This window comes from Candidatus Palauibacter sp. (assembly GCF_965222475.1).
Lineage (GTDB): Bacteria > Gemmatimonadota > Gemmatimonadetes > Palauibacterales > Palauibacteraceae > Palauibacter.
In genome coordinates this window covers 1-230,686 of sequence record NZ_CBDCUB010000006.1, presented here as the reverse complement: position 1 = coordinate 230,686, position 230,686 = coordinate 1, and the positions used below count along the sequence as shown (strand labels likewise).

Here is a 230,686-nt window from a genome sequence, read left to right as displayed (position 1 = left end):
TGTGTCGGAGAAAGACCGAAGTCGGCTCTCATGTTTGCCATGATGACCGATAATTCGCTGGCCTTGTCTCTTGCTTCGAGATATTGGCTGTAACGTTTCTGCGCTTCCGAAATCAACTGGTCGTAGGTCAAATATCGGGCATGGATGGCACCAAGCGTCTGATCCACGCTCCCGCGATCGTCACTCCCCGTAGGTTGCTTCCCCAAGACGGCGATGCATTCGATGAAGGGGACCTCGTCCGGGAAACGATTCCTCAGGCATTTCGCCAGCGCATTCTTGTACTTAGTAAGCTGCTTCGCCAAGTCGAACACATTTACTGACGCGTCGCGTTTCTTTAGTTCAATTATTATATGTTTACCTGCCGTGGTCCGATACCTGATATCTATGCGGCCTCTCCGTTCTTCTTCGGTCAGCGGAACTCTGTCGAACTCAGCGCGAACAGTGCGCTCCATGTGAGCGTTAGACGTGGCTCGATCCCATGAAGGATGCAACAACCAGAGACGATCAAAAATGTATTTCTGGAGCGTTCTCTCCATAGCATCAGGTACGAGCTTGCGAAACGCGTCGATTACCTTCAGGCGACCCGTGACGATCTCATGGTAGCTGGTCTCCTCGATTTCATCCACGCCAGACATGAGACGAGCCAGCAACGTGAAATCGCGATGAGTTTCCCAACCGTCCAAGGCACTGAGCATGTCCCTTAGGGCCAGCTTTTCAAAGGCCAACATCGAAGCGCGGTATAGCTCGTACTTCGGCTCGGTCTCCGCGAGGCGGAGAGCTTCGATCTTCTCAAACAGCCGCTTGGCCGTCTTCTGTTTATCGGGGCCCATCCTCTCATACCACTGCTTCACGGAGGGGTATTCAAGCGCCCGCCGGAGCCCGGCCTTCTTACGCCTCCGATCCCAATCGTCCCGAATGGACCGAAGAGCCGCGTTGACTGTCTTCTTTACGGCCAGGTAACGGGCGTCGTCCTGCTGTACCCTCTGCCGTCCGCTCGTCACGATGTCGTCGGTGTCGGTGTCATCCAGAAAATCAGCTACCACTTCTCCCACAACGTACTCGGTGTACACGCGCGCTTGACGGTATTCCGGGAGCATGTCCTCGTGGACCAGACGCCCCCTCGCGGAGAGAACGATCGCGTTATTTACGTCGTCGAGTTGGCTGGGTTTCTTGACCGTACCGACAAAACCACGGATTCTGTGTTGGATTGGCGGCCCACCGTTGTCCGGGTCGATGGTCACCAAGTTACGTACGGTTCCCGCGTCAGTACCGGACGGTGCCCTGGTGAAGTCCCAGTTTTCCGCCCGCTCGCCGAAGTGCCAAATGAACTCCATATCCTTGAAGTAGTCCCTGTCCTCCACGGTAATGGGTTCACCATCCACGAGTACTCGAAACCCGTGTGCGCCGCCGATGATGCTGAACCGCCTGGCGAGGCGCCGCCGGAGATTCGGGGCGGTCCAAGACAGGCGCTTACGAAGGTCCGTGAGTCGAATAAGCGTTCCCGATGTGCTCGGTCTGACTACGCATGACATGGGGTCGGGGAAATAGCTTTTCTCGTCGGGGTTTCGTGCGCTTTCCTCAATGCGTTCTGTATTCATGCGGAAGGCGTTGTTCACTTCGCCGTTGGAAGTGTGGACTTCAACCGTGTCCGCAATAGAGAACGCGGCGAGCTTGCCGATCCCCTTCCGCCCCATTACAGCACGGCCGTCGGGAGTTTCTGCGTGCGCCTTGCGCCGTTGGTAGCCAACGGTCAGGAATTTGTCGTTGATGTCGTCGAGGCTCATCCCGTGCCCGTCGTCACGAATCTCAATGGATTGCGTGGCGTGGTCGAGGATGATGTCTACGTGAGTTGCATCGGCATCCCAGGCGTTGGCGACGAGTTCGGAGAGGACGGCTGGAATGTTGCTGTACAGCCCGATCCCCAGATGATGGAGGACATCGAGGCTGATCGTCATCTTGAACGGGCGCTGTTCGCTCATGCGGCGTGCTCTCGGATGTGGGTGCGGATGGTGTCACCGATGGCGGCGGCGAGGGCGACAGGGACCGCGTTCCCGATGTGTCGTCCCACACGAGCGAACCAGACCGGGTCATCGGCTGCTATGAACTCGTACCGTGCCGGGAAGCTCTGCAGTAGAGCGGCCTCGCGCAGAGAAATTGCGCGATCTTGCTTGGGGTGACCGAAGCGGCCCCGCCCGAACGAGAAGCAGCCGGTTGTGAGCGTGGGAGAAGGCTTATCCCACTCCATGCGGCCATAGACGTTCTTGTAGCTGGCGCCGGTACTTCGCCGATGGCATGGGGAAAGAAGACCCTGATCTGCCCACTCGGACCACGGCCTGCCGGGCTTGGCGGCGCGGATTCTCCGGAGGTTTAGCGACGACAACCGAGGGGCGCGGTGTATCCGATCCTCGGCGTCCACGGCGCCGGCATCGAGAGCGGGGAGGTGCGCTATCGCCTCGCGAACCGTCGGACGCGTGTTCACCGTGGCGGCGGGAACGTCGATGGGCCCGAGCTTGGAGGCCAGCACCACGAGTCGGCTGCGGTCTTGCGGTACACCGTAGTCCGCCGCGTTCACAACCTTGGCCGACACCTCGTAGCCTACGCCATCGAGGCGCTCCAGGAAGCGGTTGAATACCCGGCGCTGCTTGAACGACTTCAGGCGCGGGACGTTTTCCATGGAGATCACCTCCGGCTCCACAGCCGCAATGCGGTCCATGAAGAGATCGACGAGAGACCACTTGTCACGGGCCTCCCCGGGACCGGCGCTGTACGCGGAGAAAGGCGTGCATGGTGCGCATCCAACCACGATGCGACGGGTCCCTTCTGGAAACATCGCCGCAATCTCATCGCCGGACACATCCTCCAGCGGCCGACCTACGAAGGTTGCGTTGTTGTTCGTCTCGAACGCGTACCGACACGTCTCGTCGGCGTCGACTCCCGCAACGACGTTGAACCCGGCGTGGCGGAGGCCATGGCTCAAGCCTCCGATCCCGCAGAAGAGATCAACCACGGCCCAGTCGGGGACGGCTGCAGTTGAGGCTGACCGCTCATCTGCACCAGCCGGCTCCAAGACGCGTACCATTAACCTTCGCCTTGTCGATCGTCGGTGGACGGCTTGGCCGGGCCACGAGAGCCGAACCAGAAGGCGATGATCGTCGCACTCGTGGAGGCAAGGCCGGAAAAGACGCCAAGTGCCAGTTCGGTGCTGCCAGAGAACATCAGCCAACCGATGAGGCCGATCGAGGCGAAGGCGTATGATCCACCCATCAAGTAGGTTATCCGAACCCGCACTCGACTCTTGCTGATCTCCTGTTGGTGTTTCTCCCTAATCATTTCACTCATGGGACCATCTCCTTTTTTCGGATGGGGTCGGATCACCCGATCCGTCCGGCTCCGCGGCGCCGATCACGGCGCCGGCGGCGATCCGGTGCCGCGTCGTGATGCCAACGACGAGCTTGTGGAACGGATCCCGTACCCGCACAAGCCGGGGCGTAGCCGTCGCGCAGCCGTAAACGACATACAGCCAATACTCTTCGGCGAGATTGCATGCGGCTCGCCACTCGTTGGCTTCCATCCGGATCTCGCCGCTCCCGGCCCGGCCCTTCACCTCGATGTGCCGCTTCTCGCCGTCCTCTCCCACCGACAGCAGGTCGAAGCCCGGGTAGTCGCTGAATCCGGCCGTCCTCGCGCCGGCTGGGCCCGATACGTCCGTCACCGTGGCGCCACCTTCCCGTTCCCACGCCGATGCGATTTGCATGGCCACCTCTTCAACGCGCACATCGAAGGCCTCCACCTCGTCCTGGCCGGCCGGCGGCAGCGCAAGCGCCAGCGCGAGAAAGCGCGCTTCCCCGGGCACGATACGCTTCGGTTCGGCGTTGAGCCGCTCCAATGCCAATGTACGTTGCGTCCCCAACTCTCTCTGCTCGCGCTTCACGGCCTCCAGTTCCTCCTCGTCCGGCGACGCATCCTTCGCCAACTCCGACCGCCGCTCAGCGGCGTCCGCTCCCTTCAGATTGAAGTTCAGGCCAACGCGTTTCCGGCGCTCCGGGAGCCCGGCGCGCACGGTTTCTCGGCGCGCTTCGGCCATTCGACGCGCTTCTTCCTGGAGATACGTCGCTGCCTCCGCGCGCAGGGTAACCGTCCTGGCCGCCATGGGCACCGCGCCGGGCGGCATGTGCGGGGCGCCCTGAAGAAGCGCGACGTGTTCCAGCGAAAGTTCCGTGACCTCGCCGTCGTCGGATTGGCGCAGCCCCACCAGACGTCGTTCGAGCGACGGCCGTTGCAAAGAGCCCGTGGGACGATCGTCCGCGGCTTCCTCCACGGCCACCTCCCCCAGATGTAGCAGGTAGGGCCCTTCCGCCCGCGGATCTATGAAGATGGCCCCGCGCACCGCATCCCTCTCGCATACCGCCAGTACCCGGTCGCACATCGCATCGAAGACCGGCTCCCCGGGATGCAACCACACGCACGGCCGGGCATCGCTGGGCCGTCGCACGCGTAACCGGTCGCGGGCCGCGGGCGGATAGGTCTCGAGGGCCGCCAGCAGCGGATCTATCGCGCCGGCCCGCTTCGCCGCCAGCGCGAAGCAATCGTCCAGATCGCCGTGAGCCTTCAGACCCAGGAGTGGGGTCGCCAGCTCGACGAACCGCCGCACGTAGGCGGGAAGAAGGTGCAGATACCGTTCTCGCTCGATCTCTGTCCGCAGCGTATCCAGGCGGCGAGCCACGTCGCCTCCTGCGCCGTAGCGCCGCCCCTCGCGTTCCCCGATGCCGTGCACCGAATCTTCCGTGAGTACGGACTCGATCCGGCTCCGGGCACGCCGCTCGCCGTCGTCCGTGAGTGCCTCCCGCATGTGCTCGCGCAGCGACAGATCCTCGAACAGTCGCCCGATCACGTCGAACACTTTGTCCGAACGCAGTTCCCTGCGGATCGCTTCCAGCCTCTCCAGCAGGACGGTCAGGACGCGTCCCTCCCTCGTGTCGGTCGACACCAGGTTGACGATGCGCACGTCGTGCTTCTGCCCGTAGCGGTGAATGCGGCCCATTCGCTGTTCCAGCCGGGCCGGGTTCCACGGGATGTCGTAGTTTACCATCAGGCGGCAGAACTGCAGGTTGATCCCCTCGCCCGCAGCGTCGGTCGCGATCAGGAAACGGGCTCCGGAAGGGTCGCGAAAACGCTCGACCTGCTCCTCCCGTTCCGGCCAGCCCATGCCCCCGTGGATCGTGGCGACCCGGCCCGCGTGGCCCAGCGCCTCGAGCCGCCGAACCAGATAATCCGCCGTGTCACGGTGCTCGCTGAATACGAGCCACTTCTCGTCGGCGTGTTCGGGGCCCGCCAGCACCTCGCGCAGCCGCTCGAACTTGGACTCGCGGCCGGAGTCAACCAGGCCGCGGGCTCGCCGGCTCAGATCGCGCAGGGTGTCGATCTCCTCGCGAAGTTCCTCGACCGTGACCGCTACCACGGCTCCCAGCACGGCGTCCTCGTAGTCTTCGTGACGCTCTCGCCGGGCGTCGTCGCGAAGGTCGTCCGCCGAGTCATGCTGGTCGAAGAAGTCCGTTCGGTGTGCCCGATCCAGCCGGTTCTGGCTGCGGCGCAGTGCCGCGGCGTCGATTCGCCCGCTCTCAAGGTCCGCGATCAGCGCCTCAACCTTGCCGATCCGCCTCTCGAAAGACCTGAGCAATGCCCACGTGGAGCTAGCCAGCCTCCGCTGGAAGACCCCCATGGCAAGCCTGACGGCCTGGCGGTTACCCAAGGCGCGGTTGTAGGAGTGCAGCAGATAATCCGTGGTGCGGTCGTAGAGCGCCCGTTCGCCCTCCGCCCCCGCCGTGAGCGCGTAACCGAAGGTGTCGCAATGCCGCTCGCGGAAGATCGGCCGCGCGTCGTAATCCACCATCTCTTCCTTGGTGCGCCGGATGAAATGGCGTGCGCGGGCCTCGGAGGGGAAGCGCCGGAACGCCTCCTCCGCGCCGAAGGCATGGTCGTCAAGCAGCCGCCACAGATGATGGTAGGGGGAGTCCTTGCCCATGTGCGGTGTGGCGGTGAGGAGCAGCAGATGGCGCGCGGACCAGCCGAGGGCGGAATAGTCGGGCTCGGAGGCGGATCTCCCGGCTTCGAGGTTCTGGCCGTCCCCTGAACGCCTCGACCGGCGCGACGCGTTGTAGCACCCGGCGAGAGCCTCGGCGAGCTTGTATCGCTGCGTCTTCTCGACCCGCCCACGCTGCCTGGAAGCGCTGAGCTTGTGCGCCTCGTCGAACACGACGAGGTCGTAGGGAGCGGTCTGCGGGTCGGACAACGCCGCGAAGGCGGTATGCCCCCGAAGCGTGTCCAGCGACACGATGGCGAAGTCGCCTCCCGGCCCCGCGAAGGGGTTGCCGGCGCGCGTGTCCGGGCCCGACACGATGCGGAACGGGAGCCGGAAGAGCGTGCGCAGTTCACGCTCCCAGTTGCCCACCAGGCCCGCCGGTGGCACCACCAACACCCGGCGGATCCGCCCTCGCATGAGCATCTCGCGCATGTAGAGGCCCGTCATGATCGTCTTCCCGGCCCCCGCATCGTCGGCCAGGAGGAAGCGTAGCGGCTCCTGGGGCAGCATCTGCTCATAGACCGCGATCCGCTGGTGCGGAAGGGGATCGATGCGGGAGATTTCGCTCGCGAAGGTCGGGTTGAACTGGTATCCGTGTGTGAGACGCAGGCACTCGACGTAGAGGGATACGCGGTCGGGATCACCGTTCAGGTCGAGGAACCGTGGGGGGCGGTTCGCCCGGGCGCGGTCCGTGCCTCGGTGGGAGCGCTCGCGGGTCCGCGCAGTCTCGAGCGCGTGCTCTTCCTCGATCTCCTCGATTCGCCTCATCCCCAGCGGCCGGGGGCTCGACTGGCCCGTTTCCCAACGATGGATCGTGATGACGGAGACGCCGAGTCGCTTGGCGAACTGCGCTTGGGACAAGTTAAGGTCGTGGCGAAGGCGGCGGACGCGACCGGGGAAAGAAGGGTCGGGATGCGGCGAGACCGCCGATTGGATGGGGGGCGCGCTTGACGCGTTTGGTTGCCGAGGCATCGCCGAAGATGTTGAACCTCGCGTTCACCGTCAAGGTCGCCCGCAATCGACGTCGGAGACATCTATCATTTGACAGATCATAAGCGACCCCCGTCTCGCGCAGCCCTCACGTTGGCCCCGTCCCTCCGACGCCGTATCATCTCTCCCCGCCCGCCGCGCGGGCAGCGCGCGACCCTCCGAAGGCACGGGACTACACAACGGATGCAGGTCTGGACCGGCACCAGCGGCTACAGCTACCCCGCGTGGAAGGGGAGCTTCTATCCGGAGGATCTCCCCAACAAGGAGATGTTGTCCTTCTACGGGAGCCGGCTCGGGGCGGTGGAGATCAACAACACCTTCTACCGCATGCCGCGCGAGAGCGTACTCGAAGCGTGGGCCGAGGCGGTGCCGGACGGGTTCCGGTTCGCGCTCAAGGCCTCGCGGCGCATCACGCACTTCAAGCGGCTGCGGGATGCGGAGGAGGAGACGGACTACCTCGTGCAGACGGCGGCCGCGCTGGCGGACCGGGCCGGCGTCATCCTGTACCAGCTTCCGCCCAACTTCAAGCGGGACGATGAGCGGCTCGCGTGCTTCGTGGAACAGCTTCCGAATCCCGGTACGTCGGCGTTCGAGTTCCGGCACGCGTCATGGTTCGACGAGGGGGTGTTCGACATCCTGCGGGACCGCAACTGTGCCCTCTGTCTCGCGGAGACGGACGACCTGGATGACGCGCCGCTCGTCGAGACGGCGGACTGGACCTACCTGCGGCTGCGCCGGAGCGCGTATTCCACGGACGAACTGGAGACATGGGCCGCCCGCCTGCGCGACTCGGGGTGGACGCGCGCCTACGCCTTCTTCAAGCACGAGGACGCCGGCGTCGGCCCCGCGCTCGCCGGAGAGTTCTCGGCGATGGTCACGGAGATGATCGAAGCATGACCCGTGTCGTCGGCCGGCTGCTGCTGATCAACTTCCTCGCCTACTTCGTGACGCGGAGCAACCTCGACCTGTTCGCGTGGTTTTCGCTCGTCCCGGCCCAGGTGCTGACGAGGCCGTGGACGCTCATCACCTATCAGTTCCTCCACGACCCGGGCGGGCTGTCGCACATCTTCTTCAACATGATCGGGCTCTTCTTCTTCGGGCCGAAGCTCGAGTCGAGGCTGGGGTCGCCCACCTTCCTGAAGCTGTACCTCACCGCAGGTCTGGTGGGCGCCATCGTGCACATCCTGTGGACGGTGATCTCGATGTCGCGGGGAGGCCTCTACGTGCCCATGGTCGGGGCGTCGGCGGCCGTGTACGGCGTCCTCTTCGCCTACGCCCGCTACTGGCCGCGCGACCGGGTGCTGATCTGGTTCGTCATTCCGGTCCAGGTCCGCATCCTCGTCATCGCCTTCACCGTCATCTCCCTGTGGTCGGGACTCGGCGGCATGGGCGGAGGCGTGGCGCACTTCGCTCACCTCGGCGGGTTCCTCGGAGGCTGGCTCTACCTGAAGGTGCGGGCCGTCCGCTCGCCGGCGGCGCAGTTCAAGAAGCAGACCGAGAGCCCCGGGGCGCGCATGGGCGAGCGCGAGTTGACCACCAAGTGGCGGCGGATCGAACCGACATCCCTCCACCCGGTGAACCGCGCGGAGTACGACCGGATCTCGGACAAGATCAAGGCCCTGGGCTGGGCCGCCCTCACCGAGCGGGAGCGCGGCTTCGTCGATCGCTTCGGCGGCGGCCTCGGCTGACAGCCGGGCTGCACGTTCCCGCGGGAGCGTCCCTCCGTCTCCGCGCGTCCGTAACCGGCCGCATGGACGAAATTTGCGAACTGACCGGATTCCCCTATCTTCCGAAACTTTTTAGCCTGCGTTAGGGGACCAGGAGCAGGCGCCCGGCTGCGCGGTGGGATGGGACACGGTTCGGGAACCGCCGTCGACCGACAGCGCGCGACGTAACCCCCATGGATGTATCGAGTCGTCGATCTTCCGGTGGACGAGAGCGGGGGCGGTGAATGCTGAATCGGATCAGCAGCGAGTTGACGCAGCACACGGGTCGTCCGGCCGCGCGCGCGATGTTGTTCGCCGCGGGCCTGACCGAGGACGACCTGGATCGTGCGCAGATCGGAATCGTCAGCTCCGGCTACGAAGGCAATCCGTGCAACATGCACCTGAACGACCTCGCGGTCGCCGCGAGGGAAGGGGTGCGGTCGTCCGAGATGATCGGATTCGTCTCGAACACGATCGGGGTGAGCGACGGCATCTCGATGGGCACGTTCGGCATGCGCTATTCGCTCCCCTCGCGCGACCTGATCGCGGATTCGATCGAGACCATCGCGTCGGCGCAGCACTACGACGGCCTGATCACGATCATGGGCTGCGACAAGAACATGCCCGGCGCCATGATGGGAATGAGCCGGCTGAACCGCCCCGCGCTCATGGTCTATGGCGGCTCGATCGCGCCCGGATACCTGAACGGGGACCGGCTGGACGTGGTGTCTTCCTTCGAGGCGCTCGGGCAGCGGCTGGCGGGCACCATCACCGAGGAGAAGTACCGGGAGATCGTTCGGTCGAGCTGTCCGGGGGCGGGCGCCTGCGGCGGGATGTTCACGGCCAATACGATGGCGTCGGCCATCGAGGTCATGGGGATGAGTCTCCCCGGCAGCTCCTCGAACCCGGCCACGAGCGACGACAAGACGGCCGAGAGCCGGAGGGCCGGCGAGGCGATCCGGGTGCTGCTCGAGCGGAACCTGCGCCCTCGCGACATCCTGACGCGCGAGGCGTTCGAAAACGCCGTCACCCTGTCCGTCGTGATCGGCGGCTCCACCAACGTTGTGCTTCATCTCCTGGCCATGGCCCGGACGCTCGAAGTCGATCTGACCATCGACGACTTCCAGCGCATCAGCGACCGCACGCCGCTGCTGGCGGACTTCAGGCCCAGCGGCCCGTACGTGATGGAGGACCTGCACCGGATCGGCGGGATGCCGGCGCTGATCAGGGTGCTGCTCGCGGAGGGTCTGCTGCGCGGCGACTGCATGACGGTCACCGGGAAGACGCTGGCCGAAAATGCCGCCGAGGCGCCCCCGCTCGCCGACGATCCGAAAGTCATCCACGGTCTGGCGGACCCCATCAAGGCGTCCGGGCATCTCCGCATCCTGTACGGGAACGTGGCGGAGGCTGGCGCCGTGGCGAAGATCACCGGCAAGGAGGGCGAGGTCTTCGAGGGCCCGGCCCGCGTGTTCGACAGCGAAGCGGACGCGAACCGGGCGATCGGCGAGGGGCGGATCCGGAAGGGGGACGTGATCGTCATCCGCTATGAAGGTCCGCGCGGAGGGCCCGGCATGCCGGAGATGCTCACGCCGACCTCCATGATCATGGGGAGGGGGCTGGGCGGCGACGTCGCGCTGATTACGGACGGCCGCTTTTCCGGCGGCACGCACGGCTTCGTCGTCGGGCACATCACGCCGGAAGCGCAGGAGGGCGGCGTCATCGCGCTCCTCGCCGACGGGGATCGCATACGGATCGACGCGATCGGGAACACGATCGACGTCCACCTCTCGCCGGCGGAGATTCAGGCCCGCCGCGAGGAATGGACCGCGCCGCCTTTGCGCGCGAATTCCGGGGCTCTCTACAGGTACGCGCGCACCGTGTCGTCCGCCTCGGAAGGTTGTACCACGGACAGGGACGTACAGCGATGACGTACGACACAGCCGTACTCACCGAAGAGAGAAAGACCGGGCATCCCGGTCGCGAGAGGGAGCCGGTTCCGCCGACGCGGACCATGTCGGGAGCCGAGGCCCTCGCCTTTTCCCTCGTACGGGGCGGTGTGCGTGTCGTGTTCGGCTACCCGGGCGGCGCGATCATGCCCGTCTACGACGCGCTGCTCGACTACGAGAACGAACTTCGCCACGTCCTGGTGCGCCACGAACAGGGGGCGATTCACGCGGCCCAGGGATACGCGCGCGTGTCGGGCGAGCCGGGTGTTTGCCTCACGACTTCCGGGCCGGGCGCCACGAACCTGATCACCGGGATCGCCGATGCGAAGATGGACAGCACGCCGGTCGTCTGCATCACCGGCCAGGTAGTGTCCGCCCTGCTCGGCTCCGACGCGTTTCAGGAAACCGACGTGCTCTCCGTGAGCGCGCCGGTCACGAAGTGGAGTTGCAAGATCACGCGTCCCGAGGACATCCCGGCCGCCGTCTCCAAGGCGCTCTACGTCGCCCGCAGCGGACGCCCGGGGCCCGTTCTCATCGATATCACGAAGGATGCCCAGTTCGGCACCTTCGAGTACGAGCCGGTCGAGTACGAGCACCGGATCCCGGGCTATGAACCGCGGCCGCGGCTCGACGAGGACGCCGTCGCATCGGCGTGCCGCCTCATCGACGAAGCGCGCAAGCCCCTCGTCCTCGTGGGCCAGGGCGTCCTCCTCTCCGGCGCGCAGGACGAACTCCGGCACATGGTCGAGCGGGCGGGACTCCCCTTCGCCTGTACGCTGCTGGGTCTGGGCGCCCTGCCCGCCCGGCATCCGCTGTGCGTCGGCCTCCTGGGGATGCACGGCAACTACGGCCCCAATATCAAGACCAATGACTGTGACGTGCTGCTGGCGGTCGGGATGCGGTTCGATGACCGCGTGACCGGCAGTCTCGCGAAGTACGCGCGGCAGGCCAGGGTCGTTCACGTGGACATCGACGAGTCCGAAATCGGCAAGAACGTGCCGGCGGAAGTGGGGATCGTGGCGGATGCCAGGGAGGCCCTGGCCGCGCTGGCGGAGGGCGTTGCGAGCGCGACGCACGATGCCTGGCTCGCCGAATTCCGCGCATGCGACGAGATCGAACGCGAGCGCGTGATCGACGGCGATCTCTTCCCCGGGACGCCCGGAATCCGCATGGCCGAAGTGATTCACCGCCTCTCCGAGCGCACGGGGGGCCGGGCGACCCTCGTAGCCGATGTCGGGCAGCACCAGATGGCGGCGGCGCGATACTACCGGTTCGACGAAGGCAACACCCTCATCACCTCGGGTGGGGCCGGCACGATGGGGTTCGCGCTTCCCGCGACGATGGGAGCCGCCGTCGCGCGGCCGGACCTGCCGATCGTCGGCGTGATCGGAGACGGCGGGTTCCAGATGACGCTGCAGGAACTCGGGGCCATCGTCCAGGAAGGGATACCGGTCAAGGCGGTGATCCTGAACAACGGCTATCTGGGAATGGTGCGGCAGTGGCAGGAGATGTTCTTCGCCCGGCGCTACTCCGCCATCGAACTGAAGAACCCGAACTTCGCGCAAGTCGCGGCGGCGTTCGGCATGGACGGCAGGCAGGTGGCGGAGAGGGGCGAACTCGACGCCGCCATCGACGAGATGATGGCTTCGGAAGCGGCCTTTCTTCTTGAAATCGTCGTCGAGCGGGAGGAGAACGTCTTCCCCATGGTCCCGGCCGGCGCGGGCTGCTCCGAGATCCGACTCGAGTAATGGATCGGGGTACGGCTAGATACCGGGTGTCCGCGCTGACGGAGAATGACAGCGCCCTGCTCGTGCGGTTCGTCGCGTGTCTGGGGCGTCACTGCATCGAGATCGAGAGCTTTCACTGTGACAGCCCGCCGGGCGGCACGGCTCTCGCGCATGAGGTGATCGTTCGCACGGGCGCGGATCGCATTCGCCGGGCGGTCAAACAGATGGGAGCCTGCGTCGGGGTGGAGCGAGTGGACTATCGCAGGGTGGAAGACGATACCGGAGACTGACCAGAGAGCGGCGACCCGATGCCGCTCGAACACGGAGGGAGAGGTTGTGGCGAAAATACGTGTTGGCGACGCGGAAGAAACGGTAGTTACGCGCGGCGAATGGTCGGTCGAACGAGCGATGAGAGCCCTTGGGAATGAGACGATCGCGGTTCTGGGCTACGGGGTCCAGGGTCCGGGACAGGCGCTCAATCTGAGGGACAACGGATTCCGGGTCATCGTCGGACAGCGCGGCGGTTCCCCCTCATGGGACAGGGCGGTCGCGGACGGGTGGGTGGAAGGCGAGACGTTGTTCGAGATCGAGGAGGCGGCCCGGCGAGGCACCATCCTCCAGTACCTGCTGTCCGATGCGGGCCAGATTTCGCGCTGGAAGGAGGTCAGGGCGCAGCTCACGCCGGGAAAGTGCCTCGGTTTCTCCCACGGTTTCGGCGTGACCTACCGGGAGCAGACGGGGATCATTCCGCCCGATGATGTGGACGTCGTGCTGGTGGCCCCCAAAGGGTCCGGCCTCTCGCTGCGACGGCTGTTCGTGCAGGGCAAGGGCGTGAACTCCAGCTACGCCATCTTTCAGGACGCGACGGGCCGCGCGAGGGAGAGGGTCATCTCGCTGGGCATCGGCGTCGGCTCCGCTTTTCTGTTCGAGACCGACTTCCAGAGGGAGGTGTGGTCGGATCTGACGGGCGAGCGCGGCATCCTCATGGGGGCGATCGCGGGCGTCTTCGAGGCACAGTTCGCGGTGCTCCGGAAGAATGGCCATTCGCCCTCGGAGGCGTTCAACGAGACGGTCGAGGAACTGACCCAGAGCCTGATGCCGCTCGTGGCCGAGAACGGCATGGACTGGATGTACAGAAACTGCTCGACGACCGCGCAGCGGGGCGCTCTGGACTGGCGGCACCGGTTCCGTGAGGCCGTGACGCCGCTGTTCGACGAACTCTACGAGAGCGTGCGCACGGGCGAGGAGGCCCGGATCGTCATCGAGACGTGCGGACGGGACGACTACCGCGAGCGCCTCGATGAGGAACTGAGCGAGATGGCCGACTCGGAACTCTGGCGGGCCGGCAGGACACTGCGCGAACTGCGGCCCTGAACCGCTTCCCGACGAGACGCTGCCGACGGAACGGGCGAACGGAACTTGCGCACAACGCCGTCAGGCCTATCTTCTTGCGCCCCTTTATCATCCGTGCACTCCCTCCCCCGGATCCCACATGCGGCCCATCGCGATTTTCGACACGACGCTAAGGGACGGCGAACAGGCGCCCGGCTTCAGCATGAGCGTCGAAGACAAGCTTCGTCTGGCCCGGCAACTGGAACGACTGCGAGTGGACGTCGTCGAAGCGGGCTTCCCTATTGCCTCCGATGGGGACTTCGAGGCGGTGAGGAGGATCGCCAACGAGGTGCGCGAGGTCTCGATTGCCGCGCTGGCCCGGACCAGTCCCGGCGACATCCGGCGCTGCTGGGAGGCGCTGGAGGGCGCGACGCGACCGCGAATCCATACCTTCCTCGCCACCAGCGACATCCACCTGCGGCACAAGCTGCTCAAGTCTCGCGCGAAAGCCCTGGACACGGTGGTTGAAGCCGTCGAGCTGGCGCGGTCACTGTGCGACGATGTCGAGTTTTCGGCGGAAGACGCGGGCCGGTCCGATCCCGAATACCTGCGCACGGTCGTGGCCGCCGCCATCGAGGCCGGAGCCACCGTCGTCAACATTCCCGACACCGTGGGATACTGCCTGCCGGCGGAGTACGGCGCCCTGATCGCGAGCCTGGGCGACGTCGAGGGAATAGAGGACGTCACGATCAGCACACACTGCCATGATGACCTCGGGCTGGCGGTCGCCAATTCCCTGGCCGGCGTTCTGAACGGCGCCCGTCAGGTCGAGTGCGCCGTGAACGGGATCGGCGAGCGCGCCGGAAACGCCTCGCTCGAGGAAGTTGTGATGGCGCTCCAGGTCCGCTCCGCCGAGCTCGAAATGGAGACGGGCGTGAACACCCGGGAGCTCTATCGCACAAGCCAGCTGCTCTCGAGCGTCACGGGAATGGACGTGCAGCCGAACAAGGCGATCGTCGGGAAGAACGCCTTTGCGCACGAAGCCGGGATTCATCAGGACGGCGTCCTGAAGCACGCCGCGACCTACGAGATCATGACGCCGGAGTCGGTGGGCGTCCCGCAGAGCCGGCTGGTGCTGGGCAAGCATTCCGGCCGGCACGCGCTCGCCGCGCGCTACCGGGAGCTGGGCTATCAACTCAGCGAGGCCGATCTGGCGCGCGCATACACGCTGTTCACGAAGCTGGCCGACCGGAAGCAGCCGATCTACGATGACGACCTGCGCTCGATCGTCAACGTAGGATTGACCGTGGTGCCCACGACGTTCGCACTCAAGCAGTTCCGGCTGGTGGGGCAGTCGGACGCGGTCTGCGCCGTCACCCTTGGCGTGGAGAAGGGAGGCGCGCTGTATACGGGATCGGCGACCGGAGATGGGCCGGTCGACGCCATCGTCCGCGCGGTGAACCAGATCGTCGCCGCCAACGGAAGAGTGCTGGAATATTCCGCGAAGTCGGTCACCAGGGAGAGCGACGCCGTGGGTGAAGTGTTCATGCGGGTCGACTTCGACGGCACGATCGTTGTAGGCCGGGCGGCCAGCACGGATCTCAATATCGCCGCGGCCCGATCGTATCTGGATGCGATGAACAAGGTGGCACGGCTGGTGTCGCGGGAATGCTCGAAGGCGGCGGCCGTCGAGTTCCCGGGTATTTCCTAGAAGCCGCGGAAGGCTGGACGGGTGGACGGACGCATCCTGTTTCTGCCGGGAGACGGAGTCGGACCGGAAGTCCTGCGCGAGGCTCGCCGGGTCCTCGAAGCCATCGAAGAGATCTACGGGCATCGGTTCGAGATCATCGAAGGGGCGATGGGCGCACGCGCCATCGACCGGTTCGGAGATCCGCTGCCCGAGGAAACGCGCAGGCTGACGAGCGGAGTCGACGCCGTGCTCCTCGGGGCGGTCGGATTCGCCGCGGAACCGGTCCATGGGGAGACGATCGATCCCGCAAGGGGACTGCTGGAGTTGCGGCAACTCTTGGGAAACTACGCCAACATCCGCCCCATCGCGGTGGGAGATGCCATCGTCGCCGGGTCCCCGTTCCGCGCCGACCATGTGCGAGGGGTGGACCTTGTCATCGTTCGCGAGGTTCTGGGTGGCATCTATTACGGTCTCCCCCGCGGGATCGAGGATGGCGTGGCATATGACACGGAGATCTATTCCGAGGGCGAGATCCGGCGGATCGCCCGCGCGGCGTTCGAACTCGCCCGCACGCGGCGGAAGAAGGTGACGTCCATCGACAAGGCGAATGTCCTCGAGTCGTCCGTGTTCTGGCGCGCCATAGTTGGCGATGTGGCGCGAGAATACCGAGACATCGAGTTCTCCAGCATGCTGGTGGACAACTGCGCCATGCAGCTCATTTCCAATCCTCGGCAGTTCGATGTCGTCCTCACGAACAATATGTTCGGCGACATCCTCAGCGATGAGGCGGCAGTTCTCGTCGGCAGTCTGGGCATGCTCCCGTCGGCGAGCGTGGGCGGCGAGGTAGGGCTCTACGAGCCTGTTCACGGGACGGCGCCGGACATCGCGGGCCAGGGGATCGCGAACCCGGTCGGTGCAATCCTCTCCGTGGCCATGATGCTCGAATTGACTTTCGCGCTTACGGAGGAGGCCAACGCGGTCCATGACGGGGTTGGCCGTGTGCTGCGGGACGGCCATGCGACGGCCGATCTGGCGGCCGCCAGCGCCAGCGGCCGGGCCCCCGTGTCGACCGAGGGAATGGGAGAGTTAATCGTCCGCGCTCTGAGCGCCGGGGATCGGGGTTGATCATGTCGGCCGAGAACGCGCGCACGCTCTATGACAAGATCTGGGACAGCCACGTCGTACTGGATGGCGAGGGCGGTCTGTCGCTGCTGTACATCGACCTGCACCTGATTCACGAAGTCACGTCCCCCCAGGCCTTCGCGGGACTCAGGCGACGCGGCCTCAAGGTCCGGGCGCCGGATCGGACGCTGGCCACGGCGGATCATGTCACCCCGACGAGGAGTCTGAACATCGCGACGGCGGGAGAACTCGCCGCGAAACAGCTCCGGAGCCTCGAGGAAAACTGCGATGAGTTCGGCGTCCGGCTCTACAGCATGGGGCACGAGCATCGCGGGATCGTCCACGTCATCGGGCCCGAACTCGGGCTCACGCAGCCGGGTCAGACGATCGTGTGCGGCGACAGCCACACGTCCACGCACGGCGCCTTCGGATCGCTGGCCTTCGGCATCGGGACGACGGAGGTGGAATACGTCCTCGCGTCGCAGTGCCTGCTCGAGCGCAAGATGGGGAACCTCAGGGTGGAGTGTGAGGGACGACTCCGCCCGGGGGTGACGAGCAAGGACCTCATCCTCGCGCTGATCTCGAAGATCGGCGTGGATGGCGGCGCCGGCCACGTCATCGAGTACACCGGTTCGGCCATCCGCAGCCTGTCGATGGAGAGCCGGATGACGGTCTGCAACATGTCGATCGAGGCCGGAGCCCGGGCCGGACTGATTTCCCCGGACGACACGACGTTTGAATACGTGGCCGGGCGCGAGTTTGCGCCGAAGGGGGTCGAGTGGGACCGGGCCCTGAGCCGGTGGCGGGCGCTGGCAAGCGATCCCGACGCGTCCTACGACCAGACCGTCTCGCTCGATGTAACCAGGCTCGAGCCCTTCATCAGCTTCGGCACGAACCCCTCGATGGCGATCCCGATCCGCTCGCGAATCCCGGATCCGGCGGCGATCCCGGATGCGGTGGAGCGGGAGCAGGTCGCTCGCGCGCTGAAGTACATGGACCTCGACGCCGGGGAGCCGGTGATCGACCAGAAGATCGATGTGGTCTTCATCGGAAGCTGCACGAATGCGCGGATCGAGGACATGCGAGAGGCGGCCCGCATCTTCCGGGGACGGAAGGTCAGCGAGGGCGTGCGCGCGCTCGTCGTGCCGGGGTCCGAGCAGGTCCGGCGCGAGGCGGAGAGCGAGGGGCTGGACCGGGTGTTCACCGAAGCGGGCGCGGAGTGGCGCCTGCCGGGGTGCAGCATGTGCCTCGGCATGAACGGCGACCATCTGGCGGCCGGCCAGCGGTCCGTGAGCACGAGCAACCGGAACTTCGAGGGTCGCCAGGGGCGGGGCGGCCGGACGATGCTGGGGTCGCCGCTCACGGCCGCCGCCGCGGCGGTAACGGGCAAGGTGACGGACCCCCGCGAATTGCTGCACGCCTAGCAGCTAGCTGCTGGAAGTCGAGGGAGAGGGGTCGAATGAAGAGATTCCGCACGGTCGTGACGCGGGCGGTGGCCGTCGCCTTCGATGACATCGACACGGACCAGATCATCCCGGCGCGCTACCTGCGGACCGTGGAACGAACCGGACTCGGGCGGCACCTGTTCCACGACTGGAGATACGAGGGTGGTGGCGCGCCGCGGCCGGAGTTCGCGCTCAACCGGCCAGAGGCGGAGGGCGCCCGCCTGCTCATTGCGGGCCGGAACTTCGGCTGCGGAAGTTCACGCGAGCACGCGGTGTGGGCGATCATGGACCACGGGTTCGACGCGGTCATCGCGCCGAGTTTCGCGGATATCTTTCAGAAGAACGCGTTAAGGAACGGTCTGCTCCCGATCCGGGTCGACGAAGAGACGCACACTGCCTGCCTGGAGGAGGCCGCGGCCGGTGCGACCTTCACCGTCGACCTGGAGAAGAACATCGTCAGCACGGCGTCCCGCACGATCCCCTTCCGGATCGACGCGTTCGCCCGCAACTGCCTGCTGGAGGGCCTCGACGAGCTGTCCTGCATCCTTCGGCACGAAGAGGCGATTGCCGCCTTCGAGGCCTCACACCCCGCCCGGTCGTCCATCGTCCCGCCGGAGCCCGCAGGCCGCTCGGACTCGGCCAGTGAGATCGTCGCCCGAGCCCGCTCGAGCGCTGAACTGAGCGCCGAGGAAGCCATGGCCGTGGCGGTCAGGGAGACGAGACTTCATCGCGAGGGCCGGTAGCCGCCATTCGTTGATCGCGGCGGCCGCGGGGGGACGGACCGGTTCCATGACGCCCGTGTTCGTGGTGGACACGAACGTGATCGTCTCGGCGATGGTCGGATCCGACCCGAAGAGTCCGCCGGCACAGGTCCTGGAGCCGATGCTCGACGGCAGCCTCCTCTACCTGATGTCCGGCGACCTCCTCACCGAGTACGCTTCCGTGCTGCGTCGTCCCGCCTCGCACGTCTCCACGGCCGAACGGATGCCGAGATCGACCGGTTGCTCACGGAGTTGACCGCAAATGCGATCTGGTCCGAACCCGTGGTTGGCGAAACGGCTCCGGATTTAGGCGACAACCACCTGTGGGCCCTGCTCGGCAGCAGGTCCCGAAGCCACCTCATCACCGGGGATCGTCTCCTCGTCGAGAACGCGCCCGAAGCAGCTCGAGTGCTGACGCCTCGCGACTTCGTGAGTTACCGTTCGACGCCATGACCGGAGCCCCTGGGCTGCTGCTTACGGATCACGGGGCTCGAATGAGGGTAGAGGGCCAGGTTGCCGGAGCGCGGATCGCCCGGCAGTTCAAGAGGAAGCACACACTCGAACCGGCAGGTATAGATGATGTTCAGACGAAAGATGGATGCGGCATGGGGAGTTCTCGTCGGCGGGCTCTGCGCTCTCGCGGTCGGCTGCGGAGACGGCACGACCGAGCCCGACAACGCCCCCGACAACGCCCCGCTCACGATGACCGAGGCCGTAGCGCTGTTCGAGGGGATGAGGGCGATCCTGCAGGACTCCGCGCCCCGGATCATTCACGCCTCCGAGGACAGCACCGTGGCCGCATGTCCCCTCGGGGGACAGGTCAGGCTCACGGGGGTGTCTGTGGACGGGTCGGTTGCGGACACCCTCAGGTTGGTATCCGACTTCACCGCCGCACCCACGGGGTGCCAGATCTCGAGCGGGGGGTTGCAGTTCACCGTAGATGGCGCACCGGGCATCCGCGAACGGACCGAAGTGGTCATCGTCGGCTTCCTCGAGCATTTCAGCATCGAGGGCTCGGCGACAGGCCGACTGGACTGGCAGCTCGACGACCGGTCCGGATCCTGCGACGTCGACCTGGTTCTGAGCGGTGAGCCGGACCTCTCCGGCACGGAGCCGACCGTGGCCGGAGTCCTCTCCGGCACCCTGTGCGGCCACGAGGCTGAAATCGAAGTGGAGGATGTTCCCGGCCCGGCCGGCTGACCCGCTAAACGACCTGGGTCTGGACCTCCGCGACTCGTCGGGTCCGGCGGGCATGGGCTTTCCCGTCGGACGATAGCTCCGGCGCCGTGCCCTTCCAGGCTTCGAGCGCGGCCTTCTGGAGGCCGACGATGTCGCGCTCCATCCAGGCGAAGTCGCCGGCCATGATGTCCTGGGCGATGCGGTAGTCGGCCGCGTCGTGGTTCGAGCGGATGTGGCGGAAGAGTTCGCCCACGCGGCGGCGTGACTCGACCGCGAACGAATCCGCGAGCCGCACGGCCTCCCGTGCCTCGTCACGGGCTTCGACACCCTCGCGCCGCCGCAGCATGTCGGCCCGCGTGCCGGCCGCCGCGATCGCGAACAGCTCCGCGCCGATGTCGATAACGCGGAAGAGGAGCCCCTGTCGCCGCTCGAGCCCCGGCCCGTGGCGCAGCATGAGGTGGAAGATCGTCCGGGCCAGCTTGCGACTGTTACGCTCGACGAAACGAAGGTGCTTCGCCAGGCGCCCGTGGCTCGCGAACCGCGGCGGCAGGCTCCAGCCGATCCACGTCGTCGGATACCAGGTGGCGTAGAACCAGGCCGCCCGCGGCAGGGCCTTGAGCTTCGCGCCGAGGCCGAGCCGCGGGTCGACGAGACTGCCCGCGACCTGGAGGTGGCGGTCGACCGCCTCGCGGGCCATGAACAGTCGCAGGATCTCGCTCGAACCCTCGAAGATCCGGTTGATCCGGAAGTCGCGCAGCCAGCGCTCGACCGCGACGGGCTCTTCTCCGCGCGCCGTGAGCGAGTCGGCGGTCTCGTACCCGCGGCCGCCCCGCACCTGCAGCGCGTCGTCGACCAGCTGCCAGCCCGTCTCGGTGTTCCACAGCTTCGCCATGGCGGCCTCGAGCCGGATGTCGTAACCACCCCGGTCCGCCATCGACTGAGTGAGGTCGGCGATCGCGGACATGGCGTAGGTCCGCGTCGCGATCGAGGTCAAGTAGTGCGCGATCGTCTCGTGCTTCCCGACCGGCACGCCCCACTGGATCCGCTCCGCGCACCAGCGGCGGCACGCCTCCAGAGCGGCCTGCGCCCCCCCAACCGATGAGGCGGGGATCGTGAGCCGCCCCGTGTTGAGCGTCATGAGCGCGAGCTTGAGGCCGCTTCCCTCCTTCCAGAGGAGGTTCTCGGCGGGCACGCGCACGTTCGTGAAACGGATGATCCCGTTCTCGAGCGCCCTGAGTCCCATGAAGTGGCAGCGCTTCACGACCTCGACGCCCGGCCAGTCGCGCTCGACGATGAAGGCCGAGATGCGCCCGGTGTCGGGGTGGCGGGCCATCACGACGTAGAGTGCGGCCAGGGTGCCGTTCGTGCACCACAGCTTCTCGCCGTTGAGGATGAACGCGCTCCCGTCCTCCGTGCGCTCGGCGGAGGTCGTGAGGCGGGCCGGGTCCGAACCCACGTCGTTTTCGGTGAGAGCGAAGGCGCTGACCGCCCCCTTGGCGAGCCGCGGGAAGTACTCCTGCTTCTGCGCCGCCGTGCCGAACATCTTGAGCGGCTGGCCGACGCCGATCGACTGATGGGCGGAGAGGAGGGCGACGATGTTGCCGTCCACGGAGCCGACGACCCGCATCGCGTTCGCGTACTCCGTCTGGTTGAACCCGAGGCCGCCGTACTTCTGCGGCACCTTGATGCCGAAGGCGCCGCGCTCGGCGAGCGCCCGGACGACCGAGGGCGGGATCTTGCCGTCCCGGTCGATCCCGTCCGAATCCACTTCGTCACGGAGAAGGACGCGAAGGTCCTCCGTCCACGCGCGGGCGCGCTCGGAGATGAAGTCGTCGGGGTCGGGATAGGGGTGGATCGCGTCGAGCCTGAACTTCCCGAGGAACAGGTTCCGGACGAAGGTTCGCCCCGTCCAGTCGGTCTCGCGCGCGGCCTCGGCGACCTTCCGCGCCTCGGCCTCGCTGACATGTGATTTCGCGCTCGCGTCTGTATGTGTGACCATGTGAATCTTCCGCCTCTTCGGCCTCATATGTGGGACGCCGCCTCCAAGGGCCGGCACTGCCGGAAAACTACTCCGCGCCATGTATGCGCGACAAACCGACGGGTCGCGCGATGACTCCTCCGGACCGTACCCTTGAGCCCTCGTAACGGACCCCCGCCCGCTCCGAAAGGCGGCCGCGCGTGAACGCGAATCCCCGGACCCCGCCCGTCGAGCGACGGGAGATCGTCTCGTGGGCGATGTACGACTTCGCCCACTCGGCGTTCGGGACGCTCGTCGTCACCTTCATCTTCTCTGCCTACTACGCGCAGGCGATCCACGCCGATCCCATCCAGGGTGCCATCTGGTGGACGCGGGCGGTCAACGCATCGGCGATCATCACCGCGCTCATGATGCCGGTCGTGGGCGCGATGGGGGACTTCGGCGGGCTGAAGAAGCGGTTCCTGGTGGTTGCCACGGCGGTCTGCGTCGCCCTCACCGCCGGCCTGTTCGGCATGGGGCCGGGCGACGTGTGGGCGGCGGCTCTGGTGTTCGTGGGCGCCAGCGTTGCCTACGAGTCGCTGCAGTCGCTCTCCAACGCCTTCCTGCCGGAGATATCGACGAGAGAGAACATGGGTCGGGTGTCGGGCTTCGCGTGGGGGCTCGGGTACTTCGGGGGGTTGCTGTGCCTGCTCCCGGCGCTGGGGATGGTGACGGGCTGGCTGCCGGATGAGGGCGGCCTCAACGTACGCGCCACGAACCTCCTCGCGGCCGGCTGGCTGCTGGTTTTCTCGGTGCCGCTCTTCCTCTTCCTGCGCGAGCGGCAGCCGCGCCAGCGCGCCTCGGTGTTCGAGTACCTGAGCCGGGGGTTCGGGCGCATCGGGGAGACGGCCCGCGACCTCAAGCGCTACCGGCAGGCGATCCGGCTCCTCATCGCGCGCCTCGTGTACAACGACGGCCTCATGACGGCCTTCACGATGGCCGCGATCTACGCGGGGGCCGAGTTCGGGATGGAGACGGCCGACCTCCTCGTCCTCGGCATCGTCGTGAACGCGGCGGCGGGGGCGAGCGCGATCGGCTTCGGGTTCATCCAGGACCGGATCGGAGGGAAGCGGACGATCGCGATCACGCTCGTCCTCCTGATGGTGGCGGTCGCCCTGGCGTGGTTCGCGGAGGATCTCCCCATGTTCTGGGCCGCAGCCCTCCTCCTCGGCCTCATGGTCGGGCCGAACCAGGCCGCGAGCCGCGCGCTGCTCGGATCGTTCGTGCCCCGCAGCAAGCAGGGCGAACTGTTCGGCTTCTACGCCTTCTCGGGCCGGCTCGCCTCGGTGCTGGGGCCGCTCTCCTACGGGCTAATCCTCGGCGCCACGGAAAGCCACCGCTGGGCCATCGCCTCCATCATCGTCTTCCTCGCCGCGGGGCTCGTGCTCCTGATGCGGGTGGACGAGGAGGAAGGCGTCGCGCTGGCGGCGGCGGAAAGCGCGCCCACCGCGTAATCTACGCGTTCCGTTCGATCCAACCCGTGGGAGTGGAAGCCCCGGCCCGATCGATCAACTCTCCGTCCCACGACACGACCTCGGCATCCAGCCATTCGGCGAGGGCGGCGTAGAGAGCATCGCCCGAGCGCAGGAAACCTCGAGTTCCAACCTGGAGGGCCTGTCGGAGCATCGCCCGGTTCAATGAGTACATCGTGACCAGCGGGGACCCGAGCATCTGATCGGCCAGGCCCCGGCCGCGCTCGGCGTCGCGCAGCCTTCGGGACAGCGCGCAGGCAATCTCCAACTTCGCCAGCTGCGGGAGAGCAATCGGGAGCTCTCGCTCCACTACCAGGGAGAGAAAGGCTCGGCTGGACTCGGACAACGCATCGGTTGCGTCCGCCGCCGAGACCCACACACTGGCGTCAATGACCAGCGTGGTCACTCGCCTCCCAGCCGGTTCCGGTCGGCGGCCAACTCTTCCCTCGCCGAACGGCCTCCGGGAGCATGCCTGAGCGCTTCATCGGCCGTATCGAGCCAGGAGCGCAGCCACGTTTTCGGGGCCTCCCGGGTTTCCGCATCTTCGTCCTCGCTCAGCCAGCGCCGATAGAGCTGCGTCGTCACTTCGCGAATCGTAAGGCCTCGCAGCGCTGCCTCCGACTTGATCTGCCGGTACAGATCATCCGGGATATCGATGGTCGCCTTCATGGAACCATGATACCTGTATTACCGTATACCCGTCAACGTGCGCATCGCGACGGCGTACGCGCCCGCGGCCCCAACTCCAGGTGGGAAAGCCAAAGCTGCGCTCGACGGGCGATGTGTCTCACGATCGCCACGGGGGCTCGCCGTCGCAGCGTACTCGGTGGTGGGTGGCATACACTGGTGTCAGGGACTCGGACGTTCGTCCCTACGATTGCTGATGAGATGCGCGATCTCCCTCAGCTGCTCTACCACGTTGTCGAGTACGTCGTGGTAGTCGGCTCCGGATTGCAGCGAAATGGGGATGCCCCTTATTCCGGGAGGCATCTTGCGCGTCCTCCGCCGTACCTGGTCGCTCTTCACCGCGCCCCAATCTTTGCATTCCAGCCACAGGGGGGTCTCTCGATGCTCGGCCCAGAAGCCGTCGTGGACGCCGAACCATGCCCCAGCACGCTCCCGGCTCTTCGACCCGATGAGCACATAGCGGCCGTAGCCATGGGCCAGAGGAGTCACTCGCAGCTTCTTCGTGACCAGGAATCCTTCCGTCCGTCCACGCTGGGTGGCGTCGGTGATGAGACGACGCAGGCCGCGAATCCTGCGCGCAACATCGGGTCCCAGCTCGTGCTGATGGATCGGCTGGAAGGCCTCCTCGTCCTGCCTCTCGCAAAGTGCTTGCAGCTGCCGTACATCTCCGGAGACGTCCCTGCCCCTGTCGGCGAGCCTCCCCAGCAACACCCTCCAACTTGTTAACATGACCCATCGCTGATCGGGCATGGCGAGGCACCGCACGCCGTTCGCATCCTTCGGTTCGCCGGGATTCTCGGTGCCAAGTTGCCGCAACATCTCAGCCCAGAGCATCTCGCGCCGTACTTCCGGTCCGACGATCAACAGCGCCGAGGGTTGGTCGGGGGGAAACAACTCAAGATAGCCAGTGACCTGCCCCTCCAGGAGCTTGGCCCAGAACTTCACTTCGGAAATGACCGATTCGACCCCGTCCGCATCGTAACCCACCAGGTCCGCGCGAATCGCTCCCCCCCTGTAGCCGACCTCCGTCTTGACCCTCTCGATCTCACGGATCTCGGCGCCAGTGCCATTCAGTAGGTCCACCAGGGCTGCCCTACTCGCAGCCGAGTGCGAGAGAATGTGTCCAAGTGCCTCGGTAGCGAGCGTTTCGGTCCGATTGGTGAACTTCTTCGCCAGGTGTGTGAGGAGGGAGCCGTCGGCGTCCGTCATGTGGGTCTCGCTCGGTGGGAGCCTCTCGTCGTGTCCTGGAAACTGGACGGGAACGTAGCCTGAGTCAGAGCTGCAGTCAGGGGTTGGAGGTCGACCTGCGGGAGGCGCGGACCCGACGTGCGACCGTGTGTGGGTACTTTCGGAGGCGAAACGCCTCCGTCCGGATGGATGCGCTGCGGGTCAACTTGCCTGCCGTAGAAACGGACCGGATCGTCCGCAGGAGACCGGAGGCGCGGGAGCGGCCCCTGTCCTAGCCCGACGTTCGGCGTCCATGAGATCGGGCAAGTGGTTGTGGCGCTGTGACATAGCGTGCTTTCGGGGGTGTACGCTACCGGGTACGGGTCATGGCCGGACGCCGAGGAGGTCGAAGGCTTTGGCCTGGAGCGGTGTGGGGCGGGCGAGCATGTCGGCGGTCATGGCCCCGGGCACGGCGGGCCTGACGCGGTTGCGGGTCAGGGTGGCGAGGTCGTCGAGCGGTGTCTGGAAGCTGTGCACGGGCAGGCCGTCGGGCGTGCGCTTCCCGCCCGCCTTGGCGCGGGCGGCCGGAGAGACGCGGGCGGGCGCGACGGGGGAGGCGCGGGCGGCTTCGGCCGCGGCCGGGTCGTCGTCGTCGAAGAGCAGCGGCGCCAGGGCGCGGCGCATGTGCCGCTCGACGTAGTAGGCGAGCATGCGGAGGAAGACGTGGGCGCGGACGCGCTTCTCCAGGCGGTGGTGGACGGGCCGGACCTTGAGGTCGACCCCCTTGAAGCTGCGGAAGGCGCGCTCGACCCGGCTGAGACTCTTGTAGGCCCGGACCGCCTCCTCGGGCGCCATCTCGCCGGCGGGCACGTTGGTGCGGATCACGTAGATGCCGTCGAGCGCCGTCTCCTCGGCGATGCGCGCCTCGTCGCGCTCGTACGAGAAGCCGTCCTCGGTCACGGTGATCGTGAAGTGCTTGCCGACCTTGTGGGCGCGCAGGGCGCGGTCGGCGCGCACGGCGATGTCCTTCGTGCCCCGCGGGGGGCGGTTCTCGCGCGTCGTCGCACGGACGACGAGTTCGAGCTTGGCCTCCGTGGCCGCGAGCAGCGCCTTGCGCTTGCGGGCCCGCTCGGCCGCCAGCGGCGGGTTGCGGCAGACGACCAGCCGCTCGTCCGGATAGAGCTTCGGCGCGGAGATCTCGGCGAGGTCCCGGGTGTCGAGGATCGACAGCTGCAAGTCGCCGCCGGAAAGCAGCTTGCGGATCCTCGGAGCCCGCAGCGCGGTGATCCAGCGCAGCCCCGCCGGCTCGACATCCTCGCGGATGCGGGCGTCGGTCAGCATCCCCCGGTCGCCGGCCAGGACGACCCGGGACAGCGAGAAGCGCTCGGTGAGCCTCTCGACCCGGGCGGCCACGGCGCCGGGGTCGGCCGTGTTGCCCTCGAAGACCTCGGCGGCCACCGGACGGCCCTCGCGGTCGCAGAGCGGGGCGAAGACGATCCGGAGCTTGCCGCGCCTGCCGTCCCGGGAGTAGCCGCGCTTGGCCAGCGGGCACTTCGCGCCCTCGAAGTACACCGAGGTCAGGTCGCAGAGCACGAGTGATCCGTCCTCGACGTGCCGGGCCGCCAGGTGCCGCTCGATGCGCGGCTGGCGCCTGAGCAGCCAGTCCATCGCCGCGTAGAGCTCCTCGGCCGTCGCGTCCCGGGCGCCGAGCTCCTCGCCCAGCGTGTCGGCCTGCGTCGCGGACCGCAGGCCCCGGGCGGTGGCGAGCTTCGAGCGGGGGTCGAGGACGCGGGCGGCGATCATCGCCAGGGCCAGCGACCGCATCCGGGAGGGACGGCGGTCCAGCAGCCTCTCGAGGCCGAGCGCGCGGGCCGTGCCCACGACGGCGGCGACGTGGCCGTGGGGCCGGGCGCGCAGGATCTCGAAGGCGTCGTCCATCGACTTGAGGGCGACGCCGCCCTTGAGCAGGATGCGCAGCCCCCGGACGAGGTCGTCGGGCCACTTCGAGAGGTTGGCCAGGGTGCGCTTCCCGACCTTGCCGTCCTCGCGGAAGGACTCGCGCGGGAGAACGGCGGGCGGGGAGTTCCGGTTGGGCACGCGTTCAATGTACATGGGTATGAAGATAACGGATATATCCATGCGTGTCGAACCAGTGATACAATCACTACATGGGTACATCATTCCAAAGCCCAATCGGCGTTAAGTCCGTTGCCGACAACGCCTTACGGCGGGAAAACGACCCATTTCGGTCCGAACTTCGGCCTAACGCGCGACGTGTCGTGCTCTTCTTGAGTGGAAGGCGACCTGTGCGGAATTGGAACGGGCGGAAGTCCTGTACGCCGGACGGGAATCATGACGCCCGCTGATTCACCGACGCCATAGCGTACGCTCTACAACTTCCTCCACGGGACGGACTCGACCTGCCCCACCCATTCCGCAGTCGTCCGGTTTCTGTAGCTTCCGCAGTGTTTCAGCAGGTGGAGCAATGCCAATTCCTGGTACCAGAGCGACAACTGCCACGCGTTGTAGGTGGCCGCCTTGCCGACCTCTCCGAACGCGATCCTGCGGTTTCCTTCGTTCGCGTGGACGAATCCGTTCCTCAGCTTCGCCAGCGCTTGGCACGAGTCCCAGTTGCTGTTTTTCTGGGCGAACCTGGTCAGCGCCTCGTACTTCTGGGGGATGTCCGCTTGGACCTCCAGCGCGGACAGCAGTTCTTGCAGCTTCTTAGCTCCAGGGAGTTTGTCGTATCGCTGCGCTGACATGGCCCCATTGCGATCCACGACGATGAGTCCGCCGAGGAGCTCCAGCGCAGCCATGCCAAGCACGATCGACCCTTCCATGCCGCTGGACCGCGTGTTGCAGTGGCGATACCAGTGCACCGCCAAGACCAATGACTCGCCGAGTCTCTCATCCATGTGAACTCGGCAGAATTCGTCGAACAACTCAGCAAGGACCCTTCCATGGCGTTCGTCAAACCACGAACGGTGTCCCCGTTGCCAGTGGTCTACGATCGGTGACGCGAACTGCCGCCACACAACGTGACTATCGATCCCGCATCCCCACCTGATCGGCAGACTGCACGCAGCGCCGCGTGCGAACGAAAGGAAGACCCGCAGCGATTCGAGGATCTCCTTCGCTCGTTCCACGGAGAAGCTCGAGCCGTCGATTCTCTTCAGCTGGCCCACGTGTGTGAAAGCGTATCCGCCGTTGGCCTTCAGACTCTCATGAAGGTCCCGAGATTCCGGCACAGCAACGAGACTGACTTTCCAGCCATCGTGTCTTAGCTCGGCCGCTGCCTTCGTGAACGACTGGCCCGGTTTGGTCCGCGCGCCGGTAGGGGGTGCGCTCAAGCGTCGTTCGCTTAGGTTGCCGTCGGTTATCGCCGTCGGATCCCCGGGAGCCGCCGACAGCCCTGGCGTTATGAAGTTGGTGAAATTGGCGACTTGGAATCCGGCGGAGAGAAGACTTTGTTCCCCGCCCGATTCCATGCTACTTGCTAAGGCGCGGATTCGGCTGTTCGATCCCAGAGACATCGAGTGGACCAAGACCCCCTCAGTCCTGAACTTCGGCAATTCCAAGGTCAAGGAATCGAAATCGGCCGCGTCCTCCGGTTCTCGGAGCTCGACGTCGAACTCGATGCCCGGTGACGGTAGCCACCGAAGATGCGCCGCGCCGCTGCGTTCAACGCAATAATCGCCCGCCCGAACGCGAAACGTGCCTTCGTGCAGCAGGATGGGTTCGTTGACGTGGTTTTGGGAATACTGCCGAAACATGGTCCTCCTCGACATCGGGGCTACCGGCGGGGTGGACGCGCGGCCAACCTGCCCCCACGGCTCTCGACGCCGACTGAACGGTTCTTGATGGGTAGCTCGCTTACCGGCCGGGGTTGCCGGTTACGGCGAGGGCCCGGCGGAGAAGGGCACGCTCGATGACGGCGGTCGGGGATGTCGCGTCGGAGAGTGCCTCGAGGTGGACGCGGAGCGCGGCGGCTTCGGCCTCGTCGGGGCTGGGCGGGGTCCCGCCCGGGAGGCCGCCCGACAGCGCTCCGAGCAGGAACCGCACCAGCAGCTCGTCGGGATCGAAGGGACGGCCCTGACCGAGCGATTCCGGCCACAGCAGCGCGTCCTCCAAATGACCACGGGCCGCCGCGCGGTTCCCGGCGTCGAGTTCGTCCAGCGCAGCCCCGACGTGGGCGAACTCGTACAGGCGGTGGGCCTCGCCGGAGTTCTCCGAGGGAAGGACGTGGGTGTTCTCGAGAATCTGGATCGCCTCGGCGTGGTCGCCCGCATGGATGAGGCCCCGCACATGGAGGAGGTCGAGGTTGAAGTCGTCCGGGAAAAGTCCCCGTCCCTGGCCGGACACCCCGAGCGCCTCGGCCCACCGTCCAGCTTCCTGCAGGTGCCGGATGAGGGAGACGCGGAGGAGACGGTGGTTCGGATCCATCTCGAGCGCGCGCCGGAAATCGGGCCCCGGATCGCCGCCCATGGCCTCCGTCAGGTGCGCGCGCGCTGCGTAGACGGGGCCGTAGTCGGGTTCGTCGCCGAGGGACGTCAACACTTCGGCCGCCTCGGCGTCGCGGTCGAGCGCCCACAGGTTGAGGCCGAGCAGGTAGCGCCAAACCCAGTGTGAGTCTTCGGCCGCCGCCCGGCGGAGGACCGGCAGGGTCTCGGCGCGGTAGGGGAAGGCGAAGTCAGGATCCGTCCCCGCGCTTAGCATTTCCGCGTCGCCACGCAGGAAGGCGAGCCACGCCGCGGCCACGGGGCCGCCGCCCACTTCATCCGCCAAATCGAGCAGGCGGGCGGCATCGTCGGGCAGCCCCCGGTTCGCGTAGCCGACGGCGAGCTCCAGCAGCGTCTGCTCCGGATACTCGCTCCGCATCGACGTGGTGAGGTCTATCGCGGCGGCGACGCTGCCCGTGCCCCCGCCGCTTTCGGATCCCTCGCCCTGCGCCGAGAGGTATCGCTCGGCCAGCGCGAAGTGGTTCAGCGGGTCGAGCTCGAGCAGCTTTGCCAGCACCCGAGCGGCGCCGGCTTCGTCTCCCTCCAGGCGCGCCGCGATCGCCAGCACTTCGCGCGCCGGGATACTCACACGATCGTGGTCGAGCGCCAGCGCGGCGTGGCGGTGCGCTTCGACCGGGTCTCCCTCCGCGAGCGCCAGATCCGCCAGCCGAAGGCGTGCGGCGGCCCGGAAGGCCACCGACCGGGAAGCCCAGCCGAACGAGTCGAGCGCATCCGCACGGCGCCCCAGGGCGAGGTACAGGTTGCCGGCGAGGAAGTTGGCCTCGGGATCGTACGTGTCGAGCTGGAGCACACGTCTGGCGTGGGCGAGCCCCTCTTCGTAGCGGGCCGACCTCAGCGCCAGCGCGGCCAGGCCAAGCAGCGCCTTCCGGTTCCAAGGCTCGGCCGCGAGCGCCCGTTCGTAGAGCGTCCCCGCGTCGGCGTAGCGGCGGCCCCGGGCCAGTTCCCGCGCCTCGAACACCAGACGATCCGTCGCCGGGAGGGCGTCCCACGCCTCGGAGTTCGTCTCAAACGACCGGGACACCGAGGGCTCCGCGCCGAATCCGCAGACGCCATCGAGACCGGGTTCTTCCGCATTGGAGCAGGCTTCCAGGCCGAGCCCGGCTACCGAAACCTGCCACCGACTCTCGGGCGCGACGTCGAACTCGACGACCGCCGGTTCGAGCGCTTCCATGGCCACCGCCCGCGCGCCGACCTGTTCGCCGTCGGACCACGCCTTCACCGTGTCAGCCGCCGCCCCGAACGCATTGACCACCACCTGCAGGCGACCGTCCTCCCGTTCGACGTGCATGGCCCCGTGGGGGGAGGCGTCGGTGAGGCCGCCCGTCCCTTCCAGCGGGAACCACGTCTCGGTCCAGCGGCTGGCGGAGAGGGGATCGAACCCGGCCTGCGAGATGGGGTTGCGGTCCGCTCCCGGCGAGTACTGGACGTGCAGCCGTCCCGCCTGGAACTCGATGTACTGTCCGTCCGTGTCGGTGAGCAGGTCCTCCCAGATGCCGCCTGCACGGGAGAGCGCCCACAACCACATCTTGCGTCCCGGCATTTCTTCGTGGGGGGCCCAGTGCCCCCAGCCGTAGCCCTCGTCGTGATAGTAGCCGCCGAAGAAGTCGTTCAGCGCCCCCACGACGTGGTACGACTTGTGTCCCTCGAACGCGTTGTTGCGGTACAGGGGCAGGAAGCGCCCCTCCTCGTCCTCGGGCCACGGACGCGCCCGGCCGGAGTGCTCCAGATAGGCGTTGCCGGGCACGAACAGTTCCAGGTCGTCCCGGGCGAAGGCCGCGGCCGTCATCCAGTTGTAGTAGGGCTGCTCCAGCGGGGTCGGGTTGTACCACAGGACGCGCGTCTCGAAGGCGGCCCGGTCCGGAGGAAGGCGGATCTCGACGCGCCAGGGGGTGCGCGACGGGAGGTCGGTGGCGCCGACGATCGTGCTCACGCTTCCGTCCGCGTTCTCCCGCACCAGATAGTCGACGGGGGTGGCCGTGGCCGGCGTGTGCCCGATGACGCCGAAGTTGAACTCGAGGCCGCCAGAGGTCCACGGTCCGCGCAGCGCGATGTCCCGGAACTTCATCACTTCGTTCCGATAGATGAACTCGTGGCCGGTCTCCTTCACTACGGCGCCCCACACCTTGCCGCCCACCTCGGGAAGGACGAAGACCTCGATGAGGTCGTTCTCCATCCTCACGACCTTCCATTCCCGGGGCTCCGACGTCGCGGCGTAGCCCTCGAACGTGTGGTAGGGGTACAGCCGGCGGTCGGTGGCGAGCGCCGGCACAGGGTTCGGCTCCGAGAACGGGTACGTGTCGAGGACGCGCGTCTCCTCCGAGATGCGGGCGCGGGGTCCAGGCGCCGCGCACGCCGCGGCGGTCAAGGCAGAGTACAGAACAGCCGCGTTCATCAGATCGCGGCCAAACGCCGGCTGGCACGGTCTGCGGAGGGGGATTGGCGGCACTCGAGTCTAGGCGAGGGAGGTGGTCCGGGTGCCGACGTCTTCGCCCTTCGCATGCGCCAGGGCTTCGTTCAGGGACTGGATCAGGTCTTCTCCGAACGTACTCATCGCGCATCCCTCCTCTGACTCCCGACCGCCTCCGGAAGGCATCCCCATCAACATGACATCGAGTCGCGCGTGGTCGCACGCGCCTCGGGTTCAGCTTGCCGCGCTCTCCTTGGCCAGACAACCCATCGGCCGCGTATCCGTCCGGGCGTGATTTGCCATCCTCCGGGGACGTGCTGCGGGGGGTGCAGGCTATGGGGCCAGGTCGGTCAGACGCACGACTGCGACGCGCTGCAGGTCCATGGCGTCCGTGAGGACGCCGATCGCGGTGGTGTCCGTGAAGCGATAGGGGGTGAACCCATCGGGGAAGATGACCCTCTGGAATTGTGGTTCCGGGTCGCCCAGGGACACGGTGCTCCATGCCCTCCCGTACCCGAGGGGATGAGACGAACCATCGAACGCCTGAATCCAGACCCGTCCGGGCGAGCAGCGCAGATCTATGCCGATCGGGGCTTCCGCCGGCAGGTGGTCGCCCGCGCGAGCCAGTGCGTCCGCGGCGGCGCGTTCGATCTCCGCCTCGGGCATGTTCGTGCCGCGCGTCTCGTTCCGCATCATCTCCCGCACGTAGCCCAATCGCTCCTCGTGCGACAGCGGCCGAGCGGGCCACGGCAGCGGGATGGAACGGGTCTTCGTGCCACCGGTGCCGTGGAGATGAAGACTGCGGTCGATCGGGTCGAGTACGGCGACGACGCCATCGGGGCAGCCGTCCCAGAGGGGCACGGGGGCGAGACCCATGACCGGAACGCGGGTCGCGGCTCCCGGAAGGTCGACGGCGAAATCCAGGGCCACGGTGGGCTCGGCATCAGCATGCGTGATCCGCAGGAGCCTGCCGCTCCAGAAGTCATCGCCCCGGTTGAGCCCGCCCGGATAGCTGGCCACCCAGGCTCCGGTGCCGTCCTCGGCGACTCGGAACGGATCCCCGAACGTCACGCTCCTGATATCGGCGCGAATGGATCCCCGGGTGGTGGGGGCCGGCGTCGAGGTCACGAAGTTGCCTCCCGCATCGAATCTGGAACGCCGACGAGTGGCGAGATCCCATACGATCACCTCGCGGGGCGAAGCCGCCGCGGACAGGACCCAGGGGTTGAAGAGTTCCCCCGGTCCCTGGCCCGACCGGCCGAAATCGGCGAGCAATCGGCCGGAGCGACCGTACGCCCGCAGAAAGGGTGCGGCTTCGGTCAGCGCCCAGATCGCTTCGCCGGACTCGATGACATCTCGCACCCCCCACAGCTCTTCGCCTTCCTCGAAGGTCGTGAGCGCCGAAAGGTCGATCGCGACCTCGGCTGCCGCTGCGTCCCGGGGTGTGGGGGCGCATGACACCATGACGAGCGCACCGAGGACCAGCAGGGGGAGGATCGGGAGTCGAAGCGTCGATCGTCTGTGAACGAGTACGCTCGCCAGCGCCGCGAGTGACGCGACGGCGGCGGCCAGCACCGGTGTCGCGACCGCGCCCGGAGGTCCGACGTCCCCGGCACCGCCCACGAGGAGCAGGCCGGAACCGAGCGTCACCGAGGAAGCGAGAAAGCCGGACGCCATGCCCAGCCACTCCCGCCACGCATCCTGTCGGGGAACGCTTCGCGCCTCCCCCTCGAGGGCGCCCATGATGGCGTCCACGCCGGACTCCGGGAGCGGCGAATCGGAGGCGCCGACTTGCCGAATCGAGCGGATCAGGCGAAGCGTCTCGAGCGTCTCGTCATCGGCGTTTCCGTCCGCCGGATCTGCCGCCTGCCCGGAGTCGTTTTCCAGGACGGCCGAGACCAGACGGTCGATCGTCTCCCGGTCGGGCTCGGCTCGCCCGCCGGTCCGCCTCCTCAGCAGCCACTGCGTCTTCTTGAGCATAGGGTTCTCCGTCGTCACAGGATCTGGTCACAGGGTCTGGTCACTGGATCCGGTCGATCAGTCCATCCATTTGGCGCAGCTTCTTGAGGCCCCGATGGATCAGCGAGCGCACCGACACCTCCTTGACCGCCAATATTCGCGCCACTTCGGCCGTGCTCCGGCCTTCGAGAATGCGCAGCAGGATGGCGTCCCGCTCCCGCGCCGTGAGCCAGTCGAGCGCCGAGTAGAGGGCGGCCGCCCGCTCCTGGCGTCTCAACTGTTCAGACGGGCCGGGTGTGGGGTCGGGGAGATCGCCGCGCTCGTCAAGGCGGGTCAGGGGGGCGCGGTGCCGCTTGCGCGCCTCCATCCTGCAGACATTCCTGCACACCGTCAGAGCCCACCCGAGAAAGGACCCGGTACCGGAGAATCGCCTGCGCTTCCGGTAGATCCGGATCCAGCAGACCTGCAACAGATCGGCCGCGTGGTCGTCATCCCGGGCGTAGCCGCGGATCACTCGCAGCATTCGCGGAGACGTCTCGCGCACCAGACGGCGAAACAGCGCGTGGTCTCCCGCATGAAACCGCCCCCGGTCGAAGCCGGTGTTGCCATCGCGGGGTGTCAACGGGCGGACCCGCGATCAGGGCGGACGAGGGCGAACAGGATCCCTGCTGCCGCGAGAGGCACGCACAGGGGAAGCACGAACAGCAGGCCCCCCCGGGCCGCGTCGTATCCGACCAATTCGTCGGCCACGGCCGCGGGAATCCAGAAAGTCGCGAACAGGAGTCCGCCCGAAAGCCACCGCGTCGCGTAGCGGGGCCAGGTGGACAGCCTGCGGGTCGATCTTCCGGTCAGATCGCCCAGAACTGCCGCCAGCAACACAAACGCCGCGTTCGCAATCGGTACGACCAGGGTCGCCAGAGCGCTCGCCACTCGACGCAGATGCCTTGCGGCCTCGTTCCCCAACGCGGCCTCCGCGGCAGCGCGCGCGGACCTCGCGGATTCGAGGAGAGAGGCGGGAAACGGCCAGTCGGAGCCGGTCCACTTCGCGGACATGGGCGCGACAAGGGCCGGCAGGGCATATGCCGCCATGGCCAGCATCGCTAGCAAGACCCAGTGACGCCGCGGCGAACCGGTAGGACCCCCGCCGAAGATGCCGCACCCGTTCAGAGCACCGGCGAACACCGCGGGCGGGAGGATCTGGGCAACCATGACGGGGAGACGTCTGGCCAGCAGCGCGAAAAAGTCTGCGACCGCATCCGGCCGGCCCCAGAAGTGTGTTGCCGAATACGCGAGGTACACCGCGAGAAGAACGACAACCCAGGTCGCGACGCGTCTGGCAAACTCGGATTCCGGCTGCGGACGGAACTTGGTCTCGATCATGTCCACCCCCGTGGCGTAGGTGATTCTGCCCGGCCCGGGGCTCGTGCCGAACGCAGTGGTGCTACCACAGGGGATGCAAAATGGACGGTGTCCGTTGCGAAATGCCTTGGCAGCGCCCGGATCGGGGGAACCCCCTCTTCACGCCTTGTCGGGCGATCTTCTCACCTGCTCTCGGCTAGCAGGTCACCGTGGCTCCGTCGGACGCTGAGGCCACGAAGAGCGCGCCACCGCCGACTCCTCCCCGGGGCGCGTAGAAGCGCTCGCGCAGCGCGGCCATCACGCCTTCCGCCCGGCTCGCCCGGCAGAGCGCGATCGCGCAGCCGCCGAATCCCGCGCCCGTGAGCCGCGCCCCCGCCGCGCCCGAGTCGAGGGCCACCCCCACAATCTCGTCCAGCGCTTCCGTGCTCACGCCGAAGTCGTCGCGCAGGCTGGCGTGGGACGCGTTCATCAGCGTGCCGAAGGCGGCCATATCCTCCCGGTGCAGCGCGGCCTCGGCCTCGATGACTCGGCGGCCCTCCGTCGCCACATGGCGAAAGCGCCGCCACAGCGTGGGCGGCAGCGACCGGCGCGCCCCGGCCAGGATGGATGCGAACTCGGCCTCGTCGGCCTCCACCGCCTCCAGAAAGGATGCCCGGCCCAGCCGCTCGAGCGCCTCCGCGCACTGGGCCCGCCGCTCGTTGTACGGCTCGCGCGCCGACCCGGCCTTCTTCGCGCGCGCCAGCGACGACGCGACGACCCACCGCCATCCCTCCGGCACCGGCACCGGCGTCACGCGCAGCGGCCGGAAGTCGATCCGCAGCGCGTGCCCCTTCGCCCCGCAGAGAGACGCCGCCTGGTCCATCCCGCCACCCTGCAACCCGACGAAACGCTCGGCGCGGGCCAGCAACGCCGCCAGCTCCAGCACCTCCACATGCTTCCCGTTCGCGTGCAACAGGGCCAGCGCCGACGCCACAACGAGGGCGGACGAGGACGAGAGCCCCTCCGCCACCGGCACCGTGCCGGCGACCTTCCCCCCTATGCCTCGTCTCAGTTCCACGCCGTGGTCCAGCAACCCCTTGGCGGCGGCCCTCACGTAGTTCGACCAGTGGCCTTGGGGTGCGGGTTCGATCGGCCGGTCCAGGCGAAAGGCGAAGGGGCCATGGTCGGCATCGCCTGTGAGTTCGACCGCCGGCTGGCGCAGCACCTCGAATTCCAGGCGGATGTTCCGCTCGAGCGCCATCGGGAGCACGGAGAGGCCGTTATAGTCGAGGTGCTCCCCGATCAGGTTGATGCGCCCGGGAGCAATTGCGACCCCTCGGCGCGGCGCCTGAAGCGGGCGGACGGGTGGGGCCTGCGCGCGCGGGGCCGACTCCGGGTGTACGGGCAACGTCCGGAGATCGGCGGGATAGGCCCCGGCCGTGGTCAGTTGGCGGAGCGAGGCCGCGGCGCCCGCGCGATCGCCGGGGAAGGTGAGCCCCATCCAACCCTCGCCCGCGCGCGGAAGGCCGCAGCGCGCTCGTCCGGCGGCGGCCAGGTGGCTCACGGCGTCGGAGAGGTAGAACTCGTCATCGGCCCCGGGGCAGGCGGCGAGGAAGGCGCGGAAGCGTTCCGCCAGCAGCGGCAGGATCTCGGGGAAGAACCCCCACAGCCCCATGCACGCCTGGCTGTCCGCGTCGACGCGGATCGGCGTCCCGGCTGCGGTGCGCCCGACGACGGCGCTGCGACCAGCGGCGGCGGCGGATTCGGCGCCAGAACCCGTCCGCTGCGCATCGGGTTCGAGCCGCAGGTCCAGGCCCTCAGTCATGCGGAGCAGCGTGCCGTCCGGCTTCATTTCGCAGAGGCCGCGCGACACGCCGCCGAAGGTGGACAGGGTGTCGGCCAGAGGGTAGGTGACGGTGAAGGCGCGGACGCCCGGGGGAGGGGCCGCGAGGGCACGCGCGAGGCTCTCGTATGCGGCCCGCCCGTAGAAGTCGTCCGCGTTGCAGACGGCGAACGGCCCCCGGCGGGGCAGGGCGGCCGCCGCGGCCAGCACGGCGAATCCCGTGCCCCAGGGCCGGACGCGCCCGGCCGGGGGGAGCGGCACGAGGTCGGCGTGCGCAAGGCGCTGGCAGGCGAAGGAGAGCGCGACCCCCGCCGTTCGCAGCGGACCCAGGCGCGCCTCGAACTCGTCGCGCTGGCTCTCCCTCACCACGAGCACGAAGCGCCCGAAGCCCGCGCGCAAGGCGTCGTGAATCGCGTATTCGGGCAGCGCTGCGCCGCCCGGCCCCAAGGGCTCGAGCTGCTTGGCGCGACCGAACCGGGTGGAGCGCCCGGCGGCGAGGATCACCAGCGTGGCCCGCTCCGGCCGGCGGCCCGGCCCCGCACTCTTCATCGCGACAGCTCGACCGTCCGCGCCCGACCCGCCACGCGGAGCCCTTCGATGCGGGCCCAGACGGCGGCCTCGCGGGCGACGAACGCGGGCAGCCGGGAGCCGATGCGCAATCCGCGCCATGGACAGGCGTCGACGAACTCTTCGATGGCGCCCAGCGCGAACAGCGGCCCCCAACTCTGGAAGCGGCGGCCCCGCCCCCGGCCGCTGCGCGCGTCGAAGTTCTCGCGGCAGAACCCCGTGCGCCGGCGGTCGGCCAGGAACATGAGCGCCCCCTTCCACGCGAGTTCGCTGGCGAGTTCGTCGAACCCGTAGCGCCGCAGTCCCTGCAGCACGAGGTAGTTCATGGGCGGCCAGATGGAACCGCGCCAGTACTGCTGGTCGTCGAACGCGGGGTCGTCGCGCGAGATCGTGGGCAGCACCCATTGTCCCCAGAAGCGCGCGGGATCGCACAGCACGCCGACCATGCGCCGCGCCCGCCGCGCCGACGGCACGCCGGCAATCAAGGGAAGGAAATTCGACGCCGCCACGCGCGGAGACTGACCCGCAGGCAGCTCGTCCAGGTAGAGCCGGGCGGCGTCGGACCACAGCACCCCGTTCATCGCCGCGACGAGGCGGCCGCGCTCGGCCTCCAACCGTAGCGCGGCCGCCGGGTCGCCCAGGATGCGGGCAATTCGCGACAGGCACTCCAGGTCCAGGGCGCGGTAGCTGCACAGATCGACGGCGGACATGGCAAGGACTTCCCGCCGAGGATCCCATTCCGCCTCTTCCCACAGCGGCAGGTCGTCCTGGCCCGATTCCCACGCCGCGCGCTGATGGCCGTTCGCGCCCACTTCCCACTCCGGGAGCTGCTCGCGCCCCGGAACCAGCGCCGCATCCGAGCCCCACGCCAACAGGCCCGGCGAGAGACCCTCCCGCCGCGGGCGTCCACGCTTGTCGGCCACCCACCAGTCGCTCCACGCTCGGAGCCCGGGCCAGGCGGCGGCCAGCGCGTCCACATCAGGGCACGTAAGATGCAGCTTCAGCGCCGCGAAGGACCCGACCGGGGGCTGGGAGCGATCGGGCGAGCCGCCGAGCCGGCTCCTCCAGTTGGGCACGTTCCCGTTCGGGTAGCGCGACTCGAGCCCGGCGAGGAGAACGTCCCAGGCCAGGCGCCCCGACGCGGTGGCGAGCGCGAGCGCATTGAAGAAGGAATCCCACCCAAAGACCGTCCAATCGTCGGGCGCCGACGCGCCCTGCCGTGCGCCGTCCGCCGGCTTCGGAAAAATCCAGCGGCGGCCGGCCGGCGCGTACAGGCGTCCGGTTTCCGGTTGGAGGAGGACGGTCCACATCAGGTTGTCCGCGACGGCTTCGACCAGTCCTTCCCCGGCACCCGACGAACGCGGACCGCGGCGGTCCCAGTCGGCGCGCGCGTCGTCGATCCAGCGGTCCAGCCCAGGGAGAAGGCGTTGGGCGCGAGCCAGGGCGGCTGCGGATCGAGACGGCGCCCCCCTCGGCTCCCAAGCGACCACGGTGGCCGCGCGTTCCCCCGTCCGAGGCCCGAACACGGCGGCGATCTCCACGCTTCCAAGCGTCGCGCGCCAGCCGTCGGAAGCTTCCTCCCACCGTGCCTTCCACCCCCACGGATCGTCGCCCACCAGCTCCACCCGGCCCGGCGCGCGCGCCACCGCCCGCAGCGCCACGGCGTCTTCGCGGCGCGACCACTCCAGAGTGAGCGTACCCTCTCCGGGGCGGGACGCCGGCGACGGCTCGGCGGCGAGGTCGAACTCCATTCGCGCGTAGCATCCGTCCGGCGCGTGGGGACCGACGCGGGAGACCATCCAGTACCAGTCCTCCAGCTCGCGGCGCCGGCCGCCGGGAGTGGTGAAGACGAGACGGAGGCCGATGCCGTCCTCGGGTCCGGCTGCGAACACGAGGCCGGCCCAGCGGCGCGCCTCCAAGGCCCCGACGCGCATCATGCTGATCCCCTCATTACGTCCCTCTTCACGACCGGGAAAGCACTAGGTTCTGGGAGAGGTTCTCGGAGGTGCAGAATGGATCACACTACCTTGCGGCCGGCAGAACGGGGCAGCAATACCACGCTCCCGAGCCTTTCGTCGTCGCGTGCATGCAAGTGGTCCCGCTTCATCCCGCTCACGCTGCCCCCTCCCGCCGCACGACGCCTTCGAACCCCTCCAGCCGTGCCATTCAATTGCACAAGTCACCGATGTCGATCTCGAGGCCGCACCGCTCCGCCTGGACCCAGCCCTTCGCGTCCCGCACGTACTGGTCGCCCGTGCGGAAGCCGGCCGTCCACGATTCGAAAGCTCGACAGCCTTCGTGGCCGCCAGTCTACGGCCACTGGAGGTTCCGGCGAAGGGCGGGTGATGCCGCCCGTGGCAAGCCGGTGTTGAGAACTTCGGGCCCTACCCGTTGATCGAGGCGCTTATATTAGGTTCTGACGCTTGAACTTCCCCACATCGTCCGCCGCTGGCATAGGAGTCGCATGAGAATCACCGTGCTTCGAATCGAGAATTTCCGGGGCATCAGGAGCCTCGACCTCGACTTGGGCAGGGTCACCGTTCTCATTGCCCTCGACAGCCGACCCGATCAAGATAGAGGTCACCTTCTCGGACGGACCCGATGAAGAATGGGACGACGAGTTGGTCGCTCGGCTTAACCGCGCGAGAGTTCTTCAGGTAGATGACGAGGGCCGAAACCACGTTCGCCTGCGCGTGGAGTGCAGGTTCGATACGACAACGAGAGAATTCATCCAGGACTGGTCATTCCTGGATCTCGACCGAGAGAGGCTAAGCCGCGTACCGCCTCGTGCGCTCCCCACGCTGCAGGACGTAATTCGCTTCTACTACTTGACCGCACTCCGGGACGCCGCCAGCCACTTCAGCGCGAGGGGGCGGTTCTGGAGACCCTTCCTGAACGACTCTCAACTTTCCCCGGACAGAAAGGCCGAGATCGAGGACAGGTTGCAGGAAGTGAACGACCTCGTCGTTTCGTCGCACGCAAGCTTCGAGCAAGTGCGAACCGGACTCCGGCGTGTGCAGTCTGTTGTCCCGCTGGCTTCGGGCGAGGCGGTCTCGATCGAGGCGGTTCCAGGCCGAATGTTCGACATGCTCGCGCGAGCGCAGATCCAGCTCGGGACGACGACCGGCGCCAAGATCCCGCTGGTCCGGCACGGGGAGGGGACCCAGAGCCTGGCCGTCCTGATGCTGTTCTCGGCCTTCCTCGAAGTACAGACGGAGGGTGCCGCCGTCCTCGCCCTGGAGGAGCCGGAAGCGCATTTGCACCCGTCAGCGATACGAGCGCTGTGGGCCTTGGTCGGCGGCTTCAGCGGACAGAAGCTCATCTCCACGCACAGCGGCGATCTCCTCGCCGACGTCGATGTCCACGATATCCGCCGGCTCGCTCGAACCCCGGAGGGGATCAAGGCGTTTCGGGTCGCTTCAAGTCTGCTCTCACCGGAAGAGACGCGGAAGTTCAACTATCAGATACGTCGCGCCCGCGGTGCCCTGCTGTTCGCACGATGTTGGTTGCTGGTGGAGGGAGAGACGGAGACCTGGATCTACCCCGCCGCGGCCCGCGCTCTCGATCTGAACCTCCACGCCGAGGGCATTCGGCTGGTTGAATTCAGGCAGTCCGATGTCGGCATGCTCGCCAAGGTCGCCAACGCGCTCGGTATCTTGTGGTACTGTGTCGGAGATGACGACGCGAATCGAAGCACGGAGGAACCGAAGCTGAGGCAGCATCTCGCGGGAGCGAGCGAGGCGGACCGGTTCGCGTTTCCGTACCCGGACATCGAGGTAAACCTGCTGCGCAACGGCTATGAAGAGGTGTACGGCAGACACATGCCTGAGCAGAATCTGAAGAAGATCTCGACGACGCGCGGCGAGCGTGGGTATTGGCGAGAATACGCCGACCGTCTTCCAGGGCGCGCCAAGACAAGAGCGGCAGCTGCAGTCGCCATCGAGATGGAAGGTCGCGGCGGGGCCGGGGTCAGCCTGGAGATTCGCGAGGTGTTGGAGAAGGTCGTTTCGCTCGCGCCGGGCGGTGGACCGTGATCACCTTTGACAACCTCAACGAGAACCAGCGCCGGGCCGTCGGCTGGGACCAGGGGCCTCTGCTGGTGCTTGCGGGCCCCGGTTCCGGCAAGACAGGAGTCCTGACGCTGCGGGTGGCGCGACTGCTGGAGGAGAACGAGAGCGCGTCGGTTCTCGCGCTGACCTTCACCAACAAGGCCGCCACGGAGATGCGTGAGCGCGTGCACGACCTGTTGGAGGAACGCGCGGACCGCGCCCAGCTGTGCACGTTCCACTCCTTCGCCACCGATGTCCTTGCGCAGCACGGGAGTCACCTCGGAATCCGATCGGACTTCCGCCATCTGGTGAGGGACGAGGACCGGATGGCAATCCTCGAAGATGTCATCGACGGGCTGGACGAAGATCTGCCGGCAGACCGAAAGGGCCTGCTTCACGTTATCGACCGACTGTTCTCGGAGTCTTACGCCGGCGAAGGTGAATCCTCTTCCCTTGCTGCCACTCCCGCCTGGTTGCCGACGCTCTACCGGCGCTACTGTGATGCTCTCATCGACGCCAACCGGCTCGACTTCGGAAGCCTCCTGTGTTTTGCGGGACGGCTGCTGAGAGAGAAGCCCGCCGTGGCCCGAGTCGTGCGGCTGGGCTGGACTCACGTCTGCGTGGACGAGTTCCAGGACACAAACAGAGCCCAATATGAACTCCTCCGGCTTATCGCTCCGACCCGGAGCCACAGCCTCTTCGTCGTCGCCGACGACGACCAGATCATCTACCAGTGGAACGGGGCGAGCCCCGAGCGCTTACTGGACCTGCGCCGGGACTATGATCTGCGGACGATTCAACTCCCGGAGAGTTACCGCTGTCCGCCCGCGATCGTCGCGCTGGCGAACCGCCTGATCGGCCACAATACCCGGAGAATTGCGGAGAAGAGCATCCTCGCGGTCCACGATCCGCAGCAGGCCTACGCCGGAGAGGTCAGGTACGACGTGTTCCCGTCTCCACGGAAAGAGGCGGAATTCGTGGGACGGAACATTCGTGAACGCGGGCTGCCGTCGTCCGATTGCGTTGTCCTCGGACGCACGACGCGCCTCGTCCGAAATGCGGCCGATGGGCTGCTGTCCGCCGGATATGACGCGTACGTGCCGGTCAGAAAGAGCGAGTTCGACTCGCCCGCCGCGAACGTTCTGGTGGAGGCTCTGCGGTCGGCGAATTCTCCGCATGATCGCGTCGTGTTGCGGAGGCTTTGCCTCGCGTGGGAGGGGCTGACGGGCGTGGTCGTCGATCCGCAGTCGGTCGAAGCCGCGGCGGCACTGTTTGGCGGCAACTTCCTGCGCGCGTGGGTTCAGTCCGCCGAGGCGGTGGCCGGAGGGTGGGAGCGCGCACTGCAGCGGATCCGGACCGACCTCGTCGACGCGCTCCGTTTCCCCGCAGTGGTCGATTGGTTCCTCGAGGGCGGATGGGAATCGTGGGACCGCGACGATCGCGAGGAATCGACCAGCGAGGAAATCGCGACCTGGAAGGGCCTGCACGGGGAAATCGTTGCCGAATACGGCGATGGGGTCACGTTGAACAGCTATCTGCAGCAGCTCGATCTCGCGTCCAAGACGCCTCCACCGGCGCCCGACGCGCTGCGCTGCATGACCGTCCACCAGGCGAAGGGCCTTGAATTCAAGCACGTCTACCTGATCGGCATGGCGCAGGAGGTGTTTCCATCGATCTACGCCCTCCGCAAGGGGGCGGACAGCAGGCAGGTCGAAGAGGAACGGAGGAGTTGTTTCGTAGCCGTTACGCGGACCCGCGACACGCTGACGTTGACCCGCTCCCGAAGCTACTACGGATACCCGAAGGATCCCTCGCAGTTCCCGGCCGAAATGGGGGTCGCGTCCCGAAGCTGAGACTGTTTGGTTTTGCGACGCCGAAGATCCTTGATCGGCGTGCTGTCGCGGACGGCGTAACGTCCCGGTCACCGCGGCCGATTCGTGGCGGTGAGCGGCATGTGGCTGCCGCTTTGCCGGGTGAGGCGGTAACCGAAGTGAACGATGGAGCGATCGGGCGAGGGCTTCAACCGGCGGCTCCGTCACCCGGAAGATGATCTCCGCAGGTGTCATGAGATACCCTCCTCCGAGGCTTACGCCGGGCTCCGAACCCGCCAACTGGTGATTGGCGGGACGAGCGCGGGTCGAGCCGCCAGCCGCTCAGTTGCGCTGGAACCTGCCGGCGCCGTCGTTCCTCCAGATCAGGTTCCACGCCCAGTAGTCGTCCGCCACGATATCCAGGTCGCCATCATCATCGGCGTCGTAGATACGAATCCAGCTGATTCCCTCAGCACCGGCGTCCTCGTTTCCCGCGAGGGACTCCGTCGTCGCATCCGTGAAGTGACGATCGCCCGCCTGCTCGACCAGTTGGACGTAGTACCCTTCATGGAAACCGCGACTCGTCCCGTCACCCGTGCGGGTAATGACCAGGTCCTTGTCGCCGTCGCCGTCAGTGTCGGCGACGTCGATGTCGAGGACCACTCCGTAGCTCTCCACGGCCGGGAGCAGCGTCCCGTTTGCCGCATCGAACACCCCGGTGCTGTCTCCCCAGAGAATCTGCGTTCGATCACCGTCCTGCTCGTGACCTCCGACCAGGAGATCCAAATATCCGTCAACGTCGACATCCACCAGCTCGGAAGCGAGTACGAACCCGCCCAGCCTGACGGGACGGAGAGACTGACTGAAGCGGCCCTCGCCATCGTTAAGCAGGAGCACCGGCGGATCGGAGAGGAACACGTCCAGGTCCCCGTCCGCGTCCAGGTCCGCCGCCGCCCCGGTGTACTGGCCTTCGCCCACATAGCGGTCCAGGCCGCCGCCGCGGACGTGTCCGCTGCCCGTTGACAGCAGCGTGTACGGCGCGTCCCCGGGACCCAGTACCAGCACGTCGATCCGGCCGTCGCCGTTGTAGTCTCCGGGAAGAGCCTTTCGGGCGTTCCTTCGCCCCGGGGGACTCCCGCCCGCGAATCCCGCGTCCCTGACGAACTCCCCGCTTCCGTTCCCGGTGTACAGTTCCGCTGCGAGCGAGCCGGACGACTCGTCCTGGGGCGCGTAGAACACGTCCGCGTGCCCGTCCCCGCTGAAGTCGCCGTAGGCCATCGCCGTCACATAGCCCGGCCGGCCGGATCTCACGCGAGGATGGTCGATCGGAAACGGTGGGTTCTGCACTGAGTGCGAACTCCCTTCGTCCGCGGCAAAGTTCTGGGAATGAGGCCTCCCCGTCCGAAGCCGCCGGTCCCGTCGTTGGTCCAGAACAGGTGTGTGTGGGTCTCGTCGTCCGCCACGATATCCGGATCGCCATCGTCATCGACATCCCATATCCGTATCCAGTTCGCCGACCCGGCCTGCGGATCCTCATGCTGGCGAAGACGTTCGGACGTGATGTCAACGAACGCGCGCCTCCCGGCCTGACGCATGAGTTGCAGGTGGTATCCACGATACCAGCCCGGCCCGGATGGATCGCCCGTTCGGTTGATGACCAGGTCTCGCGCACCGTCTCCGTCCAGGTCGCTGGCGTCCAGGTCGGTGATGATGCCGTAACCGGGCACTTCCGGGATAAGCGTCGCCCCGGACGTGCTGAACACCCCGCTGGCGTCACCCCACAGCATCTGCGTCCGCATGTCCTGGTACTCATCCCGCCCACGAGCAGATCCACGTATTGATCGCCATCCACATCAACCAGTTCGGCCGTATAGATCCCCACTGCTCCGATCCCTTCGATGCGCGTTCTGTCCTGCCGGAAGAAGCCCGTGCCGTCGTTCATAAGGAAGAACGGGCCCCGGAAATTCTCCGTTACGAATACATCCAGGTCGCCATCGGCGTCGATGTCCGCCGACGCCCCGCCGTGATGGAAGCCAATGATGTGATCCATCGTTCGTGAAAAGTTCCGGGGGTAGGGGGTTTCGAGATCCGTCGCCCGGCGAATAGAAGATGTCGGTATCTCCATCATCATCGAAATCACCGTACGCCCTGGCAAAGTAGAACCCCCCCCCCGGCCGAATCGGATCTCCGGGTGCGAGAGCCGCATCCCGGGGCTCTGCAGGGAGTGAGACGTGCCGACATCCACGTCGGGGTTGGGCGGTATGGAGCGGCGCGTGACGGTGACTGCCGCCGTCCCGGAGACTTCGCCCGTCCGCGCCGTGATCGTCGCGGTGCCTTGGGCCACGGCTTGCGCGAGACCTGCCGAGTCCACTGTGGCCACGGCTTCGTAGTCCGAGGTCCAGACGAAGACGACGTCGGGCACGTGGTAATCGTTGGCATCCCGCGCTTCCGCGGCGAGCCGGAGGGTGTCGCCCTCGAAGACCGTGGGCGCCGGAGGCGTGACGACCACCTCGGCGACGACCTGCTCGACGGTGACGGAGGCGGTTGCCGAGAGCCCTCCCGCGGTCGCGGTGATCGTGGCCGCGCCCGGCCCGGTTGAGCGGACGAGCCCGGAGCCGGTCACGGTCGCGACGAGCGTATCGCTGGCCGCCCAGTCGATGGAGACCCCGGTCATCGGGCGCCCGTTCTGGTCGCGGAGGTCCGCCGAGAGCTGGGCCGTAGCGTCCAGGGCCGTGAGCCGCACGCTGTCGGGCGCGATCGACAGCGTCGTGGGCTGTGGAGGCGGAGGGGGCGGTGGAGGAGGCGGCCCCGGAGTCGGCGCGGCCGTCTCGCCCCCGCAGGACAGGGTCAGGGCCACGCCGGTCAGCCCCGCCGCGATCCGCCGCGTGCACCCGGCCCCCGCGCTGGCCGACGCTACGCGGCGCAGGCGCGCCTCGGTCTTCGAACGGTCAATCCCGGATTCGGACGATTCCATGCCAGCCAGTCTACACCGGACGAGAGATTCGAAGAACAGTGCTCAGGCGGATCGGAGGGGTAGAGCCGGAAACCTTCGGTCGCGTTGGCCCGGCCGGCGGCCAGCACCGGCGCCCGAGACCGGCCGCGTCGGGTTCATCGAGGTGAAGGGCCGAGACGTGGAGCCCTGGTCAGCGGTTCGCGCCCTCCCCGGTGTCGTCGGGGTTCCCCGTCCTGTGCCGCACGTAGCTCTCGAGTACGCGGTTCATTCGCGTCTGGTAGCCCTTTCCCGGAGCCTTGAAATAGGCCAGCACGGAGCGTTTGACGCGCATGGTGATCTGGTCGGTGCGATCGGGCTCGACGAGCTCCGCCCGCTCCCAGAATCCTTCGTCCAGTTCCGGTATGTCGCTGAAGTCGATGCTCTCGTCCTTCACCGCCGCGATCTGCTCGGGCGTGAGGGGCTTATCGTAGCGTCCGCTCATGGTAGACTCTCCTTTCCGTGCGCGATGCCGGGCGGGAAGAGATCAGACGAATTCCATCGATCGATTATACATATATATTGTAGTTACAGCCACGAGCTCCACGAGTCGCTCCCCGTGTACCCACCGGGCCATGGACAAGAGCACTCTGGTTGAACGCCCCGGTCGGCGGTCACAGGACGGGCGCTGGAGTTGGGTCGTACCGAAGGGATCGGTCTACGTGAACAGACGGAGATCGTAGGAGAAGTGACGCGACCCGATAAGCCTGACCCCGACCGCGTCCCGATGCATCGGATTCACGAGCACGTTGCTCTCTTCGGGAACGAGCACGGATGGCACCCTTAGCAGCAGCGCTTCCCCCCTCTTGGCCCATTCGCTGCCGATCGCCTGGCATTGGGGCGGTGGCGGAGTCTGCCGCCAATCGGCGGGCAGAGACGAAGGCGCGTAGGCCAGTTCGGTCGCATCGTCCGGAACGCTTATTTTCAGAGCGACCAGATCGTCCGGTGCGTCCTCCGCGTCGATGTGGACCAGGTATTCCAGGGCTGCCAGCGAGAGGTGGGAGGCCGCGTAGACCGCGGGCGTTCCGCGAGGAGTCCACCGTGTCCCGTAGAGGCGGGCTCCCTCGCCATCGAGTGCCGCGTGAGCTTCGCGGGCGATCCGCCAGAGTTCCAAGCGCGATTCAGCGTTTCAGGGGGTGTGGCCTTTGCGCTACGCGCCCAGCCCATGCTCGATGCGCCCCAGCTCCTGCTCCACAAGGCGGGCGCCGACATCGCTGGCCAGAAGATCCAGCGGCCGTCGTCCCCGGAGGGCACGGTTGGGCTTGCGGAGCCAGCGCGCTGCCCTGGTGCCGTCGCCGATAGCTTCTTCGGCCGAGGTCACGACGCGGACCACCCGGGCGAGGCGGTCCGACTGCTCGCTGCTCAGCCGCCCCCCCCGGCGCTTCCGGTGGGCAAGCGTACGCCGCGGGATGACCAGTGCATGAAGTTCGGGTGCGCGCAGAGCACCGGTCTTCACTACGCTCTCAACGGCTTTGACGGGCAGCCCGGACCGAATCGCATCGTCCAGGTCGAGGTCGGACCGGATGTCGCGCCCGAGAGCCTGCCGTCCGCCAAGGCATTCAGCCAAAGCCTGTGTGGTCATTCACCCTCCTGTGCACGCCTTCTCCAGTGCAATATTGCACACATAATATCGGCAAACGCCCGTACCCCGTCAATCCCGGACCAAAACGTCGCCGAGGACCCGGGACGTAAGGGCCACATGTGAGGCCCTGCTGCGCATGCCGAGACCGGAATAGCGCTACCTGAGTGGTAATCCGAATGTGGGAGCCGCGCTGACGGACGACTTCGTACCCAAGGCGTCGTAGCGCTGTCTGCAGAGCCGCAGCACTTACGTCGCGCGGCAGTCTCACGCAACCAGGATCTCGTCGCGCACGAAGTGAAGGCGGATGATCCCGGGCTTTGCCATCGTCTCATCGAAATAGCAGTCAACGCCCTCTCTGACGTTCCGCCGGATTTCTTCCGCCGAGTCGCCCTGGGTGTGGATGCCGTACCCCAGCGCGCTGGCGGAGTAGCCGCCGTCCGCTTCGTCCTCCGTAACTTCGAAGATGATCTCGCTTGCGGACATCGCACGCTCCCGTGCCGTGCAGCTTGTGTCGACACCCGACTTCACGTCCCACGAACAATACCATACGAAGCGAGCCTACGCCCCTGCATGCGCCGTCGTTCCAACCGCGCGGGCTGTCGGCGTGGGACACGCTACCGGATCCCCTCCAGTTGGATCCCGCGCACGAAATACTGCTGCGTGAACAGGAACAGGAGTGCGATGGGCAGCACCGCGGTAACGCCGGCCGCCATCTGGTAGGGCCAGTTGATTTCGTAGGTCGAATGGAAGGCGGCGATCCCCACCTCGACCACCCGCATCTCCATGGACCGGGTGACGAGGAGCGGCCACAGCAGGTTCTTCCACGCATCGACGAACGCGAACAGCGCGAGCGTGGCCACGGCGGGCTTCGCGAGCGGCAGGGCGACGCTCCAGAAGATGCGGAGGTGCCCGGCGCCGTCCACGCGCGCCGCGTCCTCCAGCTCCCGGGGCATCGTCCGAAAATACTGTCGCATGAGGAAGATGCCCCACACCGAGACAAGCTCCGTGGAGATGAGCCCCTGGTAGGTGTCGATCCAGCCGACGGCCTCGATCATGAGGAAGCGGGGGATGAGTACGACGACCGCCGGAACCATCATCGTCGACAGGAAGAGCATGAAGAGCCCATCCCGTCCCGGAAAGTCGAGGCGGGCGAAGGCGTACCCGGCCGTGGCCGAGGTCGCGACCTGGCCTGCCGCCACCACGGTCGCGAACACCAGCGAGTTCAGGAAATACCGCCCGAACGGTTGGACCGTCAGCGCCTCCGGGTAGTTCGACCAGCGCGGCGACCGCGGCAGGATGCCCCCGGCAGAGAACACCTCGAGCTGTCCCATGAGGCTCGTCAGGGCCATCCACGCGAAGGGCGCCGCCATGACCAGGCAAGCCGCGGCGAGCAGCACCCCGCGCGCCGTACGCGGCGCGATGGAGCGGTCAGCCATGGGCGCGCCGCGCATCGAGGAAGCGGAAATGCAGCCAGGTGGCGGCGAACACGAGGGCGAACAGGAGCCAGCTCATGGCGGCCGCGTTGCCGAAGCGCAGGAACTCCCACGCCTCCCGGTAAATGTGATACACGGCGACATCGGTGGCGCCCAGCGGGCCGCCCTCGGTCATCACATAGACGAGTCCGAAGACCTGGAAGGATCCGATGACCGACGTGACGAGCACGAAGAACAGGGTGTGGCGCAGGCCGGGCAGGGTGACGTGGCGGAAACGCTGCCACGGCCCCGCGCCGTCGACCCGGGCCGCGTCGTACCAGTCGCGCGGGATGGCGGCGAGGCCCGCCTGGAAGACCACCATCTGATAGCCCACGACCATCCAGATGCCGATCAGCATCAGGCTGATGAGCGCGGTGTCGGGCGAGGTGAGCCACGGGACGGACTCGAGCCCCGCGCGCACCAGAACCTGGTTCAGCAGTCCGTACTGGTCGCTCAACAGCCACTTCCACACCACCGCGATCGCCGCCACGCTGGTGATGCCGGGCAGGAAGAGGGCGAGCCGGGCCCAGCGCATTGTGCGGGGCGACCCCTGGGTGAGGAGCGCCAGGGCGAGGGCGACGGCCATCGCGGCGGGCACGTGCAGCGTGAACAGCGCCGTATTCCCGATCGCCGACCACCAATCCGGGTCCGAGAGCAGCGCCGCATAGTTGTCGAGTCCGAGGAAGAGGGGCGCGGGGTCGATGAGGCGCCATTCGTGCAGCGAGATCCACAGGGAGAAGAGGAGCGGCCCAAGCGTGAACGCGAGGATGAGGGCCGCCGCCGGCCCGAGGAGGCCCCACGCCGCCAGGGTTCGGCGCAGGGTCCGGGGGCGGGCCGCGAGCTGCGCGAGGTGGAGGACCAGCGCCAACAGCAGGGCGGCGAGCGCGCCCGCGGCGGCCAGCGCGAGGGCCGGTGAGGCGGTGCGCTCGTATCCGAGGAAGGCAAGGTGGACGTCGGCGGCGCGGGCCGCGTGGTAGGTGGCGCCGGCCGCTTCCACCGTGTACGGCGTACCGGCAGGTGCCGCCAGGGGCCTCGTCATGCCTCGTTGGGGCGAGGCGGCGATGGCCGCCGCGATTGCGGCCGGCATGGTCCACTGCTGGTTCGCGGACTCCAGCGAGCGGTCCTCGGCCCACGGAAGTTGGGCGACCCGGGCGGCGCGGGCTGGATCCGCGCCGGTCGCCATGGCGAGCTCGACGGCTCGCGCGCCCTGGGCCGCCGTGGCGGCGCTCAGCGATCGGAGTTCGCGGTCCGCCCACCGCTCGGCGGCGACCGCCGTAAGCGCGATGCAGCCGAGGGAGAGGAGCGCGATGCCCGCCGGGTAGCGCGTGCGCGTCGGCCCGCGGCGCCGGGCCGCGGCCCAGCCCGAGGTGAGCGCCACGCCCGCCAGCGCGATGGCGACGGCGATGGCGGGGACGGCGGTCCAGGGGCCGCCCGCGCGGCGCGGCGCGACCGCGATCCAGGCGGCGGGGTCGAGCGCGCCGGCCTCGTAGGCGTGCGCCCCCGCCCCGGCGCCTCCGGCGCCCGCGCCGAAGATCGTCGCCCGTTCGCCGAGCAGACTGGCCACGGCCTCGGCGCCGCCCCCCTCCTCCTCCCACAGCGCGGCCGCCATGCGCGCCTCGGCTTCCGCCGCGGCCACCCGTGCGCCCTCCACCCGCCCCGCGCCGACGGCCACCACCAACCCCAGGCCGGCCGCGAGGGCGACGGCGGCGAGGGCGGCGAGGACCGGCTGCCGCACGCCGCTCACCACCCGAACTCCGCGTCGATGCGGCGGGCCACGTCCGAGGCGCTCGATGCGAGGGGCTCTCCCCGCACCAGGCGGCGGTCCATGATCTCCACCGCCAGCGCCTCGATGCGGGAAAAGTCGCGCACCCGTGCGCCCCACGTCATCCGCGCGCCCTCCACCAGCGCGATGAACGCGCCCTCGACCCCCGTGCCGTCCGCCGCGGCGATCTCCGCCGCCACATCCATACGCGCGGGAATGGCGAGTCCCGAGCGCGCCCGGATGCGCTGCGCTTCGGGCGAGGCGAGGAAGCCGGCCAGGTCGATGGCCCGCCGCAGGTGCGGCGCGTTGGGCGGCACGGCCCACCCCGAGGCGTACAGCACGCTGGCCGCCGCCGTCCGCGACGGATGGTGCGGAATGGGGACGATGGCCAAGTCCAGGGCGCCGGCCTCCACCAAGTCGCGGAACACGGGGAGCGTCCAGTGGCCCGACAGCAGGAACGCCTGTCCGCCCGATGCGAAGCGCGCCTCCCGCGCGGGGTCTCCCTGCTGGACGAACTGCGCTCCCGGGGTGAGGCCGTCCTCCGCCAGGGCCGTGAGGAAGCGGTAGGCCTCCAGCGCTTCCGGCCCGTCCAGGTAACCCGCCGCCCCGTTGCCGCCGGGCGCCAGGATGTCGCCTCCCGCCGACCACACGAACGGAACCCACTGGTACAGGTTGCGCGGGAAGTCGAACCCGAACACGTCCTTCCGACCGTCGCCGTCGGTGTCCGCGACGACGGCCTCGGCGGCCCGCCGGAAGTCACTCCAGGTCCAGCCGACCGGCGGCCCGGCGGGCGATGGCGCGGCCGGCAGGAGGTCTTCGACGCCCGCGGCGGCGAGCGCGCCCCGATTCGCGTACAGGACCATGGGAGTGAAGTCCTTCGGCAGCGCGAACATGGATTCGCCCCGGCGAAACGCGTCCGCCACCGGCCCGAACACGCTGTCCGGTCGAAAGCCGAGCGCCTCCTGCCAGGGCGCGAGGTCCAGCGCCAGCCCGCGCTCCACGAAGGTGGGGATGTCGGGCGAGTCCATGAGGTAGACGTCGGGCGGACGCCCCGCCGCGATCGAGGTCAGCAGCCGCTCTTCGTATCCGTTGGGGGCCGATTCGAGCACGACCCGCACGCCGGGGTGCAAGGCCTCGTAGCGGTCGGCCACCTGCCGCTCGATCTCGAGTTCGTGGCCTCCGGCCCAGAGGGCCACGCGCAACGCGGCGCCCGATTCGCCGGGGCCGCAGGCGACCGTCGCGAGGACGACGGTGGCGTAACCGGTGGCGGCCCGGAGGGGCCGGCGCGCGCGCGGCCGACGGCTCGTCACTGCGAGGCCGGCCGGCCCATCGGTCGCGGCGTGGCCTCCTGGCGGCGGCCGTGTGGACCGAACAGGTGGCTGCGGTCCCATGCGACGGAGACGCTCACGCGGTCGCCCGGGGCGACCCGCAGGGCGGGGGATGCGCGCGCCACCCACGCCGCGTCGCCGGGGCCGTCCAGGTGCACGCGCTGCTCGCTGCCCAGCGCCTCCACGCGGAGCACGGTGGCCCGGAAGTCGCCGGCCTCGCTCACCGCGAGATCCTCCGGCCGCACCGCCAGCGTGGCGCGGTCGAGGCGCGACGGCTCCGCGAGCGCGAACGGACCGCCCGCGAGGTGTCCCCCTTCGTCGCGGGACAGGGGGATGCGGTTGATGGGCGGCGACCCCACGAAACCCGCCACGAACAGGTTGCCCGGCCGGCGGTAGACCTCATCCGGCGTGCCCACCTGCTGGAGCCGACCGCGATCCATGACCGCGACCCGCTGGCCCAGCGACAGCGCTTCCACCTGGTCGTGCGTCACGAAGATCATCGTCGTGCCGAGGCGCCGGTGCAGGGCGGCGATCTCGTCGCGTGTCCGCAATCGCAACTCCGCGTCCAGGTTCGAGAGCGGTTCGTCGAACAGGAACACGCCCGGATCGCGGACCATGGCGCGTCCCAGAGCCACCCGTTGGCGCTGGCCCCCGGACAGCTGGCCGGGCCTCCGCGACAGCAGATCGGCGAGCCCGAGAGTGGCGGCGGCCTCAGCAACGCGCCGCTCGATCTCGGCGGGCGGCGTGCCGCGCACTCGCAGGCCGAAGCCCAGATTCCGGGCCACGGTCATGTGCGGGTAGAGCGCGTAGCTCTGGAACACCATGGCCACGTCCCGGGCGCCCGGCTCGACGTCGTCCACGCGCCGTCCGTCGATCCACACCTCCCCCGAAGTGGGTTCGACGAGGCCGGCGATGAGGCGCAACAGAGTGCTCTTGCCGCACCCCGACGGGCCCACCAGCACCATCAACTCCCCGGGGCGGACCTCGAGGTCCAGCGCCCGCACGGCCACGACCTCGCCGTAGCGCTTCTCCATACCGCGCAGCTCGACGCCCTGCGGCGCGCGACTCACGGAACCCACGCCACTCGGAGGGCCTCGCCGCACGGCCCGTCGAACCGCTCGCCGTCCAGGGCAACGCTCACCCGCTCGGGCTCCACCTCGACGGACACCGTGTGACCCCGCGCGGTGACCGGTCCCAGCGACACTCGGGCGGGACCGTTCGGCAGCGGCCGCACCTCGATTCCCGACGCGTCCACATGGAGCCCGGCGAATCCGCGCGCCAGCAGATCGAGGATCCAGGAGTGCTGGTAGTCGTCGATGCCCCGGAAGTGGCACGCGCGGCCCGTGTGCGGGTTGTAGTGCTCGAAGCAGTTGGGGCGCGAGGGGTCGCCGTCGGTGAACATCATGCGCGCGAAGCGGTCGAGCATGTCGGCCGCCAGCATGCCGGCCCGCGCGCTCCCGCCACGCCAGCAGCGCAGCAACCCTTCGATCACATGGCTCGTCGTCATCGGCCATACCCGCCCGTTCCATGGGCAGTTGCGGCGCTTCCCCCGCCACATGCCCTCCGCCGAGAATCGCGGATCGTCCACGCTCGACGAAGGCAGGGGGAAGCGCGTGCCGAAGGTCGCGGGATCCTCGAGGTGGTCGAACAGGGCGCCGAGGCGGGCCCCGCCCACTCGTTCGGTGAGCAGCGGGTAGAACCCCACCGCCGCCTTCACGCCGGTGCGCTCGCCGGTGCGCCCGTCCACGTCGGTGAACAGCCGGGCCTCCGCCGACCACATGCGCTCGTCGATCGCCCTCCAGCAGCGGGCCGCGAGCCCGCGCCACTCGGCCTCGTCGCCCGCCCGCTCCAGGCGGCGCGCCACCGAGCCGAGGGCGCGGAACAACTGGTGCGCGTACACCGTGACGTCGATCCCCTTGAGGCGGAGGCGGGGACGCCACCCCGCGACGTCGGCTTTCTCGTCCACGGCCATGTAGCGCGACATGTACTCCTGTCCCGTCTCGAAGTGGTTCGTAACGGTGAACATCCCCGACGCCTCGGGGTCGCGCGCCGCCGTCAGCCAGCGGGCGTAGCGCGACAGTCCCTCGTAGCAGCGGGCCAGCGCCGCCGCATCGGGGTGCATGTCGTCGACCGCGAGCAGCGCGTCGCCCCAGTTGGCGTGGTAGAAGTCCGTGCCCTCGAGGCGCTCGGGATAGAGGCGCCCGTGGAAGGAGCCGTCGGGCTTCTGGTTGTCGACGAAGTTCAGGAGTGAGCCCCACGCCTCGCGCCCGCCCCTCCGCCACCGCATCTCCATCACGTGGCACTGCGCGCTGTAGGCGATCGGCACGTGGAAGTACTCCGGGCCCTCGGCGATGGCGGGGTGCCGCACCGGGCCCCATGGACCCTCGATGCGGTTCAGGCCCAGCCCGTAGATGCGGTAGTCGAAGGTGCGGTCGAGATACGGATCGCCGCACTGGAAGTGGGGAAAACCGCCGAAGAAGGACTCCCAGGCGGAGGCTGCCGGGGTCTCGCCGGCCGGGGGCGTCGAGGACGCTGGAGCCGGGCCCCGAGCTTCGGCGCGCCGGAGGCGGAGGGTCAGCCGGAGGGTCGGCGGGCCGCCGTCGCCGATCCCCGCCAGCGGAAGGGCGACGGCAATCCAGATCCACCCGAAGCGGCGTGCGCCTGTTTCGGAGTTCAGGTCGGAGTTCGGGTCGGGGGCCGCGCCGGGTGCGGGGTCGGTGCCCTCGCAATCGGTCGCGGCGCTCCCCCGGGCGCCGCCGCCGCCGCTGTCTTCCGCGAAGGGCGAATGCCGCCATTCGGGCGCGCCGCGCCCCTCGGAGGGCACGATGCGCCGCCACGCGGGCGAACCCGAGCCCGCGAGTTCCGCGCGCAGGACCAGTTCCTGCCCGCGCCGGTCCGAGACGGTGCGCGTCCAGCCCATGCCGGCCGCCGTGGGTTCGACGCCCTCGGTCGCGTCGGCTGGCTGCGCGGTGAAGCCGACGAGGTGGCCCTCGAGCTCGCGGGGGACGTGCCAGGCTGATTCCAGGATTCCGCCCGGCAGCACCTGGCGGTGCTCCTCAACGGTGGCGCCTCGCTCATCCGACCACGTTACGACCAGCCGCCCGGGCTGCCACCTGCGTGGCGTCAGGTCGCGACCGTCCGGGCCGCAGGTCGCACTGCGGACCGGGCTTTCCGTCCCGTCGGGGCGCACGAGAGCGACCGAGAACCCCGGGCCGACCTCATGCTGCAGCAGGTGAACGGGATCCCAGAACCCCGGCCGGTGAAGCCACTGCGGGAACGGCGGCGCCCACACCACGCCGTCCAGCCCCCCCAGAAACCACTTGTCATCGCGAGCCAGGGCCGCGATGCGCGCCCTGGGGGGCACGGCGGGACGGGAAGTGGGGGCGTTCATCGGAACACCATCGAACCACATACGTCGCCGGTCAACGGCCTGACACTTACTCCCGCCGTGGCGCGTAGACGGAACTCAGGCCCCCTGCAGGTACGGGGTGCCCGGGCGAGGCGGCGTTCGCGGCCGCGCGACCCGTACAACCCTGTGCTCAGCATCTGGAGAAAGAGATGTCCCGGAATCGTCAATCCCCCGGCCGCCGCTCGCGGCGCATCGCCCTCACGGGCGCCCTGTTCACCGGTCTGGCGTCGGCGGGTTGCTTCTTCATCGGCGACAGCGACGCCCGCGACGAGGCGGAGGATGCGCGCGAGAGCTTCGAAGAGGCGATGGAAGAGTTTACCGAGGCGGCCGAGGAGGTCGCGGAAGCCGCCACCGATATGGTCGAGGACCTGGCCGACGGCCGCAGCGTCGAGAATCCGGTCGACTTCCGCGAGTTCTACGATGTCCTCCCCGACAGGGTCGGTGACTTCCGTCGGACGTCCCGCGAGGGCAACACGGCCGGCGCGTTCGGATTCAAAGTGTCCGCAGTCGAGGCCGAGTACGAAGCGGGGAACGGCGCCGAGGTCGACATCACGGTAGTGGATGCCGGCGCCCTGGGCTCCATCGGGTCGAAGGCCATGGCGGCGTGGCTCGACGCCGAGGTCGAGGCGGAGAGTGACGGAGGCTGGGCGCGGACGCTCGAATACGGAGGCCATCCTGCCTTCGAGGAGTTCGAACGCAGGCGTGACAATCGAGGTCGCGGAACGTTGGCCTGGTTCGTGGAGGGTCGCTTCGTGGTCGCGCTGGATGGGCGCGACGTCACGGTCGACGAACTCTACGAACTTCGTGACGCGATCGACGTCGACGCCCTCGCCGAACTCCCGGACCGCGAGGGGAACTAGCCCTCAGCGGCCCGTGGCAAAACCCTGCGTCGCTCGAATGCAGCGGGGCTCTTGCCACGGGCCGTTACGGAGCCCGAGCCGGCGGGTCAGCGGTTCCACGCCGCAGGACCGGGAATCCCGCGGCTGACCTGCACTTCCAGGCCGGGGTCGAGAGACAGTTCCTCGGCAATCCCCCGCGCCAGCGTAGCGGGCGAAAGGTCTCGCAGGATCGCGCGAATGACTCCGGTCCGCGGGTCGCGTACGATCGCGGCCGGCCGGTCGGTCGCGGCGTCCAGCGTGGCGGACCCTCCGGGCCCGGAGAGCGTCAGGCTCGACAGAGTGCCCGCCCACTCCGCGCGCACAGGCAGGGCGAAGGCGAAACTCGATCCTCCGTCGCCGTGGACGATCCTCGGCATGTCGAAGGGGAGTGAGAACAGCTCCTCGCCGCCCGCGCTTCGGCCGCGGATGACGTATTCGCCGACGGCAAGCGGCAGAGTCGGCGGGGCGTCGAGGACGAACGTCGGCTCCAGATAGGGGGCGCCCGTCTCATCGACACCGCCCCACAGGAGGAGCGTCCGATTAGGGATCGCCGCCGTCCAGTCCGAGGCCTGTGTCCCCGTCCCGTCCGCTGCCGCGGTGCGCTCCGTGGCGAGGCGGTGGCGCATCGCGTTGGAGAAGTGGTAGTCCCCGATCCAGTGCGGATCGCAGTACCCCATGATGTCCGGGGTGTCCGGCGCGACGAGCGCCCCGCCGTCGCGGAAGTCGTACCCCCATGCCCTGATGCGGCCGTCCGGCTCGGGATACCAGGGGTCGACCCCGTACGCGCTGCAGGGAGCGTGGCTCAGGCTCATGTTGTGCCCGAGTTCGTGCGCGATGATGTCGATCCGCATGTCGGCGAAGCTCGAGAACCCGCCCAGGTATGCGAGCCCGCCCCCGTCGCTCGCGGCCGCCGTGCCCATGTAATGCCCGGTCCCCCCCTCGGCGACCCGAATCGCGTTCGTCTCGCCGAGCAGGGCGCTCTGGTTGTTCGTCGACGTCATCACGGGTTCGTGCGCCGTGACCGTGAAGTCGCCCACCGGCAGAAGCGTTCGCGTATACCAGAGGAGCTCGTGGTCCGGGGTCAGGCTCTCCACCAGCGACACGATCGAGCGGTCCGTATCCGAACTCACAAGGAACGGGATCACCGTGAGATCGAACGTGGGCATGGCCCGCACGTCCACCGCGCGCCGCCCCGCGTCGGGAATCCGCCGCGTGAGACCGAGGGCCGGGTCCAGGGTCCCCTCCGGGTCCGTCTCCACGACCACCTCCAGGCCCGGCTGCACGACCCACCCGGGGATGAGCGCGTTCACCGACGACGCGAGCGATCCCTCGTCGATCTCGGTGGGCACGGGGTTCGACTGTGCGGGAATCTCGACGACATATGATTCCGCGTCCTCCACGAAGAACCGTGCCCGGACGGGCGGGAAGTCGACGGAGGTGCCTTCCGGGGCGGTCAGGAAGACCCGGAGCAAGGCCGAATCACCCGCGACGAGCGGGACCGGGAAAGCCATCGACTGAACCGCCTGGGTGAGGAGGATCGAGGATCCCTCGTCCGCGCATGTGGCGACGTGGTGCCTTCGAATCCGATTCAGCCACGCTGCGAAGATCGGATCGGCTGGCGCACAGAGCGCCGAACCGCCCAGATGGAGCCCGGCGAGCCCGGTGATCGCTGTCATTTCGAGGGGCAGGGGACCGGACAGCTCCGCGTTGCCGGAAAGGTTCAGTGTCCGAAGCCGCGCCAGGCGGCCGAACTCCACCGGTACGGGGCCGGTAAGGTCGTTCGAGTGAACCAGCAGGGTTTGAAGGCCGGCGAAATTCCCCAGTTCGGGAGGAATCGCTCCGGTGAGTTGGTTGTCGCCCAGATCCAGCAACTCCAGGCGGGTCAGGCGACCGATCTCCGGGGGGATCGCTCCCGCAAACGCGTTACCGCCGAGTTCGAGCCGGTACAGGTTGGTGAAGTCGCCCACATGGGGCGGGATCGTTCCGCCGAGTTCGTTCTCCCGAAGCTCCAGCCGCTCGAAATCGGGGAGGTGGCCCAACTCGGGCGGGATGCCGCCGGAGACTGCGTTTCGCGACAGGCGGAGCGAACGTAGGCGCGGAAGATCGCCCAACTGCGGCGGGAGCGTCCCTTCGAGCCCGTTGAACTCGAGGTCAAGTCCCACGACGCGCCCGTCGCCGTCCACCTCCACTCCGTGCCAGTTGTCGAGCGGATGACCGCTGAGCCAGTTCTCGCTCTGGAGCCAGTCCGGGCCGCCCAGCGCCGCGTAGATCGCTTCGAGTGCGGCGTGATCCGCCGTGCGCGGCACCGGCACCAGGACGTTGAAGGTGTGCCGCGCCTGCTGACCCAGGGGATCGCGGGCTCGGATCGTGACCTGCGCTTCGCCCGGCGCCACCCCGACAGCGGTGACGGCGCTCCCGCTGAGCGAGACCGAGACAACGCCGGCGTTCGAACTCTCCGCATCGAAAGCGAGGGCATCCCCGTCCGGATCCGAGAAGTAGGCGGCCGCGTCCACGGTCAGCGTCTCGCCTACAGCGAGTTCCTGGGCCGGAATCTCATTCGTGGGCACCGGTCTCTGGTTCGGCGCTTCGGGAGGCGGCGCGGTCGCCTCGTCGCCGCAGGCCGTCGCCAGGGAGACCGCGAGAACGAGCAGGGCTGCGGCGACGGCGGGAGAGTGTCTTCGGAGCATGGAACGGCCGTTCAGTCAGCTCGACAGCGGGATCGACCGGCGGTCGAGATCCTCGAGCGCGGAGCGCTCCCGGTCGGAATCCTCGATGATGCGGTCGGCAAAGTACTCGATGTTGTCGACCGAAGCCTCACCTGCCAGCGACTTGATGCCGACTGTCGCGACAACCCCGAGCGCCTCGCCCATCGTGTGGGCCTCGGCGACGAACGCGCGCGCGATCGACTCCATCACGCCCTGCGCCTCGGCGATGACGATGTCGGCCCGCCCCGACAACTCCTCGAGGCGCCGCGACTCCTCGAGGTCCCGATTGCAGCGGTCCATGACCGACAGCCGCGCGTCGCAACCGTTGTAGAACTTGCGGAGCGCGGCCGCCCGCGCGTCCAGCTTCCCGAGCGCTTCGCCGAGCTTCGCCTCGAGCCGGTTCGCGATGCGGCCCTGCGCACGCGCGAGTTCGCCCCCGGGTTCCGCGCGCAGACGCTCGTGCCAGTACGCGGAAGAACGCTGCGCCTCGTCTGCGGCCTCGGCGAGCGACGCGCGCGCCCGCCCCCATTCCGAGTCGGCCCCGAGCGTGCGCGCGCGGTGCTCCGCGATCCGCTCTCGGAACTCCGCCACCGCGAACTCGTGCACGCGCACCACGGCCCAGGGTTCGCCGTTCCGGTAGGCGGCGATGCCATGCGCCACCGTCTTCCGGATCTCCGAGCGTCTCCGCCTGGTGGGGGCGTGCTTGGAAATATCGGCCAGCAGCCAGATCACCGCGGCCGGCACGATGACCGCGAGAAACCCGCCGGGCCCCGCAGAGACGCCGGCGACGCAGGCGCCGACGATCACGAGTGCAACCATGCATCCGACCGCCTTGAAATCCCCGGCGGACGTCCCGGAACTGGCGGCTTCTTTGTCGAGCCGCTCCTCCGCGGCCTCCGCGCTGCGCTCGAAGCAACGTCGGGCGAGCGCGTCGATCGAGACCTCGGGGTCGCTCACCGCACGCTGCGCCCGTCAACTGGTGGCGCGCGGCGGGGTGCGCACGATGACGCCGGGGACGCCGGCCTCGCGCAGCCGGTTGTTGAACGCGGCCACGTCCGTGTCGATGATCTGCTGGAGCGTCCCCAGCCACTCCCCGAGTTCGGCCTCGAGTTCGTCGGCGCGGGTGCCCGCCACCTGATTGGGACGGTCGTAGGTCGACGAGATGTAGCCGTACAGGTTCGCGATCTCGTTGTCGAGCATGGGCGGGAAGTTGAGCGGATCCTGCCCCGCCCGGTTCTGCGTCTGGAAGAGTTCCTCTTCGACGTCCGTGAGTTTCTCGCCCGTCTCGTCGGCCATCTCGGTGAAATCGTCGCCGTAGCCGGCTTCCTCCACCGACTGGGCGATGTCGCTCATCTGCGACCGGATGGAGCGCGCGTCGCGCACCGCGTCGTGGGACTGCTGGAGGAGGCCACGCACGCGAACCATGAGGTCGTGCTGCGCCTGCAGGTCGGCGACCGTGACCTGGTCCACCACCCGCGGGTCGATGTGGACCGCGAGCGGCTGGGTTTGCGTCGCGTCACCCGCCGACAGCCGCACTTCGTAGCTTCCCGGCACAGCGGGGACCCGGCCCGTGAAGCCCCAGATCCGGGCGCCCTGCACGAGGTCGGGCCCTTCTCCCTGCAGGTTCCACACCGCGCGGTTCAGCCCCGCGCTCGTCTGCAGACGGTCGGGCGACCAGCTGGAGGAGCGGCCGACCGCCGCCTTCGCCTCGTCGTCCCACGAGCCGGGGTTCGAGGAGTAGACGCGGACGACATCGCCACCGCCGCCCGCGATCTCGACGTTGACGGTCTCCTCCATCCCGTCCCCGAATCCATCTCCCAGTGCGAAGTGGATCACCGCGCCGTTGGGGAATACGCCCTGCGCGCGCACCGCGTCGCCCGGCGCATAGAGATGCACGTCGGCGGCGAGCGAGGCCGCGGACATGGTCCGGAGCGGCGACACGTCGTCCAGGATCCAGAAGGAGCGGCCCTGCGTCGCCACGACCAGATCCCCTTCGTGCACGCGCATGTCGGTGATCGGCGTGATGGGCAGGTTCTGCTGGAAGCGCTGCCAGCTGTCGCCGGCGTCGAAGCTCAGGTAGAGCCCGTACTCGGTCCCCGCGTAGAGGAGGCCCTCCCGCTCCGGATCCTCGCGCACGACGCGCACGAAGTGGCCCGGCTCGATGCCGTTCGTCGACAGACGGGTCCAGCTCTCGCCGTAGTCGTCGGTGCGCCACATGTACGGAGTGTCGTCCGCCATCCGGTAGCGGTACACGGCGACGTGCGCCCGTCCCGGGCCGTGCGCCGAGAGGTCGATCATGTTGACGGTCGAGAACTCCGGCAGGTCGCCGGGCGTGACGTCGGCCCAGTTCGCGCCGTCGTCTCGCGAGACATGGATGAGGCCGTCGTCCGAACCCGCCCACAGGACGCCCGCCTCGTGCGGCGACTCCTCGAAGGCGAAGATCGTCCCGTACACCTCGACCCCGGTGTTGTCCCACGTGATGCGGCCGCCGGCGAAATCCTGCTTCGTCGTGTCGTTGCGAGTGAGGTCGGGACTGATCGTCTCCCAGGAATATCCCGCGTCACGCGTCCGGTTCACGAACTGCGAGGCGTGATAGACGACATCGGGATCGTGGGGGGACAGACGAATCGGGGCGTTCCACTGGAAGCGGTGCCGCATCATCTTCGCCGCGTGCCCCAGCTGCAGCTGCGGATAGAGGAGCATCTGCCGCACGTCGCCCGTCTCGCGGTCGACCCGGTTGATGCTGCCGCCGTAGCAGCCCGCGTAGGTGACGTTCGGGTTGCGCGGGTCGATCGCGATGTGGCCGCTCTCACAGCCCCCGACCGCGGACCAGTGCTGCGCCGGCTGCACCGCCGGCATCCCCCGGCTCGGCACCATGATCGTGGAGTTGTCCTGCTGCGAGCCGTACACCCGGTAGGGGAACTGGTCGTCGACGAACACCCGGTACATCTCGGCCGTGTTCTGGTTGTAGTACGTGGACCAGCTCTCGGCGCCGGTCGTCGTCACCTGCCCGCCGCCGTCGTTCGCCACCACCTGGAAGTCGGGGTTCTCGTAGTTGATCCACAGGTCGTGCACGTCCCCGTGCGGGACGCCGTAGCTCTGCCACGTCACGCCCCCGTCGATGGACTTGTTGTAGCCGACGTTGAGAGCGTAGACGGTGTTTTCGTCCACCGGGTCCGCGTAGATGTGCGTGTAGTACCACGCCCGCTGCTGGAGCCCGCGGTCGTCGTTCACCCGCCGCCAGCTGTCGCCGCCGTCATCGGAACGGTACACGCCGCCGCGGTCGTTGGGCGCCTCGATGAGGACCCACACGCGGTCGGGGTTGGCGCGCGAAACGGTGATCGCGGCCTTTCCGACGAGGCCCGTGGGGAGACCGCCCTCGAGCCGGTCCCACGTGTCTCCGCCATCGGTCGAACGGAAGATGCCGGACTCCTCGGAGCCCGAGATCGCGGTCCACGGCTTGCGCTCGCCCCGCCATGCGGCGGCGAAGATGATGCGCGGATTCCCCGGGTTCATCGCCAGGTCGACGACGCCCGTGGAGTCGGAGATCGCGAGGACGTGGTCCCACGTCTCTCCGCCGTCCGTCGTGCGGAAGACGCCGCGCTCGGGGTTGAATCCGAATGGATCGCCCATCGCCGCCACGAAGGCGATGTCCGGGTCCCGAGGGTGGACCTCGATGCGGCCGATCTGGCCCGCGTTGGGCAGTCCGACGTGCGTCCAGGAGTCGCCGCCGTCGGTGCTGCGGTAGACGCCGATCCCCTTCGACACGTTACCGCGGATGCACGCCGAGCCCGTGCCCACGTAGATCACGTTGGGATCGCCGTCCGCCACGTCGATCGCACCGATGGAGCCGGTCTCCATGTAGCCGTCGGAGATGTTGCGCCAGTTGAGGCCGGCGTCATCCGTGCGCCACACCCCGCTGCCGGTCCCGCCCATGAAGTAGGTGAGCGGCTGCTCCGTGATCCCGGCCACGGCGGTGCTGCGCCCGCCCCGCGGCGGGCCGATGGAACGGAAACTGAGGCCCGCCACGTCGGCGGAGTCGAAGACCACGGCCTCCTGCGCGGCGAGCGCCGGAGTCGACGCGGCAAGAACCAGTGAGACGGCAACGAGCGGGGTCAGCGTGGCGAGCGTGAGGACATCCTGCTTGCGCATGGGGCTTTGGCTCCTGTTCCGGCGACACCTGAATCGGCTGTGGCTATACGGGGTCGACCGGACGGGGCGCCGGTCAGGACCCGCGGGAGCGCCAACGTAGATCGATGATGGGCGTCCCGACAATCACAGGTCGGGGGTGCCGCGTGACGGGTCCGGGATCAACGCTCCCAGGGGTTGACGAGTGCAATGCCGAGACCCTCGAAGTCGCGGACGTTCCTCGTGACGATCGTGGAGCCACGAGAACCGGCAATTGCCGCCATCTGACAATCGGCCTGCGAAATGGGCCGGCCGGCCGCGCGCCGCGTGGCGGCGATCGTTGCGTAGTGACGCGCCGCCCTGCTGTCGAAAGGCAGGATGCGGCTGGCGAAATCTTCCCTCAGCACATGTTCGATAGCGGTGGCGAGCGCATCCCTGCGCACTCCCCGCGGCATGATCTCGACCCCGAACCAGAGTTCCGACTCACCAACCGCCGTGAAGAATAGGCTGGTGGCCGGACATCCTCCTACCCAGGCCTCCACGGCCGGACGAGGCACCGGCCGCATCAGTTCGGACACGACGTTCGTATCGAGAACGAACATCAGGATGACGCCCCGTCGAAGATGGGTGGCTCGCGCACGGGTTCCCGCACCGGAAGTTCGAGTTCGACACCGCCGAGGGGCTCGAAGCGAGCGCGGATGGCCCGCGCCAGGTTTCGAGGTTCGGCCCGCTCTTCGACCGCCGCGCGCAGTATGGTGCGTGCCTCCTCCTCCATCGAGCGACCGTTGCTCGCCGCACGAATGCGAAGCCGGGTTTTTACTTCGTCGTCCAGGTTACGAATCGTGATGCTGGCCATGGCTCTCCCCCCGCCGGTCCCCGGCTGATCTGCCGGGACGGACACGCAACCTGTGATTGCAATGCAATCATGTCAACGAACGGAGGCAGTCGCGCGGAGGCCGTCTCCACGCCCGGCGTGACGCGTTGACGGCATGGTGCGATGGTGCGACCATATCTGGACATGAGAACCACACTCAATCTTGACTCCGATGTTCATCGGGCCGTGAAGAGCATCGCGCGCGAGCGCCGCGCGAGCATGGGTTCGGTCGTCTCCACGCTGGTGCGGTCCGCTCTGCGCCCCGAGAAGCACGGCTCCGCTCAGGTCGACGGCTTCCCCCTCTTCGAGGTTCGCGAAGATGCGCCCCCGATCACGCCCGAGATGGTCGCCGACGCCCTGGAGGAGACCTGATCCGGCTCCTGGACGTCAACGTCCTCGTCGCCCTCGCGTGGCCGAACCACATCCATCACCGTCGCGCGCACGCGTGGTTCCGGGCGATTCAGCGCCACGGGTGGGCGACGTGCCCGGTCACGGAAACCGGTTTCGTCCGCGTCTCGAGCAACCCGCGGGCCATCCCCGACGCGCGCACTCCCTCCGAAGCCATCGCCTTGTTGCGGCGCATGCGAGCGCTGCCGGGACACGTGTTCTGGACGGACGACGTGTCGCCGGGTACGGGCGACGCAACGCCGTTCGGGCGCGTCGTCGGATATCGCCAGGTGACGGATGCCCACCTGCTGGCGCTCGCGATCCGCAGGCAAGGGCGCCTCGCCACGTTCGACCGCGGCGTTTCGGAACTGATTCCGGATGGCCTGGAGGGAACGGCCGAACTTATCCCGCAATCAACGAAGGAGTAGGTGCCCCGGCGCGCAGGCCTCGTGCGCGCCGGGGACAACTGGATACTGCGGGCCTACCGTGAGATCCGGGCCGAGTAGACCGACAGGTCTCTCGGCGTGAAGTCCTCTCCCGTGACCTCGATCGAGCGGACCCGGTACCGTGAACCGGGTCGCCGATCGGGGACGCGGAACTCCAGGATGCGCCCCGGTGATAGCGCTCCCGCCACGATGACCTCCTTCCGGCTCCCATCCCCGGCTTCGAACAACTCGAGCCCGGGTGTGCGGAGTTCCCCGATGTCCGGGCCTTCGACGGCCAGCCATGCGCCGCTGAGGAGGGCGCCGGCCGGTGCCGCCAACTCGACCCCGAGGAAACCGGGCTCCGGCTCCCCGGCGGAGGGCTCGACGAGGCCGCGCCCCTGATCGCAGCCCCACGAAAGGGTGACCACCGCGAGGAACGCGAGTGCGGTCCGAGTCGGGCTTCTGCACCTTCGGCCACGCCCGTCCGGTCGATGGCCACGGGGATAGCAGCGAGACCGCCGTCTCCTCGGACGGTTGGACCGCTCGGCTCGCCGGCAGCGGACGGCCCAGGAGAGCATGTCGCCGAGGTCGTAGCGGCCGTTGTCGTTGCCAAGCCGGTCCAACGCGTCCAACTGCCCTCTGCTCAGGTCCAGTTCGCCAAGCAACGCCGCGGCCGCTGACTCCGGGGTCACGTCACTCAACAGGCCGGGTGACTCGTTCTCCGGAGCGTCCGGTGAAGCGGCCGGGTCGTCGTCACTGACGTTGACCACAACATCCACGCTCTGCCCGTCATAGCCGCCCCCCGACGCCTCTACCCGGAGCGGCACGCGCTCGTCCGACGCGTTCGCGTCGTTCCGCGCCTCCACCGTCACTCCCCTCCCCGACGTCCAGGACGCGGGGCTGAACGAGACGGTAGGCCGGCTGGCCTGGACGCTCGTACCGTCCATGCCGGTGACCGTCACCGTCACCGTGCCCGACGGCTCGCTGGTCAGCACGACCACGAAGGCGGCACCGTCCCCGTCTCCTTCACTCACCGTCAGCGCCGCGGGCGCCACCAGCATCCGGTCTTCCGGCAGTTCGACCCGCAGACTGCTCGCGCCCCATTGGTTGTCGTACCCATTGGCCACCGATGTCGCCGCTCCCGGCTGGACGACGATGTACAAGCGTCCGGCCTGGGTCGGCATCATCTCGACCGTGTACTCCACACCGGCCCGAACCTCCGTGTAGTCCCACGGAAATACCCCGACATTCGTGGAATCCACGGTCGTGCCCGCATGGGTCTGCCACACGATGTCCTCTTCGGCAAAGCCCCGGACCGGCTCGCTGAAGGTGAAGCGCGTCGTGAACGGACCATTCGCGGTCCCTGCGACCTGTTGATCGAGAGGTGGCTGCACTCCTTCGAAGGTGATCTCCACCGTCGGACCCAGGGGTCGGTTGTTGATCCGGATACTGCCGCCGTCGATCGCCTTGCCGCCGACATCCACCGAGATGCTGAGTTCCTCGCCGGGATCCTCGATCCCGTCGTCGACCGCCGTGATCGTCACTACGACCGAGGTGGAGCCTGCCGGCAGGATCACCTGATGACCCGGGGTCGCGCTGTCGCCGTCGGCCGGCGTCACCACGTAGTCGATTCCTCGGTCGCCGTGCCTCCGAAGTGGATGGTGAGGACCTGGTCGGCCGCGAAGGTCTTGCCGTTGGTGATCGACACCGTCACGGTCGTTGACGTCTCCCCGTTCTCCCCGATGCCGTCTGCATTAGACGGGGTGTGCGCACGGATCCGGGCACTCGGATCCATCGAAGCTCGAAAGCCGGAATTCCGTCGACCGGCCGGGGGCGTGTTCGAGGATCAGGTCGAGGCTCTCGGTGCCTTCACATACCTCGTCGTCGAGCAGCGTCAGCGGCAGACGATGTCGCGCCACCCAGGCGCCGTTCCTCCAGTGCGTAGCCCTGCTCCCGCAGGGTCAGCACCTCGCTTACCGGCCTGAAGTCCCGGCTCGATGCCGCGGTTCCGCTCCGGGAACTCACCGAGAAGGTGAGCGGCGTCCCGCCGGGAGCGCCGGATTCGGTCCGCGCGACCATGACCACGGCCGCATCCTGCGGAGCGACCCCGCCTGGTGCAGCCCCGGATCCGGCTCCACGCTGCGCGTATCCACCGGACTCGGGCTGAACATCACCTCTTCGGCGTCTTCCAACTCGGCATCCGCGAGGGCCTGCAGGAGCAGAGCCACGGTGCGCGAGGGCTGGCAGCCAGCCAATCGCACCGAGGCCAGATCGCCGTTCGTGACCGTGTAACTGATCGGCCGCGAAGGACTTGCTGTCGGTGATCGACACCGTCGCGGTAGCAGACGTCTCGCCCTGTTCCATGATCTCATTCGGACTCACCGACAGATCCAGCGCGGGGCTGTCCTCGGCGTCGCCGATGTGAATGAGGTGTCGGCAGCGGTCCCCGCACCCGCTTCCGCCGGGGTTCTGGAGCCGGGCCTTGCCGGATCGGTGGGCAGGCCGTCGCAGGTTCAGCTCGAAGCTCTCGGTGCCTTCCCGGACATCGTCGTCCAGGAGCGGGACGATCACGCTGGTGCGGCCCACCCACCGACCGTCTTCGAGTTCGTACTTCCCCGCCACCATGAGTACCGTCCCCCCGACCCGCTCATAGTCCTCGCCCGGGGTCGCGGTGAAGCCGCCGCTGGAGACATCGTTCCCCTGGTGCCGATAGAGGCGCCGACCGTCACCCCGCAGGGCATGCCGGACGCCATCCGCGCGACCAGTTGCGCGCGCCCGCGCCCCACGTCTTCCATGAACGTGTAGGAAGGCCGGGAGAGGGAGTAGGTCACCACCGGGCCTTCCGACGAGACGACGAATACCGTCGCCCTGGCGCGCGACGTGTCGTAGCAGCTCACGGCATCCAACCACACCCTGAGATCACCGCTCCGGGTGACGCGCTCGTTGAAGTCACTGGCGGGGATCTCGAGGACCGCGATGCTGTCGCCATGGCTGAAGGTGACTTCGCGCGACCTGTCGGCGAGCCATCCCTCCTCCTGCTCCAGCCTCACCGTCACCGCGAGCCGGGTCCCCGGTATCGGGCGTTTCAGCAGCACGGTGAGCGGTTCCAGACCCGCAAAGATCGTATCGCGGACGACCTGGAGGGTGATCCGCGGGTCTGCCCTTCGATGGGCTCGTTCGGTCGGGTGGAGTGCCCGCGGCGTGACCCGATCCGCAGCCACCCGCCCGGCACTCCCCTGTAGTGCGGTTTCCTCAGTGGTTGCGGGTGGCGTCTGGGCCTGTAGGGGCGGGCCGACGATGATCGGCAATGCGATCAGGAGCGGCTGCAGCGCAAGTCGTTGAAGAAGAAAGGTGTGTTGCCTGCTCGTGATCTATGAACCTTCTGGAGGCGAATTGCATTCTCGACCCCGGCTTTCATTGAAATTCTCCGGTGTCCTGGAATCATGATTTTGTTGTGGATCATGACTTGGGGTCTTTCCCGCTGTCGTTGTGTCGCTGCTGAGACGTCTCAGCGGAGATACTGGACGCTCGCGGAATTGGTTCCGTGACGGGGGCGAACACCGGGATGGATCGTAAATGGCGACGGTACGCTGCGGTGACCGAGCGCAGGGACTGCTAGCGGGCCGTCCCTGCGCGCGCGAAGAGGTCTCGCAGACTGCGGACGACGAGTGCGTCCTCGCCCTCGCGGAGGAGGCGGGTGCGCACCGTCATAAGGTAGGCGAGGCGGGGTTCTCCGGCCATGAGTCCGGCCTTGGCCTCGTCGATCGTGAGGGGGATGATCTCGGGGTCCCAGGTCAACTCGACGTCCTCGTAGCCCGCCGTGTTCGTCACGACCTCGGCCGTGAGCCCGGGGACATCGGCCAGCCGGGAGGCGATGTGGCGGGCCATCTCGATGAGATCGGCGCGGCCGGCGAGGATGCCGGACGACTGCGGCCCGCCGATCCCCTTGCCGCCGCTGATCACGATGAGGTCCGCACCGGCATCGACGAACTCGCGCAGGTCGACGCCGGTGGGAAGATCCGACGCCATGTCGACGAGCACCGGTACGCCCGAGGAGCGTCCGATCTCGATCTGTTCGCGCACGGTCATCACTTCGGGCCCCGGGGCCGGGGCCCAGTCGACGGGAGCCGGCGGCGCGAACATGGTCTGCCGCTCGGCCGTCGCGAGGGCGGCGATCATCGCGGTGCGCTCCGAGACCTGCGCCCGGAACTCCTCGCGGGTCCCGGCCTCGACGATCGTCATCCCCGCGTCGCGATAAGCCCGGTCGTATCCGAACCGGTGAGGCGTCTGGATGAGACACTCGCGCCGCGGCCAGGTGGGGAGGGGAAGGGCGTGGACCCGCTCGGGGTCGGTGCGCGTCAGACAGCCGGCCGCCCCCAGTACCATGGCCGAGAACCCGCCGCCGGTGACGAGCGCCGCCTCGGCCCCCACGAGTTCGGCGATCCGGGCCCCGGCAGCGGCCATCAGCTCATGCATGTCGACGAAGAAGGCGTTGGCCTCGGCCATCGCCGCGATGACTTCGGGGTCCATGCGCCCGCCGCCCAGACGGGATACGTGCTCGTGGGCCGGCAGGTGGGGGCGGACGCCGAGGAGCCGGGTGTAGATGTTGTCGCGGTAGACGGCCGCGAGCGCGTCCGGGTCGGCAGGCCGATCGTCCTGCGCCGGGCTCCGTGCGCTTCCGCCTGCGCCGGGTTCGCACCCCGAGAGCCCCATGGTGAGGCCGGCGGCCCCGGCCCCGGTCCGGATCACGAAGCCGCGGCGGCCGACGGTCACGACCGGATGGCGGCGGTGCGCGGCGGTCGGCGGCTCACAGCTTCTTCACCTCCTCCGCGATGCGGGCGAGGGCGTCCGAGGCGTCCCCGAAGAACATGCGGTTGTTCCGCAGGTAGAACAGCGGGTTGTCGATGCCGGCGTACCCCACGGACAGGGAGCGCTTGATGACGATGCACGTCTTCGCCCGGTCCGTCTCGATGATCGGCATGCCGCCGATCGGGCTCGAGGGGTCGTCGCGCGCGAGCGGGTTCACCACGTCGTTTGCGCCCACGACCACGGCGACGTCGATGTTCTCCATGTCGGAGTTCACGTCCTCGGGCTCGCACAGCTGCTCGTAGGGCACGTTGGCCTCGGCCAGCAGCACGTTCATGTGCCCCGGCATGCGCCCCGCGACGGGGTGGACGCAGTAGCGGACCGAGACCCCGCGCGCGGTCAGCATGTCCGCCAGCTCACGGATCCGGTGCTGCGCCTGCGCCACGGCGAGACCGTAGCCCGGGACGAAGATGACCTGCGAGGCGTAGCCCAGGACCATGGCCGAGTCCTCGGCATCGATCGGCGTCGCGACCCGGTCGCCGTCCGCCGCGCGGCCTGGGGCCGCCGTGCCGGTACCGAAGGCGCTGAACAGCACGTTGGTCAGCGAGCGGTTCATGGCGCGGCACATGATGCCGGTGAGGATGAGTCCCGAGGCCCCGACGAGCGCGCCGGAGATGATGAGCGCGTTGTTCTCGAGCACGAACCCGGCCGCCGCCGCCGCCAGCCCCGAATAGGAGTTGAGCAGCGCCACCACCACCGGCATGTCGGCGCCCCCGATCGGGATCACGAACAGGACGCCGAGGATGAGGGCGACCGCGATGAGACCCCCGTAGAAGAGGAGGTTCGACTCGAACCCGGCGAGATAGACGGCCACGACCAGGGCGACCGCGAGGAAGAAGCCGGCAGAGAAGCGCACGAGCGGGTTCGCGATCGCGTTGCCGGTCACGAACCCCTGCAGCTTCCCGAACGCGATCATGCTGCCCGAGAAGGTGACGGCGCCGATCAGCGTTCCCGCCATGATCGACACGCCCGAGTCGATGGCGAGCGTCTCCCCGCCGCCCGCGACGCGCAGGTATTCCCCGACCGCGACCAGGCCGGAAGCGGCCCCGCCGAACCCGTTGAACACCGCCACCATCTCCGGCATGGAGGTCATCTTCACGGTCCGGGCCATGACCGCGCCGATGAGGCCCCCGATCGCGAGGCCGACGATGATCCAGGTGTAGCCGAGATCGCGTTCGAGCAGCGTCGCGATGACCGCGAGCAGCATCCCGATCGCGGCGAGCCGGTTGCCGCCCGCCGCCGTCTCCGGGTGGCTGAGCCGCTTGATCCCCAGGATGAACAGAACGGCGGACGCCAGATAGGCGAGCGGAATCATCGTTGTCAGTCCTGTCGCGCCCATGGCTCAGTTCGCGTCCTTGCTCTTGAACATCTGGAGCATGCGGTCGGTGACGAGAAAGCCGCCGACCACGTTGATCGTGGCGAGGATCAGCGCCGCCAGCCCGATCCACCGCATGAGCGGCGCGTCTCCGGCCCGGCCGATGACGAGCAGGGCGCCCACGATCGAGATCCCGGAGATCGCGTTCGAACCCGACATGAGCGGCGTGTGCAGCGTCGGGGGAACCTTCGTGATGAGTTCGAACCCGACGAACATCGCGAGCACGAACACATACAGTCCGATCAGGAGCGTTCCGTCCATTCGTCAGGCCTCGTGTACGGGTTGCGCCGGGGGTCGGCAGGGTCGGCCACCCCCCGTCTCGGGTCTCATGCGCGGAACCGGACCTCTCCCGCGTGCGCGACACAGCAGGGCCCGATCACATCGTCTTCCAGATCCACGGCCACGCCGTCCTCGCCGATCATCGGCTTCACGAGCGCGGAGAGATTGCGGCCGAGCAGCTGGCTCGCGTGGTAGGGGAGCGAGCCCGGGACGTTCAGCGGGGCGTGGATCGTCACCCCACGCTCGACGACCGTCTCGCCGGGCTTCGAGAGTGCGCAGTTGCCCCCGGCCTCGCCGGCCAGGTCGACGATCACAGAGCCCGGCTTCATCCGGTCGACGACTTCGTCCGAGAGCAGGACCGGCGCCGGACGTCCCGGGACGAGCGCGGTGGTGATGACGACATCCGCCCGGGCGATGTGCCGGGCCAGCAGTTCCCGCTGCCGCGACTGCTCTGCCTCCTCCAGTTCCTCTGCGTAGCCGCCCTCGGCCTCCGCGTCCCGAGCGGCCCCCTCGTCGAGGTCCACGAACTTCGCCCCGAGACTCTTGACCTCCTCCTTCACCGCGGCGCGGATGTCGTAGCCCCACGTGTCCGCGCCGAGGCGACGGGCCGTCGCGATCGCCTGCAGCCCCGCGACGCCCGCCCCGAGGACGAGCACCCGCGCCGGAGAGAGGGTCCCCGCCGCCGTCATGAGAAGGGGGAAGATCCGGCCCAGCGAGTTGGCGGCGATGAGGACCGCCTTGTAGCCCGCGAGGTTGCTCTGCGAGGAGAGCGCGTCCATCGACTGCGCGCGCGTGATCCGGGGGACGAGTTCCAGGGCGAGGACCGTGACTCCCCGCCCCGCCAGACGCTCGATGAGCGCCTCGTTCTCGTGCGGCCGGAGCAGGCAGGCGAGCACCGTCCCCTCCGGGAGCCGATCCACTTCGGCCTCCATCGGCGGGGCGACCTTGAAGACGACATCCGCCTCGTCCAGGAGCCGCCCGGCGTCGGCGACGATTTCCGCGCCGACCTCCTCGTACGATGCGTCCGGGAACCCGGCCGCCGCGCCCGCCCCGGCCTCGACCGCCACCGAGATCTGGTCGGAGATGAGACGCCTGGCGCCATCCGGCGTAAGGGCGACCCGCGTCTCCCCGGCGGCCGTCTCGCGCGGAACACAGACTCGAACGCTCAACGGCCGCTCCGATCCATGTGATGGGTCCATGAGACGTGCTTGTGGCGTCGACGCGCCGCCGACGTACGACCGAGGTGACGTTCGACTCCGCGTCCGTGCCGGGCGCGAATCTTGAGAGCCCGACGGCCGCGCGCAACGCGCCCCCCGCGCACTCCACCGCGGAACTTCGGGCTGCCGGCGCCGTCTCGATTGCGCCCCGGCCCCGGCGGGTGCCTATTCATCCCGCTCGCCCCCGCGCGCGCCGCGCTGCGGCAGGGCGCTGACCGTTCCCGCCCAAGGAGGACCGCATGCTCCGCCGTTCGTTCACCGCGCCGGCCGCGCTGATCCCCGCTCTGACGATCTTCGCCCCCGCGGAAGTGACCGCCCAGGACGCGGTCGCGCTCGCCATCGCGCCCATCCCCTCGGAGTCCGAGCAGGCCGGCGCCAGGGTGATCCAGAAGCAGGGGTCGGAATGGGTGACGCTCCGCGAGGGTACGGGATCGTTCATCTGCATCGCGGACGAAGCAGGCGACGACCGTTTCCACACCGCGTGCTACCATCAGTCGCTGGAGCCCTACATGGCGCGGGGCCGCGAGCTCACCGCACAGGGGGTGACGGGCCGGGACAACGTCGAGATGCGGATGGGCGAAATCGAGGCCGGCACCCTGGAGATGCCGAGCTACGCCTTCCTGCACGCGATCTACGCGGCCGAGGGATGGTCCGGCGACATGGACGCCGTTCAGAGGCGTCAATCCGTGATCTACACCCCGTTCGCGACCGCCGAGGAACTGGGTCTCCCCACCGTGGCGACCCGCGGCGCGTGGCTGATGGGGGCCGGCACGGCGAACGCGCACGTCATGATCACGCCCTAGGCGGATCCCCGGGAAGGTTCGACGGGCCGTGGCCGAACTCACGCGACACCAACTGGGCGGGCTCCTCCTGAGCGCGCTGCGCGACCGGGGGCTCGGCGTGCGCGACCTCTTCGAGGGCCGGCAGGAACCGCTCTCGTGGTTCTTCCGGGTGCTCGCGTACGACCAGTCGGAACTCGACATCCTCGAGTCCGGCGCGCTCGACACGCTGCACGCGCCCTCGGCCATGGTGGAGCTGACGGTCGACGAGATGGCCCTCGGGCTCGTCAACATCGGGACCAAGGGCCTGGCCACCTACCTGGCGCAGCCGTCCTCGGACGTGCCCGGCGGCGACCCGCTGGAACTCGCCGCCGAGGTGATGCTCGGGTGCGTCCACATCGACGTCGCGCCGCCGTCCCTGTGGCTCGACGAGCGGGAGTCGAACGCCTCCAGGAATGACGCGCTCGCCTCACGGCTCACCCGGGTCGCGCAGGACGTGGGCGCGGTCTGCGACACGGTCGAGGTCCACATCGAAGGTGCCCTCGATCCCGGGGGCGGGTGGAGCGATCCACGGGAAAGCGTCCGCCCCGCCGGGGTCGCGGTCCACTTCACCTTCGACATTCCGCTCGCCGGCACCGGCAAGCGGGAACTTGCCGAGGTGTTCACGCGGGCGGCGGAGGCGGCCGCCGACGCGGTCGAGGCGTTGCGGTCCGTCTTCCGCGGAGACAGCGAATAGCGAGCCCCGCGGCCGGTGGCGGACTCTCCGCCACGGGCTTGTCTGTTAGTTTGAAGGTCCGGGGCACAGGGAAGACCCGGCCCTTCGCGCCCCCCGAGGGGGCGACGAAGGGGGGCGGTGGTCGGACCGTTGCGGGCTTGGCCGTCAGGGGCCGTCTAGCAGTTTGGCCGCCACCGTCCTTCCCCACGTCCCGAATGGATACACGAGCATCGAGGCTCGCATGACAAGCACGGGAGAAGGGAAGATGACCAACCATACCGTCGGGGTCGACATCTCGAAAGCCCGGCTCGACGCCCACGAACACGCCCCCACCGGGAGCAGGACGGCCAGCTTCTCGAACGACGCGGCCGGGTTCCGGAAACTGATCGCCTGGGTCGGCCCCGGGGTCGGGCGCGTCGCCTACGAGCCCACCGGGCCTTGGCACCGCGACTTCGAGGAGGTGCTGCTGAAGGCCGGACTTCCGCTCTACGCGATCAATCCGTACCAGGTCAGGTGCTTCGCCAGGTCGCAGGGACGGCGCGCGAAGATCGACGCCGTGGACGCTCGGACGCTGGCCGTCATGGCGGCCGCGATCGACGACCTGCGCCCGACCCCGGCGAAATCCCGGAGCCAGCGCGACCTCGCCGAGCTGCAGTCGGTACGCGACGCGCTGGTCGCGGATCGAACCGCCCCCCTCAACCGCGGCAAGCACTTGCGCCACGCCTTGGCGAAGCGGATCAACAAGGAGCGGCTGGCGCAGATCGAGCGCCAGCTGAAGAGCGTCGACGACGAGATCCAGCGGCTGCTTCAAAGCGAGGAGACCCTGAGGCGGCGATCCCGGATACTCACCTCCATCCCCGGCATCTCGAGCGTCACCGCCGCGGGGCTGATCGTCCACATGCCCGAACTGGGCACGCTCACCGGCCCCCGGGCCGCCAGCCTGGCCGGCCTGGCGCCGGTGACGCGGGAGTCCGGCGCCTGGAGGGGACGCAGCTTCATCCAGGGAGGCGGGCACACGGTTCGCCGGACCCTCTACATGCCCGCCCTGTCGGCGATCCGCTGGAATCCCGATCTCAAGCGGAAGTACGCGGCGCTGCTCGACGCCGGCAAGCCGCCCAAGGTCGCCCTCACGGCCGTTATGCGGAAGCTCGTCGTCCTCGCCAACGCGCTCCTCCAGCAGGACCGTCTCCGGACCCCGGAACCCCGAGCCGCCAACTGATGCCCTCCCGAACCCCGCGCGCCGGCCCGCACGCCCTCCGTGCCCGAGACCGGCGAGCCCCGCGCCAACACTCGCCCGTGGACGCGTCTCGCGCGGCAACCTTGCAACATGGATACTGCTGACGTGGCCGCGAGACCCTCCGGCCTCCGTGCCCTTCTCTCCCCGACCATCGGGGTCGTCTTCTTCGGCGCCTGCGAGAACTCTCCTCCGCCCGTCTCGATCGACTGGATCGAGGGGGACGGCGCCCGCGAGCGTGCGCTCCGGTTCGAGGGTGAGCCCGGCGGCGGCTTCACGCGGCTCTCGGCGGACCGGACCGGGATCACGGCGACGCCCTCCGTCTCCCGGGAGGCGAGGCTCGCGAACCGGACGCTCATCCACGGGGTCGGGGTCGCGCTCGGCGACGTCGACGGGGACGGGTGGGTCGATCTATACCTCTGCATGCTCGACCGCCCGAACGTCCTCTACCGCAACCTCGGCGGGTGGCGATTCGAGGACGTGACCGGACGCTCCGGGACGGCGCTCGCGGATCGGCTGTCGCGCGGCGCCGTCCTGGCCGATGCGGACGGAGACGGAGACCTGGACCTGATGGTGGCCGTCCACGGGGGGACGAACGCGCTCCTTCTGAACGACGGGAGCGGGGTCTTCGAGGAAGGTGACGCGGGGTTCGGGGGCGCCTGGGGGAGCAGCACGGTGGCGCTGGCCGATGTCGACGGAGACGAGGACCTCGACGCCTACTTCGCCAACTACAAGACGATCCAGGGGGACGACCTGTTCAGCCCCGAGGAGCGGAGTCTGCGGGGGCTCGCGGAGCGGGTGGGGGACGAACTCGTGGTGGCGCCTCCGTACGACGCGCACTACCGGATGCGCCTCGAAGGGGAGCGGGCGCTGCGGTTCGAACTCGCAGACCCCGACGAGTTCTATCTGAACGACGGGTCGGGTCGCTTCGAGCCCGTGGACCTCGGGGGCGGCGCCTTCCGGAGCGCGGACGGTGAGGCGGTCACGGAGGTGCCCCGGGAGTGGGGACTGGCGGCGCGCTTCTTCGATGCGGACGACGACGGAGACGCGGACCTCTTCGTCGCCAACGACCTCGGGAGCCGCGACGGGTTCTGGCTCAACGAGGGCGGGATTTTCGTGGCCGCGTCAGGTCTCGCCTTCCGCACCGAGAGCACTTCGTCGATGGGGGTCGACTTCTCGGACATCGACGGCGACGGCGATACGGACTTCGTGACGACGGAGATGCTGGCCCGTGATCCGGTGCGGCGCCGCGAGCAGGTATCGCTCGGGGTGGCGGGGTGGACGCCCCCCGGGGAACATGCCGCGCGAATGTCCGCGGACCGGAACACGCTGCACCTCAACCGCGGGGACGGGACGTGGGCGGAGACGGCCCGCGCCGCCGGGCTCGACGCTTCGGAGTGGACGTGGGGGGCGATGTTTCTCGACGTCGATCTCGACGGCTACGAGGACCTCCTGATCACGAACGGGCACGGGTGGGACCCGCTCGACGGGGACACGCAGGAAGCGCTGCGCACCGGCCGCATCCAGGTGGACTGGCGCGAGGAACTCGGCGTGTTCCCGCCGCTGCGGCTGCGCAACCTCGCCTTCCGGAACCGGGGCGACGGGACGTTCGGCGAGATGGGCCGCACATGGGGATACGGGGTGGAGCCCGACGTGAGCCACGGGATCGCCGCGGCCGACTTCGACCGGGACGGGGACCGGGACGTCGTGATCACGCGGCTGGACGAGCCGCCCCTCGTGCTGCGGAACGACGCGGGGGGGGTGCGGGTCGCCCTGCGCGTGCGCGGGGAAGGGGGGAACACGCAGGCGATCGGGGCGCGGGTCGTGCTCGCCGCCGGGGGGGCGCTCCCGGCCCAGACCCGCCAGGTGACGTCGGGCGGGCTTTACCTGTCGGGTTCGGATCCGGGGCTCACCTTCGCGATGGGGGAGCGGGCCGCCGCGGAGGCGACGATCGTGTGGCCCTCGGGGCGGCGCCGGACGCTCCGGGTGTCCGCGAATCGCGCGTACGAGGTCGCGCCGCCTGGGGACGCCGCGGGCGGGGAGCCCGGGATGCGCCGGCCGGCCGGCGCGGGGGGCGGCCCGGCGCTGTTCGCGGGCCCGGAGGCGGTCGGCCGGCACGGCGAATCGGCGTTCGATGAGCTGGCCCGGCAGCCGCTCGTGCCGCTCGAGCTGTCGCGGAGCGGACCGGGCGTGGCGTGGGCGGACATCGATGCGGATGGCGATCCCGACCTGCTCGTGGGCGCGGGGGCGGGAGGCCGCGCGCAACTCGCGATCAACGAAGCGGGTCGGCTCGTGGACCCGGTGCCGTTCGGCGCCCCCGCCGTCGGCGATCACACGTCGATCCTGGCGCTGCCCACGGCCGCCCGCCCGGTCATCCTCGCGGGCGTGAGCAGCTGGGAGGCTCGCTCGCCGGCCGACCTCGACGCGATCCCGCCCCTCGCCCGCCTCGATGCGGGCCCCCCGCCGGCCGTGCCGCCGAGCACCCACGCGACGGGGCCCCTGGCGGCCGCCGATGTCGACGGAGACGGCGATCTCGACCTCTTCGTCGGCGCCCGCGCGACCCCCGGCGCCTACCCCCTGCCGGCCGACTCGAGGCTCCTGCTGGCCGACGGCGACGCCTGGACGGTCGACGCAACAGCCGCCGCGACGCTGCGGGGGATCGGGCTCGTCTCGGGGGCGGTGTTCTCCGACGTCGATGGCGACGGTGACCCCGACCTCGCCCTCGCCCTGGAGTGGGGTCCCGTGCGGCTGCTCGAGAACGACGGCGGCCGCTTCACGGACGTGACGGATGCCTGGGGCCCGGGAGCGCACACCGGCCGCTGGAACGGCATCGCGACGGGCGATTTCGATGGGGATGGCCGCTCCGACCTTGTGGTGACGGCCTGGGGCGACAACACGGGGCTCGGTGCGACCGCCGACCGCCCGGTCGGCGTGGTCGCCTCCGACCTCGACGGGAACGGACTCGTGGATCTCATCGAGGTCGAGACGGGGCAGGATGGGGTGGCGCGCCCCGTGCGCGACTATCTCACGCTCGGCCGTGCGCTCCCCTTCCTGCGGCGCGCGGCGCCGACGTTCGAGGCCTTCGCCCGAGCCTCGGTCGACGACCTGCTGGGCAGCGGGCGCACGGGGCTGTACCGGCCGAGCGCCGCCACCCTTCGCCACACGGTGTTCCTCAACCGTCCGGGAGAGCCCGGAAACGGAGGCGGGTTCGAGGCGCGGCCACTCCCCGCCCGCGCCCAGGTGGCCCCGGCGTTCGGCGTGGCGGTGGCGGACTTCGACCGGGACGGCCACGAGGATCTCTTCCTGGCGCAGAACTACCTCGCGACGCCCCGGGGGCTCCCCCGTCACGACGCGGGCCGGGGCGTAGTGCTGCTCGGCGATGGACGCGGCGGCTTCCGGGCGCTGGAGGTGGACGAGAGCGGGGTGACCGTGTATGGGGACGCGCGCGCCGCCGCGCTGGCCGACTTCGACGCCGATGGGCGCTGGGACCTGGCGGTCGGGCAGAACGGGGCAGAGACCCTCATCTTCCGGGGGCGTGGCGGGCCGCCGGGGCTGCGCGTCCGGCTGTCCGCGGGCGGCGGCTCCCCCGGCGCGATCGGGGCGCGACTGCGCCCGAGGTACCGCGACGGCGCCGAGGGGCCTGCGCGTGAGATCCAGGCCGGGAGCGGCTACTGGTCGCTCAACGGCCCGGTACAGGTGTTCGGGCGCGCGGCGGATATCCGTGCAGTGACGGTCCGGTGGGCGGACGGTACCGAGGAGGTGTTCGAGGTGGAGACCGGCGCACTGGAGGTGAAGTTGAGGAGAGGGGAAGGGTCGTGAGCCGCGTCCACGGGTCCGCGAGAGCGCGTCCCCTGAAGTTGCGCGGGTCGCCGCTCCCGGCGGCCGGGGTGTTGGCGGTCGCGCTCCTGGCGGGCTGTGGCGAGTCGGCCGAGGCGCCGGCCGGGGTCGCGCGGGAGACCGCCGAGATGGCCGTTCGCCTGCGGGCGCTGGCCGACTCCGCAGACCCGCTCCTTGACGAGCAACTCAACACCGCGCGCCTGCGTTACTTCACGAGCCTGCCGCCGTCGGCGGACCCCGCGGAGATGCTGGTCCGCGTGGCCAGCGCCGCGCGGGAACTCCTCAATGCGGGGCTCACGCAGCCGGCGCTCGAACAACTCATCTTCCTCGACCAGACGCTGGAGGGGGTGGCGGTCGAGCCGGTCCCGGGGTTCCGCCGCGAGATCGAGGAGCTGATCGGGGTCGCGTTCCTGCGGCTGGGGGCTGAACTCGTCTGCCCATCCAGCCGCCCGCGCGCCGGAACGGTCGCCGAGACCGGTCAGCGGTTCCCCTGCTGGCCCGCCGTGCCGACGGCCGCCCCCACCCTTGTCTCCGACTCGGCGCGCGCCGCCCTCGCCGCGGCCAGGGGGTGGCACCTCTCCCTCCTGGCGCTGCGCCCCGACGACCTCCGGGCCCGCTGGATCGTGAACCTGGCCGCGCTCACCGAGGGTGTGTGGCCCGACAGCGTCCCGCCCGAATACCGGCTCGACGGAGCCGCGCTGGGCGGTCCGGGCGACCTCCCCCGCTTCGAGGAGGTCGCCCGCCGCGTCGGCCTGGACGCGGTCTCCCTCTCCGGCGGTGCGATCGTGGACGACCTGAACGGCGACGGCCTTCCCGACGTCATGACCTCCTCTCGCGGTCTCCTGCACCAGCTCCGCTACTTCGAGAGCAACGGCGCCGGACGGTTCGTCGACCGCACCGGGGCGGCGGGGCTGGAAGGGCTCCTCGGCGGGCTCAACCTCGTTCACACCGACTACGACAACGACGGCGACGCAGACGTCCTCGTCCTGCGCGGCGGTTGGCTCGTGCAGGCGTATCCCAACTCACTCCTCCGCAACGACGGGGGGTTCTTCACGGACGTGACCGGCGCGGCGGGACTCTACTCCGAGCACCCGACCCAGACCGGCGCCTGGGCCGACTTCGACGGCGATGGCTGGCTCGATCTCTTCATCGGAAACGAGTCGAGGGACAGCCTCACGCACCGCAGCGAACTCTACCGGAACCGGGGCGACGGCACGTTCGAGGAGGTGGCGGCAGAGGTCGGGCTCGACGTGGCCGCGTTCGTGAAGGGCGTGACCTGGGGAGACTACGATGACGACGGGCGCCCGGATCTCCATGTCTCGATTCTCCACGCCCCCAACCGTCTGTACCGGAACCTGGGTCCGGACGCCGCCGGAGGGTGGGGGTTCGAGGACGTGACCGAGCGGGCCGGCGTCGGGGAACCGCTGGCGAGTTTCCCCACCTGGTTCTGGGACTTCGACAACGACGGGCGGCTGGACATCTACGTGGCGGGCTACGCCGCGCAGACCGCCGACCTCGTGCGGGAGATGACGGGGCAGTCGCACTCCGCCGAACTCCCCCGCCTGTACCGGAACCTGGGGGACGGCACCTTCGCCGACGTCACGGCCGCGCAGGGGCTCGACCGCATCATGTACGCGATGGGCTCGAACTACGGCGACCTCGACGGCGACGGCCGGCTGGACTTCCTCGTCGGCACCGGGGACCCCGACCTCCGGCAGCTGATGCCGAACCGGATGTTCCGCAACCTCGGCGACGAGTTCGTGGAAGTGACGGGGGCCGGCGGGTTCGGGCGCCTCGACAAGGGGCACGGCGTCTCCTTCGTGGACATCGACAACGACGGGGATACCGACGTCCACATGGAACTGGGCGGCGCGAACGAGGGGGACTTGTCCCCGAACGCCCTGTACGAGAACCCGGGGTTCGGCAACCGCTGGATCGCGCTCACGCTCGAGGGCGACCGGGCGAACCGGCCGGGGATCGGGGCCCGCATCACCGTGACCGTCGATGGCCCGGGCGGCCAGCGGCAGATACACCGCTCGGCGGGCACGGGCGGAAGTTTCGGGTCGAACCCGCTCCGCCAGGAGATCGGGCTGGGCCGGGCGACGCGAATCGAGTCGGTCGAGATCCGCTGGCCGGGTTCGGGCACCATCGACCGGCTGACCGATCTCGCCCTCGACCGCGCCTACCGCATCCGCGAGGCCACCGGCACCGCCGAGCCGCTTGACCGACCCACCATCCGCCTCGGCGGTATCTGAACGCCCTGGAAGAACGCGTGACCATCCTCCCCTGATTTTGGGGGCGCGATTCGGCACTAGATCCCCCAGATTGGGTAGTTACCTGGAGCGGCGCGTACTTCATCGTGCCGCAAAGTCCTCCCGGGAGCCGAGGTTTGATGGGTTCGCTGGATGCGTTCGACCGTGTCGTGGCGTCGCTGCAAGAGGCGGCCCTTGGCCATGCCGATTGGCCCGAGGCGGCCTGCCTGATCAGTGAGGTCAGCCGGACGCAAGGCAGTGCCCTGGTGCTCTTTGGCGGGCACACTCAGATCGACGGGGACTTCTTCTACACCCAGTTTTGTCTTCGCGGTGAAGTCCGTGAGGATTTGAAGCGCAAGTATCTTGAGGACTACTTTCCGCAGGACGAACGCGTTCCTCGCATCCTTCACCTGCCCCACGGCCAACTGGTAGACACCGGCGACCTGTACACGGATCGCGAGAAGAAGACCTCCCGCGCCTACAACGAGGCGCTACGCCACGTCGAAGGACAGAACGGTCTCCACATGCGTCTCGACGGTCCGGAGGAATCGCACGTCGTGTGGGCGCTGTGCGACTCCACCGAGCGGGGGGGCTGGGGGTCCGATCAGGTCCGGATGATCGAACGTCTTCAGCCGCATGTGCGCCAGTTCGTGGTCGTGCGCCAGGCGCTTGCCGAAGCCGGAGCGCTGGGTGCGTCGCTCGGCGCACTGCTCGAGAGCACCCGCTTCGGCCTCATTCAGCTGAACCGGGACGGGCGGATCGTGGAGGCGAACGACCTGGCCCGGAGGCTACTGGGGGAGGGTAATCGCCTCGCGGACCAACGCGGATTCCTTCGGGTCCGGGTGCCGGCGGAGAACGCCGAGTTGTCGCGGTTGCTGGACTGTGCGCTTCCGCCGTTCGGCACCCGGAGCGCCGCCGGTTCGATGATGGTCGGGCGCTCCTCCTCCCGCGGGCCGCTGATCCTTCACATCAGTCCCGTGGGCGAGCAACAACCGCAGTCACAGCCTCGGCGGGTCGCGGCGTTCGTTCTGGTCCTGGATCCAGCCACTCCTGCACCGATCGATCCGGTGCTCGTGGCGACGGCCCTGGGCCTCACCACGGCGGAGAGCCAGTTGGCCGTTGCACTGGCCGCCGGCCAGACCGTGCGCGACATTGCCCTCTCGACGGGCCGTACGGAGCAGACCGTACGCTGGCACATGAAGCAGATTTTCCGAAAGCAGGGCATTTCACGGCAGGTGGATCTGGTGCGGCGAGTGCTGATGTTGGGAGGCGCCCCCGCCTCTATCGGCTGAATCCGTCGCCGGTTGCGGCACGCCGACCGACGGGTGCCCGCTGCGAACCCGGGCAGGTCTGCCGGGGTACGACAGGTCCCTCCGCGCGCGGTTTCCCTGGCGAACAACTGTGGGGCGGTGGACTTCCCCCAAATTGGAAAAACACCTCAAATGGGGGGGCGCTACAGCGACTCTCGACCCCGTAGATTGGGGTGATTGAAAGATGCTTGTCCCAAATCGAGGCGCGAAACCGGAAGATGCGCATTCCAGCGCGCCGCCCTCCTCGGTCAGACGAGGCTTGATGAGTTCCGTGGATGTGTTCGAGCGTACCGTGAGGTTGCTGCAGAAGGTGGCCCTGGGCCATGCCGCCTGGCCCGAGGCGGCTTGCCTGGTCGGTCAGGCCACCCGGACGCGAGGCAGTGCCTTGTCGTTCGGGAACGGGTATTCACAGTCCGATGCGGAGATCTTCCACGCGGAGCTCTGTCTCGGTCGGGAACCCCGCCAGGACTTGCTGTGCAAGTACTTCGAGGACTACTGGGCCCGGGATGAACGCATCCCGGGCCTCTCCCGACTCCCTCACGGCCAGCTGGTGCACACCGGCGAAATGTACACGGATCGCGAGAAGAAGACCTCCCCCGCCTACAATGAGGCGTTGCGCGACTTCGAGGCACAGAACGGTCTCCACATGCGCCTCGATGGTCCGGAGGGATCGCACATCGCGTGGATTGCAGCCGACTCCACCGAGCGGGGGGGGCTGGGGGGCCGATCAAGTCGAGATGATCGAACGTCTTCAGCCGCATGTGCGTCAGTTCGTGATCGTGCGCCAGGCGCTTGCCGAAGCCGGAGCGCTGGGTGCGTCACTCGGCGAGTTGCTTGAGAGCACCCGCTTCGACCTCATTCAGCTGAGCCGGGACGGCGGGATCGTGGCGGCGAACGATCGGGCCCGGAGGCTGCTTCGGGAGGGCGATCGCCTAAGGGACGAACGCGGGCTCCTCCGGATTCGGGAGCCGTCGGAGAACGCCGAGTTGTCGCGGTTGCTGAAGTCCGCGTTGCCTCCGTTCGGCACCCGAGGAGCTGCCGGTTCGACGTTGGTCGGGCGCTCCTCCTCCCGCGGGCCGCTGGCCCTTCACGTCAATCCCGTGAGCGAGCAACGACCGCAGTCACAGCCTCGGCGGGTCGCCGCGCTCGTGCTGGTCCTGGATCCCGCCACCCCTGCCCCGATCGATCCTGCGCTCGTTGCCGCGGTCCTGGGCCTCACGCCGACGGAGAGCCGGGTGGCCGTTGCGCTGGCCGCCGGCCATACCGTGCGCGACATTGCCCTCTCGACGGGCCGCACGGAGCAGACCATACGCTGGCACATGAAGCATATTTTCCGAAAGCAGGGCATTTCACGGCAGGTCGATCTGGTGCGACGGGTGCTGGAGCTGGGGGGCATTCCGGAGTCTCGCGGGTGAATCCCGGCTACCCGATCCGGGCCATGTACGTGGGGCACCCGGGGCTCTTGCGATGGGTTGGATCATCGACCGGAACGGGAGACTCGTGAGGGCACAGGATCCGTTAAATCGTACTCTGGCATTGCTGCACGAGGCCACGCTCGACGATACGCGCTGGTTCGATGCAGCTTGCCAGTTGAACAGGACTTGCGGGACGCGGGGAAGTGCCCTGGTTCTCCTTGACGGGTGTTCTCCGGCCGACATGGACGTCTCATTCGCCCGGTTCTGGTTGAATGGACAACGCCGCGAGGATTGGGAGCGCAAGTATTTGGAGGACTATTTTCCGTGGGATCCACGCGTCCCGCGCATCCTTCGACAGCCTTACGGCGAACTGTTGCACACGCCCGATCTGTACACGGAGCGGGAGAAAAGGAACTCGCCGGCATACGAGGCGCTCCTCGATACGGAGGCGCAGAACGGTCTCCATGTGCGCCAGGCCGGGCCCTCGGGCTCCCACGTCGCGTGGATCCTTGCCGACTCGTTGGAAGAGGGCTGGACGTCCGCTCAAGTCCGCCTGATCCACCATCTCCAGCCGCATGTATGCCGGTACGTGAGTATGCGCCAACAGCTGGTTGAGGCCAAGGCGCTCGGGACATCCCTGAGCGGGCTATTCTACAGCACCCGTCTGGGGGTCATCCAACTGGACCAGCGCGGACGGATCGTGACGGCGAACGACCGAGCGCTGGACTTCTTCCAGCAGGGCGCCGGGCTGAGCGATGAGGGAGGATTTCTGCGCGCCTGGTTGCCGATGGAGAACTCCGAGCTGTCGCGCTTGCTGGCGAACGCGTTGCCATCGTTCGGTGTCCAGGGCTACGCCGGTTCGATGTTGATCACGCGCCCCCTCACTCCAACGCCTCTGGTCATTCACATCAATCCGGTGGGCGAGCCGCATCCCGAAATCCATGGACGGCGGGTCGCCGCACTGGTGCTGGTCGTGGATCCGGCCCGCCGCGGCCGGATCGATCCGAAGCTCGTCGCGGCGGCTCTCGGCCTCACGCCCATGGAGAGCGAGGTGGCCGTGGAATTGGCCGCTGGCCATACCATCAGGGACATTGCCCTGTCGAAGGGCCGTTCAGAGGGGGCCGTGCGCGCGCACGTGAAGCGGATCTTCCGTAAGCAAGGCATTTCGCGGCAGGGGGATCTCGTGCTTCGGGTAATGACGCTGGAGGATATTCCCGACTCGCACGACTGAGACGGCCGGCGTCGGCAGCGGCGCCGGCGGGCCGTCTCCGGTTCTGACGGCTACGGCGTGCCGCCTCCCTTCAGGACGAGCAGGGTGTCGATGGCCGAAGAGAAGGTGCCGAAGTCGGCGGCGCCCCGGATCGCCACGCTGTCGCCGAGGATGAAGTAGGGCGTGCTCGAGATCCCGGCCTGGGTCACGCTGGTGTAGTCACGCAGCACGAGCGGGGCCAGCACGCTGTTGCGGACGCAGGAGCCGAACGACTCGGTGTCGATGTCGATCTCGTCCGCGTATTCCATGAACAGCGCGTAAGGGTCCGGCACGCCGCTCCACTCGTCCTGACGCTCGAACAGGATGTCGTGCATGGGCCAGAACTTGCCCACGGCCCCGGCACAGTAGGCGGCCTCGGTCGAGACGAAGGCCTGCGGATGTCCGGGGTTGGCGTACGCGATCCACAGGTAGCTGACCTTGCCCGCCTCGATGTACGCGCTGTCGATCCGCGTGAGCGTCTGCTCGTGGAACTGCCGGCAGAAGGGGCACTGGAAGTCGGAGATCTCCACCACCCGCACGGGGGCGCCCTCCTCGCCCTTGATCCGGCTGCGGTCCGCGCGTTCGCGGGCGACCTCGGCGTTGGCCGGTACGACCGAGCTTTCCTGCGTGCTCCCGGCCTCGGCCGCGCAGCCCGCCCACGCGAGGGCGAGACCCGGCAGGAGGGCCGCGACGACTCTGATGCCTGATGTGGCGTTCAACCCGGTCCTCCCGGTGAGAGTTCGTCGGCGGCCCGGTGCAGCGCCTCCAACACCTCGTCGAGGTGGCGCTCCTCCGTGTGAATGCTCCCGACGGATAAACGGAGAACATAACGTCCGCCGAGTTCCGTGTGCGAGATGAAGGAGCGCCCCCCCGCGTTGACCCGCGCCAGGATCTCGCGGTTCCAGTGGTCCTCCGTCGCCGGATCGCCCCCCGACGCTGCCCGGAAGCAGAAGGTGCTGAACGACACCGGGGCCGCCAACTCGAACACGCCGCCCCCCGCGAGCCGGTCCGCCGCCGCCTCGGCCATCGCGATATGCCGCCGCATCGTCCCGGCGAGACCGTCGGTACCCACGCACCGGAAGAGCATCCACAGCTTGAGCCCCCGGAAGCGGCGACCGAGGGCGAGACCGATGTCCATGAGGTCGGTCTCGTCGTCCTCCGATTCGAGGTAGGTGGGGGTCAGCGCGAGCGATGCCCGGAAGGGGGTCACGTCCCGGTACAGGAGGACCGAACAGTCGAGCGAGGTCCCGAGCCACTTGTGGGGGTTGAGAACGATCGAGTCCGCCGCCTCCCAGCCGCGGAAACGCCCGCGCTGCTCGGGGACCATCGCCGCCGGGCCCGCGTAGGCCGCATCGACGTGCAGCCACACGCCGTATCGCCGGGCCACCGCCGCCAGCGGTTCCACCGGATCGACGCTTGCGGTGGACGTCGTGCCGATGGTCGCGCACGCCATGGCTGGCCGCACACCCCTCGCGAGGTCTTCCGTGATCGCCGCCTCGAGGGCCTCCGGCCGCATGCGGAAGGCCTCATCAACGGCGATGCGCCGGACGGAACGGTGCCCCAGCCCGGCGGCAAGCGCCGATTTCTCCACCGACGAATGCGACTGCTCGGAGGTATAGACCGCGAGGGCGGGGCCTCCGGGGAGCCCATCCGCCCGGACTCGCGTCCCGGCCAGTTCGCGCGCCGCCAGGAGAGCCGTGAAGGTGGCCGTCGACGCCGTGTCGAGGATCAGCCCCGAGAAGGACGCCGGCAGGCCGACGGCCTGTCGCAACCAGTCCACCGCGGTGCGCTCGACCTCGGTCGCGGCGGGGGAGGTCCGCCACAACATTGCGTTGACCCCGACCGCGGCGATCAGGAGTTCCGCCACGATGCTCGGCGCCCGCGTGGAACTCGAGAAGTACGCGAGGAAGCCCGGATGATTCCAGTGCGTGAGACCGGAGACGATATGCTCATCGAAGTCCGCCAGCACCCGCTCGAAGGGGTCCGGCGCCCGGGGCGGCCGGTCCCCGAGCGCGCGCCGCACCTGGCCGGGTTCGACGGCGGGGAAGACGGGGAACTCTCCCACACGGCGCCGGTAATCGATCGTCCACTCGGAGGCGCGCCCGAGCGCCGCGCGCATCGTTTCGGGGCTCCAGTCCGCGGGCGCAGGGTCCGCGCGGGCGTTCTCGCGCGCAGGATCCGCCCTCTTCGTATGGTCCGGCATGCAAACTCCTGACTCGCTCGAGTCGCTGTGGCTTCTCGTGGCCGACCTCCGCCTCGCGGTAGAGGAAGAGATCGAGGCCGTGACGGCGGACCTCGTCCGCCGGGGTCTCGACCGGCCCGTACCGGCGCTCTCCGGGCGTTCGCGCGGCGAGGCGGGGACGGGTTACCGGTACGCCTTCCAGATCGCGGGCGGAATGTACGACATCCGGGCGGACGACCGCGTCCGGATTCACGCCGGCGGAAGGGACGCGCTGGGCGTCGTACACTGCTTCGACCGCACGCTCGGCCTCCTGCAGGCCGTGAGCCCCGAATGGCTGGGCGAGCGCCTCGACGGGGCGGAACTGGAGTTCGATCCCACCTGGCTTCTGCGCGAACTCTCGCTCCGGCTGGCCGAGGTGGCCGAGGACCCGGACGAGTTCTTCCCGGAGACGGTGCTCGAGGCGTTCGGCAGGCTCCCGCCCCGGCTGGGCCGGGATGCCCCGCAACTCGCTTCGTCCGAAGACCTCAACGGACCCCAGCGAGATGCGCTCGAGCGCGTGCTGGGAAGCAGCGCCCAGCTCGTGTGGGGTCCGCCGGGAACGGGCAAGTCGCGACTCGTGGCGCGGGCCGCGCTGGAACTTGCCCGCCGCGGACGGGTGCTCGTCGCGGCGACGACGAACGGCGCGGTGGACGAGATCGCGCGCCGTCTCGCGTCGATCGCCGACCCGGCCCTCCTCGACGGGGATCGGATCATCCGGGTGGGGTTCGACCTCGGGGGCGCCCCGAAGGCGCGGATCGACTTCGGGGCCGCCGTGGCGCGGCGGATCGAAGGCGGGGCCGGCGGTGTGGATCGCACGCTCGCGGATCTGGAGGGGAGGTTCGGGGCGCCCGCCCGCCCGGGGGCGATTGCGGGGGCCGGGAAGCGCGGGGACGCCTCCGCCCTCAACCCTTACGCCCGCGCGGGCCGCCTGCTCTCGCTCGCCAGGTCGCGCGGAGACGCGGAGGCCGCGCGGACCCTGGGCCGCGCGCTGCTCGAGATCACCCGGCAGGCGGAACGCGTGCTCGAGGAGGCCGACATCGTCCTCACTACCTTCGCGCGCCTCTCGATCCGGGAGGAACTCCGCCGCCTGCGGTTCGAATCGCTCCTCATCGACGAGGCCAGCACGGCGCCGCTCCCCTACGTGGCGCTCGCGGCGTCGCGAGTGGCCGGGCCCGCGATCGCCGTGGGGGATTTCCAGCAACTGCCGCCGGTCGTCACGAGTACGGCCGCGACGGCGGAGCGGTGGCTCCGGACGGACCTGTTCCGGGAAGTCGGCGTGGTGGATGACGCGCGCGACTCGGGTCTGCCGTCCGCGAGCGACGGACTCTGCGCGATGCTGGACCTCCAGTACCGGATGGCCCCCGGCATTCGCGAGCTGGTGAGCGAGTTCTTCTACGGCGGCCGTCTGCGGGACGCTCCGGAAGTGCGGGACCGGCCGACGAAGGGCCGCCCGGTGACGGTGCTCGACACGAGCGGGCTCGACCCCCGGGTCGAACGGGCGGACGGATCGCGCCGCAACCGGACCCACGCGGAGGTCGTGGCGGACTTCCTCGCGCAGGCCGCGAGAGACGGCTTCGCCGAAATCGCCGTGGTGTGCCCTTACCGGGCGCAGACGCGGCAGCTGCGGGACCTCGTCCGGCGCCGGCTCGGGCGCGCGGCCCCGGCCGATCTCCAGATCAGTACCATCCACCGCTTCCAGGGCCAGGAGAAGAGGCTCGTCGTCATCGACACGGTGGACGCGCCGCCGGGACGCAGCTGGTTCCTGGACGAGCGGCGAAACCGCGACTTCCCCCGGCTCCTCAACGTCGCGCTCTCCCGCGCCCGGGAACGTCTCGTCATCGTGGCCACGGTGTCCGGACTCAGGCGGACGCTTCCCGCGGACGCCCTGCTGAACCGCCTGCTCGAACACCTGGCGCGGTCGGGTTCGCGCGTATCGGCGCGCCCCGCGGACCTCTGGTCCGGACGATGAGTCCCCATCGACACCCGTGCCGACGGCTGCGACGAAACGCAAAACAGAGAATTCTGTTCCCGGATCGTTAGGGGAATCGCGCATCTCGTTGACGAATTTCTTGAAAAACTGCGACTCGATCCCATCGGGGATTGACGATGGAAAAAAATCTTTTTAGTATTCGGACGTGCCAAGGGAGGCGGTACCGACCTACCGGAGGTCGAGGCCGACGACCGCACCGCGAGTCGCCCGATGCGGGACCGCGAACCGGGGCGCGCGCCCCGGGGTTCGGAGGCGGCGGAGTTCCGGCGACGGGACGAAGTGGCCAAGGAACGAGGGATCACGCACAGCTGGATCGGGCAACTGGTACCGCGGCTCGCAGAGATCCTGAAGGACCGCGCAAGCTAACAGGATCGGGCGGTTGATAGCCGTAAACAAGCCTCCTCGCTCAGCCCCTGACGCCCTCTGGGCGGCCAGGGGCTGAGTGCATCTACTCCTGTGGCGCCGATGTCCCGCGCGCCGGGAAGCGGGCGGGAACACCGGGGAGGATTTCCCTCGGGAGGCGCCCACTCCCCCACAACCGATATCCCCCCCATCGCCGGTTGTTCCGCGTGGGAGCGGGGTCGACCGCACTGGCGATATTTTTTCCAAAAAATGTGTCCATAAATTGTGGATATCATGTCCATAAAAAGTTGATTTGTCATGAGCGGAGCGGCACCGTCGCTCGACGCCCAAACTCGACGCATCTTTTGGCGGACCCGGGTTTTCCACTTCCAGTGGAGAAGTCGGCGCACTGAGAACCGGGGGAGGCCGCATAATTGCGAGTCGTGATCCAGCGGGTCAGCGGGGCCCGGGTGAGGGTCGGAGGCGAGGTCGTGGGCCGGATCGGCCTCGGCCTGGTGGTCCTCGTGGGGTTCGCGCCGGAAGATTCCGAGGCCGAGATGCGATGGATGGCGGACAAACTGTGGGGCCTGCGCGTGTTCGCGGACGACGAGGGCCGCATGAACCGGTCGGCGCGCGACGTGGGTGCGGCGCTGCTCGTCGTCTCACAGTTCACCCTCTACGGCGATGCATCCCGCGGCAGGCGCCCCTCCTTCGTCGGCGCCGCGCGACCCGCCGCGGCCCGAGCGCTGTACGAGCGGTTCGTGGCGCTGTGCCGGGAGGGTGGTGAGGTGGCGGAAGGCGAGTTCGGCGCGATGATGGAGGTGGAGTTGACGAACGACGGGCCGGTGACCCTGCAGCTGGAGCGCCGAGCTTGCGTCCGCTGAGGATCGGGATCATCGGCTCGGGCGTCGCGACCGCGCGCGAGGCCGACCTGGCGCGGGCCGCCGGGGCGACCCTCGCCCGCGCCGGCGCGATCGTCGTCTGCGGCGGCATGGGCGGCGTCATGCAAGCCGCCTCGGAGGGCGCCGCGGCCGAGGGAGGTACGGTGGTCGGGATCCTGCCCGGTTCCGATGCGGACGGCGCCGCGAGCGGGGTCACGATCCCGATCCCCACGGGACTCGGCGAGGCGCGCAACGTCCTGGTGGCGCGGGCCTCGGAGGCGGTCGTCGCGATCGCCGGGGAGTGGGGGACGCTGAGCGAAGCGGCGTTCTGCCGGAAGTTCGGTATTCCCGTGATCGGACTCGCCTCGAGGCTCCCCGAGGGCGTCACCGACGAGACCGCGGACGGCGCGGTGGAGGCCGCGGAGCGCGCCCTCGAACTCGCCGCGGGCCGGAGGGCGAGGCCCGCGTGACCGGGTTCGTGCTCTTCGGCGGCATCCTGCTCGTGCTCCTCGCCACGATCGTCTGGGCCGCGATACGGGCCGGAGAGGACACGGGGGCGGCGCTCGGGGCCGCCGAGCGCCGCGACGCCGCGATCGAGGCGCTCCGGGATCTCGAACTGGAGTACCGCACCGGCAAGCTCTCCCGCGAGGAGTACGCGGCCGTCCGCGAGCGCCTGGAGCGGGAGGCCCTGGAAGCGCGTAACGCCGCGGCCTCGGGGGCGGAGGGCGGCCGTGCCCGCAGCCCCGGGGATGGCCCCGAGTCCCCGGGAAGCTGTCCGGGTTGCGCATCGCCGCTGGGCGGGGATGAGGCCTTCTGCCCCGCGTGCGGGACCGCCCTTGCGACCCGCGGTTGACGTCCGGTTGAGACCCGCCCGCACCCTGGTTGGAAGCCAGCGGCCGGCCCGGTCGGAAGGAAACCGAAGAAATTGCGAAAGGTCGAGAATCGTGGTATTCTCAAGCTCCGTCGCGACGGGCCGCAACCGAACCGACGAAACCCCCGGCCATGGGCGGTCGGGTCGTCAAACACGCGGACCCTCGGAATCCGGGAGAGTGAAATGGGTGTGGAGATGAACCAGGAGCAGAAGAAAGCGCTTGCCGTCGCCCTCAACCAGATCGAGCGGGCCCACGGCAAGGGGGCCATCATGAGACTGGGGAACGAGGGGGCCCGGATCCGGATCCCGGCCATCTCCACCGGGGCGCTGAACCTGGATCACGGCACCGGGATCGGAGGGATTCCGAGGTCGCGCGTGAGCGAGATCTTCGGCCCGGAATCTTCCGGAAAGACGACCCTCACGCTGCACGTGATCGCCAACGCGCAGAAGGACGGGGGCGTGGCGGCCTTCATCGACGCCGAGCACGCGCTCGACGTGGGGTATGCTCAGAAGCTGGGCGTCGACATCGAGAACCTGCTCGTCTCGCAGCCGGACACCGGCGAACAGGCGCTCGAGATCGCCGAAGTGCTCGTCCGGTCCGGCGCCCTGGACGTCGTCGTGATCGACTCCGTCGCGGCGCTCGTCCCCCGCGCGGAGATCGAAGGGGAGATGGGGGATTCGCACGTCGGCCTGCAGGCGCGGCTCATGTCGCAGGCGCTCCGCAAGCTGACGGGAGCGATCGGCCGCTCGAACACCGCCGTCATCTTCACGAACCAGATCCGCGAGAAGATCGGCGTGATGTACGGGAGTCCCGAGACGACGACCGGCGGCCGGGCGCTGAAGTTCTACGCGTCGCTCCGGCTCGACATCCGCAGGATCGCGTCGATCAAGGAAGGCACGAACCTGATCGGCAGCCGGACGCGCGTGAAGATCGTCAAGAACAAGTGCGCCCCGCCGTTCAAGCAGGCCGAGTTCGACATCATGTTCAACCAGGGGGTGAGCCGGGAAGGCCTCCTGGTAGACATGGGCGAGCAACTCGGCATCGTGAATCGCGCCGGAGCCTGGTACTCCTACGGAGACGACGTCCGGCTCGGCCAGGGCCGCGAGAATTCGAAGGCCTTCCTGCGGGAGAATCCCGACATCGCGGAGGAAATCGAGGCCCGGATCCGCGAGGAACTCGGGATGACGGTGCCTGAGCCGGACGATGCCGCGAAGGGTGCGCCCTCGGACAAGGCCGCCGGCAAGGCCGGCGCGTCGACGAATCAGGCGGCGCGCCGCTGAATCGCGGTGCCGGCCGCGGCCCATCGCCGGCCGCGGCCGGTGCGGGAAGAGGACGCCGTCCTTTCGGCCCGTCGCACCGCCCATGCCTGAAGTAACGGGTCTCTCTCCGGCGAAGCGCCGGTCCGGCTGGACGGAGATCCAACTCGACAGGGCCACCCCCTGCCTGCTTCCCGATGAGGACGTGTACCGCCTGCGGCTCGAGGTCGGGGCCGACCTCGGCGAGACCGAACTCGCCGCCGTACTCGCGTCCGCGGCCCGGGCCGAGGCGATGCGAGTGGGCCTGCGATACCTTTCCGTCCGTCCGCGGAGCCGCCGGGAAGTAGAGCGACGGCTGCGCCGGGATCGTATCGATCCGGCGGGGATCGAGCGCGCCCTGGAACGGCTGGAAGCGCTGGGGTATCTGGACGACGGAGACTTCGCGGCGGCCTTCGCCCGCGACCGTATTCGGCTGCGGCCGTGCGGGGTTCGGAGGATGCGGTCCGATCTCCTGGCGCGAGGTGTGTCGCCCGAGGCTGCCGAGCACGGGATTCGTGCCGCGATGGCCGAAGAAGGGGTCACGGAGGGCGCGCTGCTCGATCGCGTCGCCGCGAGGCGGGCGTCGAGGCTGAAGGAGACGGAACCGGCAACGGCGCGCCGCCGCCTGTTCGCCTATCTGGCGAGACGGGGGTTCTCCGCGGGGAGCGTTCGGGCCTGGATCGAGGCATATTGGCCTGAGGACGACGGCTCGGGTGCGTAGCGCGGGTGGGGCCGCCGGCTGCCGCCGGGCCGGCGGGCGGTAACGGGAAAACCGAACACAGCGGGTCGGAAGATCAGACGATGAAGGCGGACGAACTCAGGGGCCGGTTCATCTCATACTTCGAGCGACAGGGGCATCTGCACCTGCCCAGCGGTTCGCTCGTCCCCGCGGATGACCCGACCCTCATGTTCACGAATGCCGGGATGGTGCAGTTCAAGGGCATCTTCACGGGTGAGGCGGCGCGCCCGGGTCCGAGCGCCGTGACCTCCCAGAAGTGCCTGCGCGTAAGCGGCAAACACAACGACCTCGAGGAGGTGGGGCGGACCGCCCGCCATCACACCTTCTTCGAGATGCTCGGGAACTTCTCCTTCGGGGACTACTTCAAGCGCGACGCCATCGGGTTCGCGTGGGAGTTCGTCACGGGCGACCTGGGGCTCGAACCCGACCGGCTGTGGGCCACGGTGCATCACGACGACGACGACGCGTTCAACCTGTGGCTCGAGTTGACGGCGATTCCCGAGGCGCGCATCCGCCGGATGGGCGACAAGGACAACTTCTGGCAGATGGGGGACACGGGTCCGTGCGGCCCGTGCTCCGAGCTGCACTACGATCTGCGGGTGGAGCTGGACGACCGGATCACCGACGACCAGTTCGAGGCCGCGGGCGAGGCGGACCGGATCATCGAGTTCTGGAACCTCGTGTTCATGCAGTTCGACCGCGCGCCCGACGGGACCGACACCCCGCTCCCGGCGCCCTCGATCGACACGGGCGCCGGGCTCGAGCGCATCGCGGCCCTCCTGCAGGGCGTGGGTACGAACTACCACACGGATCTCTTTCTCCCCCTCATCGAGGCGGCACAGGAAGGGCTCGGGCTCGAGTACTCGCGTGCGCCGGAGGACTGGGAGGACGGCGTCGCGTTCCGGGTGCTGGCGGATCATGCGCGCGCCGTCGCGTTCCTGCTTGCGGACGGCGTGTTCCCGTCGAACGAGAAGCGCGGCTACGTGCTGCGGCGGATCCTCCGCCGCGCGGTCCGGCACTACTGGCTTCTGGGGCGCCGCGACCCGATGCTGCACGACCTCGTCGGCGTCGTGGCCGACCAGATGTCGCCCACCTTCCCCGAACTTGAGGCGCGGCGGGAGCACCTGCTCGCAACCACCGAGGCGGAGGAAGAACTCTTCCTTTCGACGATCGAGGGAGGGATGAGCGAGATCGACCGCGCGATGCCGTCCGGCGGCGCGGGGACGGTGGCGGGCGAGGTCGCCTTCAAGCTCAAGGACACCTATGGCATCCCAGAAGACCTCACCGGCCTCATCGCCCGCGAGCGCGGCTACGACGTCGACTGGGAAGGCTTCGACGAGGCCCTCGGGGCCCAGCGTGCCCGATCCCGCCGCATAAGAACTCTTAGGGCCAGCTCGGAAAGCGCCGTACCTCAGACCACTGCGATTCTCACGAAGCTATCCGCAGAGCAGGAGTTCGTGGGGTACGCGGATCTCGAGGTGGAGACGGACTGTCGGCGCTGGGTCCACGACGGCGTGAACGCGTTCCTGCTGGAACGGAATCCGTTCTATCTGGAGAGTGGCGGCCAGGTCTCCGACACCGGGCGCGTGGTCGGCGACGGGTGGGCCGTCGATGTGACCACCGTCCGGGGCGATGACGGCCGGACCGTCGTGGCGGGGCCGCTGGTGGAGGGCTCGCTGCCCGATGCCGATGGAGTGGTCGAGGACTCCGTGTTCGCCCGGGTCGACCCTCGGCGGCGCGAGACGGAGCGGAACCACACGGCGACCCACCTCCTGCACGCGGCGCTGCGGCGGCGGCTCGGGGAACACGTCTTCCAGGCCGGCTCGCTGGTAGCTCCGGATCGGCTGCGCTTCGACTTCAGCCACCGGGGTCCGCTCACCGAAGAGGAGCGGGCGGATATCGAGGGGGAGGTCATCGAAGGGATCCTCTCGAATCCGGAAGTCCTCTCCTCGCTGCGCGGCTACGACGAGGCGATCGCGGCGGGGGCGATGGCGCTCTTCGGAGAGAAGTACGGCGATGTCGTGCGGGTGATCGAGATTCCCGGTCTGAGCCTGGAGCTGTGCGGGGGGACGCATACGCGCACGACCGGGCAGATCGGGTCGTTCAGGATCGTGTCCGAGACGGGGGTCGCGGCGGGGATCCGGCGCATCGAGGCCGTGACGGGGCATGGAGCCTACGAGCGCGAACTCGAACGGGACCGTCTGCTCGCCCGGCTGACCGAGCAACTGCGGTGCCGGCCGGGCGACCTGGCGGCCCGCATGGAGCGGCTCCTCGAGGAGCGCGACCGGCTGGCGAGCGAGGTGGAGGGCCAACGCGGCGAGGCGACGGCGCGGCAGATCGAGACTCTCCTCGCCGGCGCCGGAACGAACGGGGCCCGGTTCGTGTCGGGGCGCATCGAGGTGCCCGCCGGGACGGATCTGGGCGATCTCGCGGACCGGGTGCGCGGGGGGCTGGGGTCGGGGGCCGCGGTCCTCCACATCGTCTACCCCGACAAGGACCGTCACGCGTTCATGTCCGTGGTGTCGGACGACCTCATACAGCGCGGACTCAAGGCGGGCGATCTGGTGCGCGCCTCGAGTCGCGCGACGGGATCCGGCGGGGGAGGCGGGGCCCGCTTCGCGCAGGGTGGGGTGGGAGACCCCACTCTCGCCGCGGAAGGGCTCGGCGCCGCGAAGGCCCTGGCTTCCGCCCGGATCCCGGCTCTGTCCGGTTGATGGCATGAACGAGACCCACGTGACCGGCCCGTCGATCACACTCGAGACGTGGTTGCAGGCCCGGCTCCGGGAGGCGCCGCCGGAGCTGGCGGACGCGATCCGCTCGCTGGTGGTTGGCGTCCCGAGCGACGACGAGGAGGGCCTCGTGTCCGTGGCCCTCGACGCGTTGGAGACCGTCGCCAACGGGGAGGGGAATCGCGGGAGTGCGATCAACCTGCTGGCGGCCGACGCGATCCTTACGTACGCGCTCGAAGCCGCCGCCGAACCGGGCCTCGGCGGGAGCGCGGCCCGGGCGCTCCGCCTCGCGCGTCGGATCGGTCCGCGCGGCGTGATCGGCGAGCGCTTCCACACGCGCGCCGAGGCGCGGGAAGACGCTGGATGAGCGGGGGTCTGCCCGGGCTGGCGGGCAAGCGCGTACTCGTGACGGGTGGCTCGCGCGGGATCGGCCGTGCCACGGTGCGCGGTCTCGCGGCCTCCGGCGCGTCGGTCGGGATCGCCTATCACCGGGCCGCGGATGAAGCGCGGCGAGCGATCGAGGAGGCGCGAGAACTGGCCCCGGAAGGGACCCACTGGTGCGCGGGGGGCGACCTCGCCGAACCCGCGGAGTGTCGAGCGCTGTTCGAGCGTGCGGACGCCGAGTTCGGCGGCCTGGACGGCTTCGTCGGCAACGCCGGCATCTGGAACGTGGACCCGAGGCCGATCGAGGCGCTCGGTTCGGATGAATGGCGCCGAATGCTCGACATCAACCTCACGTCGATCTACGCCGGCACGCGGGAGGCCGCGTGCCGCATGAGGCCGGATTCCCGCATCGTCCTCGTCTCCTCGACCGCGGCCCAGCGAGGGGAGGCGGAGCACAGCCACTACGCGGCATCGAAGGGCGCCATCAATGCGTTCTGCAAGTCGATCGCGACCGAACTCGGACCGCGCTCGATCAACGTGAACGCCGTCGCCCCGGGGTGGGTCGCCACGGACATGTCCGCGCCCGCGCTCCGGGGCGAGGCGGGCCGTGCCGCCCTGGCCCTGATCCCGCTCGGGCGCGTCGCGACGCCCGAGGATATCGCCGGGCCGATCTGCTTCCTCCTCTCCGACGCCGCCCGTCACATCACCGGCGAGATCCTCAACGTGAACGGCGGCAGCGTGCTGTGCGGCTGAGTCCCGACCGCCCGCGCGGGAACGCTGCGAGGCTCCGGGTTTCAACGGCCCTCCCGTGACCGGACTCGATCCGGGCCGCCTCGCGCCGCCCGAAGGCTTTCGGCGGATCGCCCGGCGGCTCGAGCGCGGAGGTTTCGAGGCCTGGGCCGTCGGCGGCTCCCTCCGCGACGCCTTCGTCCAGCAGATCGGGGGCGATGCCGATCCGAAGCAGGCGGACTGGGACCTGGCGACGGACGCGCGTCCGGACGAGGTCATGGATCTCTTCCCGCGCACGGTGCCCGTCGGCGTGTCGCACGGGACGGTGGGCGTGCTCGACGGCGGGGTTCTGTACGAGGTCACGACCTTTCGGCGCGACGTCGAGACCGACGGCCGGCACGCCCGCGTGGTCTTCGCGTCGTCGATCGAGGAAGACCTGGGCCGCCGCGACTTCACGGTGAACGCGATCGCGTGGCGACCGGCGTCGGGCCAGGTCCGGGACCCGTACGGCGGCCTGGCGGACATCGAGTCCGGGATCCTGCGCGCCGTGGGCGATCCCGGGGCCCGCTTCCGCGAAGACTATCTCCGGGTGCTGCGCGGGTTCCGGTTCGCCGGACGCTTCGGCTGGGCGGTGGAGCCGCGCACGGACGAGGCCCTGCGGGAGGCGGTCGACGGCCTGGCCGTGCTGTCGGCCGAGCGCGTCCGGAAGGAGTTGATGAAGGTGCTGGGCGACCCGAATCCGTCCGCGGGGCTCGACCTGTACGCGACGCGCGGGGCGCTCGCCCACTGGTACCCGGAGCTGCTCGGGCTCGCCGCCGACCGGGGCGCATGGCTGGCCGCGCTCGGCGCCGTGGATGCCGTCCCGGCGCGGGAACTGAACGTACGGCTGGCTCGGTTGGTTGTTTCCGCGGCCGACACGCCGGAGGGGCGGGCGGAGGTCGCCGAGGCGCTGCTGTCGCGGCTCAGATTCTCCAACGCCGACCGGGGCTACGTCACGCGGCTGGCGCGGCTCTTCCTCCCGTTCGTGGGGCCCACGGATTCCGCCGCGGAGCACCGGCGCTGGCTCGCCTCCGCCGGGAAGGCGTGGGATGACGTCTTCGCGCTGCACTTCGCCGGGGCGCGCGCCGAAGAGGCGGAGCGGGCGGAGCAGGCGGAGCGCTACCTGGAGGCGACCCGGGAGCGCGTGCGCCGGGAGTGGCTCGAAGCGCCGCCGCTCAGCCTCGCCGACCTCGCGGTCAAGGGCGATGATCTCCTCGAGCTCGGGATGTCTCCGGGTCCTCTCGTGCGGCTCCTGCTCGAGGAACTGCTGGAGCAGGTGCTCGAGGACCCGGGCCGCAACGAACGCGCGAGCCTGCTCGGGGAGGCCCGGCGGCTGATCGAGATGGGCGCGCTCACCGAGGCATCCCGGCCGGGCGGCGGATCCGGCGCGCCCTCCGCCGGCGATGAGCGACCAGGGGCCGATGCCTGACGAACCGAGCCTGTTCCCGGATCTGGAGCCGCGCGCGCAGCGCTCCGACGACGACGCGGACGTGGCCGGCCGACGCACGGGTGACGACGCCCGCGCCGCCGCCGCGCCTCTCGCCGCCCGTATACGGCCGCGCTCGCTGGACGAATTCGTCGGCCAGTCGAAGCTCGTGGGGGAGGGCCGGCCCCTGCGCCAGCTCATCGAGAGCGGCCGCGTGCCGAGCCTCATCTTCTGGGGTCCGCCCGGGACCGGGAAGACGACCCTCGCCGGGCTGCTCGCGAGCCGCATGGAGGCCGCGTTCATCCCCTTCTCGGCGGTCACGGACGGCATCCCGCGCGTGCGAAAGATCCTCGAGGAGGCGAAGGCGCGCCGGGCCGCCACCGGCCGCGGCACCGTCCTCTTCGTGGATGAGATCCACCGCTTCAACCGGGCGCAGCAGGATGCCCTCCTCCCGCACGTCGAGCGCGGCGCGGTCACGCTGATCGGAGCGACGACCGAGAACCCCAGTTTCGAGGTCGTGGGGCCGCTCCTCTCACGCACCCGCGTGTTCGTGCTCGACCCGCTGGCGCCCGAGGAAGTCGGCGAGATCTGCGCCCGCGCCCTCCGCGACCCGAAGCGCGGGCTCGGGGCCCAGGGTCTCACGGTCGATGCGGACGCCCTCTCCCGCCTCGGGATCGAGGCCGACGGGGACGCCCGGAGGGCGCTGAACGCGCTTGAAACGGCGGCGGACCTGGCCCGCGCCAACGGTGCGCCCGCGATTACCGTCGAGCATGTGGCGGCCGCGCTGCAGAAGCGGTTCGCGCGCTACGACAAATCGGGCGAAGAGCACTTCAACCTCATTTCCGCCCTCCACAAGGCGGTGCGCGGCTCCGACGTGGACGCGGCCCTCTACTGGCTCGCCCGGATGCTGGACGGCGGGGAGGACCCCCTGTACCTGGCACGGCGTCTCGTGCGCATGGCCTCCGAGGACATCGGCCTCGCCGACCCCGGCGCGATCGCCGTCACGATCGCGGCGCGGGACGCGTACCACTTTCTCGGCAGTCCGGAAGGTGATCTCGCGCTCGCCCATGCCGTCGCGTATCTGGCCATCGCCCCCAAGTCGAACGCGGTCTACCGGGCCTTCGGCGCCGCCTCGGGCGCGGCCCGCGAGACGCCGGCCGCGCCCGTGCCCCTCCACATCCGGAACGCGCCCACGCGCCTCATGAAGGAACTCGGGTACGGGTCGGGGTACCGTTACGATCACGACGAGGCAGACGGCGTGGCCCGCCAGTCGTACCTTCCCGAGTCGCTACGCGGGAGAATCTGGTACGATCCCGGGGACCGTGGGTGGGAAGTCGAGGCGCGGCGCAGGCTCGAGCGTATCCGTCGGCTCCGGGACCGCGCGCAAGCCGGCCCGGGGGAGGCCGCGGAGGAGGAGCTTTCATCGACAGAATGACATCGAACGACGCGGCCGAGCGCGCGATCCTGGTCGGCGCGCCGCCCCTCGACATGCCGCAGGAAGCCGTTGACGAGCACCTCGATGAACTCGCCCGGCTCGCCGGTACGGCGGGTGCGGATGTCCGCGGCGTCGTGATTCAGCGTCTTCGAACGCCCAGCGCCGCGACGTATATCGGCAGAGGCAAGGTCGAGCGACTGGCCCGGGTGCTCCACGAACACGAGGCGACGCTCGCCATCTTCGACGAGGAGCTCTCGCCCGCCCAGGGGGCCAACCTCGAAGCCGCGCTCGGCGTACGCGCGCTGGACCGAACCGAACTCATCCTCGACATCTTCGCGCTCCGCGCCCGGACCTCGGAGGCGAAGCTCCAGGTCGAACTCGCCCAGCTTCAATACATGCGGACGCGGCTCAAGCGCATGTGGACCCACCTCTCGCGCGAGGGAGGCGGCATCGGCGCCCGCGGGCCCGGCGAGCAGCAGATCGAGACCGACCGCCGCCTGATCGACCGGCGGCTGGCCCGGCTGCGGGGCAAGCTCGACCACATCGCCAGGGCGCGCGTCACGCAGCGCCGCGCACGGAGCGAACAGTTCAAGGTGGCTCTCGCCGGGTACACGAATACCGGAAAGTCGTCCATTTTGCGCGGCCTCTCCGGCGCCGAGGTCTTCGTGGAGGACCGGCTGTTCGCCACGGTCGACTCGGCGACGAGGGTTTGCGATCTCGACGGGCCCGGCCCGATCCTGCTCACCGACACCGTGGGCTTCATCCGGAAGTTGCCCCACCATCTGGTGGCATCGTTCAGGGCCACGATGGAGGAATTGTCCGAGGCTGATCTGCTGTTGCACGTGATCGATGCGTCGTCGCCGAACTGGGAGGCGCAGCGGGATGCGGTGGAGGCGGTGCTGGAGGAGGCCGGCGCGGCGGACCGCCCGGTCCTGCACGTCTTCAACAAGATCGACCGGCTCACGCACGAGGAGGAACGGGCTCTCCGCGAGCGAGCGGTCGCGGCGGCGCGTCCGCACGTCCTGACCTCGGTCCTCGAGGAGGGAGGACTGGACCCGCTGCGCGAGGCGCTCCAGGCCGCGATGCGGGCTCGGCTGGAGACGGTGCGGGTGAGCCTGCCGGCGGGAGATGGCGCCCGGCTCGCCGAAGCCTATCGCGAAGGCGAAGTGCTGGAGCGGGCGTACGAAGAGGGCCGGGTCGTTATTCTTGCGCGCGTGCCGGCCGTTGTGATCGGCCGTTGGCGCGAGAGCGGCCTGGCCGTGGAACAGGCCGACGCCGCCTAGGCTGCTAGCAGTTTCCAGACCCTTTGCCGCGGGCCGCCAGGCCAGGCCAGGACCGGAGCACACCATGGCGAACACCAGTTTTCTGCACCTGATCGACTGCCGGCTCTGCGTGAACATCGATCACGTGGCGACCGTGCGGCAGGCGCGCGGCACCGACGAGCCGGACCCCGTGCGCGCCGCCGTGCTGGCCGAGCTGGGAGGGGCGAACGGGATCACCGTGCATCTGCGCGAGGACCGCCGCCACATCCAGGACCGCGACGTCGAACTTCTGCTGAGTACCGTCCGCACCTTCGTGAACCTCGAGCTGGCGGCCGAGGAGGAGGTCCTCGCCCTGGCCGAACGCCGGGAGCCGGGCCAGGCCACCCTCGTCCCGGAGAAGAGGGAAGAGCTGACGACCGAGGGCGGACTCGACCTGTCCGCCGATCCGGCCCGCATCCGCGCCGCGGTGGCGCGGCTGCGGGACGCCGGGATCCGCACCTCGCTCTTCATCGACCCGGACCCCGCGGCCGTCGACGCGTCCGCGGAACTGGGGGCCGACGCGGTCGAACTGCATACCGGCGAGTACGCCAACGCGCCGGACCAGGAGAGCGCCGACCACGAACTGGCGCGCCTGGAGGATGCGGCGACGCGGGCCGCGGCGGTCGGCCTCGGCGTGCACGCCGGGCACGGACTCACCTATGAGAACGTCCGGCCGGTGGCGGCGATCGAGGAGTGCGAGGAACTCAACATCGGCCACTCGATCGTGAGCCGCTCGGTGCTCGTGGGCATGGAACGCGCGGTACTCGAGATGTCGGATCTCGTCCGCGAGGCGCGGGGGTGAGAAGCCGGATCACGGTTCTCGTCGGCGTCCTCGTCTCGATCGCCCTCCTCTTCTACGCGCTCCGGGACGTCTCAGCCGCCGAACTCCTGCGACATCTGGGCGAGGCCGATCCGTGGCTGCTCCTGGCCGCCACGGTCGTCGCCACGCTCACCTTCCACCTGCGCGCGATTCGGTGGCAGATCCTCCTCCGTGCCTCCGACGGGCGCCTCCCTTTCAGCTCGAGGTATGCCGCCGTTTGCATCGGGTTCATGGCCAACAACGTCCTCCCGGGACGTCTCGGGGAGTTCGCGCGCGCCTACTCGCTCACGCGCATCGAACCGGTGTCGTTGAGCGCGTCCCTGGCTTCGCTCGTGGTGGAGCGCCTGCTCGACGCGATGGTCCTCATGGTGTTCCTGGTCCCCGCCTTCTTCCTCGGCGGCGTCGACGAGGCCGCGTCGGGCACCCTGAGGGACTTCTTCACGGTGGTGGTCGTCCTCGTCTCGCTGAGCCTCATCACGTTCGGGCTGCTCGTCCGTTTCCCGGGCCGCTTCCTGCGGCTGGCGAGGAGGTGGTCCCACCGGCTCGGCCCCGACCGCATGGCGGACCGGATCTCCGAGATCCTCACCGCGTTCGTGGACGGACTGGGCGCGCTGCGCAACGCGCACGTCTTCGCCCGCGCGATGCTGTGGTCGTTCGTCGTCTGGGGCTGGAACGCGTTCTCCTTCTACCTCGGGTTTCTCGCCTTCGACATCCGCGAGCCGGGCTTCGAGGGCGCCCTCGTCCTCCAGACGACGATCAGCTTCGCGGTCGCGATCCCGTCCACGCCGGGCTTCTTCGGACCGTTCGAGACGGCGGCCCGTCTGGCGCTGGAACTCCATCAGATCGAACCCGCTCGCATCATCAGCTTCGCGGCGGGCTACCACATCCTCACCTTCCTCCCCATCACCGTGCTCGGGATCTGGTACATGCGGCGGCTGGGGATCAGCCGGAAGGAGTTCGGCCGCAGCGCGCCGCCGGCGCCGGAGGCCTCGGGATGACGCCTGCCCACGGTGCGCCCGGGCTCATTGGGACCGCCGAGGCGCACGCGAAGATCAACCTGCGGCACCGGGTGTTCGCGCGGGACGAGACGGGCTTTCACGGGGTCGAGACGCTGCTCGCCCGCACCAGCCTGACCGACACGATCAGCCTCTTCGAGGCCGGGCCGGAGGCGGCCGCTGGGGGCGTGAACCTCGCGGTCGAGGGCCCGCGGCCGGCCGGCGTGCCCGAGGGTCCCGACAACCTGTGCTGGCGTGCGGCGGAGATGTTCCTCGAGCGCGCGTTCCCGAAGCGGGGGCGCCCCGGCGTCCATATCCGTCTCGAGAAGCGGATCCCCATGGGCAGCGGCCTCGGCGGGGGGAGCGCGGACGCCGGCGCGACGCTGCGGCTTCTTGCGCGACGCTGGCCCCGGCTCGAGGAGCGGGACCTGGTGGAACTGGCCGGCGAGATCGGGAGCGACGTGCCGTTCGCGCTCATTGGGGTGCCGATGGCGCTGGGGTGGGAGCGGGGTCGCCGCCTCCTGCCGCTCAGGCCGCCTCGTCCTCGCCCGGCGCTCCTCGTCTGCTCCCCGATCCACGTCTCGACGCCCGAAGCCTATGGCTGGCTCGGCAGGACGCACGCCGATCCCGGATCGGCTTCGGTGCTCCCGGGCGCCACCCGTCTGGCGGACTGGGAATCCCTCGAGCGGCTCATTCGAAACGACCTCGAGGCGTCGGTCCTCGCCCGCCACCCGGAGCTGTCGGAGACCCTCGAGCGGCTCCGGTCGTGCGAGCCGGCGGCGGCCGCGATGACGGGGTCGGGCTCCGCCCTGTTCGCGATCTTCCGCGACGACGCGGAACGCGCCCGCGCGCGACACCGGTTTTCTGCTTCGGGGGACGGCGAAGGCCCGGATATCGTCGACGTCCGACTGCCCGTCTAGGACGTCGAGGCGCGCTTCGGGACACCGTCTCGTCGATTGACTCAGCTGGGCGCGGCGCGCCATCTTCGGCGCTTCTGGCCCCTCGTCTAATGGCAAGACACCGGCCTTTGGAGCCGGTGATCCAGGTTCGACCCCTGGGGGGCCAACTTATGTCCGGCCCCGACCTGCGCCCGCAGAGGCGTTCCAACCGGCTCGCGCGCGAGAAGAGCCCCTACCTCCTCCAGCACGCCTTCAACCCCGTGGACTGGTATCCGTGGGGCGAGGAGGCGTTCGAGCGGAGCCGGGCGGAGGACCGCCCCATCTTCCTCTCGATCGGCTACGCCACCTGTCACTGGTGTCACGTGATGGAGCACGAGTCGTTCGAGGACACCGACGTGGCGGCGCTCCTCAACCGCGACTTCATCTCGATCAAGGTGGATCGGGAGGAGCGGCCGGACATCGACGGCGTCTACATGACGGTGTGCCAGCTGATGACGGGTCAGGGCGGCTGGCCGCTCACGATCGTGATGACGCCCGACAAGCAACCCTTCTTCGCCGGCACGTACTTCCCGCGCGAGAGCGTGGCCGGCCGCATGGGGATGCTGGAACTGCTGCCTCGGCTGGACGGGATGTGGCGGGAGCGGCGGGCGGATGTCGAGGCGGCCGGGGCCTCGGCGCTGCAGGCGGTGCGGGAGGTCGAGACGCGGGGGATCGGCTCCGGGGGCGGTACGCCGGACGAGGAGACGCTGCGCCGCGGCTTCAACGACCTGCTGGCGCGCTTCGATCCACACCAGGGCGGGTTTTCGCGCGCCCCCAGGTTCCCGGCGCCACACCAGCTCCTCTTCCTCCTCCGCTGGAGCGACCGTGCCGGCGATCCGCGCGGTGTGGAGATGGTCGAGAAGACGCTCGTGTCGATGCGACGGGGAGGGATCTTCGACCACGTCGGCTACGGGTTCCACCGCTACTCGACCGACGCCCGCTGGCTCGTCCCGCACTTCGAGAAGATGCTGTACGACCAGGCGCTCCTCGCCATGGCGTACACGGAACTGTGGCAGATCACGGGTGACGAGGCGCACCGCCGCGTGGCCCGCGAGATCTTCGAGTACGTGGCGCGCGATCTCACGGAGGCGGGCGGTGCGTTCCTTTCCGCGGAAGACGCGGACAGCGAGGGCAGGGAGGGAGCGTTCTACGTCTGGACCCGCGAGGAACTCGACGAGGTGGTCGGGAACGCGCTCGGCGAGGAGGCGGCCCGCCTCGCGCGGCGCGCGTTCCAGGTCGAGGCGCGCGGGAACTTCGCCGACGAGGCGTCGGGGCTGCGGACGGGCGAGAACATCCTTCACCTGAGGGAGACGCCCGCAGAGATCGCGGCGGCGCTCGGCGAGGAGGTCACGACCGTCGAGGAGAGCCTGGAGGAGGTCCGGCGGCTCCTGTTCGAGAGACGCGTGACCCGCATCCGACCGCTGCTCGACGACAAGATCCTCACGGACTGGAACGGCCTCATGATCGCCGCCATGGCCGGCGGCGGACGCGTCTTCGGGGACGAGCCTCTCGTCGAGGCCGCGGCGCGGGCGGCGGACTTCATCCTCGAACGGCTGCGCGACGAAGACGCGCGCCTGCTCCATCGCCACCGGGACGGCGAATCGGCCATCCCGGCCGGGGCGGCGGACCACGCCTGCCTGGCCTGGGGACTCATCGAACTGTACGCGGCCACCTGGGACCCGCACTGGCTCCGCGAGGCCCGCGGTCTGCTGGACGAACTGCTGGAGCGATTCTGGGATCCGGACCGGCACGGCGTGTTCAACGTGGACGCGGAGCAGCGCGACGTCCCGGTGCGGCAGAAGGAGGTCTACGACGGGGCGACGCCCTCGGCCAACGCGGCCACCTGGTACGTGCTGCTCCGCATGGGCCGGCTCACGGGCGACCTCGGGCTCCTCGACCGGGCGGAGTCGCTGCGCCGCGCGCTCGCCGGCCCCGTCGGGGGCGCCCCCTCCGCGCACACGATGTCGCTCGTGGCGCTCGATCTGGCGCTGGGGCCGGCGCACGAAGTGGTCGTGACCGGCGACCCGGATGCGGCCGATACGCAGTGCCTGCTCGCCGCGCTGACCGACCGCTACGGGCCGCGCACGGCGGTCCTCTTCAAGCCGGCGGATGGCGCGGCCGGCGGGCGCGCGGCGGCCGACCTCGAGGCGGTCGCCCCCTTCACCGGGGCGTACGACGTCCGCGACGGACGCGCGACCGCGTACGTTTGTTCAGATTTCGCATGCCGCCGTCCGGCGACCGATGTCGCGGAGATGCTGAACCAACTTTCCTGATACACCTGATTACACCTGATACATAGGAGTCCGGCGCATGGGCCTGGACCAGACCATCTACGGAAACACCCTTGGCGAGTGGCTGATCGCCGCCGGCATCTACGCGGCGACGACGCTGGGGCTGTGGGCCCTGGAACGCTACGCGCTGCGGGGCTTCGTCCGCTTCGCCCGCGGCACGCAGACCTCGATCGACGACCTCGTCGCCGACGTGCTCGGCGAGACGAAGTTCGGCCTCATCCTCTTCGTGGCGCTCTTCGCCGCCTCGCTGGCGCTCGAACTCGACGCCACGGTGGCGCTCGTCATCCGGCGCGCCGCCGCGATCGCCATCGTCGTCCAGGGCGGCATGTGGGCGAACGCCGCGATCGCCTTCTGGGTCACGCGCTTCGTGGACCACACGGCGGGCGAGGACGCGGAGGCCGTGACCCTGGTGAGCGCCCTCTCGTTCGTGGGCCGGCTCGGAGTGTGGTCCGTCGTCCTGCTCCTCATCCTGGACAACCTCGGGGTCGAGGTCGCGGCCCTCCTCGCGGGTCTCGGGATCGGCGGCATCGCCGTCGCCCTCGCGGCCCAGAACGTCCTCGGAGACCTGCTCGCGTCGCTCTCCATCATCCTCGACAAACCCTTCGTCATCGGCGACTTCCTCGTCGTCGGCGACTACATGGGGACCGTGGAGCGCATCGGCCTCAAGACGACCCGGCTCCGGAGCCTGGGGGGCGAGCAGCTCATCGTCGGAAACAGCGACGTGATCAACACCCGGATCCGGAACCTCGGACGGATGGCGGACCGGCGCGGGGTGCTGAAGGTCGGGGTCACCTACGACACGCCGCGCGAACTTCTGGCGCGGATCCCGGCCTGGATCGAGGAGGTCGTCGGGACGCAGGCGGAGGCGCGTTTCGATCGCTGCCACCTCTCCGGCTTCGGGGAGTCGGCCGTCGAGTTCGAGGCGATCTTCCATATGACCGTCCCCGAGTACGACCGTTTCATGGATGCGAAGCAGGCGATACTGCTCGCCCTCCACGAACGGTTCGAGCGGCACGGCGTGGCGTTCGCCTATCCGACGCGGGTCGTGTACACGATCCCCGCCGCGGACGCGTCGGCCGGGGAATAGCGGCCCGGGCGCGCCCCGTGCGATCTCGTTGACAGAAACACGCGTCCGCCGGTAGTCTAGGCGGCTGTCGCCGGGGTGTGAGGCCCCGCGGCGCACGGGTTCGGGACCCACATGTTTTTCCTCTTTCCGGCAGGACCTCCACGTCCGCGCGGACGCGAGCGAGCCGGAACCAGACCAGCGAGCCAGGCCGACACGCATGGACACCATGGACTTCTCGTTCCATACGAGTCCGATCATGCTGCTTTCGGGCACGGCGAACCCCGCCCTCGCGCGGGGGATCGCGGACGTGCTCGGGGAGCGGCTGTGTGACGTCACGATCAAGCGCTTCGCGGACGGGGAGATTTTTGTCCGCATCGACGAGAACGTACGCGGGCGCGACGTCTTTCTGATCCAGCCCACGAACCCGCCCGCCGAGAACCTGCTCGAACTCCTGATCCTGATCGACGCGGCGAAGCGGGCGTCGGCGGCGCGAGTCACGGCGGTCGTGCCCTACTACGGCTACGGACGCTCCGACCGCAAGGACCAGCCGCGCGTGTCGATCGCGGCGAAGCTCCTCGGGAACCTGATGACGGCCGCCGGTGCCGACCGGGTCCTCTCCATCGACTTCCACCAGCACCAGATCCAGGGCTTCTTCGACATCCCGGTGGACCACCTCTACGCGGCCCCGGTGTTCCGCCGCTACTACGAGATGAAGAAGCTGAATAACCTGGTCGTCGTCGCCACGGACGTGAGCGCGGCGAAGATGGCGAGAGGCTACGCGCGCCGGCTCGGCGGGGAACTCGCGATCATCGACAAGCGGCGTCCGGCCCCCAACGAGGCGGAGGTCTCGAGCATCGTGGGCGACGTCGAGGGGAAGCACTGCATCGTCCCCGACGACATGATCGACACCGCCGGCACGATGGTGTCGGCGATCGAAGTCCTCAAGGAACGGGGGGCGCTGGACATCTACATCCTCGCCACGCACCCGCTCTTCTCGGGACCGGCGCTGGAGCGCCTCGCCGGCGCCGACGTCGAAGAAATCACGGTGACGGACACGGTGCCGCTCGGCCCCGGGGTGCAGGAAGCACTCCCCAACCTGACGGTGCTCTCCGTGGCGAGCCTGCTGGCCCAGGCGATCGAGAGCACGCACACGAACAGTTCCGTGAGCAAACTGTTCAAGTGATGCATCAAGCGAACTGAATCGATAGAAGCGAGTCGAGAGAAAGATGACGAACGAAACCGCAAGGCTGAGTGCGCAGACCCGCACCAGATCGGGGAAGGGCGCCGCGAGGCAGCTCCGCCGGAGCGGCCGGCTGCCCGCCGTCGTGTACGGGCGCCGCGAGGAAGCTGAATCGCTCGCGCTGGACACGCACGAACTGTCGCGACTCCTCGGCCGGATTCACGCGGCCACGACGGTCATCGACCTCGAGGTGGACGGCGGGAAGGCCCGTCCGGTGCTGATCCGCGAGATTCAGCGCCACCCGTTCCGGCCCGAGTTGCTGCACGTCGACTTCTTCGAGATCCGCTCGGATGTGAAGATCCGCGTGCAGATTCCGCTCCATCTGGTCGGAACCGCGGCCGGGATGGAGATGGGCGGGATCCTGCAGCAGCACCGGCACGAGATGGAGGTCGAATGTCTGCCCGGTGAGATTCCGTCCGGGTTCGACATCGACATCTCGGACCTCGACATCGGAGACGCGATCCACGTCTCGGACGTGGACGCCGGTGAGGTCACGGTTCTCGGCGATATGGATGAGACGGTCTGCACCATCGTGCCGCCGGCCATCGAGGAAGTGGAGGAGGAAGAGGAAGTCGAGGAGGCCGCGGAGGAAGAAGCCGAAGCCGAGGAGGAAGCCGAGGGCTAGCGCCGATCGGGCGCGAGACCGGTGCGGCTGGTTCTGGCGCTGGGTAATCCGGGGGGCGAATACCGGGATACCCGGCACAACGTGGGCTGGTGGCTCGCGGATCGGCTCGTCCGGCGCTGGGGTGGCGGCCGGTTTCGCGTGGATGGAAGCACGGCGTGGACCGGGGCGGCTGGGCGCCCGGGGGTCGAGATCCACAAGCCGTTGACGTACATGAACCGGAGCGGCGCGGCCCTGGCGGCGCTCCTCTCCACGCGACGGTTCGACCCGGGGGCGGACATGCTCGTCCTCGTCGACGACGTCGCACTGCCGGTGGGGCGCTTTCGCGTGCGGCGGAGCGGTTCGCCGGGCGGCCATAACGGGCTCACGTCGCTCTCGGCGGCGCTCGGCCACGACGGCTACCCTCGCCTGCGGCTGGGCGTCGGGCGGCCGGCGGACGACCGGATCGACCTGGCCGCCTGGGTGCTGGCACGCATGCCGCGGGCGGAGGAGGAAGCTGCTCTGGGCGCCTTCCCGCGGGCCGCGGAGGCGGTGGAGCAGTGGCTCGAACATGGCGTCGAAGCGACGATGAACCGCTTCAACCAACCGCTCACATAACCGCTCACATAACCGCTCAGAACAAGGAGCGAGACCAACGTGGTCGAATTTATCGAATTCGCGATCTGGCTCGGAGTGATCGGGCTCTTCTTCTCCTTCGCGCTCTTCATGTACGTGAGGAGCCAGCCCGTCGGGACCGAGAGGATGGCCGAGTTGGCGGAGGCGATCCACTCGGGGGCGATGGCTTTCCTGAGGCGCGAATACACCGTGCTCCTGCCCTTCATCGTGGTCGTCGCCGCCCTCCTCTTCTGGCTGGTGGGCGCGCGGACGGCGGTGGCCTACGGGCTGGGTGCCGCCTGCTCGATCATGGCCGGGTTCTTCGGCATGCAGGCCGCGACCTCGGCCAACGTGAGGACCTCGGAAGCGGCGCGCTCGGAGGGCCAGGCCAAGGCGCTGCGCGTCGCCTTCTCCGGCGGCGCCGTGATGGGCACGGCCGTGGCGGCGCTCGGTCTGCTCGGGATCGGCGCCGTCATCACGATCTACGATCCGCAGGCCACCGGTTTCCGGCCCTTCGGCGAGATCATCTCCGGGTTCGCGATGGGCGCCTCGTCGATCGCCCTCTTCGCGCGCGTCGGCGGAGGCATCTACACGAAGGCGGCCGACGTCGGCGCGGACCTCGTGGGCAAGGTCGAGGCCGGCATCCCCGAGGACGACCCCCGCAATCCCGCCACGATCGCCGACAACGTGGGCGACAACGTGGGGGACGTGGCGGGCATGGGCGCGGACATCTTCGAGTCCTACGTGGGCTCGGTGATCGCGACCATCGTCATCGGCGTGACGAGTTCGTTGATCCTCGACGAGGCGCGGCTCGCCGCCGTGGCGCTTCCGATCCTCTACATCATGGCGGGCTTCCTCGCGAGTGCCATCGGTATCCTCGCCATCCGGGTACTCGAGAGGATGAGTCCGGCCGCCGCGCTGCGGTGGGCGCCGATCGTCGGCGCGGTGGTGTTCTGGGTCGTGGCCTACGCGATCACCGTCAACCTCCAGTTGTTCGACGCCTCGGCAGAGGGCAAGTGGATCTTCATCCACGCGAACGCGGGGCCGTTCTGGGCCATGCTGTTCGGGTCGCTGGTCGGCATCGCGATCGGACTCGTGACCGAGTACTACACAGCGGAGGGGCCGATCCGGAAGATCGCGGAGGCCTCCGAGACGGGTTCCGCGACGAACATCATCACCGGTCTCGCGGTCGGCATGGAATCCACCGCGATCCCCATGCTGCTGATCTCGGCCGCCATCTTCCTCGCGTTCAACTTCGCCGGTCTGTACGGAATCGGGATCGCCGCGGTCGGCATGCTGGCCACGGTCGGCGTGACGATGTCGGTCGACGCATACGGACCGGTGGCGGACAACGCGGGCGGGATCTCGGAGATGGCCGAGTTGGGCCCGGAGGTCCGTTCCATCACCGACTCGCTCGACGCCCTCGGCAACACGACGGCGGCGATCGGCAAGGGGTTCGCGGTCGGCTCCGCCGCCCTGACGGCGCTGGCCCTCTTCTCCGCGTACGCCAATGCAGTGGGCCTGCGCGAGACCGGGATCAACCTCGTCGATCCGGTCGTCGTCATGGGGCTCTTCATCGGCGGTGTGACGCCATTCTTCATCGCCGCGCTCACGATGACGGCGGTGGGCCGGGCGGCCGCCGGCATGGTGGCGGAGGTGCGACGCCAGTTCCGTGAGATCCCGGGGATCATGGAGGGCACGGCGAGGCCCGATTCGGCGCGCTGCGTCGACATCTCCACCCGGGCCGCGCTGCGGGAGATGATCGTGCCGGGCCTGGTGGCGATCATCGTGCCGATCGTCGTCGGACGCTTCCTCGGGGTCGAGGCGCTCGGCGGCGCGCTGGCCGGCGCGACCGTGACCGGCGTGCTGCTGGCGCTCTTCATGGCCAACTCCGGCGGGGCGTGGGACAACGCGAAGAAGTACATCGAGACGGGGGCGCACGGCGGGAAGGGCTCGGACCCGCACAAGGCGGCCGTGGTCGGCGACACCGTGGGCGATCCCTTCAAGGACACGTCCGGACCGTCGATGAACATCGTCGTGAAGCTGATGAGCGTGGTGTCGCTCGTCCTCGCGCCGTGGTTCGTGGAGGTGCATGGGTTGGCGGCGGCCACCGCCGAGAGCGTCGGGCCGGCCCTGGCGGCGCTGGGCGCCGCGCTGCAGGCGTTCGGGTTCTTCTAGCCGCCGGGGTCGCCCCCGACGCGAGCCCCGCGGCGTCCCGCGGCCTCCTTGACAGCGAGGCCGCGGGACCTAGCTTCCGCAGGCCTTCCGTTTCCCGAGCGGGGGGGCACGAGGAAGCACCCGCCGGGCGCCGGCGGGACAGCAAAGCGACGTGCAAAATGACTCCTGCTCCGACCGCGCGTCGGGGCCGATGAGACCGAAGGAGCCAGTCGATGCGCGATTACGAGATCGTGTACATCTTTCGTTCGAGCCTGACCTCCGAGGAGATCGAGGCGAAGCTCGAGCGCTACCGCGCCATCATCGCCGGAGATGGATTGGGCGAGATCACGGCGTCGAGCCACTGGGGCAAGCGGCAGCTCGCCTACCCGATCCGGAAGCAGAAGAACGGCTACTACGTGGTCGTTCAGTTCACCTCGGACCCGGCTCCGCTCACGGACCTGGAGCGCGCGCTGAAGCTCGAGGACGACGTGCTCCGCTATCTGATCGTGATCTCCGAGCGTCCACTCCCCGCTCCCGAGGAACCTCCGGAGGAGTCCGCGGACGGGCCCGCGGATCCCGCGGAATCGGCGGAAACCCCCGAGGACCAGGAAGCCCCTGCGGCGGAGGCCGCTGAGGAGGAGGTTCCCGAGGACTCGGAAGCAGAGGACTCCCAAGCAGAGGACTCCCAAGCAGAGGACTCGGAATCAGAGGACGCCGAAGCAGAGGCGCCCGAGGACGAGGGCTCCCGGGAAGAGGCTCCCGAAGCAGAGGACTCCGAAGACGAGGACTCCGAAGACGAGGACTCCGCGGAAGAAGCCGCCGCCGAGGAGGACGCGAGCCCCGAGGCACCGGCCGCGGACGCCGACGCCGAGACGAAGGAGGACTAGATGGCCTTTCGAAAGGCGTGCCGATTCTGCGAGGGCCGGATTGCCCGCGTGGACTACAAGGATGACCGCGGGCTGGACCGCTACATCTCGGATCGCGGCAAGATCCTGCCACGGCGCGCGACCGGGACGTGCGCGCGGCACCAGCGGCAGGTGGCGACGGCGATCAAGCGGGCGAGGTACCTCGCGCTGCTGCCGTATATCCGGGGCTACTACGACTAGCCGACGGGGGTTCGGTCGCTGACGGAGCGTCGGAGGGGCCTCTGGCGGGCGGGCGGACTCATCCTGCTGGTGATTCTGCTGTCGCCCCTCAATTCGTCGCCCCTCGGACTCATGGCCATCGTCGGCGTCCCGACGGCCGTCGCGATCCTCGCATTCGAGCCGCCGCAGACCGGAACGGCCGTTCTGGCGCTGCTCCTGCTCGCGGGAGCCGCGGCGGGGTTCGGGGAGGCGACGCCGCTGTGGTACATCGAACGGGGCTGGGCCGTCCTGCTCGCGGGCGGGTTCGCCATCAGCACGACGCTGGCACCGGGGCGACCCATCCTCGATCGGTCGCTGATGGGGGTCGCCATCGCGGGAGGCACCGTCGGCGCCATGGGAGCGCTGCGGCCCGACCTGCCGGCGGCGCTCGACCGGCACGTCTCCGGGCAGTTCGACAGGGTCCTCGCGATGTACGACTCCCGGGCCTTCGGCGGTCCCGTGGTGGACGCGGCGGTACGGCAGTTCGTCGGTCTGTGGGAAGCCGTGTACCCGGCCATGCTCGTGCTCGCTTCGGTCTCGGCGCTGGCGCTCTGCGTGTACCTTCTCGGCCGGATCCGGGGAGAGGAGGCCGCGTTGCCACCGCTGCGGCACTTTCGGTTCAGTACGCACCTGGTCTGGGTGCTCATCCTGGGGCTGGCGCTCCTCGTCCTCCCCGCGGGGGATTGGGCCCACCGCGCGGGGGGCAACGTGGTGACGGTCATGGGCGGCCTGTACCTGCTTCGGGGCGCCGCGGTCCTCGTGTGGGTGGGGGCTGCGGTGATAAGCTCGGGCTGGGTGATCGCCGTGTGGGCGATCGCCGCGCTGGCCCTCTATCCCGTGACGATCGGGACGGCCCTCGTCGTGGGCGTCAGCGATACCTGGCTGGACCTCCGGTCGCGGCTGGGGGTGGAAACAGGAGAAAAGTGAACCCGCGCGCGCCGGCGGGTTCGAATGGAGGGAATCGATGCTGGAAGTCATCCTGAGAAGAGATGTCGCCGACCTCGGCCACGCGGGCGAACTCGTGAACGTTCGGCCGGGATATGCGCGCAACTACCTGATACCGCAGGGGATCGCGCTCGCCGCCACGGAGGGCAACCGACGTCGGTTCGAGGAGGAGCGGCGTCAGATCGAGCAGTCGGCCGTGCGGGACCGCGAGGCGGCCACGCAACTGGCGGGCGAACTCGAAGGCCGTTCGGTGACCTTCACCCGACGAGCCGGCGACGGGGGGCGTCTGTTCGGGTCGGTCACGGCCGCGGACATCGCCGATGAACTGGAGAAAGCGGACGTCCCGGTGGAGCGCCGGGCGGTCGTCCTCGACGAGCCGATCAAGGACCTCGGCGTCTACGACGTCCCCCTCCGTATCCACGCGGAGGTGGAGCCCACGCTCAAGGTGTGGGTCATCGCGGAGGAATGACGACCGCCGGCCGCACAGCATGAGCGCACTCCCCCTGGACGAAGTGTGGCGCCGGCTCGCGGAGCGGGGCGATCCCTCCCACGAGTTGCGCAGCGTGGCGGAGGCGGCGCTGGAGAGGAACGCGCGCGTCCCGACCATCCTCGATCTGCGCGGGCTGTCGGACGTCACCGACTTCTTCGTGATCGCGACCGGCGACTCGGACACGCACGCACGCGCGATCAGCGAGAATATCCTCGACCGGGCGCGGGAGGACGGTTTCCGCCCCGTGGGCGTGGAAGGGATGAGCAAGGGACGGTGGGTCCTGATGGACTACGTCGGTCTCATCGTCCACGTCTTCCTGAACGAGGTCCGGGAGTTCTATCAGTTGGAGCGCCTGTGGGGCGACGCCCCCCGGTTCGAACTGGAGTGAGCCGTTCCCGGTTGCCGTTCCCGGTTGCCGTCGGCCGCCCGCCGGCGTCCGCCCGCCAGCCTTTTCTTGCGGTGCTTTTCGGGGTTCCGCTAGCTTATGATCGAACCCCCACGGCGGGCCGGTGGATGTGGCTGATGTGACGAGTTCATTGGGACTTTCTTCCTCTCGCTTCGTCGCTCGCGTGGCGCGAGTTCGGGCGGCTCTCCCCATCACCCTGTGCGCGTCCCTCGCGTGCGGAAGCCCTCCGGCCGACGAGCCCGAACCCCTCGAAGGGACGCCCCTCGTATCCGGCTCTTCGTTGCCGCGCTACGGGCTCCTCGTCATCCCGAACCGGGGCGGGGTGGCGCAGTTTCGATCGGTCGCGGATCCGTCCACGGTCCGCTGGACCGGTCGTCTGGCTCTGGGGCGCGTCACCGCGGCCCATTCGCTGGGGTCGGCGGCCGTGCTGCGTAGCGGGTCGCGGCTCCGTCTCTATGCCACCTCTCCCACGGAGACCATCAACCCGCTCCCCGACGCGTCCCCGGACGCGCGGTGGATCCCCTCGGTGTCGGGCGGCGCCTTCGTGGGGCGCGGTCGTATCCTGGCCCTCACGGCGGCGAGCACGGCCGAGGTCACGGCCGAGGGCGACGTCCTCTGGGCGGCGCCGGCCGCAGGTGGACGGGTCGTCGCGCTGGTCGAGGCGGAGGAGGGGCCCCAACTCGCCGTGTGGGAGTCCGGCGAGGCCGAGCCCGTGGCGACGCGGGCCGTCAGCGCGCGCGGACCGGCCGTGCTCACGGGCTGGGGCGGGCAGGTCGTGACCGCGTCCGAGGACGGCGGCGGCTTGACCGCCTGGTCGATTCCCGGACTGGAGCCGGTCGCGGCTGTCGGGCTCGCCGGGCGGCCGGCCGCCCTGGCGACGTCACCGTCCCGGCACCGCGTGTTCGCTGCTTCCGCCGACCGCGCGCGGTTCGTGACCATCGACCGATACGACTGGCGCGAGGTCGGATCGTCGAGCGTCGAGGCTCCCATCGAGGCGCTGCGCCCCGGCATCGCGGGCGACCGCCTCGTCGCCTTCGATGGCGTGCGCGCGTGGGCGGCCAGGGTCGGCGAGACCCGCCTGGAGGCGATCCCCGGCGAATGGCGGCCCGATCTTCCCCTCGCGCTGCCCGGCGGGGGCATTCTGTTGTCGACCGGAGGCGGGCTCGGGTTCCTCGCTCCGGCGACGGGGGAACTCGAGACCGTGGACGGTCCCGTCGATGCCGTATGGCTCCCGTTCCGGTGGGGACCCCGCCTCCCGGTCACGACGGTCGCCGTGGCGGCCGACGACACGATCGGAGACGCGGAGGAGGCCCTCGAGGCGCTCGCCGACAGCCTCCCGCCCGCCCCCGGCCGCATCGGGCTCCTGACGCTGAGCACCCCTCCCGGCCGCGCCGCCGTGGCGCTGGAGGCCGAAGCGCCGGCCGGACCCACCGCCGTGTCCGACCCGCCCGCCGAGCCCGAACTGCCCGGCGGCTTCTATGCGGTCACGATTTCATCGCGGCAGCTGACGAGCCTCGGGAGGATGCGGCAACTGCTCGACGGGTCGGGATATTCGACGCACGTGCTGCGGCGGCTGGACGAGGCGAACGACATGTGGTACCGGCTTCTGGTAGGCCCCTACGCGTCGCGCCCGGATGCCGAGGCGGTCGCGCGGGAGCTTCGCCGGGAGCGTGGAATCGACGCGTGGATCCACGAGGAATCAGACGATCAGGTGAACCGGAGGCAGCCTTGACGGAGTCGGACTCTTTCTCCTGGGATCTCCCGGGTGACGCGCGCATCGTGGCCCTCGTGCACGAGAGTGCGGAGAGGGAGAGAAGCACCACCGTTGTGGACGCGATTGCGACCGCGATCGGGCGCCGCCGCGAACACACGCTGGTCCTGAGTACCGAACCCGGGCCGAACCCGCTCGACGAACTCGCGGGGGGCCTCGAGTCGGAAGGCTGGTCCGCTTTCTTCGCCGGCCGTGCGCGCCTCACCGAAGTGGCCGTGCAGCGGCCCGACTGCCCCTACCTGTACCTCCCGGCGGGCAGGGATCCGGAGGAGGTCGCCGAGTTACTCCTGGACGACAGGTTCACGACCTTCCTCGACCGCGTCCGGGAGCGCGAGGGGACGCTCTTCCTCGTCGTCTCCGAGCGGACGCCGCTTGCGCCGGACCTCGGCAGCCATCTCGACGGGTACGTCGCGCTGGGGGATGTCCGCCGCGCCGATTCCGCCGAGTTCGCCTACTACGGTCGCGTGCGGTACGAAGCGGCCGACGCGGGGGCGGCCAGCCCGGAGGACGAGACGGCGGCCGTGGACGAACGCTCCGGGGCGGACGAAGGGGCCGCCGAGGAGCCGGACCGGGAGGCCGCACCGTTCGGGCCGGAGACATCGCCGGCGGATCCCGTCCCCCCCCGGCGCCGTTTGCGCGCTCGGTCCGTGGTCTGGCTGCTCGTCGTGGCCGCCCTCCTCCTGGGTGGCTGGTGGCTGTACCGAAACCCGGAGCCCGTCGAGGGCCTCCTCACCCGGTTGCGTTCCATGGTAGGGGCACCCGACGCCTCCGCCCCGGTGCCGGAGTCCGTCGCGGTGCCCGAGCCCGCGCCGCTGGAGACAGCCGAAGAGGCGGCAGAAGAGACGGCGGAAGAAACGACGGAAGCGGCGGAACCGGAAGCGGGCGCGGAGCGGGCCGACACGCTGCCGGACGCTTCTCCGGGGACGCCGCCCGATTCGCCGGCCGCGTTCGACGCGGCCAGCGCCGGGCTCGCGTTCGACGGAGCGGCCGAGCGGCCGTTCTCCGTCCTCATGGGGAGCCACAGAGATCCGGCCGACGCGGAGAGCCGAATCGCCGAACTCCGCGCGGCGTCGCCGGGCTCGCTTTTCTTCGCCGCGCCGACGCCGGTCGACGATGTCCTCTATCACCGGGTCTTTGCGGGGGCGCTCGGGAGCGAAGCCGAGGCCGCGGCCCTGCTGGACGCGCTAGTGCGGGCTGAGGCGTCGGGGGAGGCGAATCTGTGGCAGCTTCGTCCCACCCGGCTCGCGTACGATCTGGGATTGTTCGCCGAACGGGCCGCTGCGGAGGCCCGAATCGCCGAACTCTCGTCGAGCGGTATCCCGGCATACAGCCTCGCAACCCCCCTCGAGGGACGCGCCGTTTTTCGCGTCTACGGGGGAGCCTACGAGGATGAGCAGGCCGCCCTGCCCATGGCCGGGATCCTCGAGGCCGCGGGCGAAGCCGCGACGCTGGTGCCTCGACGCGGTGACGAAACGCCCTCGACCTCGTGAGCGCGTGAAGATCAAGGCCCTGACGCTGCGCGGATTCAAGTCGTTCGCCGACCGGACGCGGATCGAGCTTCACGACGGGGTCACCGCCGTCGTGGGCCCCAACGGCTGCGGAAAGTCGAACATCTGCGATGCGCTGCGCTGGGTCCTCGGAGAGCAGCGCCCGACGGCGATCCGCGGCTCCCGCATGGAGGAGGCGATCTTCGGCGGGACGGAGGTACGCAAGCCGATCAATCGGGCGGAGGTCCTGCTGGAACTCTCCAACGAGGATGGGGCCCTGCCCGTGTCCTACGCGGAAGTGGCGATCGGCCGCACGGTGTACCGCGGGGGTGAGAGCGAGTACACCCTGAACGGCGCGCCCTGCCGACTGAAGGACATCCTCGATCTGTGCCGCGACACCGGCCTCGGCGCGAACGCCTACGCGCTCATCGAAGGGCGGATGATCGACGCGATTCTCTCCGACCGCGCCGAGGAACGGCGGGGGCTGTTCGAGGAGGCGGCCGGCGTTGGACGCTACAAGGACCGGCGCCGGATCGCGACACGGCAACTTGAGCAGGCGGAGAGCGACCTGGAGCGCCTCGACGACGTCCTTATCGAGGTCGGATCGAAGGTGCGATCGCTGGCCCAGCAGCGCGGCCGCGCCGAACGTCACGCGAGACTTCGGGATCGGCTCCTTCAGCTCGAGGTTGCGGTGGCCGGCGCACGCCTCGAACGGACCGGACGGCGGCTGACCGAGGCCCGGGCCGAACGCGAGGGCCTCGTACGGGAAACGCCGCCCGGGCAGGTGGACATCCGGACGACGGAGACCCGGGCGGAGACGCTCCGGATCCGGCACGCGGAGCGGGAGCGGGAACGGGCCGGGCTGGCCCGCCGGGTCGAGGAGGCCCGACGCGCTCTCGAGGAGCAGGAGCGCGCCCTGCTCCTGGCGCAGGAGCGCATCACGAACGCGCGCGACCGACTCTCCGCCGCCGGTGCCGAAACGCGACGCCTGGAACGCCGGCGGGCGGATCTCGTCGCCGGGCGTGCGGAAGCCGAAGCCGCACTCGAGGCGGCGCTGGCCCTCGCCGCGGAAGGGAGCCGGATCGAGGCCGAACTCCGAGAGGAGGCCGATACGCTGGCCGCCGAGGCGCGCGCCGCCGCCTCCGGGCGCGATGCCGCCCGGGGGGCCGTGGAGCAGGCGCGGCGCGAGGCTGAGCGCTGGAGGCTGGAGCTGAGCGTTACCGAGGCCAGGGCGCGCGACCGGAGCGAGGAACTGGAACGCCACCGACCGGCGCTCGACTCGCTCGCCGGTCAGGAGCGCGAACTCCGGGGACAGGCCGCGAAGGCGGCGGAACTCGAATCCGGGCTGGCGGAACGCGCGAGGAGCGTGAGAGACGGTCTGCAGGCGGCGCAGGACGCCGCCGCCGCGGCCGAGGAGGCGCTGCGCCGCGCCCGCGAGGCGCAGGCGGCCCTCGAGGGGCGGCTTGCCACGGCCAGCGCACGGGCTTCGAGTCTGGGGTCGCTCGTCGGATCGAGCGCCCTGCTACCGGAGGTCGTGGCCGGACTGCTCGAGGACCGGGCGGAGATCCCGGGCCTGCACGGAGTGCTGTCGGAGTTCATGGAAGCGCCCGCTCCCTGGGCAGCCGCCGTCGAGGCCCACCTCGGCCCCTGCCTCCACGGCGTCGTCGTCCGCGATTGGTCGACCGTGCGCGCCGTCGAGGCGTGGCTCGAGCGGAGCGGCGCGGAAGAAGGTGTCCTCGTGCTTCCGCTCGAGCCCGGCCCCCTGTCGGTCCCCGCCGCGGTGGACGCGCCGCTTCTGGACAGGGTGAAGGCGAAGGGGGCCGGCGCCGTCTGGGTGACCGCGCTCCTCTCGGGCGTCGGGATCGCGGACGACGGCGAACTCGCCCCCCGGCCCCACCCGTGGGTCGACGCCCATGGCCGGCATCAGGATCCGCGGGGCGCCGTGTACCTGGGGTGCGGTACGGGAGGCGAGGGCGTCCTGAGTCGACGGGCCGAACTCCTGGCCCTGCGCGAGGAGGTCGCCGGGCTGGAGCGCACGCGGGCTCGGTCGACGGAGACCGTGCAGCGGTTGGAATCCGAGGTGGCGCAGGCCCGGGAGCGGGTCGATGGCTCCCGGACGGCGGTTTCGGAGGCGGAGTCCGCGCGGCGGGAGGCCGAAGCCGACCGGGCGTCCGCGGAAGCCCGCCTGAAGCGGCTCGACCGCGAACGCCGCGAACTCACTGGGCGCATCGAGCAACTCGAGGCGTTCGGCGACGACGAATTGGCGCGCTCGGCGACCGGCGAGACGCGGGGGCAGGAACTGGAGCGGCTCGCGTCCCGGTCGGAGTCCGCCTGGAGCGCCGCGTCCGACACTGCCCGGGAGGCCCGAGAGGCGGCGGAGGCCGGGAGGGCCGACCTGCACCGTGCGCAGCTGGAGCAGGCTCGCAGGGAGGCGGACGTGGAGAACCGGCGCGCAGCCGCTGCACGCGTCGCCGAGAACCTGGCCGACGCGGAGGAGCGCCAGCGCGCGCTGGCACGCGACGAGACGCGCCTCCACGCACTCATCGCCGAGAGCGAGCGTCTGTCGGAGGAAGCGGAGGCATCCATAGGGCAGGGCCTGGAGATCCGGGCACAGCGTGAGGCGGAGCTGGCCGGGATCGAAGGACGGATCGCGGAGGGGAGGGAGCTTCTGGAGCGCCTCGACTCGGAGCTGAGGGAGGCGCGCCGGTTGGAGCGGGAGCGTGTCGAGGCCCGGCACCGGCTCGACCTGGAGATCACGCAACTCGAAGCGGCGGAGTCGTCCGTCCGCGGACGCCTGGAGGCGGAGTGGGACGCGCCGCTCGCGGAACTTCGCGGCCGCGTCTCGCCGGTCGACGACGCGGAACCCGACGAATGGGAGGCGGAACTCGAACGGGTGCGGCGTTCGATCGCGCGTCTCGGCCCCGTGAACCTGCTCGCCCAGCAGGAATACGAGGAAGAGCGGGCGCGCCTCGAGTTTCTCACCGGCCAGCGCGACGACCTCACCGGTGCGCGCGACGATCTGCGCACCTCCATCCGCCGGATCAACCGGGAGGCGTCCGCCGCCCTCTCCGAGACGTTCGAGGCCGTGCGCGCGAATTTCCACCGCACGTTCGTTTCGCTGTTCGAGGGCGGCGAGTGCGACGTCTGGTTCGAGGACCCCGAGGACCCGCTCGATTCACCGATCGAGATCTCGGCCAGCCCGCGAGGGAAGAGGACACAGCGCATCCACCTCCTGTCGGGCGGCGAGCGCGCCCTCACCGCGCTGGCCCTGCTGTTCGCGATCTATCTCGCGAAGCCGAGTCCGTTCTGTCTCCTCGACGAGGTCGACGCTCCCCTGGACGAGACCAACATCCTTCGCTTCGTCCGGATGTTGAAGGAGTTCAAGCGGGAGACCCAGTTCATCGTCATTACCCACAACCCGCTCACGATCGAGAACTCCGACTGGATTTACGGCGTGACGATGGAGGAGGCGGGCGTATCGTCCATCGTCGGCGTGGAATTCGACTCGGCTCCACAGGTGGCGTGACCGCCCGCGGGGTTTCGGCCGACGAACTCATCGTCGCCGGCTGCGGTACGGTGGTGCCCGAGGGAGACCGGGCGGGCTCCGCCTACTGGGTGTCCATGGATCGCGCGCGCGTCCTGTTCGACTGCGGTCCCGGGGCCGTGCAGGCGCTCGCGCGGCTCGGGCTGCCCTGGGGCGGTCTCACGGACCTCGTCATCTCCCATTTCCACGCGGATCACGTCGGCGCTCTCCCCGGTCTCTTGTTCGCGTTCCGACACGGCCTGGAGAGGCCCCGGGCGCGTCCGCTCACGATATCGGGGCCGAGCGGCACGCGGCGCTTCCTGGAGCGGCTCGCGGACGCGTACGGCGACTTCGTCCTCGATCCGGGCTTCCCCCTGCGGATCGAGGAAGTGGCGCCCGGCAAACCCCGTGCCCTGGACGGCGGGCCGCTGCTCGAAGCCCACAGCACGCCGCACACCGAGGAGAGCGTCGCGTGGCGGCTCGACGGCGCGGCGTCCAGCTTCGGCTACAGCGGCGATACGGGCCCCTCCACGGAGCTGGGACCGTTCATGCGCGGGGTCGGCGCTCTGGTGTGCGAGTGTTCGCTGGACGACGCGGACGCCTCCGACAACCACCTCTCGCCCCGCCGCGTCGCGGCCGTGGCGGCCGCCGCGCGGCCGCGTCTCCTCGTGCTCACGCACATGTACCCCGACTTTCGGATGCGGTGCGATGTCGCCCGTCTGGTGGCGGAGGCGGGGTATGCCGGCGACGTCATCCTGGCGCGGGAGGGACTTCGGGTCACGTTGACGAACGGTTGAGGCAGGCCGACTATCCTGCTCCTGCCGGATCCGGCCCATCCGGGCCGGCCGGGACATCGCCCACGCACGGGGGGGGACCCATGCTGGTGGTCATGAGGCACGGCGCCACGTCCGGACAGATCGGCGACGTGGTCCGCGCCATAGAGGACATGGGGTATCGCGCGCGCCCGATGCCGGGCGCCCAGCGCACGACCGTCGGGCTCGTCGGCAACGACGGACGCGTCCAGGAGAGCCGCCTCGTCGGGCTCGACGGCGTCCTGCGCATCATCCACGTCTCGCAGCCGTACAAGCAGGTGAGCCGGGAGTGGTGCCCCGAGGACACCGTCGTCGAACTCGACAACGGGGTGAAGATCGGGGGCGAGGATGTCGTCATCATGGCGGGTCCGTGCTCGGTCGAGTCGCGCGAACAGATCCTCGAGTGCGCGCACCGGGTGGGGGCGGCCGGGGCGACCGTGCTGCGCGGCGGAGCGTTCAAGCCGCGGACCTCGCCCTACTCGTTCCAGGGACTGGGCGAGGAGGGGTTGCGGCTGCTCGCCCGGGCTCGCGAGGAGACCGGGCTCGCCATCGTCACCGAGGCGCTGGACACCGACAGCATGGGTCTCGTGGCCGAATACGCCGACATCATCCAGATCGGCGCCCGCAGCATGCAGAACTATTCGCTCCTCCGCGCCGCGGGCCGGGCGGGCAAGCCGGTGCTCCTCAAGCGGGGCATGGCGGCGACGATCAAGGAACTGCTGCTGGCGGCGGAATACATCGTCGCCGAGGGCGAGCCGCGCGTGATGCTGTGTGAGCGGGGCGTGCGGAACTTCGACACGCACGCCCGGAACCTGTTCGACCTCACGGCGGTGGTCACGATCCAGGAACTGTCGCATCTGCCGATCGTGGCCGATCCGAGCCACGGGACGGGTGCCCGCGCGAAGGTCGGCCCCATGTCGCGGGCGGCCGTGGCCGCGGGCGCGGATGCGCTCATCCTCGAGGTGCATCCCGATCCGGCCTCCGCCGCCTCGGATGGGCAGCAGTCGCTCAACCTGGATCAGTTCGACGCCCTCATGGTCGAACTGCACGCCGTCGCGGGCGCGATCGGTCGCCGCATCGCCCGGGCCGTGGTCTCGGCCCACGGCTGAGCGGGCCGGCCGCGTCCCGACCCGGACGACCGGCGATCTCGGCGAGCGGCTCGCGGCCCGGTATCTCGCGGCCGAGGGATACGACATCCTCGACCGCAACTGGCGGGCCGGGCGTCTGGAGATCGACCTGGTGGCCCGTACCGGCGATACGGTGGCCTTCGTGGAGGTGAAGACGCGCCGAACGGGGGTCCAGCCGCCCTCCGAGGCCCTGGCGCCCGCGCAACGCAGGAGGATCCGCCACGCGGCGGGGGCCTGGCTGCGCCGGCACCCGGGCGTCGGCGCCGAATTCCGGTTCGACGTCGTGGCGGTCGAGCTCGAACGCGGTGGCGGCTGCCGAATCAAGCACATCCCCGACGCCTTCTACGGAGAGGACGCCGTCTGATTTTTCTGGCCGCTGTCGCGGCGGGCGGATAAGATACCCGTGCCCCAGGCCCGTGGGGCCGAAGCGCGTGAACCCCGTCAGGACCGTGAAGGTAGCAGCGGTAAGCGTGTGACGGTCGCCACGGCCCGCCTGGGGTCCATGATCCGGACGGCCCACACCACCCACGAGCCCGTGTACCGCACCGCGCTTGCCAGAACCTACCGGCCCCGTCGCTTCGCCGATCTGATCGGCCAGGACCACATCGGGCCTACGCTCACGGCCGCGGTCGGGTCCGGCCGGGTCGGCCACGCGTATCTCTTCTGCGGCCCCCGCGGCGTCGGCAAGACGACGAGCGCCCGGGTCCTCGCCATGGCGCTCAACTGCCCCGAACAGGCGGCGGGTGAACCGTGCGGCGTGTGCGAGTCCTGCGAGCGGATCTGGTCCGGCGGCGCCTCCCTCGACGTGGTGGAGATCGATGCGGCCAGCCATCGCGGCGTCGAGGACGCGCGCGACCTGCGGCGCCGGGCCGCGTACGCGCCCACGAGCGAGGACCGCTACAAGGTCTACATCCTCGACGAGGCGCACATGCTCACGCGCGACGCGTGGAACGCGCTCCTCAAGATCCTGGAGGAGCCGCCGCCGCGGGTCATCTTCGCCTTCGCCACCACGGAACCGCAGAAGATCGAGCGCGGGGCGGCCCCCGTCATGTCGCGCTGTCAGAGGTTCGACTTCCGGCGCGTCTCCGTCGGGGACATCACCGGACGACTCGAAACGGTCCTCGAGCACGAGGGCATTCCGGCGGAGCCCGGAGCGCTGCGGGCGATCGCCCGCCGGGCGGAAGGGGGGGTGCGCGATGCGCTGTCGTCGCTCGACCAGGTACTCTCGTTCCGCGGCGACGCGGTCGAACTGGCCGACGTGCGGCGCATGCTCGGGCTCGTGGACGAGGACCGATACCTCGAGTTCTTCGATATCGCGGCGCAGCGCGACCGGGCGCGGGTGTTCTCCTTCGTCCAGACGCTGCTCGACGACGGACACGACCCGGCGGAGTTCCTGCGCGGGTTGGGCGACGCGCTGCGCACGCTCCTCGTCCTGCGGCTCGATCCCGAAGCCGATTCCGTCGAACTACTCCCGGAGTCGCGGCAACGCTTCCTCGCGGCGGCCGCCGCCGTGGTCCCCGCGGATCTCCTCAGGATGCTCACGGCGCTCGGCGACTTCGAGGCGTCCGGCGCCCTGCAGCGGTCCTCTCAGCCGCGGATCCAGCTCGAGGTGCTGCTCCTGCGCCTCGTCCGCATGGAGTCCACGGTGGAACTCGAGGAGCTCCTGGCGGCCCTGGGAGGAGGGTTGGAGGAGGACCCCGCCCCGCGTCCGCCTTCGCCGAAGCCGAGTTCTCCACGTCCTTCTTCCCCGAGCCCCCGCCGTGGAAGGCCGGCTCCGCGACCCGACGGCGCCTCCCCGAAGCCTGCGGCGCCGGAGCCCCGGGCGCCGGAGCCCCGGGCGCCGAAGCCTGCGGCGGAGGCCGCGCCCGCCACGCAGGCTCCGGCCCGGTTGCGTGACGCGTGGGCGAGCGCCGTCGCCGAAACGCGCGGCCTCGGGGGCTCCGCGATCTCCCTCAGGGGCGCCGAGGTGCAGGGGCTCGTCGACGATCTCCTCACCCTCCGCGTGCCGTCCGGGTTGCGGGGCGACCTCGAGACGCTGCTCGCGGACAGACGGCGATCCGATCCGCTGCGCAGGAACCTCGCGAATCGCCTCGGACGGGAGCGGCTCGAAGTCGAGATCGTCAACAACGAAGGCGGGAGGATGACGGCCCGGGAAGCCGCCCTGAGCAGGGCGGAAGGGCTGATGGACGGGAATCCGCACCTCAGAGAAGCCGTGAAGGCGCTTGATCTCACCTTGAAGGAGTAGCCGTCGTGGAAGGAATAAACCTGCAGCAGATGATGCAGCTCAGCCAGCAGATGCAGGCCCGGGTGGCCGAGATGCAGGAGAAGCTCGAACGTGAGACGATGGTCGCGGCCTCGGGCGGCGGGATGGTCGAGGTCACCGCGGACGGGAAGGGGAACATCAAGGGCGTCTCCATCGACCCCGCCGTCGTCGATCCGGAGGAAGTGGAAATGCTCGAGGACCTCATCGTCGCTGCGGCTTCGGAGGTGCAGCGGCGGGCCCGTGAGCGGCTGGAACGGGAGATGCGCAAGGCCGCCGGCGGCCTCCCCCTCGGGGGGCTCGGCAATCTGCTCGGCGGGCCGTGAACGCGATCGAGGCCCTCGTCGGCGAGTTCGCGCGCCTGCCCGGGATCGGCCGCAAGACCGCGCAGCGGCTCACCTATCATCTCCTCAAGGGGTCCAGGGACGATGCGAGGCGGCTGGCGCGCGCCGTCGACCGGGTGGCCGCGGAGGTGCGCGTGTGCGGCGCGTGCGCCAATCTGAGCGACATGGATCCCTGCGAGGTGTGCCGCAGTCCGCGACGCGACCCGGCGCTCCTGTGCGTCGTCGAGGAGGCCTCGGACATCCCGGCGATCGAGAATTCCGGGAACTTCGGCGGACTGTATCATGTACTGGGCGGGCGGTTGTCCCCGCTCGACGGGGTGGGGCCCGAGGATCTCAACATCCGTGCCCTGCTTCGGCGGCTCGGAGACTCGGTGCGGGAGGTGATCATCGCGACGAACGCGAGCGTGGAGGGAGAGGCGACGGCGACGTATCTGCAGCGCCTGCTGTCGTCGGCCGCCGACGTGCGGGTCACCCGTCTCGCGCGGGGACTCCCGGTGGGGGGCGACCTCGAGTACGCCGACGGGGTAACCATCGCCGAGGCCTTCGCCGGCCGGCGGGACATGTAGAGGTACGATGACGACCCGGATCGAGTACAGAGACCCCGAGCGCGACACCTCGACGGCGTGGAAGATCGCCGCGACCGCCCTCCTCGGCGCCGCCGCCGCGGTCGGCCTCGGGATATACCTGGCGCGCGACCAGATGCGACGACACCGGCGGGAACTGTTCAGCCCGCATCCGCTCCGGCGTCTGGCGGCGCTCGGCTATCTCAAGTCACACCCATCGGTCGACGACCTGCCCCTGCTTCGCGACTACCTGGCCTGGGAGGAGCGCCCCCTGCTTCGGAAGCGGGCCTCCGCCATCCTCAGCCGTCTCGAGGGCGCGCTCGAGGGCGATGGATTCGTCGGAAGCGGAGAACCATCCTGAATCTCCCGAACGCCATCACCTCGGCGAGGATCCTCGCGGCGCCGGTGGTGACCGCGCTGCTCCTGCAGCCCCGCCCGCTGCCGCGGATCATCGCCTTCGCCCTGTTCATCGTCGCCGCCCTCTCGGACCTCTGGGACGGGCATCTGGCGAGAAGGCGCGGGCAGGTCACGTCGTTCGGGAAGATCGTCGATCCCCTGGCCGACAAGCTGCTGCTCGTCGCGGCGCTGCTCCCGGTCTACAGCATCAACCTCGGCCAGTCGGGAACGGGATCTCTCCCCCTGGTCGACGTCATCCCGCTCTGGGTCGTCATCGTGCTCCTCGGGCGCGAACTCCTTATCACCTTTCTCCGCTTCCTCGCGGCGCGGCGCGGCCGGGTCGTCGCGGCGCTGCGCCTGGGGAAGAGAAAGACGCTCGCGCAGAACATCTTCATCGCCTCGGCGATCCTCTGGGTGGCCTTCCTGACGCCGGGATTCGCCGCGCCATCCGGCCAGGCCTGGCGCTGGTTCTCCGCCTTCCACGGCTGGTGCACCACGGTCTTCCTCACGGTCGCGGTCGTCCTCACGCTGATTTCGGCCGTTACGTACGTGGCGACCTTCTCGCGCGTAATTGCGGGGCGCCATTCGTAACGACGGCTCCGCGCTGTTCGACGTGGCGGCCGCGCTCATCGGGCGCCTCGACCGGAAGGGCCACACGCTGGTGCTGGCCGAGAGTTGCACGGGGGGGCTCATCGGGGCGGCGCTCACCGCCGTGCCGGGCGCCTCGAAGGTGTTCCGGGGCGGGCTGATAAGCTACGATGACGCCGCCAAACGGGCGCTTCTCGGCGTATCGGAAGCCTCGCTCCGCCGGCACGGCGCCGTGTCGAAGGCCGTGGCCCGGGAGATGGCGGCCGGAGCCCGGCGTGCGGGGGACAGTACCTGGTCCCTCGCCGTCACCGGGATCGCCGGACCATCGGGCGGGACCGCCGAGAAGCCCGTGGGCACGGTGTGGATCGCCCTCGACGGTCCTTCGCGCGCCGTCCGGTGTCACCACTTCCAGGGCACCCGGGAGGAGATCCGCGAAGCCGCCGCCGAGGAGGCGATGCGTTGGCTGCGTTCGCGTGTACCGGGAGACTGACCGTTAGCCAGATCTTGCGAGGATAGTCGATGGTCAAGCGGGACAAGAGTCAGGATACGACGAGCGAGGAGCCGGCGGAGGCCGGCCCGGACACCTCGGACGCCGCGGCCGGGGATGCGGAGGGCGTGGAAACGCCCGGGCACATCGATGAGGTGGCTGCGCCCAGGGCCCGGGAGGAGGGCGACCCCGCCGACGAACTCGCCGCGCTCCACGACCGCCATCTCCGGCTCGCGGCCGAGTTCGACAACTTCCGGCGCCGGACGCGGCGGGAACTGGGCGAAGCCGGAGAGGGCGCCCGCGCGGGGCTGGCGAGCACGCTGCTCGAGGTCATGGACGACCTGCAGCGCGTGGCCGAAACACCGATCGATGGCGCGACGAGGGAGACGCTGCACGAGGGGATCGGACTCGTGGCGCGCAAGTTCGCCAAGGTTCTGGCGGACCACGGGGTGGAGCAGGTGAACCCGGCGGGAGAGCGCTTCGATCCGACCCTCCACGACGCGCTCATGATGACGCCGACGGACGACGCGGAGCAGGATGAACTCGTGTCGCACGTCGTCCTCGTCGGATATCGCCTTGGCGACCGGCTGCTCCGCCCGGCCCGCGTCACGGTCTTCCGTCACGACGAAGAAGATACCTGAGCCGATGTCGACGCAGGCGAAGGACTATTACAAGATTCTCGGGGTGGCCGAGAACGCGAGCGCGGACGAGATCCGGAAGGCCTACCGCTCGCTCGCCAAGAAGCACCATCCCGACGCGAACGCGGGGGATCCGGCCTCGACGGAGAAGTTCAAGGAGGTCTCCGAGGCGCATGGCGTCCTGTCGGATCCCGACAAGCGCCGGAAGTACGATCGGGTCCGCAAGTACGGCGGCCTCGGCCCGTTCGGCCCGGCCCCGGCGGGGGGCGCGCCGGGGGGTGCGGGCGGCTTCAAGTTCGAGGACCTTTCCGACCTGGGCGGGATCGGCGGGATCTTCTCTTCCATCTTCGACTTCGGGAAGAAGGCGAAGCCGGAGCAGGAGGGGCCCAAGCGGGGCCGCAACGTCGAGTACCTGGTCACGATCCCCCTGCGTACCGCGGCGCGCGGCGGCAGGGTCTCGGTCACCGTCCCGATCAGCGAGGAATGCGCGACGTGCGACGGCAACGGCGCGGCCCCCGGTACGTCACTGGATCGCTGCTCCGAGTGCGGGGGGAAGGGGGAGGTCACCTTCGGGCAGGGCGGGTTCTCCGTCACCCGCCCCTGTCCCGTGTGCGTGGGGCGGGGCATGGTGCCCGAGACCCCGTGCTCCAGTTGCTCGGGCCGCGGGCAGGTGAGTACGCGCAGGAAGCTGAGCGTCAAGGTGCCGACGGGCGTCGAGACGGGTTCGCGCGTGCGTCTGTCGGGCCAGGGCGAGCGCGGTCCGCGCGGCGGCCCGCCCGGCGACCTCATCATCAAGTTCCAGGTGGAGCCGGACCGGTTCTTCACACGCGACGGGCTGGATCTCGCCTGCGAGGTGCCGATCAACGTCGCGCAGGCGATTCTCGGCTCGAAGATCAAGGTGAGGACGATCGACGGGAACAAGGTCGTGCTGAGGATACCGCCCGGTACACAGAGCGGCACCGCGTTCCGCATCCGCGGCCAGGGACTCCGGCGGGGCGAGAACCGCGGCGATCAGGTCGTCAAGGTCGTGGTGGAGACCCCCGACCTCACCACCGAGGGCCTCAGGACCGTCCAGGAACTCGCGAAGCAGGAGGGCCTCCCGCACTGACGATGATGCCGCCTCCGAGGACGAGGTCGCTGCGGTAGAGCACGGCGCTCTGGCCCGGGGTGATCGCCGCCTGCGGCGTCGGCAAATCCAGCGAGAAGCCCGTCGACGTCGCTTCGAGCACGTCCGCGTCGACGATCGGTGCCCCGTGCCGGATGCGTACGCCGATCCGCTCGCCGCCGGCGGGGCGGTCGGCGAGCCAGTTCACGCCTCCCGCGACGACGCGCGAACGCGCCAGAGACATCCGCGGCCCGATGACCACGTCGCGCGACGATGGCCGGATCTCGAGCACGAACATCGGCTCGGCGAAGCCCCCCGGGAGCCCCTTGCGCTGGCCCACGGTGTAGTGCGCGTAGCCGGGGTGACGGCCGGCCTCGGAGCCGTCTTCGAGCCGGATCGCGCCCGGTGAGAGGGCGGGGTGGTCGTCGGGCAGGTAGCGGCGCAGCACCCCGGCGTAGTCGTTGTCGGGGACGAAGCAGATCTCGAACGACTCCGGCTTGTCCGCCGTGTCGAGACCGAGCCGCCGCGCCTCGGCGCGCACCTGCGGCTTCGTGAGGTCTCCCACCGGTAGCAGAAGGCGGTCAAGGGCCCGCCGGGGCATCCCCCACAGGAAGTAGGTCTGGTCCTTGCGGTCGTCCGCGCCGCGGTGGAGTTCCGGCCGTCCGGCCCCGGGTCCGACAACGCGCGCATAGTGCCCCGTGGCCAGCCAACGGCAGCCCAGCCCGTCCGCCCGCCGCAGGAGGTCGCGGAACTTCGTGAAGCTGTTGCAGCGCACGCAGGGGATCGGCGTCCGCCCCGCGGCGTACTCGGAGACGAAGTCGTCGATCACGTCCCGCGTGAAGTCCTCCTCCACATCGAAGACGTGGTGCGGCATGTCGAGCTGCGCCGCGACGGACTTGGCGTCGGCGATCCCGTCCAGACCGCAGCAGGTGCGGCTCGGCCCCTCGACGCCGGAGTAGCAGAACGTCTTCATCGTCACGCCGATGACCGGGCGGCCCTCGCGCGTAAGCAGCGCCGCGGTGAGGGACGAATCCACGCCGCCGGACATGGCGACGAGCACGGAGTCCTGGAAGCGGCCGAGGCGGGATAGCGCGATCATGCGGACGACCCCGTCACGCGGTGAGGGCGACGACGCGCGCCGCGACGCGGGCGAGCGCGTCCGCGGCCCGGTCGACGTCCGCGCGGGTGGTCTCGTGGCCGAAGCTGAACCGCACCGCCGCATAGGGCGCGTCGCCGGGGACGCCGATGGCGTCGAGCACGCCCGAACCGACACTCGAGTCGGACCCGCACGCGGACCCGCCCGAGGCCGCGATGCCCTCGAAGTCCAGAGAAACGAGGAGCGCCCCGCTGTCGCACCCGGGGATCCCCACGCTGACGAGGTTGGGCAGCCGCAAGGGCGCCTCGCCCCCGTGGATGCGGGTGTCCGGTATCTCCGCCAGGAGCCGCCCCTCGAGGTGGTCGCGCAGCGCGGTCCAGCGCGCCACCTCCGCCTCCCGCTCCTCGACCGCGAGTGCGAGCGCGGTCGCGAAGCCCGTGGCGCCGATCGGGTTCTGCGTCCCCGGCCACATCGACCGCTCCTGGCCGCCCCCGTAGCTCAACGGCTCCAGCGTCACCCCCGGCCGGCGGTAGAGCAGGCCGATCCCGACCGGTCCGCCCAGCTTGTGGGCGGTGGCGGAGAGCAGGTCGACCGGGGTGCGCCCCAGGTCGACGTCGACCTTCCCCATCGCCTGCACCGCGTCCGTGTGCACGAGCGCCCCGTGTTCATGCCCGAGGGCGACGATGTCGTCCATCGCCTGCACGGTGCCGATCTCGTTGTTGGCCCACATCACGGAGATCAGGGTCGGCGCGGCCGGGTCGGCCTCGAGCCGGCCCCGCAACCATTCAAGGTCGAGGGTCCCGGAGCGGTCCACCGGGATGCGGAACACGCGGGCGCCCTCCAGCCCGCCGCGATCCGCCGCTTCCAGACACGCCTTGTGCTCGATCTGCGACACGAAGACGCGCGGTCCCGAACCCTCGTGCGCCCGCACGAAACCGAGGATCGCAAGGTTGTCGGACTGCGTGCCGCCACCGGTGAAGTAGATGCACGACCGGGCGCACCCCAGCAGCTCCCCGATTCGCCCCCGGGCCAGTTCGAGGCACCGGTGGGCCATCCGACCGGGCGCGTGCGCGCTGGCCGGGTTGTAGCCGTGCCGCAACTCCGCGCCCATGGCCTCCCACACCTCCGGGCGCATGGGCCAGTTCGCCGCGTAATCGAGATAGAGACGCTCTTCGTCCGCCCGCATGATCGTCATCTTCAGCGTGGGTTCGCCCGGGATTCGCCCGGTCGGCAAAGACGGTCTATTGTGTCGAAGCTTCGAACGACGACGCAACTCGGAATGGAGTGCATGGAACCACGACCGTCCGCGTCGGGGCCGACCCCCCCGGCGCCACGCCCCCCGGGGCAGACTCCCGATGACCAAGCCCTGCCGCCGCTCGGGGCCCCGGTGTTCCGGACCACCGTACACGGCCTCGCATTCGAAGACCGCGCCCGCCACCTCGACACCGTCAGTCCCCGGGAGGAATTGCTCCTAATCCCCGATCCGCCTGGCGGCCAGCCCGACGACGTGTGGGTCCACGTCCGCGCGGGCGACCCGGTGGGCCACCTGCCGCGGGAGATCGGCGCCTGGCTCGCCCCCTGGATGCGGCGGGGCGGGTCCGCCCGTGTTCAGGTACTCAAGGTCGGTCCCGAGTCGGTCCCGAGCTGGAAGCGGCTGCTCGTCGAGGTTCGCTGCGGCGGCTGATCCCGGCGGCACGTGATCCCGGGGGCACGTGATCCCGGCGGCGGCTGATCCCGCGGCCGAAGGGGCCTACAGCGACCGGACGCCCAGCGCCATCACGTCCTCCACCCGCATCGTCTCGTCCGTATGAAACGGTTCGCCGTGGGGGGCCCGGATCAGCGAGCCGCAGTGCCGCGAGGCCGTCTCGATCCGCTCGATGAGCGACTGCCCGGTGGGGAAGATCTCACCCGCCGCCGTCGACCCCTCGAACTGTGACGCGTAACAGCGCGCCGCCTCGATCTTGCGCCCGAACTGCGCCTCCGTGAGCGGCACGACGAAGGTCGGCTTCACCGCGTCTTCGCGGTACGCCATGGCGTAGAGCACCTTCTCCGGTCGCCGCGCGGGGCCGCCATCGTAGCGGCGCAGTCCCGCCAGGAAACAGGCGTCGCGCGCCAGCTCCGAGGCGATCCGGTGGTCGGGGTGCCGCCCGCGCGGGTAGGGCAGGATCACGGTGGTGGGCGAGAGCCGGCGCAGGTGCGCGACCACGACCCGGCGCGCCTCCTGCGAGTTCTCGAGGCGCGCGTCGGGGAGTCCGGCGTTGGCTCGCACCGCGACCCCCAGCGCGGCCGCCGCCCGCTCCGCCTCCTCGGCCCGGATCTCCGGACTCCCGCGCGAGGCCATTTCGCCGCGCGTCAGGTCGAGGATGCCCGTCCGATACCCCTGCTCCGCGGCACGGGCCAGCGTCCCGCCGCAGGTGAGTTCGGCATCGTCGGGGTGGGCCGCCACGGCAAGGAGGTCCAGCGGTGTATCGGTCATCGGCGTGCGGACGCGCTACTCGTAGCGCAGTGCCTCGATCGGGTCGAGACGCGCGGCCCGCGAGGCCGGATAGAGCCCGAATCCGATGCCGGTCAATGCCGAGGCCACCAGCGCGGCCACGATCGACCACAGCGGCACGATGGCCGTGAGGGGTGTCAACTGGTTCACGGCCCATACGAGGCCGCCGCCGAGCAGCAGCCCGACCGCTCCGCCGAGCAGCGTGAGCGTGGACGCCTCGACGAGAAACTGCCACATGATGTCGCGCCGCCGCCCCCCCATGGCCTTCCGCAGCCCGATTTCCTTCGTCCGCTCCGTCACGGAAATCATCATGATGCCGATGACGCCGACGCCTCCGACCATGAGTCCGATGCTGGACAGCCCCATCATGGCCGCGAACAGCACGCCGGTGAGCTGCCCCCAGAGGCTCAGCAGCTGGTCCTGAGTGAGGATGGCGAAGTCGTCCTCCTCCCCCGGCTCCAGCCTCCGGAGCTGGCGCATCCGCGCGTACGTGACGTCGAGCGCCGCCTGTGCGTCGGCCCCGGGTTCCGGCCGCACGATGAAGCTGATCGTCCGGTCCCAGATGCCCAGGTATTTGTCCGCGGTCGCGAACGGCACCCACACGTAGTGCGTGGCCAGGCCGGCGAACAGGTTCGCCGGCAGCCGGTAGACGCCAATGACCTGGAACATGGCCCCGTCACGGCCCTGGCCGATCCGGATGTCCCGGCCGACCGGGTCGCGCTGCCCGAACAGGTCCACCGCCACGGCGGAATCGATCACGGCGACCGGCACCCGCCGCTGGGCTTCGGAGTGCGTGAACCAGCGGCCCGAGACGACATCGCCGCTGTAGATCTCGAGGTAGTCGGCACCCACTCCAAGAAAGGAGATCTCGGCGCGGTCCGACCCGACGCTCGCTTCGTACGCCCCCCCGAAGTCGCTGTTCATCTCGACCATCGGGGCCGCGCTCTGGATTCCCGGGAGCCGCCCGAGATCCCGGGCCCACTCCGGATCGAGCGGCGGATTCCTGAAGAACGCCGGCTCCTCCTCGTCCAGAGGGCCGCTGAAGCCTCCCGACGTGAAGTCCCAGTGCTGGACGTAGAACGTCGCGATGCCGTTGGGCGACATCGCCTCCTCGAAGCTCTTGTTGATGCCCGTGATCACGGCCGCCATGACCATCACCACGAGGACCCCGATCGTCACGCCCAGGATCGTGAGGCCGCTCCGGACCTTGTTGGCCCCGAGGGAGTCGAAGGCGACCGCGATCCCCTCCGCCATCGTCGCGAAGAACCCCATGCCGGCACTTCCACGCACGCTCATGCTACTCGAACCTCAGCGCTTCGATCGGGTCCAGCCGGGCGGCGCGGTAGGCCGGATAGAGCCCCGATGCGATGCCGACGCCGAGTCCGAGCACGAGGGAGATGATCATGGCCGGCACGGAAACGGCCGCCGGCAGGGGGGAGACACGTTCGATGAGCAGGGCGAGGCCGAATCCCGCCCCGATCCCGAGCGCCGCGCCGACGATCGAGAGCATCGATGCCTCCGTGAGGAACTGGAAGAGGATGTCCCGGCGCCGGGCCCCGAGCGACTTCCGGAGCCCGATCTCCCGCGTCCGGTCGGTGACGGAGAGCAGCATGATGTTCATGATCACGATCCCCCCGACCACAAGCGAGATTCCGACCAGCCCCGGCAGCGCCGTGACAAGCACGCGGTTGATCGTCTCCCAGGCCTGCAGAAGACCGCTCGACGTCTCGATCCCGAAGTTGTTCGGCTCGGCCGGACGAAGGCGGCGCTCGCTGCGCATCGCGCCTTCCACCTCGGCGATGGCCGGATCCAGCTCTTCCGCACGGTTCACCTTTACCGTGATCCCATCGACCTCGAGCCGCCGTCGGCTCAGCGTGCGCTGAAACGTCTCGAACGGAATGAGGACGGAGGCGTCCCGGATATTGCCTATGAACCCGCCCTGCTCCTCCAGCACGCCGATGACCCGGAACCCGTGCCCGCCCGCGCGGATCCGCTTGCCGATCGGCGACGTGGTCGGGAAGAGCCGTTCGGCGATCTGAGCCCCGATGACGGCAACGGAGAGCGCCTGCCGGTCGTCGATCGGTGTGAGTCCGCGGCCTTCCTCCACGTTCCACCCCTGCACCGCCTCGTAATCGGGCGACCCGCCGACGAGCAGCACGTTCCGGCGCTCGAGCTGGCCGTACCGGACCGCGGACACGAGGGTCCGCGCGAAGTACGCCAGATAGCGGGCGTCGGGCACTGCGGCGCGCACCACCTCCACCTCCTGCATGCGGAGTTCGGGGTTGCGCCGCCACCTGCGCCGCTCCGCCTCGTCGATGCGTCCCGTCTCGATCGTCGGTCGGCGGACGACCGAAAATGTATTCACGCCGAAGATCGACCCCGCGAAGTCCTCGCGCACGTAGCGGTTCATCCCCTCGACGATCGTGATCACCGCGATGAGGAAGGTGATTCCGATGATGATGCCGAGAAGCGCGAAGAAAGACTTGAGCTTCTGCGCCCAGACCTGCTGCAGCGAGAGGCGGATGCCCTCCCAGAATCGCATCGTCGAAGATCCTGACTAGCGCTCGACGCCGCTCTCGAAGGGCGGCTCGCGGGGCGGTGCCCACGGGTTGCGGAATGGCCTCCCGAGACCGCCGGGACCTCCGCCCCCGGACGGCGCCGGCGCCGCCGGGGGTGCGGCCGCCCCCTCGCCTGCGGAAGGTGCCGCGGGCGCCTCACGCGCCGCGGCAGGCACCGCATCGGCCTCTGTATCCGGCCGCGCAGCGGCCGGGCCGCCGCCGAACGGCCCGATGCCCCGCGTGAGGTAGTAGTCCGGGGACATCTCCGCTTCCACCTTCCCGTCGACGAGCGAGATCACGCGCTGCGAGCGGGCCGCGATGTCGTACTCGTGCGTGACCATGATGATCGTCTGGCCGTTCGCGTGCAGCGTGTCGAACACGTCCATGATCTCCTCGGAGGTCGAGGAGTCGAGGTTCCCCGTCGGCTCGTCCGCGAGCAGGATCGAGGGGTCGTTGACGAGCGCCCTCGCGATCGCGACGCGCTGGCGCTGGCCGCCGGAAAGCTCGTTGGGCTTGTGATCCATGCGGTCGGACAGCTGCACGAGGTCGAGCGCGTGCGCCGCCCTCCTGTGCCGATCCTTGCTCGATATCCCGGCGTAGATGAGCGGCAGCTCCACGTTGTGCAGCGCCGTGGCGCGCGGAAGGAGGTTGAAGGTCTGGAAGACGAATCCGATCTCGCGGTTCCGGATCCTGGCCAGGTCATCGTCCTTCAGGTGCTGCACCGCCTGCCCGTTGAGCACGTACTCTCCCGCGCTCGGTGAGTCGAGACAGCCGATCATGTTCATGAGCGTCGACTTGCCGGAGCCCGACGGTCCCATGATCGAAACGTACTCGTTGCGCAGGATCTCGATGTCGACGCCCGCGAGCGCGTGCACGACCTCGGCCCCCATCACGTAGTCTTTCCTGAGGTCGCGCGTGACGATCATCGGCTGCGTCCGGCCGTTTTCGCTCATCGTCCGTTCTCCCCGCTGCCGTTCGAGGAGGCCGCGTCATTCTCCGCCCGGTTGACTCTGATCCGACTCCCGTCCTCGAGTTCGCGGATCGCCTGGAACGAGCCCGACACGATCGTCGTTCCGACCTCGATTCCCGACACCACCTCGAAGTAGCTCTCCCCGGCGATCCCGATCTCGAGGGGCCGGAAGCGCACCCGGTCACCCTCGACCACGAACACGCCCTCGATGTCCCGGAGGGTCTCCGACTGCGGCCGGGGAGGCAGGTTCTCGCTGGGGATCTCCTCGTACTCGTCCGCGTCCATCAGAGTGAGCGCGGTGATCGGGATGCTGGGCACGTTGTCCCGGGTGTTCGTGATGACGTCGGCCGTGGCCGACAGGTCGGGCCGGATCCCCTCGGGAGGCGCGCGCAGTTCGATCTTCACCTCGAAGTCGATCGCCTGGGCCGACCCGCCCGCCTGGGACGGGTTCCGCGGCACGATCGAACTGTTGCCGATCTCGGTGACGGTCCCCACGAAGCGCTGGTTCGGGAACGCGTCGATCTCGATGTAGGCGGAATCGCCGATGACGATATCTGGGACATCCGTCTCGTCCACCTCGATCACGGCCTCCATCACGGACAGATCCGCGACGGTGAGGAGGAGGGACCCCGGGTTGTTCATCGTCCCGACGATGGCGGTCTCGCCCCGCTCCACGTTGAGCCGCGTGATCTTGCCCGACATCGGCGCGCGGATCGTCGTCTTCCCGAGCCGGTCCCGTTCCTGGTCGAGGTTCGCGTCGGCCTGCTCGACCTGATGTTCCGCGGCCTCGAGGAGCCGCCTCTGGACCAACGCGCCGGTCACCGCCTGTTCGACCTCGGCCTCGGTCACGAAGTCCGTGCCGCGCTCCTGCAGCGTCGTGAGCCGGTCCGCGTCCCGCTGCGCCTGGTCGTAGGCGGCCTGCTGCTGGGCCAGGCTGGCACGCGCCTGCGCGACGCCGGCCTCGGCGCGGTCCACGGCCGCTCGGAAGAGCGCCGGATCGATCTGCAGGAGAAGGTCCCCCTCCTCGACGTCCTGCCCCTCTTCCACGGGGAGGTCGATGATCCGCCCGGCGACATCGGTGGTGATGTCCACATGCGTCTTGGGCTCGATGTGGCCCGTGGCGGAGACCTCCGCCACGAGGCTCCGCTGTCCTACCTCCTCGACGCGCACTTCCACGACACGGCCCGCCTCGCGCTGCGTAGCGAGATATCCCATGGCGCCGAGCACCCCGAGCACGACCACCGCGATGAACGCTTTTAACATCCTGCACCACAACCTTTATTTCGAGACCCTGGAGAACTGCGCGCGCGACCCGGCAACTCGCGCACCCCCGAGGATACGCCTCCGCCGGCAGCCCGGTTTCAGCTCAACAGGCTGGCCAGCGCCGCGAGGACGGCCACCACGATCAGATACAGTACGAGAAGATACGTCGTGCCGGCCGCCGCGGACCGCTCCGGGTAGATGCGGCTCACGGCCACGCCGAGCACCCCGCACGTCCAAACAGTGAAGATGTTGATTCCGTTTAGGAACCCGCCAATGAACCCTCCCACCTCCGGCAGGAAGAGACCGGGCGTCAGGATGGGAGTCTGGGAGCCGAGCGTCATGAGTGCGAGCCCGACGATCCCTCCCGCGGTATAGACGTAGGTCGCGTGGGCGGCGGCGCTGAACAGCTGCCTGAACCGGCCCTCGCCCCCCATGATGACGTTGAACGCGATGAGGATGAGGCCCGCGATGAGCGAGAGGAGGATCGGCGTGGCGATGACCACCGTGGCGATCCCGGCCGCCGGACCCGTGGACATCGCGGCCTCGACCTGCTGATCGAGCAACTCGGGATCCGCCCCCGGCGGGATGAACCTCCCGATCTGACTCTCGAACATCGCCCGCCGCACGTCTTCGGGGACCACGACCGGAGTCAGGAGTTGCAGCGCGGCGCTCAGCACGACGAGGCCCACCGCGGCCCCCAGCCACGCGGGCCGCTCCCGGATCGCGTCGAACAGCTTCGCCGGCGAGACGAAGACCTGCAGGATGCGGACGGGAAGGACGGGAATCGAGACCTTCTCCGGCGGCGCTTCGGACGACGCATGCGTGTGTTCCATCTTCATCTCCAGGTTATGTGCCGGGTTGAACCGTCGGCGGGTCCCGGCCCGAGTCGGTCAGCCTTCCACCGGCGCGCGGATCGCCTCGCGGCGGGCTCCGGGTTCGACCACGCGCAGGAGCTTGTCGTCCGCATCCAGCCAGACGCTCAGCCCGGCGCCATCGACTTCGAGGTCGTAGCGGGTAGCGGCCACGGAGCCTTCACCGATCGCGACGCTGTCCGGACCCTCACCCGTCAGCCGCGCCGGAACGGATCGCCCCGCGAGCGGGAGCAGCACCTCCAGACGCCCCTCCGGCGCCTCCCTCAGAGTGCGGACCAGGAGAAGATAATGGTGCGCCACGCCCGGTTCGACGATCGCCCCCACTTCCTGCACCATGTACTCCTTCCAGCCCTCGCCCCCGGCGGTCGCGAACTGGAAGCGGACCCGGTCCGCGAACCGTTCGCCGCTGACCAGGACCGAGCGGCCCTCCTCGACCTCGTACTGCATCGGGAGCAGGTCGGGATCCATCTGCAGCCCCACCTCGCGCGCCGGCCTTTGCACGATCTCGATTCTGGCCACGGCGTTGACGGTGGATCCGGCGCGCCAGACCCGGAAGCGCTCGCTCCCCACGCGCCGCCCGTCCACATGGATCTGGAGGTGGCCCGCGTCGAGTTCCTGGGCGCCTGCCGGGAGGGGACTCAGGAGGAGAACCGAGGCCGCCAGCGCGCGCCCTTTGGATCCAAAGGCTCTTTTCCGCAATCGCCCGCCTCGTTTGAGGGTCGGTTGAGACGAATGTCGATCATGACCCCTTGAGAACGTACAAGACTGTCCGGGCGGGAGCGAAGGACGGTATGGCGAAGTCAATGGGATCGGCGTGCGTGATGTCGGCCGCGGTCATGGGGCTCGACGTGCGGCCGGTGAGCGTGGAAGTGTCCCTCATCACCGGGACGCCCATCATACAGATCGTAGGTCTCGCGCAGAGTGCCGTGCGGGAGGGCCGCGAGCGGATCCGGGCCGCGGCGGCGCAGATGGGGCTGCACGTTCCCGGGCTGCGGATCACGGTGAACCTCGCGCCGGCGGACCTCCCGAAGACGGGTGCGGCGCTGGACCTGCCGATCATGCTCGGGATCCTGTGCGCCAACGGCGACCTCGCGCAGGACGCCCTGCGGGGGACGATGGCGGTGGGCGAACTCGGGCTCGATGGTTCGCTGCGCTCGGTCCGGGGCGCCCTCCCCATCGCGCTTTACGCGGCGGCGGATCCGAACGTCGACCGGCTCCTCCTGCCGAGCGCCAACCTGCGGGAGGCCTCGGCGGCGGAGGGCATAGAACTGGGGGCGTCGGACTCGCTGGGCCGGATCCTCGTCGCGTTGAAGAACGGCGGCCGCCGTCTGGCGCCGGGGCTGTTGTCGCCGGCCCGGGGGCTGCGGAACGATGAGACGCCCGCCGCCGGGGAGTTCGACCTCTCCGCGGTGAAGGGCCAGCCGGTCGCCAAGCGGGCGCTCGAGATCGCCGCCGCCGGCGGCCACAACCTCCTTCTGTCCGGCTGTCCCGGCTCCGGCAAGACGAGTCTGGCCCGTTGCCTTCCCGGGCTGCTCCCGCGACTCGCGCTCCCCGAGGCCGTGGACGTGACGGCGATCCACAGCGTGGCGGGGCTCCTGTCCGATGGCGCGGGGCTGAAGCGAACGCGCCCGTTCCGGGCACCGCACCACTCGATCAGCGAGGCGGGCCTGATCGGAGGCGGGAGTCGCCCGCGGCCGGGCGAGGCTTCGCTGGCGCACCACGGCGTGCTCTTCCTGGACGAACTGCCGGAGTTCGGCCGGCGTACGCTCGAAGCGCTCCGGCAGCCGATCGAGGAGGGGCAGGTGCGCATCGTCCGCGCGGCCGGATCGGCCAGCTTTCCGGCCGAGTTCACGCTGGTGGCCGCGATGAACCCCTGTCCGTGCGGCTACGGGGGCGTCTCCGGCCGCTGCCGCTGCCCCGATGAGTCGGTGCGGCGCTATCGCCGGCGCGTGAGCGGGCCGCTCCTGGACCGGATCGACCTGCTCGTCGACGTGCCCGCGGTGCGCTGGGAGGATCTGGCCGGCAAGGGCCGCGTCGAGGCGAGCGCGGCCGTTCGGCGGCGGGTGTCGCGTGCGCGCTCCCTCGCGGCACGCCGCCAGGGGAGCGCGAACGCGCGCATCCCGCCGGCCCGTCTGGAGCGGGTGTGCGCCATCGACCGGGGCGGCCGCGCGCTGCTGCGGAAGGCTGTGACGTGTCTCGACCTGACCGCGCGCGGCTACCACCGCGCGCTCCGCGTCGCCCGGACGATCGCGGACCTCGATGCGCGGGCGCGGGTGTCCGAGGGGCACGTCGCCGAAGCGATTCGCTTTCGCGGATCGATCTAGCACGGGCTGCTGGCGCGCGGTTACTTCGCGAGGACCCCGGGCGGGAGTTCGGGGCAGCGCCCGGCCTCGACCGGCGCCGCGGCCGGGGCCTCGCCCCTCCCGAGCGCGAGAAAGTTGCCCAGCAGGCGGTGTCCCCCGGCGGTCAGCACCGCTTCCGGGTGGAACTGCACCCCCCACACGGGCCACGCGGTGTGCTCGATGGCCATCACCTCGCCCGCCTCCGTCTCCGCCGTCACGCGGAGGCCGGGGCCGGGATCGGCGGGGTCGACGACGAGCGAGTGGTACCGGGTGACCTCCAGCGGCGAGGGCAGGCCGGCGAACAGCCCCCGTCCCGAATGGCGGATGTCCGAGAGGCGGCCGTGCATGGGCCGGCCCGCGCGGATGACCCGTCCGCCGACCGCGGCGGCGATACATTGGTGTCCGAGACAGACGCCGAGGATCGGGATCTCCGCGCCCACGGCGCGAATCACCTCGACCGAAGCCCCGGCCTCGGCCGGCGTGCAGGGGCCCGGAGAAATCACGATATGCGAGAGCCCTTCGCCTCGCAGCGCGCCCGGATCGACCTCGTCGTTGCGCCGGACGCGCACCGTCTCGCCCAGTTCCTCGAGATAGCGCGCGAGGTTGAACGCGAACGAGTCGTAGTTGTCGATGAGGAGGATCATGGCGGCAGGCATCGGGTCGGCTGGGTCGGCGCGGTCTTGACCGGCCCCGCAGGATACGGCGCCACTCCGGCGCGGTCGAGGCTCTTCGTCGCGCTTCGCTTACCGCTTCGAGTGCGCGAGGGCATCGCGCGCGCCACGGATGCCCTGCGGGCCCTCGAGGGCGTCCGTCCCGTACCCGTCGAGCGGTTGCACCTCACGCTGCGCTTCATCGGCGGGACGGAGCAGAGCCGCGAGGCGCCGCTCGCGCGGGAGATCGCTGCCGCCGCGGCGGACCTTCCCCGCTTCGACCTCCGGCTGCGTGCCGCCGGCGTCTTCCCGTCGCTCCGCCGCGCCCGGGTGATCTGGGTGGGCGTGGAGGACGCCCCCGCGCTCTTCGACCTCCACGGCTCCGTGGAAGCCGCGGTCGTCCGGGCCGGCATCGCCCCGGAGCCGAGGCCCTTCCGGCCCCATGTGACCGTGGGACGCATCCGCCGCCCCCCCGCGCCCCGCGGTCTGGCCGACGCGATCGCCCGGGTGCGCTTCGAGACTACCGTGGCGGTCGAAGAGGTGTCACTCATGCGGAGTAAACTTCTCCCGCGCGGTGCTCGTCATATAGAGGTGGCCTCGTGTCCCCTGGCGGGAACCGGCGCCTGACGCGGCCCGCGGGCGCGGGTGCTACGTTCCACCCCTGTACCGATTCACGTCGGAGGCGGTCGACCGGATGGGCATCTTCCGAAGACTCTTCACAGGACTTGGCTTCCTCGTCTTCCTGCTGGCCCTGCTGGTCACCGGCTGGATCCTGCGGGAGGACATCGAGCGCTGGCTCGCGAACGTGGACGGCGAGGACATCGCCATGCCCGAACCGAGTCCCGAGGCGGCCGCCCGCGTCGAGACCGTCCTGCGCGAGCTGGCCTCGGGCGGCGGCGGCGCCGAGACGCGGTTCACCGAGATGGAGCTTCAGAGCTACGTCGAATACAGCCTCGCTCCGCGGCTGCCCGCCGGCATCGGGGCGCCCGCGATCGAACTGCGCGACTCGACGGTGGCCCTCTCCGCCCAGGTCGATTTCACCCGGCTCACGATAGCAGGGGACGCGGCGGCGAGCCTCGGGCGCATGTTCGGGGATTCGGCTGTCGTCGCGGCGGAAGTCTTTCCGGAGGTGGGCGAAGTGGGCGAGGGACGCATCCATCTCGTCAGCCTCCAGGCGGGGGTCATTCCCGTGCCCCCCCTCCTGCTCGGCATGGCCGGGCAGCAACTGGGGTTGCGCATGAACGGGCAAGCCCTGCTCTTCGACATCCCGGCTGCCGTCGCGGACGTTCGCGTGGAGAACGAGGAGATCATCCTCCTCCTGCATCGCTGACGAACGGCCCCGGGGGCGGTCGGTCTGTCGACCCTTCCACCCGGCATCCTTTGCCGGACACCCGAACCACGGACCCATAGCGGACCCAGAGCGGAGTCTTCCCGGCATGACTGAGAAGTTCCCGAACCACATCGCGGGCGGATGGTCGGCGCCCGCCAGCGGCGAGTACATGGAGAACCGCAACCCGGCCCGCACGTCGGATCTGATCGGGCTCTTCCCGGACACCGGTCCTTCCGAACTCGACGCGGCGGTCGCTTCGGCGCAGCGCGGCTTCGAAGGATGGTCCAGGACGCCGGCGCCCGAGCGAGGGCTCGTGCTGAAGCGGGCCGGAGACCTCCTCACCCGGCACAAGGAGGAACTCGCGCGGACGATGACCCGCGAGATGGGGAAGGTCCTCGAGGAGACGCGCGGCGATGTCCAGGAGGCCATCGACACGGCCTACTACGCGGCGGTCGAGGGACGCAGGCTGTTCGGGCGCACGGCGCCGTCCGAGCTTCGGAACAAGTGGGCCATGTCCTTCCGCCGCCCGATCGGCGTGTTCGGGATCATCACCCCCTTCAATTTCCCCGTCGCGGTCCCGAGCTGGAAGATCTTCCCGGCCCTCCTGTGCGGGAACAGCATCATCTACAAGCCCTCCGAGGACGTGCCCCACAGCGCGCACCGGTTCGTGGAGATCCTGCTCGAGGCCGGCATCCCGCCCGAGTGCGTGCAGCTGCTGCACGGGCGGGGCGAGACGATCGGGCAGGCGATCGTCGAGCACCCCGGGGTGCCGGGCCTCTCCTTCACCGGCTCCACCGGGACCGGCAGCCGGATCGGCGAGATCGCCGGGCGCATGCACAAGCGTCTGTCGCTCGAGATGGGGGGCAAGAACGCGCAGATCGTCCTCTCCGACGCGGATCCGGATCTCGCCCTGGAAGGTGTGCTGTGGGGCGCCTTCGGCACGACCGGCCAGCGCTGCACGGCGACGAGCCGCCTGCTCCTGCAGGGCGACATCCACGACGAGTTCGTGGAAAGGCTGTGCTACGAGGCCCGATCGCTGCGGCTGGGCGACGGGCTCGAGGCCGGCGTCGACGTGGGCCCGCTGGTCCACGAGGCGGCGCGCGACAAGTGCGAGCGGTACGTCGCGATCGCCGAGGCGGAGGGTGCGACCGTTGCCACCGGAGGTCGCCGGCCCTCCGGCGGGGGCCTGGGCGATGGCTGGTTCTACGAGCCGACGGTCCTCACCGGGGTCGCGAGGGGACACCGAGCGGCGGTCGAGGAGATCTTCGGCCCCGTGCTCTCCGTGATTCGTTTCGATACCCTCGAGGAAGCGTTCGAAATCAACAACGAGGTGCGTTACGGGCTGTCGTCGTCGATCTACACGCGGGATGTGAACGCGTCCTTCCGGGCCGTGGAGGAACTCGACAACGGGATCACGTACGTGAACGCGCCCACGATCGGTGCCGAGGCCCACCTCCCCTTCGGGGGCGTGAAGAGTACGGGCAACGGACACCGTGAGGGCGGGTGGGAGGTGTACGAATTCTACACGGAGACCAAGGTCGCGTACGTCGACTACAGCGGTACGCTGCAGCGGGCGCAGATCGATGTCGATTGGTGAGGCCGGGTGGGTGAGAGCCCGTTGAGGCCTTCCCTCAAATCATTGGGAGAAGGTGCCGGAGCGGAAACCGGAACGGGTGGGCCGATCGGCGGGAGCGTGGAGAAGGGAAGGCGGGGATGGAGGAAGGACCGGCTGAGAGAGGGGAGCCGACCAGGGGCGGGGCACGGAAGCTCCTGACGCCCCCGACCCGCGCCCGCGCGGGCCGGGACGAGTCCGTCGGCCGATGGTTGTGGGAGTGGATGAAGTCGATCTTCATCGCGCTCATCCTCTTCCTCTTCGTCCGCACGTTCGTGGTCGAGGCCTTCCAGATCCCGACCGCGTCGATGGAGAACACGCTCCTCATCGGCGACTTCCTGCTTGTGAACAAGATGGTGTACGGCGCCGAGATCCCGGGCACCGACCTCGAACTCCCCGCGTTCGACACGCCGGCCCGCGGGGACGTGATCGTGTTCGAGCCGCCGGAATCCGCCGATCAACCCACCCGCACGCATTACGTGAAACGCATCGTCGGGATGCCCGGGGATACGTTGCGCATGCGGCGGGCGCAGCTGTTCGTGAACGGCGTCCCGCTCCAGGAGCCCTACGTGGAGGCAGCGTCGAACTTCCCCGATGCGCCGAGCTCGAAGTTCGAGTGGCAGCGCCGCTTCCTGACCGGCCGCGCGCCCCGCGCCGGGTACCTGCCCACCCGGAACAACTGGGGACCCCTCGTCGTCCCGGGCGACCACTACTTCGTCATGGGCGACAACCGGTCGAATTCCGAGGACTCCCGTTACTGGGGCTTCGTTCCGAGAGATGCGATCCGGGGCCGGCCCATGCTGGTGTACTACTCGTACGAGCGCGAGCCGAAGGGCCACTGGTCCTGGCTCACCGACATTCGCTGGAGCCGCATCCTGCGCGGCATCGACTGAACCTCCCGCCGCCCCGGCCGGCGGCAACCCGGACGCGAGCGAGAATGGTTCGAACCTTCGAAAGATACCTGGCGGACATCGGGCGCGAGCGATTGCTCGACATGGAGGACGAGGCGGAACTGGCGCGGAAGATGCGGGCCGGCGACCTCGCCGCACGACGACGCCTGGTCCGCGCCAACCTTCGCTTCGTCGTCTCGGTCGCGCGAAGCTATCGCGGGCGCGGCGTGCCGTTCGCGGACCTCGTCAACGAGGGGAATCTGGGGCTGGTCCGCGCGGCCGACCGGTTCGATCCCGATCGCGGCGTGCGCTTCGTCAGTTACGCGCATTTCTGGGTCCGGCGGGCGATGTTGCAGGCCATCGCGGGCCAGGACGAACGCCCCTCGAGCGGCGAACCGGCGCCGCTCCGGCTGTCGCTCGATCACGTCGCGCCCGGCGCCGCCTGCACGCTCGGGGAACTGCTCCCGGACGAGCGGACGCCGGAGCCGGGCGCCGGCGTGGTGCGAGACCGGCTTCGCGACGCGATCGAGGCGAGCCTCACCGATCTGCCGCCGCGCGAGCGCGAGGTCCTGCGCCGGTACTTCGGATTGGGGTTCGAGGATTCCCAGTCGCTTTCCGACATCTCCGTGGAGCTCGAGGTCTCCCGTGAACGGGCGCGCCAACTCAAGGAGCGCGCGCTGTCCCGGCTCCGTGCCGGCGCCGAGAGGCACGGGCTGCGCGGGTTCGTGGATTCCGGCGGTCCGGGCGGCGCGTGGCGGCTTCCCGCGACGAAACCGGAGAGGTGACGCGGCCGCTCCCGCCACGTCCGCCGTGATTGACTTCACACGAACGCCGGGGTAGCATTACGGGCTATCGCGCAACCCGCACGGGTTCCGCGGTCGTCACACGCTCGGCAACCAACCTGCCGGGCGGTTTTTTTGCGATAGGCAGAACGGATGAAGACGTATTCGGTAAAGGCGGGTGAGATCGAGAGGGAATGGTTCGTGGTCGACGCCACGGATCAGGTGCTCGGTCGTCTCGCGACCCGGGTCGCGACCGTCCTTCGCGGAAAGCACAAGCCGATCTACAGCCCGCACCTCGACACGGGCGACTACGTCGTCGTGATCAACGCCGGCCGCGTGCGGCTGACCGGAAACAAGGCCGACCAGAAAGAGTATTTCCGACACTCCGGATACATGGGCGGCGAGCGGTTCATCCCCTTCCGGCGCATGCTCGCGCGGTATCCCGACAGGGTGATCCGGCTGGCCGTGAAGGGCATGCTCCCCAAGAACACCCTCGGGCGGAAGATGCTCGGGAAGTTGAGGGTCTACGGGGGGCCGGAGCATCCCCACACGCCGCAGGGTCCGCGGCCCCTCGAGACGGTCGCGGGCTAGCGGACGAGTCGGCTCGCGCGGAACGGTCAGGGAGAAGAGAGTTGGCGGCAACGGAACAGGTCCAGTCGGTGGGACGGCGCAAGGCGTCGGTCTCGCGAGTTACGATGAAGGAGGGCGCGGGGACGGTCAGGGTGAACGGCCGGCCGTTCGACGAGTACTTCACGATTCCGCGGCACCGCTCCCTCGTCTCGGCGCCGCTCGAGGTGACGGAAGCCGCGAGCCTGTACGACATCACCGTTCGGGTGCGGGGGGGCGGAGTCACCGGCCAGGCGGATGCGACGCGTCTGGGTATCGCACGCGCCCTGCTCGCGATGGACGAGGACCGGCGACGCACCCTGCGTGCCCACGGCATGCTGACCCGGGATCCGCGGGTCGTCGAGCGGAAGAAGCCGGGCCGTCCGAAGGCGCGCAAGCGCTTCCAGTTCTCCAAACGATAAACGGAACGATAGCGGGAAGGCGGAAAGCCGAGCGCATGGGCGTCGCGTTGAAGGACCTGTTGAAGGCCGGAGTGCATTTCGGGCACCAGACGCATCGCTGGAACCCGAAGATGCGGAAGTACATCTTCGCCGAATCCGGCGGGATCTACCTGATCGACCTCAAGAAGACGCAGCGCGAGCTCGAGCGGGCGCACGAACTCGTCAGGCAGACGGTGGTGGCCGGCAAGTCCATCCTCTTCGTCTGCACGAAGCCGCAGCTCGCGCGCGTCGTGCGGGGAGAGGCCCAACGGTCCGGATCGTTCTACGTCACGGAGCGCTGGCTGGGCGGGATGCTCACGAACTTCCAGACGATCAAGAAGAACATCGCCCGTCTGAAGGAACTGGAACGCGGCACCGAGGAAGGGGCCTTCGAGTTCTATACCAAGAAGGAGCGGCTCCTGCTCGAGCGCGAGCGCGAGAAGCTCGACCGTTATCTGTCCGGGATCAAGGACATGACGCGGCTGCCGGGTCTCGTCTTCGTGGTGGACTCCAACCGGGAGGAGATCGCGGTGCGCGAGGCGAACCGTCTCGGGATTCCCGTCGTGGCGATCGCCGACACGAACGCCGATCCGGATCTGCTCACGATCGCGATCGCGGGGAACGATGACGCGATCCGCTCGGTCTCGCTCATCACGCGTTCGGTCGCGGACGTCGTCGAAGCGGCGCGTCGCGACATTCCCGAGACCGGACGGGAAGAGAAGGAATCGAAGGCGTACACCTATTCGAGCGATGCGGGCGGCGTGGCCGACACGCCCGCGACGAGCGATTCGCGCCGCAAGCGGCCGAGGCGCAAGCCGCGTCCGGAAGTCATCGCGCAACGACGGCACCACCCCCCGGTGGTCGAGGCCGACGAGGGATCGGCCGACCCCGCCGCGGGTGAGGGTGAGTCGGGGGCGAACGGGAAAGAAGCCCCCGCGCCGGTGGCGTCCTCCGCGGAGACGGTGGCTGCCGACGAGGGAGAATCAGGCCGCGAGTGAACCGGGGGCCACTTCGGTGGCCCTTTTTTTTGCCATCACGCGCCGCGGAGGTGCGGGGCCGGCGAGGAGCGCGAGAGGAGGAGGCGAGGGATCATGACGCAGATCACGGCCGGAGCGGTGAAAGCGCTCCGGGACCGGACGGGCGCCGGGATGATGGACTGCAAGAAGGCGCTTATCGAGGCACAGGGCGACGCGGAGCGCGCGATCGACCTGCTGCGGAAGGCCGGGGCCGCCAGGGCCGCCAAGCGCGTGGCGCGCACCGTGTCGGAGGGGACGATCCGGGTCGCGAAGCGCGACGGGTCCGCCTCGATGGTCGAGGTGTTGAGCGAGACGGACTTCGTGGCCCGCAGCGAGGCGTTCGAGAGCTTCGCCGGGGAGCTCGCGGAGCAGATGTTCGATCTGCCCATCGGCGACGGGGAGACCCTGGAAGGAGAGGCGCTCCTCCGCCTCGAGGGCGGCGGCGAGGTCGAGGGCCGGCTCAACCAACTGAGGGTGCAGGTCGGCGAGAACATCCAGCTGGGGCGCGCGGTGCGGTACGACCTCGGTGAGGGGGGCGCGTTCGCATCGTACGTCCATTTCGGCAACCGGATCGGCGTCCTGGTCGAAATCTCGGACTCGGGCGCCGCGGCGGTGGAGACCGCCCGCGGGGTCGCGATGCACGCCGCGGCCACGAACCCCCGTGGCGTGTCCCCGGACGATATCCCGGCGGAGCAGGTCGAGCGCGAGCGGGCATTGCTCACCGAACAGGCGCTCGAGCAGGGCAAGCCGCCTTCGATCACCGATAAGATCGTCGCGGGACGCATGCGCAAGTTCTTCGAGGAGAACGCTCTTCTCTGGCAGAGCTATGTGCGCGACCCCGACCGGACGGTGAAGGAGCTGCTGGCCGAGGCGGGCCGGGATCTCACCGTCCGACGCTTCGTCCGCTTCGAGGTGGGCGGCTGAGCCTCTCCGACCTGAAGTACCGGCGCGCCGTCGTAAAGCTCTCGGGCGAGTCGCTAGCGGGGCAGCGCGGGTTCGGAATCGATCCGCCCGTCATCGAGGAACTCACCCGCGAGATCCGGAAGGTTCACCGCAGCGGCGTCCGCCTCGGGCTCGTCGTCGGCGGAGGCAACATCGTGCGCGGCACGGTCGCGAGCGAGCGGGGGATGGACCGCGTGAACGCCGACTACATGGGCATGCTGGCGACGGTCATCAACGCGATGGCGCTCCAGGACATGCTCGAGCGATCCGGGGTCGAGACGCGGGTGATGTCGGCGATCCGGATGGAGGCGCTCGCCGAGCCCTACATCCGGCGCCGGGCCCTGCGTCACATCGAGAAGGGACGGGTCGTCATCTTCGCCGGCGGAACGGGGAACCCGTATTTTTCCACCGACACGGCGGCCGTGCTGCGGGCCATCGAGATGGAAGCCGACGTAATCCTCAAGGCGACGCGCGTGGACGGCGTGTACACGGCGGACCCGGAGACCGATCCGAGCGCCGATCTGATCGAGGAGATCAGCTATCTGGAGGTGATGACACGGGAACTCGGCGTCATGGACTCGGCCGCGATCTCCCTGTGCAAGGACAACAGCCTGCCCATCGTCGTCTTGAATATCAAGCGGCCGGGTGCAATCCTGGCTGCGTTGCGGGGCGAGAGGATCGGGACGCTCGTCGAGTAGCCGGAACGCGACCCGTGTCCGGGGCGCGCCAAAGATCGGAGGGACGGTGCCGGAGGAGACGCTCGAGAACGCGATCGAGGCGATGGACAACGCGATCGACGCCATCGCGAGGGAATTCGCCACGGTCCGTACCGGCAAGGCGACGGCGGCGATTCTCGATGGGGTGCGGGTCGATGCCTACGGAGGGCTGGTCCAACTCAGGCAGGTGGCCAACGTGAGCGCCCCCGAGCCGACGATGCTCGTGGTCCAGCCCTACGATCCGAACATCGCCACGCAGGTCGCGCGGGCGATCCAGAGCGGTGACATCGGACTGAACCCCTCCGTGGATGGGGCTCTCGTGCGCGTGCCCATCCCGCCTCTGACCGAGGAGCGCCGCCGCGAATTCGTGAAGGTTCTGCACCGGATGGCGGAGGAGGGCAGAGTGTCGATCCGCCGCGCGAGGCACGAGGCGCGGGAGCGGCTCCTCCGGATGCAGCGGGAGGGGGATGTCGGCGAAGACATCTGTCGGCGCACGATGGGCGAGGTGCAGGAGTTCACCGACGAGTACGTGAGGAAGATCGACGAACTCCTGGCCCGGAAGGAAGCAGAGGTGATGGAGGTTTGAGCAGAGCGCACAACGTCGCCGGGGCCCTCCGCGCCTACGTTCAGGGGCGCGACCGCGTGTGGGAACACGCGCGTAAGCGGGGGGCTGCCGGGAGCGCCCGGTCGGAGATCGAGTTCGGGCGCCTGCCCGAGCCGCCGAAGTTCGGAGTCGCTGTGGCCGAGGAGCTGGACTTCCGCCGCGGCCCGGCGGCCTGGCGGGATCGTGGCCCGCCCACCAAGTCCTAGCGCCCCGCGCACCGCGGGCGACGTCGGCCGCGACGTGGAGGCGCGGTTCCGACGCGCTCTGCCGGCCGCGCCGGATCTCCTGCCCGGGGGCTCTTCTGTCCTCGTCGCGTTCTCCGGCGGCTCCGACTCGCTGGCCCTGCTCCACCTGCTGTGCGGGATCCGCGAGTCCCGGCGTCTGCGGTTGACGGCCGCCCACTTCGACCACGGGCTGGGGGCCGGGAGCGCGGACCGGGCGGCGCGGGCCGCCGAACTGAGCCGACGCGCCGGGGTGCCGTGCCGGATCGGCCGGGCTCACGCACTGCGCGGGGGGCAGGCGGACTACCGGGCCGCGCGTTACGCCTTTCTCGCCGATGCACGGCGTCGCGCGGGGGCGACGCGGGTCGCGCTGGGGCACCAGCGCGACGACCACGTCGAGACCGTGCTGCTGAACCTGCTGCGGGGGACCGGCTTCCGGGGCCTGGCCGGCATCCCGGCCCGCCGCGGCGCGTTCGTACGCCCGCTGCTCGGGTTCGGGAGCGAAGAACTCCGGGACTACCTCCGGGCCGAGGGCCGCGAGTGGATCGAGGACCCGGCCAACCGGGATGCCCGCTATCGCCGCTCGAGGGTTCGCCATGGCCTCGTGCCCGCTCTGTCCGAGTACGCCGGGGAGGGTCTTCGCCCGTTGGTGGCCGAGCTCGCCCGTCACGCGCTCGAGGCCGACGGGGGTCTGGAGTCGCGCGCCCGGCGTCAGCTCGCGACCGCGGGATACCGGAAGACGCCCCTCGGGGCTCACTTTGCCCGCTTCGGGTTGCTCCGGTATGATCGAGCGGCGCGCGCGCGCATGCTTCGGAAGGTCGCGCGCGACGCGGGTTTTCGTCTCTCGCGGCGCGGGACCCGGGCCGGGGTCGCGTTCATGAGCGGCGGCACGAGCGGGCGCGGCGTGGACATCGCGGCCGGCCTTCGCGTGGAGCGCGAGTTCGACCGACTCCGGGTGCGGCGGCGCCGGGACCCACGGCCCGACCTGGAGGTGGAGATCGGCGAGACGGGCTCGGGACGCGAAGGGGCGCGGATCGGCGGCAGCCGTTACGAGGTCCGGTGGGGGACGCTCGAGGGAACGGAACGCTGGGCGACGGCGCTGCCCGGCAGCGCGATCCGGTTCCCGCTGCGCGTACGGGGACCGCGTCCCGGGGACCGGATCCGGATGCCGGTCGGCTCCCGAAAACTCACGAAGCTCCTGAATGAGCGGCGCGTGCCCGCATCGGAGCGGCCGGGAGTCCCGGTCGTCGTCGGCGCCGACCGGAAAGTCCTGTGGGTCGTGGGCCACGCCACGAGGGCCGTCGAGTCCCCCGACCCCGAAGGAACGTGGTTCGCCATTGGCGTCATCGAGCGCTGATCCGGCCCGTCCGGATGCACGGGAGGCCGAGGAGCGACAGTTCCTCGCCTGCGCGGGGGGCCGTCCCCTGGGGCGGGTGGTATACTCCGCGTCCGAAATCGCCGAGCGTGTCGCCGAAATGGGAGCCGAGATCACGGCCGCGTATCCACCGGAGTCCGATGTGCTGCTCCTGGGGCTGCTCAAGGGTTCGTTCGTCTTCATGGGCGACCTCGTCCGCCGCATCCGGCGGCCTCTTCAGGTAGACTTCCTGGTGGCGTCGAGCTACGGCGCCGGCACGGAGTCCTCGGGCGCGGTGGAGCTGCTCTACGATCCCAGGGCGCCGATGGAAGGGCGGCACGTCATCATCGTCGAAGACATCGTGGACAGCGGGACCACGCTGAATCAGCTGTGCGGCGGGGTTGCCGGGAGAGGCCCCGCCTCGCTCGAGATCTGCGCCCTCCTGCACAAGCGGATCGCGAAGGACCTGGCCTGGGAACCGCGATGGGTTGGCTTCGATGCACCAAAAGAGTTCCTTGTGGGGTATGGACTGGACTACGCGGAGGATTTCCGCCACCTGCCGTTCATAGCGAGTCCCGGCGCGTGAGGACGCGTTTGGATCCGCCGGAGTCTGGATAGATCGAGATGCGACAAGACGAACCGCAGCGCCCGGAGAGGAACGATCCCTCGGGGCGGATGAACCGCCTGCTCAGGACCGCGTCGTTCTGGGCCCTCATCATCCTCATCCCCGTCGCCATCCTCCAGTTCATGGGGGCCGGACGGGAAGCGCGGGAGCAGCTCAGCTACACGGATTTCCGCGAGCAGGCGACGCAGGGAAACGTGGCGTCGATCGAGGTCCGCCTCGGCACCGGGGAAGTGGCGGGCCGGCTCAGGCAGCCGATCGGTTCCGACGAGGCGCGGATCGAAGCGTTCCACCTCCTGCTCCCGACGCGGGAGATCGGCGATGAACTGATGGCCGAACTGCTCGCGGCCGACGTGACGATCGAGACGCTGCCGGCCGGCAGCAACTGGGTCGGCATCCTCATCTCCATCCTGCCCTGGCTCCTCATCATCGGCCTCTGGCTCTTCGTCTTCCGGCAGATGCAGGCGGGGGGGTCGAGGGCCTTCAGCTTCGGGAAGTCGAAGGCGCGGCTGCTGAGCGGCGACACGCCGAAGATCACCTTCGCCGACGTGGCGGGGTGTGACGAGGCGAAGGAGGAACTCCAGGAGATCATCGAGTTCCTCAAGGACCCGCGGAAGTTCTCGCGGCTCGGAGGACGTCTCCCGAAGGGGGCCCTCCTGGTGGGTCCGCCGGGAACGGGGAAGACGCTCCTCGCGCGGGCCGTGGCGGGCGAGGCCGCGCGCCCCTTCTTCTCGATGTCGGGGTCCGATTTCGTGGAGATGTTCGTCGGCGTGGGCGCCTCGCGCGTCCGGGACCTGTTCGAGCAGGGGAAGGCCCAGGCCCCCTGCATCATCTTCATCGACGAGATCGACGCGGTGGGGCGCCACCGGGGGGCGGGCCTCGGCGGCGGGCACGACGAGCGCGAGCAGACGCTCAACCAGCTGCTCGTGGAGATGGACGGGTTCGAGTCGAACGAGGGGGTGATCCTGCTCGCGGCCACGAACCGGCCCGATGTGCTCGACCCCGCGCTCCTTCGTCCGGGCCGGTTCGACCGCCAGATCGTGGTGGACAACCCGGACATCAAGGGACGCGAAGGGATCTTCCGCGTTCACACGCAGGAGATCCCGCTCGCCGAGGACGTCGACCTCTCGGTCCTGGCCAAGGGAACGCCCGGGCTCTCGGGCGCCGACATCGAAAACGTCGTCAACGAGGCGGCGCTCCTCGCTGCGAGGGACGACAAGGACCGCGTGTATATGGACGAGTTCGAGCGGGCCAAGGACAAGGTCATGCTCGGCACCGAGCGGCGAAGCATGGTGATCTCCGATGAGGAGCGGAGAGTCACCGCCTACCACGAGGCGGGGCACGCGGTGGTCGCGCTTCGCGTTCCCGGACTGGACCCCCTGCACAAGGTCACGATCGTCCCGAGAGGGCGGGCCATGGGGCTCACGGCGTCCCTGCCCGAGGAGGATCGCCACAACTACACCAAGGGGTGGCTCGAGGGCCAGCTGAAGATGCTGTTCGGCGGTCGCGTGGCCGAGGAGATGAAGTTCGGCGACAGCAAGATCACGACGGGCGCGGGCAACGACATCGAACGCGTGACGGATCTCGCCCGCCGCATGGTCACCCAGTTCGGCATGTCGCCTGCCGTGGGCGCGATGTCGGTGGGCGACCGTGAGCAGGAAGTGTTCCTGGGCCGCGATCTCTCGCAGCGCCGGGAAGTGAGCGAGAAGACGGCCGAACTGGTGGACAGCGAGATCAAGCGGATCCTCGATGAGGCCTACGCGGCGACGAGGACGGTGCTCGAGGCGAACCAGGACCTTCTCGAGAGAATCGCGGAGGCCCTGCTGGAGCGGGAGACGCTCGACTCGGAGGACACGAAGCGCCTCGCGGAGGGCAGGGAGTTGCCGGCTCCGGCGGTGGAACCCGCTCCGCCGGCCCCGGAACCCGCCGCCGAACCGGTCCCGCGGCGCGAGCGTCCGCTCGAGGGCGCCGGAGGCGAGCCCGCCCCGGCCCCGGCCTGACCGAAGGGCGCGGACCATGCTCTCGGCGACCGGGCCGGCGCGCAGTTGGCGACTGCTGGATCGCGAGATCCCGCTCGACGGACCCGCGATCGCGGGAGTCCTCAACGTGACGCCCGATTCGTTCTCCGATGGAGGGTGCTTCGTGGACCCGGGCTCGGCGATCGCGCGAGCCTGGGAGATCGTGGAGGAGGGAGCGGCCGTTCTCGACATCGGAGCCGAGTCGACGCGGCCCGGGGCGGATTCGATATCCCCCCGTGAGGAGTGGGCCCGGCTGGAACCCGTCCTCGGGGGGCTGCGGGACCTGCCGATCCCCATCTCCGTGGACACGTCGAAGCTTGCGGTGGCGGAACGGGCGCTCGACGCGGGCGCGGCCGCGATCAACGACGTGACGGCTCTGCGGCGGGATCCGGGACTCGCCGCGCTCGCCGCGCGGACGGGGGCGGGCCTCGTCCTGATGCACATGCGGGGGACGCCGAGGACCATGCAGCGGGATACGCGGTACGGCGATGTCGTGTACGATGTCCGGGCCGCTCTCGTCGCCGCCCGACGTGCGGCGCTCGAGGCCGGCTGCGCCCCCCGGCAGGTCGCGGTCGATCCGGGCCTCGGGTTCGGCAAGTCGGTCGAGGGTAACCTCGAACTGCTGGCCCGGCTCGATGAGATCGCCGCGATCGGCGCGCCGGTGTGGATCGGAGCTTCGCGGAAGTCCTTCCTCGGCGCGCTGCTCGATGTCCGGCCGCGCGACCGGGTCGCGGGCTCGGTCGCCGCCTGCCTGGCCGCCGCGCGCGGAGGTGCGGATGTGTTGCGGGTCCACGATGTCCGGGAGACCCGCGAGGCGCTGACCGTCGAGGCCGCGGTCGCCGCCCGGAAGGTTCCCGGGCCGAGCCGTGCGCGGGCGGCGGGGGGACAGGGCTGATGGGCGCGATCTGGAACTATGTCCGGCTCCTGCAGATCGACCTGCTGGATCTGTTCGAGATCACGGTCGTCGCGGTGCTCATCTACCGCGTGCTCATCCTGTGGTCCGGGACGCGCGCGTTCCAGATGCTGTTCGGCCTGGTTCTCCTCGTCGCGGTGTACGCGACGGCGGGCTGGTTTCGCCTCAGTCTCATCGAATCGATCCTCTCCCAGGCGTTCACGTACGGCGCCTTCGCGCTCATCGTCGTCTTCCATCCCGAACTGCGGAGTGCGCTCGCCCGGATCGGTCGCAGCCCCGTTCTCAGCGTCCTCACCCGGCTCGAGGAACGCAGCCAGGCGGTGGCCGACGAGATCGCGAAGGCCGCGGCGGAACTGTCCCGCGCCGGGACCGGGGCCATCATCGCGATCGAGCGGGAGCTGTCGCTGGAGGAGTACATCGAGAAGACGGGAACGCGCCTCCGGGCCGACGTCTCGGCCAGCCTGCTCGTCTCGCTCTTCACGCCGCAGTCTCCCCTGCACGACGGGGCCGTGGTCGTGCGCGGCGGAGAGATCGTCGCGGCCGGCGTGCACTTGCCGCTCACGCAGTATCCCCTGAGCGACAAGACGCTGGGCACGCGCCACCGGGCGACGCTCGGGCTGTCGGAAGAGACGGACGCGTATGTCGTCGTCGTGTCGGAGGAGACGAGCCAGATCTCCCTCGCGCGGCGCGGCGTCCTGCGCCGGAACCTGACGCCCGGGCAGTTGCGGGATCACCTGGCGGCCGGTGTGGCGGCCCCGGAACTGGGCCCCGCCGCGCCGGAGGCGGAGTCCGATACTTCCGACCCGCCGGGAGCGGACGGGCACGTGGTCACGGCCCGCGAGCAGGAGACGCCGTAGATCGTTTGACGCCGGTCGGCCGCATCCCTAAACTTGCGTGTTACGGCAAGGCCATCCCACCCCCACGGGCAGGTCATATGGACAATCAGTACGAACTGCTGACACTGTTCACGGACGGCGGATTCATGATGTACCCGCTGATCCTCTGCTCCCTTATCGCGATCGGCGTGATGCTGGCCAAGGCGTGGACGCTCACGGTCGCCCATCGCGACTCGCAGAGGCTCCTTCGCGAGATCGAGACACTGGGCATGAGCGGCCGGCTGAGCGAGGCGATCGCGACGGCCGAGGAGACGCGCGGGCCGGTCGCCGCGATCCTCCTCGCCGGGCTTCGCCGGCTCCGCGATCGGCGCGCCGGCGCCCGGGCGGACGGGAAGGATATCCAGAAGGCCATCGCCACGACGGGCGTGATCGAACTCGACTTCCTCGAGCGCGGCCTCACCGTTCTGGGCACGATCGCCAACGTCGCGCCCATGCTCGGTTTCCTCGGCACCGTGATCGGCATGATCCTCGCCTTCCAGGCCATCGAGATCGCGGGTCAGGTCGAGCCCGGCCTCGTCGCCGGCGGCATCAAGGTGGCGCTGATCACGACGGCCACCGGCCTCTCGATCGCCATCCCGGTCAACATCGGCTACAACTATTTCGTGACCCGGATCGACCGCCTCATCCTCGACATGGAGGAGGGCGCGCAGGAAGTGCTGGGGCTCATCTGGGACCTCGAAGACCGCGGCCATCGGCACACGGCCTGAGACACGAGACCACCGAAAAAGAGACGACCACATGGCGATCATGAAGCGCAAGCAGAAGGTGTCGGACGAGATTCCGACCTCTTCGATGGCCGACATCGCGTTCCTGCTTCTGGTCTTCTTTCTCACGACGACCGTCTTCAACGAGGAACGGGGGCTCCCGATCGTGCTTCCGGAGCAGTCCGAGGAAATGGATGTCTCCGGGAGGAACCTGATCTTCTTCATCGTGCAGCCCGATGGGCGCGTGGTCGTGCGACGGGGAGAAAGCGAGCAGGAACAGGTCGTCGCGCACACGCAGGTGGCGAACATCCTCCGCACCGAGCTGGCCGGGAACGCCAACCTCATCGCCGCGATCCAGACGCATCCGGATGCCGCGTACCGGCACATGGTCAATGTGCTCGATGAGGTCAAGCTTTCGGGTGCCGAGCGAATCTCGCTTCAGGAAATGGAGAACTAGATGGCCATCAAGGACAGCGGGTTCAAGAAAAAGTCGGGATCGGACAGCACGATCCCCACCTCTTCGATGGCCGACATCGCGTTCCTGCTTCTCATCTTCTTCATGGTCACGACCGTCTTCCGGAAGGAACGCAACCGCGACATCGAGTGGACGAACGCGGAGGCCACCGAGAAGATCGACGAGAAGCGGAAGAACATCCTCCATATCTGGATCCAGCGCGACGGCTCCGTCTGGATCAACGACGTCCTCACGCCTTTCGAGGAGATCTCGGAGGTGGTTCGCCCCATCTACGCCGAGAATCGTGAAATCGTAGTGGCGATTCGGGGCGACTCGGAGGTCCCGTATCAGCAGATCAACACGATCACCGAGGAATTGCAGGCGGCGGGCGCGGTTCGCGTGACCTTCGCCACTCGACTCGAGCAGCGCGCCATGCGGGCTCGGCGCTAGGGAACGCAGCACGGCGCTTGCCACGAGCTGCCAAACGACCGGGAGAAAATTCGATGGAAGACACCGGCATTCGGCTCACCGCGAACGACCAGTTCAAGCGTGCCAGCACGAACTGGACACAGATCGGCCTGCTGGCCGCGGTCGGACTCCACTTCGGCCTGTTCGTCCTCGTCCGGCCCTTCGAGGCCGCGGATCTGGGCACCGTCGCCACCGAGATCGAGGCGGTGAATTTCCCGCCGGAGGTGAAGATTCCGCCTCCGCCGGAGGCGATCGCCCGTCCGGCCACCCCGAGGGTCGCCTCGGTCGACATCTCCGAGGACATCACGATCGCGCCGACGACCTTCGAGTCGGTCCAGACCGAGAACCTGCCCCCGCCTCCCGCCGGGAGCAGCCCCGCGGACCGGCCCTCGTTCATCCCGTTCGACACGCACCCCGTGCTGATGAACGAGCCTGAGGTCACGCGGATTCTTGAGCGGGAATACCCGCGCACGCTGATGGACATGGGAGTCGGCGGCCGGGTCGAACTGTGGCTGTACGTGACCGAGGACGGGATCGTCGGGAACTTCGAGGTCAGGACGTCGTCCGGGAACCAGTTGCTCGACGAGGCGGCGGGGAAGGTCGTCCAGGCGATGAAGTTCACGCCGGCCAAGAACCGCGACAAGGTGACGGCGGTCTGGGTCTCGCAGGTGGTGACGTTCGAGGTAGTGTAGCAGTCCGACGGGGTCGGACCCGCCGACTCGACTTCGCGCCCGGCGCCGCTCCTGCGGCGCCGGGCGCTTTGTTTTTGCGTCCCGCCGCGGACGCCGGGCCCCGGTGGGGCGGCTCGCGTCGGCGCGCGCGCGCCCGTAGACTGTGCCGCGTGACGAACGACCACGTCGAGGCCCGGCTGGCGCGGGTGATGCAGCGGATAGAGGCGGCGGCCGGGAGGGCGGGGCGCTGCCCGGACGATGTCGAGATCCTGCCGGTGACGAAGGGCCATTCAGTCCGTGCGATCGAGATCGCGGAGGAACTCGGCCTGGGCCGGATCGGCGAGAACCGGGTGCCGGAAGCCGAAGCGAAGCGATCTGCGCTGGGCGCGACGCCGGGTGTCGCCTGGCACCTGATCGGTCGGCTGCAGCGCAACAAGGCGCGGCGGGCCCTCAGGCTGTTCGACGTGGTCGAGTCGGTGGACAGCGTCAGGCTGGCGAGGACTCTCAGCCGCATCGTCGAAGAGGAGCGGCTCGGTCCGGCGGAGGTGCTCGTTCAGGTCAACCCGTCCGGTGAGGCCGTGAAAGCGGGGTTCGCCGGCGACAGCGCGGTCGACGCCGTGCGCGAGATCTGCGCTTTGCCCGGGCTGCGCGTCCGGGGCCTCATGGCCATGGCGCCGTTCACGAACGACGAGGCGGTGCTGCGGCCGGTCTTCCGGGGCGCCGCGAGCCTGCTGGCCCGCTGCCGGGACGAGATCCCGGAGTTCGGGGGCGCTGTGCTCTCGATGGGGATGAGCAACGACTTCGAGATCGCGGTCGAAGAGGGAAGCACCCGGCTGCGGCTGGGGACCGTGTTACTGGGGGAGCGATGATCGACCTGACACCGCTCGACGTCCGCAACAAGAAGGACGACTTCAGGCGCACCCTGCGGGGGTACGATCCGCGGAAGGTCGACGCTTTTCTCGCCGTCGTGGCCGACGCCCTGGAGCGCCACATGCGGGATAGCGCCACCTTTGGCGGTCGCGTCGAGGAGCTGGAGCAGCAGCTCGAGACCTACCGCACGCGCGAACGAGCCCTGAACGACGCGTTGCTGGCCGCGCAGGAGTTGCGTGAGGAGACCCGACTTCAGGCGGAGCGCGATGCCGCCGTGCGGCTCCACGAAGCAGAGGCGCGCGCGCGCGCCGTCCTCGACGACGCGGAACAGGCGGTCCGTCTCTGTCAGGACAAGATCGAGGACCTGAGGGCGACGCGCGGCCAGTTCCTCGGATCGCTGCGGAAGTTGTTCGAGCGATTCGACGAATACCTCGATTTCGAGGACGCCCGGTTCGGAAGCGGACAGGACGATCTCGGCCATCTGGTCGAACGGCTGCGGTCCGGTCCGGATGAGGTGTCGACGGGGCAGGGTGCGACCGCGGCGGAAGAGATCGCATCGCGCGCCGCGTCCTCCGCGGCCCCCCCCATCGAGAATCCGTCGATTACCCGGGTCGACGCCGGCGGTTCGGGCACGGCGTCGACCTGACCGCAGTCCGCGGGATCGCCACGCCCGCCGTTCCCTGGACCACCTTTGCAGATTCGATGGAGCACCCCGATGGCCTACCGGCCAATACCGGAGTCCGTACGCGGGCTCGAAGCCGAAGTGCTCGGACGCTGGGACGAAGAGAAGACGTTCGAGCGGACCCTCGCGGCGCGCGCCGAGGCGAAGGACTTCGTGTTCTACGAGGGTCCGCCCACGGCGAACGCCGATCCCGGCGTCCATCACATCCTCGCGCGTACGATCAAGGACGCCGTCCTGCGATACCGGACCATGACGGGCCGCCACGTTCCGCGGAAAGCCGGCTGGGACACCCACGGGCTGCCGGTGGAACTCGAAGTCGAACGCTCGCTCGGGATGTCCGGAAAACCGGACATCGAGCGCTTCGGGATCCGGAAATTCAACGACGCGTGTCGCCGCAACGTGTTCCGATACCAGGACGAATGGGAACGGCTGTCACGGGACATCGGCTACTGGCTGGACTACGGCGACCCGTACGTCACGTATTCGTCCGACTTCATCGAGTCGGTCTGGTGGGCTCTGTCCGAGATCGAGAAGCGCGGCCTGCTGTACCGCGGCTATCGCGTCATCCCGACCTGTCCGCGCTGCGGAACCGGACTCTCGAGCCACGAGGTCGCGCAGGGCTACCAGGACGTGAACGAGCCCGCCGTCTACATGAAGTTCCACCTCGTGGACGACCCCGATGACGCCCGGATCCTGAGCTGGACCACGACGCCGTGGACGCTGCCGGGTAACCTCGGGCTCGCCATCGGTCCCGATATCGCGTACGCCCGGGTGCGCGTCCTCGCCGACCCGGAGGCCGGTACCGCCGCCCTCCGGGCTCACGACGGACCCGGAGGTGCCGCGCCGGGAGAGGTCCTCATCCTCGCGCGCGACCGGATCGAGGCGGTCCTGCGACACCCGTACGAGATCGTACGGGAGGTGCGCGCCGCGGAACTGGCCGGGCTGCGCTATCGGCCGCTCTTCCCGGGCGCGGTCGATGGCGAGGGGCACGAGGCCGCGTGGACGGTGGTCGAGGCGGACTTCGTGACGGTGGACGAAGGCACCGGCGTCGTCCATACGGCCGTGATGTACGGGGAGGACGATTTCCGGCTCGGACAGCGCGTCGGGCTCCCCATGCAGCACACCGTGGGGGAGGACGGCCGGTTCCTCGACAGCGTGCCGGGCGGGCTCGCCGGGCGGCACGTCAAGGACACGGAGACGGAGCGCGCGATCCGCGAGTGGGCCGTGGCCCACGACCAGCTATATCTGCGCGAGATGTACGAGCACAGCTATCCGCACTGCTGGCGCTGCGACAGCGCGCTCCTCTACATGGCCCGCGACTCCTGGTACATCCGCACGACCGCGGTGAAGGACCGGCTCCTCGAGTACAACGCGGCGATCGACTGGCACCCGCCCGAGACCGGATCCGGGCGCATGGGCGAGTGGCTGGAGAACAACGTCGACTGGGCCCTCTCCCGCGAACGCTACTGGGGCACGCCGCTGCCCATCTGGCTCTGCTCGGAGGATGAGGAACACCGGACTGTTCTCGGATCGTTCGCCGAACTCGGACGCCGGACGGGCGGGCTGCCCGACGACTTCGATCCCCACAGGCCGGGAATCGACGGCTACGAATGGAAGTGCGAGTTCGATGGCTGCGCCGGAAACATGCGCCGCGTCCCGGAGGTCGCCGACGCCTGGTTCGACTCGGGGTCGATGCCGTACGCCCAGTGGCACTACCCGTTCGAGAACCGCGACACCTTCGACCGGTATTTTCCGGCGGACTATATCGCGGAGGGGATCGACCAGACGCGCGGCTGGTTCTATTCGCTGCTCGCCCTGTCCACGATCCTCTTCGACCGGGCGCCGTTCAGGGCCGTCATCGTCAACGACCAGGTCCTCGACGCGAAGGGACGCAAGATGTCGAAGTCCAGGGGGAACGCGGTCGACCCCCGGGACGCGCTCGATGCGTACGGTGCGGACGTCACCCGCTTCTACTTCCTCTCCTCCTCCAACCCGTGGGTGCCGAAGCGGTGGGATCCGTCGGCGCTTCGCGAGACCGACCGCAAGCTGTTCGCGACACTCCGGCACACGTACCGGTTTTTCGCCCTGTATGCGAACGAGGAGGGTTGGTCCCACGCCACGCCGCGGGCGGCCCCGGTCGCCGAGCGGAACGAACTGGACCGTTGGGTGCTGGCCCGCCTCGACGGCGTCGTGAGGACGGTGGACGAAGCGCTGGACGGGTTCGATCTTACCGCGGGCGCTCGGGCGATCCAGGAATTCGTGCTGGACGACGTGTCGAACTGGTACGTTCGCCGCAGCCGCGACCGCTTCTGGGCGACGCGGCCGGACGCGGCCGCCGCGAGCGCGGACGCCTTCGCGACGCTCCACGAATGCCTGGTCACCGCGGCGCGGCTGCTCGCCCCCTTCGCTCCGTTCATGTCGGACTGGCTGCACCGCGCCCTCGCGGACGACCGGTCGGTGCACCTGGCCGACTTCCCGAAGGCGGAGGGCCGGGGCGAGCCGGAACTCGAGCAGGCGATGGGGGACGTCCGCCGCCTCGTGGCACTGGGCCGGGCCGCCCGGGACCAGGCGGGGATCCACACCCGGCAGCCGCTGCGCGCGCTCCAAGCCGTCCTCCCGGGGGGGCGGAGGCTCCCCGACTCGATGGCGGCGCTCGTGCGGGAGGAACTGAACGTCAAACAGGTTGTGTGGTTCGGGGAAAGCGAAGATCTTATCGGGCTGTACGCGAAGCCCCGGTTCGGGGTGCTGGGTCCGAAGCACGGGGCGCGCACGCCGGCCGTGGCCCGGGCGATCGGCGAACTCGAGACGCCGGCGCTGCGGCGACTGAAGGCGGGCCTGACGATCGAGATCGAACTCTGCGGAGATCGGGTTCGGGTCGAGCCCGAAGATGTCGCGATCCTCGAGGAGACGCGCACGGATCTGGCCGTGGCGAGCGACGGCGGGTATCTCGCGGCGCTGGACACGGAGATCGACGACGGCCTGCGCGCCGAGGGCTACGCGCGGGAGATCGTGAACCGTGTGCAGCGGCTGCGGCGTGAGGCCGCGCTCGAGGTCGCCGATCGCATCCGGCTCGGGATCGCGGGCCCGGAGGCGTTGGAGAGTGCGGCCGCGACGCATGCCGGATACATCGCCGGCGAGACGCTGGCGGTGGAGGTGAGGATCGGGACGGATGGCCTGGGCGGCCTGGAAACGAGATGGGTGAAGATCGGCGAGTTCGAGGTCGGCATCGGAGTCGAACGTACCCGCGGCGACAGCCGCGACATCGATGACTGGGGATGAACAGGGAACAGCGGAAGCACCTGGAGAAGAGGCTGCTGAAGGCACGCTCGCGCGCGACGAGGGAGATCGGGCAGTACGACGAGTCCTTCGCGAGTGCGCTGCAGGGTGGCGACAGCGATCTGGCCGCCTACAGCTTCCACATGGCGGACCAGGGAACCGATGCCATGGAGCGGGAGAAGGCGTTCCTCTTCGCCAGCAAGGAGGGTCGGCACCTCTACCACATCGATGAGGCGTTGAGGCGACTCTATCAGACCCCCGAGGTGTTCGGGAAGTGCGAGCACTGCGGTGAGGAGATCAGCTTCGAGCGCCTCGATGCCCTGCCGCATGCGAGGCTCTGCATCCGCTGCAAGGAGGAGGAAGAAACGAGTGCCGGCTGACCCCTCCGAGAGGGTGGACGGCCCCACCCCGGCTCCCGGCTTGCCGGGCGCCGCCGGCACGGGAAGTGCCGTCAGACTCTGGTTGACGCTGGTCCCGATCGCGGTCGTGCTCACGCTCGATGTCCTGACCAAGGCGTGGGTCATGAACACGTTCGAGCTCTACGAACAGGCGCCGGTGATCGGCGACTTCTTCCGCTTCACCTACACCCACAACCGGGGCGCGGCGTTCGGTCTCGACATCGGCGAGCATTCCCGGATCTTCTTTCTCTTCCTCTCGCTGATCGCGCTCGGCGTGCTGGGCTTCATCTATCGCGGCACGCCGTCTTCGGACCGGCTGCGGGTCCTGGCGATCTCGCTGGTTGCGGCCGGCGCCCTCGGCAACATCTGGGACCGCATCCGGCTCGAGCAGGGCGTGGTGGATTTCCTCGACTTCGGGATCGGTACCCATCGCTTCCCCGTCTTCAACATCGCGGATTCCGGCGTCACGGTCGGTGCGGTGCTCCTCCTCATCTCGTTCTGGCTCGAGGGTCGCCGGGAAGCGCGCGAGGCGGCCGAGGCTGCGGGGACGGACGACGGGTGAGGTGAGTCCGGCCGACTCCGGCGCTACAGGGGACGGCGACCGGCGACTCATCGAGCTCGAAGACGCGCCGGCCGAGCGGCTCGACCGGTTTCTGTGCGAGCCTCTGGCGCTGAGCCGCACCCGGGTCGCCCAGCTCATCGCCGACGGCCACGTGACGGTGAACGGCCGCGCCACGAGAAAGCGATACCTGCCCCGGGCCGGCGATCGCATCGAAGTCCATCTGCCGCCCGCCGTCCCCACCCGCCTCGAGCCCGAAGACATCCCCGTCGAGATCCGGTACGAGGACGAGCATCTGGCGGTGGTCGAAAAGCCGGCCGGGCTCGTCGTCCACCCGGCGCCCGGGCACCCGCGCGGCACGCTCGTGAACGCGCTGCTCTTCCACCTGGGCGGCCTCTCGAACATCGGGGGCGACCGCAGACCGGGGATCGTGCACCGTCTGGACCGGGACACGAGCGGGCTCATGCTGGTGGCCAGGCGGGATGGGGCGCATCGCCGACTCGCGGCCGCCCTCCGGCGCCGCGAGATCGAACGGGGATATCTGGCGGCGGCCTGGGGGCACTTGGAGCGAGACCGGTTCACGGTCGACCGGCCCATCGGCCGCGACCGCCGCGACCGGAAGCGGATGGCCGTGCGGGAGGGCGGCCGCCCCGCGACGACCCACTTCCGGCGACTGGAGCGGTGGAACGCGGCCGACCTCGTCGCGGTACGACTCGGGACGGGACGGACCCATCAGGTGCGCGTACACCTGAGGTCCGTCGGACACCCGGTCGTGGCGGATCCGATCTACGCGCCGGGTTGGGAACGGGGGTTCGGCGGCGCGGGCGGGCGCTGGGCGGAGGAGTTCCGGCGCCGGGCGGCGCGACTCTTCCTCCACGCCGCCCATCTGGCCTTCGAGCACCCCGTCACGGGAGAGGAACTATCGTTCGCATCGCCCCTGCCATCGCCCCTGCTGGAGGTCGTGGAATGGGCCCGTTCCACCTCATGATGCGGTTGACGAGTTGCGGGAGCGCGCCTAGGGTGCGCGCATGACACAGCGACGACGCGACCGGAAGACGGGACGGGCCCCCGCCCGCGGGCTCCAGTTCGGGCCCCCCAACTACGTGGCGTTCGCCCTGGGCCTGGCATCGATCGTGCTGGGGTACGTGCTGCTCGACGGCGGATCCGTGACCGCCGCGCCGCTCCTCCTCGTGCTCGGCTACGCCGTGTTCCTCCCCGCCGGACTGATTCTCGGCTGGCGGCGACTCGGCTAGCAGCCCGCCGGCGGGAAACCCAGGGGGCGAATAGCTCAGTCGGTTCAGAGCGCCTGCCTTACAAGCAGGAGGTCGGGGGTTCGAATCCCTCTTCGCCCATCCGCCAGAAAGAAGGCCCGGGCCCGACATGTGGTCGTTGATCGGAACGGTATCGCGCTGGGCGCTGTTCGCCGGCCTCCTCGCCGCGGTGGGGGCGGTGACCTTCCGGCTCGTGGTCCTCAGGCGGTTCCCCGGGTTCGGCCCGCCGAGCGAGGGTGACGCGTCCGTCGAACCGGCGGGACTCGCGGCCCGGATCGGCCGCGCGGCGCTCCTCCTCGTCGCGCTCGGGGCGCTGGGCCGGCTCGCGGCGGAGGTCGCCGTATTTCGCGATCCCTTCGAGCCGCTCTGGGCGGAGATCCGTCTGCTCGTGACCCGCACCTCGTGGGGCCGGGCCTGGATCGCGCAGATCACCGCGACCGCGATCTCGGCGTTCGCGTTCACGCTCGCCTCCAGGCACGGTCGCGTGGCGGAACCCGGCTGGGTGCTGGCCACCGCCGGCGTCGTCCTCCTCGCCTACACGCCGGCGCTCTCCGGGCACGCGACGGGCGCCGAACACTACGTCACGGCCGCGATCTCGGCCGACGTATTCCATGTCGCGGCGGGCGGCGTCTGGCTCGGCACGCTCGCCGTCATGGCGGGAGTCCTGCACCTGGGCCGACGGCACGGCGCCGTGGTCTCCCGCACGCGGCTCGTGGACTGGATCACGGCGTTCTCGCCGCTCGCCCTGAGCTCCGTCGCGGTCATCGGGGCCACCGGCCTGTTCGCGGCCTGGCTGCATCTGGGGGCGGTGTCGGCGTTGTGGACGGAACCCTACGGCCGGCGTCTGAGCCTCAAGCTCCTCGTCCTGCTCGTGGTCATCGGTTGCGGCGCGTACAACTGGAGGCGGTCCCCGGACCGGGTTCGGGCGTCCGGCGAGCCGGCTCGTCTTCCGCCGACCGTCGCCCTGGAACTGGGAGCCGCGCTCGCTCTCCTCCTCGTCACGGCGGTCCTGACCGTGACCCCGCCGCCCGCACACGAGTGACCGGTGGCTCCGGTGTCTGAACTTCGCGTCGACGGCGGGCGGCTCTGGCGTCGGCTCGAGGAGATGGCGCGCATCGGCGCCACCGCGGCCGGCGGCGTCCACCGCCTCGCGCTGAGCGACGAAGACCGCCGCGCGCGCGATCGGTTCCGCACCTGGGCGGGGTCGCTGGGTCTCGCCGTCTCGATCGACCGGCTCGGCAACATGTTCGCCCGCCGCGCGGGCACGGACGCCGCGCGTCCTCCGGTCGTTCTGGGGAGCCACCTCGACAGCCAGCCCACGGGGGGACGGTTCGACGGCCCGCTCGGGGTCCTCGCGGCGCTCGAGGTCGTGCAGACCCTCGAGGAGCACGGCATCGCCACGACGGTCCCCATCGAAGTCGCGAACTGGACGAACGAGGAGGGCGCGCGTTTCGCGCCGGCCATGATGGGGTCGGGCGTATTCTCGGGCCGGTTCGAATTGGCCGACGCCCTGAGGACGAGCGACCCCGATGGGGTCACGGTGGCCGAGGCCATCGACCGGATCGGCTACCGCGGGCCGACGCCCGTCGGCGGTCGTCCCCTGGCGGCGCACCTCGAGCTGCACATAGAGCAGGGGCCGATTCTCGAGGAGCGCGGCTGCGAGATCGGCATCGTGACGGGCGTTCAGGGGACCCGCTGGTTCGACCTCACGCTGATCGGCGAGGAAGCCCACGCCGGACCCACCCCGATGCCGAGCCGTACGGACCCCGTGGCGGCTCTCGGGCGGGCGCTGGTCGAGCTGTATCGCCGGGTCGAGAGTGAGTTCGCGCCGCACGGACGGCTGACCTTCGGCGTCCTGGCGGCGTCACCGGCCTCCCGCAACACGGTGCCCGGCCAGGTCCGCGTCAGCGTGGACATCCGTCATCCCGAGGACCGCGCGCTCGACGACATGGAAGACTGCCTGCGGGAGGAGGCGGCGAGCGCCTGCGCCGAACGCGGCGCGGAATGGCGTCTCGATCCGGTATGGCGGTCGCCCGCGGTCCGCTTCTCCGATCGCTGCATCGAGGCCGTGCGCGCCGCCGCCAAGCACTGCGGCTACACCTCGATGCCGCTCATGGCCGGGGCCGGCCATGACTCCGTCCACACGAACGACGTCACGCCGACAGGGATGATCTTCGTCCCCTGCGAGGGCGGCGTGAGCCACAACGAGGCGGAGCGCATCACCCCCGCGCAGGCCGAAGCGGGGGCGAATGTGCTCCTTCACGCGGCGCTCCGCCTGGCGGGCGGCCAGCGCCGCAGCCCCGTATCTTACCCCCCATCCAACACCAGCCCCGGAGGCAGCGCGTGACCGCCACTATGAACACGGCTTCGACCGACACCGCCACGTGGCGGGAAATCGATCGGCGCCACCACGTCCATCCCTTCGTCGACCCCCGCATCCTGGCCGAGAAAGGGACGCGGGTGATCGTGGGCGCCGAAGGCCGGCACCTGATCGACTCCGACGGCCGCCGCATCCTCGACGCCATGGCGGGCCTGTGGTGCGTCAACCTGGGCTACGGGCGCGAGGAGCTGGCTCGCGCGGCCTACGAGCAGATGGTCGAGCTGCCCTACTACAACACCTTCTTCCGGACGGCGTCTCCCCCCACGATCGAGTTGTCGCGCGTGCTCGCGGAACTCACGCCGGGCAGGATCGCGCACGCCTTCTTCTCGAGTTCCGGCTCCGAGGCCAACGACACCATCGTCCGTCTCGTGCGCCGGTACTGGGACCTCAAGGGGAAGCCCGCAAAGAAGACGTTCATCAGCCGCACGTACGCGTACCACGGGAGCACCATGGCCGCCGCCAGCCTGGGCGGATTCGAGGCCATGCACGCGGTGGGAGACCTCCCGCTGCCCGGGTTCGAGCACATCATGCCGCCGTATTGGTTCGGGATGGGGGAGGCTGGAGAAACCCCGGAGGAGACGGGCGCGCGGGCCGCGAAGGCGCTCGAGGACAGGATCGCCGAACTCGGGCCGGATCGCGTTGCGGCCTTCATCGGCGAGCCGGTCATCGGCGCGGGCGGCGTCATCGTGCCGCCCGACAACTACTGGCCGGAGATTCAGCGCATCTGCCGCGAGAATGACATCCTGCTCGTGTGTGACGAGGTGATCACGGGCTTCGGCCGCACGGGGGAGTGGTTCGGCGCGCAGAAGTTCGACATCGACGCGGATCTCATGACGATCGCCAAGGGGCTCACCTCCGGCTACCTGCCGATGTCGGCCGTCCTCATGACCGACGCGGTGTTCGAGGTGCTCTCCGAGGGAGGCGTGATCCCGCACGGCTACACTTATTCCGGACACCCCGCGGCCGCCGCCGTCGCGCTCGAGAACATCCGGCTCATGAAGGAGGAAGGGGTCGTGGAACGGGTCCGGGAGGAAACCGGGCCCTATTTCCAGGGCCGGTTGCGGGAACTGGCGGACCACCCTCTCGTCGGGGAGGTGCGGGGCGTCGGACTCCTCGGGAGCCTGGAGCTGTCGAAGGACAAGGCGTCGCGGGCGCTGTTCGACCCCATCGGCCAGGTGGGCGCGCTCTGCCACGAACACCTTTACGACGAGGGCGTCATCTTCCGGTCCATGCGGGACGTGATGTGCACGAGTCCGCCGCTCACGATCACCCGGGACGAGATCGACGAACTGGTCGCGAAGGCCCGGGCGGGGATCGACCGCACGGCGCGCGACCTCGGCATGATGTGATGGGGGCCGGCCGACCCCGCGCACGGCGGGTGGCCCTCGCAGCGGCTCTCGGCGCGAGCGCCACCGCCTGCGCGACGGCGTCCCGCGACGCGGGTCCGGGGGTCACTCCGGGAGCGGAAGCGCCCGAATACGCCTACCAGGTCGAGTACTACGTCTCGTGCAGCGTGAGCGATGAGTGCCGGGTACAGTACATTGACGAAGAGGGTGTGCTGCGGGCCCGGGACATCGTCGGCGAATGGGACATGGACTTCGGCGCCGACCCGGGCACACGCCTCTGGCTTCGCGCCGGGGCTGGAGGCTGCCCGCCCCGCCCCGTCCGGGCCGAAATCCGCATGGATGGCGAGATCGTCGCCGAGCACCTCGTGCCGTCGCCGAGGCGTTCCCGCTGCAGCTGGATCCTCGCCGAAACGGAGTTCCGCCTCCCGTAGCAGCGCGTGGTAGGAACCCTCCGACTGATCAGAGCCCCTCGATCGTCTCCCCGATGAGGTGCTTGACGACATCCCGGATGTCGCCCGTCTCTTCGAACACGGCGATCTGCCGGGCCGAACTCGACCCCTCCTTGAGGATGTGGAGCGCGTATTCCACTTCCGCCCGGCTGCCCAGTTCGTCGATCACATCGTCGAGAAACCACTCGAGCATCTCGATGATGAGGTCGGCGGCCGGGTGTTCGCTCTGCCTGCCGAAGTCGATGAGCTTTCCCGTGAGCCCGTATCGGGCCGCGCGCCACTTGTTCTCGGCCAGGAGGACTTCAGGATAGAGGCGGAAGGTGAGGTTGTCGCGCCGCAGCTTCCACAGTTTCGCCACGATGGCCTGGAAGATCGCGGCGATGCAGACGACTTCCTCCACGCGCGTGCACATGTCGCACACGCGGAACTCCAGCGTCGGGAATTTGTGATTCGGACGGATGTCCCACCAGATCTTGCTCCGATCCTGGATCGTGTTCGAGCGCACCATAGTCTCGATGAAGTGCTCGTATTCGCTCCAGCTTCCGAAGGTCATAGGCAGCCCGGTGCGCGGAAAATTGCGCCAGATAATGCTGCGATACGAGTGGAGCCCGGTCTTCGAACCCTCCCAGAACGGGGAACTCGTGGAGAGTGCCAGGACGTGCGGTAGGAAATAGCGCGACACGTTCATGGCGTCGATCATGAAGTCGCGGTCCTCGATCCCCACGTGGATGTGGGTGCCGAAGATGAGATTGCGTTCGGCGACCTGTTGAAGGTCCTCCCTCAGTCCGGCGTACCGGTCGAGCGGCGTGATGTCCTGCTGCTCCCAGTTCGAGAACGGGTGGGTGCCGGAGGCCACGATCCGGAGTCCCTTCGCGGTGACCTTCGCGGTGACGAGTCGGCGCATGCGCAGGACCTCGGCGCGGACCTCGCCGACGTCCCGGCAGACGCGACTCGCCGTCTCCACGCAGGCCTGGTGCAGCTCCGGCTGGATCTCCTCGCGAGCCTCGTCGTCCCCCTCGAGGATCTCCGTAATGAACGACGTGAGTTCGCCGGTCTCCGGGTGAACGATCTGATATTCCTCTTCGACGCCGAGCGTGAGTGAAGGGGCTTTCATGGGGAGCCTCTCGAGTGGAGAGATTCATGCGTCGGTGGCCGGGTAGAGCGTCGCGAAGATATACGTCGCGTCTTCGGCCGTCGACACCCACGGCGGACTTTCGATGATCGCCGGGAAGACCATATCTTGCTGCGCCGCGATTCCGTCCCGCTTTCCCGACACGGAGGCTCCGTTGATCCCCTGGCTCATCGCAATCTGCGTCTTCTGGCTCGTGAGCGCCGTCTTCTACGGTGGCCTGTACGACGCGGAGACCGGCTCCGCCGGCCGGCAGGCGCTCGGCCTGCTGCTGAACTTCGCCGTCTTCCTCGGCATTTTCGCCCTCTTGCGATTCGGACTCGTCGGGCTCGTCGGGCTCTTCGGGCTCGGAGGGGAGAGCGGCTTCCTGAACACGGTGTGGGGCCTGGTCCTGCCGACCGCCATCCCGACCATGCTTCTCGGGAGGATCGGCAACGTCATCTTCGGGCTGGTCGGCGTGAGGATGGCCCGGAAGGTGTTCTCGGCCGACATGCACTAGCCGCGCCGTACCGCGCCCGGGTTGCGAGCCACGCCTCCCCGTTTGCGGGGCTTGCATGATAGGGTCACAGCGAGAATTATGGGCGCTTCGTATTCGCCCGCCGGAGACCACTTAGACAGGAGAAAACAGGATGACAAAGGACGATTTCGCGGCGAAGCTCGCCTCGCAGACAGGGCTGAGCAAGGCCGGGGCACGCGACGTCATCGACTGCATTTTTTCGACCGACCCCGGGAAGGGCATCATCGCAGGCGAACTCGATGCCGGCCGCGATTTCACGGTCACCGGTTTCGGCACATTCGGCACGCGTCACCGCAAGGCGCGCATGGGCCGCAACCCGCAGACGGGCGAGTCAATCCAGATTGCCGCCATGAACGTCCCCACCTTCAAGGCGGGCAAGGGGCTGAAGGACCGCGTCCGGGCCTGAGGTCCGCGGGAGCGGCGGGGCCCTCCAGCCCGGGCCTCGCCGCCCCCCCATCGTTGCCTGACCCCTACAACCTCAGCAGTCCCGGGAGCGCTCGCAGCGCTTCGAGGCTGTGTCCCGACTGGAAGTGATCCACGTACGGGAGGGCGGCGCGCATGCCGCGCGCCTCGGGCGCGTAGCGTGAGCTCTCGAGGAGCGGGTTCAGCCAGATCACGCGCCGGGCCCCGCGCTGGATCCGCCGCATGGCGCGTTCGAGCGGCTCGGTCTCGCCCTGGTCGAGTCCATCCGAGAGGATGAGCACCAGGGTTCGCCGCCCCAGCATGCGCTGCCCGTGCCGGGTCACGAACGTCTCCAGACACTCCCCGATCCGGGTCCCGCTCGACCAGCCCCGCGCGCGAAGGCGGTCCAGGGCGGGGTCGATGTTCTCGCCCGCCAGCCAGGGCGTGAGGTGTGTGAGGCGGGTGCTGAACGCGAAGGTCTGGATGTCACGCGCGCGACCACACCCCAGCAGGAAGCGCAACAGGAAGCGGCTGTAGCGCTCCATGGAGCCGCTCACGTCGCAGAGGACGACGAGCTGCGGGGGGACGTGGCGCCGGCGCCGTCTCGCGAGGCGGAGGAGTTCGCCCTCGTGCGCCACGACCGAACGGAGCGTCCTGCGGACGTCGATCGGGCCGCGCCGGCCGCCGGGCTCGAGACGCCGGCTGCGCCGGGTCGACAGCCGGACGATGAGCCGGTCGAGCCACGCATCGACCTCGCGGAGTTCGTCCCTGCCGATCGACGCGAACGAGCGCCGGGCGAGCGAGTCGGCCGCGCTGTACGCCGCGCCGACCGGCCGGATGCGCGAATCCGCATCGTCGCGGTCCGCGCCGCGCTCCTCGTCCCGCGCCGCGGCGCCCGGTCGATCCGGCGCCGACAGCCCGCCGGCGGGTGGCGCGGGCCCCGGCGCCGATCGGGCCTTCGAAAGGAGGTCATCGGCCGGCGTGGACGCGCGCTCCCTCCGCCACCAGGGCCAGAAGCACCGTTCGAAGACCGCCAGATCGGCGGGACCCGAGCAGAACGCGGCCCGGAGTCCGATCCGCACGTCCTCGGCGTCGCCGCCGTCCAGATGCTCGAGCGCGGCGAGCGCCGAGGTGGATTCGGAGAGCGCGCAGTCGAGGCCCTCTCCGCGCAGCCGCCGGCCCAGTTCGGCGATCCTCTCCGGCCTCACCTCTCCGCGTCTTGCGAGGGGGCGAGCAACGCCTCGAGGCGCTCCACCGTGAGCCCGGCGAGATCGTTGGGGTCCTTGACGAGCGCCCCGATCGCGTCGCGGGCCGTTTCGGGCCCCAGCCCATCCGCTCCGAGCGCCTCGAGGGCAGCGGCGAAGTCGAGGGTTTCCGCCACGCCCGGCGGCTTGGCCAGCCGCTCCCGCCGCAGCCGCTGGGCCAGCCCCACCGCCTCGTGCGCGCGAGTTCGTCCGATCTCCGGCCGCCGTCGCCTGAGGATCTCCACCTCGCGCTCCGGCTCGGGATAGTCGATCCACAGGTAGAGACAGCGCCGCCGCAGGGCGTCGGACAGTTCGCGCGTACCGTTGGAGGTCAGGAGGACGACGGGCCGCGTGCGGGCCGCGATCGTGCCCAGCTCCGGGATCGACACCTGAAAGTCCGACAGGAGTTCGAGCAGGAATGCCTCGAACTCTTCGTCCGCCCGATCCACCTCGTCGATCAGCAGGACCGGCCGCTCCTCGCAGCGGATCGCGCGCAGGAGGGGGCGTTCGAGCAGGAATCCGGGCCCGAAGATCGTCCGCTGCACCGTGTCCGCGTCCCCGTCACGGCCCTGAAGGCGTATGTGAAGGAGTTGCTTCTGGTAGTTCCATTCGTAGACGGCCGTGGGAAGGTCGAGCCCCTCGTAGCACTGGAGGCGTATGAGTTCCGTGCCGAGCCAGGAGGACACGGCCTTCGCGATTTCGGTCTTCCCGACACCCGCCGCGCCCTCGACGAGGAGAGGCTTCTCCATCGCGAGCGCGAGATGCACGGCCGTGGCGATGGTCCGGTCCGCGACATAGCCGGCCGACTCGAGTCCCTCGACGATCCTCGCGATATCGGGTCGCAAAGCTCCGTCCTCCATCTCGCGTTCACGGGGCCGGGCGGGGTGCCGAAGGCCGGCGGAGGTGCGTCGCCGGTTGCGGCCGCCCGGCCGCAAACTCAGCTTGCCCGGGTCTCCGGCCCGCGCGCCGCCCGTGCGCGGCAATATAACCGCTCCCCCGCACACCTGACGGGACCGGCGCGCCGATCGGCGCCGCCCCTTCTCGAGGCATACGCGATGGCGATCGAGATCGAAAACAGCTTCGACGTGCCCCAGCCCGTCGACCAAGTCTGGGGGTTCCTGACGGATCCCGAGCGGATCGTCGAGTGCCTTCCGGGCGCGAGGCTGATCGAAGCCGTCGACGAGCGCACCTTCCGGGGCGAGATCGGCCTCACGCTGGGGCCGATCGGGATGAGTTTCATGGGCCGGATCCACTTCGAGGAACTCGACGCCGAGCGCCATCACATGGTGATGACGGGTGAGGGAAGGGACAGACGCGGGAGCGGTAACGTGCGGATGAAGATGGAGAGCGATCTCCGGCGGCGTGAACAGGGAGGGACCCGCATCCGGGTCTCACAGTCGATCGCGCTCACGGGGCGGCTGGCCTCGTTCGGGCGCGGGGGGGTGATTCAGTCCGTCGCGAATGTTATGTTCAGCCGCTTTACGGGGTGCCTGCAACGGAAGCTGGCGCAATGAACGTCGAACAGGCACCCTGCACCCGGAGCGGTGGCGGCGGCGCCATGTGAACCCCGGCGACGCTGCGGGGTAGCCAAGCAGGTGTGGCCGCGTCTTGCGCACAGCGCCGACTCACGTTAATCGACCTTGATCCTCCTGTTACGAGGTGTCGCTAGATTGGTTGTGTTGCACGGCATTCCGGTCCGTGCGCTGTGTTCCGTACGAACGGTCAGAGGTACTCGATGAGAAGCACACGCAACATCCTGTCCTGGGTGGCAGCCGGGGTCGCCGTCCTCTCCGTCCCGACGGCGCCTCGCGCCCTCGAGGCTCAGACGGGCGGCCTCACCATCCTGGTTGCCACCGTGGCCGTGACCGAGCCGGTCGACCGTCGTTTCGGCGAGCGGATCGCCGAAGAGGTCCGGGAGGCGCTCGAGATCTTCCCCGGCTACATGGCGATCGAACGCGACGATGCGCGGGATATGATCGACCAGTTCGACCTCGACGAGAGAGCCATGACCGCCATCGACTGGCGGCAGTTGGCGATCCAGATGAACGCCAGCCTCGTCATGCTCGGGACCGCGGCCCAGGCCGGCGGCGGCGTCGAGGTGGACATCACATTCATGGAGCCGTCGAGCGGGGACGAGTTGCCCATGCGGTCGTTCGTCGTGGCGGACGATGACTCCCACGAGGAAGCGGCGGCGCATACGATGGAGCAGCTCGGGACCGCCGTCGAGTACGCGCGGTCGCTGGCGTTCTGCGCGGACTACCTCGCCTCCGAGCAGCCGAGCGACGCGATCAGCAACTGCAACGCGGCGCTGAGGCTGAGCCCGGAGAGCGAACGGGCTCACTATCTGCGCGGCCGGGCGCAGATGCTGAACGAGGCGTGGGCGGACGCGGCGATCGACCTCCAGTGGGTCGTGGACGAGAACCCGTCGAGTACCGAAGCGCTCGAAGCTCTCGCGTTCACGCACGCCCAGCTGGGCAACGGCGCCGAGTCGCTGCGCTACTATCAGGAGTTTCTCGGGTTCCAGCCGGACAGGGTCGAAGTGCGCATGCGGATCGCCTACGACCTCACGCAGGCGGGGCGCTGGGGAGAGGCCGTGCAGCTCCTCAAGGACGGCGTGGAGCGGGCCCCCGACAACGAGGACCTGCTCGAGTACCTGGCCGGCGCGGCGCTCCAGGCGGGGCAGACGGCGGGCGAGGTCACGGATGCCGACATGATCCGGGAGGCCGTCGACGCGTCCGGAAGACTCGTCGAGCTCCAAGGGGACGCCGTGAGTCCCTCCGTGCTGTCGAACGCCACGAACGCCTACATGCTCATCGAGGAGTACGACAACGCGCTCGCGTTCTCCGATCGGGCCCTCGAGTCGATCGCGGGGTCCGATGGCGCGAACGGCGAAGGCGAGATGTCCAGGGATGATCTCATGGCCCAGGTCCACTCGTCGCGCGCCAGGATCTACGATCGCCTGGAGGACCCCGCCACGGGTGTGGCGGAACTCGAGCAGGCGCTCGAGTACAACCCGGATCTGGAGAATGGGCGCCAACAGCTCGCCACGCTGAAGCTGAAGGCGGGAGATACCGCCGGGGCCGTGGAGGACTTTCGGGCCGCGGTGGCTGCGGGCGCCGAGCCGGATCAGGTGGCCAACGCCATCTTCTCCCAGGCCCATGTGACACACTTCGAGGCTCAGATGGGGGTCTATACGAATCCTGTGGCGATCGACGTGGGGGAGGTCGCAAAGGCGATCGAACTCTTCGCCGCCGCCGCCGAGTTTGCCCAGACGCCCCAGACTTCGGATCAGATCCAATTCTTCCTCGCTTTCGGCTACTACATGCAGGGAATCGCCTACGACGGGCGCAACGAAGCCGACGAGGCGTGCGGTCCGGCCCGGAACGCGCTGACCGCGTTCCAGAGAGTGACATCGCACCTGAACCAGTCGGGCAGCTATCAGGCGGCCAGCCAGCAGCAGATCCGCGACGCGACCGACCTACAGCTGTATCGCCAGGAGCAGATCATCGAGTCCTCCTGCGGCGGTTAGGACAAGGCAGCGCCCGTAAGGGGCGCTCCGCAGCCCGGTGCCCGGCTCGCGTTCTCCGCGGGCCGGGCACTTTTTTCCCCTCTTGATGGTACGAGATGGGGTAAATAGGGGTTGACACCCATCGCATAGGGGCCTAGAGTGGCACGCGGTGGGTGGAAACGGGGTCGTTCTGGGAGGAACACCCAAGCGAAATGTCGAAGGCACGATTTGCCGGGCTTTCTGGGGAGTTATCGACATCAACTCGACTCGCAGGGTCGGGTCAGTCTACCGGCCCCTTTTCGAAAGGGGCGGGAAGGCCAGCCGTTCGTCCTCCTCCGGACCGAACCCGAGGCGCTGTCCCTCTATCCCGACGAGGCATGGCAGGATGTGCAGGCCGACCTGCGGGAGATGTCGAGTCGACAGCCTCGTTTCCGGCACCATGTGCTGCGGGTCACGGCGAGCGCCGTCCAGATCGTGCCGGACGCGCAGGGGCGGATCCTGATCCCGGAGAGGATGCGGAAGGCGGTCGCGCTGGAGACGGAAGCGTTGGTGGTCGGCGCGATCAACCACGTGCAGATCTGGGATCCGGAGACGTTCGAGAACGTGACGAGCGCGAGCGATGAGGATTTCGAGCGGCAGATAGAGAAAGTGTTCGCCTGACGGGTCACCCGATCACCGCACGGTGGGGGCAGTCGAGGAAAGCCGACGCAGTGACGGAGGAGACGTTCCGGCATACGCCGGTCATGCCGGACGAAGCATTACGGTGGCTTCGTCCCGAACGGGGGGGCGTCTTCCTCGACGCGACGATCGGTGGTGCGGGGCATGCGATCCGGCTGTTGGAGACCGGGTCGGCCGTGCGAGTGATCGGAATCGACCAGGACGGGGAGGCGATCGAGGCCGCGAGGAGGCGGCTCGCGCCGCTGAGCGAACGGGTGAGGCTGATACGGGCGAATTTCAGGGACCTCGGTCGCCCGGAATTCGCGGGAGAAGTGGACGGCGTGGCGGGAGCCCTGATGGACCTGGGCGTCTCGTCGCACCAGATCGACACGAAGGCGCGCGGATTCTCGTTTCGTCCGGGTACTCCGCTCGGGATGCGGATGGATGAGACGAGGCGCGAAAGGTCTGCCGCCGACCTGCTGAATCGGGCGGACGAACAAGAGTTGGGCCGGGTCTTCCGTGATGGGGAAGAGCGCAGGTGGCGGGCGCTCTCACGTGAGGTGGTGCGGCGGAGGGAGATCCGGCCCTTCAGCATGAGCAACGACCTGGTGGCCGCGTTGTCCGCGGTGCTGGGTCGTCCGGTGCAGGAGAAGCGGAAGGCCAGGCTGTTCCAGGCCCTGCGGATCGCGGTCAACGACGAGCTGGCCGCGCTCGGCGGGGGGCTCGATGGAATCCGCGGACGGCTCGCCCCGGGCGGACGGCTCGTGGTTCTTTCGTACCACTCGCTGGAGGACCGTGTGGTCAAGCGGGCGTTCCGAGAGTGGTCCGCGGAGTGCGTCTGCCCGCCGCGTCTGCCGGAGTGTCGGTGTCGGGGAGAGTCGCTGGGCCGAGTGCTGACGCGCCGGCCGCTGCGGCCCGCGGAGGAGGAGGTGGCCCGGAACCCCCGGGCGCGGAGCGCGCGACTGAGAGCGTGGGAGAAGCGGCTGGCGGATGGGTGACGAAAGGGGAGGCGCCCGGACGGTCCGGCGACGGATCCTGCTCCGGTGGTCCGGCACAAGCCTCGCGGTTCTGGCGCTGGCCGCCTCTCTCGTGACGGTGGTTGGTCGCGGAGAAGACGGGCGGCGGCTGACCGAGGAGCTTCGCGGCCTCGAAGCCGAGGCGCGAATCGTCGAGGATCGGATCGACGTGGCGCGCACCAGGGTGGACTCCCTGACGACGCCGGCACGGATCGAACGCGCGGCGGGCGCGCTGGGACTGCAGCGGGCGGTGGAAGAGCAGCTGCTTCAGGTCGATGCGGCGAGCTCACGGGATGAGGAGGGAGGGGACAGGTGACGCGGTTCGGCATTCACGGCACCACGGAGGTCGCGGAAATCGCCGGCGACGCGCGAGAGGCGGCCCTCTCCCGCACGCACCGCCTCAGGCATCGGGTACTCGGGGTCGCGATCACCCTCGTCGCGCTCGGATACGCCGTACGACTGGGAGAACTCCAGATCGTCGAGGCGGATGAGCACCGCAGGGCCCAGCTGGAGCAGAGCGCCGAGTGGGAGGCGCTGCCGGCTCCACGGGGCAGAATCATGGATCGGCGTGGCCGCGTGCTCGCGGCGCCCGATACACGCTACCAGGCCTTCCTCGCCGTAGACGAACTGAGGCTCGAGCGGAGTGCCGCCGTCGAGGCGGTCGCGGCCGTCGTCCCCGTGCCGTCGGATCGCCGACGGGCCGTCACCGAGGCCGAGGGCGGGTGGTCGCTCGTCGCGAGCGACATCAGCGACGAGGAGCGCGTTCGCATGCAGCGGACGATCGGGCACGGCATATACTTCGAGAGCCGCGCCGCGAGGGACTACCCGCGAAGCATGGGCCGCCGGCTCATCGGCGCCGTGGGCGCGAGCGGGCGAGGGGGTACGGGGCTCGAGGCCGCCCTCGAGGGATGGCTGGCCGGCCGGGCCGGCCAGGCGGAAGTGCGGCTCGACGGCCGCCGGAACACCTACCGTCCGCCCGGCGGGCAGGTCATCGAGCCGGTCCCCGGACACGATGTCGTCCTCACCATCGACGCGGAACTGCAACGGATCGCGGAGAACGAACTCGCCCGCGCCCTGACGAAGACCGGGGCCAGCGGGGGGGACATGGTCCTTCTCGATCCACGCACGGGAGAGGTTCTGGCGCTGGCCAGCGAGCGCGCCGACGGGGCGCCCGATCAGATCTCGGCGCTCTCCGATCCCTACGAGCCGGGTTCCACGGCCAAGCCGTTCCTGCTCGCCTCGCTCCTGAGCGAAGGCGTCGTCGATCTGGACGAGGTTCTTGATGTGGAGGGCGGCGAACTGCGGATCGGGTCCAGGGTGATCCGCGATGTCCACGGCTATGACACGCTCCGGGTCCGCGAGATCATCTCGAAGTCGAGCAACGTGGGGGCAGCCAAACTGTCCGCGCGTCTGCCGTCTGCCGTTCAGCACCGCTACCTGCGCGACTTCGGATTCGGAATGCGAACGCAGGTCGGGCACCTCGCCGAATCGCCGGGGCGCCTGAGCCGACCGGAATCGTGGACTTCGCTCAGCCCGGCTTCCCACGCGATCGGCTACGAGATGTCGGCCACGTCGCTGCAGCTCGCGGCCGCCTACGGGACGATCGCCAATGGCGGGATCCTGCTGAAGCCGAGCCTGGTACGAGAAGTGCGGGACGCATCGGGACGCGTCGTCGAGCGCTTCGAGCCTCAGGCCGTGCGGCGCGTGATCCCCGAAGACGTGGCGGCCCAGGTTCGCGGCGTGCTGGAAGAAGTGGTCCGCGACGGGACCGGTACGCTGGCCCGGATGGCGCGCTTCGCCGTGGCGGGCAAGACCGGGACCGCTCGGCTCGCGGTCGATGGCCGCTACGCGCCGGGCCGCTACAGGGCCTCGTTCGTGGGCTTCGCGCCGGCGGACGACCCGAGGATCGTGATCCTCACGCGGCTCGAGGATCCGAGGGGTGGGGTCTACTACGGCGGCGCGATCGCGGCGCCTACGAGTCAGGCCGCGCTCGAAGCGGCGCTGGCGGCCGCTGGCGTGCAGCTCGATCCGCGCCTCGTGGTCTCGGACCCGCGCCCCCGGCCGTGGTCGGACTCGTCGCGCGCGGAGGAGGGGGCGGAACGGGCCATCTTCGCCGCCAGCGGCGCTGGCGGCGCCGGGGAGCCGTGGGGAGGGGATATCGAGACCGAAGGCCTCGTCCCCCTTCCGGACCTGACGGGCCTGTCCGCACGGGCGGCCGCGGCGCAGCTGCACGGACTCGGCCTGCGGGTGGCTTGGCAGGGAAGGGGCGTGGTCGCGTCGCAGAGCCCGCCGCCGGGCAGCGAATTGGCTCGCGGCGAAACCGTCGTGCTGAAGTGAACGGATCGGCCGGCCCGGCGGCCGGCAGGGTGGAAGAATCGGCCATTGCCGCAGCAGATCATCACAAGTGAACAGGTCGAACGTCGACTGGCCCGCGCGGGTCAGGCGCCGCGATGGCGGGGCCTCCCGCCGGCGGCCTTTCCGGGCCTTCGCTCCGACTCCCGGCAGGTCGGGGTCGGCGATCTGTTCTGCGCCATCCCGGGAATCCGGGTGGACGGTCACACCTTCGTCGGGGCCGCCGCGCGCGCCGGGGCGATGGCCGCGGTCGTCGAACGGATCGTCGAAGCGGAGATCCCGCAGCTGGTGGTCCGTGATGCTCGCGTGGCCGCATCGCACCTCGCCGCGCTGTTCGCGGGAGACCCCGGCGCCTCGCTTCGCCTGATCGGCATCACCGGTACGAACGGCAAGTCGACGACGGCGTGGCTCACGCGGTGGATCCTCGCGGACGCGGTCCCCGCGGCGGCCCTGGGCACGCTGGGCCCGGTCTCGGTCGATGGCGAGATCGGAACGCCGAGGCTGACGACTCCCGATCCCATCGACCTCGCGCAGGAACTCGCCGAACTCAGGGCGGGCGGGGCGGAAGCCGTCGCGCTCGAGGTCTCCTCGCACGCACTCGACCAGCGGCGCGCGGACGGCTTCTCCTTCGATGCGGTCGCCTTCACGAGCTTCAGCCGCGAGCACCTCGAGTACCACCCGGATCTCGAGGCCTACCGGGCCGCCAAGCTCCGCCTGCTCGAACTTCTCGCACCCGGCGGGGTCTGTGCAGTCAATGACGATGAAGAGGCCTGGCGAGGTATCGGACCCGACGGCGCCAAGACGCTCGGCTACGGCTTCGAGCCCACGGCGGACATCGGCGCGGACCGGCTGGTCCTCTCCGCGGACAGTTCCCGCTTCCGGCTTCGGGACCGGGGGGAGACGGCGGAGGTCTCGCTCCCGCTCCCGGCCGACTTCAACGTTCGGAACGCGCTCGCGGCCGCGGCCATCGCGCGGGGCCTCGGCCTCCCGCTCGAGCGCATCGCGGCCCGGCTGTCCTCGGCCCCGCCCGTTCCGGGGCGCATGGAGGTGCTCTCGCGGGAACCCGTCCTCGTGATCCGGGACTTCGCGCACAACCCCGACTCCTGCGAACGGGCGCTCTCCACGCTGCGTGCGATCGTGCCCGGGCGGGTCATCGCCGTCCTCGGCTGCGGCGGCGACCGCGACCGGGGAAAACGGCCGCTGATGGGCCGGATCCTGGCTCGACTGGCCGACGTCCCCATCGTCACCAGCGACAATCCGCGATCCGAAGACCCGCAGGAGATCTGCCGCGACATGGTCGCGGGCCTCCCGGCCGACGCCTGTGAGATCGTCATCGACCGCCGGGAGGCGATCGTCCTCGCCATCGCCCGGGCCGGGCCCGCCGACGCGGTCGCGCTCCTCGGCAAGGGGCATGAGACGACCCAGATCATCGGGGATGAGCGCCTCCCGTTCGACGAACGTCGGATCGTGGCCGAGATCGTCGCGGGCTCCGCCGGGGCCAACGCGAACGGCGGCCCCGCATGAGCGCGACGACCCAGGCCCCGGCGCTGAGGTCGGGGGAGATCCGGTCGGCGCTCGGGCTCGGCGGGGGCGCGCCGGAAGAGCGGGCCTACACCGGGGTGTCGTCCGATTCGCGGACGACGAGGCCCGGCGAACTGTTCGTCGCGCTGAGGGGAGAGCGGCATGATGCCGCCGACTTCCTCCCCCGGGCGGCGGCCCGCGGGGCCCGAGGTGCCATCGTTCGCGCCGGACGCGAAGATCCCGCACTGCCGCTCGAGTACTTCGCCGTGCCCGATCCCCTGCGCGCGCTCGGCGACCTCGCCGCCGCGGCCCGCCGGGAGTCCGCCGCCGCCGTCGTCGCGATCACGGGGAGTTCGGGCAAGACGACCGTCAAGGAGATGCTCGCCTGCGCTCTCTCCGAATCGCGGCGCGTGTACCGGACGGAAGGCAATCTCAACAGCCAGGTCGGCCTCCCCCTCACCATCCTGCGCGCGCCCGCCGACGCCGATACCTGGGTGCTGGAGGTCGGCGCGAGCGAGCCGGGCGAGATCGGTCGCCTCGCGGAGATCGCGAGGCCCGACCACGTCGTCATCACGACCGTCGGGGCCGCGCACCTCGAGTTCTTCGGCGACGTGGCCGGGGTGCTGCGCGAGAAGATGCGGCTCGCGCACGGCGTCTCCGGGTGCGGCGTGCTCGTCGTGGGGGAGGAGCCCGCCGCGCTTCCGGCCGCCGCGCGCGCCTACCGTCCCGACGCCATCGTGGCCGGTATCGGACCCGGGGCCGACTTCATCCCCGACGCGTATGCGGCCGGGCCGGATCGCATCGAGTTCCGCCGCCGCAGCGAGCGCTTCGTGCTCGGTGTCGGCGGCGAGCATCACCTCCGGGACGCCCTGATCGCCGCCGCCGTGGCCGAAGCGCTGGAGGTGCCGGCGGCCGCGGTCGCCCGGGGACTGTCGCGCTACGAGCCGCTCGGCATGCGTGGCGCAATCCGGCGCATCGGCGGACTCACCGTGCTGGCCGACTGCTACAACGCCAACCCGGACTCGTTTCGGGCGGCGATCGCCCAGGCCCGGCGTCTGCTCCCCGGCCGCCGCCGCGCCGCGTTCGCCGGCTCCATGCTCGAACTTGGTTCCGAGGAGGCCCGGGCACACCGGGAGATCGGGGACGAACTGCTCGCTGCGGGGTTCGATGTCATCGCCGCGACCGGACTCTTCCTCGAGGCCCCGTTCGACGGCGCAGAGGCCCCCTCGATCATCCGGAAGGAGGATCCCGCTGCGGCCATCGAGGCGTTCGGCGACGCCCTCAGGGGAGATGAGGTCGTGCTCGTGAAGGGTTCGCGCGGCGCGCGGCTGGAGCGGGTCATCGACGACCTGGAGGCCCGTTTCGGAGGGCGCGCCTGATGCTCTATCACCTCCTGTACCCGCTCGCGGACCAGCATATCCTGTTCAACGTCTTCCAGTACATCTCGTTCCGCGCCGCGGGGGCGATGGTGACGGCCCTCCTCACCGCGTTCCTCGTGGGCCCGGGCGTCATCTCGCGGCTTCGCCGACACGGAATCGGCCAGGTGGTCCGGGCCGACGGGCCCGCCACGCACCTCAAGAAGGCCGGCACGCCGACGATGGGCGGTCTCATCATCCTCGCCGCCTGTCTCTTCCCCACGCTCCTCTGGGCCCGCCTCGACAACACCTACGTATGGATCGCCTTCGGCGTCACCGCGTGGATGGGCGCGATCGGGTTCATGGACGATTATCTCAAGATCGTGCGTCATCACTCGCGCGGCCTCATCGCGCGGTACAAGCTCATCTGGCAGTTCGTGCTCGGTCTCGCGCTCGGCGGTTTCCTCCTCTGGCAGCCCACGTCGGCCTACGGCGCGACCCAGACCATGCTGCCCTTCTTCAAGGACCTGACCGTCGTCCTGGCGCCCGCCGTCTTCCCCCTCTTCGTGGCGGTCGTGGTGGCGGGGACGGCGAATACCGTGAACCTGACGGACGGGCTCGACGGACTCGCCACGGGGCTGGCGGCCATCGCCGCGCTCACCTTCGGCGCCTTCGCCTACGCGATCGGGCGGGTGGACACCTCGGCCTACCTCGGAGTCCTGTACCTGAACGGAGCCGGCGAGTTGTCCGTCTTCTGCGCCGCGCTGGCGGGGGCGGCGATCGGCTTTCTGTGGTTCAACGCCCACCCGGCGGACGTGATCATGGGCGACACCGGCTCCCTGGCCCTCGGGGGTGCGATCGGCGCCGTGGCCGTCCTCCTCAAGTCGGAGTTCCTCCTCCTCATCGTCGGGGGTGTGTTCGTGCTCGAGGGGCTCTCGGTGATGGCCCAGATCGGCTGGTTCAAGTTCAGCCGCTGGCGCTGGGGAGAGGGTCGCCGCCTTCTCCGCATGGCTCCGCTGCATCACCACTTCGAGAAGCTGGGCTGGCCCGAGCCGCGCGTCGTCACGCGCTTCTACATCCTCGGGATCATCTTCGCCCTCGTCGGCCTCGCGACGCTCAAGATCCGCTGATGGCGCGCAACGGCCGACCTCCGCTCTTCGCTCCCGGCGACCCCGTCGCCGTCCTCGGACTCGGCGTGTCGGGCACCGCGGCGGCCCGTCTGGTCCATTCCCTGGGAGCGGAGGTCTACGCCAGCGATGCGTTCGAGGGACCCCGGCAACAGGAGGCCGTGGAAGCCCTCACGGCCGAGGGCATCGAGGCGGAAGTGGGGCGGCACGATGTCGACCGCATTCTGGACGCGCGCCTCGTCGTCACCAGCCCCGGGATCGCGCCGAGCGCGGAGATCCGGCGGACCGTCGCCCAGGCCGGTGTTCCCACGGTGGCCGAGATCGAGGTCGCGTACCGGCACCTCGCGTCCCGCGTCATCGGCATCACGGGCACGAACGGAAAGACCACGACCACGGCGCTCTGCGGTCATCTCCTGCAGCAGGCCGGGATCGACGCCATGACGGCCGGCAACATCGGACGGCCACTCTCCGACGTCTCGATGATGAAGCGGCAGCCGGACTGGGTCGTCGTCGAACTGAGTTCGTTCCAGCTGGCCGATCTCCAGGCCTTCCGGCCGACGATCGGAGTCCTGCTAAACCTCGCCGCGGACCACCTCGACTGGTACTCGAGCATCGAGCGCTACTACGAGGACAAGGCCCGTCTGTTCGCGAACGCGGACGGGGATAGCCGCTGGGTTCTCAACGGGGACGACGCCGGGGTGCTTTCGATGGCGCGCCCCGCCGCGGGACGACGATACCTGGCCTCGAGCGAGGCTCACGAGGAACCCGGGGCCTGGCTCGACGAGGCGGGGAACCTCGTCCAGCGCCTCGAAGCGGGGGCGGCCCCGGAGACGTGGATCGCAGCCGCGGATCTCCCGCTCGTCGGCGCGCACAACGTGATGAACGCGCTCCTGGCCGGGCTGGCCGCGGCGCTCGCCGGGTGCGATGCGGTCTCGATCGGAGCCGCCCTCACTTCCTTCCGGGGACTGTCGCACCGTCTGCAGCGGGTGGGTGAGTTCGACGGCGTGGAGTGGATCAACGATTCCAAGGGGACGAACGTCTCCGCGACCAAGGTCGCCCTCAACGCCTTCCAGAGGCCGCTCGTGGCCCTTCTCGGAGGCCGGCACAAGGGGGAGTCGTATCGATCGCTGTTCCCCGCGCTGCGGGAGAACGCGCGCGCCGTGATCGCGTACGGCGAGGCCGCGCCGCAGATCGTGCGGGAACTCGGTGACGCGGCGCCGATCGACGTCGCCGGCAGCGTCCGGCAACTCGTCCGCCTCGCGCGCGAGGCCGCCGAACCCGGCGATGTGGTGCTCTTTTCACCGGCGTGCTCCAGCTACGACATGTTCCCGGACTACCGGGTCCGGGGGCAGGCCTTCGAGCGCTGTGTGCTCGAGTCGTACGGGGCGCTCGAAGCGGAAGGGAGGGAAGGGTGACGGATCACACCCTCGACTGGGAGCTTCCGCGCGTCCAGCGGACCGCGGGATCGCCCGCGTGGGTGCGAAACGCACTCCTCGCGATCACGCTCGTCCTCGTCGTGTTCGGGCTCCTGTCCGTCTATTCGGCCAGCTCGTTCGCGGCGCAGCAGAGCGGACGGCCCGGCAACTACGTGCTGCTGAGCCAGCTGGCGCGCGCCGCCGTCGGCGTCGTGGCGCTGATCGTGGCGGCGTTCGTCGACTACCGCGTGTACCAACGGCTGGCCTGGCCCATTCTCGCGGTCGCCGCGGCGCTGCTCCTCGTCCTCATCCTGCCCGGTACGACGGAGGTCGCGCCCGTCCGGAACGGATCGCGCCGCTGGCTGGAGTTGGGGCCGGTGACCTTCCAGCCCTCGGAGCTGGCCAAGGTGGCCGTGGTCGTCTGGACGGCGGCGCTCGCCGTGCGCAAGCAGGAGGCGTTCGACCGCTTCCGCGGCGGGGTACTCCCCTTCCTCCTCATCCTCGGGCCGGTACTCGTGCTGGTCGCCGCAGAACCTCACCTCTCCGCGACGCTCATCACGGGCGGGCTGGTGGCCACGGTGCTGTTCGCGGCGGGGATGCGCATCCGTCACTTCCTGCTCCTCGCGCTGCCGGCCGTCCCCGCCCTGTGGTGGCTGGTGCGCTCCAACAGCTACCAGCTCGCGCGCATCCTCGCGTTTCTCGACCCCGGGAAGGACACCTCCGGCGTCGGCTACCAGCTCCAGCAGTCGGAGATCGCGATCGGCTCGGGCGGCGTGACGGGCGCCGGATACGGCGAGAGCACGCAGAAGCTCCATTACCTGCCCGAGGCGCAGAACGACTTCATCTACCCCATCATCGCGGAGGAATGGGGGTTCGTGGGCGCGGTCACGGTCCTCGCGCTCTTCCTCATCTGGACACACCTCGGCCTCCGGATCGCCCGGTCGGTGCCGGACCTGTTCGGGCGGCTGATCGCGATCGGACTGACCGCGATCGTGGCGATCGGGGCGTTCGGCCACATCGGGGTCACGCTGGGGCTCCTGCCCACGACGGGGGTCAGCCTGCCCTTCATCAGCGCGGGTGGCACGGGCCTCGTCACGGCGCTCGGGATCACGGGTGTGCTGCTCAACGTGGCTTCGCGGCGGAGGGGCTGACGGTGGCGGCGACGCGCATCCTGCTCGCCGGCGGCGGCACGGGAGGCCATCTGTATCCCGCGCTCAACCTGGCCGACGCGTTCGGGCGGCTGGCGCCGGACCTCGAGTGCGTGTTTCTGGGTGGCCGGAGGGGCCTGGAGGCGCGCGTGCTGCCGGACGCCGGGTATCGGTTCCGGCTCTTGCCGCTGCAGCCGCTGTACCGTCATCGCCCGTGGCGAAACTGGCATCTGTTCGCCTCCGCCCCGGCCGTCCTGGCGGGAGTCCGGCGGGCGTTTCGTGATTTCGATCCGGCGCTCGTCGTGGGGACGGGAGGTTATGTCGCGGCCCCGGCGCTCGCCGGCGCCCGGCTCCGGCGCGTCCCGTCGGCGATCCAGGAGCAGAACGCGGCCCCCGGGCTCGTGACGCGCCTCTTCGCGCCCGGGGTCGATCAGGTCCACCTCGGATATCCGGAGGCCGAGGCCCGGCTGCGCGTGCGGGACCGGAAGCGGCTGCGTGTGCTCGGGAACCCCGTCGCTCCGGGCGGAGGCGGGGGGGGCGCCGCCGGCTTCGCTTGGCCTCCGGGCCGGAACCTGCTCGTCTTCGGGGGGAGCCAGGGGGCGCTCGGGCTCAACCGGGCCTTCCTGCGCGATCTCGAATCGTCCGCGCAGCGCTCCGAGGCGTGGCCGGACGGCGTGTCGGTGGTGTGGATCGCGGGTCCGGCGCATGCGGGTCGCGTCTCCGCGCGCGTCTCGGCGCTTCCCTTCGCGGACCGGGTGCGTGTCGTCCCCTACATCGACGACCTCGGGCGACAGCTGGACCGCGTGGCCCTTGCGCTGTGCCGGGCGGGCGCGATGTCCCTGGCCGAACTGTGCGCCGCCGGCCGGCCGGCCGTGCTCGTGCCGCTGCCCACCTCGGTCGGCGGCCACCAGCTGACGAACGCGCGGGCGCTGGCACGCGCGGGCGCGGCCGAGCTTCGCGAGGAGGCGGCGCTGGAGCCCGGCGACCTGTGGTCGACGTGCCGCGCGATCCTGGCCGACGACGCCCGCCTCGACGGCATGTCCGCGGCTGCCGTGAGCCGCGGCCGGCCGGACGCGGCGCTCGCGATCGCGCGCGAGATGCTGACCCTTCTCGACCGGGCCGCGGCATGATCGGGACGGCGGCGGACGCGCGTCGTCCGGCGGGCAGGGCGGACCTCCCGGGGCCCGGGGCCCGCGTGCACCTCATGGGCATCGGGGGCGCCGGCATGCGGGGTCTGGCCGTGCTGCTGCAGGACGCCGGGTACCGCGTCAGCGGCTGCGACCGGGCCCCCGGCGACGCGTTGCGCGATCTCACGTCGCGCGGCATCCGCATCGAGGGCTCGCACGACGCGGCACACATTGCCGGAACGGAGCTGCTCGTGCGCAGTTCCGCCGTCCCCGCCGACCTCGCGGAAGTCGCCGGCGCCGCGGCGGCGGGCGTGCCCGTCATGCGCCGGGCCCGCGCCCTCGGCGCCCTCCTCGGCGACCGCACCGTGGTCGGCGTCGCCGGGACACACGGGAAGACGACGATCACGGCCATGACCGGCCACGCGGCGGCGGCGGCGGGCCTCGACCCGCTGGTCCTCGTCGGGGGCCGCGTCTCCGCCTGGGACGGCTTCGGCCGCCTCGGGGAGGGGCCCGCCATCGTGGAGGCCGACGAGTACGATCGTTCGTTCCTCGAACTCCGTCCGACCGTCGCCGTGGTCAGCTCCCTCGAAGCGGAGCACCTCGACACCTACGGAGACGTCGCCAGCCTCCGCTCGGCCTTCGCCGACTTCGTCGAGCGCGCGCGCCACGCCGGCGGCCTCATCTACTGTCACGACGACGACGGCGCCCGTGCCCTGGCCGAGTCCACGGGGTTCGGCCTCGGGTACGGGTTCGGGCCGGGCGCCTGGTGCCGAATCGAGACGGCGGGGCCGCGCGCCTGCAGGCTGAGATGGCCGGACGGCGTCGCGGAGATCACGCTCCGGGTTCCGGGACGCCACAACCGGCTCAACGCCGCGGCGGCCTTCCTCTCCGTCCTGAGGCTCGGGGGCGATCCCGGCCGGGCGGCGCGCGGGCTGGCGAGCTTCCGGGGCGTCGCCCGCCGGCTCGAACTCATCGCCGACTGCCCGGGTCTGAAGGTGTTCGACGACTACGCGCACCATCCGACGGAGGTCGCGGCGTCGATCGCGGCGCTCAGGGAGGCGCACCCCGATGCCCGCCTCACGGTCGTCTTCCAGCCGCACCTGTTCACGCGAACGCGCGACTTCGCGGGGGCGTTCGCCGACGCCCTCTCGGCGGCGGACGAAGCGCGCGTCCTCCCCGTGTATCCCGCCAGGGAGGCGCCGATCCCGGGCGTCGGCTCGGGGTTGATCACCGGCGCGGCCCCCGCGGCCGAGGCGATCGAACGCGACGCCGCCCTCGAACTCGTCTCGCGGGAGCGCGCGGCCGGCGATGGGGAGGCGGTCCTGGTTTACATGGGCGCCGGCGACGTCACCGACCTCGCGCACGCGGCCATCCGACGACGGACGGGCGATGCGGTGGGAGCGTGATGTCCCGCTGGGGCCGCTCGCCCGGTACCGCATCGGCGGGCCCGCCGCGCGGCTCGCCCGGCCCCGCTCCGTCGGGGAACTCGCCGCGGCTCTGCGCGACGCGGCCGGACGGGGACACCGCGTACTCGGGACCGGCGCCAACGTCCTCATCGGCGACGAGGGGTCCGCGCAGCCCGTCCTCGTCCTCGATGGCGAGTTCGCCTCCCTGCGGGTCGACGACGGCACGATCGAAGCCGGGGCCGCCGCCCGCCTCCCCGCTCTGGCCGGCGCCGCGCGTCGCGCCGGCCGGGACGGCTTCCACTTTCTCGAGGCCGTGCCCGGCACGGTCGGCGGCGGTCTGCGCATGAACGCCGGATCCCGGGAGGACTGGCTCTGGGACCGGGTCCGCTGGGCGGAGGCCGTGACCCCCGAGGGTGAACTCGTGCGGCTGCGCCCCGAGGAAGCGGCGCCCGCCTACCGCCACGTCGAGGTGCCGGCCGACTGGGTCTTCGTCCGCGCTCTGTTCACCGCGACCCCCGGTGACGCCGAGGCCATCCGCCACGCGCACCTGACCTTCCGCGAGCGCAAGGTGAGGGATCAGGTATACGAACTCCCCTCGGTCGGGTCGACGTGGAAGAATCCCGGCCCGCCGCACCCCGCCGCCTGGAGGATCGTCGACGAGGTGGGGATGCGGGGGGCCAGGGTCGGCGGAGCCCAGGTCGCGGAACGCCACGCCAACTTCATCGTGAATCTGGGCGGGGCGCGGGCCGGGGACGTGCTCGCGCTCATGGCCGAGACGCGCCGGCGCGCGCTGACGCGGTTCGATGTCGCGATCGAGCCCGAGATTCACCTGTGGGGGTTCGCGCCCGAGCAGCGCGCCCGCGTGGGGGCGGCGTGATTTCTCCCGTGTGGGACCCGGATGATCTCGCCCGCCCGGCGGCCGATGAGGACGGAGAGCGCAGGGCGCCGCGCTCGCGGCGGATGACCCGCCGGGGACGCCGGCAGCTCCTCGTCGTCCTCATCGCCGTCGCGACCGGGTTCTCGGTCCCCATCTGGGTCCCGCGCATCCTGGCCACCCTCCCGGCGTTCCGAATCGAAGAGGTCCGGGTCGTGGGGACGAACCACGCGCGGCCCGACGAGGTGAGGATGCTCGCCGCCATCGCCCCCGACGCGTCCGTGTGGGACGACCCCCGGACCTGGGAGTCGCGGATTCGCGAACACCCGCTGGTCCGCGAGGCGACCGCCCGGCGCAGCGGCTTCCGGGCCCTCGAGATCTCCGTGGTGGAGGAGCGCCCCGTCGCGCTGGTCGCGACGCCCGAGTTGCGTCCCGTGAGCCGGGACGGCCGGCTGCTCCCGCTCGATCCGTCGTCCGCGCGACTCGATCTCCCGATCATCCCCGGCCCCGTCGAGACAGACGGAGACTTCGTGACCGATCCCCGAATGCGCGAACTCATCGCCACCCTCGAACGGATGGATCGAACCCGTCGCGACTTCATCTCCCTCGTCTCCGAGGTCGGGCCGGCCGACCAAGGCGGCTACCGATTCCTCCTGCTACCCGGCGCCGGGGCGGATGTCGTGCTGCTGCCGCGGGAGGACCCCCTCGGCGCGCTCGACCGGGTCTCGATCGCGCTCGGCCAGATCGAGGATCGACGCGTCGCACGTGCGGACGCGCGCTTCACGGGCCAAGTTGTCATGACACGGGCGGAGGCGAGATGATCCAGGGGGTGGGGAGCATTGTCGGGGTGGATGTGGGATCGACGAAGACCGTCGCGGTCGTCGCCTCCGTGCCTCCCGGCCGCGAATCCACGGACCCGCTCGAGATCCTCGGGCTCGGCGTCACGGGATCGGAGGGCTTGAGCGGAGCGTCCGTCACCCATCTGGAGGCCGCCACGCGGGCCGTGCGCGCCGCCGTGGGGCAGGCGGAGGCGGTCGCCGGCCGCGAGGTGGAGGTCGCCTACGTGAGCGTGCCCAACGCCTGCGTGCGGACCGCGCGGTCGAAGGGCGTGCTCCCCATCTCCGGCTCGGAGGTCACCGCCCAGGACGTGAAGCGCGTGCAGGAAGTCGGCCGCGCCGTCCCGGTCACGTCCGACCACGAGTTGATCCACGCGCTGTGCCAGCAATACGCGGTCGACGGCCGCGATGCCGTACGGAACCCGGTCGGGATGACCGCCGCCCGCCTCGAAGCGGACCTCTGCATCGTGACCGCCGAGGTCGCGATCCTGCGCGACCTCTCGAAGATCGTCGACCGGGCGGGATACCGTGCCGACGAACTCGTCATGGGGCCGCTGGCCACGGCGCTGGCGGTGCTCGATGAGCGGGAGCGGGACGCGGGCGTGGCCCTGATCGAGATCGGCGGGGCGACCACGGACGTTCTCGTGTACCGGGACCACCGGATACTCCACGCGGCCACGCTGCCCTGGGGAGGGTCGACCGTGACGCGGGATATCGCGCGCGGCCTCGGAGTTCACGAGGATGAGGCGGCGCAACTCAAGGAGCAGTTCGGCGCGGCCCGGCGGGACGCGGTCGATGCCAGGGAAATGCTCGACGTGTCGGGGGCGCGCCACGGCGGCGCCCGGCGCGTATCGCGCGAGTTGCTGGCGCACATCATAGAACAGCGGCTGGACGAGATCCTGGGGCTCGTATACGAGGAACTGGAGGGGAGCGGGACGCTCGACCGCCTCGAGGCGGGGATCGTCCTCAGCGGCGGCACCGTCTCGCTCCCCCACATGGATGATCTGGCCAGGTCGGTGTTCAACCTGCCGGTGCGCATCGGCGTTCCGTCGCTGGGCATCACCGGCATGGTGGAAAGCGTCGCGCGCCCGTCCTACAGCACGGCGGTGGGGCTGGTCCTCTACGGCGCGGCGCGGGTTCCGGCTCGTGGGCTCGCGGGAGCGACACGGGCGTTCGCAAGGGTTGGAGGGTGGATCAGAGGATTCTTCTGATGGGAGGGGGGGGACACATGGTATTCGAATTCGACGACGGGATCCCGCGCAACGCGCGGATGAAGGTGGTGGGCGTGGGTGGCGCCGGCGGCAACGCCGTCAACCGAATGATCGACGAGGAACTCGAGGGCGTCGAGTTCATCGCGGTCAACACCGATGCCCAGGCGCTCAACGGGTCCGAGGCCCACCTCAAGGTCCAGATCGGGAAGGCGCTCACGCGCGGTCTCGGAGCCGGGGCGCGACCCGAGATCGGACGGCAGGCGATCGTGGAGAGCGAGGAGGAAACGCGCGCGGCGATCGCCGGGGCGGACCTTGTCTTCGTGACGGCGGGGATGGGCGGAGGCACCGGTACGGGGGCCGCCCCCGCGATCGGCCGCATGGCGCGCGAAATGGGCGCGCTCTGCATCGCGATCATCTCGCGGCCCTTCCACTTCGAGGGCAAGAAGCGGATGCGGCAGGCCCAGCTTGGCCTCCGCGAACTCCGCCGCGCCGTGGATACGATGATCGTCGTGCCGAACGAGCGCCTGCTCGCGGTGGTCGGCAAGGACACGACGTTCGGCCAGGCGCTGAAGAAGGCGGACGAGGTGCTCCTGCAGGCGACGCGGGGGATCTCCGACCTCATCTCGGTCACGGGCGAAGTCAACGTCGACTTCGCCGATGTGAGGACCGTGATGTCGAACCGCGGCGCCGCGCTGATGGGGACGGCGACGGCGAGCGGAGAAGAAAGGGCCGTCGAGGCGGCGCAGCAGGCCATTTGCTCCCCCCTGCTCGACAACGTATCCATCAACGGCGCGACGGGCGTCCTCATCAACATCAGCGGCGGCCCCGACATGACGATCGACGAGGTGACGACCATCAACTCGATCATCCACGAGGCCGCCGGCGAAGAGGGCGAGTTGATCTTCGGCGTCGTGCACGATCCTGAGCTCGAGGGTACGCTGCGCGTGACCGTGATCGCGACCGGATTCGGGGAGACGGAGGAGGAGAGGGACGAGCCCCGCGCGGCGGCGAAGGTCGCGCCGGCGCCACCGAACGGCCGGATCGTTATCGGATCGATGTACCAGGGGCCTTGCCTCTTCGACAACGAGGTGGAGAAGGTCGCGCCCCGGGCCACCGAGGTGGCCGGGGAAGTGGCGACCGGGGAAGTGGCGACCGGGGAGGTAGCGACCGAGGCAGTGGCGACCGAGGACGCCGCGGAAGAGTCGTGGGTCGGCGCCCGTCCCGATTTCGAGGATCTCGAGATCCCGACCTTCATTCGACGGCAGATGGACTAACGCGGTTGAACACGAGACGTCTCATAGCGGCCGGAACGGCCTTCGCGTGCCTTTCCGCCATGGGGTGGACCGCGTTCCGTTTCCGCGCGGGTCCCGCCGACGAGGTCAGGGTCGTCGAGGTCCCGACGCCCCCCGCCCCGGTCGCGCTCGTACACCGTCTGGCGTGGGGCGAGACACTCGGCGGCGTGTTCGAGAAGTACGGGCTGGATCGCGGCCAGACGCACGGGATCGTCGAGGCCATGGGCGCCTTCGAGAACCCTCGCCGGTTGCGCCCGGGCACCGAAATCCACTTCGTCCGACGGCCCGGTGAGACTCCCGCCCGGATCCGGATCCAGCTCGACCTGGACCGCGTGCTCCACATCTGGTCCGAGAGTGAGACCGCGCGGAACTGGGCGGCGCGGCTCGACTCGGTCGCGGTCACCCGCGACACCATCCTCCTCGCGGGACTCATCGAGACGAACCTGTTCGATGCCGAGCTGTCGGGTGACGTGGACCGGCTGGGCGACAGAGAACGTTTCGAGGTGGCGCACCGCCTCTCGCAGGTCTTCGCCTGGCAGATCGACTTCTGGCGGGACCTGCGGAGGAACGACGCCTACCGGATCCTCTTGGCGCGCGAGGTGCGGCCGGATGGTTCCGTGCGCAACGCCACGGTGCTCGCGGCCGACTTCCGCAACGACCGGCGTACCCTCACCGCGGTCGGATTCCAGCCCGAAGGGCTCGCGGGGGGCGTGGAGTACTACGACGCTTCGGGGGAGGCGATGCGGGGTCAGTTCCTGCTCGCGCCCCTGGACATCGTCCGAGTCACGAGCCGCTTCAACCAGCGACGCTTCCATCCCGTTCTGAGGCGTACGCGACCGCACCTCGGGGTCGACTACGGCGCCCCCGGGGGCACGCCCGTGCGGGCGACGGGAGCTGGCCGCGTGAGCCGCGCGGGCTCGTGGGGCAACTACGGCACGGCGATCGAGATTCGCCACGCGAACGGCATCCGCACCCGGTACGCGCACCTGAGCGGGATCGCGCGCGGAATCGGGAGCGGGATCCAGGTGGAACAGGCACAGGTGATCGGGTACGTCGGCGCCACCGGCCTCGCCACCGGGTCTCACCTGCACTACGAATTTCTCCGCAACGGGGCGCAGGTGAATCCGGCCCGTCTGCGGCTGCCGCGCGCAGAACCCGTCCCGGATGAGCTGCGCGCCCTCTTCGGGACCGTGCGCGACGATGTCCTCTCACGCCTGCGACGAGTTCCGATGCCGCTCCACACCGAGCCGCGCCTTCGCCGCACACAGGATTGACCTCCGGCCTCTGGGTTCTGGTCGCGCTCGGCGCGGTCGCGATCGCCGGCTGGGCCTATGGCACGCGAGAGGAGCGCGTGGCGGGGCGAAGCGGGCCGGCGGCGGTTCGGGCGGCGGCGATCTTCCTGATCCTCGGTGGCCTCGCCCTCCCCGCGCTGCGCGGGACCGGCCTGGGCGCTCCAGAACGCGTCGTGCTGCTCGACCTCTCGCGGAGCATGACGCTGCCGGTCCGGCCGGGGCACCCCTCGGCGCGAACCCGGCTGGACTCGGCCCTGGCGGTGCTGTCCTCCTTCACGCCGGACCGGGTGTACCTGTTCGGCGAGAACCCCGTGCCCGCGCCGCTCGACTCGCTGGCCGCGCTCATCGCCCGACACGACGCGAGCCGCCTCGAACCGGCCCTGCAGGCCGCGCGGCTGGGCGGGGCCGACAGCGTCCGGGTGCTCACCGATGGCGACCTCTCCGACCGGGCGGCCGCCATCGAGGCGGCGGAAGGCCTCGGCCTCGGCGTGCGCGAGATCCGGGTGGCCGCCCCGGCGCCCCGCGTCGGTTTGGCTGCGCTGCGTGCGCCGGAACGGGCCCGGGCCGGCGACACGGTCCGCGTCACGCTGGAGTTTCGGTCGGGCGGAGGTGGGGGTGAGCTGCCCGACAGCGTGAGCCTCCAGCTGGAACGCGAGGGCGAGGTCGTCGCCTCCTCGCGGGCCGCGCGTCCCGCTCCGGGGCGGACCGGCCGCGCCGAACTCGCCTTCGTCCCGCGGGACGAAGGCGGCGGGCCGGCCTGGCGGCGCTACGAGGCCGTGCTCGCCGACCCCCCCGATCCCTTCGGCATCTCCGGCCGGATCGGAACCTGGATCGAAGTCTCCGAGGCCGCCGCGGGCGCGCTGCTCGTCTCGACCGTCCCCGACTGGGAGGCGCGCTTCCTCGTCCCCGCGCTGGACCGGCTCGTGCTGGGCGGGGCGCGGGGCTACCTGCGGCTCTCGGACGGGCGCTTCCTGGAGATGGGAGCGACGCCCAGGGTCGTCGAGGAGTCCCGGGTGCGGGCCGCGGTCCAGGGCTCACGGCTGCTCGCGGTGCAGGCCGTCCCCGGGGAGATGCCGGCCTGGCTGGCCGCGGCGTTCGCCGCGCACCCGCGGACGCTCTTCTTCGCGGAGGGGGCGGGGGATGTGCCGGGCGTGGGCTCGCGGCTGACCGGGCCGCTGCCGGGGGAGTGGTACGCCGCCGGGCCCGTGCCCGCGAGCCCTTCGTCGGCGCTGCTCGCGGAGGCCGATCTCGACCCCCTGCCGCCGGTGCGCGAACTGTACGCCGTCGAGCCGCCGGGCCGCTGGTCCGTGCTCAACGCGAACCGGAACCGCCGAGGCGAGGGACGGCCTCTGCTCACGGCGGGAGAAGACGGCGCACGCCGGTGGGCGCTCTCGGCGGCCTCGGACTGGTGGCGTTGGTCGCTGCGCGGCGGCGACCCGAGACGCGTCTACGAGGGCGTGTTCAGCGGTATCGTCGGGTGGTTGGTCGAAGACGCCACGCCGCGCCTCGCATCGCTCATCCGCCCGCCGGCGGTCGGACGGCCCCCGGTGTGGCGCATCCGCCCCGGCTCCACCGACCTGTCGATCCGCCTTCTCGACGGGGAGGGTGCGGAAGTGTGGAGCGAGTCCGCCGCCGATCCGCCCCCCGAGGTCATCGGGCCCGCGCTGCCGATGGGGAGCTTCGAAGCCGTGGTGACGGCCACGGGCCCGGACGGTCCCGTCGAACTGCGGCGGCCCATCGACGTCGCGGCGGATCCGGCGGAGTTCCTGCCCGGTCCCGTGGCCGAGCCCCTCGCCATCGCGGCGCAGGCGCCGCCGCGGGCGCCGATGGAGGTTCGCCCGCCCAGGCCGGTGTGGCCGTTCCTCTTCGCCGTGCTCCTCCTGTGCGGGGAGTGGGTCTGGCGTCATCGGATCGGACTCCGGTGACCCCCGCCGTGTGCCGCCGCAAACGCGGCCTGTGGCGCCGGATCGTCGATTTCGCCCTCGCCGATGTGAACACACTCGTCGACGGGGGGCTGGACGACGCCGCGATCGAGGGTCTCGAGCAAGTGCTGCTCGAAGCGGACTTCGGGGTCGACATCACGCTGGAGCTGGTGGAGGAGCTCGAGAGGGCGGCGAGTCGCGGCGCCATCGCCACGGAGGACGATCTGCGCGACGTGTTGCGCGCCCGCCTCACGGATCTCCTCGCGGCGGCCGATCCCGGCGCAGATCCCGGCGCGGCGCCAGCGGGCCGGGCCGGACTGTGCGGAGGAGAGGAGGGGCCCGGCGTCGTCCTCGTCCTCGGCGTGAACGGAGTGGGGAAGACGACGACCGTCGCGAAGCTCGCGGCCCGCCTGCGGGGGGAGGGCCAACGCGTGCTCCTCGCGGCCGCGGACACCTTCCGGGCCGGGGCGCAGGCGCAGCTGCGGACGTGGGCCGAGCGGCTGGAGGTCGACTTCGTGGGCGGCCCCCCCGGGGCCGACCCGGCGTCGGTGGCGTTCGACGCCGTGACGGCGGCGCGGGCCCGGGGCGCGGCGTGGGTCCTCGTCGACACGGCCGGCCGTCTGCACACACAGGACGACCTGATGCGGGAACTCGGGAAGATCGACCGCGTCCTCGGCCGGCAGGTGGAGGGGGCGCCGCACGAACGGCTCCTCGTCGTCGACGCCACGTCCGGGCAGAACGTGGTGCGGCAGGCCCGCCGGTTCGGCGAGTTCCTCGATCTCACCGGGCTCGTGCTCGCCAAGTTCGACTCCACGGCGCGCGCGGGCACCGTCGTGTCCGTGGCGCGCGACCTCTCCGTGCCCGTCCGCTTCCTCGGGGTGGGAGAATCCCCCGAGGACCTCGAGGCCTTCTCGCCCGGCCGCTACCTGGACAAGATCCTCGTCGCGGACCCGTGATGCCGTGACGTCCGCGCGATCCCTCCTGCGGGGGCCGGTGCAGTACCTGAAGGGCGTGGGCCCCAGGCGGGCGGAGCGGTTCGCGCAACTCGGGGTGCACGCCGGGCGCGACCTCCTCTACCACCTGCCGTACCGCTACGAGGACGCGACGACCGTCGACGCGATCGCGGGGCTGCAGGTCGGCCAGGACGCGACCGTCATCGGTCGCGTGGTCTCGAAGGGCGTCATCCCCACCCGCCGGCGCCTGCGGGTGTTCCGGGCCGTGATCCGCGACGACAGCGGGCACATCGAGTTGGCCTGGCCGGGGCGGCCGTGGCTCGACCGCACGATCGACAAGGGCGACCTGCTCCTCGCGGCCGGGCCGGTTCGCTTCTACCACGGTCGGCAGCTCCAGCCGCGCGAGCACACGGTGCTGGCCCGAAGGTCCGACGATGCCGCCGCGTCCGACGATGGCGCGGCGGCCGCCGAACGGCCCGCGGCGGGCCGCGTCTTCCCGGTCTACGGGGCCACGCAGGGGCTCACGCACCGGCAGGTCCGGGCGGTCGTCCGGCTCAACCTGCCGCGCCTGCTCGCCGAACTCGGGGATGACGACCCGATCCCGCGCGCCTGGCTGACGGAGTTGTCGCTCCCGCCCCTCGCCGAGGCGCTGCGCACGCTCCACCGCCCGCCCGCCGTGGACCGGGTCACGCCATCACAGCGCCGCCTCGCCTTCGAGGAACTGTTCTTTCTGCAGCTCCTGCACGCCCGGGCGCGGGCCCGGCTGCGGCACGAGAGCGAGGGGATCGCCTTCGACGCCGCGCCCACGCTGACCCGCGCCCTGCCGCGCGCGCTCCCCTTCGAGCTCACCCGCGCCCAGCGGCGCGTGTGGGCCGACATCGAAGCCGACATGCGCCGGCCCACGCCCATGAACCGCCTCCTTCAGGGCGACGTCGGGAGCGGCAAGACCGTCGTGGCCGCGCTCGCGATGCTCAAGGCGATCGAGGGAGGCCGACAGGCCGCGATCATGGCGCCGACCGAACTGCTGGCGGAACAGCACCAGCGCACCTTCGTCGACATGCTGGGCCCGCTCGGCGTGGAGCCCGTCCTCCTCACGGGATCCGTTACCGGCAAGGCCCGGCAGGACGCGCTGGAGCGCATCGCGGACGGTCGCGCCCGCTTCGTCGTCGGCACCCACGCCCTCATCCAGGACGCCGTCGAGTTCGCGTCCCCCGGCCTCGTCGTCATCGACGAACAGCACCGTTTCGGCGTCGAGCAGCGCCGCCGCCTGCGCGAGAGCGGCCAGGCCTCAGACGCGCTCGTCATGTCGGCCACGCCGATCCCGCGCAGCCTCGCCCTCGTGCTCTACGGCGATCTCGACCTCTCCGTCATCGACGAACTGCCACCGGGCCGCCGCACGATCAGGACCGCCGTCCGCGGCCCCGGAAGCCGGGAAGCCGCGTTCGACTTCGTGGGCGACCAGATGGCCGCGGGCCGCCAGGCGTACGTCGTCTACCCGCTCGTCGAAGAGTCGGAGACCCTCGAAGCCCGCGCCGCCACCGTGATGTTCGAGCGTCTCCAGACCCGCTTCGCGGACTTCAACGTGCGGCTGCTCCACGGCCGGCTCTCCTCCGCCGAGAAGGAGGAGGCGATGCGCAGCTTCCTTGCCGGCGACACGCAGTTGCTCGTCGCGACGACGGTCATCGAGGTGGGGATCGACGTGCCCAACGCGACCGTGATGCTCGTCGAGGACGCAGAGCGCTTCGGCCTCGCGCAGCTGCACCAGCTCCGGGGGCGCGTCGGCCGCGGCGCGGAGCAGTCGTACTGCATCGTGTTCCACGCCGCGGCGGAGCCGTCAGAACGCCTGCTCGCCTTCGAGAAGACGTCGGACGGCTTCAAGCTCGCGGAGGACGATCTGCGGATCCGCGGGCAGGGCGACCTGTTCGGCAAGGAGCAGCACGGCACCCCGCTGCTCAGGTTCGCCCAGCTGGACCGCGACCACGATCTGCTCGAGGACGCCCGGCGGCGGGCCCGCGCCATCGTCGCCGACGACCCCGGGCTCACGAAGCCCGCCCACCGCGCGCTCAGGCACGCCCTCGACGCCCGCTACGCCCAACGCGAGGCGCTCTATCGCGTAGGCTGATTCGCGGCCTGCAGGCGCACAGGCTTCGTCACGGGCTTTCCCGACCCGTCCAAGACCAGGAGCCTGAGGCCCGCTCCCCGGTTGTCCGGATCCCGGCGAGGGCGATTGCTCCGTCCGGGGGAGGGGACGCAACTTGTCGCCGGCTCGAACCCCGTCCCTCGATCATCCCTCAACGGAATCATTCATGGCAGAATACTCCAGCGCCATTCGCGGGTTGCCCGCGCGGGTCGGCCATGAGGTGCGGCTCCGCGGGTGGGTCCGGCGTCTCCGCTCCAGCGGCAGGATCTCCTTCCTCGTGCTGAGGGACGGGACGGGCGAGGTCCAGTGCGTGTTCGTGAAGAACGAGGTTTCGCCCGAGGCCTGGGAGCGGCTGGCCGAGGCCGGGCACGAGGCGTGCGTCGCCGTCACCGGCACCGTGCGCGCCGACGACCGGGCGCCGTCCGGCGTCGAACTCACCGCCTCCGACATCGAGGTGCTCGGGCCGTCGGAGGATTATCCGATCCAGCCCAAGGAGCACGGGATCGACTTCCTGCTCGAGCACCGCCACCTGTGGCTGCGCAGCCCCCGTCAGATCGCGATCATGCGCGTCCGCGACGAGGTGATCCGCGCCATCCACGCCTTCCTGCACCACGAGGGCTTCGTCCACGTCGACACGCCGATCCTCACCGGGGCGATCGGCGAGTCCGCGGGGACCCTGTTCGAGACCGAGTACTTCGACCTCGGCACGGCCTACCTCGCGCAGACCGGACAGCTCTACGTCGAGGCGGCGGCCGCGGCGCTGGGCAAGGTGTACTGCTTCGGACCCACCTTCCGGGCCGAGAAATCGAAGACGCGCCGGCACCTGACCGAGTTCTGGATGGTGGAGCCCGAGGCCGCGTGGCTCGACTCCGAGGGCAACATGGCGCTTCAGGAGCGGTTCATCTGCTGGATCGTGATGCGCGTCCTCTACAACCAGCGCGAGCAACTCGAGATCCTGGGCCGCGACATCTCGAAGCTCGAGGCGATCGCCCCGCCCTTCGACCGCATCAGCTACACGGACGCCGTCGCGTGGCTGCAGGCGCGCGGGAGCGAGATCGAGTGGGGGGCGGATCTGGGGGCCACGGACGAGACCCGCCTGGTGGAGGGCCGCGAGAAGCCGCTGTTCGTGTTCGACTATCCGAAGGGCGTGAAGGCCTTTTATATGAAGGAGAACCCGGAGGATCCCCGGACCGTGAAGTGCAACGACCTGCTGGCCCCGGAGGGGTACGGCGAGGTTATCGGCGGAAGCCAGCGCGAGGACGACCACGACAGGCTGCTCGCGCGGATCCGGGAGGAGAAGCTCCCGGAGGCGTCCTACGACTGGTATCTCGACCTGCGACGCTACGGGACGTTCGTCCACAGCGGCTTCGGGCTCGGGATCGAGCGCACCGTGACCTGGATGTGCGGGATCGATCACCTTCGGGAGACGATCGCGTTCCCCCGGATGATGACCCGTATCACCCCATGACCCGTATCGCGCGACAACCCGGATCACGCAGCGGAATTGTGCTGAAGAAGGAGGACGTATGACGCGGAAACAGCTTCTGGTGGCGACCCTGGCGCTCGGACCGGCGCTGGCGCTCGGCGGGGCCGTGGCGCTCGCAACGCCGCTCGCGGCGCAGGAACACGACGAGATGGCCGAGATGATGCACTCGGTCGAGTACCTCGGCGGACGACCCAACTCGCCCTTCTCCGAGGCGGTGCGGGTCGGGAACGTGCTCTACCTTTCCGGCAAGCTCGGCACTGTGCCGGGGGATGGCCTGGTCGAGGGTGGCATCGTCCCTGAGACGGAGCAGACGCTTCGCAACATCGCCGACGCGCTCGAGCGCTACGGATCTTCGATGGACGAGGTCGTGAAGTGCACCGTCTTCCTGGCCGACATCGCCGACTTCCGGGACATGAGCCAGACGTACTTGGGCTTCTTCCCGAACCACCGGCCGGCTCGCAGCGCGGTCGCGGTGGGCGCCCTCGTGCTGGACGCGCGCGTCGAGATCGAGTGCATCGCGACCATCGGCCTCCCGGGCAGCCCCTAGCCGCCCGGGGCGTCGCTCCGTGATCCGGCTCACCTGGCTCGGCTTCGTCATCGGGGCGCTCGTGTTCGCGGTGCTCGGGATGTGGATGAACACCCAGATCGGCGCGCCGATGTTCTCGAACCCCGGCCCCGTCGGGATCCTCGCCCTCATCGGCGGCACGACGTCGGGCCTCGTGAGCCCGCTCCTCTTCCGGCGCGCCGACGCCCGTCGTGCCCGCCGTTGTCGCCGCGGGGACCGCGACCCGGAGCGCTAGCTGGCCAGGCCGGAGACGTTCCCGCGGGAACGCCGGGACCCGCCAGTCGGGCAACTGGCTGAAGCGGACGTTCCCGCGGGAACGTGCAGATCTGGAGTTCACGGCTCTCGAGGCAGGTCCCAAGGGGTGCGAGAAAGGTCGAACCAGATGCTCGTCGTGTACGGGCCATTCCAGATGTTCCCGCTCATCCGGTGCCCCTTTTCGTCAACAAACCCCCGGTAACGGGGTGACGAGCCGGTCAGGGCCATCAACACCTCGCGCGTGTTCGGGCTGTAGAAGCCTTCGACAGGGTAGCGGCGAGCGTTGTCGATGCTCCCGGAACCGGGGTCGACAAGTATGGACCCGGTGAACCTCTCGACGCCTATCGCCGGCCGGTGCGCCGTCACCTCGAGCCTTAGCCTCGTACCCGTCCCCGTACCCGGACTCCCCCCATCGTCTCCCAAGCTTCCCATCCACGTACCGTTGAGTACTACTTGGCGGGAGGTGGGCTCGTGAACGCCGCCACAGCTCGAGGCGAGGAACGCCCCGATCAGCACCAGGGAGCGCGTCGCCCTCGGGCGCGACACGGTTTCGGAACGTACGCGCTTGAACTTGAGAAGCTCGCGCCCTGTCATCCTCCGACTCCTGCCCGCCGTTGGGTCGGCGCTGGATTCGGGTGGGAAGCTAAGTGCCGCTCGTCTCTCCAGGCAGGGTGAGGCCCCGCAGGGTGCCGGCGTCGAGACGGTGTCCGCCGGCATAGGTGTGTGAGGTGAAGCCGACGCCGACCGCCCGAAGCCGCGCCTCGTGGGCGTCGACGGCGGCCGCATCGTAGTACTCGTCCGCATCGCCCACGACGAGGTGTAGGTCGGCGGCCGAGAGCGTGGCCCCGTGCTCCGCCAGGTCCAGGTCGGGCGGGACCGTGCCGCCCCACAGCATCGCGCGGTCGATCCGCGCGCGGCCGAACGCCAGCCAGCGGCAGAGCGTGTGCACGCCCTGGGAGAAGCCGAGGCCGACGATCCGTACCGGCTTCGACCCGCCCGTTCTCGGTCGCGACTCCTCGGCGAGGATGTGCGCGTGGAGGCGGTCGAGGTAGCCGACGTAGTCGTCGATATCCGTGAGGCGGTCTTCGCTCGTCATCCACGAGGCGCCCACCCTGCGCGACTCGTGGTCGATGTACTGCCGGTGCAAGCCCTCCGGGGCCACGATGCACCGCGCACCCGTGTGGATCGGCTGGAAGTAGCGCAGGAATCGATGCGCGAGTTGGTTATAGCCGTGCAGGGCGAACCAGATCTCGGTCGCCGGCCGCTCGTGCGGCTCGAGGACGGCGTATCGCACGCGCCGTTCGATCGTGATGTGTCTGGGTTCGACCGCCACCGCACCTCCGGTTGCAGAAGGAGTGATAGATTGCCACTCCCGGGGGGACGGGGCCACGGCCAGCGGCCGTGCGACCCCGGGAAACCAGTGCAACGAGTAGCGGCGGAACGAGCATGGCTTCCGAGTTCGTCTACAGCAGACGGGTCGAGTTCGCGGATACCGACACCGCGAACCTGATCCACTTCACGGCGCTCCTGAAGTTCATGGAGGAGGCGGAGCACGCCCTCTACCGGTCGTTCGACTTCGTCGGCTATCGCTGGAGCGAGGATTCGGTGTTCGGGATGCCGCGCGTCTCCGTCTCGTGCGACTATCTGGGGGCGGTCCGCTACGGCGACGAGGTCGACGTGAGACTTCGGGTGCTCGAAGTGCGGCGCAAGGCGATCCGCTACGCCGCCGAGTTCACGATCGAACGTTCCGGAGAAAGAGAGGTCGTGGCCCGCAGCGACTGGACCGTCGTCTGCGCCCGCCGCGACCACGGCAGCCTCGACTGGCGCGGCATCGAGATCCCGCCGCCGCTCAAGGCCAGGCTGGAGGCGCTGCTGGCTTCCCTCTGCTAACGGTGCGTAACAAGGACGTTGGTGACCGGTAGCTCCACGAGACGCTGGAAGGGAGTACGGCGCGTCCAATGCGCGTATGCCGCCGTCGATCTGCCGCCGCCCGGCACCGCCCGAGGGAGCAACCTGAGGCGCCCGGGGGTTCCTGGGAGTCCCTGTGAAGCGTTAAGCCAATTGAAGATTGAACTTTCAATTGGCTTAAGCCGATGCAGGGGTGCTGACTCCTCCCACGAGTGCTTGAGATCTCGCGCCGTTGCTCAGGCGGGCCGCGGCGAGCCATGCCCGTTGTGACGCTGGTGTGAGGTCCTTGCCGGAAAACTCTCTTCCTACTCGTAGATTCGGTGAACAACTATCCTGAAATCCAGACCTAACGACGGCCTTCATCGCGAAACGCGAGAATCTCCGCGACCGAGAGGTTGCCGTGTCGGTCGCGCAACTCTCTCAGCCTTCTCACCGCCGTGTCCTCCCGCTGCGCCTGCGGATTCGTAGCTGCGTCGAGCACGGTCACGACATTGCGGCCGTGGGCGTCGGCGAGGTCGGCGACCTGGTGTCGGCAGCTCGTGCCGTTGGCCACCAGCCATTCGTCGTCGGCGAGGACGCGGACGGCGGGGAGCAATTCGAGTTCGGCGACGCGACGGGAGACATCTGCATGCTCCGACTCGTAGCCGAACGAGCCGGCCATGCCGCAGCACCCGGCAAGGATCGCTTCGACCTCGAGGTCGGGTATGGCGCGGAGGACTTCAAGCGTCGCTCCGTCCGCGCCGAACGCCTTCTCGTGGCAGTGGCCGTGGACGCGAACGCGCCGGACGGGCAGGGGAGCGAGGGCCAGCCGTTCCAGCGCGCCCGACTCGACCAGCCATTCCGGGAGGAGCCGGGCCTGCTCGGCGATCGCCGTCGCCTCGGGTCCCGGATCCAGCGCGGGCAGTTCGTCGCGCAGCGTGAGCAGGCACGACGGTTCGAGACCGACCACCGGGACTCCGTCCGCGACGAACCGACTCAGCGCTCGCACGGTGCGGTCGAGTTCGACGCGCGCCTCCTCGACCAGCCCGGCGTTGAGGAAGGTTCGCCCGCAGCATAGCGGCCGGCCCGCCGTGGAAGCCTCCTCCACACGCCACCCCGCTCGCCCCAGCACGCGCATGGCGGCGCGGGCGATCTCGGGTTCGAAGTAGCGCGTGAAGGTGTCGACGAAGAGCGCCACCCTCGGCCTGCGCGCCGCTTCCGCGGAAGGCCAGGACGGGGCCGAGAACGGTCGAGACGACCAGCGGGGCAGGGGGCGGTCGGCGGCCAGGCCGGCCACCCGCTCCCCGAGGCGCGCGAGGGCCGGGACCCGGTTCCGGAGGTTGACGAGCGGTGCGACACGGGAAGCCAGCGGCGCGTAGCGGGGGAGATACGCGAGCGCTCGCTCCCGCGGAGAGAGCGGGCGCTCGGCGCGCAGGCGGTGCAGGAACTCCACCTTCATGCGGGCCATGTCGACCCCGGTCGGACACTCGCGGCGGCACGCCTTACACCCCAGGCAGAGGTCCATCGCCTCGTACAGTTCCGGCGACGTCCACGGGTCCTCCCCCAGCTGTCCCGAGAGCGCCAGCCGCAGTGCGTTGGCGCGCCCCCGCGTGGAATGCCGTTCGTCGCTCGTGGCGCGGAAAGACGGGCACATCACGCCGGGGCTCCGCTTCAGGCAGGTGCCGTTGTTGTTGCACATGTCGACCGCCGGCGAGAAGCCGCCCCACTTCTCCCAGTCGAGCGCCGTCGGCAGCTTTCGGGTCTCCAGTCCGTATCGGGCCCGCAGGAGCGAGGGCTCGTTCATGCGGGGCGGGGCGACGATCTTCCCGGGGTTCAGGCGGTCCTCGGGATCGAAGCGGCGCTTGATCTCTCCGAAGGCGGAGACGAGACGCGTCCCCAGCATCGGTTCGAGGAACTCGGAGCGGATCCAGCCGTCGCCGTGCTCGCCCGAATGCGAGCCCCCGAGTTCGCCCGCGAGCGCGAACGCGTCGGCGGCGATCGCCCGCAGCCGCTCCACATCTTCTCCATCCCGCAGGTCGAGCGCCGGCCGGACGTGGAGACAGCCGACGGAGGCGTGCGCGTACCACACCGCGTGGGTCGCGTGGCGCTCGATGACGTCCGTCAGTCGGCGGTACCACTCGGGCAGACGCTCGAGCGGGATCGCGCAGTCCTCGATGAAGGCGAGGGGTTTGCGCTCGGCGGGCTGGGACATCGAAATGCTCAGTCCCGCCTTCCGCAGCGCCCAGATGCGGGTCTGGAAGGCGGGGGATTCCGCGCGGGTGACGCCCACCGCGACCCCGCCCAGCGCGGACTCGAGCCGCGAGAGGGAGGCCGAGACCCGCTCCGGGTCGTCGTCGGCGAACTCCACCACGAGGATGTCGCGAGGCTTGCGGCGACCGTCCTCGCCGAGCTGGCGGAGCACCCGCTCGAAACTCGGCATCTGCGCGGCCAGCCCGAGTACGGTCGCGTCGAACAGTTCGACCGCCGTCGGTTCGAGCGCGACGATCGCCGGGACGGCAGCCAGCGCCTCCGCGGTACCAACGAAGCGACACACACCGAGCGCGCGTACGGCGGGAATAGGCTGAAGGTCGAGTTCGAGCGCGGTGAACAGCGCGAGCGTCCCCTCCGAGCCCACGAGAAGATCCGACAGCCCGGCGCCGTCCCGGCCCAGACGGTGCAGCGCATAGCCGGCCACATGCCGGGGGACGTCCGGAACCTGCCGCGCCAGCTCGCCGGCCTCCCGCCGGTAGAGCGCCCGCATGTCGGCTCCGAGGCTGTCCCCGGGCGCTGTGCCCGGCGTGGCGTCGCGGGCGAACTCGGCGCGCCGGCCGTCGGCGAGCACCGCCTCGATGCCGCGGACGTGCTCGACCATGTGCCCGTACCGCACCGACCGCGCCCCGGCGCTGTTGTTGCCCGCCATGCCCCCGAGCGTCGCGCGGCTCGCCGTGGCCACGTCGATCGGGAAGAAGAGCCCGTGCGGCCGCAGGAACGCGTTCAGCCGGTCCAGCACGATGCCCGGCTCGACCACCACCCTCCGAGCGGCCGGATCGAAGTCCAGCACGCCGTTCAAGGCGCGGCTCGTGTCGGCGATGACCCCGCGCCCGATCGACTGGCCGCTCTGCGACGTCCCGGCCCCCCGCACGACGACCGACGTATCGTGTTCACCGGCGACCTCGATCATCCGCCGCACGTCCTCCGCCGACTCCGGGAACACGACCCCCAGCGGACGCACCTGGTAGATCGACGCATCCGTACTGTAGAGTCCGCGCGTGAAGCGGTCGAAGCGGACTTCCCCCCGCAGGCCGGCGCGCAGCCGCGCCTCGAGTCGGGGGCGGTGCCGTTGCGTACCGGGGCGGTCGTGAGAGATTGGGCGGGTCACGAGCCAAGTTGTATCGGCGAAAGCCCCGACCTGACAAGAGCGTCACGAACGAAAGAACCGCCTTGACCTACCGCAGCGGCAGCCACTTCCTCCAGCTTCCGGGCCCCACCCAGGTCCCCGGGCGCGTGTTCCGCGCCATGAACCGGGCCGTGATCGATCACCGCGGGCCCGAGTTCGGGCGCATGGCGCTCGGACTGTTCGAGGGTCTGAAGCGGGTGTTCGGCGACCCCGCGCACGTCTTCATCTTCCCCTCCTCCGCCAGCGGCTGCTGGGAGACCGCCCTCGTGAACACGCTCGCCCCCGGCGATCGCGTCCTCCTCTGGAGCAACGGGTTCTTCGCCTCGAAATGGGGGGATTTCGCCCGCGAGTTGGGGTCCGACGTCGAGATCCTCGAGGGGGACTGGCGACGCCCCGCCGACGCGGAGACGATCGCTGCCCGGCTCGCCCAGGACCGGGAGCGGCAGATCCAGGCGGTGCTCGTCGTCCACAACGAGACCTCGACCGGCGTGACCAGCGACATCGCCTCCGTCCGCGCCGCCCTCGACGAAGCCGGCCATCCCGCGCTCCTCATGGTCGACGCCGTGTCGTCGCTCGCCGCCACCCCCTACCGGCAGGCGGAGTGGGGCGTGGACGTCACCGTGTGCGGGTCCCAGAAGGGGCTCATGCTCCCCCCCGGACTCGGCTTCTGCGCCGTGAGCGAGAAGGCGCTCGACCGTCACCGGGAGGCCGCGCCGGCGCCGCGCGCCTACTTCGACTGGACGGCGATGCTGGGGGACAACGAGTGCGGCTACTTCCCCCACACGCCGCCCACCACGCTCCTCTACGGCCTCGAGGCGTCGCTCGCGATGCTGCGGGAAGAGGGAGCCGACGCCACCTTCGCGCGGCACGCCCGCCACGCCGAGGCAACGCGCCGCGCCGTCGCCGGGTGGGGCCTCCGCAACTACTGTCAGGATCCGAAGGCGGTGTCGAACGCCGGGACCACGGTGATGGTGGGAGAAGGGGAGGACGCCGAAGCGTTCCGTCTCGCCGTGCTCGAGCGCTTCGACATGTCGCTGGGGACGGGCCTCGGTCCCTTGAAGGGGAAGGTGTTCCGGATCGGACACCTCGGAGACCTCAACGAACTCATGCTGATGGGGGCGCTGGCCGGCGTGGAGATGGGGCTGAAGACCTCCGGGATCGCGCACACGACGGGCGGGCTGGCCGCAGCCGCCGAGTTTCTGGCCGAGGTATGAGGCGGCCCATGAGAAGAGTTTCGCTCGTGCGGTCGACGCCGCCCGCCCGCCCGACGCCGCCCGCCCGCCCGCCGCCGCCCGCCCCGCCGAGACTGGCCGCCACGCTGACGACCGTGGCCGCGCTGTCCTTCGGGTGCGGAGGAGGGAGCGGGGAGCCGGGGGTCGTCGAACTCTCGCTGGGCCACGTCGGGTCGCCCGGCTCGCTCTACGACGTGACCGCCAACGAGTTCGCGCGCCGCGTGAACGAGCGCCTGGCCGGCCGGGCCGAACTCCATGTGTACGGCGCCAGCCAGCTCGGCGGCGACGATGCGATGCTGCAGCGCCTGCGTTTGGGCACGCTGGACATGTCCATCCCCTCCACCATCATGTCCTCGATGGTCGACGCCTTCGGCCTGTTCGAGATGCCCTACCTGGTCCACGACCGCGAGCACATGAAGCGGATCGAGGAGGCCGTCGTGTGGCCCGACCTCGCGCCGCGCGCGGAGGCGGCGGGTTACCGGATCCTCGCGGTGTGGGAGAACGGGTTCCGTCACATCACCAACTCCCGGCGGCCCATCCACGGGCCGGAAGACCTCAGCGGGATCAAGCTCCGGACGCCGCGCGGGGTATGGCGGGTGAAGCTCTTCCAGGCGCTGGGCGCGAACCCGGCGCCGATGCCGTTCTCCGAGGTCTTCGTCGCGCTCCAGACGGGGGTGATGGACGGACAGGAGAACCCGCTCACGCAGGTGACGAGCGCCAAGCTGCACGAGGTCCAGGACTACCTCTCCCTCACGGGCCACGTCTACAGCCCCGCCTTCGTCACGACAGGCGCGGGGCGGTGGGAACGCCACCCTCCGGAGATCCGCGCCGAGGTGGAGGCGATCGCGCGCGACATGCAGTCGTTCGTGTACGAGACGGCCGCGCGCATGGACGAGGAACTGCTCGCCGAACTCGAGGCGACGGAGATGGCGATCAACGAAGCCGATCCCGCCCGCTTCGAGACCGCGAGCGAGCCCGTGTACGAGGAGTTCGCGGCGAGCGTCGAGGGCGGACAGGCGCTGATCGACAAGGCCCGGGCGGTCGCCGGCCCGGAGGCACCCGGCTCGGAGGCCGACGGGCCGGAGGGCGGCTCATAGCCGGGCCTCGGGCCGTGAGGACGGGCGTCCGCCGGTTACTCGAGGGGGCGGTGCTCGTCCTGCTGGCCGCGCTCGCGGTCGTCGTCGTGGTCGGGGTCGGGTTCCGCAAGGCGGGGGCGGCGCTCGTGTGGTACGACGAGGTCGCCTCCATCCTCCTCGCCTGGCTGACGTACTACGGAGCGGCGCTCGCCGCCCTGCGACGGGCGCACATCGGCGTGCCCACGCTGGCGCAGCGTCTCACCGGGCGCGCACGGCTCGTCGTCGTGCTCGCGGCCGAGACCGCGGTCATCGCCTTCTTCGCGGCGGTCGCGTGGGCCGGGTGGCAGGTCGTCCGCGTACTCGAGGGTACGTCGCTGGTGAGCCTGCCCTCCGTGCCCGCCGCGCTCGCGCAGTCCGTGATCCCGATCGGGGCTGTCCTGTTCATCGTCGCACAGCTTCTGGGGCTGAGAGACGCCCTCGCCGAGGGGGCGGGCCGCTACGCGGGCGCCCCGGTGGAGTCGGGGGTGGCGGGGTCGGCGGGTGAGACGGCGAGTGAACCGACCGGGGAGGGTGAGCCGTGACGCTCCTCCTCCTCTTCGTGGGACTGCTGCTCCTGATCGCGATCGGCATCCCCATCGCGCTCGCGCTCGGCATCGTGGCGCTCGTGGCCATGCTCGCCTCGGGCGGGGTCGCCATGCTCCCCAACGCCGGACTCGTCCTGTTCAACGGGGCGACCTCGTTCCCGCTCATCGCCATCCCGCTCTTCATCCTCGCGGGCGCGATCATGAACGCGACCGGGATCTCGCGCCGGCTCATCGCGTTCGCCTCCGCGCTCGTCGGGTTCATCCGCGGCGGCCTCTCGATGGTCGGCATCTCGGCCTCCCTTTTCTTCGCCGAGATCTCGGGCTCCGCGGTGGCCGATGTGGCCGCCCTCGGCTCGATCCTCATCCCCGCGATGAAGAAACGCGGCTACTCGACGCCCTTCGCCGCGGCCGTGATGTCCTCCTCGGCCACGCTCGCCGTCATCATCCCCCCGTCCATCCCCATGATCCTGTACGGCGTCATGGCCGAAGCCTCGGTCGTGGAGCTGTTCGTCGCGGGCATCGTACCCGGGGTGCTCGGCGGGCTGCTGCTGATGTTCGCGGCCTGGCTCTACGCCCGCCGTCACGACTTCCCGGTGGAGGGCAGGTTCGAACTCCGCCGCGTGTGGACGACGATGCGCGAGGCCGGCTGGGCCCTCCTCCTGCCCGCGATCATCCTCGGCGGGATCTTCAGCGGCTGGGTGACGGCCACCGAGGGGGCGGGGCTCGCCGTCGTCGCCGCGCTCGTCGTGGGCGGGCTCATCTACCGGGAACTCGACCTCGCCCACCTGCGCGAGGCGATGCTGGAGGGCGGCGTGCAGACCGCCGTCGTCATGCTCCTCGTCGCCACCTCGGCGCTCCTCGGCGACTATCTCACGGAGCAGCGCCTCCCGCAGCAGGTCGCGGCCGGGATCATGGAGCTGACCTCGAACAAGTGGCTCATCCTGGCGCTGCTCAACGTCTTCTTCCTCGTGATCGGGCTCTTCCTGCACTCCGCGGCCGCGATCATCCTCGTCGTCCCCATCGTGATGCCGCTCGTGCGGGCGGCGGGCATCGACCCGGTCCACTTCGGGCTTATCGTCACCCTGAACCTTGGGATCGGCCAGCAAACGCCGCCGGTTGCGAGCGTGCTCGTGACCGCCTGTTCGGTCGCCAAGGCGGACATCTGGGAGGTGAGCAAGGTCAACCTCCGCTTCATCGCGGTCCTCGTCGCCGTACTGCTGCTGGTCACGTACGTCCCGGCGATCCCCCTCGCGCTGGTGGATGTCTTCTACCACTGATGTGACGTTCCGCCGACTTGCCGCGTCGTAAAATGGAGATGTATGCCTTCGGCTTGAGCACACCCACGCGGGACAAGGCGAAAGGACTGTCCATGAGCGAGGCGCCGGCACGGCATCGATCACTCCGATCCACCCTGTTGCTTGCCTTTGGCCTTACACCCGCCGCGCCCTTGCAAGCCGCGCAGGGGCAGGAGGTAGACTGCGGTGCGGAGGCATCGCTTCAGGTCACAGTGACCGACGACGCGGGGACCATGCTGTTGCCCGGTGCCGTGGTAATCGTCCGCTGGTCGGACGTGGCCGAGTTGCCGGTCAGGGAAATCGTCGGAGCGAACGGCCGCCTCTTCCTATGTATCTCCGAGCACGCTGAGGAGGCGACGCTATGGGCGGAGTTCGGCGACGATTCCAGCCAGCAGGCGGTCGTCGGCTTCGACCCGGGAGCGACGCGCGAAGTCGTGCTCCGCGTCCTCTCGGAGACCGTGCGGCCGGGACGGCTCATGGGTCAGGTCCTGGACGCGCTGACGGACGATCCCGTGGCTACGGCGGCGGTGTCGGTACGCGGCCGTCCGGTCACGGTCGACACGAATCGCCAAGGCCGCTTCGTCCTCACCGGCGTGCCGGCCGGCGAACACGACCTCCAGGTGCGGCGGATCGGCTATGCGCCCCTCACGTACCCGGTCACGGTGGAATGGGGGCACACGACGGAGGCGGAGATCGGTCTGGTGCCCACCCCGGTCGAGATGGAACCGCTCGTCGCGACCGCGATCAGGGTACGCCGGCTGGAAATCAAGGGCTTCTACGAGCGCAAGCACTGGGGCGAACTGCTCGGGCTCGGCTATTTCTTCACGGCCGAGGATATCGACCGATGGCGTCCCAGCAGCGTGGCCAGCTTCGTCGCCATGATGGTTCCGGGCACGACACAGAAGCTGGGGAACCGGCGCATGTCCCGGGGATTCTCGGGGTGTCCGATGGCCGTGTACCTGGATGGCATCCGCCTGAAGCCGGGCGAACTCGACGGGTTCGCGAAACCGTTCGAAGTCGGCGGGATCGAGGTGTACAAGGGACCGGCGTCCCTGGCGGCCGAGTTCGGGGGTTCGGACGCGGCGTGCGGCGCCGTCGTAATCTGGATCAAGTGATGTCCAGGGCGCCGATGGGACCCACCCGCTCGTTCGTTGGCGCGACGCTCGCCGCGCTGTTGCTGGTTGGCACCGCCGATCGCGCCGCTTCATTGCAGGACGCGCCGCAGGATGCGCCGCCGGGGGACGAGGACTGCGGGGAATGGGCCACGATCATGGTCACCGTCCTGGACGACACCGGGCTGATCCCGATCCCCGCCGCCACCGTCGTCCTGCGCTGGACGGACGCCGTCGAAAGGCCGGTTCGTGAACCGGTGGGCTCCGAAGGGCGGCTCCTTCTGTGCGTGCCGCCGGACGCCCGGCAGGCCACGCTGTGGGCGGAGTTCGGCGACGCTTCGAGCGAGGAGCAGGTCCTGACCCTCGAAGCGGGATTGGCGCATGACGTCGAACTCCGGCTCCTGTTCGCGGAGGCGACGACGGGACGGCTCGTCGGCCGCTTGCGGGATGCCCGGAGCCACCGTCCCGTGGCGGCGGCCGCCGTGTCCGTTGCCGGTCGCCGGGAGGAGGTGCAGAGCAACCGGAGGGGCAACTTCGTCCTGAGCGCGCTACCTGTAGGAGAGTACGAAATCTCGATCCGGCACATCGGCTACGCGCCGCTGATGCACACCGTGACGGTGACCCGGGGTCACACCACCGAGGTCGATGTGCGCATGTCTCCCGACCCGGTGGAACTCGCGCCCCTGGTGGCGACGGTCACGAGGCTCCGGCGGCTGGAGACACAGGGCTTCTACCAACGCAAATACTGGGGCGAACTCATCGGTGGCGGCACGTTCTTCACCGTCCAGGACATCGAGCGCCGGAACCCATTCCTCATCACGAGCCTGATCGCGGACGCGTCAGGGGTCCGCGTCAGGTGCGGCGGCAGGGCACGGTCGTGCAAGGTGTACAGCGGGAGGATCTCGACCGGATTCGGAGGCCGCCCCTGCGAAATGACCGTGTATGTGGACGGGACGCCCGTCATTCGGCCGGGCAGGTCGAACGTCACGACCATCGACGAGTTCGTCCTCCCCATCGAGATCGGGGGGGTCGAGGTGTACCCGGGCGCGGCGTCGCTCCCGGGGGAGTTCTCCGGCTCCGACAGCCGGTGCGGCGCCATCGTGATCTGGACGAAATAGAGCGTGAACTTCCGTCCCCCCGGTCCCCGCCCGACAATCGACCTGCCGCAATTGATTTTCCACGACATGGGGATATTGTAATGGATACGCCACCCGCATAACCGTCTTGCCACGGCGGACCCATGAGCAACGACGCCCGTAGACCTGTCGGCCAGGCCTGGCTCTTCCGCCACTTCGCTCTGGCGGTTCCGAGGCCAGCCGTGCGGAGCTACGTCGTCGCGGGTGCCCGGCGGACCGAAAGGGACGGCCCTCGAACCACGGAACTCTACCCGCTGCGGTACGCGGCCGAGGACTCGATCGTGGCGCACCTCCGCTTCGCGCTGCGCCACGAGGCTTTCGACCTCGGTGTCCTGGTCGCGGCCCTCCGCGAGATCGACCCGGCGGTACTCGAAACCTGGGTACGGGCGCAACCGACGGGCGCCTTCAGCCGGCGGGCGTGGTTCCTGTACGAGACCTTCAGCGGCCGAACCCTGGACCTGGAAGACGCGAAGGCGGGAAACTACGCCGGTGCCCTCGATCACAACCGTCATATGGTCGCCACCCGCCGCAACTCCAGGCGTCACCGGGTCGCCGACAATCTCCTTGGGGGGGCCGAGCTCTGTCCCGTCGTGAGACTCACCTCGAGGCTGCGGAAGGCGATGAAGTCGGGCCTGGACGAGGAAGCGCGCGACCTCATGGAGAGCTACGACCCATCGATCCTCGCCAGAGCCGTGAACTACCTCTTCGCCAAGGAGACGCGCTCGTCGTTCGCGTTGGAAGGCGAGACGCCGAGCGGAGGGCGTGCCGAAAGGTTCGCCCAGGCGCTGAAGTCGGCGTCCGCGTTCGACCCCGCCGACAAGGCGGACCTCCTGCGCCTGCACGCAGCCATCGTCGATCCCCGCTACGCCGCGGACGACTGGCGCACGATCCAGAACTTCGTCGGCGAGACCATCGGCGGATACCGGGAGCGGGTTCACTTCATTTGCCCCCGCCCGGCGGATGTCCCCGGCCTCATGCGTGGCTGGACGGCGTTGACCGGGCGCGTCGTCGACGGCGGCGTGGACCCGGTTGTCGCGGCAGCGGTCTCGTCGTTTGCCTTTGTCTTCGTCCACCCCTTTGAAGACGGCAACGGCCGCATCCACCGCTTCCTCATTCACCACGTCCTCGCCCGGCGCGGATACGGTCCCCCCGGCACCATCCTCCCCGTCTCCGCGGCCATCCTGCGCGACCGGCAGGGCTACGACGACATCCTCTCCGGCTTCTCGCGGTCTCTGCTGGACCTGATCCGATGGGGATGGTCGGGTGGGGGCGCCGATTCTCCCAGCCGGGAGATGGTCGTCGAGAGCGACAGCGCCGACCTCTACCGCTATTTCGACGCTACCTCCTTCGCCGAATACCTCTACGGCCGGGTGGCCGACTCGGTGCGCCGCGACCTGAAGGAGGAACTCGGGTTCGTGGCGGTCTTCGACCGCGCCTTCAAGGCTGTCCAGGAGATCGTGGACATGCCCGACCGGCGTGCATCACTGTTCGTACGCCTGTGCATGCAGAACGGAGGGCGGCTCGCGGCGAGGAAACGCGGGAGCTTCGCCGAGCTGACCGATGACGAGGTCCGTGCGATGGAGGCGGCGGTCCGGGAGGCGATGGCCGCCCAAGGGTCCGCCTGACATGTCGTCGGTCGGCATGCAGTTCCGGCGCCGTGATCACGGCGGCGCGCTTGGCGCCATTGGAACTCTCACGATCCCGAGGCATATTGGACTCAGTCGCGCGGCCTCTACCTGCCCCCCGCGCGCCCGCGAAGGAGTGTCCCATGGGCTACGAACCGGGACGGACTCGATTTTTTCTGGCCGCCCTGTTTCTTGCCGCAAGCGCCGGCCCCGCCGCGGCACTCCAGGCTGAACCCCCGCAGCAGTAGACAAGCTGCGGCGAGCGAGCCTCTCTCGCCGTCACCGTCCGCGACGACTCCGGGCTGATTTCGATCCCCACCGCGACGGTCGTCCTGCGCTGGACGGACGCGGTGCGGAGACCGGTGCGACAAGAGGCCGACGGTGAAGGGCGTTTCTCGCTCTGCGTCCCGCGGGATGCCGGCCGGGCCACGCTGTGGGCGGAGTTCGGCGACGCGTCGAGCGAGGAAGCGAGCATCGTCCTCGTACCGGGTTACGCGCACGAGGTGGAACTCCGGCTCCTGTTCGGAGAGATGCGGACCGGACGCCTCATCGGCCGGGTGCTCGACGGCCGGTCCCACCGGCCCGTGGCGACGGCCGCGGTCTCCGTGGCGGAACGCGAGGAGGCGGTCGAAACCAACCGGAGGGGCCGTTTCATCCTCAGCGGCCTGCCCGTCGGCGAATACGAACTCTACGTCCGGCATCTCGGCTACGCTCCGCTCACGCACCCGGTCTCGGTGAACCAGGGTCTGACCACCGAAGTCGAGGTCGACCTCACCCCGGATCCCGTGGAGCTGGAGCCGCTCGTGGCGACGACCTCCCGGCCCCGCCGCCTGGAGATGAAGGGCTTCTACGAGCGCAAGTACTGGGGGGAGTTGAGCGGGGGCGGCACCTTCATCACCGACGCGGACATCGAGCGCCGAAATCCGCTCCGAATCACGCACATGATCGCGGAGGCCCCGGGAGTCAAGCTCGCGGGCTGCACGCTCCGCGGACACGGCTGCAAGCTCTACAGCACGCGGTCCGGCGTCGGGACCTCGACCGGCGGCTGTGAGATGACGGTGTATCTCGACGGCCACCCGGTCGTCCAGGGGAGCAGCCGCTTCCGGACCTCCGCATCGACACGCACCTACAACGTCCACCTGCCGGGTTTCCAGATCGAGGGTGAATCGCTGAACGACTTCGTCATGCCGGTCGAGATCGCCGGGGTCGAGGTCTACCGGGGACTCGCGAGCCTCCCGGCCGAGTTCGGGGGACACGCCAACCGCTGCGGCGTCGTCCTCGTCTGGACGAAGTAGCCCTTGTCCTTCCGCCATTGATGTGACGTCCGGCCGACGCGCGGCGTCAGACATAATGGATACGTACGTCTCTGGCCTGTGCGCCCGCCGCGACCGGAGGAGGATGTCTATGGGGAATGGACGGGGACTACCTCGACCACTCAAGCGGCTCCGGGTGCCGGGAACCACTCCATCCCGGTTCCGAGTCCTCGCCTCGACCGTGCTCCTGCTTGGCGTGGGTGCCGATCCGGCCCTGGCTCTGCAGGCCCTGGAAGCGCGGGACGAGAGCTGCGGTGACCGCGCCTCGCTCGCCATCACCGTCCGGGACGACTCCGGACAGATTCCGATCCCCCACGCCACCGTCGCACTGCGCTGGACCGATGCGGTCCGGAGGCCCGTGCGCGAAGCCGCGGATGTCGGCGGCGAGTTGCTTCTCTGCGTTCCCCCGGACGCCGCCGGGGCCACGCTGTGGGCCGAGTTCGCCGACGCTTCGAGCGAGGAACAGCTGGTGGTCCTCGAACCGGGGATGAAGCACGCCGTGGAACTTCGGCTCCTGGTCGCGGACATCAGGACGGGCCGCCTCATCGGCCGGATACTCGACGCCCGTACCGGCCGGCCCGTGGCCGCGGCCGCAGTCTCCGTACCGTACCGCGCGGAGGTGGTCGACAGCAACCGCATGGGCCGCTTCATCGTCAGCGGGCTGCCCGTCGGCGAGCTCGAACTCTCGGTCCGACACCTCGGCTACGCGCCGCTCACACACGCGGTCACGGTCAGGCACGGCTTCACGACGGAAGTCGAGATCGGTCTGTCGGCGGATCCCGTGGAAGTGGCGCCCCTCGTGGCAACGGTGGAGAGGCCGCGGCGCCTGGAGATCAAGGGCTTCTACGAACGAAAGTACTGGGGTGAGCTGACCGGTCTCGGAACGTTCATCACCGCCGACTACATAGAACGGTGGCATCCCAACAGCATCGGCCGCCTGGTTGCGGACCTGGTTCCGAGCATCCGGTGTCACGGCGGCCGGGGATGCATCCTCGCGAATTCCCGCATGTCGGCGGGTTTCTCGAATCGGCCCTGTCCGATGAGCGTTTACCTGGACGGTATACTGCTCCGCGGGGCAAGTGTGGACGAGTTCGCGCTGCCGATCGAGGTCGCCGGAATCGAGGTGTACAAGGGACCCGCTTCACTCCCCGCCGAGTTCAGCGGTTCCGCTTCCCGGTGTGGCGCCGTCGTCGTCTGGACAAAGTGAAGCCGGTGTGGTCCCGGCGCCTCCGGGCGTTCGCGACGTTCGGCGCGGTCGCCGCGCTGTTCGCGCTTCCATCGGTGGCCACCGCGCAGCGGATCAACGGGACGGTGCGCGAGGCCGAGGGGGGTCGGCTCATCCCGGGCGGCTTCGTGAGCCTGCTGGACGCTGCGGGCGAGGCGGTGCAGGCCGACTTCACGGCGGCCGACGGCGCCTTCTCGTTTGCGGTGCCGGGGCCCGGCGAGTACCGGATCCGGGTGCAGCGGATCGGATACGCGAACTGGGTCACCGAGGCTCACGCGCTGGCGGCCGGGCAGTCCCTCGCGATCACCATCGAAGTCCCGCGCCAGCCGGTGCGGCTCGGCGACCTCCGCGTCGAGGTGACGGGGTCCTGCCTCGACGATCCGCGCCAGGGAGAGGCGCTCGCCACCGTGTGGGAGGAGGCGCGCAAGGCGCTCGAGACGGCGGTCTGGGCCGAGGATCGGGGCGAACTCACCTTCACCCTCACCGAATACGAGCGCACGCTCGATCCCCGCTCTTTCGTCACCCTCGGTTCGCAGACCCGCACGCGCCCCAACGTGCGCCTGCCGCCGTTCCGAAGCCTCCCCGCACCCAGGCTGGCGGCCGAGGGCTACGCCGTCGTGGACCGGGACTCTTCGGTGTTCTACGCGCCGGACGCGACCGTCCTCCTGTCGGAGGAGTTCAGGGATGCGCACTGCTTCGGCCTGCAGCGTGACGAAGCGGAGGGCGAGGCGAGACTCGGCATCACCTTCCGCCCCCAGCGGCAGAGTGCCGTAATCGAGATCGAAGGGACGCTGTGGCTCGACGAGGCGAGTGCCGCGCTGCGCGAGGTCGAGTTGCGGTACCGCAACGTCCCGCTCCCGCGGGGGGCCGAGCGGCGACGGATCGGCGCGAACCTCGTCTTCGACCGGCTGCCGGACGGCCCGTTCTACGTCCGCGACTGGTGGATCCGTTTCCCGATCGCGGGTCGACCCACGCAGCTTGGCTTCGCTGGCCTGTCCGTTCCTCGACAGGCCGTGCTCGTGGCGTACCGTCAGACCGGCGGCAGCGTGGCGGACGCCTTCGTGGGAGGCCGCTCGTTCGGGACGGGGGCGGGCGTGGTCGCCGGAGTCCTGCGTGACAGCGTGAGCGGCGAGCCGCTGGGCGGGGCGGATATCGTCCTCCGGGACGGGGACGACGCGGCGGCGTTCCTGCCCCGGCCCACGGCTGCGGAGGCTCGCTTCAGCGGGGTCACCAACGAGGCCGGCGCGTTCCGGGTGACGGGGCTCCCGGACGGGGTCTACGCCCTCGGCGTGGACCACCCGAGGCTGCGGACGGTGGGAGTGCGGCTGAACGAAATCCGCGTGGTCGTCGAGGGCCGGACGAGCGCAGCTCTGGAACTGTGGACGCCCTCGGCCGAGACCGTCTTCACGCGGACCTGCCCGGGTTCAGCCCCATACGGCACCTCGGGCGCCGTGGTCGGAGTCGCGCGCGACGCAGCCACCGGGCTCCCCGTCCCGGGGGTCGAGATCGAGGTCCTGTGGCGGGTGCGGAACGTCCAGTTCGCGGGACGCGAGGTCCTCGTGAACGACCGGACCGAAAGTGCCGGCGACGTGTCGGGCGAGCAGGGCGAGTTCGTGATCTGCCGCGTCCCTCTGGGAGAGACGGTTCTCCTCCGGCAGAAAGGAGCGGGCGAAGGCGTCGGGTTCGATCTGGTCACCCGCGTCGCGTGGCGGGACGTTGAGGCGGACCCCGGAAGGCCCGCGGATCCACCGGGCGAAGCCGCACTACCACACGTTCCGGCCCGGGAGGAAGTGTGTGGGGGAGGAGCCTCGCTCGCCGCGACCGTTCGGGCCGATTCCGGACTCATGGCGATGCCGAACGCCACGGTCGTGCTGCGCTGGACCGACGCGGCGCTCAGGCCGGTGCGCGAGGACGCCGATGCCAACGGACACCTGCTCCTCTGCATCCGGCCGGAAGCCCGGCAAGCCACGGTTTGGGCCGAGTTCGGCGACGCTTCCAGCGAGGAGACTCTCGTCGCCTTCGAGCCGGGGCGGGTCCACGAGGTCGAACTCCGGCTCGCGTTCGCAGAGGGGACAACGGGACGGCTCGTGGGCCGGTTGCGGGATGCCCGGAGCCACCGTCCCGTGGCGGCGGCCGCCGTGTCCGTCACCGGTCGCCGGGAGGAGGTGCAGAGCAACCGGAGAGGTCACTTCGTTCTCAGCGGACTCCCCGTTGGAGCGTACGAACTGTCGATCAGGCACCTCGGGTACGCCCCGGCTGACGCACACCGTGACGGTCACCCGGGGCCACACAACCGAGGTCGATGTGCGCATGTCTCCCGACCCGGTGGAACTGGAGCCTCTGGTGGCGACGGTCACGAGGATCCCTCGGCTGGAGACGCGGGGCTTCTACGAACGGAAATACTGGGGTGAACTCATCGGTGGCGGCACGTTCTTCACCATCCAGGACATCGAGCGCCGGAACCCTCTCCGCATCACCGACCTGATCGCGGACGCGCCGGGGGTCCGCGTCAGATGCGACGGCAGTGGATTCCGGTGCAGCGTGTACAGCAGGAGGGTCTCGACCGGATTCGGGGGCGGTGGCTGCGAACTCAACGTGTACGTGGACGGCACCCTCGTCGTTCGGTCGAGCGACAGCCGCTGGGGCAAGAGCCCCGTGTCCGTCAACGAATTGGTCTTCCCCATAGAGATCGGGGGAGTCGAGGTCTACCAGGGCGCGGCGTCGCTCCCGGCGGAGTTCTCCGGCTTCGACAACCGGTGCGGCGCGGTCGTGATCTGGACGAAGTAGCGGATGCATCGTGGACGTGGGGTGAGGTTACGAATCGCCGGCCGGAGTGGGCCGTTGATCGTCATCGCCGTGGCCTCCGGGTGTGGCTGGGCCGGTTCCCCGTCAGGTGGGGACACCACTCCCTCGGTCGCCCCCGCCGCGGCATCGGTCGCCGGCTACCGCGTGCTGGAACCCGGCGCGTTCATCGCGGGCTTCCCGGTCGACCCTCTCGACATGGAGTCGGAATCCCTGATCGAGCGGGGGTGGGATCTGGCCATCGGCGCCGGCGGCTTGGACGAAGTCTACGTCCTCGACACATTCGCCAAGCATGTTCTGCGGCTGGACCGGGACGCGAAGCTGCAGGCCGTGATCGGGGCGCCGGGCAGCGGCCCCGGCGAATTCGAGAACCCCCATTCGATCGAGGCCGATCCCCGAGGCGGCGTGTGGGTGGCCGATCTGCAGCTCGGCCGGCTGACCCGGTTCGATCCGGACGGACACGTCCTGCGGGAGATGCGGATGCCGGCACTCACGCGGGGCTTCACCGTGCTGCCGGACGGCGCGGTCCTGTACCGCAGTACCGAGAGCGGGACGGCCTCGCTTGCCGTGCAGTCCGGCGACGGCGTGGTGGATCTCGAGGGGGAACTGCCGCCGGAGCTCGCGCCGGACGACTTCCAGGCACTCTGGACAGAGTACGATCTCGAGTTCGCGGTCATCGCGCCCGACACGGTGGTCGCGTTACGGAACACCGACGTGCGGGCCTACGGCGCGTGGCGCATCGCGCTGGACATCGCGTCGGCCCGGATCACCGATATCGCCCCGATCGCCTTTCCCGGCTGGCTTACGGAGATCATCGCTGCCGATGCGGAGGCGATCGAACCCGAGTCCCGCGAGATCGACGGGCGCGAGGAGCGCCGGCCTGGCGCGGTGAGGTCGATCATCCCCTTCTCGCGGGGCGTGCGGATGTCTCTGGGCGATCTCTGGGTTGTGCCGCATTCGGCCGGCCACCTCGCGCTCGCCATGTCGATCCCCCTCTCGGCCGCCGACACGGTGTCCGTGGTCGTGCGCGGGGACCACCAGCGCCCCTCGGGCTGCATCGCACTGGACTATGCCGTTGTCGACGGCCGGCTGGTCGAGCTGTGCATGAACCAGCTGCGGATCCATGAGCTGCTGCCGTCGGCACCCGGCCCGCCCCCGTTCGCCGCCGGTCCCGACGTGACCCCGTGACCCCCGAACGGCTGCGGTTGCCCCACGTCCACCGGCGGGTGCTCTCGATGTTCGATTCGCTGGCGGGCGAACCCGTGTGGCGGCGGGCGCTGATCGTCTACCTCGTAGTGAGTTCGAGTCTCTGGGTGATCGCCGGACTCGTCCATCATGAGCATGGAGTCGCGGCGCTGGTGTACGCGCCGGTCTTCGCCGTCCCTTTCATAGTAGCCGCGAACGTGGCCAATTCCGTAGTTCGAGAGGTCCTCCACACGCCCCTGTACTTCGCTGCGTTGCGCGGGGATCCTCCTGGCCGTGTCGCGACTCAGGCCGGGGAAGCGAGTGTCGTTCCGACAGCTCTTCAGCCTGGCGGTCCACGCAGGGTACATCCTGCTCGCCGGCCACGCGCTCCGAATCGCCCTGGCGGCGAGCCGCGTGGAATTCGCCGGACCCGCGTTCGCCTTTCTGCCGGATCGAGATGCGCTGTTCCTGCCCGATTCCGCCGTGGTGGTCCCGCCGGAGTTCGCCAACGCGGGGGAAGTGCGTTCGGACACCATGGCTTTCGCGACACTCTCCGACTCCCCGGCCGACATCCCGGCAGTGGGGGTGTTCGACACGGCCTTTCACGCGCTGCTCGGCGTCGCATATTGCCGGCTCCGTGGCGGGACGCGTATGATCGTGGGGGCGGCGTGGGGGACCGGCCTCTCTCTCCTCGTCGACATCGTCTGGCTGCTCGTGAGTGCCCGGGTACTGAGCTGACGGTGACGGCGTAAAGTCGCCGCGGGCGTTCCGGCTCCCGCGAACTTCCACCGACTTGAGGCGTATCAGAACCAAGGGCGCCGTTCTTCACCCGCGTCCTGCCCGCCTCAAAGGTCGGATGCTGGAGGCAGCGGCCTCCAGCCGTCTGGCCGCCGGAAAAAGGGGGAAGCCATGGACATGCGCGACCGAGCCGGCCCCTCCTTGCTGATGACGGTCTCGGCCGTGCTGATACTCGCCGTCGTTGCCGATCCCGCCGCAGCGCTGGCCGCGCAACAGCAGGAGCGACCCTGCGGCGAGCGGGCGTCTCTCGCCGTCACCGTCCGGGACGACTCGGGGCTCGTTCCGATGCCGAACGCCACGGTTGTGCTGCGCTGGACGGACGCCGTCCGAAGGCCCGTGCGGGAAACCGCCGACATGACCGGGCGCCTCGTCCTCTGTGTGCCGAGGGACGCACGGCAGGCCACGCTGTGGGCCGAGTTCGGCGACGCTTCCAGCGAGGAGGCGATCCTCGCCCTCGACCCGGGGTTGGCGCACGAGGTCGAACTCCGTCTCCTGTTCGGGGAGATGCGGACGGGCCGGCTCATCGGCCAGGTGCTGGATGCCCGCACCCATCAGCCGGTTACCGCGGCCGCGGTCTCCGTCGCCGATCGGGCGGAGGTGGTCGAGAGCAACCGGAGGGGCCGCTTCATCCTGGCCGGGCTGCCCGTCGGCGACTACGAACTTTCGATCCGACACCTCGGGTACGCCCCGCTCACGCATCCGGTCACGGTCACGCGGGGGCTGACGACGGAAGTCGAGGTCGACCTGTCGCCGGATCCCGTGGCGCTGGAGCCCCTCGTGGCGACGGCGACGAGACCCCGCCGCCTGGAGATCAAGGGCTTCTACGAGCGCAAGTACTGGGGCGAACTGGTCGCTGGCGGGGCGTTCTTCACGGCCGAGGACATCGAGCGCCGCAACCCCCTCCGCATCACCCACATGATCGCGGACGCCCCCGGGGTCCGGCTCGCGAACTGCGACATGTGGGGACACGGCTGCAAGCTGTACAGCACGACGCACTCGCGGGGGTTCTCGGATCAGGGTTGCAAGCTGAACATCTTCCTCGACGGCAACCTCGCCATCCGGGGCAGCAAGGAGCGCTGGAGCCTCACGTCGGGAGGCGGTACCGACATGAACCCCCGGGAATCGATCAACGATCTCGTCCTCCCGACCGAAATCGCCGGAATCGAGGTGTACACAGGCGGCGCGTCGCTCCCGGCCGAGTTCGGCGGACACGACTCCCGCTGCGGCGCCGTCGTGATCTGGACGAAGTGAGTTGCGACTTCTCGACCGTGCTGCAGGAGTCCCGTGGGAAGCGACGGCGATGTCAAAGTCCTCTCATGGGCATGTAACCTCTTCGGCTCCCGCCGACCCACGCAATGCACCAGGCATCGACCGATAAAGGGTAAGGCAGAGAACCTCAGTGCGACGAACTGATCTCGACAACCCGGTAAACGCAGCGCCCTGTAGTACGCTCGGCACAAGAAGGCCTAGGCGGCGGTCCCCCGCCCAAGTAGTCGGTGGGGGTCTCCGTATGCGGGTCGGTCTCGGTGTCGTGTTCCTTGTACTCTTGTTGGGCTACTGGAACGATTCCACAGCAGAGTTGAACACCAACACCCAGCTGTGCTTGGAGCAAGTGTACGAGCACTCCCTGGCCGATTTCGAGCCAATAGGCCTTACAGCGTCTGAGCATGGCGTATCAGCTGCGGTTTCAGCATGGATTTTGTGATAAGCGAGTTCTATTGCATACAGTTGCAGGAGGGCGGCATTCACTACATGGCGGGCGGTCGGTGCACCTAAGCCGTGAAGTAGTGTCCGGCCGACGCGGCGGCTCGGCAGGCGGCGGGACTCTCGGGCTTATCTTCAGCGCTCTCCTGTTCGCCCTCTCGCACCCATCGCCGACGCTGGGTCTCGTCCTTCAGGACACGCGGGTGGACATCCTGCACGGGGGGCGGATCGTAGTCTCCAACCCCGCCGCCACTCGGAGCCGGAACGAGGGCGAAGACGGCTGGCGGTTCGTCGAGGAACTCCGGCTCGGAAGATTCCAGGGGAGGGGACCGGACGTCTTGGGCGACGTGGGTCACATTGCCGTGGACGAGCAGGGACGAATCTACGTACTTGACATCGGCTCGCAGGAGGTCCGCGTCTTCGCCCGCGATGGCCGGCATCTGAGAAACATGGTTCGCGCCGGCGAGGGACCGGGCGAGATTAACTACCATCCGTACGGTCGCGACATCCGGGCCGACTACATGCGGCTTCTCTGGCAGCCGCCCAGCCGCCTGTGGGTCGAGGCGGGCCAGCAGGCAACCTTGACGGTGGACTCGCTCGGAAACCATCTCCGCCGCACGCGCTGGAGGTTCCCCTACTTCCCCGAGGGTCAGCTGGCGACGTCATCCAGAGTGACCGCCGCCGACACGGTGGGTTCCATCTACGAGCAACTGATAGTGGAGGACTGGCCCGATCACTCCATCCGGGAGTTTCCCCGGATGACCTACATCGTGCGGCGGCCCGTGACCGCTGGTCACGAACTGCTGGCGGGGGACACGCTCCTGATCGAGGACGAGGCGGATCGAGATGGGGCTCCCGACGGTGGAGCGCACGGCGGATGGGGGGCGGATCGAGATTGAGAGACCGGTGCGCGCCGACGCACGGCAGATTGCGTGGGCGGCTGGACCCGGCGGAGAGCTGTGGTTGGCCAACCGCGCGGCGTACCGCCTTCACCAAGTGACGATCGAAGGGGACACGATCCGCACGGTCGAACTCGGGACCAAACGCCGCGGCCGCGACGTCCGGGGCACTTCGTCGTCGGTGCCGTGCCTCGCCACGAGGGTGGCCGCCCTTGAGGACGGCCGCGCCCGTTACCTGCCCCCGCCAACCGCCCACGGCGAGCCCGTTCGAGCACGAACGGCCGCTCCGGTCGCTGACCCCCGTGGGGCAGCCCTGGAGTCCGCCCCCGGCCACGCGGTAGCTGCCCGACGATTCCGGCGGCGCGGCGGCCCCGCGCAGATCGTCGCGACCGGACGCGCCCCTCCTGTCCGCGTTCGACTTCGAGCGCCGCGACGCGCCGTCCGCCCCCGCGGGCGCCTGCTTGGACGTGAGGTGCCGGTCCCGGCGGTTCCGGACCGGCTGGAGGCCCTTTGGAGATGCGACGGCGAGAAGCGCGCCGATGATGCGCCACCCGAATCGGCCTGCGCGTCCTCAACTTGGCCGTGGCCTGGTGCGCGGATGAACCGGGAGCCCTCGCCTGTTGCTGCGGGTGCCGACCGGCGGGCCATGGTGGTCGGCGTCAGAGACGGGGACTGGTGCTTGCGCTCCACGGCAGCGCGGTGTCCGCTCGGCGAGGCCGGCCCAGCGCACCGGTGGCTCGCGTCGGACGGCCGCTCCGCGTCCCCTGTTCCGAGCTTCGTCGCCTTCGGAGCGCGACCGACCAAGACAGTCTGCCGCCGGACTGGTCTTGATGCAACAATACTGGGGTGTAGATCGATTTCGGACCATCCCCGCACGCCAGCGTTGGAACCGGCGCGGGGGGAACCTAGAGCAGCGCCATGGCCAAACCCAACCGGCTCTACTACGGCGACAACCTGGACATCCTGCGGCGCTACATCCCAGACGCAAGCGTCGATCTCGTCTACCTAGACCCGCCCTTCAAGAGCAACCAGGACTACAACGTGTTGTTCGCCGAGCGCGACGGGACGCAGGCCGCCGCGCAGATCAAGGCGTTCAAGGACACCTGGCACTGGGACCAAGCGGCAGCGCTTACCTATCAGGAAGTCGTCGAGCGCGGCGGCACCGTCTCGCAGGCGATGCAGGCATTTCGCACCTTCCTCGGCGAGAACGACATGTTGGCCTACCTGTCGATGATGGCCCCGCGTCTCGTCGAGCTGCGACGGGTGCTGAAGTCGACTGGCAGCATTTACCTTCACTGCGACCCGGCCGCGAGCCACTACCTGAAGTTCCTATTGGACGCAGTATTTGGTCCCGCAGCATTCAAGACCGAGATCATCTGGAAGAGATCGAGTGCCCACAGCGACGCGAAACAAGGCCGGCGGCAGCATGGTCGCATTCACGACGTACTTCTGTTCTACGCTAAGGGTGCAACGTGGACGTGGAATCCTGTCCACGTCCCTTTCGACGACGACTACGTGAAACAGCGCTTCAAGCACATTGATCGTCGGGGTTCGTACAAGGATACAGATCTATCGGCAGCTAAACCTGGCGGCGACACGTCATACGAATGGCGGATTAAGCGACGGCGGGGCGGCGAGTGGACGAGTGACCTTGAAGACGAGTGGATGACGCCGCAACCGGGTTGCGATTACAGAGCCATGAAACCACCACGAGGACGGTATTGGGCCTACAGCCGCCAGAACCTGTTGAAGTTCGCTAAGAGTGAAAAACTGCACTACTTTTCGTCAGGAACGCCAAGGCTGAAGCAGTACGCGGACGAGTTGGCTGGTGTGGCGCTCCAGGATGTATGGACGGACATTCCTCCCATTAACGCTATGGCTGCAGAACGTTTGCACTACCCGACTCAGAAGCCCGAGGCGCTCCTCGAACGCATTCTCAACGCCAGCAGTAGCAGCGGGGATGTGGTCCTGGATCCGTTCTGTGGTTGCGGTACCACGATCGCGACGGCGCAGCGACTCGGGCGTCGCTGGATTGGCATCGACATCACGCACTTGGCGATCGGCCTAATTCGCCATCGTTTACGCGATGCGTACGGCGACCAAGTGGCAGACACGTACGAGGTAATCGGTGAGCCGGTCTCCCTCGCCGACGCCCGGACCCTCGCTGAGGCAGACCCGTATCAGTTTCAGTGGTGGGCTCTCGGTCTCATTGGGGCGCGACCGGTTGATCAAAAGAAGGGCGCTGACAAGGGAGTCGACGGACGTGTGTTCTTCCACGATGAAGGCCCCAGAGGGAAAACGAAGCAGATCGTGATCTCGGTGAAGGCAGGCAAATTGCACGCACCGTACGTGCGTGATCTACGGGGCGTCATGGAACGCGAGAACGCGGAAATGGGCGTGCTGCTCACGCTAGAACAGCCGACCGCAAAGATGCGCACCGAGGCAGCTAGCGCGGGTTCTACGAGTCGGCGTGGGGGA

202 protein-coding genes, 2 tRNA genes, 1 other RNA gene and 4 pseudogenes (1 of these 209 cut by a window edge) are annotated in these 230,686 nt (G+C 69.5%); 147 read left to right on the top strand and 62 right to left on the bottom strand.

Annotated features, from left to right (window positions below; genetic code table 11):
- The 4 genes in view from ACOQPP_RS11825 to ACOQPP_RS11810 are tightly spaced (each overlapping or abutting the next) and all read right to left on the bottom strand, a layout consistent with a single transcriptional unit that may run on beyond the window.
- Positions 1–1,979, bottom strand: the 5' portion of a protein-coding gene (locus tag ACOQPP_RS11825) for an ATP-binding protein (protein ID WP_420636575.1). 16 nt of this gene lie to the left of the window's left edge; the window shows 1,979 of its 1,995 coding nt (coding positions 1–1,979); it begins with the start codon at positions 1,977–1,979; its stop codon lies beyond the left edge, outside the window.
- Entirely contained in the window at positions 1,976–3,079 is a 1,104-nt protein-coding gene (locus tag ACOQPP_RS11820) for a DNA cytosine methyltransferase (protein ID WP_420636574.1), read from the bottom strand. Before ACOQPP_RS11820 ends, ACOQPP_RS11825 begins: the two co-directional genes overlap by 4 nt.
- On the bottom strand, positions 3,079–3,339 hold the full coding sequence (locus ACOQPP_RS11815) for a hypothetical protein (RefSeq protein ID WP_420636573.1): 261 nt from the start codon (positions 3,337–3,339) through the stop codon (positions 3,079–3,081). The genes ACOQPP_RS11820 and ACOQPP_RS11815 overlap by 1 nt, the downstream gene beginning before the upstream one ends.
- Positions 3,332–7,051, bottom strand: a complete 3,720-nt coding sequence (locus ACOQPP_RS11810; RefSeq protein ID WP_420636572.1) for a helicase-related protein — start codon at positions 7,049–7,051, stop codon at positions 3,332–3,334. Before ACOQPP_RS11810 ends, ACOQPP_RS11815 begins: the two co-directional genes overlap by 8 nt.
- A gap of 201 nt (positions 7,052–7,252) precedes the next feature.
- On the opposite strand from ACOQPP_RS11810, the gene ACOQPP_RS11805 reads away from it, so the two are divergent.
- From ACOQPP_RS11805 to ACOQPP_RS11750, 12 genes and pseudogenes are all read left to right on the top strand, one after another.
- Complete coding sequence (locus tag ACOQPP_RS11805) at positions 7,253–7,966, top strand: DUF72 domain-containing protein (protein WP_420636571.1); 714 nt, start codon at positions 7,253–7,255, stop codon at positions 7,964–7,966.
- Complete coding sequence (locus ACOQPP_RS11800) at positions 7,963–8,757, top strand: rhomboid family intramembrane serine protease (protein WP_420636570.1); 795 nt, start codon at positions 7,963–7,965, stop codon at positions 8,755–8,757. The genes ACOQPP_RS11805 and ACOQPP_RS11800 overlap by 4 nt, the downstream gene beginning before the upstream one ends.
- A 263-nt stretch (positions 8,758–9,020) precedes the next feature.
- Positions 9,021–10,703 (top strand): dihydroxy-acid dehydratase, encoded by a 1,683-nt coding sequence (ilvD, locus tag ACOQPP_RS11795; protein ID WP_420636569.1) that lies wholly within the window; start codon positions 9,021–9,023, stop codon positions 10,701–10,703.
- Positions 10,700–12,469: a biosynthetic-type acetolactate synthase large subunit gene (ilvB, locus tag ACOQPP_RS11790; protein ID WP_419166810.1), complete on the top strand. Its 1,770-nt coding sequence runs from the start codon at positions 10,700–10,702 to the stop codon at positions 12,467–12,469. The genes ilvD and ilvB overlap by 4 nt, the downstream gene beginning before the upstream one ends.
- A 26-nt stretch (positions 12,470–12,495) precedes the next feature.
- Positions 12,496–12,738: a hypothetical protein gene (locus tag ACOQPP_RS11785; protein WP_419166811.1), complete on the top strand. Its 243-nt coding sequence runs from the start codon at positions 12,496–12,498 to the stop codon at positions 12,736–12,738.
- Positions 12,739–12,784: 46 nt separating this feature from the next.
- Positions 12,785–13,822: a ketol-acid reductoisomerase gene (gene ilvC / locus ACOQPP_RS11780; protein WP_419166812.1), complete on the top strand. Its 1,038-nt coding sequence runs from the start codon at positions 12,785–12,787 to the stop codon at positions 13,820–13,822.
- Positions 13,823–13,940: 118 nt separating this feature from the next.
- Entirely contained in the window at positions 13,941–15,491 is a 1,551-nt protein-coding gene (locus ACOQPP_RS11775; protein ID WP_420636568.1) for a 2-isopropylmalate synthase, read from the top strand.
- A gap of 21 nt (positions 15,492–15,512) precedes the next feature.
- Complete coding sequence (gene leuB, locus ACOQPP_RS11770; protein ID WP_420636567.1) at positions 15,513–16,595, top strand: 3-isopropylmalate dehydrogenase; 1,083 nt, start codon at positions 15,513–15,515, stop codon at positions 16,593–16,595.
- Between the two features lie 2 nt (positions 16,596–16,597).
- On the top strand, positions 16,598–18,016 hold the full coding sequence (gene leuC / locus ACOQPP_RS11765; protein ID WP_420636566.1) for a 3-isopropylmalate dehydratase large subunit: 1,419 nt from the start codon (positions 16,598–16,600) through the stop codon (positions 18,014–18,016).
- Between the two features lie 35 nt (positions 18,017–18,051).
- Positions 18,052–18,627 (top strand): annotated as a pseudogene (gene leuD / locus ACOQPP_RS11760) (3-isopropylmalate dehydratase small subunit); the annotation flags it as partial.
- Between the two features lie 199 nt (positions 18,628–18,826).
- Entirely contained in the window at positions 18,827–19,054 is a 228-nt protein-coding gene (locus tag ACOQPP_RS11755; RefSeq protein ID WP_419166816.1) for a PIN domain-containing protein, read from the top strand.
- Positions 19,055–19,374: 320 nt separating this feature from the next.
- Positions 19,375–19,998, top strand: a complete 624-nt coding sequence (locus ACOQPP_RS11750; RefSeq protein WP_420636565.1) for a hypothetical protein — start codon at positions 19,375–19,377, stop codon at positions 19,996–19,998.
- A 4-nt stretch (positions 19,999–20,002) separates the two neighbouring features.
- Here the strand turns inward: ACOQPP_RS11750 and ACOQPP_RS11745 are convergent, their stop codons facing one another.
- Positions 20,003–21,976 carry an acyl-CoA dehydrogenase family protein gene (locus ACOQPP_RS11745; protein ID WP_420636564.1) on the bottom strand — a complete coding sequence of 658 codons (1,974 nt, stop codon included), beginning with the start codon at positions 21,974–21,976 and terminating at the stop codon, positions 20,003–20,005.
- A gap of 179 nt (positions 21,977–22,155) precedes the next feature.
- Here ACOQPP_RS11745 and ACOQPP_RS11740 point away from each other — a divergent pair, with 179 nt between their 5' ends.
- Entirely contained in the window at positions 22,156–23,448 is a 1,293-nt protein-coding gene (locus ACOQPP_RS11740) for an MFS transporter (protein ID WP_419166819.1), read from the top strand.
- Position 23,449: 1 nt separating this feature from the next.
- Here ACOQPP_RS11740 and ACOQPP_RS11735 read toward each other — a convergent pair whose 3' ends face one another.
- From ACOQPP_RS11735 to ACOQPP_RS11685, 11 genes are all read right to left on the bottom strand, one after another.
- Positions 23,450–23,872 (bottom strand): type II toxin-antitoxin system VapC family toxin, encoded by a 423-nt coding sequence (locus ACOQPP_RS11735; protein WP_419166820.1) that lies wholly within the window; start codon positions 23,870–23,872, stop codon positions 23,450–23,452.
- Entirely contained in the window at positions 23,869–24,135 is a 267-nt protein-coding gene (locus ACOQPP_RS11730) for a hypothetical protein (RefSeq protein ID WP_419166821.1), read from the bottom strand. The genes ACOQPP_RS11735 and ACOQPP_RS11730 overlap by 4 nt, the downstream gene beginning before the upstream one ends.
- Positions 24,136–24,315: 180 nt before the next feature.
- On the bottom strand, positions 24,316–25,362 hold the full coding sequence (locus ACOQPP_RS11725) for a hypothetical protein (protein WP_419166822.1): 1,047 nt from the start codon (positions 25,360–25,362) through the stop codon (positions 24,316–24,318).
- Positions 25,363–25,704: 342 nt separating this feature from the next.
- Complete coding sequence (locus ACOQPP_RS11720; protein WP_419167164.1) at positions 25,705–27,432, bottom strand: IS1634 family transposase; 1,728 nt, start codon at positions 27,430–27,432, stop codon at positions 25,705–25,707.
- Positions 27,433–27,710: 278 nt separating this feature from the next.
- Complete coding sequence (locus ACOQPP_RS11715) at positions 27,711–29,093, bottom strand: hypothetical protein (protein WP_419166823.1); 1,383 nt, start codon at positions 29,091–29,093, stop codon at positions 27,711–27,713.
- 100 nt (positions 29,094–29,193) lie between these two features.
- Positions 29,194–32,232, bottom strand: a complete 3,039-nt coding sequence (locus ACOQPP_RS11710) for a DUF5107 domain-containing protein (RefSeq protein ID WP_419166824.1) — start codon at positions 32,230–32,232, stop codon at positions 29,194–29,196.
- 348 nt (positions 32,233–32,580) lie between these two features.
- Positions 32,581–34,227 (bottom strand): hypothetical protein, encoded by a 1,647-nt coding sequence (locus tag ACOQPP_RS11705; protein WP_419166825.1) that lies wholly within the window; start codon positions 34,225–34,227, stop codon positions 32,581–32,583.
- A 40-nt stretch (positions 34,228–34,267) separates the two neighbouring features.
- Positions 34,268–34,828 carry an RNA polymerase sigma factor gene (locus ACOQPP_RS11700; RefSeq protein ID WP_419166826.1) on the bottom strand — a complete coding sequence of 187 codons (561 nt, stop codon included), beginning with the start codon at positions 34,826–34,828 and terminating at the stop codon, positions 34,268–34,270.
- The gene (locus tag ACOQPP_RS11695) at positions 34,825–35,586 is read right to left on the bottom strand and encodes a hypothetical protein (protein WP_420636563.1); all 762 of its coding nucleotides are present in this window, start codon (positions 35,584–35,586) and stop codon (positions 34,825–34,827) included. Before ACOQPP_RS11695 ends, ACOQPP_RS11700 begins: the two co-directional genes overlap by 4 nt.
- A gap of 175 nt (positions 35,587–35,761) precedes the next feature.
- The gene (gene galK / locus ACOQPP_RS11690) at positions 35,762–37,936 is read right to left on the bottom strand and encodes a galactokinase (RefSeq protein ID WP_420636562.1); all 2,175 of its coding nucleotides are present in this window, start codon (positions 37,934–37,936) and stop codon (positions 35,762–35,764) included.
- Positions 37,933–39,891, bottom strand: coding sequence for an MGH1-like glycoside hydrolase domain-containing protein (locus ACOQPP_RS11685; protein WP_419166829.1), 1,959 nt, complete (start codon positions 39,889–39,891; stop codon positions 37,933–37,935). Before ACOQPP_RS11685 ends, galK begins: the two co-directional genes overlap by 4 nt.
- Positions 39,892–40,500: 609 nt before the next feature.
- Between ACOQPP_RS11685 and ACOQPP_RS11680 the strand changes: the two genes are divergently transcribed.
- Positions 40,501–41,988, top strand: a complete 1,488-nt coding sequence (locus tag ACOQPP_RS11680) for an ATP-dependent nuclease (RefSeq protein ID WP_419166830.1) — start codon at positions 40,501–40,503, stop codon at positions 41,986–41,988.
- Positions 41,985–43,856 carry an ATP-dependent helicase gene (locus tag ACOQPP_RS11675; protein ID WP_420636561.1) on the top strand — a complete coding sequence of 624 codons (1,872 nt, stop codon included), beginning with the start codon at positions 41,985–41,987 and terminating at the stop codon, positions 43,854–43,856. Before ACOQPP_RS11680 ends, ACOQPP_RS11675 begins: the two co-directional genes overlap by 4 nt.
- Positions 43,857–44,156: 300 nt before the next feature.
- On the opposite strand, the gene ACOQPP_RS11670 is transcribed toward ACOQPP_RS11675, so the two are convergent.
- The 13 genes and pseudogenes from ACOQPP_RS11670 to ACOQPP_RS11610 form a co-directional block, all read right to left on the bottom strand.
- A complete protein-coding gene (locus ACOQPP_RS11670; protein WP_419166832.1) occupies positions 44,157–45,125 on the bottom strand; it encodes an FG-GAP repeat domain-containing protein in 969 nt (322 codons plus the stop codon).
- Positions 45,122–45,613, bottom strand: coding sequence for a hypothetical protein (locus ACOQPP_RS11665; protein WP_419166833.1), 492 nt, complete (start codon positions 45,611–45,613; stop codon positions 45,122–45,124). The genes ACOQPP_RS11670 and ACOQPP_RS11665 overlap by 4 nt, the downstream gene beginning before the upstream one ends.
- Before the next feature lie 80 nt (positions 45,614–45,693).
- A pseudogene (locus tag ACOQPP_RS11660) lies at positions 45,694–46,788 on the bottom strand (Ig-like domain-containing protein); the annotation flags it as partial.
- 169 nt (positions 46,789–46,957) lie between these two features.
- Positions 46,958–47,248: a BrnA antitoxin family protein gene (locus tag ACOQPP_RS11655; RefSeq protein ID WP_419166835.1), complete on the bottom strand. Its 291-nt coding sequence runs from the start codon at positions 47,246–47,248 to the stop codon at positions 46,958–46,960.
- A gap of 213 nt (positions 47,249–47,461) precedes the next feature.
- Complete coding sequence (locus tag ACOQPP_RS11650; RefSeq protein WP_419166836.1) at positions 47,462–47,917, bottom strand: RES family NAD+ phosphorylase; 456 nt, start codon at positions 47,915–47,917, stop codon at positions 47,462–47,464.
- Positions 47,918–47,953: 36 nt separating this feature from the next.
- Positions 47,954–48,385 (bottom strand): antitoxin Xre/MbcA/ParS toxin-binding domain-containing protein, encoded by a 432-nt coding sequence (locus ACOQPP_RS11645; RefSeq protein WP_419166837.1) that lies wholly within the window; start codon positions 48,383–48,385, stop codon positions 47,954–47,956.
- A gap of 264 nt (positions 48,386–48,649) precedes the next feature.
- A complete protein-coding gene (locus tag ACOQPP_RS11640; protein ID WP_419166838.1) occupies positions 48,650–48,868 on the bottom strand; it encodes a type II toxin-antitoxin system HicB family antitoxin in 219 nt (72 codons plus the stop codon).
- Positions 48,869–48,999: 131 nt separating this feature from the next.
- On the bottom strand, positions 49,000–49,821 hold the full coding sequence (locus ACOQPP_RS11635; RefSeq protein WP_419166839.1) for a carbohydrate ABC transporter permease: 822 nt from the start codon (positions 49,819–49,821) through the stop codon (positions 49,000–49,002).
- A complete protein-coding gene (locus ACOQPP_RS11630) occupies positions 49,814–51,601 on the bottom strand; it encodes a carbohydrate ABC transporter permease (RefSeq protein ID WP_419166840.1) in 1,788 nt (595 codons plus the stop codon). The genes ACOQPP_RS11635 and ACOQPP_RS11630 overlap by 8 nt, the downstream gene beginning before the upstream one ends.
- Positions 51,598–52,929 carry an ABC transporter substrate-binding protein gene (locus ACOQPP_RS11625; protein WP_419166841.1) on the bottom strand — a complete coding sequence of 444 codons (1,332 nt, stop codon included), beginning with the start codon at positions 52,927–52,929 and terminating at the stop codon, positions 51,598–51,600. Before ACOQPP_RS11625 ends, ACOQPP_RS11630 begins: the two co-directional genes overlap by 4 nt.
- Complete coding sequence (locus ACOQPP_RS11620; protein ID WP_420636581.1) at positions 52,926–53,387, bottom strand: TOBE domain-containing protein; 462 nt, start codon at positions 53,385–53,387, stop codon at positions 52,926–52,928. The genes ACOQPP_RS11625 and ACOQPP_RS11620 overlap by 4 nt, the downstream gene beginning before the upstream one ends.
- A gap of 195 nt (positions 53,388–53,582) precedes the next feature.
- Positions 53,583–53,912: pseudogene (locus ACOQPP_RS11615) on the bottom strand (ABC transporter ATP-binding protein); the annotation flags it as partial.
- 101 nt (positions 53,913–54,013) lie between these two features.
- Positions 54,014–56,338: an MGH1-like glycoside hydrolase domain-containing protein gene (locus tag ACOQPP_RS11610; RefSeq protein WP_419166842.1), complete on the bottom strand. Its 2,325-nt coding sequence runs from the start codon at positions 56,336–56,338 to the stop codon at positions 54,014–54,016.
- Between the two features lie 167 nt (positions 56,339–56,505).
- Between ACOQPP_RS11610 and ACOQPP_RS11605 the strand changes: the two genes are divergently transcribed.
- Complete coding sequence (locus ACOQPP_RS11605) at positions 56,506–57,216, top strand: hypothetical protein (RefSeq protein ID WP_420636560.1); 711 nt, start codon at positions 56,506–56,508, stop codon at positions 57,214–57,216.
- 86 nt (positions 57,217–57,302) lie between these two features.
- Here ACOQPP_RS11605 and ACOQPP_RS11600 read toward each other — a convergent pair whose 3' ends face one another.
- The 5 genes from ACOQPP_RS11600 to ACOQPP_RS11580 form a co-directional block, all read right to left on the bottom strand.
- Positions 57,303–59,921 (bottom strand): hypothetical protein, encoded by a 2,619-nt coding sequence (locus ACOQPP_RS11600; RefSeq protein ID WP_419166844.1) that lies wholly within the window; start codon positions 59,919–59,921, stop codon positions 57,303–57,305.
- 15 nt (positions 59,922–59,936) lie between these two features.
- Positions 59,937–60,896 carry a hypothetical protein gene (locus ACOQPP_RS11595; protein ID WP_419166845.1) on the bottom strand — a complete coding sequence of 320 codons (960 nt, stop codon included), beginning with the start codon at positions 60,894–60,896 and terminating at the stop codon, positions 59,937–59,939.
- Between the two features lie 15 nt (positions 60,897–60,911).
- Positions 60,912–64,091 (bottom strand): WD40/YVTN/BNR-like repeat-containing protein, encoded by a 3,180-nt coding sequence (locus tag ACOQPP_RS11590; RefSeq protein ID WP_419166846.1) that lies wholly within the window; start codon positions 64,089–64,091, stop codon positions 60,912–60,914.
- Positions 64,092–64,249: 158 nt separating this feature from the next.
- Complete coding sequence (locus ACOQPP_RS11585; RefSeq protein WP_420636559.1) at positions 64,250–64,669, bottom strand: type II toxin-antitoxin system VapC family toxin; 420 nt, start codon at positions 64,667–64,669, stop codon at positions 64,250–64,252.
- Positions 64,669–64,923, bottom strand: coding sequence for a FitA-like ribbon-helix-helix domain-containing protein (locus tag ACOQPP_RS11580; protein ID WP_419166848.1), 255 nt, complete (start codon positions 64,921–64,923; stop codon positions 64,669–64,671). Before ACOQPP_RS11580 ends, ACOQPP_RS11585 begins: the two co-directional genes overlap by 1 nt.
- Before the next feature lie 204 nt (positions 64,924–65,127).
- Between ACOQPP_RS11580 and ACOQPP_RS11575 the strand changes: the two genes are divergently transcribed.
- Together ACOQPP_RS11575 and ACOQPP_RS11570 are read left to right on the top strand one after the other, a co-directional pair.
- Positions 65,128–65,313 carry an antitoxin gene (locus ACOQPP_RS11575; RefSeq protein WP_419166849.1) on the top strand — a complete coding sequence of 62 codons (186 nt, stop codon included), beginning with the start codon at positions 65,128–65,130 and terminating at the stop codon, positions 65,311–65,313.
- The gene (locus ACOQPP_RS11570) at positions 65,313–65,756 is read left to right on the top strand and encodes a TA system VapC family ribonuclease toxin (RefSeq protein ID WP_419167166.1); all 444 of its coding nucleotides are present in this window, start codon (positions 65,313–65,315) and stop codon (positions 65,754–65,756) included. Before ACOQPP_RS11575 ends, ACOQPP_RS11570 begins: the two co-directional genes overlap by 1 nt.
- 53 nt (positions 65,757–65,809) lie before the next feature.
- On the opposite strand, the gene ACOQPP_RS11565 is transcribed toward ACOQPP_RS11570, so the two are convergent.
- From ACOQPP_RS11565 to ACOQPP_RS11530, 8 genes are all read right to left on the bottom strand, one after another.
- The gene (locus tag ACOQPP_RS11565) at positions 65,810–67,372 is read right to left on the bottom strand and encodes a hypothetical protein (RefSeq protein ID WP_420636558.1); all 1,563 of its coding nucleotides are present in this window, start codon (positions 67,370–67,372) and stop codon (positions 65,810–65,812) included.
- Between the two features lie 135 nt (positions 67,373–67,507).
- Positions 67,508–67,672, bottom strand: a complete 165-nt coding sequence (locus ACOQPP_RS11560; protein ID WP_420636557.1) for a hypothetical protein — start codon at positions 67,670–67,672, stop codon at positions 67,508–67,510.
- A gap of 102 nt (positions 67,673–67,774) precedes the next feature.
- Positions 67,775–68,014 (bottom strand): hypothetical protein, encoded by a 240-nt coding sequence (locus ACOQPP_RS11555; RefSeq protein ID WP_420636556.1) that lies wholly within the window; start codon positions 68,012–68,014, stop codon positions 67,775–67,777.
- 306 nt (positions 68,015–68,320) lie between these two features.
- Complete coding sequence (locus ACOQPP_RS11550; protein ID WP_419166853.1) at positions 68,321–68,974, bottom strand: hypothetical protein; 654 nt, start codon at positions 68,972–68,974, stop codon at positions 68,321–68,323.
- A gap of 394 nt (positions 68,975–69,368) precedes the next feature.
- On the bottom strand, positions 69,369–70,526 hold the full coding sequence (locus ACOQPP_RS11545) for a hypothetical protein (protein ID WP_420636555.1): 1,158 nt from the start codon (positions 70,524–70,526) through the stop codon (positions 69,369–69,371).
- 34 nt (positions 70,527–70,560) lie between these two features.
- Positions 70,561–71,934 carry an NAD(P)(+) transhydrogenase (Re/Si-specific) subunit beta gene (locus ACOQPP_RS11540; RefSeq protein ID WP_419166855.1) on the bottom strand — a complete coding sequence of 458 codons (1,374 nt, stop codon included), beginning with the start codon at positions 71,932–71,934 and terminating at the stop codon, positions 70,561–70,563.
- Positions 71,935–71,961: 27 nt separating this feature from the next.
- On the bottom strand, positions 71,962–72,255 hold the full coding sequence (locus ACOQPP_RS11535) for an NAD(P) transhydrogenase subunit alpha (RefSeq protein ID WP_419166856.1): 294 nt from the start codon (positions 72,253–72,255) through the stop codon (positions 71,962–71,964).
- Between the two features lie 65 nt (positions 72,256–72,320).
- Positions 72,321–73,472: a Re/Si-specific NAD(P)(+) transhydrogenase subunit alpha gene (locus ACOQPP_RS11530; RefSeq protein ID WP_419166857.1), complete on the bottom strand. Its 1,152-nt coding sequence runs from the start codon at positions 73,470–73,472 to the stop codon at positions 72,321–72,323.
- A gap of 257 nt (positions 73,473–73,729) precedes the next feature.
- Here ACOQPP_RS11530 and ACOQPP_RS11525 point away from each other — a divergent pair, with 257 nt between their 5' ends.
- The 6 genes from ACOQPP_RS11525 (at position 73,730) to ACOQPP_RS11500 (ending at position 83,599) form a co-directional block, all read left to right on the top strand.
- Positions 73,730–74,293 (top strand): hypothetical protein, encoded by a 564-nt coding sequence (locus tag ACOQPP_RS11525; RefSeq protein WP_419166858.1) that lies wholly within the window; start codon positions 73,730–73,732, stop codon positions 74,291–74,293.
- A 28-nt stretch (positions 74,294–74,321) separates the two neighbouring features.
- The gene (locus ACOQPP_RS11520; protein WP_419166859.1) at positions 74,322–75,005 is read left to right on the top strand and encodes a hypothetical protein; all 684 of its coding nucleotides are present in this window, start codon (positions 74,322–74,324) and stop codon (positions 75,003–75,005) included.
- Between the two features lie 244 nt (positions 75,006–75,249).
- Entirely contained in the window at positions 75,250–76,203 is a 954-nt protein-coding gene (locus tag ACOQPP_RS11515; protein ID WP_420636554.1) for an IS110 family transposase, read from the top strand.
- 123 nt (positions 76,204–76,326) lie between these two features.
- Positions 76,327–80,037 (top strand): FG-GAP-like repeat-containing protein, encoded by a 3,711-nt coding sequence (locus tag ACOQPP_RS11510; RefSeq protein ID WP_420636553.1) that lies wholly within the window; start codon positions 76,327–76,329, stop codon positions 80,035–80,037.
- The gene (locus ACOQPP_RS11505; RefSeq protein WP_420636552.1) at positions 80,034–82,310 is read left to right on the top strand and encodes a CRTAC1 family protein; all 2,277 of its coding nucleotides are present in this window, start codon (positions 80,034–80,036) and stop codon (positions 82,308–82,310) included. The genes ACOQPP_RS11510 and ACOQPP_RS11505 overlap by 4 nt, the downstream gene beginning before the upstream one ends.
- Positions 82,311–82,447: 137 nt before the next feature.
- Complete coding sequence (locus tag ACOQPP_RS11500) at positions 82,448–83,599, top strand: helix-turn-helix transcriptional regulator (protein ID WP_419166863.1); 1,152 nt, start codon at positions 82,448–82,450, stop codon at positions 83,597–83,599.
- Between the two features lie 424 nt (positions 83,600–84,023).
- On the opposite strand, the gene ACOQPP_RS11495 is transcribed toward ACOQPP_RS11500, so the two are convergent.
- Complete coding sequence (locus ACOQPP_RS11495) at positions 84,024–84,263, bottom strand: hypothetical protein (RefSeq protein WP_419166864.1); 240 nt, start codon at positions 84,261–84,263, stop codon at positions 84,024–84,026.
- Between the two features lie 91 nt (positions 84,264–84,354).
- On the opposite strand from ACOQPP_RS11495, the gene ACOQPP_RS11490 reads away from it, so the two are divergent.
- A complete protein-coding gene (locus tag ACOQPP_RS11490; RefSeq protein ID WP_419166865.1) occupies positions 84,355–85,032 on the top strand; it encodes a helix-turn-helix transcriptional regulator in 678 nt (225 codons plus the stop codon).
- Between the two features lie 595 nt (positions 85,033–85,627).
- Positions 85,628–86,263, top strand: a complete 636-nt coding sequence (locus ACOQPP_RS11485; RefSeq protein ID WP_420636551.1) for a helix-turn-helix transcriptional regulator — start codon at positions 85,628–85,630, stop codon at positions 86,261–86,263.
- Between the two features lie 50 nt (positions 86,264–86,313).
- Here the strand turns inward: ACOQPP_RS11485 and ACOQPP_RS11480 are convergent, their stop codons facing one another.
- Together ACOQPP_RS11480 and ACOQPP_RS11475 are read right to left on the bottom strand one after the other, a co-directional pair.
- On the bottom strand, positions 86,314–87,000 hold the full coding sequence (locus tag ACOQPP_RS11480) for a DsbA family protein (RefSeq protein ID WP_419166867.1): 687 nt from the start codon (positions 86,998–87,000) through the stop codon (positions 86,314–86,316).
- Entirely contained in the window at positions 86,997–88,484 is a 1,488-nt protein-coding gene (locus ACOQPP_RS11475) for a pyridoxal phosphate-dependent decarboxylase family protein (protein ID WP_419166868.1), read from the bottom strand. The genes ACOQPP_RS11480 and ACOQPP_RS11475 overlap by 4 nt, the downstream gene beginning before the upstream one ends.
- Between ACOQPP_RS11475 and ACOQPP_RS11470 the strand changes: the two genes are divergently transcribed.
- The 43 genes from ACOQPP_RS11470 to dnaJ all read left to right on the top strand — a co-directional run bounded on the left by ACOQPP_RS11470 (position 88,483) and on the right by dnaJ (position 131,456).
- The gene (locus tag ACOQPP_RS11470; RefSeq protein ID WP_420636550.1) at positions 88,483–90,471 is read left to right on the top strand and encodes a DEAD/DEAH box helicase; all 1,989 of its coding nucleotides are present in this window, start codon (positions 88,483–88,485) and stop codon (positions 90,469–90,471) included. The two genes, ACOQPP_RS11475 and ACOQPP_RS11470, sit on opposite strands and share 2 nt — an antisense overlap.
- A gap of 231 nt (positions 90,472–90,702) precedes the next feature.
- Complete coding sequence (locus ACOQPP_RS11465) at positions 90,703–90,858, top strand: hypothetical protein (protein WP_419166870.1); 156 nt, start codon at positions 90,703–90,705, stop codon at positions 90,856–90,858.
- 410 nt (positions 90,859–91,268) lie between these two features.
- Complete coding sequence (gene dtd / locus ACOQPP_RS11460; RefSeq protein ID WP_419166871.1) at positions 91,269–91,718, top strand: D-aminoacyl-tRNA deacylase; 450 nt, start codon at positions 91,269–91,271, stop codon at positions 91,716–91,718.
- Positions 91,706–92,185 carry a TIGR00725 family protein gene (locus ACOQPP_RS11455; protein WP_419166872.1) on the top strand — a complete coding sequence of 160 codons (480 nt, stop codon included), beginning with the start codon at positions 91,706–91,708 and terminating at the stop codon, positions 92,183–92,185. The genes dtd and ACOQPP_RS11455 overlap by 13 nt, the downstream gene beginning before the upstream one ends.
- Complete coding sequence (locus tag ACOQPP_RS11450) at positions 92,182–92,568, top strand: hypothetical protein (protein WP_419166873.1); 387 nt, start codon at positions 92,182–92,184, stop codon at positions 92,566–92,568. Before ACOQPP_RS11455 ends, ACOQPP_RS11450 begins: the two co-directional genes overlap by 4 nt.
- Positions 92,569–92,769: 201 nt before the next feature.
- Entirely contained in the window at positions 92,770–93,867 is a 1,098-nt protein-coding gene (gene recA / locus ACOQPP_RS11445) for a recombinase RecA (RefSeq protein ID WP_420636549.1), read from the top strand.
- A gap of 82 nt (positions 93,868–93,949) precedes the next feature.
- Positions 93,950–94,603 carry a regulatory protein RecX gene (locus tag ACOQPP_RS11440; RefSeq protein WP_419166875.1) on the top strand — a complete coding sequence of 218 codons (654 nt, stop codon included), beginning with the start codon at positions 93,950–93,952 and terminating at the stop codon, positions 94,601–94,603.
- Positions 94,604–94,683: 80 nt separating this feature from the next.
- Positions 94,684–97,335 (top strand): alanine--tRNA ligase, encoded by a 2,652-nt coding sequence (alaS, locus tag ACOQPP_RS11435; protein WP_420636548.1) that lies wholly within the window; start codon positions 94,684–94,686, stop codon positions 97,333–97,335.
- Positions 97,336–97,339: 4 nt separating this feature from the next.
- Positions 97,340–97,717 (top strand): hypothetical protein, encoded by a 378-nt coding sequence (locus ACOQPP_RS11430; RefSeq protein ID WP_419166877.1) that lies wholly within the window; start codon positions 97,340–97,342, stop codon positions 97,715–97,717.
- Positions 97,714–98,487: an SDR family NAD(P)-dependent oxidoreductase gene (locus tag ACOQPP_RS11425; protein WP_419166878.1), complete on the top strand. Its 774-nt coding sequence runs from the start codon at positions 97,714–97,716 to the stop codon at positions 98,485–98,487. Before ACOQPP_RS11430 ends, ACOQPP_RS11425 begins: the two co-directional genes overlap by 4 nt.
- Positions 98,488–98,542: 55 nt before the next feature.
- Positions 98,543–99,931, top strand: a complete 1,389-nt coding sequence (locus tag ACOQPP_RS11420; RefSeq protein WP_419166879.1) for a CCA tRNA nucleotidyltransferase — start codon at positions 98,543–98,545, stop codon at positions 99,929–99,931.
- A complete protein-coding gene (locus ACOQPP_RS11415) occupies positions 99,924–101,363 on the top strand; it encodes a replication-associated recombination protein A (protein WP_419166880.1) in 1,440 nt (479 codons plus the stop codon). The genes ACOQPP_RS11420 and ACOQPP_RS11415 overlap by 8 nt, the downstream gene beginning before the upstream one ends.
- Positions 101,360–102,646, top strand: a complete 1,287-nt coding sequence (gene hflX / locus ACOQPP_RS11410; RefSeq protein WP_419166881.1) for a GTPase HflX — start codon at positions 101,360–101,362, stop codon at positions 102,644–102,646. Before ACOQPP_RS11415 ends, hflX begins: the two co-directional genes overlap by 4 nt.
- Positions 102,647–102,710: 64 nt before the next feature.
- On the top strand, positions 102,711–103,466 hold the full coding sequence (locus tag ACOQPP_RS11405) for a pyridoxine 5'-phosphate synthase (RefSeq protein WP_419166882.1): 756 nt from the start codon (positions 102,711–102,713) through the stop codon (positions 103,464–103,466).
- Complete coding sequence (locus ACOQPP_RS11400; protein ID WP_419166883.1) at positions 103,463–104,482, top strand: lysylphosphatidylglycerol synthase transmembrane domain-containing protein; 1,020 nt, start codon at positions 103,463–103,465, stop codon at positions 104,480–104,482. The genes ACOQPP_RS11405 and ACOQPP_RS11400 overlap by 4 nt, the downstream gene beginning before the upstream one ends.
- Complete coding sequence (locus ACOQPP_RS11395) at positions 104,479–105,399, top strand: 4-(cytidine 5'-diphospho)-2-C-methyl-D-erythritol kinase (protein ID WP_420636547.1); 921 nt, start codon at positions 104,479–104,481, stop codon at positions 105,397–105,399. The genes ACOQPP_RS11400 and ACOQPP_RS11395 overlap by 4 nt, the downstream gene beginning before the upstream one ends.
- Before the next feature lie 75 nt (positions 105,400–105,474).
- Positions 105,475–105,545, top strand: a tRNA-Gln gene (locus ACOQPP_RS11390).
- Complete coding sequence (locus tag ACOQPP_RS11385; RefSeq protein ID WP_420636546.1) at positions 105,516–107,690, top strand: thioredoxin domain-containing protein; 2,175 nt, start codon at positions 105,516–105,518, stop codon at positions 107,688–107,690. The genes ACOQPP_RS11390 and ACOQPP_RS11385 overlap by 30 nt, the downstream gene beginning before the upstream one ends.
- Positions 107,691–107,727: 37 nt before the next feature.
- Complete coding sequence (locus ACOQPP_RS11380; RefSeq protein WP_419166886.1) at positions 107,728–108,795, top strand: mechanosensitive ion channel family protein; 1,068 nt, start codon at positions 107,728–107,730, stop codon at positions 108,793–108,795.
- 196 nt (positions 108,796–108,991) lie between these two features.
- A complete protein-coding gene (locus ACOQPP_RS11375; protein ID WP_419166887.1) occupies positions 108,992–109,957 on the top strand; it encodes a ribose-phosphate diphosphokinase in 966 nt (321 codons plus the stop codon).
- A gap of 43 nt (positions 109,958–110,000) precedes the next feature.
- On the top strand, positions 110,001–110,639 hold the full coding sequence (locus ACOQPP_RS11370) for a 50S ribosomal protein L25/general stress protein Ctc (protein ID WP_419166888.1): 639 nt from the start codon (positions 110,001–110,003) through the stop codon (positions 110,637–110,639).
- Between the two features lie 21 nt (positions 110,640–110,660).
- Complete coding sequence (gene pth, locus ACOQPP_RS11365) at positions 110,661–111,233, top strand: aminoacyl-tRNA hydrolase (protein WP_419166889.1); 573 nt, start codon at positions 110,661–110,663, stop codon at positions 111,231–111,233.
- A gap of 39 nt (positions 111,234–111,272) precedes the next feature.
- The gene (locus tag ACOQPP_RS11360) at positions 111,273–113,408 is read left to right on the top strand and encodes a sodium-translocating pyrophosphatase (protein WP_419166890.1); all 2,136 of its coding nucleotides are present in this window, start codon (positions 111,273–111,275) and stop codon (positions 113,406–113,408) included.
- Positions 113,409–113,620: 212 nt separating this feature from the next.
- Positions 113,621–114,274: a 30S ribosomal protein S6 gene (rpsF, locus tag ACOQPP_RS11355; protein ID WP_420636545.1), complete on the top strand. Its 654-nt coding sequence runs from the start codon at positions 113,621–113,623 to the stop codon at positions 114,272–114,274.
- Positions 114,275–114,493, top strand: a complete 219-nt coding sequence (gene rpsR / locus ACOQPP_RS11350; protein ID WP_419166892.1) for a 30S ribosomal protein S18 — start codon at positions 114,275–114,277, stop codon at positions 114,491–114,493.
- A 69-nt stretch (positions 114,494–114,562) separates the two neighbouring features.
- On the top strand, positions 114,563–115,438 hold the full coding sequence (locus ACOQPP_RS11345; protein WP_420636544.1) for a DUF2232 domain-containing protein: 876 nt from the start codon (positions 114,563–114,565) through the stop codon (positions 115,436–115,438).
- 37 nt (positions 115,439–115,475) lie between these two features.
- Positions 115,476–115,925, top strand: a complete 450-nt coding sequence (gene rplI / locus ACOQPP_RS11340; RefSeq protein WP_419166894.1) for a 50S ribosomal protein L9 — start codon at positions 115,476–115,478, stop codon at positions 115,923–115,925.
- Between the two features lie 19 nt (positions 115,926–115,944).
- Positions 115,945–116,334, top strand: a complete 390-nt coding sequence (rsfS, locus tag ACOQPP_RS11335) for a ribosome silencing factor (RefSeq protein ID WP_419166895.1) — start codon at positions 115,945–115,947, stop codon at positions 116,332–116,334.
- 136 nt (positions 116,335–116,470) lie between these two features.
- Positions 116,471–118,084: an SPOR domain-containing protein gene (locus ACOQPP_RS11330; protein WP_419166896.1), complete on the top strand. Its 1,614-nt coding sequence runs from the start codon at positions 116,471–116,473 to the stop codon at positions 118,082–118,084.
- Positions 118,081–119,613: an SPOR domain-containing protein gene (locus ACOQPP_RS11325; RefSeq protein WP_420636543.1), complete on the top strand. Its 1,533-nt coding sequence runs from the start codon at positions 118,081–118,083 to the stop codon at positions 119,611–119,613. The genes ACOQPP_RS11330 and ACOQPP_RS11325 overlap by 4 nt, the downstream gene beginning before the upstream one ends.
- Before the next feature lie 4 nt (positions 119,614–119,617).
- Entirely contained in the window at positions 119,618–123,136 is a 3,519-nt protein-coding gene (smc, locus tag ACOQPP_RS11320; RefSeq protein WP_419166898.1) for a chromosome segregation protein SMC, read from the top strand.
- Positions 123,133–123,930, top strand: coding sequence for an MBL fold metallo-hydrolase (locus tag ACOQPP_RS11315; protein ID WP_419166899.1), 798 nt, complete (start codon positions 123,133–123,135; stop codon positions 123,928–123,930). The genes smc and ACOQPP_RS11315 overlap by 4 nt, the downstream gene beginning before the upstream one ends.
- 80 nt (positions 123,931–124,010) lie before the next feature.
- On the top strand, positions 124,011–125,054 hold the full coding sequence (gene aroF, locus ACOQPP_RS11310) for a 3-deoxy-7-phosphoheptulonate synthase (RefSeq protein WP_419166900.1): 1,044 nt from the start codon (positions 124,011–124,013) through the stop codon (positions 125,052–125,054).
- Complete coding sequence (locus tag ACOQPP_RS11305; RefSeq protein WP_419166901.1) at positions 124,939–125,436, top strand: YraN family protein; 498 nt, start codon at positions 124,939–124,941, stop codon at positions 125,434–125,436. The genes aroF and ACOQPP_RS11305 overlap by 116 nt, the downstream gene beginning before the upstream one ends.
- 42 nt (positions 125,437–125,478) lie before the next feature.
- An RNA gene (gene ffs / locus ACOQPP_RS11300) (signal recognition particle sRNA small type) lies at positions 125,479–125,574 on the top strand.
- Positions 125,575–127,317 carry a DNA polymerase III subunit gamma/tau gene (gene dnaX, locus ACOQPP_RS11295; RefSeq protein ID WP_420636542.1) on the top strand — a complete coding sequence of 581 codons (1,743 nt, stop codon included), beginning with the start codon at positions 125,575–125,577 and terminating at the stop codon, positions 127,315–127,317.
- Between the two features lie 5 nt (positions 127,318–127,322).
- Positions 127,323–127,658 carry a YbaB/EbfC family nucleoid-associated protein gene (locus ACOQPP_RS11290; RefSeq protein ID WP_419166903.1) on the top strand — a complete coding sequence of 112 codons (336 nt, stop codon included), beginning with the start codon at positions 127,323–127,325 and terminating at the stop codon, positions 127,656–127,658.
- Entirely contained in the window at positions 127,655–128,242 is a 588-nt protein-coding gene (gene recR, locus ACOQPP_RS11285) for a recombination mediator RecR (protein ID WP_419166904.1), read from the top strand. Before ACOQPP_RS11290 ends, recR begins: the two co-directional genes overlap by 4 nt.
- 7 nt (positions 128,243–128,249) lie before the next feature.
- The gene (locus ACOQPP_RS11280; RefSeq protein ID WP_419167182.1) at positions 128,250–128,600 is read left to right on the top strand and encodes a hypothetical protein; all 351 of its coding nucleotides are present in this window, start codon (positions 128,250–128,252) and stop codon (positions 128,598–128,600) included.
- Positions 128,495–129,226 (top strand): CDP-diacylglycerol--glycerol-3-phosphate 3-phosphatidyltransferase, encoded by a 732-nt coding sequence (pgsA, locus tag ACOQPP_RS11275; RefSeq protein ID WP_420636580.1) that lies wholly within the window; start codon positions 128,495–128,497, stop codon positions 129,224–129,226. Before ACOQPP_RS11280 ends, pgsA begins: the two co-directional genes overlap by 106 nt.
- Positions 129,207–129,713: a CinA family protein gene (locus tag ACOQPP_RS11270; RefSeq protein WP_420636541.1), complete on the top strand. Its 507-nt coding sequence runs from the start codon at positions 129,207–129,209 to the stop codon at positions 129,711–129,713. Before pgsA ends, ACOQPP_RS11270 begins: the two co-directional genes overlap by 20 nt.
- 29 nt (positions 129,714–129,742) lie before the next feature.
- Positions 129,743–130,351 (top strand): nucleotide exchange factor GrpE, encoded by a 609-nt coding sequence (locus tag ACOQPP_RS11265; RefSeq protein WP_420636540.1) that lies wholly within the window; start codon positions 129,743–129,745, stop codon positions 130,349–130,351.
- Between the two features lie 4 nt (positions 130,352–130,355).
- A complete protein-coding gene (dnaJ, locus tag ACOQPP_RS11260) occupies positions 130,356–131,456 on the top strand; it encodes a molecular chaperone DnaJ (protein ID WP_419166907.1) in 1,101 nt (366 codons plus the stop codon).
- On the opposite strand, the gene mnmA is transcribed toward dnaJ, so the two are convergent.
- Together mnmA and ACOQPP_RS11250 are read right to left on the bottom strand one after the other, a co-directional pair.
- The gene (gene mnmA, locus ACOQPP_RS11255; RefSeq protein ID WP_419166908.1) at positions 131,410–132,552 is read right to left on the bottom strand and encodes a tRNA 2-thiouridine(34) synthase MnmA; all 1,143 of its coding nucleotides are present in this window, start codon (positions 132,550–132,552) and stop codon (positions 131,410–131,412) included. The genes dnaJ and mnmA overlap by 47 nt on opposite strands.
- Before the next feature lie 13 nt (positions 132,553–132,565).
- Positions 132,566–133,783, bottom strand: coding sequence for a cysteine desulfurase family protein (locus ACOQPP_RS11250; RefSeq protein WP_419166909.1), 1,218 nt, complete (start codon positions 133,781–133,783; stop codon positions 132,566–132,568).
- Positions 133,784–133,837: 54 nt separating this feature from the next.
- Here ACOQPP_RS11250 and ACOQPP_RS11245 point away from each other — a divergent pair, with 54 nt between their 5' ends.
- A complete protein-coding gene (locus ACOQPP_RS11245) occupies positions 133,838–134,233 on the top strand; it encodes a hypothetical protein (RefSeq protein ID WP_420636539.1) in 396 nt (131 codons plus the stop codon).
- Positions 134,234–134,299: 66 nt separating this feature from the next.
- Here the strand turns inward: ACOQPP_RS11245 and bshB1 are convergent, their stop codons facing one another.
- The 7 genes from bshB1 to ACOQPP_RS11210 all read right to left on the bottom strand — a co-directional run bounded on the left by bshB1 (position 134,300) and on the right by ACOQPP_RS11210 (position 141,405).
- Complete coding sequence (gene bshB1 / locus ACOQPP_RS11240) at positions 134,300–135,025, bottom strand: bacillithiol biosynthesis deacetylase BshB1 (protein ID WP_420636538.1); 726 nt, start codon at positions 135,023–135,025, stop codon at positions 134,300–134,302.
- A gap of 15 nt (positions 135,026–135,040) precedes the next feature.
- Positions 135,041–136,339: an ABC transporter permease gene (locus ACOQPP_RS11235; protein WP_420636537.1), complete on the bottom strand. Its 1,299-nt coding sequence runs from the start codon at positions 136,337–136,339 to the stop codon at positions 135,041–135,043.
- A 1-nt stretch (position 136,340) separates the two neighbouring features.
- Complete coding sequence (locus ACOQPP_RS11230; RefSeq protein ID WP_419166913.1) at positions 136,341–137,585, bottom strand: ABC transporter permease; 1,245 nt, start codon at positions 137,583–137,585, stop codon at positions 136,341–136,343.
- A 15-nt stretch (positions 137,586–137,600) separates the two neighbouring features.
- Positions 137,601–138,554, bottom strand: a complete 954-nt coding sequence (locus ACOQPP_RS11225; RefSeq protein WP_420636536.1) for an ABC transporter ATP-binding protein — start codon at positions 138,552–138,554, stop codon at positions 137,601–137,603.
- Positions 138,551–139,834, bottom strand: a complete 1,284-nt coding sequence (locus tag ACOQPP_RS11220; protein WP_419166915.1) for an efflux RND transporter periplasmic adaptor subunit — start codon at positions 139,832–139,834, stop codon at positions 138,551–138,553. Before ACOQPP_RS11220 ends, ACOQPP_RS11225 begins: the two co-directional genes overlap by 4 nt.
- 98 nt (positions 139,835–139,932) lie before the next feature.
- Complete coding sequence (locus tag ACOQPP_RS11215) at positions 139,933–140,667, bottom strand: YIP1 family protein (protein WP_420636535.1); 735 nt, start codon at positions 140,665–140,667, stop codon at positions 139,933–139,935.
- 57 nt (positions 140,668–140,724) lie between these two features.
- Positions 140,725–141,405: a hypothetical protein gene (locus ACOQPP_RS11210; protein WP_419166917.1), complete on the bottom strand. Its 681-nt coding sequence runs from the start codon at positions 141,403–141,405 to the stop codon at positions 140,725–140,727.
- Between the two features lie 92 nt (positions 141,406–141,497).
- On the opposite strand from ACOQPP_RS11210, the gene ACOQPP_RS11205 reads away from it, so the two are divergent.
- The gene (locus ACOQPP_RS11205) at positions 141,498–143,030 is read left to right on the top strand and encodes a YifB family Mg chelatase-like AAA ATPase (protein WP_420636534.1); all 1,533 of its coding nucleotides are present in this window, start codon (positions 141,498–141,500) and stop codon (positions 143,028–143,030) included.
- A 20-nt stretch (positions 143,031–143,050) separates the two neighbouring features.
- Here ACOQPP_RS11205 and ACOQPP_RS11200 read toward each other — a convergent pair whose 3' ends face one another.
- Complete coding sequence (locus ACOQPP_RS11200; protein WP_420636579.1) at positions 143,051–143,692, bottom strand: anthranilate synthase component II; 642 nt, start codon at positions 143,690–143,692, stop codon at positions 143,051–143,053.
- A 36-nt stretch (positions 143,693–143,728) separates the two neighbouring features.
- Here ACOQPP_RS11200 and thpR point away from each other — a divergent pair, with 36 nt between their 5' ends.
- From thpR to ACOQPP_RS11035, 33 genes and pseudogenes are all read left to right on the top strand, one after another.
- Positions 143,729–144,325, top strand: a complete 597-nt coding sequence (gene thpR / locus ACOQPP_RS11195) for an RNA 2',3'-cyclic phosphodiesterase (protein WP_419166920.1) — start codon at positions 143,729–143,731, stop codon at positions 144,323–144,325.
- A 67-nt stretch (positions 144,326–144,392) separates the two neighbouring features.
- On the top strand, positions 144,393–145,028 hold the full coding sequence (locus tag ACOQPP_RS11190) for a hypothetical protein (RefSeq protein WP_419166921.1): 636 nt from the start codon (positions 144,393–144,395) through the stop codon (positions 145,026–145,028).
- A 106-nt stretch (positions 145,029–145,134) separates the two neighbouring features.
- Entirely contained in the window at positions 145,135–146,625 is a 1,491-nt protein-coding gene (locus ACOQPP_RS11185) for an aldehyde dehydrogenase family protein (RefSeq protein WP_419166922.1), read from the top strand.
- Positions 146,626–146,864: 239 nt separating this feature from the next.
- The gene (gene lepB, locus ACOQPP_RS11180) at positions 146,865–147,533 is read left to right on the top strand and encodes a signal peptidase I (RefSeq protein WP_419166923.1); all 669 of its coding nucleotides are present in this window, start codon (positions 146,865–146,867) and stop codon (positions 147,531–147,533) included.
- A gap of 44 nt (positions 147,534–147,577) precedes the next feature.
- Positions 147,578–148,315 (top strand): sigma-70 family RNA polymerase sigma factor, encoded by a 738-nt coding sequence (locus ACOQPP_RS11175; RefSeq protein ID WP_419166924.1) that lies wholly within the window; start codon positions 147,578–147,580, stop codon positions 148,313–148,315.
- A 150-nt stretch (positions 148,316–148,465) separates the two neighbouring features.
- Entirely contained in the window at positions 148,466–148,903 is a 438-nt protein-coding gene (rplM, locus tag ACOQPP_RS11170; protein ID WP_419166925.1) for a 50S ribosomal protein L13, read from the top strand.
- Between the two features lie 41 nt (positions 148,904–148,944).
- Positions 148,945–149,340: a 30S ribosomal protein S9 gene (rpsI, locus tag ACOQPP_RS11165; protein ID WP_419166926.1), complete on the top strand. Its 396-nt coding sequence runs from the start codon at positions 148,945–148,947 to the stop codon at positions 149,338–149,340.
- Positions 149,341–149,375: 35 nt separating this feature from the next.
- Positions 149,376–150,050: pseudogene (rpsB, locus tag ACOQPP_RS11160) on the top strand (30S ribosomal protein S2); the annotation flags it as partial.
- A 399-nt stretch (positions 150,051–150,449) separates the two neighbouring features.
- Complete coding sequence (gene tsf / locus ACOQPP_RS11155; protein WP_419166927.1) at positions 150,450–151,298, top strand: translation elongation factor Ts; 849 nt, start codon at positions 150,450–150,452, stop codon at positions 151,296–151,298.
- On the top strand, positions 151,295–152,014 hold the full coding sequence (gene pyrH / locus ACOQPP_RS11150) for a UMP kinase (RefSeq protein WP_419167168.1): 720 nt from the start codon (positions 151,295–151,297) through the stop codon (positions 152,012–152,014). The genes tsf and pyrH overlap by 4 nt, the downstream gene beginning before the upstream one ends.
- Positions 152,015–152,060: 46 nt before the next feature.
- Positions 152,061–152,618, top strand: coding sequence for a ribosome recycling factor (gene frr, locus ACOQPP_RS11145; protein ID WP_420636533.1), 558 nt, complete (start codon positions 152,061–152,063; stop codon positions 152,616–152,618).
- Positions 152,615–152,842, top strand: coding sequence for a hypothetical protein (locus ACOQPP_RS11140; protein ID WP_419166929.1), 228 nt, complete (start codon positions 152,615–152,617; stop codon positions 152,840–152,842). Before frr ends, ACOQPP_RS11140 begins: the two co-directional genes overlap by 4 nt.
- Positions 152,820–154,214 carry a tRNA lysidine(34) synthetase TilS gene (tilS, locus tag ACOQPP_RS11135; protein ID WP_419166930.1) on the top strand — a complete coding sequence of 465 codons (1,395 nt, stop codon included), beginning with the start codon at positions 152,820–152,822 and terminating at the stop codon, positions 154,212–154,214. The genes ACOQPP_RS11140 and tilS overlap by 23 nt, the downstream gene beginning before the upstream one ends.
- Complete coding sequence (gene hpt / locus ACOQPP_RS11130; RefSeq protein ID WP_419166931.1) at positions 154,195–154,797, top strand: hypoxanthine phosphoribosyltransferase; 603 nt, start codon at positions 154,195–154,197, stop codon at positions 154,795–154,797. Before tilS ends, hpt begins: the two co-directional genes overlap by 20 nt.
- Before the next feature lie 38 nt (positions 154,798–154,835).
- Entirely contained in the window at positions 154,836–156,833 is a 1,998-nt protein-coding gene (gene ftsH, locus ACOQPP_RS11125; RefSeq protein ID WP_419166932.1) for an ATP-dependent zinc metalloprotease FtsH, read from the top strand.
- Between the two features lie 16 nt (positions 156,834–156,849).
- Positions 156,850–157,746 carry a dihydropteroate synthase gene (gene folP / locus ACOQPP_RS11120; RefSeq protein ID WP_419166933.1) on the top strand — a complete coding sequence of 299 codons (897 nt, stop codon included), beginning with the start codon at positions 156,850–156,852 and terminating at the stop codon, positions 157,744–157,746.
- On the top strand, positions 157,746–158,621 hold the full coding sequence (cdaA, locus tag ACOQPP_RS11115; RefSeq protein ID WP_419166934.1) for a diadenylate cyclase CdaA: 876 nt from the start codon (positions 157,746–157,748) through the stop codon (positions 158,619–158,621). The genes folP and cdaA overlap by 1 nt, the downstream gene beginning before the upstream one ends.
- A 77-nt stretch (positions 158,622–158,698) precedes the next feature.
- Positions 158,699–159,367 carry a MotA/TolQ/ExbB proton channel family protein gene (locus ACOQPP_RS11110; protein WP_419166935.1) on the top strand — a complete coding sequence of 223 codons (669 nt, stop codon included), beginning with the start codon at positions 158,699–158,701 and terminating at the stop codon, positions 159,365–159,367.
- A 31-nt stretch (positions 159,368–159,398) separates the two neighbouring features.
- The gene (locus ACOQPP_RS11105; RefSeq protein ID WP_419166936.1) at positions 159,399–159,821 is read left to right on the top strand and encodes an ExbD/TolR family protein; all 423 of its coding nucleotides are present in this window, start codon (positions 159,399–159,401) and stop codon (positions 159,819–159,821) included.
- Positions 159,822–160,268 carry an ExbD/TolR family protein gene (locus tag ACOQPP_RS11100; protein WP_419166937.1) on the top strand — a complete coding sequence of 149 codons (447 nt, stop codon included), beginning with the start codon at positions 159,822–159,824 and terminating at the stop codon, positions 160,266–160,268.
- Positions 160,269–160,321: 53 nt separating this feature from the next.
- Positions 160,322–160,978, top strand: a complete 657-nt coding sequence (locus tag ACOQPP_RS11095) for an energy transducer TonB (protein WP_419166938.1) — start codon at positions 160,322–160,324, stop codon at positions 160,976–160,978.
- A gap of 149 nt (positions 160,979–161,127) precedes the next feature.
- The gene (locus ACOQPP_RS11090) at positions 161,128–161,826 is read left to right on the top strand and encodes a YggS family pyridoxal phosphate-dependent enzyme (RefSeq protein WP_419166939.1); all 699 of its coding nucleotides are present in this window, start codon (positions 161,128–161,130) and stop codon (positions 161,824–161,826) included.
- Positions 161,823–162,473 carry a DivIVA domain-containing protein gene (locus ACOQPP_RS11085; protein WP_419166940.1) on the top strand — a complete coding sequence of 217 codons (651 nt, stop codon included), beginning with the start codon at positions 161,823–161,825 and terminating at the stop codon, positions 162,471–162,473. The genes ACOQPP_RS11090 and ACOQPP_RS11085 overlap by 4 nt, the downstream gene beginning before the upstream one ends.
- 69 nt (positions 162,474–162,542) lie before the next feature.
- Complete coding sequence (gene ileS / locus ACOQPP_RS11080; RefSeq protein WP_420636532.1) at positions 162,543–165,788, top strand: isoleucine--tRNA ligase; 3,246 nt, start codon at positions 162,543–162,545, stop codon at positions 165,786–165,788.
- The gene (locus tag ACOQPP_RS11075) at positions 165,785–166,165 is read left to right on the top strand and encodes a TraR/DksA family transcriptional regulator (protein WP_419166942.1); all 381 of its coding nucleotides are present in this window, start codon (positions 165,785–165,787) and stop codon (positions 166,163–166,165) included. Before ileS ends, ACOQPP_RS11075 begins: the two co-directional genes overlap by 4 nt.
- On the top strand, positions 166,155–166,745 hold the full coding sequence (gene lspA, locus ACOQPP_RS11070; RefSeq protein WP_419166943.1) for a signal peptidase II: 591 nt from the start codon (positions 166,155–166,157) through the stop codon (positions 166,743–166,745). The genes ACOQPP_RS11075 and lspA overlap by 11 nt, the downstream gene beginning before the upstream one ends.
- Before the next feature lies 1 nt (position 166,746).
- Positions 166,747–167,730 carry an RluA family pseudouridine synthase gene (locus ACOQPP_RS11065; RefSeq protein ID WP_419166944.1) on the top strand — a complete coding sequence of 328 codons (984 nt, stop codon included), beginning with the start codon at positions 166,747–166,749 and terminating at the stop codon, positions 167,728–167,730.
- 40 nt (positions 167,731–167,770) lie between these two features.
- Positions 167,771–167,995, top strand: a complete 225-nt coding sequence (locus ACOQPP_RS11060; RefSeq protein ID WP_419166945.1) for a hypothetical protein — start codon at positions 167,771–167,773, stop codon at positions 167,993–167,995.
- 24 nt (positions 167,996–168,019) lie between these two features.
- Positions 168,020–168,094: transfer RNA gene (locus tag ACOQPP_RS11055), tRNA-Val, on the top strand.
- Between the two features lie 37 nt (positions 168,095–168,131).
- Positions 168,132–169,055 (top strand): copper resistance D family protein, encoded by a 924-nt coding sequence (locus ACOQPP_RS11050; protein ID WP_419166946.1) that lies wholly within the window; start codon positions 168,132–168,134, stop codon positions 169,053–169,055.
- 12 nt (positions 169,056–169,067) lie between these two features.
- Positions 169,068–170,360: a Zn-dependent hydrolase gene (locus ACOQPP_RS11045; RefSeq protein WP_419166947.1), complete on the top strand. Its 1,293-nt coding sequence runs from the start codon at positions 169,068–169,070 to the stop codon at positions 170,358–170,360.
- An 8-nt stretch (positions 170,361–170,368) separates the two neighbouring features.
- A complete protein-coding gene (locus ACOQPP_RS11040; RefSeq protein ID WP_419167169.1) occupies positions 170,369–171,742 on the top strand; it encodes an aspartate aminotransferase family protein in 1,374 nt (457 codons plus the stop codon).
- A 29-nt stretch (positions 171,743–171,771) separates the two neighbouring features.
- Entirely contained in the window at positions 171,772–172,170 is a 399-nt protein-coding gene (locus ACOQPP_RS11035) for a hypothetical protein (RefSeq protein WP_419166948.1), read from the top strand.
- 28 nt (positions 172,171–172,198) lie between these two features.
- Here ACOQPP_RS11035 and ACOQPP_RS11030 read toward each other — a convergent pair whose 3' ends face one another.
- Positions 172,199–173,302 (bottom strand): carboxylate-amine ligase, encoded by a 1,104-nt coding sequence (locus ACOQPP_RS11030; RefSeq protein WP_419166949.1) that lies wholly within the window; start codon positions 173,300–173,302, stop codon positions 172,199–172,201.
- Between the two features lie 24 nt (positions 173,303–173,326).
- Complete coding sequence (locus ACOQPP_RS11025; RefSeq protein ID WP_419166950.1) at positions 173,327–173,464, bottom strand: hypothetical protein; 138 nt, start codon at positions 173,462–173,464, stop codon at positions 173,327–173,329.
- A gap of 10 nt (positions 173,465–173,474) precedes the next feature.
- Between ACOQPP_RS11025 and ACOQPP_RS11020 the strand changes: the two genes are divergently transcribed.
- Both ACOQPP_RS11020 and ACOQPP_RS11015 read left to right on the top strand, forming a co-directional pair.
- A complete protein-coding gene (locus ACOQPP_RS11020) occupies positions 173,475–173,816 on the top strand; it encodes a hypothetical protein (RefSeq protein ID WP_419166951.1) in 342 nt (113 codons plus the stop codon).
- A gap of 130 nt (positions 173,817–173,946) precedes the next feature.
- Positions 173,947–174,240, top strand: a complete 294-nt coding sequence (locus tag ACOQPP_RS11015) for an HU family DNA-binding protein (protein WP_419166952.1) — start codon at positions 173,947–173,949, stop codon at positions 174,238–174,240.
- Between the two features lie 64 nt (positions 174,241–174,304).
- Here the strand turns inward: ACOQPP_RS11015 and ACOQPP_RS11010 are convergent, their stop codons facing one another.
- Together ACOQPP_RS11010 and ACOQPP_RS11005 are read right to left on the bottom strand one after the other, a co-directional pair.
- Complete coding sequence (locus ACOQPP_RS11010) at positions 174,305–175,444, bottom strand: vWA domain-containing protein (RefSeq protein WP_419166953.1); 1,140 nt, start codon at positions 175,442–175,444, stop codon at positions 174,305–174,307.
- Positions 175,441–176,325, bottom strand: coding sequence for an AAA family ATPase (locus tag ACOQPP_RS11005; protein WP_420636531.1), 885 nt, complete (start codon positions 176,323–176,325; stop codon positions 175,441–175,443). The genes ACOQPP_RS11010 and ACOQPP_RS11005 overlap by 4 nt, the downstream gene beginning before the upstream one ends.
- Before the next feature lie 210 nt (positions 176,326–176,535).
- Here ACOQPP_RS11005 and ACOQPP_RS11000 point away from each other — a divergent pair, with 210 nt between their 5' ends.
- The 24 genes from ACOQPP_RS11000 to ACOQPP_RS10885 all read left to right on the top strand — a co-directional run bounded on the left by ACOQPP_RS11000 (position 176,536) and on the right by ACOQPP_RS10885 (position 204,918).
- Positions 176,536–176,994, top strand: a complete 459-nt coding sequence (locus tag ACOQPP_RS11000) for an SRPBCC family protein (RefSeq protein WP_419166954.1) — start codon at positions 176,536–176,538, stop codon at positions 176,992–176,994.
- A gap of 221 nt (positions 176,995–177,215) precedes the next feature.
- Positions 177,216–179,009 (top strand): tetratricopeptide repeat protein, encoded by a 1,794-nt coding sequence (locus ACOQPP_RS10995; protein WP_419166955.1) that lies wholly within the window; start codon positions 177,216–177,218, stop codon positions 179,007–179,009.
- A 207-nt stretch (positions 179,010–179,216) separates the two neighbouring features.
- Complete coding sequence (locus ACOQPP_RS10990) at positions 179,217–179,648, top strand: division/cell wall cluster transcriptional repressor MraZ (RefSeq protein WP_419166956.1); 432 nt, start codon at positions 179,217–179,219, stop codon at positions 179,646–179,648.
- 50 nt (positions 179,649–179,698) lie between these two features.
- Complete coding sequence (gene rsmH, locus ACOQPP_RS10985) at positions 179,699–180,643, top strand: 16S rRNA (cytosine(1402)-N(4))-methyltransferase RsmH (protein WP_419166957.1); 945 nt, start codon at positions 179,699–179,701, stop codon at positions 180,641–180,643.
- On the top strand, positions 180,636–180,977 hold the full coding sequence (locus ACOQPP_RS10980; RefSeq protein ID WP_419166958.1) for a hypothetical protein: 342 nt from the start codon (positions 180,636–180,638) through the stop codon (positions 180,975–180,977). The genes rsmH and ACOQPP_RS10980 overlap by 8 nt, the downstream gene beginning before the upstream one ends.
- Positions 180,974–182,998 (top strand): penicillin-binding protein, encoded by a 2,025-nt coding sequence (locus ACOQPP_RS10975; RefSeq protein ID WP_419166959.1) that lies wholly within the window; start codon positions 180,974–180,976, stop codon positions 182,996–182,998. Before ACOQPP_RS10980 ends, ACOQPP_RS10975 begins: the two co-directional genes overlap by 4 nt.
- 45 nt (positions 182,999–183,043) lie before the next feature.
- Positions 183,044–184,537, top strand: a complete 1,494-nt coding sequence (locus tag ACOQPP_RS10970) for a UDP-N-acetylmuramoyl-L-alanyl-D-glutamate--2,6-diaminopimelate ligase (RefSeq protein WP_419166960.1) — start codon at positions 183,044–183,046, stop codon at positions 184,535–184,537.
- Entirely contained in the window at positions 184,534–185,913 is a 1,380-nt protein-coding gene (locus ACOQPP_RS10965) for a UDP-N-acetylmuramoyl-tripeptide--D-alanyl-D-alanine ligase (RefSeq protein ID WP_419166961.1), read from the top strand. The genes ACOQPP_RS10970 and ACOQPP_RS10965 overlap by 4 nt, the downstream gene beginning before the upstream one ends.
- A complete protein-coding gene (mraY, locus tag ACOQPP_RS10960; protein WP_419166962.1) occupies positions 185,913–187,019 on the top strand; it encodes a phospho-N-acetylmuramoyl-pentapeptide-transferase in 1,107 nt (368 codons plus the stop codon). Before ACOQPP_RS10965 ends, mraY begins: the two co-directional genes overlap by 1 nt.
- Positions 187,019–188,431, top strand: a complete 1,413-nt coding sequence (gene murD, locus ACOQPP_RS10955) for a UDP-N-acetylmuramoyl-L-alanine--D-glutamate ligase (protein ID WP_419166963.1) — start codon at positions 187,019–187,021, stop codon at positions 188,429–188,431. Before mraY ends, murD begins: the two co-directional genes overlap by 1 nt.
- The gene (ftsW, locus tag ACOQPP_RS10950; protein WP_419166964.1) at positions 188,428–189,582 is read left to right on the top strand and encodes a putative lipid II flippase FtsW; all 1,155 of its coding nucleotides are present in this window, start codon (positions 188,428–188,430) and stop codon (positions 189,580–189,582) included. Before murD ends, ftsW begins: the two co-directional genes overlap by 4 nt.
- A 2-nt stretch (positions 189,583–189,584) precedes the next feature.
- Positions 189,585–190,709, top strand: a complete 1,125-nt coding sequence (locus tag ACOQPP_RS10945; RefSeq protein WP_419166965.1) for a UDP-N-acetylglucosamine--N-acetylmuramyl-(pentapeptide) pyrophosphoryl-undecaprenol N-acetylglucosamine transferase — start codon at positions 189,585–189,587, stop codon at positions 190,707–190,709.
- Positions 190,706–192,112, top strand: coding sequence for a UDP-N-acetylmuramate--L-alanine ligase (gene murC, locus ACOQPP_RS10940; RefSeq protein ID WP_420636530.1), 1,407 nt, complete (start codon positions 190,706–190,708; stop codon positions 192,110–192,112). The genes ACOQPP_RS10945 and murC overlap by 4 nt, the downstream gene beginning before the upstream one ends.
- Positions 192,096–192,989: a UDP-N-acetylmuramate dehydrogenase gene (gene murB / locus ACOQPP_RS10935; RefSeq protein ID WP_419166967.1), complete on the top strand. Its 894-nt coding sequence runs from the start codon at positions 192,096–192,098 to the stop codon at positions 192,987–192,989. The genes murC and murB overlap by 17 nt, the downstream gene beginning before the upstream one ends.
- A complete protein-coding gene (locus ACOQPP_RS10930; RefSeq protein WP_419166968.1) occupies positions 192,986–193,807 on the top strand; it encodes a cell division protein FtsQ/DivIB in 822 nt (273 codons plus the stop codon). The genes murB and ACOQPP_RS10930 overlap by 4 nt, the downstream gene beginning before the upstream one ends.
- Positions 193,804–195,033, top strand: a complete 1,230-nt coding sequence (gene ftsA, locus ACOQPP_RS10925) for a cell division protein FtsA (protein WP_419166969.1) — start codon at positions 193,804–193,806, stop codon at positions 195,031–195,033. The genes ACOQPP_RS10930 and ftsA overlap by 4 nt, the downstream gene beginning before the upstream one ends.
- A gap of 17 nt (positions 195,034–195,050) precedes the next feature.
- Positions 195,051–196,307 carry a cell division protein FtsZ gene (gene ftsZ, locus ACOQPP_RS10920; protein WP_419166970.1) on the top strand — a complete coding sequence of 419 codons (1,257 nt, stop codon included), beginning with the start codon at positions 195,051–195,053 and terminating at the stop codon, positions 196,305–196,307.
- A gap of 5 nt (positions 196,308–196,312) precedes the next feature.
- The gene (locus ACOQPP_RS10915) at positions 196,313–197,599 is read left to right on the top strand and encodes a M23 family metallopeptidase (protein ID WP_419166971.1); all 1,287 of its coding nucleotides are present in this window, start codon (positions 196,313–196,315) and stop codon (positions 197,597–197,599) included.
- Positions 197,596–199,542: a hypothetical protein gene (locus ACOQPP_RS10910; protein WP_419166972.1), complete on the top strand. Its 1,947-nt coding sequence runs from the start codon at positions 197,596–197,598 to the stop codon at positions 199,540–199,542. Before ACOQPP_RS10915 ends, ACOQPP_RS10910 begins: the two co-directional genes overlap by 4 nt.
- A complete protein-coding gene (ftsY, locus tag ACOQPP_RS10905) occupies positions 199,539–200,495 on the top strand; it encodes a signal recognition particle-docking protein FtsY (protein WP_419166973.1) in 957 nt (318 codons plus the stop codon). Before ACOQPP_RS10910 ends, ftsY begins: the two co-directional genes overlap by 4 nt.
- 4 nt (positions 200,496–200,499) lie before the next feature.
- Complete coding sequence (recG, locus tag ACOQPP_RS10900) at positions 200,500–202,614, top strand: ATP-dependent DNA helicase RecG (protein ID WP_419166974.1); 2,115 nt, start codon at positions 200,500–200,502, stop codon at positions 202,612–202,614.
- A gap of 184 nt (positions 202,615–202,798) precedes the next feature.
- Positions 202,799–204,100, top strand: a complete 1,302-nt coding sequence (gene asnS, locus ACOQPP_RS10895; RefSeq protein ID WP_419166975.1) for an asparagine--tRNA ligase — start codon at positions 202,799–202,801, stop codon at positions 204,098–204,100.
- Positions 204,101–204,158: 58 nt separating this feature from the next.
- The gene (locus tag ACOQPP_RS10890) at positions 204,159–204,665 is read left to right on the top strand and encodes a RidA family protein (protein WP_420636529.1); all 507 of its coding nucleotides are present in this window, start codon (positions 204,159–204,161) and stop codon (positions 204,663–204,665) included.
- 19 nt (positions 204,666–204,684) lie between these two features.
- Positions 204,685–204,918, top strand: a complete 234-nt coding sequence (locus ACOQPP_RS10885; protein ID WP_419166977.1) for a hypothetical protein — start codon at positions 204,685–204,687, stop codon at positions 204,916–204,918.
- 98 nt (positions 204,919–205,016) lie between these two features.
- On the opposite strand, the gene ACOQPP_RS10880 is transcribed toward ACOQPP_RS10885, so the two are convergent.
- Entirely contained in the window at positions 205,017–205,532 is a 516-nt protein-coding gene (locus ACOQPP_RS10880; protein WP_419166978.1) for a hypothetical protein, read from the bottom strand.
- A gap of 49 nt (positions 205,533–205,581) precedes the next feature.
- Positions 205,582–206,271, bottom strand: a complete 690-nt coding sequence (locus tag ACOQPP_RS10875) for an alpha/beta hydrolase (protein ID WP_419166979.1) — start codon at positions 206,269–206,271, stop codon at positions 205,582–205,584.
- Positions 206,272–206,384: 113 nt separating this feature from the next.
- Here ACOQPP_RS10875 and ACOQPP_RS10870 point away from each other — a divergent pair, with 113 nt between their 5' ends.
- The gene (locus ACOQPP_RS10870) at positions 206,385–206,828 is read left to right on the top strand and encodes an acyl-CoA thioesterase (protein WP_419166980.1); all 444 of its coding nucleotides are present in this window, start codon (positions 206,385–206,387) and stop codon (positions 206,826–206,828) included.
- Positions 206,829–207,192: 364 nt separating this feature from the next.
- On the opposite strand, the gene ACOQPP_RS10865 is transcribed toward ACOQPP_RS10870, so the two are convergent.
- Positions 207,193–210,204 carry an FAD-binding and (Fe-S)-binding domain-containing protein gene (locus ACOQPP_RS10865; protein WP_419166981.1) on the bottom strand — a complete coding sequence of 1,004 codons (3,012 nt, stop codon included), beginning with the start codon at positions 210,202–210,204 and terminating at the stop codon, positions 207,193–207,195.
- A 62-nt stretch (positions 210,205–210,266) separates the two neighbouring features.
- Here ACOQPP_RS10865 and ACOQPP_RS10860 point away from each other — a divergent pair, with 62 nt between their 5' ends.
- From ACOQPP_RS10860 to ACOQPP_RS10785, 16 genes are all read left to right on the top strand, one after another.
- Positions 210,267–211,436 (top strand): pyridoxal-phosphate-dependent aminotransferase family protein, encoded by a 1,170-nt coding sequence (locus ACOQPP_RS10860; RefSeq protein WP_419166982.1) that lies wholly within the window; start codon positions 210,267–210,269, stop codon positions 211,434–211,436.
- 8 nt (positions 211,437–211,444) lie between these two features.
- A complete protein-coding gene (locus ACOQPP_RS10855; RefSeq protein ID WP_419166983.1) occupies positions 211,445–212,551 on the top strand; it encodes a TRAP transporter substrate-binding protein in 1,107 nt (368 codons plus the stop codon).
- Between the two features lie 14 nt (positions 212,552–212,565).
- Positions 212,566–213,111: a TRAP transporter small permease gene (locus ACOQPP_RS10850; protein ID WP_419166984.1), complete on the top strand. Its 546-nt coding sequence runs from the start codon at positions 212,566–212,568 to the stop codon at positions 213,109–213,111.
- Positions 213,108–214,391 (top strand): TRAP transporter large permease, encoded by a 1,284-nt coding sequence (locus ACOQPP_RS10845; protein ID WP_419166985.1) that lies wholly within the window; start codon positions 213,108–213,110, stop codon positions 214,389–214,391. Before ACOQPP_RS10850 ends, ACOQPP_RS10845 begins: the two co-directional genes overlap by 4 nt.
- Before the next feature lie 251 nt (positions 214,392–214,642).
- Entirely contained in the window at positions 214,643–215,524 is an 882-nt protein-coding gene (locus ACOQPP_RS10840) for a carboxypeptidase regulatory-like domain-containing protein (protein WP_419166986.1), read from the top strand.
- Entirely contained in the window at positions 215,524–216,639 is a 1,116-nt protein-coding gene (locus ACOQPP_RS10835; protein ID WP_420636528.1) for a carboxypeptidase regulatory-like domain-containing protein, read from the top strand. The genes ACOQPP_RS10840 and ACOQPP_RS10835 overlap by 1 nt, the downstream gene beginning before the upstream one ends.
- A gap of 122 nt (positions 216,640–216,761) precedes the next feature.
- Complete coding sequence (locus ACOQPP_RS10830) at positions 216,762–218,282, top strand: Fic family protein (RefSeq protein WP_420636527.1); 1,521 nt, start codon at positions 216,762–216,764, stop codon at positions 218,280–218,282.
- A 362-nt stretch (positions 218,283–218,644) separates the two neighbouring features.
- Positions 218,645–219,577 (top strand): carboxypeptidase regulatory-like domain-containing protein, encoded by a 933-nt coding sequence (locus ACOQPP_RS10825; RefSeq protein ID WP_420636526.1) that lies wholly within the window; start codon positions 218,645–218,647, stop codon positions 219,575–219,577.
- A 103-nt stretch (positions 219,578–219,680) separates the two neighbouring features.
- A complete protein-coding gene (locus tag ACOQPP_RS10820) occupies positions 219,681–220,802 on the top strand; it encodes a carboxypeptidase regulatory-like domain-containing protein (protein WP_420636525.1) in 1,122 nt (373 codons plus the stop codon).
- Positions 220,799–223,231 carry a carboxypeptidase regulatory-like domain-containing protein gene (locus tag ACOQPP_RS10815; RefSeq protein ID WP_420636524.1) on the top strand — a complete coding sequence of 811 codons (2,433 nt, stop codon included), beginning with the start codon at positions 220,799–220,801 and terminating at the stop codon, positions 223,229–223,231. Before ACOQPP_RS10820 ends, ACOQPP_RS10815 begins: the two co-directional genes overlap by 4 nt.
- Positions 223,164–223,607: a TonB-dependent receptor plug domain-containing protein gene (locus ACOQPP_RS10810; RefSeq protein WP_420636523.1), complete on the top strand. Its 444-nt coding sequence runs from the start codon at positions 223,164–223,166 to the stop codon at positions 223,605–223,607. The genes ACOQPP_RS10815 and ACOQPP_RS10810 overlap by 68 nt, the downstream gene beginning before the upstream one ends.
- 54 nt (positions 223,608–223,661) lie before the next feature.
- Positions 223,662–224,810, top strand: coding sequence for an SMP-30/gluconolactonase/LRE family protein (locus ACOQPP_RS10805; protein WP_420636522.1), 1,149 nt, complete (start codon positions 223,662–223,664; stop codon positions 224,808–224,810).
- A gap of 318 nt (positions 224,811–225,128) precedes the next feature.
- A complete protein-coding gene (locus ACOQPP_RS10800; RefSeq protein ID WP_420636521.1) occupies positions 225,129–225,545 on the top strand; it encodes a hypothetical protein in 417 nt (138 codons plus the stop codon).
- A 177-nt stretch (positions 225,546–225,722) separates the two neighbouring features.
- Complete coding sequence (locus ACOQPP_RS10795) at positions 225,723–226,856, top strand: carboxypeptidase regulatory-like domain-containing protein (RefSeq protein WP_420636520.1); 1,134 nt, start codon at positions 225,723–225,725, stop codon at positions 226,854–226,856.
- Between the two features lie 536 nt (positions 226,857–227,392).
- The gene (locus tag ACOQPP_RS10790) at positions 227,393–228,208 is read left to right on the top strand and encodes a hypothetical protein (RefSeq protein ID WP_420636519.1); all 816 of its coding nucleotides are present in this window, start codon (positions 227,393–227,395) and stop codon (positions 228,206–228,208) included.
- 918 nt (positions 228,209–229,126) lie between these two features.
- Positions 229,127–230,686 (top strand): site-specific DNA-methyltransferase (locus tag ACOQPP_RS10785; protein ID WP_420636518.1); only part of this gene is annotated, 1,560 nt, incomplete at its 3' end.

Coding starts and splice junctions, on each gene's coding strand:
- ACOQPP_RS11535 (WP_419166856.1), bottom strand. CDS start 72,255: ATGGACGGAACGCTCCTGATCGGACTGTATGTGTTCGTGCTCGCGATG.
- ACOQPP_RS11110 (WP_419166935.1), top strand. CDS start 158,699: ATGGACAATCAGTACGAACTGCTGACACTGTTCACGGACGGCGGATTC.
- ACOQPP_RS11610 (WP_419166842.1), bottom strand. CDS start 56,338: ATGAACGCCCCCACTTCCCGTCCCGCCGTGCCCCCCAGGGCGCGCATC.
- ACOQPP_RS11185 (WP_419166922.1), top strand. CDS start 145,135: ATGACTGAGAAGTTCCCGAACCACATCGCGGGCGGATGGTCGGCGCCC.
- ilvB (WP_419166810.1), top strand. CDS start 10,700: ATGACGTACGACACAGCCGTACTCACCGAAGAGAGAAAGACCGGGCAT.
- ACOQPP_RS11225 (WP_420636536.1), bottom strand. CDS start 138,554: ATGAGCGAAAACGGCCGGACGCAGCCGATGATCGTCACGCGCGACCTC.
- ACOQPP_RS11585 (WP_420636559.1), bottom strand. CDS start 64,669: ATGTTCGTTCTCGATACGAACGTCGTGTCCGAACTGATGCGGCCGGTG.
- ACOQPP_RS11415 (WP_419166880.1), top strand. CDS start 99,924: ATGCCTGACGAACCGAGCCTGTTCCCGGATCTGGAGCCGCGCGCGCAG.
- ACOQPP_RS11500 (WP_419166863.1), top strand. CDS start 82,448: ATGGGTTCGCTGGATGCGTTCGACCGTGTCGTGGCGTCGCTGCAAGAG.
- ACOQPP_RS11605 (WP_420636560.1), top strand. CDS start 56,506: ATGTCCCGGAATCGTCAATCCCCCGGCCGCCGCTCGCGGCGCATCGCC.
- ACOQPP_RS11095 (WP_419166938.1), top strand. CDS start 160,322: ATGGAAGACACCGGCATTCGGCTCACCGCGAACGACCAGTTCAAGCGT.
- ACOQPP_RS10880 (WP_419166978.1), bottom strand. CDS start 205,532: ATGACAGGGCGCGAGCTTCTCAAGTTCAAGCGCGTACGTTCCGAAACC.
- cdaA (WP_419166934.1), top strand. CDS start 157,746: ATGGGCGCGATCTGGAACTATGTCCGGCTCCTGCAGATCGACCTGCTG.
- leuC (WP_420636566.1), top strand. CDS start 16,598: ATGTCGGCCGAGAACGCGCGCACGCTCTATGACAAGATCTGGGACAGC.
- ilvD (WP_420636569.1), top strand. CDS start 9,021: ATGCTGAATCGGATCAGCAGCGAGTTGACGCAGCACACGGGTCGTCCG.
- ACOQPP_RS11655 (WP_419166835.1), bottom strand. CDS start 47,248: ATGAGCGGACGCTACGATAAGCCCCTCACGCCCGAGCAGATCGCGGCG.
- ACOQPP_RS11190 (WP_419166921.1), top strand. CDS start 144,393: ATGGGCATCTTCCGAAGACTCTTCACAGGACTTGGCTTCCTCGTCTTC.
- ACOQPP_RS10890 (WP_420636529.1), top strand. CDS start 204,159: ATGACGCGGAAACAGCTTCTGGTGGCGACCCTGGCGCTCGGACCGGCG.
- ACOQPP_RS11205 (WP_420636534.1), top strand. CDS start 141,498: ATGGCGAAGTCAATGGGATCGGCGTGCGTGATGTCGGCCGCGGTCATG.
- ACOQPP_RS11645 (WP_419166837.1), bottom strand. CDS start 48,385: ATGACCACACAGGCTTTGGCTGAATGCCTTGGCGGACGGCAGGCTCTC.
- ACOQPP_RS11775 (WP_420636568.1), top strand. CDS start 13,941: ATGCGGCCCATCGCGATTTTCGACACGACGCTAAGGGACGGCGAACAG.
- ACOQPP_RS11490 (WP_419166865.1), top strand. CDS start 84,355: ATGATCGAACGTCTTCAGCCGCATGTGCGTCAGTTCGTGATCGTGCGC.
- ACOQPP_RS11820 (WP_420636574.1), bottom strand. CDS start 3,079: ATGGTACGCGTCTTGGAGCCGGCTGGTGCAGATGAGCGGTCAGCCTCA.
- murC (WP_420636530.1), top strand. CDS start 190,706: ATGATCGGGACGGCGGCGGACGCGCGTCGTCCGGCGGGCAGGGCGGAC.
- folP (WP_419166933.1), top strand. CDS start 156,850: ATGCTCTCGGCGACCGGGCCGGCGCGCAGTTGGCGACTGCTGGATCGC.
- ACOQPP_RS11750 (WP_420636565.1), top strand. CDS start 19,375: ATGATGTTCAGACGAAAGATGGATGCGGCATGGGGAGTTCTCGTCGGC.
- ACOQPP_RS11705 (WP_419166825.1), bottom strand. CDS start 34,227: ATGCTCAAGAAGACGCAGTGGCTGCTGAGGAGGCGGACCGGCGGGCGA.
- ACOQPP_RS10840 (WP_419166986.1), top strand. CDS start 214,643: ATGCTGTTGCCCGGTGCCGTGGTAATCGTCCGCTGGTCGGACGTGGCC.
- ACOQPP_RS10820 (WP_420636525.1), top strand. CDS start 219,681: ATGTCTATGGGGAATGGACGGGGACTACCTCGACCACTCAAGCGGCTC.
- ACOQPP_RS11030 (WP_419166949.1), bottom strand. CDS start 173,302: ATGAAAGCCCCTTCACTCACGCTCGGCGTCGAAGAGGAATATCAGATC.
- ACOQPP_RS11730 (WP_419166821.1), bottom strand. CDS start 24,135: ATGAAGGCGACCATCGATATCCCGGATGATCTGTACCGGCAGATCAAG.
- ACOQPP_RS10870 (WP_419166980.1), top strand. CDS start 206,385: ATGGCTTCCGAGTTCGTCTACAGCAGACGGGTCGAGTTCGCGGATACC.
- aroF (WP_419166900.1), top strand. CDS start 124,011: ATGCTGGTGGTCATGAGGCACGGCGCCACGTCCGGACAGATCGGCGAC.
- rsfS (WP_419166895.1), top strand. CDS start 115,945: ATGAGCGCACTCCCCCTGGACGAAGTGTGGCGCCGGCTCGCGGAGCGG.
- mnmA (WP_419166908.1), bottom strand. CDS start 132,552: ATGATCGCGCTATCCCGCCTCGGCCGCTTCCAGGACTCCGTGCTCGTC.
- ACOQPP_RS11475 (WP_419166868.1), bottom strand. CDS start 88,484: ATGCCGGACCATACGAAGAGGGCGGATCCTGCGCGCGAGAACGCCCGC.
- ACOQPP_RS11515 (WP_420636554.1), top strand. CDS start 75,250: ATGACCAACCATACCGTCGGGGTCGACATCTCGAAAGCCCGGCTCGAC.
- galK (WP_420636562.1), bottom strand. CDS start 37,936: ATGAAGAGTGCGGGGCCGGGCCGCCGGCCGGAGCGGGCCACGCTGGTG.
- ACOQPP_RS10855 (WP_419166983.1), top strand. CDS start 211,445: ATGAGAAGAGTTTCGCTCGTGCGGTCGACGCCGCCCGCCCGCCCGACG.
- ACOQPP_RS11200 (WP_420636579.1), bottom strand. CDS start 143,692: ATGATCCTCCTCATCGACAACTACGACTCGTTCGCGTTCAACCTCGCG.
- ACOQPP_RS11380 (WP_419166886.1), top strand. CDS start 107,728: ATGGGCCTGGACCAGACCATCTACGGAAACACCCTTGGCGAGTGGCTG.
- murB (WP_419166967.1), top strand. CDS start 192,096: ATGCGGTGGGAGCGTGATGTCCCGCTGGGGCCGCTCGCCCGGTACCGC.
- rplI (WP_419166894.1), top strand. CDS start 115,476: ATGCTGGAAGTCATCCTGAGAAGAGATGTCGCCGACCTCGGCCACGCG.
- ACOQPP_RS11725 (WP_419166822.1), bottom strand. CDS start 25,362: ATGACGGACGCCGACGGCTCCCTCCTCACACACCTGGCGAAGAAGTTC.
- ACOQPP_RS11395 (WP_420636547.1), top strand. CDS start 104,479: ATGACGCCTGCCCACGGTGCGCCCGGGCTCATTGGGACCGCCGAGGCG.
- ftsH (WP_419166932.1), top strand. CDS start 154,836: ATGCGACAAGACGAACCGCAGCGCCCGGAGAGGAACGATCCCTCGGGG.
- dnaX (WP_420636542.1), top strand. CDS start 125,575: ATGATCCGGACGGCCCACACCACCCACGAGCCCGTGTACCGCACCGCG.
- ACOQPP_RS10795 (WP_420636520.1), top strand. CDS start 225,723: ATGCGCGACCGAGCCGGCCCCTCCTTGCTGATGACGGTCTCGGCCGTG.
- ACOQPP_RS11305 (WP_419166901.1), top strand. CDS start 124,939: ATGGGCAGCAGTCGCTCAACCTGGATCAGTTCGACGCCCTCATGGTCG.
- mraY (WP_419166962.1), top strand. CDS start 185,913: ATGCTCTATCACCTCCTGTACCCGCTCGCGGACCAGCATATCCTGTTC.
- dnaJ (WP_419166907.1), top strand. CDS start 130,356: ATGTCGACGCAGGCGAAGGACTATTACAAGATTCTCGGGGTGGCCGAG.
- ACOQPP_RS11745 (WP_420636564.1), bottom strand. CDS start 21,976: ATGGTCACACATACAGACGCGAGCGCGAAATCACATGTCAGCGAGGCC.
- hflX (WP_419166881.1), top strand. CDS start 101,360: ATGACATCGAACGACGCGGCCGAGCGCGCGATCCTGGTCGGCGCGCCG.
- ACOQPP_RS11465 (WP_419166870.1), top strand. CDS start 90,703: ATGCGGGACCGCGAACCGGGGCGCGCGCCCCGGGGTTCGGAGGCGGCG.
- ACOQPP_RS11220 (WP_419166915.1), bottom strand. CDS start 139,834: ATGTTAAAAGCGTTCATCGCGGTGGTCGTGCTCGGGGTGCTCGGCGCC.
- ACOQPP_RS11805 (WP_420636571.1), top strand. CDS start 7,253: ATGCAGGTCTGGACCGGCACCAGCGGCTACAGCTACCCCGCGTGGAAG.
- ACOQPP_RS11060 (WP_419166945.1), top strand. CDS start 167,771: ATGACACAGCGACGACGCGACCGGAAGACGGGACGGGCCCCCGCCCGC.
- ACOQPP_RS10995 (WP_419166955.1), top strand. CDS start 177,216: ATGAGAAGCACACGCAACATCCTGTCCTGGGTGGCAGCCGGGGTCGCC.
- ACOQPP_RS10835 (WP_420636528.1), top strand. CDS start 215,524: ATGTCCAGGGCGCCGATGGGACCCACCCGCTCGTTCGTTGGCGCGACG.
- ACOQPP_RS10965 (WP_419166961.1), top strand. CDS start 184,534: ATGAGCGCGACGACCCAGGCCCCGGCGCTGAGGTCGGGGGAGATCCGG.
- ACOQPP_RS11375 (WP_419166887.1), top strand. CDS start 108,992: ATGGACACCATGGACTTCTCGTTCCATACGAGTCCGATCATGCTGCTT.
- ACOQPP_RS11425 (WP_419166878.1), top strand. CDS start 97,714: ATGAGCGGGGGTCTGCCCGGGCTGGCGGGCAAGCGCGTACTCGTGACG.
- ACOQPP_RS11665 (WP_419166833.1), bottom strand. CDS start 45,613: ATGCGGACGCAGATGCTGTGGGGTGACGCCAGCGGGGTGTTCAGCACG.
- ftsA (WP_419166969.1), top strand. CDS start 193,804: ATGATCCAGGGGGTGGGGAGCATTGTCGGGGTGGATGTGGGATCGACG.
- ACOQPP_RS11525 (WP_419166858.1), top strand. CDS start 73,730: ATGCTCCGCCGTTCGTTCACCGCGCCGGCCGCGCTGATCCCCGCTCTG.
- ACOQPP_RS11685 (WP_419166829.1), bottom strand. CDS start 39,891: ATGATGCGCGTCGGGGCCTTGGAGGCGCGCCGCTGGGCCGGCCTCGTG.
- ACOQPP_RS11405 (WP_419166882.1), top strand. CDS start 102,711: ATGGCGAACACCAGTTTTCTGCACCTGATCGACTGCCGGCTCTGCGTG.
- alaS (WP_420636548.1), top strand. CDS start 94,684: ATGAAGGCGGACGAACTCAGGGGCCGGTTCATCTCATACTTCGAGCGA.
- rpsF (WP_420636545.1), top strand. CDS start 113,621: ATGCGCGATTACGAGATCGTGTACATCTTTCGTTCGAGCCTGACCTCC.
- ACOQPP_RS11085 (WP_419166940.1), top strand. CDS start 161,823: ATGATCGACCTGACACCGCTCGACGTCCGCAACAAGAAGGACGACTTC.
- murD (WP_419166963.1), top strand. CDS start 187,019: ATGGCGCGCAACGGCCGACCTCCGCTCTTCGCTCCCGGCGACCCCGTC.
- ileS (WP_420636532.1), top strand. CDS start 162,543: ATGGCCTACCGGCCAATACCGGAGTCCGTACGCGGGCTCGAAGCCGAA.
- ACOQPP_RS11540 (WP_419166855.1), bottom strand. CDS start 71,934: ATGATTCCGCTCGCCTATCTGGCGTCCGCCGTTCTGTTCATCCTGGGG.
- ftsZ (WP_419166970.1), top strand. CDS start 195,051: ATGGTATTCGAATTCGACGACGGGATCCCGCGCAACGCGCGGATGAAG.
- ACOQPP_RS11075 (WP_419166942.1), top strand. CDS start 165,785: ATGAACAGGGAACAGCGGAAGCACCTGGAGAAGAGGCTGCTGAAGGCA.
- ACOQPP_RS11695 (WP_420636563.1), bottom strand. CDS start 35,586: ATGATCGAGACCAAGTTCCGTCCGCAGCCGGAATCCGAGTTTGCCAGA.
- ACOQPP_RS11280 (WP_419167182.1), top strand. CDS start 128,250: ATGACGACCCGGATCGAGTACAGAGACCCCGAGCGCGACACCTCGACG.
- ACOQPP_RS11590 (WP_419166846.1), bottom strand. CDS start 64,091: ATGCGCAAGCAGGATGTCCTCACGCTCGCCACGCTGACCCCGCTCGTT.
- ACOQPP_RS11100 (WP_419166937.1), top strand. CDS start 159,822: ATGGCCATCAAGGACAGCGGGTTCAAGAAAAAGTCGGGATCGGACAGC.
- recA (WP_420636549.1), top strand. CDS start 92,770: ATGGGTGTGGAGATGAACCAGGAGCAGAAGAAAGCGCTTGCCGTCGCC.
- ACOQPP_RS11470 (WP_420636550.1), top strand. CDS start 88,483: ATGCAAACTCCTGACTCGCTCGAGTCGCTGTGGCTTCTCGTGGCCGAC.
- ACOQPP_RS10830 (WP_420636527.1), top strand. CDS start 216,762: ATGAGCAACGACGCCCGTAGACCTGTCGGCCAGGCCTGGCTCTTCCGC.
- ACOQPP_RS11015 (WP_419166952.1), top strand. CDS start 173,947: ATGACAAAGGACGATTTCGCGGCGAAGCTCGCCTCGCAGACAGGGCTG.
- ACOQPP_RS11755 (WP_419166816.1), top strand. CDS start 18,827: ATGACGCCCGTGTTCGTGGTGGACACGAACGTGATCGTCTCGGCGATG.
- ACOQPP_RS11265 (WP_420636540.1), top strand. CDS start 129,743: ATGGTCAAGCGGGACAAGAGTCAGGATACGACGAGCGAGGAGCCGGCG.
- rpsR (WP_419166892.1), top strand. CDS start 114,275: ATGGCCTTTCGAAAGGCGTGCCGATTCTGCGAGGGCCGGATTGCCCGC.
- ACOQPP_RS11800 (WP_420636570.1), top strand. CDS start 7,963: ATGACCCGTGTCGTCGGCCGGCTGCTGCTGATCAACTTCCTCGCCTAC.
- ACOQPP_RS11710 (WP_419166824.1), bottom strand. CDS start 32,232: ATGAACGCGGCTGTTCTGTACTCTGCCTTGACCGCCGCGGCGTGCGCG.
- ACOQPP_RS11430 (WP_419166877.1), top strand. CDS start 97,340: ATGAACGAGACCCACGTGACCGGCCCGTCGATCACACTCGAGACGTGG.
- ACOQPP_RS11040 (WP_419167169.1), top strand. CDS start 170,369: ATGAACACGGCTTCGACCGACACCGCCACGTGGCGGGAAATCGATCGG.
- ACOQPP_RS11635 (WP_419166839.1), bottom strand. CDS start 49,821: ATGGCTGACCGCTCCATCGCGCCGCGTACGGCGCGCGGGGTGCTGCTC.
- ACOQPP_RS11230 (WP_419166913.1), bottom strand. CDS start 137,585: ATGCGATTCTGGGAGGGCATCCGCCTCTCGCTGCAGCAGGTCTGGGCG.
- ACOQPP_RS11485 (WP_420636551.1), top strand. CDS start 85,628: ATGCGCCAACAGCTGGTTGAGGCCAAGGCGCTCGGGACATCCCTGAGC.
- tsf (WP_419166927.1), top strand. CDS start 150,450: ATGACGCAGATCACGGCCGGAGCGGTGAAAGCGCTCCGGGACCGGACG.
- asnS (WP_419166975.1), top strand. CDS start 202,799: ATGGCAGAATACTCCAGCGCCATTCGCGGGTTGCCCGCGCGGGTCGGC.
- ACOQPP_RS11175 (WP_419166924.1), top strand. CDS start 147,578: ATGGTTCGAACCTTCGAAAGATACCTGGCGGACATCGGGCGCGAGCGA.
- rplM (WP_419166925.1), top strand. CDS start 148,466: ATGAAGACGTATTCGGTAAAGGCGGGTGAGATCGAGAGGGAATGGTTC.
- ACOQPP_RS11815 (WP_420636573.1), bottom strand. CDS start 3,339: ATGAGTGAAATGATTAGGGAGAAACACCAACAGGAGATCAGCAAGAGT.
- ACOQPP_RS11580 (WP_419166848.1), bottom strand. CDS start 64,923: ATGGCCAGCATCACGATTCGTAACCTGGACGACGAAGTAAAAACCCGG.
- ACOQPP_RS11370 (WP_419166888.1), top strand. CDS start 110,001: ATGACGAACGAAACCGCAAGGCTGAGTGCGCAGACCCGCACCAGATCG.
- ACOQPP_RS11620 (WP_420636581.1), bottom strand. CDS start 53,387: ATGGATCGCGGTCGGCTCCAGCAGGTGGGCACGCCGGATGAGGTCTAC.
- ACOQPP_RS11235 (WP_420636537.1), bottom strand. CDS start 136,339: ATGAGCGTGCGTGGAAGTGCCGGCATGGGGTTCTTCGCGACGATGGCG.
- ACOQPP_RS11720 (WP_419167164.1), bottom strand. CDS start 27,432: ATGTACATTGAACGCGTGCCCAACCGGAACTCCCCGCCCGCCGTTCTC.
- ACOQPP_RS11640 (WP_419166838.1), bottom strand. CDS start 48,868: ATGTCCGCAAGCGAGATCATCTTCGAAGTTACGGAGGACGAAGCGGAC.
- ACOQPP_RS11600 (WP_419166844.1), bottom strand. CDS start 59,921: ATGCTCCGAAGACACTCTCCCGCCGTCGCCGCAGCCCTGCTCGTTCTC.
- ACOQPP_RS11245 (WP_420636539.1), top strand. CDS start 133,838: ATGGAACCACGACCGTCCGCGTCGGGGCCGACCCCCCCGGCGCCACGC.
- ACOQPP_RS11215 (WP_420636535.1), bottom strand. CDS start 140,667: ATGGAACACACGCATGCGTCGTCCGAAGCGCCGCCGGAGAAGGTCTCG.
- ACOQPP_RS10980 (WP_419166958.1), top strand. CDS start 180,636: ATGGGTGACGAAAGGGGAGGCGCCCGGACGGTCCGGCGACGGATCCTG.
- ACOQPP_RS11440 (WP_419166875.1), top strand. CDS start 93,950: ATGCCTGAAGTAACGGGTCTCTCTCCGGCGAAGCGCCGGTCCGGCTGG.
- ACOQPP_RS11105 (WP_419166936.1), top strand. CDS start 159,399: ATGGCGATCATGAAGCGCAAGCAGAAGGTGTCGGACGAGATTCCGACC.
- lepB (WP_419166923.1), top strand. CDS start 146,865: ATGAAGTCGATCTTCATCGCGCTCATCCTCTTCCTCTTCGTCCGCACG.
- ACOQPP_RS11715 (WP_419166823.1), bottom strand. CDS start 29,093: ATGTTTCGGCAGTATTCCCAAAACCACGTCAACGAACCCATCCTGCTG.
- ACOQPP_RS11810 (WP_420636572.1), bottom strand. CDS start 7,051: ATGCCTCGGCAACCAAACGCGTCAAGCGCGCCCCCCATCCAATCGGCG.
- ACOQPP_RS11530 (WP_419166857.1), bottom strand. CDS start 73,472: ATGGACCCATCACATGGATCGGAGCGGCCGTTGAGCGTTCGAGTCTGT.
- bshB1 (WP_420636538.1), bottom strand. CDS start 135,025: ATGACCGATACACCGCTGGACCTCCTTGCCGTGGCGGCCCACCCCGAC.
- ACOQPP_RS11000 (WP_419166954.1), top strand. CDS start 176,536: ATGGCGATCGAGATCGAAAACAGCTTCGACGTGCCCCAGCCCGTCGAC.